This window comes from Roseovarius sp. THAF8 (genome assembly GCF_009363735.1).
In the GTDB taxonomy this organism is placed as follows: Bacteria; Pseudomonadota; Alphaproteobacteria; order Rhodobacterales; family Rhodobacteraceae; genus Roseovarius.
On the sequence record NZ_CP045410.1, the window covers coordinates 3716555 to 3934382 of the forward strand.

The 217828-nt window shown below is 65.3% G+C and carries 238 protein-coding genes, 1 pseudogene and 1 riboswitch (2 of these 240 cut by a window edge); of the genes and pseudogenes, 141 read left to right on the forward strand and 98 right to left on the reverse strand.

The window, feature by feature from the left end:
- From FIU85_RS22090 to FIU85_RS18170, 3 genes are all read right to left on the reverse strand, one after another.
- Positions 1 to 633, reverse strand: partial view of a hypothetical protein gene (locus FIU85_RS22090; RefSeq protein ID WP_172978919.1) — the 5' portion only. It extends 117 nt beyond the left edge of the window; the window shows 633 of its 750 coding nt (coding positions 1–633); its start codon is at positions 631 to 633; its stop codon lies beyond the left edge, outside the window.
- 409 nt (positions 634 to 1042) lie between these two features.
- On the reverse strand, positions 1043 to 2047 hold the full coding sequence (locus FIU85_RS18165) for a sensor histidine kinase (protein WP_172978920.1): 1005 nt from the start codon (positions 2045 to 2047) through the stop codon (positions 1043 to 1045).
- Between the two features lie 240 nt (positions 2048 to 2287).
- Positions 2288 to 2749, reverse strand: a complete 462-nt coding sequence (locus tag FIU85_RS18170; RefSeq protein WP_152497901.1) for a GatB/YqeY domain-containing protein — start codon at positions 2747 to 2749, stop codon at positions 2288 to 2290.
- A 195-nt stretch (positions 2750 to 2944) separates the two neighbouring features.
- Here FIU85_RS18170 and carA point away from each other — a divergent pair, with 195 nt between their 5' ends.
- A complete protein-coding gene (gene carA / locus FIU85_RS18175; RefSeq protein WP_152493009.1) occupies positions 2945 to 4093 on the forward strand; it encodes a glutamine-hydrolyzing carbamoyl-phosphate synthase small subunit in 1149 nt (382 codons plus the stop codon).
- Positions 4094 to 4221: 128 nt separating this feature from the next.
- A complete protein-coding gene (locus FIU85_RS18180; RefSeq protein ID WP_152493008.1) occupies positions 4222 to 6138 on the forward strand; it encodes a glycosyltransferase in 1917 nt (638 codons plus the stop codon).
- On the opposite strand, the gene FIU85_RS18185 is transcribed toward FIU85_RS18180, so the two are convergent.
- Positions 6112 to 6762 (reverse strand): GntR family transcriptional regulator, encoded by a 651-nt coding sequence (locus FIU85_RS18185; protein WP_152497902.1) that lies wholly within the window; start codon positions 6760 to 6762, stop codon positions 6112 to 6114. The two genes, FIU85_RS18180 and FIU85_RS18185, sit on opposite strands and share 27 nt — an antisense overlap.
- 105 nt (positions 6763 to 6867) lie before the next feature.
- On the opposite strand from FIU85_RS18185, the gene FIU85_RS18190 reads away from it, so the two are divergent.
- From FIU85_RS18190 to FIU85_RS18205, 4 genes are all read left to right on the forward strand, one after another.
- Positions 6868 to 7512, forward strand: coding sequence for a pyrimidine 5'-nucleotidase (locus FIU85_RS18190; RefSeq protein ID WP_152493006.1), 645 nt, complete (start codon positions 6868 to 6870; stop codon positions 7510 to 7512).
- An 84-nt stretch (positions 7513 to 7596) separates the two neighbouring features.
- Complete coding sequence (locus FIU85_RS18195; protein WP_152497903.1) at positions 7597 to 7815, forward strand: hypothetical protein; 219 nt, start codon at positions 7597 to 7599, stop codon at positions 7813 to 7815.
- Between the two features lie 59 nt (positions 7816 to 7874).
- A complete protein-coding gene (locus tag FIU85_RS18200; protein ID WP_152497904.1) occupies positions 7875 to 9077 on the forward strand; it encodes a UbiH/UbiF family hydroxylase in 1203 nt (400 codons plus the stop codon).
- Between the two features lie 2 nt (positions 9078 to 9079).
- Positions 9080 to 9754: a M50 family metallopeptidase gene (locus FIU85_RS18205; protein WP_152497905.1), complete on the forward strand. Its 675-nt coding sequence runs from the start codon at positions 9080 to 9082 to the stop codon at positions 9752 to 9754.
- 179 nt (positions 9755 to 9933) lie between these two features.
- Here the strand turns inward: FIU85_RS18205 and FIU85_RS18210 are convergent, their stop codons facing one another.
- From FIU85_RS18210 to FIU85_RS18225, 4 genes are all read right to left on the reverse strand, one after another.
- Entirely contained in the window at positions 9934 to 11061 is a 1128-nt protein-coding gene (locus tag FIU85_RS18210; protein WP_152497906.1) for an aminotransferase class V-fold PLP-dependent enzyme, read from the reverse strand.
- A gap of 163 nt (positions 11062 to 11224) precedes the next feature.
- Positions 11225 to 11569: a hypothetical protein gene (locus FIU85_RS18215; RefSeq protein ID WP_152497907.1), complete on the reverse strand. Its 345-nt coding sequence runs from the start codon at positions 11567 to 11569 to the stop codon at positions 11225 to 11227.
- A gap of 203 nt (positions 11570 to 11772) precedes the next feature.
- Entirely contained in the window at positions 11773 to 12243 is a 471-nt protein-coding gene (locus FIU85_RS18220) for an Lrp/AsnC family transcriptional regulator (protein WP_152497908.1), read from the reverse strand.
- The gene (locus FIU85_RS18225; RefSeq protein WP_152497909.1) at positions 12240 to 12698 is read right to left on the reverse strand and encodes an Lrp/AsnC family transcriptional regulator; all 459 of its coding nucleotides are present in this window, start codon (positions 12696 to 12698) and stop codon (positions 12240 to 12242) included. The genes FIU85_RS18220 and FIU85_RS18225 overlap by 4 nt, the downstream gene beginning before the upstream one ends.
- 148 nt (positions 12699 to 12846) lie before the next feature.
- Between FIU85_RS18225 and ilvC the strand changes: the two genes are divergently transcribed.
- Positions 12847 to 13869 (forward strand): ketol-acid reductoisomerase, encoded by a 1023-nt coding sequence (gene ilvC / locus FIU85_RS18230; protein ID WP_152497910.1) that lies wholly within the window; start codon positions 12847 to 12849, stop codon positions 13867 to 13869.
- A 60-nt stretch (positions 13870 to 13929) separates the two neighbouring features.
- Here the strand turns inward: ilvC and FIU85_RS22095 are convergent, their stop codons facing one another.
- Positions 13930 to 14091: a hypothetical protein gene (locus tag FIU85_RS22095; RefSeq protein ID WP_172978921.1), complete on the reverse strand. Its 162-nt coding sequence runs from the start codon at positions 14089 to 14091 to the stop codon at positions 13930 to 13932.
- A 104-nt stretch (positions 14092 to 14195) separates the two neighbouring features.
- Between FIU85_RS22095 and FIU85_RS18235 the strand changes: the two genes are divergently transcribed.
- Positions 14196 to 15119: a DMT family transporter gene (locus FIU85_RS18235; RefSeq protein ID WP_152497911.1), complete on the forward strand. Its 924-nt coding sequence runs from the start codon at positions 14196 to 14198 to the stop codon at positions 15117 to 15119.
- A 36-nt stretch (positions 15120 to 15155) separates the two neighbouring features.
- Here the strand turns inward: FIU85_RS18235 and folP are convergent, their stop codons facing one another.
- A complete protein-coding gene (folP, locus tag FIU85_RS18240) occupies positions 15156 to 16166 on the reverse strand; it encodes a dihydropteroate synthase (RefSeq protein ID WP_152498317.1) in 1011 nt (336 codons plus the stop codon).
- Positions 16167 to 16299: 133 nt separating this feature from the next.
- Positions 16300 to 17229, reverse strand: coding sequence for a dihydroneopterin aldolase (locus FIU85_RS18245; RefSeq protein ID WP_152497912.1), 930 nt, complete (start codon positions 17227 to 17229; stop codon positions 16300 to 16302).
- A gap of 212 nt (positions 17230 to 17441) precedes the next feature.
- Between FIU85_RS18245 and FIU85_RS18250 the strand changes: the two genes are divergently transcribed.
- Positions 17442 to 18752: a glycine cleavage T C-terminal barrel domain-containing protein gene (locus FIU85_RS18250; protein WP_172978104.1), complete on the forward strand. Its 1311-nt coding sequence runs from the start codon at positions 17442 to 17444 to the stop codon at positions 18750 to 18752.
- A gap of 407 nt (positions 18753 to 19159) precedes the next feature.
- Here the strand turns inward: FIU85_RS18250 and FIU85_RS18255 are convergent, their stop codons facing one another.
- Positions 19160 to 19411 carry a YdcH family protein gene (locus FIU85_RS18255; RefSeq protein WP_172978922.1) on the reverse strand — a complete coding sequence of 84 codons (252 nt, stop codon included), beginning with the start codon at positions 19409 to 19411 and terminating at the stop codon, positions 19160 to 19162.
- Positions 19412 to 19550: 139 nt separating this feature from the next.
- Here FIU85_RS18255 and FIU85_RS18260 point away from each other — a divergent pair, with 139 nt between their 5' ends.
- The 4 genes from FIU85_RS18260 (at position 19551) to FIU85_RS18275 (ending at position 22584) form a co-directional block, all read left to right on the forward strand.
- Entirely contained in the window at positions 19551 to 20483 is a 933-nt protein-coding gene (locus tag FIU85_RS18260) for a hydrogen peroxide-inducible genes activator (protein ID WP_152497914.1), read from the forward strand.
- On the forward strand, positions 20484 to 20855 hold the full coding sequence (locus FIU85_RS18265; protein WP_152497915.1) for a cupin domain-containing protein: 372 nt from the start codon (positions 20484 to 20486) through the stop codon (positions 20853 to 20855).
- A 134-nt stretch (positions 20856 to 20989) separates the two neighbouring features.
- Positions 20990 to 21772: an MBL fold metallo-hydrolase gene (locus FIU85_RS18270; RefSeq protein WP_152497916.1), complete on the forward strand. Its 783-nt coding sequence runs from the start codon at positions 20990 to 20992 to the stop codon at positions 21770 to 21772.
- Between the two features lie 50 nt (positions 21773 to 21822).
- Positions 21823 to 22584 carry a MipA/OmpV family protein gene (locus FIU85_RS18275; protein WP_152497917.1) on the forward strand — a complete coding sequence of 254 codons (762 nt, stop codon included), beginning with the start codon at positions 21823 to 21825 and terminating at the stop codon, positions 22582 to 22584.
- Between the two features lie 56 nt (positions 22585 to 22640).
- Here the strand turns inward: FIU85_RS18275 and FIU85_RS18280 are convergent, their stop codons facing one another.
- The 6 genes from FIU85_RS18280 to ctaD all read right to left on the reverse strand — a co-directional run bounded on the left by FIU85_RS18280 (position 22641) and on the right by ctaD (position 29629).
- Positions 22641 to 22844 (reverse strand): hypothetical protein, encoded by a 204-nt coding sequence (locus FIU85_RS18280; RefSeq protein ID WP_152492989.1) that lies wholly within the window; start codon positions 22842 to 22844, stop codon positions 22641 to 22643.
- Entirely contained in the window at positions 22841 to 23281 is a 441-nt protein-coding gene (locus FIU85_RS18285; protein ID WP_152497918.1) for a MarR family winged helix-turn-helix transcriptional regulator, read from the reverse strand. The genes FIU85_RS18280 and FIU85_RS18285 overlap by 4 nt, the downstream gene beginning before the upstream one ends.
- Before the next feature lie 11 nt (positions 23282 to 23292).
- Positions 23293 to 23580 carry a putative quinol monooxygenase gene (locus tag FIU85_RS18290; protein WP_152497919.1) on the reverse strand — a complete coding sequence of 96 codons (288 nt, stop codon included), beginning with the start codon at positions 23578 to 23580 and terminating at the stop codon, positions 23293 to 23295.
- Between the two features lie 1135 nt (positions 23581 to 24715).
- Complete coding sequence (locus tag FIU85_RS18295; protein WP_152497920.1) at positions 24716 to 27181, reverse strand: 5'-nucleotidase C-terminal domain-containing protein; 2466 nt, start codon at positions 27179 to 27181, stop codon at positions 24716 to 24718.
- A 139-nt stretch (positions 27182 to 27320) separates the two neighbouring features.
- The gene (locus FIU85_RS18300) at positions 27321 to 27872 is read right to left on the reverse strand and encodes a hypothetical protein (RefSeq protein WP_152497921.1); all 552 of its coding nucleotides are present in this window, start codon (positions 27870 to 27872) and stop codon (positions 27321 to 27323) included.
- 80 nt (positions 27873 to 27952) lie between these two features.
- The gene (gene ctaD / locus FIU85_RS18305) at positions 27953 to 29629 is read right to left on the reverse strand and encodes a cytochrome c oxidase subunit I (protein ID WP_152492984.1); all 1677 of its coding nucleotides are present in this window, start codon (positions 29627 to 29629) and stop codon (positions 27953 to 27955) included.
- Between the two features lie 368 nt (positions 29630 to 29997).
- On the opposite strand from ctaD, the gene FIU85_RS18310 reads away from it, so the two are divergent.
- The 5 genes from FIU85_RS18310 to FIU85_RS18330 all read left to right on the forward strand — a co-directional run bounded on the left by FIU85_RS18310 (position 29998) and on the right by FIU85_RS18330 (position 33605).
- Complete coding sequence (locus tag FIU85_RS18310) at positions 29998 to 30630, forward strand: ATP-dependent Clp protease proteolytic subunit (protein ID WP_152492983.1); 633 nt, start codon at positions 29998 to 30000, stop codon at positions 30628 to 30630.
- 192 nt (positions 30631 to 30822) lie between these two features.
- A complete protein-coding gene (clpX, locus tag FIU85_RS18315) occupies positions 30823 to 32085 on the forward strand; it encodes an ATP-dependent Clp protease ATP-binding subunit ClpX (protein ID WP_152492982.1) in 1263 nt (420 codons plus the stop codon).
- 260 nt (positions 32086 to 32345) lie between these two features.
- On the forward strand, positions 32346 to 32729 hold the full coding sequence (locus FIU85_RS18320; RefSeq protein WP_152497922.1) for an NADH:ubiquinone oxidoreductase subunit NDUFA12: 384 nt from the start codon (positions 32346 to 32348) through the stop codon (positions 32727 to 32729).
- Positions 32730 to 32766: 37 nt separating this feature from the next.
- Positions 32767 to 33234: an outer membrane lipid asymmetry maintenance protein MlaD gene (gene mlaD / locus FIU85_RS18325; protein ID WP_152497923.1), complete on the forward strand. Its 468-nt coding sequence runs from the start codon at positions 32767 to 32769 to the stop codon at positions 33232 to 33234.
- Positions 33231 to 33605: a DUF2155 domain-containing protein gene (locus FIU85_RS18330; protein ID WP_152492979.1), complete on the forward strand. Its 375-nt coding sequence runs from the start codon at positions 33231 to 33233 to the stop codon at positions 33603 to 33605. Before mlaD ends, FIU85_RS18330 begins: the two co-directional genes overlap by 4 nt.
- Here FIU85_RS18330 and aat read toward each other — a convergent pair.
- Entirely contained in the window at positions 33569 to 34219 is a 651-nt protein-coding gene (gene aat, locus FIU85_RS18335) for a leucyl/phenylalanyl-tRNA--protein transferase (RefSeq protein ID WP_152492978.1), read from the reverse strand. The genes FIU85_RS18330 and aat overlap by 37 nt on opposite strands.
- Positions 34220 to 34310: 91 nt before the next feature.
- On the opposite strand from aat, the gene FIU85_RS18340 reads away from it, so the two are divergent.
- The gene (locus FIU85_RS18340; RefSeq protein WP_172978102.1) at positions 34311 to 35015 is read left to right on the forward strand and encodes a class I SAM-dependent methyltransferase; all 705 of its coding nucleotides are present in this window, start codon (positions 34311 to 34313) and stop codon (positions 35013 to 35015) included.
- 46 nt (positions 35016 to 35061) lie between these two features.
- On the opposite strand, the gene accC is transcribed toward FIU85_RS18340, so the two are convergent.
- Both accC and accB read right to left on the reverse strand, forming a co-directional pair.
- On the reverse strand, positions 35062 to 36414 hold the full coding sequence (gene accC, locus FIU85_RS18345) for an acetyl-CoA carboxylase biotin carboxylase subunit (RefSeq protein WP_152497924.1): 1353 nt from the start codon (positions 36412 to 36414) through the stop codon (positions 35062 to 35064).
- A 10-nt stretch (positions 36415 to 36424) separates the two neighbouring features.
- Entirely contained in the window at positions 36425 to 36934 is a 510-nt protein-coding gene (gene accB, locus FIU85_RS18350) for an acetyl-CoA carboxylase biotin carboxyl carrier protein (RefSeq protein WP_152497925.1), read from the reverse strand.
- Positions 36935 to 37215: 281 nt separating this feature from the next.
- Here accB and FIU85_RS18355 point away from each other — a divergent pair, with 281 nt between their 5' ends.
- Positions 37216 to 38685 (forward strand): class I adenylate-forming enzyme family protein, encoded by a 1470-nt coding sequence (locus FIU85_RS18355; RefSeq protein ID WP_152497926.1) that lies wholly within the window; start codon positions 37216 to 37218, stop codon positions 38683 to 38685.
- Positions 38686 to 38811: 126 nt separating this feature from the next.
- On the opposite strand, the gene FIU85_RS18360 is transcribed toward FIU85_RS18355, so the two are convergent.
- Positions 38812 to 39228, reverse strand: coding sequence for a hypothetical protein (locus tag FIU85_RS18360; protein ID WP_152497927.1), 417 nt, complete (start codon positions 39226 to 39228; stop codon positions 38812 to 38814).
- A gap of 49 nt (positions 39229 to 39277) precedes the next feature.
- Complete coding sequence (locus tag FIU85_RS18365) at positions 39278 to 40480, reverse strand: pyridoxal phosphate-dependent aminotransferase (protein WP_152497928.1); 1203 nt, start codon at positions 40478 to 40480, stop codon at positions 39278 to 39280.
- Positions 40481 to 40579: 99 nt separating this feature from the next.
- On the opposite strand from FIU85_RS18365, the gene FIU85_RS18370 reads away from it, so the two are divergent.
- The 3 genes from FIU85_RS18370 to FIU85_RS18380 all read left to right on the forward strand — a co-directional run bounded on the left by FIU85_RS18370 (position 40580) and on the right by FIU85_RS18380 (position 41850).
- Positions 40580 to 40975, forward strand: coding sequence for a helix-turn-helix transcriptional regulator (locus FIU85_RS18370; RefSeq protein ID WP_152494513.1), 396 nt, complete (start codon positions 40580 to 40582; stop codon positions 40973 to 40975).
- Positions 40976 to 40983: 8 nt separating this feature from the next.
- A complete protein-coding gene (locus tag FIU85_RS18375; RefSeq protein ID WP_152492971.1) occupies positions 40984 to 41241 on the forward strand; it encodes a succinate dehydrogenase assembly factor 2 in 258 nt (85 codons plus the stop codon).
- A 108-nt stretch (positions 41242 to 41349) separates the two neighbouring features.
- The gene (locus FIU85_RS18380; RefSeq protein ID WP_254702944.1) at positions 41350 to 41850 is read left to right on the forward strand and encodes a MarR family winged helix-turn-helix transcriptional regulator; all 501 of its coding nucleotides are present in this window, start codon (positions 41350 to 41352) and stop codon (positions 41848 to 41850) included.
- 110 nt (positions 41851 to 41960) lie between these two features.
- Here FIU85_RS18380 and FIU85_RS18385 read toward each other — a convergent pair whose 3' ends face one another.
- The 6 genes from FIU85_RS18385 to FIU85_RS18410 all read right to left on the reverse strand — a co-directional run bounded on the left by FIU85_RS18385 (position 41961) and on the right by FIU85_RS18410 (position 46862).
- Entirely contained in the window at positions 41961 to 42704 is a 744-nt protein-coding gene (locus FIU85_RS18385; RefSeq protein ID WP_152497929.1) for a DUF1194 domain-containing protein, read from the reverse strand.
- A complete protein-coding gene (locus tag FIU85_RS18390) occupies positions 42701 to 43405 on the reverse strand; it encodes a DUF1194 domain-containing protein (protein WP_254702945.1) in 705 nt (234 codons plus the stop codon). Before FIU85_RS18390 ends, FIU85_RS18385 begins: the two co-directional genes overlap by 4 nt.
- Complete coding sequence (locus tag FIU85_RS18395) at positions 43402 to 44016, reverse strand: DUF1287 domain-containing protein (protein WP_152497930.1); 615 nt, start codon at positions 44014 to 44016, stop codon at positions 43402 to 43404. The genes FIU85_RS18390 and FIU85_RS18395 overlap by 4 nt, the downstream gene beginning before the upstream one ends.
- Positions 44016 to 44444 carry a VOC family protein gene (locus tag FIU85_RS18400; protein ID WP_152492968.1) on the reverse strand — a complete coding sequence of 143 codons (429 nt, stop codon included), beginning with the start codon at positions 44442 to 44444 and terminating at the stop codon, positions 44016 to 44018. The genes FIU85_RS18395 and FIU85_RS18400 overlap by 1 nt, the downstream gene beginning before the upstream one ends.
- Before the next feature lie 80 nt (positions 44445 to 44524).
- Positions 44525 to 45964 carry a hypothetical protein gene (locus FIU85_RS18405; protein ID WP_152497931.1) on the reverse strand — a complete coding sequence of 480 codons (1440 nt, stop codon included), beginning with the start codon at positions 45962 to 45964 and terminating at the stop codon, positions 44525 to 44527.
- Positions 45891 to 46862 (reverse strand): thymidylate synthase, encoded by a 972-nt coding sequence (locus tag FIU85_RS18410; RefSeq protein ID WP_152497932.1) that lies wholly within the window; start codon positions 46860 to 46862, stop codon positions 45891 to 45893. The genes FIU85_RS18405 and FIU85_RS18410 overlap by 74 nt, the downstream gene beginning before the upstream one ends.
- A 234-nt stretch (positions 46863 to 47096) precedes the next feature.
- Between FIU85_RS18410 and FIU85_RS18415 the strand changes: the two genes are divergently transcribed.
- The 4 genes from FIU85_RS18415 to FIU85_RS18430 all read left to right on the forward strand — a co-directional run bounded on the left by FIU85_RS18415 (position 47097) and on the right by FIU85_RS18430 (position 49393).
- Positions 47097 to 47888, forward strand: a complete 792-nt coding sequence (locus FIU85_RS18415; protein ID WP_152497933.1) for a thymidylate synthase — start codon at positions 47097 to 47099, stop codon at positions 47886 to 47888.
- On the forward strand, positions 47888 to 48376 hold the full coding sequence (locus FIU85_RS18420; RefSeq protein WP_152497934.1) for a dihydrofolate reductase: 489 nt from the start codon (positions 47888 to 47890) through the stop codon (positions 48374 to 48376). Before FIU85_RS18415 ends, FIU85_RS18420 begins: the two co-directional genes overlap by 1 nt.
- Positions 48377 to 48641: 265 nt before the next feature.
- Positions 48642 to 48920 carry a hypothetical protein gene (locus tag FIU85_RS18425; RefSeq protein ID WP_254702946.1) on the forward strand — a complete coding sequence of 93 codons (279 nt, stop codon included), beginning with the start codon at positions 48642 to 48644 and terminating at the stop codon, positions 48918 to 48920.
- A gap of 176 nt (positions 48921 to 49096) precedes the next feature.
- Positions 49097 to 49393: a hypothetical protein gene (locus FIU85_RS18430; RefSeq protein WP_152492964.1), complete on the forward strand. Its 297-nt coding sequence runs from the start codon at positions 49097 to 49099 to the stop codon at positions 49391 to 49393.
- Between the two features lie 36 nt (positions 49394 to 49429).
- On the opposite strand, the gene FIU85_RS18435 is transcribed toward FIU85_RS18430, so the two are convergent.
- Entirely contained in the window at positions 49430 to 49636 is a 207-nt protein-coding gene (locus FIU85_RS18435) for a cold-shock protein (protein ID WP_057790118.1), read from the reverse strand.
- A gap of 209 nt (positions 49637 to 49845) precedes the next feature.
- Here FIU85_RS18435 and FIU85_RS18440 point away from each other — a divergent pair, with 209 nt between their 5' ends.
- Positions 49846 to 50157: an arsenate reductase family protein gene (locus FIU85_RS18440; RefSeq protein WP_152492963.1), complete on the forward strand. Its 312-nt coding sequence runs from the start codon at positions 49846 to 49848 to the stop codon at positions 50155 to 50157.
- A gap of 18 nt (positions 50158 to 50175) precedes the next feature.
- The gene (locus FIU85_RS18445; RefSeq protein WP_152497935.1) at positions 50176 to 50544 is read left to right on the forward strand and encodes a hypothetical protein; all 369 of its coding nucleotides are present in this window, start codon (positions 50176 to 50178) and stop codon (positions 50542 to 50544) included.
- Between the two features lie 99 nt (positions 50545 to 50643).
- Here the strand turns inward: FIU85_RS18445 and thrS are convergent, their stop codons facing one another.
- The gene (gene thrS, locus FIU85_RS18450; protein ID WP_152497936.1) at positions 50644 to 52623 is read right to left on the reverse strand and encodes a threonine--tRNA ligase; all 1980 of its coding nucleotides are present in this window, start codon (positions 52621 to 52623) and stop codon (positions 50644 to 50646) included.
- 330 nt (positions 52624 to 52953) lie between these two features.
- Here thrS and FIU85_RS18455 point away from each other — a divergent pair, with 330 nt between their 5' ends.
- From FIU85_RS18455 to FIU85_RS18475, 5 genes are all read left to right on the forward strand, one after another.
- A complete protein-coding gene (locus tag FIU85_RS18455) occupies positions 52954 to 53139 on the forward strand; it encodes a hypothetical protein (protein ID WP_152474385.1) in 186 nt (61 codons plus the stop codon).
- A gap of 24 nt (positions 53140 to 53163) precedes the next feature.
- Positions 53164 to 54399, forward strand: a complete 1236-nt coding sequence (locus tag FIU85_RS18460) for an MFS transporter (protein ID WP_152497937.1) — start codon at positions 53164 to 53166, stop codon at positions 54397 to 54399.
- A gap of 164 nt (positions 54400 to 54563) precedes the next feature.
- A complete protein-coding gene (locus FIU85_RS18465) occupies positions 54564 to 54743 on the forward strand; it encodes a hypothetical protein (protein ID WP_152497938.1) in 180 nt (59 codons plus the stop codon).
- 71 nt (positions 54744 to 54814) lie between these two features.
- Positions 54815 to 55567, forward strand: coding sequence for a carboxylesterase (locus tag FIU85_RS18470; protein ID WP_152497939.1), 753 nt, complete (start codon positions 54815 to 54817; stop codon positions 55565 to 55567).
- 133 nt (positions 55568 to 55700) lie between these two features.
- Positions 55701 to 56429 carry an alpha/beta fold hydrolase gene (locus FIU85_RS18475; protein ID WP_152492957.1) on the forward strand — a complete coding sequence of 243 codons (729 nt, stop codon included), beginning with the start codon at positions 55701 to 55703 and terminating at the stop codon, positions 56427 to 56429.
- 340 nt (positions 56430 to 56769) lie between these two features.
- On the opposite strand, the gene phaZ is transcribed toward FIU85_RS18475, so the two are convergent.
- Positions 56770 to 58068: a polyhydroxyalkanoate depolymerase gene (gene phaZ, locus FIU85_RS18480; protein ID WP_152497940.1), complete on the reverse strand. Its 1299-nt coding sequence runs from the start codon at positions 58066 to 58068 to the stop codon at positions 56770 to 56772.
- 159 nt (positions 58069 to 58227) lie between these two features.
- Here phaZ and phaC point away from each other — a divergent pair, with 159 nt between their 5' ends.
- Together phaC and FIU85_RS18490 are read left to right on the forward strand one after the other, a co-directional pair.
- Positions 58228 to 60036 carry an alpha/beta hydrolase gene (gene phaC / locus FIU85_RS18485; RefSeq protein WP_152498321.1) on the forward strand — a complete coding sequence of 603 codons (1809 nt, stop codon included), beginning with the start codon at positions 58228 to 58230 and terminating at the stop codon, positions 60034 to 60036.
- Positions 60037 to 60196: 160 nt separating this feature from the next.
- A complete protein-coding gene (locus FIU85_RS18490) occupies positions 60197 to 60655 on the forward strand; it encodes a phasin family protein (RefSeq protein WP_152492954.1) in 459 nt (152 codons plus the stop codon).
- 162 nt (positions 60656 to 60817) lie between these two features.
- On the opposite strand, the gene FIU85_RS18495 is transcribed toward FIU85_RS18490, so the two are convergent.
- Positions 60818 to 61210: a hypothetical protein gene (locus FIU85_RS18495; RefSeq protein ID WP_152497941.1), complete on the reverse strand. Its 393-nt coding sequence runs from the start codon at positions 61208 to 61210 to the stop codon at positions 60818 to 60820.
- Between the two features lie 198 nt (positions 61211 to 61408).
- A complete protein-coding gene (locus FIU85_RS18500) occupies positions 61409 to 62122 on the reverse strand; it encodes a DNA helicase (protein WP_152497942.1) in 714 nt (237 codons plus the stop codon).
- Positions 62123 to 62567: 445 nt separating this feature from the next.
- Between FIU85_RS18500 and FIU85_RS18505 the strand changes: the two genes are divergently transcribed.
- Positions 62568 to 63275 (forward strand): L,D-transpeptidase, encoded by a 708-nt coding sequence (locus tag FIU85_RS18505; protein ID WP_254702947.1) that lies wholly within the window; start codon positions 62568 to 62570, stop codon positions 63273 to 63275.
- 370 nt (positions 63276 to 63645) lie between these two features.
- Here the strand turns inward: FIU85_RS18505 and FIU85_RS22100 are convergent, their stop codons facing one another.
- The gene (locus FIU85_RS22100; protein ID WP_172978923.1) at positions 63646 to 63882 is read right to left on the reverse strand and encodes a hypothetical protein; all 237 of its coding nucleotides are present in this window, start codon (positions 63880 to 63882) and stop codon (positions 63646 to 63648) included.
- A gap of 69 nt (positions 63883 to 63951) precedes the next feature.
- Complete coding sequence (locus FIU85_RS22105; protein WP_172978924.1) at positions 63952 to 64284, reverse strand: hypothetical protein; 333 nt, start codon at positions 64282 to 64284, stop codon at positions 63952 to 63954.
- 391 nt (positions 64285 to 64675) lie between these two features.
- On the opposite strand from FIU85_RS22105, the gene phaR reads away from it, so the two are divergent.
- Positions 64676 to 65254 (forward strand): polyhydroxyalkanoate synthesis repressor PhaR, encoded by a 579-nt coding sequence (phaR, locus tag FIU85_RS18515; RefSeq protein WP_152492949.1) that lies wholly within the window; start codon positions 64676 to 64678, stop codon positions 65252 to 65254.
- 9 nt (positions 65255 to 65263) lie between these two features.
- On the forward strand, positions 65264 to 66229 hold the full coding sequence (locus FIU85_RS18520; protein ID WP_152497945.1) for a LysR family transcriptional regulator: 966 nt from the start codon (positions 65264 to 65266) through the stop codon (positions 66227 to 66229).
- A gap of 96 nt (positions 66230 to 66325) precedes the next feature.
- Here FIU85_RS18520 and FIU85_RS18525 read toward each other — a convergent pair whose 3' ends face one another.
- Both FIU85_RS18525 and FIU85_RS18530 read right to left on the reverse strand, forming a co-directional pair.
- Positions 66326 to 67561 (reverse strand): DegT/DnrJ/EryC1/StrS aminotransferase family protein, encoded by a 1236-nt coding sequence (locus FIU85_RS18525; RefSeq protein ID WP_152497946.1) that lies wholly within the window; start codon positions 67559 to 67561, stop codon positions 66326 to 66328.
- 188 nt (positions 67562 to 67749) lie between these two features.
- Complete coding sequence (locus FIU85_RS18530; RefSeq protein ID WP_152497947.1) at positions 67750 to 68637, reverse strand: LysR substrate-binding domain-containing protein; 888 nt, start codon at positions 68635 to 68637, stop codon at positions 67750 to 67752.
- A gap of 184 nt (positions 68638 to 68821) precedes the next feature.
- Between FIU85_RS18530 and FIU85_RS18535 the strand changes: the two genes are divergently transcribed.
- Entirely contained in the window at positions 68822 to 69031 is a 210-nt protein-coding gene (locus tag FIU85_RS18535) for a hypothetical protein (protein WP_152497948.1), read from the forward strand.
- Between the two features lie 6 nt (positions 69032 to 69037).
- Here the strand turns inward: FIU85_RS18535 and FIU85_RS18540 are convergent, their stop codons facing one another.
- The 9 genes from FIU85_RS18540 to pgk form a co-directional block, all read right to left on the reverse strand.
- Entirely contained in the window at positions 69038 to 70342 is a 1305-nt protein-coding gene (locus FIU85_RS18540) for an FAD-binding oxidoreductase (RefSeq protein ID WP_152497949.1), read from the reverse strand.
- Positions 70339 to 71454, reverse strand: coding sequence for a hypothetical protein (locus FIU85_RS18545; RefSeq protein ID WP_172978925.1), 1116 nt, complete (start codon positions 71452 to 71454; stop codon positions 70339 to 70341). The genes FIU85_RS18540 and FIU85_RS18545 overlap by 4 nt, the downstream gene beginning before the upstream one ends.
- Positions 71455 to 71476: 22 nt before the next feature.
- Positions 71477 to 72838: a glutamine synthetase family protein gene (locus FIU85_RS18550; RefSeq protein WP_152497951.1), complete on the reverse strand. Its 1362-nt coding sequence runs from the start codon at positions 72836 to 72838 to the stop codon at positions 71477 to 71479.
- 1 nt (position 72839) lies between these two features.
- Positions 72840 to 73517: a type 1 glutamine amidotransferase gene (locus FIU85_RS18555; protein ID WP_152497952.1), complete on the reverse strand. Its 678-nt coding sequence runs from the start codon at positions 73515 to 73517 to the stop codon at positions 72840 to 72842.
- Between the two features lie 205 nt (positions 73518 to 73722).
- Positions 73723 to 75039, reverse strand: a complete 1317-nt coding sequence (locus FIU85_RS18560; protein ID WP_152497953.1) for a glutamine synthetase family protein — start codon at positions 75037 to 75039, stop codon at positions 73723 to 73725.
- Between the two features lie 90 nt (positions 75040 to 75129).
- Positions 75130 to 76023, reverse strand: coding sequence for a fructose bisphosphate aldolase (locus FIU85_RS18565; protein WP_152498322.1), 894 nt, complete (start codon positions 76021 to 76023; stop codon positions 75130 to 75132).
- Between the two features lie 76 nt (positions 76024 to 76099).
- Positions 76100 to 76600, reverse strand: a complete 501-nt coding sequence (locus FIU85_RS18570; RefSeq protein WP_152497954.1) for a hypothetical protein — start codon at positions 76598 to 76600, stop codon at positions 76100 to 76102.
- Positions 76597 to 78195 (reverse strand): hypothetical protein, encoded by a 1599-nt coding sequence (locus FIU85_RS18575; RefSeq protein WP_152497955.1) that lies wholly within the window; start codon positions 78193 to 78195, stop codon positions 76597 to 76599. Before FIU85_RS18575 ends, FIU85_RS18570 begins: the two co-directional genes overlap by 4 nt.
- A gap of 123 nt (positions 78196 to 78318) precedes the next feature.
- Positions 78319 to 79503 (reverse strand): phosphoglycerate kinase, encoded by a 1185-nt coding sequence (gene pgk / locus FIU85_RS18580; protein ID WP_152497956.1) that lies wholly within the window; start codon positions 79501 to 79503, stop codon positions 78319 to 78321.
- A gap of 130 nt (positions 79504 to 79633) precedes the next feature.
- Here pgk and FIU85_RS18585 point away from each other — a divergent pair, with 130 nt between their 5' ends.
- From FIU85_RS18585 to FIU85_RS18595, 3 genes are read left to right on the forward strand one after another with little or no spacing between them, the layout of a single operon-like run.
- Positions 79634 to 80140 (forward strand): peptidylprolyl isomerase, encoded by a 507-nt coding sequence (locus FIU85_RS18585; RefSeq protein ID WP_152492936.1) that lies wholly within the window; start codon positions 79634 to 79636, stop codon positions 80138 to 80140.
- Complete coding sequence (locus FIU85_RS18590) at positions 80133 to 80678, forward strand: peptidylprolyl isomerase (RefSeq protein ID WP_152492935.1); 546 nt, start codon at positions 80133 to 80135, stop codon at positions 80676 to 80678. Before FIU85_RS18585 ends, FIU85_RS18590 begins: the two co-directional genes overlap by 8 nt.
- A gap of 5 nt (positions 80679 to 80683) precedes the next feature.
- Entirely contained in the window at positions 80684 to 81481 is a 798-nt protein-coding gene (locus tag FIU85_RS18595; protein ID WP_152497957.1) for a DUF4336 domain-containing protein, read from the forward strand.
- A 23-nt stretch (positions 81482 to 81504) separates the two neighbouring features.
- On the opposite strand, the gene FIU85_RS18600 is transcribed toward FIU85_RS18595, so the two are convergent.
- The 7 genes from FIU85_RS18600 to FIU85_RS18630 all read right to left on the reverse strand — a co-directional run bounded on the left by FIU85_RS18600 (position 81505) and on the right by FIU85_RS18630 (position 86706).
- On the reverse strand, positions 81505 to 82311 hold the full coding sequence (locus tag FIU85_RS18600) for an ABC transporter permease (protein ID WP_152492933.1): 807 nt from the start codon (positions 82309 to 82311) through the stop codon (positions 81505 to 81507).
- Positions 82311 to 83195: an ABC transporter permease gene (locus tag FIU85_RS18605; RefSeq protein ID WP_152492932.1), complete on the reverse strand. Its 885-nt coding sequence runs from the start codon at positions 83193 to 83195 to the stop codon at positions 82311 to 82313. Before FIU85_RS18605 ends, FIU85_RS18600 begins: the two co-directional genes overlap by 1 nt.
- Before the next feature lie 138 nt (positions 83196 to 83333).
- Positions 83334 to 84056, reverse strand: a complete 723-nt coding sequence (locus tag FIU85_RS18610) for a transporter substrate-binding domain-containing protein (protein ID WP_152492931.1) — start codon at positions 84054 to 84056, stop codon at positions 83334 to 83336.
- A gap of 28 nt (positions 84057 to 84084) precedes the next feature.
- Positions 84085 to 84861 carry an ABC transporter ATP-binding protein gene (locus FIU85_RS18615; RefSeq protein ID WP_152492930.1) on the reverse strand — a complete coding sequence of 259 codons (777 nt, stop codon included), beginning with the start codon at positions 84859 to 84861 and terminating at the stop codon, positions 84085 to 84087.
- A gap of 146 nt (positions 84862 to 85007) precedes the next feature.
- Positions 85008 to 85748, reverse strand: a complete 741-nt coding sequence (locus tag FIU85_RS18620; RefSeq protein ID WP_152497958.1) for a phosphate/phosphite/phosphonate ABC transporter substrate-binding protein — start codon at positions 85746 to 85748, stop codon at positions 85008 to 85010.
- Positions 85745 to 86182, reverse strand: coding sequence for a TerB family tellurite resistance protein (locus FIU85_RS18625; RefSeq protein WP_152497959.1), 438 nt, complete (start codon positions 86180 to 86182; stop codon positions 85745 to 85747). Before FIU85_RS18625 ends, FIU85_RS18620 begins: the two co-directional genes overlap by 4 nt.
- 56 nt (positions 86183 to 86238) lie before the next feature.
- Positions 86239 to 86706 carry a TerB family tellurite resistance protein gene (locus FIU85_RS18630; protein ID WP_152497960.1) on the reverse strand — a complete coding sequence of 156 codons (468 nt, stop codon included), beginning with the start codon at positions 86704 to 86706 and terminating at the stop codon, positions 86239 to 86241.
- Between the two features lie 194 nt (positions 86707 to 86900).
- Between FIU85_RS18630 and FIU85_RS18635 the strand changes: the two genes are divergently transcribed.
- Positions 86901 to 87524 carry a hypothetical protein gene (locus FIU85_RS18635; protein ID WP_152492926.1) on the forward strand — a complete coding sequence of 208 codons (624 nt, stop codon included), beginning with the start codon at positions 86901 to 86903 and terminating at the stop codon, positions 87522 to 87524.
- Between the two features lie 66 nt (positions 87525 to 87590).
- Here FIU85_RS18635 and FIU85_RS18640 read toward each other — a convergent pair whose 3' ends face one another.
- The 4 genes from FIU85_RS18640 to FIU85_RS18655 form a co-directional block, all read right to left on the reverse strand.
- Positions 87591 to 88163: an outer membrane protein gene (locus tag FIU85_RS18640; protein ID WP_172978926.1), complete on the reverse strand. Its 573-nt coding sequence runs from the start codon at positions 88161 to 88163 to the stop codon at positions 87591 to 87593.
- Between the two features lie 138 nt (positions 88164 to 88301).
- Positions 88302 to 89945, reverse strand: a complete 1644-nt coding sequence (locus FIU85_RS18645) for a CTP synthase (protein WP_152492924.1) — start codon at positions 89943 to 89945, stop codon at positions 88302 to 88304.
- Positions 89946 to 90115: 170 nt separating this feature from the next.
- Complete coding sequence (gene secG / locus FIU85_RS18650) at positions 90116 to 90481, reverse strand: preprotein translocase subunit SecG (RefSeq protein WP_152492923.1); 366 nt, start codon at positions 90479 to 90481, stop codon at positions 90116 to 90118.
- Between the two features lie 124 nt (positions 90482 to 90605).
- Positions 90606 to 91004, reverse strand: coding sequence for a DUF6524 family protein (locus FIU85_RS18655; RefSeq protein ID WP_152492922.1), 399 nt, complete (start codon positions 91002 to 91004; stop codon positions 90606 to 90608).
- 141 nt (positions 91005 to 91145) lie between these two features.
- Between FIU85_RS18655 and FIU85_RS18660 the strand changes: the two genes are divergently transcribed.
- Positions 91146 to 92441 (forward strand): adenylosuccinate synthase, encoded by a 1296-nt coding sequence (locus FIU85_RS18660; protein ID WP_152497962.1) that lies wholly within the window; start codon positions 91146 to 91148, stop codon positions 92439 to 92441.
- Positions 92442 to 92466: 25 nt separating this feature from the next.
- Positions 92467 to 92697 carry a DUF2842 domain-containing protein gene (locus FIU85_RS18665; RefSeq protein ID WP_152492920.1) on the forward strand — a complete coding sequence of 77 codons (231 nt, stop codon included), beginning with the start codon at positions 92467 to 92469 and terminating at the stop codon, positions 92695 to 92697.
- Between the two features lies 1 nt (position 92698).
- On the opposite strand, the gene ribA is transcribed toward FIU85_RS18665, so the two are convergent.
- Positions 92699 to 93781 carry a GTP cyclohydrolase II gene (gene ribA, locus FIU85_RS18670; protein WP_152492919.1) on the reverse strand — a complete coding sequence of 361 codons (1083 nt, stop codon included), beginning with the start codon at positions 93779 to 93781 and terminating at the stop codon, positions 92699 to 92701.
- A gap of 172 nt (positions 93782 to 93953) precedes the next feature.
- Between ribA and FIU85_RS18675 the strand changes: the two genes are divergently transcribed.
- The 5 genes from FIU85_RS18675 (at position 93954) to FIU85_RS18695 (ending at position 98335) form a co-directional block, all read left to right on the forward strand.
- A complete protein-coding gene (locus tag FIU85_RS18675) occupies positions 93954 to 94640 on the forward strand; it encodes a response regulator transcription factor (protein WP_152492918.1) in 687 nt (228 codons plus the stop codon).
- 299 nt (positions 94641 to 94939) lie between these two features.
- Positions 94940 to 95728 carry an exodeoxyribonuclease III gene (locus tag FIU85_RS18680; RefSeq protein WP_152492917.1) on the forward strand — a complete coding sequence of 263 codons (789 nt, stop codon included), beginning with the start codon at positions 94940 to 94942 and terminating at the stop codon, positions 95726 to 95728.
- Positions 95729 to 96557: 829 nt separating this feature from the next.
- A complete protein-coding gene (locus tag FIU85_RS18685) occupies positions 96558 to 97472 on the forward strand; it encodes a co-chaperone YbbN (protein ID WP_152492916.1) in 915 nt (304 codons plus the stop codon).
- A gap of 27 nt (positions 97473 to 97499) precedes the next feature.
- Positions 97500 to 98144: an LON peptidase substrate-binding domain-containing protein gene (locus tag FIU85_RS18690; RefSeq protein WP_152497963.1), complete on the forward strand. Its 645-nt coding sequence runs from the start codon at positions 97500 to 97502 to the stop codon at positions 98142 to 98144.
- On the forward strand, positions 98141 to 98335 hold the full coding sequence (locus tag FIU85_RS18695) for a Trm112 family protein (RefSeq protein WP_152497964.1): 195 nt from the start codon (positions 98141 to 98143) through the stop codon (positions 98333 to 98335). The genes FIU85_RS18690 and FIU85_RS18695 overlap by 4 nt, the downstream gene beginning before the upstream one ends.
- A gap of 176 nt (positions 98336 to 98511) precedes the next feature.
- On the opposite strand, the gene FIU85_RS18700 is transcribed toward FIU85_RS18695, so the two are convergent.
- Positions 98512 to 99252 carry a FadR/GntR family transcriptional regulator gene (locus FIU85_RS18700; protein WP_152497965.1) on the reverse strand — a complete coding sequence of 247 codons (741 nt, stop codon included), beginning with the start codon at positions 99250 to 99252 and terminating at the stop codon, positions 98512 to 98514.
- 68 nt (positions 99253 to 99320) lie between these two features.
- Between FIU85_RS18700 and FIU85_RS18705 the strand changes: the two genes are divergently transcribed.
- The 19 genes from FIU85_RS18705 to FIU85_RS18795 all read left to right on the forward strand — a co-directional run bounded on the left by FIU85_RS18705 (position 99321) and on the right by FIU85_RS18795 (position 117120).
- On the forward strand, positions 99321 to 100169 hold the full coding sequence (locus FIU85_RS18705; RefSeq protein ID WP_152497966.1) for a DUF2182 domain-containing protein: 849 nt from the start codon (positions 99321 to 99323) through the stop codon (positions 100167 to 100169).
- A 3-nt stretch (positions 100170 to 100172) separates the two neighbouring features.
- Positions 100173 to 100877: a DUF1326 domain-containing protein gene (locus FIU85_RS18710; protein WP_152497967.1), complete on the forward strand. Its 705-nt coding sequence runs from the start codon at positions 100173 to 100175 to the stop codon at positions 100875 to 100877.
- 11 nt (positions 100878 to 100888) lie between these two features.
- Positions 100889 to 101398 (forward strand): DinB family protein, encoded by a 510-nt coding sequence (locus tag FIU85_RS18715; protein WP_152497968.1) that lies wholly within the window; start codon positions 100889 to 100891, stop codon positions 101396 to 101398.
- A 4-nt stretch (positions 101399 to 101402) separates the two neighbouring features.
- Positions 101403 to 101651, forward strand: coding sequence for a hypothetical protein (locus FIU85_RS18720; RefSeq protein WP_152497969.1), 249 nt, complete (start codon positions 101403 to 101405; stop codon positions 101649 to 101651).
- A complete protein-coding gene (locus tag FIU85_RS18725; RefSeq protein ID WP_152497970.1) occupies positions 101651 to 102754 on the forward strand; it encodes a dimethylsulfoniopropionate demethylase in 1104 nt (367 codons plus the stop codon). Before FIU85_RS18720 ends, FIU85_RS18725 begins: the two co-directional genes overlap by 1 nt.
- Positions 102755 to 102909: 155 nt before the next feature.
- On the forward strand, positions 102910 to 103899 hold the full coding sequence (gene acuI / locus FIU85_RS18730; protein ID WP_152497971.1) for an acryloyl-CoA reductase: 990 nt from the start codon (positions 102910 to 102912) through the stop codon (positions 103897 to 103899).
- Positions 103886 to 104392, forward strand: a complete 507-nt coding sequence (locus tag FIU85_RS18735) for a GNAT family N-acetyltransferase (RefSeq protein WP_152497972.1) — start codon at positions 103886 to 103888, stop codon at positions 104390 to 104392. The genes acuI and FIU85_RS18735 overlap by 14 nt, the downstream gene beginning before the upstream one ends.
- A gap of 348 nt (positions 104393 to 104740) precedes the next feature.
- Positions 104741 to 105085: a DUF1629 domain-containing protein gene (locus tag FIU85_RS22110; protein WP_368372971.1), complete on the forward strand. Its 345-nt coding sequence runs from the start codon at positions 104741 to 104743 to the stop codon at positions 105083 to 105085.
- An 886-nt stretch (positions 105086 to 105971) separates the two neighbouring features.
- Positions 105972 to 106475, forward strand: a complete 504-nt coding sequence (locus tag FIU85_RS18745; RefSeq protein WP_144435427.1) for a division/cell wall cluster transcriptional repressor MraZ — start codon at positions 105972 to 105974, stop codon at positions 106473 to 106475.
- A 3-nt stretch (positions 106476 to 106478) separates the two neighbouring features.
- Entirely contained in the window at positions 106479 to 107468 is a 990-nt protein-coding gene (rsmH, locus tag FIU85_RS18750) for a 16S rRNA (cytosine(1402)-N(4))-methyltransferase RsmH (protein WP_152497974.1), read from the forward strand.
- Positions 107468 to 107812, forward strand: a complete 345-nt coding sequence (locus tag FIU85_RS18755; protein WP_152497975.1) for a cell division protein FtsL — start codon at positions 107468 to 107470, stop codon at positions 107810 to 107812. The genes rsmH and FIU85_RS18755 overlap by 1 nt, the downstream gene beginning before the upstream one ends.
- Positions 107809 to 109593: a penicillin-binding protein 2 gene (locus FIU85_RS18760; protein ID WP_152497976.1), complete on the forward strand. Its 1785-nt coding sequence runs from the start codon at positions 107809 to 107811 to the stop codon at positions 109591 to 109593. Before FIU85_RS18755 ends, FIU85_RS18760 begins: the two co-directional genes overlap by 4 nt.
- Before the next feature lie 24 nt (positions 109594 to 109617).
- Entirely contained in the window at positions 109618 to 111117 is a 1500-nt protein-coding gene (locus FIU85_RS18765) for a UDP-N-acetylmuramoyl-L-alanyl-D-glutamate--2,6-diaminopimelate ligase (protein WP_152497977.1), read from the forward strand.
- A complete protein-coding gene (gene murF, locus FIU85_RS18770; RefSeq protein WP_152497978.1) occupies positions 111114 to 112556 on the forward strand; it encodes a UDP-N-acetylmuramoyl-tripeptide--D-alanyl-D-alanine ligase in 1443 nt (480 codons plus the stop codon). Before FIU85_RS18765 ends, murF begins: the two co-directional genes overlap by 4 nt.
- Entirely contained in the window at positions 112557 to 113639 is a 1083-nt protein-coding gene (gene mraY / locus FIU85_RS18775) for a phospho-N-acetylmuramoyl-pentapeptide-transferase (protein WP_152497979.1), read from the forward strand. It begins immediately after the preceding gene.
- A gap of 1 nt (position 113640) precedes the next feature.
- Positions 113641 to 114402 (forward strand): hypothetical protein, encoded by a 762-nt coding sequence (locus FIU85_RS18780; RefSeq protein WP_152497980.1) that lies wholly within the window; start codon positions 113641 to 113643, stop codon positions 114400 to 114402.
- Positions 114383 to 114793, forward strand: a complete 411-nt coding sequence (locus FIU85_RS18785; RefSeq protein WP_152497981.1) for an ACT domain-containing protein — start codon at positions 114383 to 114385, stop codon at positions 114791 to 114793. The genes FIU85_RS18780 and FIU85_RS18785 overlap by 20 nt, the downstream gene beginning before the upstream one ends.
- A 70-nt stretch (positions 114794 to 114863) precedes the next feature.
- The gene (gene murD, locus FIU85_RS18790; RefSeq protein ID WP_152497982.1) at positions 114864 to 116261 is read left to right on the forward strand and encodes a UDP-N-acetylmuramoyl-L-alanine--D-glutamate ligase; all 1398 of its coding nucleotides are present in this window, start codon (positions 114864 to 114866) and stop codon (positions 116259 to 116261) included.
- A gap of 64 nt (positions 116262 to 116325) precedes the next feature.
- A complete protein-coding gene (locus FIU85_RS18795; RefSeq protein WP_152497983.1) occupies positions 116326 to 117120 on the forward strand; it encodes a phytanoyl-CoA dioxygenase family protein in 795 nt (264 codons plus the stop codon).
- 184 nt (positions 117121 to 117304) lie between these two features.
- Here FIU85_RS18795 and FIU85_RS18800 read toward each other — a convergent pair whose 3' ends face one another.
- A complete protein-coding gene (locus FIU85_RS18800) occupies positions 117305 to 118486 on the reverse strand; it encodes an NAD(P)/FAD-dependent oxidoreductase (protein WP_152497984.1) in 1182 nt (393 codons plus the stop codon).
- 127 nt (positions 118487 to 118613) lie between these two features.
- On the opposite strand from FIU85_RS18800, the gene FIU85_RS18805 reads away from it, so the two are divergent.
- From FIU85_RS18805 to recN, 14 genes are all read left to right on the forward strand, one after another.
- Positions 118614 to 119558 (forward strand): phytanoyl-CoA dioxygenase family protein, encoded by a 945-nt coding sequence (locus FIU85_RS18805; protein ID WP_152497985.1) that lies wholly within the window; start codon positions 118614 to 118616, stop codon positions 119556 to 119558.
- A 109-nt stretch (positions 119559 to 119667) separates the two neighbouring features.
- A complete protein-coding gene (gene ftsW, locus FIU85_RS18810; protein WP_152492893.1) occupies positions 119668 to 120831 on the forward strand; it encodes a putative lipid II flippase FtsW in 1164 nt (387 codons plus the stop codon).
- Between the two features lie 208 nt (positions 120832 to 121039).
- Entirely contained in the window at positions 121040 to 122143 is a 1104-nt protein-coding gene (locus tag FIU85_RS18815; RefSeq protein WP_152492892.1) for a glycosyltransferase, read from the forward strand.
- 29 nt (positions 122144 to 122172) lie between these two features.
- Complete coding sequence (gene murC / locus FIU85_RS18820) at positions 122173 to 123570, forward strand: UDP-N-acetylmuramate--L-alanine ligase (protein WP_152494506.1); 1398 nt, start codon at positions 122173 to 122175, stop codon at positions 123568 to 123570.
- 97 nt (positions 123571 to 123667) lie between these two features.
- Entirely contained in the window at positions 123668 to 123919 is a 252-nt protein-coding gene (locus FIU85_RS18825; protein ID WP_152497986.1) for a DUF2484 family protein, read from the forward strand.
- A complete protein-coding gene (locus FIU85_RS18830) occupies positions 123916 to 124185 on the forward strand; it encodes a DUF2484 family protein (protein WP_152492890.1) in 270 nt (89 codons plus the stop codon). Before FIU85_RS18825 ends, FIU85_RS18830 begins: the two co-directional genes overlap by 4 nt.
- A 68-nt stretch (positions 124186 to 124253) precedes the next feature.
- Positions 124254 to 125186: a UDP-N-acetylmuramate dehydrogenase gene (gene murB, locus FIU85_RS18835; RefSeq protein ID WP_152497987.1), complete on the forward strand. Its 933-nt coding sequence runs from the start codon at positions 124254 to 124256 to the stop codon at positions 125184 to 125186.
- Positions 125187 to 125282: 96 nt separating this feature from the next.
- Positions 125283 to 126161: a D-alanine--D-alanine ligase gene (locus tag FIU85_RS18840; RefSeq protein ID WP_254702948.1), complete on the forward strand. Its 879-nt coding sequence runs from the start codon at positions 125283 to 125285 to the stop codon at positions 126159 to 126161.
- On the forward strand, positions 126149 to 127027 hold the full coding sequence (locus FIU85_RS18845; protein WP_152497989.1) for a cell division protein FtsQ/DivIB: 879 nt from the start codon (positions 126149 to 126151) through the stop codon (positions 127025 to 127027). Before FIU85_RS18840 ends, FIU85_RS18845 begins: the two co-directional genes overlap by 13 nt.
- Position 127028: 1 nt before the next feature.
- Positions 127029 to 128363, forward strand: coding sequence for a cell division protein FtsA (ftsA, locus tag FIU85_RS18850; protein ID WP_152492886.1), 1335 nt, complete (start codon positions 127029 to 127031; stop codon positions 128361 to 128363).
- Positions 128364 to 128542: 179 nt separating this feature from the next.
- A complete protein-coding gene (gene ftsZ, locus FIU85_RS18855; protein ID WP_152497990.1) occupies positions 128543 to 130195 on the forward strand; it encodes a cell division protein FtsZ in 1653 nt (550 codons plus the stop codon).
- Positions 130196 to 130418: 223 nt separating this feature from the next.
- Positions 130419 to 131342, forward strand: a complete 924-nt coding sequence (gene lpxC / locus FIU85_RS18860; protein WP_152492884.1) for a UDP-3-O-acyl-N-acetylglucosamine deacetylase — start codon at positions 130419 to 130421, stop codon at positions 131340 to 131342.
- A gap of 164 nt (positions 131343 to 131506) precedes the next feature.
- Positions 131507 to 132358, forward strand: a complete 852-nt coding sequence (locus FIU85_RS18865; protein ID WP_152492883.1) for an outer membrane protein assembly factor BamD — start codon at positions 131507 to 131509, stop codon at positions 132356 to 132358.
- Positions 132359 to 132374: 16 nt separating this feature from the next.
- Positions 132375 to 134021 (forward strand): DNA repair protein RecN, encoded by a 1647-nt coding sequence (gene recN / locus FIU85_RS18870; protein WP_152497991.1) that lies wholly within the window; start codon positions 132375 to 132377, stop codon positions 134019 to 134021.
- A gap of 106 nt (positions 134022 to 134127) precedes the next feature.
- Here recN and FIU85_RS18875 read toward each other — a convergent pair whose 3' ends face one another.
- Complete coding sequence (locus FIU85_RS18875; RefSeq protein ID WP_152497992.1) at positions 134128 to 135504, reverse strand: FAD-binding oxidoreductase; 1377 nt, start codon at positions 135502 to 135504, stop codon at positions 134128 to 134130.
- Positions 135505 to 135693: 189 nt separating this feature from the next.
- On the opposite strand from FIU85_RS18875, the gene FIU85_RS18880 reads away from it, so the two are divergent.
- The gene (locus FIU85_RS18880) at positions 135694 to 137304 is read left to right on the forward strand and encodes a chloride channel protein (protein ID WP_254701665.1); all 1611 of its coding nucleotides are present in this window, start codon (positions 135694 to 135696) and stop codon (positions 137302 to 137304) included.
- A gap of 61 nt (positions 137305 to 137365) precedes the next feature.
- On the opposite strand, the gene FIU85_RS18885 is transcribed toward FIU85_RS18880, so the two are convergent.
- The 3 genes from FIU85_RS18885 to cobS are packed head-to-tail and all read right to left on the reverse strand — an operon-like array spanning position 137366 to position 139900.
- Positions 137366 to 138601 carry a lytic transglycosylase domain-containing protein gene (locus tag FIU85_RS18885; RefSeq protein ID WP_152497993.1) on the reverse strand — a complete coding sequence of 412 codons (1236 nt, stop codon included), beginning with the start codon at positions 138599 to 138601 and terminating at the stop codon, positions 137366 to 137368.
- Between the two features lie 4 nt (positions 138602 to 138605).
- The gene (locus tag FIU85_RS18890; protein ID WP_152497994.1) at positions 138606 to 138914 is read right to left on the reverse strand and encodes a hypothetical protein; all 309 of its coding nucleotides are present in this window, start codon (positions 138912 to 138914) and stop codon (positions 138606 to 138608) included.
- Entirely contained in the window at positions 138914 to 139900 is a 987-nt protein-coding gene (gene cobS / locus FIU85_RS18895) for a cobaltochelatase subunit CobS (protein WP_057789947.1), read from the reverse strand. The genes FIU85_RS18890 and cobS overlap by 1 nt, the downstream gene beginning before the upstream one ends.
- Positions 139901 to 140041: 141 nt before the next feature.
- On the opposite strand from cobS, the gene FIU85_RS18900 reads away from it, so the two are divergent.
- The 4 genes from FIU85_RS18900 to msrB all read left to right on the forward strand — a co-directional run bounded on the left by FIU85_RS18900 (position 140042) and on the right by msrB (position 142486).
- A complete protein-coding gene (locus FIU85_RS18900) occupies positions 140042 to 140590 on the forward strand; it encodes a sigma-70 family RNA polymerase sigma factor (RefSeq protein WP_152492876.1) in 549 nt (182 codons plus the stop codon).
- A complete protein-coding gene (locus FIU85_RS18905) occupies positions 140587 to 141282 on the forward strand; it encodes an anti-sigma factor (protein ID WP_152497995.1) in 696 nt (231 codons plus the stop codon). Before FIU85_RS18900 ends, FIU85_RS18905 begins: the two co-directional genes overlap by 4 nt.
- 124 nt (positions 141283 to 141406) lie before the next feature.
- Positions 141407 to 141943 (forward strand): fasciclin domain-containing protein, encoded by a 537-nt coding sequence (locus FIU85_RS18910; protein WP_254702949.1) that lies wholly within the window; start codon positions 141407 to 141409, stop codon positions 141941 to 141943.
- A gap of 72 nt (positions 141944 to 142015) precedes the next feature.
- Complete coding sequence (msrB, locus tag FIU85_RS18915) at positions 142016 to 142486, forward strand: peptide-methionine (R)-S-oxide reductase MsrB (RefSeq protein ID WP_152492873.1); 471 nt, start codon at positions 142016 to 142018, stop codon at positions 142484 to 142486.
- 79 nt (positions 142487 to 142565) lie between these two features.
- Here the strand turns inward: msrB and FIU85_RS18920 are convergent, their stop codons facing one another.
- From FIU85_RS18920 to moaA, 5 genes are all read right to left on the reverse strand, one after another.
- Entirely contained in the window at positions 142566 to 143189 is a 624-nt protein-coding gene (locus FIU85_RS18920) for a DnaJ domain-containing protein (protein ID WP_152492872.1), read from the reverse strand.
- Positions 143190 to 143295: 106 nt separating this feature from the next.
- Positions 143296 to 143709 (reverse strand): DUF4177 domain-containing protein, encoded by a 414-nt coding sequence (locus tag FIU85_RS18925; protein ID WP_254702950.1) that lies wholly within the window; start codon positions 143707 to 143709, stop codon positions 143296 to 143298.
- A gap of 79 nt (positions 143710 to 143788) precedes the next feature.
- A complete protein-coding gene (locus tag FIU85_RS18930; protein WP_152497997.1) occupies positions 143789 to 144829 on the reverse strand; it encodes a glycosyltransferase family 4 protein in 1041 nt (346 codons plus the stop codon).
- A gap of 34 nt (positions 144830 to 144863) precedes the next feature.
- Entirely contained in the window at positions 144864 to 146150 is a 1287-nt protein-coding gene (locus tag FIU85_RS18935; protein ID WP_152497998.1) for a 3-deoxy-D-manno-octulosonic acid transferase, read from the reverse strand.
- Positions 146150 to 147157, reverse strand: coding sequence for a GTP 3',8-cyclase MoaA (gene moaA / locus FIU85_RS18940; RefSeq protein ID WP_152497999.1), 1008 nt, complete (start codon positions 147155 to 147157; stop codon positions 146150 to 146152). Before moaA ends, FIU85_RS18935 begins: the two co-directional genes overlap by 1 nt.
- A gap of 86 nt (positions 147158 to 147243) precedes the next feature.
- Here moaA and FIU85_RS18945 point away from each other — a divergent pair, with 86 nt between their 5' ends.
- A complete protein-coding gene (locus FIU85_RS18945; RefSeq protein ID WP_254702951.1) occupies positions 147244 to 147741 on the forward strand; it encodes a hypothetical protein in 498 nt (165 codons plus the stop codon).
- A 2-nt stretch (positions 147742 to 147743) separates the two neighbouring features.
- On the opposite strand, the gene FIU85_RS18950 is transcribed toward FIU85_RS18945, so the two are convergent.
- From FIU85_RS18950 to glmU, 3 genes are read right to left on the reverse strand one after another with little or no spacing between them, the layout of a single operon-like run.
- A complete protein-coding gene (locus FIU85_RS18950; protein ID WP_152498000.1) occupies positions 147744 to 148418 on the reverse strand; it encodes a DNA alkylation repair protein in 675 nt (224 codons plus the stop codon).
- Positions 148415 to 150238 (reverse strand): glutamine--fructose-6-phosphate transaminase (isomerizing), encoded by a 1824-nt coding sequence (gene glmS / locus FIU85_RS18955; protein ID WP_152498001.1) that lies wholly within the window; start codon positions 150236 to 150238, stop codon positions 148415 to 148417. The genes FIU85_RS18950 and glmS overlap by 4 nt, the downstream gene beginning before the upstream one ends.
- On the reverse strand, positions 150238 to 151593 hold the full coding sequence (gene glmU / locus FIU85_RS18960) for a bifunctional UDP-N-acetylglucosamine diphosphorylase/glucosamine-1-phosphate N-acetyltransferase GlmU (RefSeq protein ID WP_152498002.1): 1356 nt from the start codon (positions 151591 to 151593) through the stop codon (positions 150238 to 150240). Before glmU ends, glmS begins: the two co-directional genes overlap by 1 nt.
- Positions 151594 to 151740: 147 nt before the next feature.
- Between glmU and FIU85_RS18965 the strand changes: the two genes are divergently transcribed.
- On the forward strand, positions 151741 to 152418 hold the full coding sequence (locus tag FIU85_RS18965) for an HAD-IA family hydrolase (RefSeq protein ID WP_152492865.1): 678 nt from the start codon (positions 151741 to 151743) through the stop codon (positions 152416 to 152418).
- An 85-nt stretch (positions 152419 to 152503) separates the two neighbouring features.
- Positions 152504 to 153703, forward strand: a complete 1200-nt coding sequence (locus tag FIU85_RS18970; protein WP_152498003.1) for a DegT/DnrJ/EryC1/StrS aminotransferase family protein — start codon at positions 152504 to 152506, stop codon at positions 153701 to 153703.
- 169 nt (positions 153704 to 153872) lie between these two features.
- Here FIU85_RS18970 and FIU85_RS18975 read toward each other — a convergent pair whose 3' ends face one another.
- Both FIU85_RS18975 and FIU85_RS18980 read right to left on the reverse strand, forming a co-directional pair.
- A complete protein-coding gene (locus FIU85_RS18975; protein WP_152498004.1) occupies positions 153873 to 154340 on the reverse strand; it encodes a CreA family protein in 468 nt (155 codons plus the stop codon).
- The gene (locus tag FIU85_RS18980) at positions 154340 to 154810 is read right to left on the reverse strand and encodes a pyridoxamine 5'-phosphate oxidase family protein (protein WP_152498005.1); all 471 of its coding nucleotides are present in this window, start codon (positions 154808 to 154810) and stop codon (positions 154340 to 154342) included. Before FIU85_RS18980 ends, FIU85_RS18975 begins: the two co-directional genes overlap by 1 nt.
- Positions 154811 to 154957: 147 nt before the next feature.
- Between FIU85_RS18980 and FIU85_RS18985 the strand changes: the two genes are divergently transcribed.
- From FIU85_RS18985 to FIU85_RS19005, 5 genes are all read left to right on the forward strand, one after another.
- A complete protein-coding gene (locus FIU85_RS18985) occupies positions 154958 to 156121 on the forward strand; it encodes an isovaleryl-CoA dehydrogenase (RefSeq protein ID WP_152498006.1) in 1164 nt (387 codons plus the stop codon).
- 3 nt (positions 156122 to 156124) lie between these two features.
- The gene (locus tag FIU85_RS18990; protein ID WP_152498007.1) at positions 156125 to 156433 is read left to right on the forward strand and encodes a hypothetical protein; all 309 of its coding nucleotides are present in this window, start codon (positions 156125 to 156127) and stop codon (positions 156431 to 156433) included.
- A 70-nt stretch (positions 156434 to 156503) separates the two neighbouring features.
- The gene (locus FIU85_RS18995) at positions 156504 to 158003 is read left to right on the forward strand and encodes an AMP-binding protein (RefSeq protein ID WP_152498325.1); all 1500 of its coding nucleotides are present in this window, start codon (positions 156504 to 156506) and stop codon (positions 158001 to 158003) included.
- Positions 158000 to 158488: a lysozyme inhibitor LprI family protein gene (locus FIU85_RS19000; protein WP_152498008.1), complete on the forward strand. Its 489-nt coding sequence runs from the start codon at positions 158000 to 158002 to the stop codon at positions 158486 to 158488. Before FIU85_RS18995 ends, FIU85_RS19000 begins: the two co-directional genes overlap by 4 nt.
- A 3-nt stretch (positions 158489 to 158491) precedes the next feature.
- Positions 158492 to 159097, forward strand: a complete 606-nt coding sequence (locus FIU85_RS19005) for a hypothetical protein (RefSeq protein WP_152498009.1) — start codon at positions 158492 to 158494, stop codon at positions 159095 to 159097.
- 80 nt (positions 159098 to 159177) lie between these two features.
- On the opposite strand, the gene FIU85_RS19010 is transcribed toward FIU85_RS19005, so the two are convergent.
- Positions 159178 to 159789: an OmpW family protein gene (locus FIU85_RS19010; protein ID WP_152498010.1), complete on the reverse strand. Its 612-nt coding sequence runs from the start codon at positions 159787 to 159789 to the stop codon at positions 159178 to 159180.
- Between the two features lie 170 nt (positions 159790 to 159959).
- Between FIU85_RS19010 and FIU85_RS19015 the strand changes: the two genes are divergently transcribed.
- From FIU85_RS19015 to nuoN, 31 genes are all read left to right on the forward strand, one after another.
- On the forward strand, positions 159960 to 161579 hold the full coding sequence (locus FIU85_RS19015; protein WP_152498011.1) for a carboxyl transferase domain-containing protein: 1620 nt from the start codon (positions 159960 to 159962) through the stop codon (positions 161577 to 161579).
- A 66-nt stretch (positions 161580 to 161645) separates the two neighbouring features.
- A complete protein-coding gene (locus FIU85_RS19020; protein ID WP_152498012.1) occupies positions 161646 to 162068 on the forward strand; it encodes an ASCH domain-containing protein in 423 nt (140 codons plus the stop codon).
- Complete coding sequence (locus tag FIU85_RS19025) at positions 162061 to 164010, forward strand: biotin carboxylase N-terminal domain-containing protein (RefSeq protein ID WP_152498013.1); 1950 nt, start codon at positions 162061 to 162063, stop codon at positions 164008 to 164010. The genes FIU85_RS19020 and FIU85_RS19025 overlap by 8 nt, the downstream gene beginning before the upstream one ends.
- Complete coding sequence (locus tag FIU85_RS19030; RefSeq protein ID WP_152498014.1) at positions 164007 to 164660, forward strand: glutathione S-transferase family protein; 654 nt, start codon at positions 164007 to 164009, stop codon at positions 164658 to 164660. Before FIU85_RS19025 ends, FIU85_RS19030 begins: the two co-directional genes overlap by 4 nt.
- Positions 164657 to 165340 (forward strand): glutathione S-transferase family protein, encoded by a 684-nt coding sequence (locus tag FIU85_RS19035; protein WP_152492851.1) that lies wholly within the window; start codon positions 164657 to 164659, stop codon positions 165338 to 165340. The genes FIU85_RS19030 and FIU85_RS19035 overlap by 4 nt, the downstream gene beginning before the upstream one ends.
- Positions 165333 to 166187, forward strand: a complete 855-nt coding sequence (locus FIU85_RS19040; protein ID WP_152498015.1) for a hydroxymethylglutaryl-CoA lyase — start codon at positions 165333 to 165335, stop codon at positions 166185 to 166187. Before FIU85_RS19035 ends, FIU85_RS19040 begins: the two co-directional genes overlap by 8 nt.
- Before the next feature lie 63 nt (positions 166188 to 166250).
- Positions 166251 to 167039, forward strand: a complete 789-nt coding sequence (locus FIU85_RS19045; protein ID WP_152498016.1) for a crotonase/enoyl-CoA hydratase family protein — start codon at positions 166251 to 166253, stop codon at positions 167037 to 167039.
- A gap of 71 nt (positions 167040 to 167110) precedes the next feature.
- The gene (locus FIU85_RS19050) at positions 167111 to 168373 is read left to right on the forward strand and encodes a hypothetical protein (protein ID WP_152498017.1); all 1263 of its coding nucleotides are present in this window, start codon (positions 167111 to 167113) and stop codon (positions 168371 to 168373) included.
- Between the two features lie 1551 nt (positions 168374 to 169924).
- Positions 169925 to 170290 carry an NADH-quinone oxidoreductase subunit A gene (locus FIU85_RS19055; RefSeq protein WP_152492847.1) on the forward strand — a complete coding sequence of 122 codons (366 nt, stop codon included), beginning with the start codon at positions 169925 to 169927 and terminating at the stop codon, positions 170288 to 170290.
- On the forward strand, positions 170281 to 170916 hold the full coding sequence (locus FIU85_RS19060) for an NADH-quinone oxidoreductase subunit B family protein (protein ID WP_254702952.1): 636 nt from the start codon (positions 170281 to 170283) through the stop codon (positions 170914 to 170916). The genes FIU85_RS19055 and FIU85_RS19060 overlap by 10 nt, the downstream gene beginning before the upstream one ends.
- Positions 170917 to 170937: 21 nt before the next feature.
- On the forward strand, positions 170938 to 171549 hold the full coding sequence (locus tag FIU85_RS19065; protein ID WP_152498018.1) for an NADH-quinone oxidoreductase subunit C: 612 nt from the start codon (positions 170938 to 170940) through the stop codon (positions 171547 to 171549).
- Positions 171550 to 171577: 28 nt separating this feature from the next.
- Positions 171578 to 171745, forward strand: coding sequence for a hypothetical protein (locus FIU85_RS22115; RefSeq protein WP_172978100.1), 168 nt, complete (start codon positions 171578 to 171580; stop codon positions 171743 to 171745).
- Positions 171746 to 171756: 11 nt separating this feature from the next.
- Positions 171757 to 172995 (forward strand): NADH-quinone oxidoreductase subunit D, encoded by a 1239-nt coding sequence (locus FIU85_RS19070; RefSeq protein WP_152498019.1) that lies wholly within the window; start codon positions 171757 to 171759, stop codon positions 172993 to 172995.
- 74 nt (positions 172996 to 173069) lie between these two features.
- The gene (locus FIU85_RS19075) at positions 173070 to 173360 is read left to right on the forward strand and encodes a hypothetical protein (protein ID WP_254701661.1); all 291 of its coding nucleotides are present in this window, start codon (positions 173070 to 173072) and stop codon (positions 173358 to 173360) included.
- Entirely contained in the window at positions 173360 to 174595 is a 1236-nt protein-coding gene (locus tag FIU85_RS19080) for an NADH-quinone oxidoreductase subunit E (RefSeq protein WP_152498020.1), read from the forward strand. Before FIU85_RS19075 ends, FIU85_RS19080 begins: the two co-directional genes overlap by 1 nt.
- Before the next feature lie 29 nt (positions 174596 to 174624).
- Positions 174625 to 175590 (forward strand): hypothetical protein, encoded by a 966-nt coding sequence (locus FIU85_RS22385; RefSeq protein WP_254702953.1) that lies wholly within the window; start codon positions 174625 to 174627, stop codon positions 175588 to 175590.
- A gap of 13 nt (positions 175591 to 175603) precedes the next feature.
- Positions 175604 to 175816: a DUF5337 domain-containing protein gene (locus tag FIU85_RS19090; RefSeq protein WP_152498021.1), complete on the forward strand. Its 213-nt coding sequence runs from the start codon at positions 175604 to 175606 to the stop codon at positions 175814 to 175816.
- A gap of 10 nt (positions 175817 to 175826) precedes the next feature.
- The gene (nuoF, locus tag FIU85_RS19095; RefSeq protein ID WP_152498022.1) at positions 175827 to 177122 is read left to right on the forward strand and encodes an NADH-quinone oxidoreductase subunit NuoF; all 1296 of its coding nucleotides are present in this window, start codon (positions 175827 to 175829) and stop codon (positions 177120 to 177122) included.
- Positions 177123 to 177129: 7 nt separating this feature from the next.
- A complete protein-coding gene (locus FIU85_RS19100; protein WP_152498023.1) occupies positions 177130 to 177627 on the forward strand; it encodes a DUF3291 domain-containing protein in 498 nt (165 codons plus the stop codon).
- Positions 177628 to 177658: 31 nt separating this feature from the next.
- Positions 177659 to 178018, forward strand: coding sequence for a hypothetical protein (locus FIU85_RS19105; protein ID WP_152498024.1), 360 nt, complete (start codon positions 177659 to 177661; stop codon positions 178016 to 178018).
- 121 nt (positions 178019 to 178139) lie between these two features.
- The gene (locus FIU85_RS19110; RefSeq protein WP_152498025.1) at positions 178140 to 178553 is read left to right on the forward strand and encodes a DUF5333 domain-containing protein; all 414 of its coding nucleotides are present in this window, start codon (positions 178140 to 178142) and stop codon (positions 178551 to 178553) included.
- A gap of 6 nt (positions 178554 to 178559) precedes the next feature.
- Positions 178560 to 180569, forward strand: a complete 2010-nt coding sequence (nuoG, locus tag FIU85_RS19115; RefSeq protein ID WP_152498026.1) for an NADH-quinone oxidoreductase subunit NuoG — start codon at positions 178560 to 178562, stop codon at positions 180567 to 180569.
- 35 nt (positions 180570 to 180604) lie between these two features.
- Complete coding sequence (locus FIU85_RS19120; protein ID WP_172978195.1) at positions 180605 to 180973, forward strand: hypothetical protein; 369 nt, start codon at positions 180605 to 180607, stop codon at positions 180971 to 180973.
- A gap of 7 nt (positions 180974 to 180980) precedes the next feature.
- Positions 180981 to 182018 carry an NADH-quinone oxidoreductase subunit NuoH gene (nuoH, locus tag FIU85_RS19125; protein WP_152498027.1) on the forward strand — a complete coding sequence of 346 codons (1038 nt, stop codon included), beginning with the start codon at positions 180981 to 180983 and terminating at the stop codon, positions 182016 to 182018.
- Positions 182019 to 182023: 5 nt separating this feature from the next.
- Complete coding sequence (gene nuoI / locus FIU85_RS19130; RefSeq protein WP_103761514.1) at positions 182024 to 182518, forward strand: NADH-quinone oxidoreductase subunit NuoI; 495 nt, start codon at positions 182024 to 182026, stop codon at positions 182516 to 182518.
- Entirely contained in the window at positions 182515 to 182928 is a 414-nt protein-coding gene (locus tag FIU85_RS19135; protein ID WP_152492836.1) for a carboxymuconolactone decarboxylase family protein, read from the forward strand. Before nuoI ends, FIU85_RS19135 begins: the two co-directional genes overlap by 4 nt.
- Positions 182925 to 183533 carry an NADH-quinone oxidoreductase subunit J gene (locus FIU85_RS19140; RefSeq protein WP_152492835.1) on the forward strand — a complete coding sequence of 203 codons (609 nt, stop codon included), beginning with the start codon at positions 182925 to 182927 and terminating at the stop codon, positions 183531 to 183533. The genes FIU85_RS19135 and FIU85_RS19140 overlap by 4 nt, the downstream gene beginning before the upstream one ends.
- Positions 183534 to 183667: 134 nt before the next feature.
- Positions 183668 to 183973 (forward strand): NADH-quinone oxidoreductase subunit NuoK, encoded by a 306-nt coding sequence (nuoK, locus tag FIU85_RS19145; RefSeq protein ID WP_152498028.1) that lies wholly within the window; start codon positions 183668 to 183670, stop codon positions 183971 to 183973.
- A gap of 4 nt (positions 183974 to 183977) precedes the next feature.
- Positions 183978 to 186110, forward strand: coding sequence for an NADH-quinone oxidoreductase subunit L (gene nuoL / locus FIU85_RS19150; RefSeq protein ID WP_152498029.1), 2133 nt, complete (start codon positions 183978 to 183980; stop codon positions 186108 to 186110).
- Positions 186110 to 187657: an NADH-quinone oxidoreductase subunit M gene (locus tag FIU85_RS19155; RefSeq protein ID WP_152498030.1), complete on the forward strand. Its 1548-nt coding sequence runs from the start codon at positions 186110 to 186112 to the stop codon at positions 187655 to 187657. The genes nuoL and FIU85_RS19155 overlap by 1 nt, the downstream gene beginning before the upstream one ends.
- A 4-nt stretch (positions 187658 to 187661) precedes the next feature.
- Positions 187662 to 189095: an NADH-quinone oxidoreductase subunit NuoN gene (gene nuoN / locus FIU85_RS19160; protein WP_152498031.1), complete on the forward strand. Its 1434-nt coding sequence runs from the start codon at positions 187662 to 187664 to the stop codon at positions 189093 to 189095.
- Positions 189096 to 189260: 165 nt separating this feature from the next.
- Here nuoN and FIU85_RS19165 read toward each other — a convergent pair whose 3' ends face one another.
- The 5 genes and pseudogenes from FIU85_RS19165 to phnD form a co-directional block, all read right to left on the reverse strand.
- Positions 189261 to 190163: a TIGR01459 family HAD-type hydrolase gene (locus FIU85_RS19165; protein ID WP_152498032.1), complete on the reverse strand. Its 903-nt coding sequence runs from the start codon at positions 190161 to 190163 to the stop codon at positions 189261 to 189263.
- Complete coding sequence (gene phnE / locus FIU85_RS19170) at positions 190160 to 190969, reverse strand: phosphonate ABC transporter, permease protein PhnE (RefSeq protein ID WP_152498033.1); 810 nt, start codon at positions 190967 to 190969, stop codon at positions 190160 to 190162. The genes FIU85_RS19165 and phnE (FIU85_RS19170) overlap by 4 nt, the downstream gene beginning before the upstream one ends.
- The gene (phnE, locus tag FIU85_RS19175) at positions 190966 to 191760 is read right to left on the reverse strand and encodes a phosphonate ABC transporter, permease protein PhnE (RefSeq protein ID WP_152498034.1); all 795 of its coding nucleotides are present in this window, start codon (positions 191758 to 191760) and stop codon (positions 190966 to 190968) included. The genes phnE (FIU85_RS19170) and phnE (FIU85_RS19175) overlap by 4 nt, the downstream gene beginning before the upstream one ends.
- Positions 191757 to 192533, reverse strand: a pseudogene (phnC, locus tag FIU85_RS19180) (phosphonate ABC transporter ATP-binding protein). Before phnC ends, phnE (FIU85_RS19175) begins: the two are co-directional and overlap by 4 nt.
- Positions 192534 to 192593: 60 nt before the next feature.
- Positions 192594 to 193571: a phosphate/phosphite/phosphonate ABC transporter substrate-binding protein gene (gene phnD, locus FIU85_RS19185; protein WP_172978929.1), complete on the reverse strand. Its 978-nt coding sequence runs from the start codon at positions 193569 to 193571 to the stop codon at positions 192594 to 192596.
- Between the two features lie 243 nt (positions 193572 to 193814).
- Between phnD and FIU85_RS19190 the strand changes: the two genes are divergently transcribed.
- On the forward strand, positions 193815 to 194585 hold the full coding sequence (locus tag FIU85_RS19190) for a phosphatase PAP2 family protein (protein ID WP_152498036.1): 771 nt from the start codon (positions 193815 to 193817) through the stop codon (positions 194583 to 194585).
- An 11-nt stretch (positions 194586 to 194596) separates the two neighbouring features.
- On the opposite strand, the gene FIU85_RS19195 is transcribed toward FIU85_RS19190, so the two are convergent.
- The 9 genes from FIU85_RS19195 to FIU85_RS19235 are packed head-to-tail and all read right to left on the reverse strand — an operon-like array spanning position 194597 to position 201620.
- Positions 194597 to 195265: an NnrU family protein gene (locus FIU85_RS19195; protein ID WP_152498037.1), complete on the reverse strand. Its 669-nt coding sequence runs from the start codon at positions 195263 to 195265 to the stop codon at positions 194597 to 194599.
- A gap of 1 nt (position 195266) precedes the next feature.
- Positions 195267 to 196454 (reverse strand): NnrS family protein, encoded by a 1188-nt coding sequence (locus tag FIU85_RS19200; protein WP_152498038.1) that lies wholly within the window; start codon positions 196452 to 196454, stop codon positions 195267 to 195269.
- On the reverse strand, positions 196454 to 196708 hold the full coding sequence (locus FIU85_RS19205; RefSeq protein ID WP_152498039.1) for a DUF6522 family protein: 255 nt from the start codon (positions 196706 to 196708) through the stop codon (positions 196454 to 196456). The genes FIU85_RS19200 and FIU85_RS19205 overlap by 1 nt, the downstream gene beginning before the upstream one ends.
- Positions 196705 to 196944 (reverse strand): NnrT protein, encoded by a 240-nt coding sequence (locus FIU85_RS19210; protein ID WP_152492821.1) that lies wholly within the window; start codon positions 196942 to 196944, stop codon positions 196705 to 196707. The genes FIU85_RS19205 and FIU85_RS19210 overlap by 4 nt, the downstream gene beginning before the upstream one ends.
- Complete coding sequence (locus tag FIU85_RS19215) at positions 196941 to 197117, reverse strand: protein NnrT (RefSeq protein ID WP_152492820.1); 177 nt, start codon at positions 197115 to 197117, stop codon at positions 196941 to 196943. The genes FIU85_RS19210 and FIU85_RS19215 overlap by 4 nt, the downstream gene beginning before the upstream one ends.
- Position 197118: 1 nt before the next feature.
- Positions 197119 to 199002 carry a nitric oxide reductase activation protein NorD gene (locus FIU85_RS19220; RefSeq protein ID WP_152498040.1) on the reverse strand — a complete coding sequence of 628 codons (1884 nt, stop codon included), beginning with the start codon at positions 199000 to 199002 and terminating at the stop codon, positions 197119 to 197121.
- A gap of 5 nt (positions 199003 to 199007) precedes the next feature.
- A complete protein-coding gene (locus FIU85_RS19225) occupies positions 199008 to 199802 on the reverse strand; it encodes a CbbQ/NirQ/NorQ/GpvN family protein (RefSeq protein ID WP_152498041.1) in 795 nt (264 codons plus the stop codon).
- Between the two features lie 3 nt (positions 199803 to 199805).
- A complete protein-coding gene (locus tag FIU85_RS19230) occupies positions 199806 to 201155 on the reverse strand; it encodes a cbb3-type cytochrome c oxidase subunit I (RefSeq protein ID WP_152498042.1) in 1350 nt (449 codons plus the stop codon).
- 12 nt (positions 201156 to 201167) lie between these two features.
- The gene (locus tag FIU85_RS19235; RefSeq protein WP_152498043.1) at positions 201168 to 201620 is read right to left on the reverse strand and encodes a cytochrome c; all 453 of its coding nucleotides are present in this window, start codon (positions 201618 to 201620) and stop codon (positions 201168 to 201170) included.
- A gap of 121 nt (positions 201621 to 201741) precedes the next feature.
- Between FIU85_RS19235 and FIU85_RS19240 the strand changes: the two genes are divergently transcribed.
- Positions 201742 to 201954, forward strand: coding sequence for a DUF1858 domain-containing protein (locus FIU85_RS19240; RefSeq protein WP_152498044.1), 213 nt, complete (start codon positions 201742 to 201744; stop codon positions 201952 to 201954).
- 6 nt (positions 201955 to 201960) lie between these two features.
- Here FIU85_RS19240 and FIU85_RS19245 read toward each other — a convergent pair whose 3' ends face one another.
- Positions 201961 to 202677 carry a Crp/Fnr family transcriptional regulator gene (locus FIU85_RS19245; RefSeq protein ID WP_254702954.1) on the reverse strand — a complete coding sequence of 239 codons (717 nt, stop codon included), beginning with the start codon at positions 202675 to 202677 and terminating at the stop codon, positions 201961 to 201963.
- A gap of 147 nt (positions 202678 to 202824) precedes the next feature.
- Here FIU85_RS19245 and FIU85_RS19250 point away from each other — a divergent pair, with 147 nt between their 5' ends.
- The 4 genes from FIU85_RS19250 to FIU85_RS22560 are packed head-to-tail and all read left to right on the forward strand — an operon-like array spanning position 202825 to position 205498.
- Positions 202825 to 203256: a pseudoazurin gene (locus FIU85_RS19250; RefSeq protein WP_152492814.1), complete on the forward strand. Its 432-nt coding sequence runs from the start codon at positions 202825 to 202827 to the stop codon at positions 203254 to 203256.
- 52 nt (positions 203257 to 203308) lie between these two features.
- The gene (gene nirK / locus FIU85_RS19255; RefSeq protein ID WP_152498045.1) at positions 203309 to 204562 is read left to right on the forward strand and encodes a copper-containing nitrite reductase; all 1254 of its coding nucleotides are present in this window, start codon (positions 203309 to 203311) and stop codon (positions 204560 to 204562) included.
- 17 nt (positions 204563 to 204579) lie between these two features.
- Positions 204580 to 205353 (forward strand): SUMF1/EgtB/PvdO family nonheme iron enzyme, encoded by a 774-nt coding sequence (locus tag FIU85_RS19260; protein WP_152492812.1) that lies wholly within the window; start codon positions 204580 to 204582, stop codon positions 205351 to 205353.
- A gap of 19 nt (positions 205354 to 205372) precedes the next feature.
- Positions 205373 to 205498, forward strand: coding sequence for a hypothetical protein (locus FIU85_RS22560; protein ID WP_302848992.1), 126 nt, complete (start codon positions 205373 to 205375; stop codon positions 205496 to 205498).
- A gap of 129 nt (positions 205499 to 205627) precedes the next feature.
- Here FIU85_RS22560 and FIU85_RS19265 read toward each other — a convergent pair whose 3' ends face one another.
- Positions 205628 to 207082, reverse strand: coding sequence for an aldehyde dehydrogenase family protein (locus tag FIU85_RS19265; protein ID WP_152492811.1), 1455 nt, complete (start codon positions 207080 to 207082; stop codon positions 205628 to 205630).
- A gap of 173 nt (positions 207083 to 207255) precedes the next feature.
- Here FIU85_RS19265 and FIU85_RS19270 point away from each other — a divergent pair, with 173 nt between their 5' ends.
- Entirely contained in the window at positions 207256 to 208326 is a 1071-nt protein-coding gene (locus FIU85_RS19270) for a substrate-binding domain-containing protein (protein ID WP_152492810.1), read from the forward strand.
- Positions 208327 to 208573: 247 nt separating this feature from the next.
- Here the strand turns inward: FIU85_RS19270 and FIU85_RS19275 are convergent, their stop codons facing one another.
- Positions 208574 to 209467: a LysR substrate-binding domain-containing protein gene (locus FIU85_RS19275; protein ID WP_152498046.1), complete on the reverse strand. Its 894-nt coding sequence runs from the start codon at positions 209465 to 209467 to the stop codon at positions 208574 to 208576.
- 69 nt (positions 209468 to 209536) lie between these two features.
- Here FIU85_RS19275 and FIU85_RS19280 point away from each other — a divergent pair, with 69 nt between their 5' ends.
- The 3 genes from FIU85_RS19280 to FIU85_RS19290 are packed head-to-tail and all read left to right on the forward strand — an operon-like array spanning position 209537 to position 211585.
- Complete coding sequence (locus FIU85_RS19280; RefSeq protein ID WP_152498047.1) at positions 209537 to 210487, forward strand: DMT family transporter; 951 nt, start codon at positions 209537 to 209539, stop codon at positions 210485 to 210487.
- 2 nt (positions 210488 to 210489) lie between these two features.
- The gene (locus FIU85_RS19285; RefSeq protein WP_152498048.1) at positions 210490 to 211110 is read left to right on the forward strand and encodes a LysE family translocator; all 621 of its coding nucleotides are present in this window, start codon (positions 210490 to 210492) and stop codon (positions 211108 to 211110) included.
- A 52-nt stretch (positions 211111 to 211162) separates the two neighbouring features.
- Positions 211163 to 211585, forward strand: coding sequence for an ester cyclase (locus FIU85_RS19290; RefSeq protein ID WP_152498049.1), 423 nt, complete (start codon positions 211163 to 211165; stop codon positions 211583 to 211585).
- A gap of 121 nt (positions 211586 to 211706) precedes the next feature.
- Here the strand turns inward: FIU85_RS19290 and FIU85_RS19295 are convergent, their stop codons facing one another.
- Positions 211707 to 212345 carry an FMN-binding negative transcriptional regulator gene (locus tag FIU85_RS19295; protein WP_152498050.1) on the reverse strand — a complete coding sequence of 213 codons (639 nt, stop codon included), beginning with the start codon at positions 212343 to 212345 and terminating at the stop codon, positions 211707 to 211709.
- 66 nt (positions 212346 to 212411) lie between these two features.
- The gene (locus FIU85_RS19300) at positions 212412 to 213305 is read right to left on the reverse strand and encodes an NAD(P)-dependent oxidoreductase (RefSeq protein ID WP_152498051.1); all 894 of its coding nucleotides are present in this window, start codon (positions 213303 to 213305) and stop codon (positions 212412 to 212414) included.
- Positions 213306 to 213487: 182 nt separating this feature from the next.
- Here FIU85_RS19300 and FIU85_RS19305 point away from each other — a divergent pair, with 182 nt between their 5' ends.
- The gene (locus tag FIU85_RS19305; RefSeq protein WP_172978930.1) at positions 213488 to 213664 is read left to right on the forward strand and encodes a hypothetical protein; all 177 of its coding nucleotides are present in this window, start codon (positions 213488 to 213490) and stop codon (positions 213662 to 213664) included.
- Here the strand turns inward: FIU85_RS19305 and thiD are convergent.
- The 3 genes from thiD to FIU85_RS19320 all read right to left on the reverse strand — a co-directional run bounded on the left by thiD (position 213661) and on the right by FIU85_RS19320 (position 215982).
- Positions 213661 to 214467 (reverse strand): bifunctional hydroxymethylpyrimidine kinase/phosphomethylpyrimidine kinase, encoded by an 807-nt coding sequence (gene thiD / locus FIU85_RS19310; protein WP_152492804.1) that lies wholly within the window; start codon positions 214465 to 214467, stop codon positions 213661 to 213663. The two genes, FIU85_RS19305 and thiD, sit on opposite strands and share 4 nt — an antisense overlap.
- On the reverse strand, positions 214464 to 214913 hold the full coding sequence (locus tag FIU85_RS19315) for an NUDIX hydrolase (RefSeq protein WP_152498053.1): 450 nt from the start codon (positions 214911 to 214913) through the stop codon (positions 214464 to 214466). The genes thiD and FIU85_RS19315 overlap by 4 nt, the downstream gene beginning before the upstream one ends.
- A gap of 34 nt (positions 214914 to 214947) precedes the next feature.
- Positions 214948 to 215082: riboswitch (TPP riboswitch) on the reverse strand.
- A complete protein-coding gene (locus FIU85_RS19320) occupies positions 215071 to 215982 on the reverse strand; it encodes a LysR substrate-binding domain-containing protein (RefSeq protein ID WP_152498328.1) in 912 nt (303 codons plus the stop codon). It overlaps the preceding riboswitch by 12 nt.
- Positions 215983 to 216141: 159 nt before the next feature.
- Here FIU85_RS19320 and FIU85_RS19325 point away from each other — a divergent pair, with 159 nt between their 5' ends.
- Positions 216142 to 216756: a LysE family translocator gene (locus tag FIU85_RS19325; protein WP_152498054.1), complete on the forward strand. Its 615-nt coding sequence runs from the start codon at positions 216142 to 216144 to the stop codon at positions 216754 to 216756.
- Positions 216757 to 217328: 572 nt separating this feature from the next.
- A protein-coding gene (locus tag FIU85_RS19330; RefSeq protein ID WP_152492800.1) for a biotin--[acetyl-CoA-carboxylase] ligase crosses the window boundary here: on the forward strand, positions 217329 to 217828 show its 5' portion. 253 nt of this gene lie beyond the right edge of the window; the window shows 500 of its 753 coding nt (coding positions 1–500); its start codon is at positions 217329 to 217331; its stop codon lies off the right edge, out of view.

Below are 217828 nucleotides of genomic sequence, written 5' to 3' on the forward strand. Positions count from 1 at the left end.
GTTCAGCTGCACATCGACGCGGACGCCTCGGGGATCGGGTCTGGACGACTGGACGATGCCAAGCACCTGCCGGTCGGATGTCATGAGCACGACGCCAGCCAGGTCCGGCATGGCGCTACGCGTGCTCACTGCGCCGCCCGAGGATCCGGCCGGGTTCGCCGCGCTCGCGGTGGAACCGGGGTTCGAGCTGCTGCCGGAACCGGAATTCGTATCGCCGTCGGAATCGGAGGCAGTCTCGCTTCCGACGCCGACACCGACCCCCGCGCCGACACCGGAACCGCCGACACCAACGCCAACGCCCGCGCCGATACCGGAACCGCCGACACCGGCGCCGACGCCCGCTCCGACGCCGGTCCCTCCGACGCCTGCACCGACGCCCGCTCCGACGCCGGTGCCCGCGTCGCTGGAGCCCGCGCCGACCCCTGCGGCGGCACCAACGCCGCCGACAGCGCCACCGACCGCACCGCCAACGCCGCCGACAGCACCACCGACCGCTTCGCCTACGCCGCCGACAGCACCGCCAACGGCACCACCGAGGCCTCCCTCGGCATGCGCGGGAGACATCGCTGTCGTCGACAGCAACGCACAAGCGGAGACAATTTTGAGGAATTCAGACTGCGTGTACTTGGACATAGTTCCACTCCTACTAACTAAAAGTCCACCCAGTACACGTTAAGGTAGCACAAGACGGCATTCTCACAAGAAAACGAATTAAATTATCTCGCTTCACGACATTTAAGTGCATGAAAGCTCTGAAAATTATTACTTTGTTGCGAAAGCGTTTTTGACGACGTTCAGGCTGCGTGAGAGCCACCGCGCGCCGCATCGCCAGCCTGCCGGTGAGGCCATTTCGGATCATTGAAACGCGGTCGCGAATCGCCTGTGTTCCCAAGTGCTCCTGCGGGTGCAGGCCCTGCATATTGCGCGCTCGCGGATACGTGTTGCCCCGGGAAGGAGGGCGCGGAAGAGGAGGTATTCACGGTGAAACCGGCGGCGCCGCGAGGTCGGATGGCTCAAGGCGTCCGGCGCGTGGTTCGGCAAATTAGGCTCTGGAGATCGCCAGTTCGAACTTCGTGCCGGTCTCGACAGGGACGCGCTCCAGCGCGCCACCGGCCTTTTGCGCCAGCGCATGAATCAGCCCGTGACCCTGGCTGCCTTCGCGCGCGGGCTGATCCGGGATGCCGATCCCGTCATCGGCAACCGAGACGGTCAGGGTCTCTTCGGTGGCGGCGAGCGAGACATGGATCTTGCCGTCGCTGCGATCGGGGAAGGCGTGTTTCGCGGCGTTGATGCAAAGCTCGTTGACCAGCAGGCCTATTTCGACGGCATTGTCCCGCGGAAGGGAGATGTCGGCGATATCCGCCGTCAGCCTGTGCTGTCCCTGAAGATAGGCCGATTGAAGCGATGCGCAGAGCGTCGTGAGGTAAGGCCGCATCGGCACCTCGCCGATCCGTCCCTCTTCGCGGTAGAGCGCCTCGTGGGCGCGCGCGATGCTGTCCACCCGGCTGTGGATCGCCTTGAGCGCCGGTATCGCCGCTTCGGAAGCCTTGCGCATTTCGATGCGCAGCATCGCATTGACCATGGCGAAGTTGTTCTTGACCCGGTGATCCAGTTCCAGCAACAGCAGACGCCGTTCTTCCGCGATGGCGTTCCGTTCCAGCAAGGCGCGGCGCACCACCCGGCGAAAGTATTCCGCAAGCGCCACGACCAGGAAGCCCGAGAAAACGTTGACGAAGACCCTTGGCCCATCGGTGGGATCGTTGAACGCGAAGGATTGCCTGATCGGCAGCACAAAATACCAGGCGTAGAGGGCGGTGAAGCACATCACGCCCACGCCCGCCCCCCAGCGGCCGAAGAGCGTGGCAAAAAGCACGAAGGGAAGGGTGAGGGCGAACGGCCCCGCACCGGGAAAGACGGTATCGACGGCCCCGCGCGCCAGCACCGCGAGGATCGCGCAGACCCCGGCAACAAGCGCCTGCGCCGTGGGTTCGGGGATGCGCGGCGCAAGCCGATCCACCAGGTCGATCTTCACCCGCCGTCCGGCCATTGGCTGTTCGGTCGCCGCGTCCGGGTCCCGCAAGACGGGTTGCCGAACGTCTTGTGATCCCGCGGGTCGCATATATTGCTGTTTCCCAGTCCCGTGCCGTGCCCAGGGGGCACCTCCCCGGACCGACTATAGGTGCTGTATGCGATCATGTCAGCCAGCTTCCGTACCGCGAAATGCGTCCCGCCGCCCGCCGGTCGGCCCGCGGTGCCTGGCGGGCCGGGTTTTCGGGAGGTCGATTGCTTAGGCGCAGAGCCGGTCCTTGACCCGCGGACCCACCGCGCCGAAATCCATCTGCCCGGTGTAGTTCTCCTTGAGATGTCCCATCACCTTGCCCATGTCGCGGATCGAGCTGGCGCCGGTCTTGTCGATGGCGGTCTCGATGGCCTTGGCGACTTCCGCCTCGTCCAGCTGGCGGGGCAGGAACTCCTCGATCACCTCGATCTCGCGCTGTTCTTCCTGTGCAAGGTCCAGCCGCCCGCCTTCTTCGTAGGCGCGGACGCTTTCCTGGCGTTGCTTGGTCATCTTGCCCAAGATGGCGAGGATATCGCCATCGGAACAGCCGGTGTCGTTGTCGGTGCCCCGGCGGGCGATGTCCTGGTCCTTGATCGCGGCATTGATCAGGCGCAGCGTGCCCAGCCGCGTCGCGTCCTTGTCCTTCATGGCCTGTTTCAGGGCGTCGTTCACGCGTTCGCGCAATCCCATGTCAGGGTATCCTCTTGTCATCCCGTAAGCGTGCGACATTAATGGAAAGCGAAACGCCGTGCAATAAGCTGCGACACCCTGTCCGGCCCTTGTTTTATTGACCGGAGCGATTGACGTCGCGGCGCGAAACGTTCCCTTGACCGCACGGGCGGCTGACCATAGGTTCCGCGCAATTTGCCCGTTGGAGATTCCCCCATGCCGCACGCGCCCGATGCCCGTCCGACCGCCTGTCTTGCCCTGGCCGATGGATCGCTGTTCTACGGGCGCGGGTTCGGGGCCGAGGGCGAGGTCGCGGCGGAGCTGTGTTTCAACACCGCGATGACCGGCTACCAGGAAATCATGACCGACCCCAGCTATGCCGGGCAGGTGGTGACCTTCACCTTTCCGCATATCGGCAACGTGGGCGTGAACCCCGACGATGACGAGACCGCCGACCCGGTGGCCGAGGGCATGGTCGTCAAGTGGGACCCGACCGAGCCGTCGAACTGGCGCTCGACCGAGCGGCTGGGCGAGTGGCTGGCGCGGCGGGGCCGTGTGGCCATCGGTGGTGTCGACACCCGCCGTCTGACGCGGGCCATCCGCCAGCAGGGCGCCCCGCACGTGGCGCTGGCGCACCGGGCGGACGGCAAGTTCGACACCGATGCGCTGGTCGCCAAGGCCCGCGCCTTTGCCGGGCTGGAGGGCATGGACCTGGCCCGCCAGGTGACCTGCGCGCAAAGCTATCGCTGGGACGAGATGCGCTGGGCCTGGCCCGACGGTTTCCCGCGCCAGACGCAAGCCCGGCACAAGGTGGTGGCGATTGATTACGGCGCCAAGCGCAACATCCTGCGCTGCCTGGCCAGCGCCGGCTGCGAGGTGACGGTGATGCCCGCCACGGCCACCGCCGAGGACGTGCTGGCACAAAGCCCCGACGGCGTGTTCCTGTCGAACGGCCCCGGCGACCCGGCGGCGACGGGCGAATACGCCGTGCCGATGATCCGCGGCGTTCTGGAAAAGAACCTGCCGCTCTTCGGGATCTGCCTGGGTCACCAGATGCTGGGCCTTGCCCTGGGTGCGCGGACGATCAAGATGAACCACGGTCATCACGGCGCGAACCATCCGGTGAAGGACCTGACCACCGGCAAGGTCGAGATCACCTCGATGAACCACGGGTTCGCCGTGGACAGCCAGACCCTGCCCGCAGGCGTGGTGCAATCGCATGTCTCGCTCTTCGACGGGTCGAACTGCGGCATCCGCATGGAAGACCGCCCGGTCTTTTCGGTGCAGCACCATCCCGAGGCCAGCCCCGGCCCGCAGGACAGCTTCTACCTGTTCGAGCGTTTCGCCGCCTCGATGGACCGCTAGGGTCCGGCAGGCGCTCCGCCCGTCCGCCCGCTCGGGCGGGCCCGGGGCCGGTGCGTTAACCTTTCTTTTACGCGTTGTTAACCGCTCGCTGGTAGACCGTCACCTGTCACGCAGAAGGACAGACGGTCATGGGGATTTCGGAACTGCGGCAGACATACCCGTTCCAGGATGCCGCCGATGTTGACGCGGCGGGGGTGGATTCCGACCTGGTCAGGCAAGGGGTCCTGAACGTTCGCGACGCGATCCTCGCGCGGCAGATGCGCCGGCATTGCGACGCCGGTATGGACCGGATCCTCGTGGCCGAGGGCCTGGTGACGCGCGGCGATCTGCTGAACGCGCATGCGCGGCGCTTCCGATCACGGCAGGTCGACGCGGCCGAGATTGCAGCGCTGGACCCCATCGCGGTGCCGCTCGCGCCCCGGATCCTGTTGCGATACGCGTTCTTTCCCGTCACCGATCGTGACGGGCATCCCGCCATCGTCTGCGGCGACCCCGAGGCGCTCGCCTTTGCGCGCGCCCATCTTCCGGCCGATCTTCGGCGCGCCCGGGTTCTGATAGCCCCGCGCGAGGTGGTGCAGGCCCATGTCGCGGATCATTTCGACGAGATCCTGACCGATGCGGCACAAGCGCGTGTTCCCCTGGCGGAGAGTTGCCGCAGTTGGGCGCACAGCCACGTCGGGCGGCTGGTTTGGGTGCTGGCAGGGTTGACCGCGCTGATCGTGGCGACGCTGTTCTTTGCCAAGGCGATCCTGGCGGTATTGATGGGCTGGGCGGCGTTCACCCTGGTCGTGTCGGCGATGACCAAGCTGCTGGCTTTCGTGGCGCGATTGGCCGAGGGGCCGGTCGCCACGGTCGTGCCGGCCGTCGAGGACAAGACGCCCTTGCCCAGGGTGTCGGTGCTGGTGCCGCTCTTCCGCGAGACCGAGATGGTGCACGCACTGGTCGCGCGGCTGAGCCAACTGACATATCCCAAATGCCTGCTGGATGTGGTTCTGGTGCTCGAGGAGGAAGACGCCATGACCCAGGCGACGCTGGCGCAGATCGACCTGCCCAGCTGGATCCGCATGGTCGTGGTGCCCGACGGTCAGCCCCGCACCAAGCCGCGGGCGATGAACTTTGCGCTGGATTTCTGCGAGGGCGACATCATCGGCATCTTTGACGCCGAGGATGCGCCCGAGCCCGACCAGATCACCCGCGTCGCACGCCATTTCCAGCAGGCGCCGCCCGAGGTTGCGTGCCTTCAGGGCATCCTGGATTACTACAATCCGCGCCAGAACTGGCTGGCGCGGTGTTTCACCATCGAATACGCCACCTGGTTCCGCACTATCCTGCCGGGCATGGCGCGGCTTGGGTTCGCCATCCCGCTTGGCGGAACGACGCTCTATTTCCGCCGCGACGCGCTGGAGGCGCTGGGCGGCTGGGACGCGCATAACGTGACCGAGGATGCCGACCTGGGCTTCCGACTGGCCCGGCACGGCTTTCGCACCGAGATGGTGGCGACGGTCACCGAGGAAGAGGCGAATTGCCGGACCTGGGCGTGGATCAAGCAAAGGTCGCGTTGGCTGAAAGGGTACATGACGACGTACCTGGTGCATATGCGGCGCCCCGGTCTGCTGTATCGGCAGCTGGGGGCGTGGAAGTTCTGGGGGTTCCAGGCGCATTTCGTGACCGCCCTGAGCCAGGTCGTCCTGGCACCGTTCCTGTGGTCCTTCTGGCTGGTGTTCCTGGGCTTGCCGCACCCTCTGGATCCGCTGATGTCGCGAACGGTGCTGGTGGCCTTCGGGGCGCTCTTGCTGGCCATAGAGGTGCTGAACCTGACGATCTACATGGCCTCGGTCACCGGGCCGAAGCATCGCCACCTCCTGGCCTGGGTCCCGACGATGCATTTCTATCTGCCGCTGGGCGCGGTGGCGGCCTACAAGGCGCTCTACGAGCTGGTGCTCAAACCGTTCTTCTGGGACAAGACGCAGCACGGCCTGTCGCTGGCCGTGGCACCGCCGCCGGCGACGCGATCCGCCTCAGATCAGCGTATCCAGTTCCCCTGAGTCCAGCTTCAGCCGGGTCACGAACGCCTTGGAGATATGGGCGCGCAGGGCGTCGCCTGCGGCTTCGGAATTGCCGGTCTCGATCGCGGTCACGATCGCGTCGTGTTCGGCCAGCGCATCCTCGGGCCGGCCAAGCGCGGCCAGCGAGGTGGTGGCCATCAGCGCCATGGAGCGATGCACGAGGTCCAGCTGCTGCACCAGAAAGCGGTTGTGCGACGCCAGGTGGATCTGCTTGTGAAAGCGCCGGTTGGCGCGGGCCATCGCCTTGGGGTCGTCGACCAGCGCCCGGTCGTCGGTCACCATGTCGCGCAGCACGCGTATCTCCTCGGGCGCGGCGTGGCGGGCGGCGAGGTTCGCGGCCAGCCCCTCGAGTTCGGCACGCACCACGTAAAGCTCGGCCAGCTGGTTGTGATCCAGCGATGACACGATCAGGCTGCGGCCGTCGCGCGTGAGCAGGCTTTGGGTTTCCAGCCGCTGCAACGCCTCGCGGATCGGGGTGCGCGACACGCCGAACCGCTCTGCCAGGTCGCTTTCCACCAGGCGGTCGCCGGGCTTGTAATCGCCGGTGTCGATCGCCTCGAGGATCATGTGATAGGCATCTTTCTGCGGCGCGGCTATGGTCATCGCACTCTCTTTTGGTATGTGGTTTCAGGCGACGAGGATATGCGGGGCCGGAGGCAGGGCGCAAGCCTTGCCGGGCCCTGCGACAATTAAGAGCGGGGGAAGGCGATGGCGAAAGCGTTCTTTGCACATGTGGAGACCTGGGTGTTCGACCTGGACAACACGCTGTACCCGCCTGAAATGCGCCTGTTCGATCAGATCGAGGTGCGGATGACGCAGTTCGTGATGAATGCGCTGGGCGTGGACCGGGCCGAGGCCGACCGGCTGCGGCTGGACTATTGGAGGCGGCATGGCACGACGCTGGCCGGGCTGATGCGCGAGCATGGCGTCGATCCGGGGCCGTACCTGACAGATGTGCACGACATCTCCTTCGACCTGCTGGAGGCGGATGCCGAACTGGCCGCGCATATCCGGGCGCTGCCGGGGCGCAAGATCGTCTATACCAACGGCTCGGCCCCTTACGCGCAGCGCGTGGTCGAGGCGCGGGGGCTGGAGGGGCTGTTCGACGCGATCTACGGCGTGGAACATGCGGGCTTTCACCCCAAGCCGGACCGGGCGGCGTTCGACCGGGTGTTCGCCACCGACGGCGTCGTGACCGCGAAGGCCGCGATGTTCGAGGATGACGTGCGCAATCTTGCGGCGCCGCATGCGATGGGGATGCGGACCGTGCTGGTCGGCCCCGAGCCGGTCGAGGCCGATCACGTGCATCACCATACCGATGATCTGTCGGGGTTCCTGTCGCGGCTGGTCTGAGGGTCCGCTGCGGCGATTTGCACCTTTTGCGCGGCGCGGGAGCAGCCTACGTCAGGTCGCGAGACATGACGCAGGATGCAGACGATGCCCCAGACCGAAGGCACTGAAGACGACACCGGACCACACCCGGCGGAGAGTTCGAGCGAAACATCAATTGCGGTGCGTATCCTGTTGTTTCTGGGCGTTCTTCTAGTGGCGTGGGGTGGGGCAATCGTGCTTTGGGGCGTGCCGGGTCTCTACCTGCCGGCGCTGGCGCTCGTGCCCGTCGTATGGCTGTTTCTGCTGATCGTCTCGCGCGCCTGAGACGGTCTGGCCGTCGCTGCGTGCGCGGTCTATGGTGCCGCTGAAAAGGAGGCCTGCGCATGAGCCGTTTCGATCATGATATCGTCGTGTCCGGCGGTGGCGTTGCCGGTCTGTCGGCGGCGGCCCTGTTCGGGGGCGCGGGGTTCCGCGTGCTCTGCGTCGATCCGGCCCCGCCGGTGACCGAGCGCGACGCCGAAGGCTCGGACCTGCGCACCACCGCGATCCTGCAACCGGCGCAGGCGCTTCTGGCGCAGGCGGGCATCTGGGACAGGCTCGACGCCCATGCGGCCCCGTTGCAGGTGATGCGTATCGTGGACGCAGGCGGCGCGGTGCCCGAGCCGCGCGTCGTCAAGGATTTCAATGCGGGCGACATCTCGGAAAAGCCGTTTGGCTGGAACCTGCCCAACTGGCTCTTGCGGCGCGAGATGGTGGCGCAGCTGGACAGCGTCGATACCGTGGAGTTTCGCCCCGGCGTGGCGGCGGAAAGCCTCTTTACCCGAGAGGCCGAGGCGCGGGTGGGATTGAGCGATGGCAGCAAGATCCGCACCCGGCTGGTGCTGGCCGCCGACGGGCGCGGCTCGCCCATGCGCCAGGCGGCGGGAATATCCGTGAAAACAACGCGCTACGGGCAGAAGGCGCTGGCCTTTGCCGTGACGCATCCGATTCCGCATGACAATGTCTCGACCGAGATCCACCGCACGGGAGGCCCGTTCACGCTCGTCCCGCTGCCGGATTACGAGGGGCGGCCCTCGTCCGCCGTGGTGTGGATGGAGGACGGCCCCGAGGCGCAGCGGCTGGCCGCGCTAGACGTGGCCGCGTTCGAGGCGGAGATGAGCACGCGGTCCTGCCACCTCTTCGGGCCGCTGACGCTGGCCTCGCGCCGGACGGTCTGGCCGATCATTTCCCAGGTGGCCGAGCGCATGGCGGGCGAGCGCATCGCCCTCGTGGCCGAGGCCGCGCATGTGGTGCCGCCCATCGGAGCGCAGGGGCTGAACATGTCGCTTGGCGACCTGCATGTGCTGCTAGAGCTGGCGCAGGCCAATCCCGAACGCCTGGGCGACCGCGAGATGCTGGAGACTTATCACAAGCGCCGCCACTGGGAGGTGATGGCACGGGTCACCGGCATCGACGTGCTGAACCGCGCCTCGATGGTCAGCGCGCCGGTGCTGCGCGACGCGCGGATGCAGGCGCTCAACGCATTGTACGGGCTGGCCCCGGTGCGAAAGACGCTGATGCAGCTGGGGCTGGGCGCAAGGGGTTGAGAATGCGGGCATTTCTGCGCGGGCATTGGCAATTGCTGTTGCTGGTGGCCGCGATTGCGGTGCTGTGGCAGACCCCGGTGGTGATCCCGCTGAAACTCTTGGTGGTGTTCCTGCACGAGCTGGGCCACGTGCTGGCCGTGCTGCTGACCGGCGGCGCGGTTCTGGACCTGACGCTCGACCCGATGCAGGGCGGGGCCGTGACCTCGCGCGGCGGCAATCGCTTTATCAGCCTGAGCGCGGGTTACCTTGGCTCGCTGCTGATCGGCGTCGCGCTCTTCACGGCCGCCGTGCGGACGCGCGCCGACCGCGCGGTGCTGGGCGCGCTGGGGGTCACGCTGCTGGCGGTGACGGTGCTTTACGTGCGGTCGCCCTTCGCGCTGGTGTTCGGGGCCGGGACGGGCGCGGCGATGCTGTTGGCGGCGAAATACTTGGCCCGGGATGTCAGCGACCTGATGCTGCGGGTGATCGGGCTGGCTTGCATGATCTACGTGCCGCTCGATATCTACAGCGACACGATTGCGCGCAGCTGGCTGCATTCCGACGCGCGTATGCTGGCCGAGGAGTTCGGCGGCACCACCTGGATGTGGGGTGGGCTTTGGCTGTTGGCCAGCGCCTGGGTGATCTGGATGTGCCTGCGTCGGGGGCTGGGGGCGAACAGCAATATACGTTTGCGGTAAAAGCCGCGCGCTCGCCAGACCGCGGGATGGCGACCCCATCGTGTCTTCAGGTCACTTTATATCTGCCACATCCGCAAAGCCTGAAATCGAAGCTCAAACGGTAAGCAATCGCCAGCCCGGGGGGCGGTCTGGCGATCGCGCGGCGGCGCAGCTAGCTGCGCCTCGACTCCGCGCGTGGTCTATAGCACCCTATCGATCACCTCTTGCAGCCGGGCCTTGGCGGCCTCGACGTCATAGAGCTTGTCCAACCCGAAAAGGCCAAGCCGGAAGGTCATGAACCCGTCCGGCTCGCCCACTTGCAGGGGCACGCCGGCGGCGATCTGCATGCCCTCGGCGGCGAATTTCTTGCCGTTCTGCACGTCCGGGTCGGTGGTGTAGCTGACCACCACGCCCGGCGCGCCGTAGCCCTCGGCGGCCACGGATGTCACGCCCTTGTCGACCAGCATGGCACGGACGGCGTTGCCCAGCTCCCATTGCGCCTGCCGCAGTTTCTCGAAGCCGAACTCTTTCGTTTCCAGCATCGTGTCGCGGAACCCGCGCAGCGCGTCCGTGGGCATGGTGGCGTGATAGGCATGGCCGCCGTTCTCATACGCCTGCATGATCGCATGCCATTTCTTGAGGTCGATGGCGAAACTGTTGGAGGTGGTCGCCTCCAGCCGCTCCAGTGCCCGGTCGGACATCATCACCAGACCGGCGGAGGGCGAGGCGGACCAGCCCTTTTGCGGGGCGGAGATGAGCACGTCGACGCCGGTCTGTTCCATGTCAACCCAGGCGCAGCCCGAGGCGATGCAGTCGAGCACCATCAGCGCGCCCACCTCGTGCGCGGCTTCGGCCAGCGCGGTGATGTAGTCGTCGGGCAGGATGATGCCGGCGCTGGTTTCCACATGCGGCGCGAAGACGGCGTCGGGCCTGGCCTCGCGGATCTTCGCGGCGACCTCTTCGATGGGCGCGGGGGCGAACGGCGCCTGCGCCCCGTTGCCGGTCTGTCGGGCCATGCAGACGGTCGTGTCCGAGGTGAACTGTCCGGCGTCGAAGATCTGGCTCCAGCGATACGAGAACCAGCCGTTGCGCACGATCAGCGCATGGGCATCGTGGCCGAACTGGCGGGCGACCGCCTCCATCGCGACGGTCCCGCCGCCGGGGACGATGGCCACGGCAGAGGCGTTGTAGACCTCTTTCAGCATGGACGAGATGTCGGTCATTACGCCCTGGAAAACCTTGCTCATGTGATTGAGCGAGCGATCCGTGAAGACCACGGAATATTCCAGCAGGCCGTCGGGGTCGATATCGGGGCGAAGAGCGGTCATGAGCGTTCTGTCCTGGGTTGTCAGTTTTGCGGCAGTATGCCCCGAACGACGGCGGGATTACAGGGCGTCATGCCGTCACGCCGAAGGGTGTTTCCGGCACGCCGCACATGCTAACGCCGCGACGCTTGGGGGCGACGCGGCGGAGAACGACCGATGGCCGGTTTTACTTGCTGGCGTAGTCGACGCCCACGCGGGCCGACCCGACCGAGACGGTTTCGCCGTCGCGGGCGAAGGTGAACAGGCGGTCCTGTACGCCGGGCAGGCCGAAGGTCACCGTGTCGCCGTCCGAAAGGTGCATCCTCAGGCGGGCGGGATCCGCCGGCGCCTCGTCGGTGACATAGGTGGCGGTCAGCGCGTAGGCATCGCCATCCTCAACCCAGTAGACGCTCATGTCGGCATCGCTTTCGTGCAGGGTGGCGCCGGCCTTGGCCCGTGTCAGCGTGACGGTATCGGCAAGGGCGGTGGTTGCCGTCAGGGCGAGGGCGGCGGTGGAAAGAATGAGTTTCATGGTCAACCTCGTGTCTTACGTGTGCGGAATGGCAGAGGCGGGGAGGGTGCTCTGCCGCATTTTCTGCGTTGCAGCATAAGCCTGAGAAGCCGCATGCCGCCAGAGGTCAATTCTGCATACCCGTCATGCGGGCGCGTCATAAAGCTTTGTTTATAAAGAATACTTTTGCATATACGCATACGGCGGCATACCGGTCTATGCCGTCAGCCAATCGGGCCGGGGCGGCGTTCCTCGCTCAAAAGCACGTTTGCCTCCACGTCGCCGACGCCGGGCAGGGTCATGATGCGCCGCCGCAGCACGCGCTCGAAATCCGAGATGTCGCGGGACACGACGCGCAGGCGGTAGTCGTAGAGCCCGAGGATATGCTCGACCGTCTGCACCTCGGGGATGGCCGAGACGGCACGCTCGAAATCCGCGAGGCTGACTCGGCCCTTGGTGGCGAGTTTCAGGCCCAGGAAGACGGTGACGCCGAAGCCGAGCGCCTCCTTGTCCAGGTCGAGACGCTGGGTTTTCAGGATGCCCGCATCGCGCAACCGCTTGATCCGCCGCCACGCGGCGGGCTGGCTGAGACCCAGGGCGCGCCCGATGGCGCCGGCCGATTGGGTGGCGTCCTGCACCAGCGCACGCAGGATCTGGCGGTCGGTGGTGTCCAGTTCGAGGGCGGGCTGGCTCATAGCGGCAGAACCTCGTCTGTCTTGATCCGGGCCACGTGCATCAGCGCCTCAATATCGGTGATATGAGGCAGGGTCAGGATCGCTGTGCGGTAGATTTCCTGGTAATGCGCCATGTCCCGCGCAATGACCGAAAGCCGCGTGTCGACCCGACCCAGGAAAGACTGTATCTCAAGCACTTCGGGAATGCCGCGGGCAGCCTCGGTGAAGGCATCGAACGCGTTGGGGACGGTCTTGTCCAGCGTGATGCGCAAGCTGACCTCGACGCTGTAGCCGAGCGCCGCCCAGTCGATCACCGCATGGTTGCCGCGCAAAAGACCCGCCTGGGCCATGCGGTCCAGCCGCCGCGCACAGGTGGCGGTGGTCACGCCGGCAAGCTCGGCCAGGTCGGCGGGGCCGAGCGTCGGGTCGTGCTGGTACTGGCGCAGGATGCGGCGGTCGGTGTCGTCGAGGTGCATGGGCCTGTTGTGAGTGAATGGAATTTGCGAGTATTTGAAGAACGGTGAATGATTACCTCACTAATTTAGGGAATCATACCGAAAAAGCCGGGATCGCTTACGAAATATTCGCCATCTTTCACGACATCTGACGAAAAAGGAGAAAACCATGCGCGTCTATTACGATCGCGATTGCGATATCAACCTGATCAAGGACAAGAAAGTCGCCATCCTCGGCTATGGCAGCCAGGGTCACGCCCACGCGCTGAACCTGCGCGACTCGGGCGCCAAGAACCTCGTGGTGGCCCTGCGCGAAGGCAGCCCCTCGGCCAAGAAGGCCGAAGGCGAGGGCCTGAAGGTCATGGGCATCGCCGAGGCGGCGGCCTGGTGCGACCTGATGATGTTCACCATGCCCGACGAGCTTCAGGCGGAGACCTACAAGACATACGTGCACGACAACCTGAAAGAAGGCGCGGCGATTGCCTTTGCCCACGGTCTGAACGTGCATTTCGGCCTGATCGAGCCCAAGGAAGGCGTCGACGTCATCATGATGGCGCCCAAGGGCCCCGGCCACACGGTGCGCGGCGAATACACCAAGGGCGGCGGCGTGCCTTGCCTCGTGGCCGTGCACAACGACGCGTCCGGCAAGGCGCTGGAACTGGGTCTCAGCTATTGCTCGGCCATCGGCGGTGGGCGCTCGGGCATCATCGAGACGAACTTCCGCGAGGAATGCGAAACCGACCTCTTCGGCGAGCAGGCGGTTCTCTGCGGCGGCCTGGTGGAGCTCATTCGCATGGGCTTCGAGACGCTGGTCGAGGCGGGTTATGCCCCCGAGATGGCCTATTTCGAATGCCTGCACGAGGTGAAGCTGATCGTCGACCTGATCTATGAGGGCGGCATCGCCAACATGAACTACTCGATCTCGAACACCGCCGAGTATGGCGAATATGTCAGCGGCCCGCGGGTTTTGCCTTATGAGCAGACCAAGAAGGAAATGAAGGCGATCCTGCACGACATCCAGACCGGCGCGTTCGTGCGCGACTTCATGACCGAGAACAAGGTTGGTCAGCCGTTCTTCAAGGGCACGCGCCGGATGAACGACGCGCACCAGATCGAGGAAGTGGGCGAGAAGCTGCGCGCCATGATGCCGTGGATTTCCGCCGGCAAGATGGTCGACAAGGAAAAGAACTGAGCCTGTCGGGTTTGGGAAAAGGAAAGAGCCGGGGAGGTGCCCCGGCTCTTTTCGTTGATGTCAGTCGACCGGCTTGTGCGGATCGCCGTCCTTGGCCAGCGAGCTTGGCGGAACGTCCGCTTTCTTTCGCTTTTCGGTCTTTTGCTTGTTGCGCGCGGCGAGAATGAGAACGATCACCAGTGTGATGATCGACAGGGCCGCGGCGCCGATGGCTATGTCCATAGGGTTCCTCCTTTCGGTCCGGAGATAGCTGACTGCGTTTTGCCGAAAGGCAATACGCGAGGGACGTTTTGACACGCTGCCGCATGACCGGAGGGTTGATCTGAATGGAAAATCCGATTGCCGTCGCGCCGGTGAACTGGCTCAGGCTGTGTGCGCTGGGCATGATCTGGGGCGCGTCCTTCATGGCGGTCAGCGTGGCGTTGCAAGGGGTGGGGCCGCTGACCGTGGTGGCGGTGCGGCTGTGCCTGGGGGCGGTTTTCCTGCTGGTGCTCTGCCGTGCGACGGGCCGCGGATTGCCGCGCCGCCGTGGGCCTCAGGCCGGACGGCTTTGGACATTCATCGTGGCGATGGGGCTCTTCTCCAATGCCTTGCCGTTCTTCCTGCTCAGCTGGGGGCAGCAGGTGGTCGCCTCGGGCTTTGCCGGGGTCTGCATGGCGGCAGTGCCGCTGCTGGTCCTGCCGCTGGCGCATTTTCTGGTGCCGGGGGAACGGATGCATATGCGCCGCGCGGTGGGCTTCGTGATGGGCACGCTGGGTGTGGCGGTGCTGATCGGGCCGGAGGCGTTGCGCTCCACCGGGGCCGAATTCGAGATGCTGGCGCGGCTGGCCTGCGTGGGGGCGGCGGGCTGTTACGCGGTGGGGTCGATCTTCACGCGCCTCGCGCCGGAAGTGGACCGCCTGTCGCTGGCGGCCGCCGTTCTGACCGTGGCGGCGGTGGTGTTCACGCCTTACGCGCTGGTCGTCGAGGGCCTGCCGGACATGCCGCAGGGCCGGGTGCTGTGGGCGCTCGTCTACCTTGGCCTGTTGCCCACGGGCGTGGCGCAGATCCTGCTGGTGCAGGTGATCCGCGACGCCGGGCCGGTCTTTCTGAGCCTGGTGAATTACCAGGTGCCGATCTGGTCGATCATCTTCGGCGCGGTGGTGCTGTTCGAGGCGCTGCCGCCCAGCCTGTACTTGGGTCTTGCGCTGATCCTGGGGGGCGTGGCGCTCAGCCAGCTGGGCGCGCTGCGGCGGCTGTTCGGCGCCTGATAAAATTCGTACGAATTTTATCAGGCCGGAAAATTTCTAATTTTCCGGCGCGACGGTGGCGGCCATCCAGAGCCTGAGCGCCTCAGACGTTTCGGCCACGTCATGCACCCGGTGTATCTGGATGCCTTGCGCAACCCCCGCGAGCGTCACGGCGATCGAGCCGGGGGCGCGGTGGCGGGCCTCTTCGGTGCCGCCGATCGTGCCGATGAAGCGCTTGCGCGACGCGCCCAGCAGAACCGCGCAGCCAAGCCCATGAAACAACGCCAGATTGTGCAGCAGGGTCAGGTTGTGCTCCAGCGTCTTGCCGAAGCCGATGCCGGGATCGGCGATGATCCGGTCGCGGGGGATGCCGGCGTTCTCCAGCGCGGTGATGCGCTCTTCCAGCCAGTCGTAGATGTCGAGCGCCACGTTGTCGTAGCGCGGGTCCTTCTGCATCACGTCGGGCGTGCCCTGGGCATGCATGACGCAGACCGGCAGGCCGGCCTCGGCGCAGAAGGGCGCAAGAGCCGGGTCGAAGGTGAAGCCCGCCACGTCGTTGACGAGGCTGGCGCCGGCCTGATGCGCGGCGCGGGCCACGGGGGCCTTGCGTGTGTCGATGGAGACGGGAACGTCCGATCGCTGGCGCAGGGCTGCGATGACCGGGGCGGTGCGGGCGATTTCATCGTCCAAGGGCACTTCGGACGCGCCGGGGCGGGTGGATTCGCCGCCAATGTCGATGATCTCGGCCCCCGCGGCGGTCATCGCCTCGGCCCGGGCCAGCGCCGCGTCGGGGTCGTTGTGCTGGCCGCCGTCGGAAAAGCTGTCGGGCGTGACGTTGAGGATGCCCATCAGGACGGGGCGCGCCATGTCCAGCCCGGTGACGGGGGCGCGGGGCGCGGTCAGGCGGGACAGGACTTCTGCGGGGGCGTCCTGCGCCGGGATCAGGCGGGAAGGCGCGTCGCGATGCAACTCCTCGACCGTGTCGAACCAGCACCAGCCGCCCGCGAGCGGCAGGGCGGTGTCGGGGCGGGCGTGGTCGGTGCGGGGGAGGGGGCGGTATTGGGGCATTTCGTCTATGATCATCTCGTGCGGTACGAGGTCCCGGGTCAAGCCCGGGACGGTGGTGCCTTGAAGCTCGGAGGTGGCGCAAAGAGGCCAAGAGGTCCCGGATCAGGTCCGGGACGGCCTGTGAGACGGGGTCTCACAAGCCGCTTTGGGCGATGTCCTGCACCAGGGTCGGAACGGGTGGGTCGTTGGGCGGCACCTCGCCGATCAACAGCAGGTCGGAGGCATCCATGTGCCCGGCGAACCACGCAGCCAGGCCCACCGGATCATCCGGGCCGGTACGCGGGCCGTCGACCGCGTCCAGCACGATCTTCGACGGGGCCCAGACGCTGATCTGGCCGTTCTTCATCGCCCAGTCCAGCTCGGTCCGGGTGCCCACCACGACGCAGCGGTCGTCGCGGCCCGCCAGGACCCAGGCGTTCTGTTCCAGCGCCAGGAGGTCGACGCGGCGCTGCGACATGCGGTGGCCGGTCTTCGGGCTGTCGACGCGGTTGTGGCCGACGCACAGGATCACCGGCTCGGCCCGCGCCTGAAGCTGGTCCAGCCAGCGCGACAGGTTGGGCGAGCCGATGGCGGTGTTCGAGAGGTAAACGACATGCGGATGCGGCGTGATGTCGGCGTGATGGCCCACCGGCTTGGTCTTGAGGTCGTCGACCGAGCGGACGATTTCCACGCCAAGCGCGCCGGGGCCGCGATCCAGCTTCTCGATGCGCACAAAGGTGCGCACCGCCTGCGGCTCGATCAGAATGCGCTCGGCGATGCGTTCGGCCAGGGTTTCCAACAGGTTCAGGCGTTCCTCGGCAAGTTCGGCGGCGATGGCCTCGGTCACCTTGTCATAGCTGAGGATGCGGTCCACGTCGTCGTCGATCGGGTCGGTGATGGGGCGTACCTCGACCACCACGTTGAACGCCACGCGCTGGGTGGTGCCGCGCTCGGCCTGGAACGCGCCGATCTCGACCTCGACGACGTGGTCGCGCACCGAGATCCGGTCGAGCGGGCCATCGGGGGCGGTCGCGTCCGCGCGCTCGGACGGGTGCGCGAAGGCAAGACGGATTTCCTTGGACATGCGGGCCTCCCCCCAGCTTTGACCTTGCGGGGCATACCATGGGGCAGGGGAGAGGTGGAACCCGTAAATGCGACGCCCGGCGGCCCGGCTCCGGCAGATCGGCGCGGGCCGGTTCCTCGGCGGAGGTCCGCACACGCTTTTCCGCGCGGGCGGTCTGACGGAACGCAGCCGGACCGTGACGCGTTTACACCCAGAAGAAAAGGAGGTCGCCCATGACGACGCAGGACGTGCAGAACCGGACCTTCACCCACCCCAATGTTGCGGAAATCGACCAGAGCGACCGGCTCGTGCCGGTCAACCTGCGCCAGTCGGGCGCGACCCCGGTCGAGATGCTGGTCTCCACCCGGGTTCGCAAATCGCCCTTCTGGCACTTGTCGGTCGAGGCGGGGGCGTGGCGCGCGACGGTCTATAACCGGATGTATCACCCCCGCGGCTATGTCCGCGAAGAGGATGGCGGCACCATGGCGGAATACCGCAGCCTGGTGCATCGCGTCACCCTGTGGGACGTGGCCGTGGAGCGGCAGATCCGGGTGCGCGGGCCGGACGCGGAGGCCTTCGTCAATTTCGTGATCACCCGCGATGCCACGAAGATCGAGCCGATGCATGGCAAATACTGCATCCTCTGTGACGAAAAGGGCGGGATCCTCAACGATCCCGTCCTTCTGCGGCTGTCGAAGGATGAATTCTGGTTCTCGATCTCGGACTCGGACCTCCTGCTCTGGCTGCGTGGCGTCAACGTGCACGGCAAATGGGATGTCGAGATCGACGAGATCGACGTCGCGCCCCTGCAGGTCCAGGGGCCGTTGTCCGAGGACCTGATGGTCGACCTGGTGGACGAGACGCTGCGCGACGTGCCCTATTACGGCATGATGGAAGCCACGATCGGCGGGGCTCCCGTGGTCATCAGCCAGACCGGATTTTCCGGCGAAAAGGGCTACGAGGTCTACGTGCGGGACGCGTCCGAGAACGCCGAGAAAGTGTGGTACGCGATTCGCGGGACCGGCGCGCGCTATGGCTTGCGGGTGATCGCCCCCGGGCATCACCGCCGGATTGCGGCCGGCATCCTGTCCTGGGGGCAGGACATGGATCACGAGACCTCGCCCTTCCAGGTGAACCTGGCCTACCAAGTGCCGAAAGAGAAACCGGCGGAGTATATCGGCAAGGCGGCGCTGGAACGTCAGCGCGACGCGATCGAGGCGGGGGAATATCCCTTCCGCCTCAAGATGGTCGGGATCAAGATGGATGGCTTGCCAGTGACGGATTACCCGTCCGATTTCTGGCTGGTGCAGGACGACGAGGGCTGTCGGGTGGGATACGTCACCTCCGCCTGGTGGTCGCCGGAACTGGAGGTGAACATCGCGCTGGCCTTCGTGCCGTGGCGGCTGTCGGACATCGGATCGCGGCTGCGCGTGGAATTGCCCGAGGCCTATGCCGAGCATTCCGGCCAGGCGGCCGCTGCGGAGGTGTGCGATGTGCCGTTCCGTCCGTCTGAACATCCCAACGTGCGCGAGGCGCGCGGCTGAGCGTCAGAGCCGTGCATCGCCGGGTCGCTTCACCGCTGCGGCGATTGAGTTGTGCTGTGCGCATTAAATGAATCCTTTGCGTGATCGGTCGAATTGGGACCGAGACGCATACGTCGGACCGCAGTGCCGTTGCGCCAAACGCGGTGTTTGATGGGTCCCCACATCGCCCAAGGGGCGGGTGCTACGGTAACGCCCCTGTTCATTACCGTGACCCCGCCCCGGGGCAAGCGACCTGCGCGCGTGATTTTCGCGCGATCCGGGCGCGTCGCCGCGCACCGGGGGCCGGGATTAGGGAACGGCCCCCGGTACGAAATCAGTCGTCTGCCAAAGCCTAATCGAGGTCATCCAGGTTCTGGCCGCGCGACAAGCGCGGCGCCATCAGCGCGATGCAGACATCGACCATCGCCTTACCCCGAGTGAAACTGCTGCTGCCAGCCGCGGCGGGCCGGGCGCGGGTCCAGACGCTTGAGCAGGGTCTGCGTCAGCCGGATCGCATCGCGCAGCCCCAGCCGTTCCTGCTTCAGCTGCTTGAGGCGCAGCGTGTCGGCGGCCGGGCGGCTTTCCTCGCGCGTGATGCGCAGGTCAAGCTCGCGGTGCCGGCGGGACAGCGTGTCGATCCGGGCTTTCAGGCTCTTGGGCGAAAGAATGCGGCGTTTCATCAGGGTCCTCCCTTGGTGATGCTGTTCGGTCAATCGTGAACAAGACATGGGAAGGGGCGGGCGGCGATTAAATCCTATCGAAGCTGAAAATCCGATAGGAAAACCCTATCTTGAAAAAGCTCGGGACGAGGACCATGGCATGGACGAGATCACCTTGCGCCAGTTGCGCTATTTCCTGTCGCTCTGCGAGGCGGGCCATTATCGCAAGGCGGCCGAACGCGCCGGGATCAGCCAGCCGTCGCTCAGCCAGCAGATCGTTCGGCTGGAATCCGCTCTTGGCGTCGACCTGGTGGAGCGGGGGCGGCGCGGCGCCGTCCTGACGCCGGCGGGACGCGAGGTAAGGGAGCAGGCCCGCAAGGTGGTCGACGAAATCGAAACGCTGGTGCAGCGGGCCCGCGCGGCGCGGGACGGCATCGGTGGCACACTGCACCTAGGCACCACGCCGACGCTGGGGCCATACCTTCTGCCGTTCGTGACCCGGCGCCTGCACCGGGCGTATCCGGCGTTGAAGCTGGTGATACGCGATGCCGCGCCGCGCAGCCTGCAGGATGACCTGACCGAGGGGCGGCACGACATGATCCTCACGCAGCTGCCGGTGCAATCGGCTGATCTCGACGTCATGCGGCTCTTTCGCGAGCCGTTGAAGCTGGCCGTGGCGCAGGACCATCCGCTGGCCGGACAGGCGCGTGTCGAGGCGGCAGACCTGTACAGGCAGGACGTGCTGTCGCTGTCCGATGCCTACCTGTTGCATGGCCAGATGCTGCGTCTGTGCGAGGATGTGGGCGCGCGGCTGCGGCAGGATTACGAAGGCACCAGCCTGGATGCGCTGCGCCAGATGACGGCGCTGGGGATGGGTGTCAGTTTCCTGCCCGCGCTCTATGTCCGGTCCGAGGTGGACGGCAAGGAAGACGACGTGGCGATCCGGCCCTTCCGCGATGGCCGCCTCGCCCGGTCCATCGGCCTGGCCTGGCGCCGGCGGGCGGCCCATGCGGCGCTGGCGCGGCGGGTCGGCGGCATCGTGCAGGCGGTGGTTCAGGAGCATTTCGCCGACCTGGTCACGCTGGAGGGATAGATGCGCAGATACAGACTCGGAGACGATGTCGGACCGCTGGAGCACTGGCCCTTCGATGCGCCGGAGAGCGACTACAGGATCGTGCGGGGCGATCCGGTCTGCCACGGGCGGCTGGATGCCGGCGGGCCGGGCCATGCCACGCGGTCAGGGATCTGGCGCTGTTCCGAAGGCGCGTTCGACTGCACCGAGCAGGGCGACGAAATGATGGTCATTCTTCAGGGCCGCTGCCGCATCACCGATCATGCCTCGGGCGATGCGCTGGACCTTGGCCCCGGTGACACGGCCTTTGTCCGGGATGGCAGGCGCGTGACCTGGGACATCTCCGAAGAGGTGACCAAGGCCTTCATGGGCTGGAAATCCGGCGGCTATTGACCCGTCGCGTCGATTTTCGCACAGGTGGGCCCGCGCCCCTCGCCACGGCCCTCGATCGTACTATCCTTCTTGGCGAACCAGGGTCCGGCCTTTCGCCGGTCCGCCAACCGATGCAACAGACCGGGAGGGGTCCCATGACCACCAGACGCAATTTCCTGATCGGCAGCGCCGCGGCCGGCACCGTGACCGTTCTGCCCTCACTTGCCCTTGCCGCCGAAGAGGGCGCCAGCATGAGCGTTCTCGACGGGGGCGTGACCCTTCACCCGATCTCGCATGCGTCCTTCGTGATGGAGACATCGGCGGGCGTGGTCTATGTCGATCCGGTGGGCGCGGCGTCGGACTATGAGGGCCTGCCCGAGCCCGGGCTGATCCTGGTCACCCACCGCCACGGCGACCACTACAGCGCCGACCTTCTGGCGGCGCTGCCCGAGGTGCCGATCGTGACCAGTGCAGACGTGATGGGCATGATGCCCGAGGACATGCAGGGCCGCGCGCAGGCCATCGCGGCGGGCGAGACAACCGAGATGATGGGCCTCGGGATCGAGGCCGTGCCCGCCTACAACATCACCGAGGGCCGGATGGATTTCCATCCCCGGGACCGTGGCGATATCGGCTTCGTCGTGACCACCAATGCGGGCCGGGTCTATATCTCGGGCGACACCGAAGGCACCGACGAGATGCGCGGCCTGCAGGACATCGACCTTGCGCTGGTGTGCATGAACCTGCCCTTCACCATGACCGCGGAACAGGCCGCCGACGCGGTGGCCGAATTCGCCCCCGCAATGGTGATCCCCTACCATTATCGCGGTCGCGAAGGCGGCACCCAGGACCCCGAAGCCTTTGCCCGGATGCTGAGCGAGGCCGGGGTGGACATCGAGGTGTCGCTGCATGACTGGTACAACGGTAACCTGAGCTGACGCCCAACCCGGCAGAGGCCTTCCACCAAAAAGACGTACAGGGACAACATATGAAATATACTTTCCTGATCGCCGCCATGGCCACCCCCCTTCTTCCCGGTACGGCACTGGCGCAATCCGGGCCCAGCCTGTCCTTCGCGGCGGGCATCGGCGGCAATTACCAGCCCGAGTATTTCGGCTCGGACGATTACGACGCGGGCGTCACCGGCGGGTTCAAGTTCGGCCACCTCCGGATCGGCCGGCTCGAATTCGGCGATCCCGACCCCAATGCGGTCGATCTGGGCTGGCGGCCGCGTGGCTCGCTGCGCCTGATCGGCAAGCGCGACAGCTCGGACCACGTGGAACTGACCGGGTTGCGCGATGTCGATTTCAGCGTCGAGATCGGCGGCGGCGTCGGCTACACCGCCGAGAACTTCCAGGCCTTCGCCGATGTGCGCTATGGCGTGATCGGCCATGAAAGCTGGGTGGGCGAGCTTGGCGCCGATGCGATCTTCCGTCCGTCCGAGGACTGGACGGTGACGGTGGGGCCGCGCGCGCTTTGGGGGTCGGATGACTATGCGTCCACCTATTTCGGCGTCACCCCGGCGGAGGCGACCCTGTCGGCCTTTCCCGCCTACACGCCCGGCTCGGGCCTCGTCAGCGCGGGGATAGAGGTCGGCGCGCAGTACGAGCTGTCGCGGAACTGGTATCTCGACGGCACGCTGGCCTGGAACCGCTATGTGGGCGATGCGGCGGACTCGCCCATCGTGCAGGACGATGACAGCTTCACGGCGTCCCTGGTCGTGATGCGGCGGTTCAACTTCGGTCGGTGATTGCGGCTTTGCAGTTTTACCTGTCATAAGGCCCCGGTTTTGCCGGGGCCTTTGCGTTATTGCCAGTGGAGGCGGCTTGTCAGCCAAGCCACCACTGGTGTGATCCCCAGCGAGATGAGCGGGACCAGCACGCCCGTCAGCACCAATGTCCGCCACGCCATCGGCCAATCCGGCCCGATGGTTCGCAGAATTACCAACCCTGCCATCACCAGTGGCCAGACAACCAGCCACACCAGGAATATCCGCAAGACGCGTCTCATGGACCTTCGCCCTCCATCTCGTCCGCGATGATCCGGAAATAGCCGGGCAGGACGGCCGTCAGCCTGTCCCGCCCCTCGGGCGTCAGGGCGATATGGCGGAGGCGGCTGTCGTCTTCGTCCGTGGTCTTGGTCACCAACCCGTCGTTCAGCAGCGTGCGCAGGGTGCGCGCAACCACCGGGCCGGAGACATCCAGCCGCTCGGTGATTTCGCCCACGGTCAGGCTGTCGCGCTCTTCCTCGCGGTCGATCACGATCAGGAACAGAAAACGCAGCTGCGACAGCCCGTGCCGCGCGAAATAGGCATCCAGCCGGCGGATCAGCAGGCTGGCCCGCCGCAGCAGGGTCAGCCCGTCGCGTATCGTCTCCGGGTTTGTGTCGTAATGGCCGGAATAACTTTCGATCATGCGCCGCGTGGGCAGGTCCTTGAGAAAGAACATGGGACGGGCTTTCAGGCCAGAGGGTGCATGAAGGTCAGCTCCACCGGCGCGGCCAAGAGATGCTCGTAGCGCTCGAACACCGCGCGGGTATAGGCTTGGGCGTGGTGCGCGTCGAAGGCGGCCCGATCGACCCAGATCTCGGTCAGGTGCAGGGTGTCGCTGTCGACGTTGCGGTGCAGGGTGAAATGCTGGCAGCCCGCTTCGGCGCGGGTCTCGGACAGGATACCGAGGATGGCGTCGCGAGCCTCGATCAGGCAGTCTGGCTTGGGTTGGATGGTGGCGAAAATGCTGAGGGACATGGGGCGGCTCCTTTGATTCTGTCGTTTTATTATCATGGTATATATCATGATAAATGTAAACCCGCCGCATCGCGCGGAATCATCCTCGGGCCTGACCCGAGGATCTCTGGGCCATGGGATCCCGGATCACGTCCGGGATGTGTGGGCGACGAGCGGCGGGCCGTGGCGTGAAGATGAAGAAGGCATCGTTGCTGCCATTCCCAACGGAGGCGAGCGTCAGCCCCTGGGGTGGCGATCCGACGGCAATTCTGAAGCATTTTATGCCAGCCACATACAGCCTCGGAATGATCGTTTCACCCAGCCCCTGCCACATCGCCAGCCCACGGGAGGGGCTGACGATCGCCGGGCCGCTTCGCGGCTGTTCACCGGCTGGGTGCGCGATACCAATGTCTTGCAAGGGCTCGATCCCGACATGCGTTGCGGACGGCACGGATGTTGGCTTCGCGGACGAGACGGCCGGTGGGTTGGTAGGGGTCGCGCATCGACGGGCCGCGGCGCGGCGATCCAACGATGGTTCTGCAGCACTTTATCCCCGCCAACTCCGTAAAACCTCCGAGCGGCACACCCGGCCTCACCAAATCGCCGTGCCGGTGGGGCGGCCCGGCGATGCGCGGCGGTGCAGCAAGCTGCACCTGGATTCCGCGCGGGGCGTTCGCGTTGGAAGTTCGCTTTGCGGACATACTAGACGTCCGATCTATAGCCCCGACGCGGAAACGGGCCGCAGGCCCCGCGTCATCGCCGGGCCGCCCCCACGGCCCGGCGATTGGGTGAAGTACGGTGAATCGCTCAATCCTGTTTCGGATTTGGCCTGGATAAAGTGCTGCCGAACTGCCGTCGGATCGCCGCGCCGCGGCCCGTCGATGGCGCTCGGGGATATAGATCATACGTGTCCGCGAAGGACTCGAGCCGTACATTCGCTGCAGTAAAGATGCATGGCCGAAATGCGGGACGAAGCGGACGTTGTTTTCTGTCGATGCGCGGCGGGCTTCGCCCTTGTTCCGCGCGAGCGCTTTGTAACTACAGTAATTATGGATTCGAAGCGGAAGTTTCGCTCCCTGCCCAGAGCGCTCATCTGCACCACCCAAAGCAAAGGCCCCGGACCGCGCCGGGGCCTTCTTTCCTGCGTGGCGCCAGATCAGACGAACAGGAAGTCGTCCACGGCCGCATCCAGCGCAGCGCCGTCCTGGAAGGCGAGGTTCTGAATGCGCGTGTCCATGTCCGGCCCCGTATCGGCCTGGGCAAAGGCTGTGGCGGCGGTGTTGTGGTTGTCCAGCAGGTACTCGGCAAGCGCGTCCTGCTCGGTGCCGTCATCGGCGAAGGTCGCATCGCCGGTCTGCACGCCTTCCACTTCGAGGGCGGTAAAGTCGAAATCCTCGGGGAAGGGATAGCCGTCACCGCCGCCGATGAAACTGCCGTCGTCGTCAAACCGCGGCGCGGCCAGGAAGCCCAGCGTCACCACGCCGTATTCCTGGTCGGGGTTCACGATGACGCCGTCATCCACCAGCACCGCCCGGATCTCGCCGGTGTCGGGGTCGACGAAGGCCGCGTCGTCGATCCGCGCGCCGGCGGGCGCATCGGGGTCAAAGCTGAACTCTACGCCCGCCACCTGGATGAACTGGCCCGCCACGCCGGGCAGGGCGGCCACGCCGTGCTCCAGCACCGCCACCAGCTGGGTCGCGGTCAACTGGCCGACGACAAGGTCGTTGTTGAACGCGAGCGTGGTCTGGATGTCGTTCTGGCTGATGCCGCCCGTCGGTTTCACCACGTTGCCGTCGCCGTCGAGGATCTGCTCGTTCACGCCGCGCACCGGCTCGCTTCCGCCGGCGGGCACCACCGTCTGCCCGATCGAGGCGCGGATGCCGCCGCCGTTCTTGATCGACACCCAGACCTCGGTGTCCGACTGGATCTCGTTGGCATAGTCCAGGTTCGCGTCCGCCGTCAGGTTGCCCAGGTTGGTTTCCTGGGTGCGCACGCCATCGGGGTCGTTGCCCGCGCCGGTGCCCGAGCGGTTGCCGTTCAGGAAGACGTCCGAAATGCCGAAGACATTGCCTTCGGTCGCCAGGATCTGGTCCTGGATCGCGTCGGCGATGGCCTGGATCTCGGGGTCGATCAGACCTTCGGCATCCAGCTCCGCCACGCCCTGGTCGTCTGTGGCGTAAGCGCCCGAGACATCCGCGTCATAGCTTTCGGGGATGATGTTGCCATGGGCGTCGAACTCGATCACCAGGCGCCCCACGTACTTGTAGCTGCCATCCGTGTTGACGACCGCGGTTGTGGTGCCGCCGGCGTTGTCGATGAAGGCCGGGTACTGGCCCTGGTCGCTGTCGCCGTCGCGGGCACGGTCATTATCGTCGAAAAGCCGCGTGTTCGAGCCGCCGGCGACGATGATATCCACGTCCGACAGACGTTCGGCCAGCGCGAACTCGATGTCGATCTGCTGCATGTGCGCGAGCAGGATCACCTTGTCCATCGTGGGGTTCGCGTCCAGCAGGGTGTCGACCTCGGCCTGGATCGTGGCGGCCAGCGCGTCCAGCTCGGCCTCGGTCGGCTCGGTGCCGGCCCAGCCCGGGGCGATGCCCACGCCACCCGGCGACGAGATCGAGCCGAGCGTCGGGGTGGTGGCCCCGATGACGCCGAAGCGCTCGCCGTCCTGCTCGATCACGGTCGAGGAGGTCACGACGCCCGCCTGCGGGGCCAGCCCGCCCTCGACGGTTAGCGGCGCGAGGTTTTCGTCGGTGGAAAAGTCGAGGTTGCCCGACAGGTAGGGGAAGAGCGCCCCCGCGAAATCCATGCCGTCGAGGTCGGTGCCCGACAGGGCGGCGAAGTCTCCCGCCGCGTCGCCGGAAATCAGACCGGCCAGCGTGGCGGTGCCGAAGTCGAACTCGTGGTTGCCCAGGGCCACCGCCTGTACACCCAACTCGTTCTGGATCTGGATATCGGCGATCCCGGCCGAGCCGAACACCGCCGCCGAGGCGTCATAGAACAGGCCCGGAATGAAGGCGTCTCCCGAGGAAAGCGTGAGCGTCGCGTCGGCGCCCACGTCATCGTCGCGCAGCGCGTTCAGCACACCCGAGAAGTTGGGCGCGTCCGCCACGGCGGCGGCGCCGGCTTCCTGGTCGGCAAAGTGCAGCAGGTTGAGCGTGAACGTCTCCTTGCGGCCCAGCATCTCGACCGTGACCTGCGCCTCGTCGCTCTCGGTCTCTCCGTCCGAGACCCGGTAGGTGAAATCAAGCTCGCCGTCGAACCACGGGAAGGCTTTCACCTTGACCGTGCCGTCCGCCTTGATCTTGAGAAACCCTTCGACGACACCGGACTCCTCGTCCTTCAGCAGGAAGAACTTGCGGTTGCCGACGGTCTTGCCGTTGATCTCGGATATGAACAGGTCGTCGGCGTCGCCGTCTTCGCCGGGCAGGTCGTTGGCCAGAAGATCGAGCTTTGCCTTGCGGCCCACGACGCGCGCAACGTCATCGGATGCGGTTGGGGGCGAGGTGGGGGCGTCGTCGTCGCGCGGATTGCACCAGTCCCAGAAGCCGGGAAACTTGTCTTTCCAGGAATGGCCGCGGTGGCCCCACGGCGTGCCGAAATCATGTTTGGAAAACATCGTTGAAATCCTCTTTGCAGGCGAAATCCGCGTCGCAGCAACGCGGTCTGGTCCTGAAAAGAGCGGGTTTTGCGTAACAGGGGCGCAGCGAATGCGTTAAACTTTTGTGACGGCACCGGGTTCGTCGCCGTCTTGCCGCTCAGCGGCGGCTGAGACGGTGGCGCAGAAACGACCAGACGGTCAGCGCGGCAAGCGCGACAAGGGCGGCCTCGCCGATCAGGCGGGCCACCCGGCCCAGCCCCGCCACCGCGGACGGATTGGCAGCCTGCGCCCCGCCATTGACCAGCACCAGCGTCACCACGCCGGGAACCAGCACCAACCCCGCCACGACCGGCCAGAAAAGCCAGCGCGTCGCAGACGGGTAGAGCATGGCGCCCAGGCGCTGCTGCCACCACATGAGGGCACAGACGAGCGCAGGACCCACCAGGGCCAGAAGAACCGCGATCAGCGGTGCGACGAAGACCTCGAAGACCGGCGCGCCGCCGCCGCGCCACCCGGTCGCGCCGCCGCCGCGGCCGAACGGAAACCCCCAGATCAGCTGGGGTGCGAAACGCGAGAGCGCGAGGCTTGCCACGCAGAGTAGCAGGTAGATCTCGACCCCGAACGCGTATAGTCGCCAAGGCGCGGCGCGGCGGCGGTGCAGCACGCTGCCGCCGATCACGATCACCAGTATGCAGGCAAGATAGATCAACCCGGCACGCCTCTATTGAACGAAACAGGCCCCGGATCGCTCCGGGGCCTGTCGAAAGGTTCAGGCTGGACAGCCGCCGCCTAGTGGTGCGCGGGCTGCTTGTCCCAGTCTTCCCGCTTGGGCAGCTGCTCGAACGTGTGTTCGGGCGGCGGGCAGGGCAGGGTCCATTCCAGCGTGTCGGCATATTCGTTCCACGGGTTGTTCTGCGTCACGCGTGCGCCGCGGAACAGCGAGTAGGCGATCACACCGAAGAAGAAGATGAACGAAGCGAAGGACAGGAAGGCACCGATGGACGACCAGTAGTTCCAGACCGCGAAGGCCTCGGGATAGTCGATGTAACGGCGGGGCATCCCCTGACGTCCCAGGAAGTGCTGCGGGAAGAAGGTCAGGTTCGCACCGATGAACATCGCCCAGAAGTGCAGCTTGCCGGCCCATTCGGGGTACATCCGCCCGGTCATTTTGGGGAAGTAGAAGTAAACCCCCGCGAAGATGGCGAAGACGGCGCCCAGCGACATCACGTAGTGGAAGTGCGCCACCACGTAGTAGGTGTCATGGTACGCCCGGTCGATGCCCGCTTGGCTGAGGACGATGCCGGTGACGCCGCCCACGGTGAACAGGAACAGGAAACCGAACGCCCAGAGCATCGGCGTCTTGAACTCGATCGCGCCGCCCCACATGGTGGCGATCCAGCTGAACACCTTCACGCCCGTCGGCACCGCGATCACCATCGTGGCCAGCATGAAGTAGGACTGCTGGGTCAGCGACATGCCCACGGTATACATGTGGTGCGCCCACACGACGAAGCCGAGGAAGCCGATGGCGATCAGCGCCCAGACCATCGGCAGGTAGCCGAAGATCGGCTTGCGTGCGAAGGTCGCGATGACGTGGCTGATGATGCCGAAGCCGGGCAGGATGATGATGTAGACCTCGGGGTGGCCGAAGAACCACAGGATGTGCTGGTAGAGCACCGGGTCCCCACCGCCGGCCGGATCGAAGAAGGTCGTGCCGAAGTTGCGGTCGGTCAGCAGCATGGTGATGGCGCCCGCCAGAACCGGCAGCGACAGCAGGATCAGCCACGCGGTGACGAAGATCGACCATGAGAACAGCGGCACCTTGAACAGCGTCATGCCCGGTGCGCGCATGTTCAGGAACGTGGTGATCATGTTGATCGCGCCCAGGATCGAGCTTGCGCCCGACACGTGCACGGCAAAGATCGCCAGGTCCATCGACATGCCCGCCTCGTTGGTCGAGAGCGGCGGGTAAAGCACCCAGCCCACGCCAGAGCCAAGCTGCCCGTTGCCGCCCGGCGCCAGAAGCGAGGCGACACCCAGCGAGGTACCGGTCACATAAAGCCAGAAACTTAGGTTGTTCAGACGCGGGAACGCCATGTCCGGTGCGCCGATCTGCAACGGCATGAAGTAGTTGCCGAAGCCGCCGAAGAGGGCGGGGATCACCACGAAGAACATCATCAGAACCCCGTGATAGGTGATCATGACGTTCCACAGGTGCCCGTTCGGGGTACATTCGCCGGCGGCCGCCGCGGTGAACCGCGCGCCTTCCATGCACATGTACTGAACGCCCGGCTCCATCAGCTCGAGCCGCATGTAGACGGTGAACGCCACCGAGATCAGGCCGACGAATGCCGACGTGATCAGGTAGAGAATCCCGATATCCTTGTGGTTTGTCGACATGAACCAGCGGGTGAAGAACCCGCGGTTGTCGTCATGTCCGTGGCCGTGAATGGCTGCGTCTGCCATCTGGGTGCCTCCTGCTGGTCGTTTATACGAAGGACACCTGTTGGCAAAGGGTCGGTCAGACTCCTCCGCAGCGTGTCCCGCAACACGAGAACGGTTCTAGAATGCCCCGCGAGGATGAGCAATGCGCCAGATTGACATAGCGGGATATTTTTTGTCGCAGCGCGCAGCGGGGCGAAAACGGTCAAAACCCCTGCAAAACTTAACGAATTCTTCACCATGACGGTGTCTGACCGGCGACGGCCCGTGGCTGGGAACAGCGCGCGCGAAAATCGCCGGCCGCTCTTGAAGCCCCCCCGGCCCACGCATAAGGTTCACTGCGACGCGGGCCGATCCACGGCCCGGACCATGCGCATCAAGAGGCAGGCAACATGACAGACCCGATGGAAACCTACATGAACACGCTCGTCCCCATGGTGGTCGAGCAGACCAGCCGTGGCGAACGGGCCTACGACATCTTCTCGCGCCTGCTGAAGGAGCGGATCATCTTCGTCAACGGCCCGGTGCATGACGGCATGTCCAGCCTGATCGTGGCACAGCTGCTGCACCTCGAGGCGGAAAACCCGTCCAAGGAAATCTCGATGTATATCAACAGCCCCGGCGGCGTTGTTACATCGGGCCTGTCGATCTACGACACGATGCAGTACATCAAGCCCAAGGTCAGCACGCTGGTCATCGGCCAGGCCGCCAGCATGGGCAGCCTGCTGCTGACCGCCGGCGCGGCGGGCATGCGCTTTTCGCTGCCCAACAGCCGAATCATGGTTCACCAGCCGTCGGGCGGCTACCAGGGCCAGGCGACGGACATCATGATCCACGCCGAGGAAACGCTGAAGCTGAAACGGCGTCTTAACGAAATTTACGTAAAACACACCGGACAATCGCTGAAAAAGGTCGAGGAGGCGCTGGAGCGCGACAACTTCATGTCTCCCGAGCAGGCCAAGGACTGGGGCCTGATCGACGAAATCGTGGAAAACCGGGCGAAAGGCGACGAAGACGACAGCTGATCCGCGCATCCGCGGCACGCGAGGGGGCAGGGGCGATTTTGACATTGAGGTGCCAAACGCTCTGCCCTAAGCTGCCTCAAACGGACGTGAAACTAGCGACCCGCGCTAGGGCCGGATGAACCGGCCTCACCCATCCAGGGTGGCGCACATGATGGGTCTGACATACGGCGCAGGACGCCGAAAGGTGCAAGAATGGCGAACAACTCCGGTGGCGACAGCAAGAACACGCTCTACTGCAGTTTCTGCGGCAAGAGCCAGCACGAGGTCCGAAAGCTGATCGCGGGTCCCACGGTTTTCATCTGCGACGAATGCGTTGAACTGTGCATGGACATCATCCGCGAGGAAACCAAGACCGCCGGCCTGAAGGCGACGGATGGCGTGCCCACCCCGCGCGAGATCTGCGATGTGCTGGACGATTACGTGATCGGCCAGGCGACGGCGAAGCGCGTGTTGTCGGTCGCGGTGCACAACCATTACAAGCGCCTCAACCATTCCGGCAAGAACGACATCGAACTGCAGAAGTCCAACATCCTGTTGATCGGCCCCACGGGCTGCGGCAAGACGCTGCTGGCGCAGACGCTTGCGCGGATCCTCGACGTGCCCTTCACCATGGCCGACGCCACCACGCTGACCGAGGCCGGGTATGTGGGCGAGGATGTCGAGAACATCATCCTCAAGCTGTTGCAGGCGTCCGAGTACAACGTCGAACGCGCGCAGCGCGGCATCGTCTATATCGACGAGGTCGACAAGATCACCCGCAAGTCGGAAAACCCCTCGATCACCCGCGACGTGTCGGGCGAGGGCGTGCAGCAGGCGCTCCTGAAACTGATGGAAGGCACCGTGGCCGCCGTGCCGCCGCAAGGCGGGCGCAAGCATCCACAGCAGGAATTCCTGCAGGTGGACACCACGAACATCCTGTTCATCTGCGGCGGCGCCTTCGCCGGCCTCGACAAGATCATCAGCCAGCGCGGCAAGGGCAGCGCGATGGGCTTCGGCGCCGACGTGCGCAACGTGGATGAGCGCAACGTGGGCGAGGTCTTCAAGGATCTCGAACCCGAGGACCTGCTGAAATTCGGCCTGATCCCGGAATTCGTCGGTCGCCTGCCGGTCATCGCGACGCTGGAAGACCTGGACGAGGATGCGCTGGTCACGATCCTGACCCAGCCCAAGAACGCGCTGGTCAAGCAGTACCAGCGCCTGTTCGAGCTGGAGAATGTGGAACTGACCTTCACCGACGACGCGCTGACGGCGATTTCCAAGCGCGCGATCGCCCGCAAGACCGGGGCGCGCGGCCTGCGTTCGATTCTCGAGGATATCCTTCTCGACACGATGTTCGAACTGCCCGGCATGGACAATGTCGAGGAGGTCGTGGTGAACGAGGAAGCGGTCACCGCCGAAGCCGCGCCGCTGATGGTGCATGCCGACGCCAAGAAGGAAGAGGCCAGCGCCAGCTGAGCGCCCTCCGCCCCGGCGCGGACAAATTTTTCGAAAAATTTGCCCATGAAAATCCTGTCGATTTTCATGGGCATTTTCTTTGCAAGAAAATGCTGGCCTGCACGGGCAGGGACGAGGCCGGCAGCGCGGCGGCGCGTCACGCGCGGGCTTGCCGGAAAAGGCGCCGGACTGGCGGATAGAGGCCGCCGCGGCCTCCTGCGGGCTGGACCTTGGCGGCAATCTGCGGCATATCGGGACCAGCGACGTTTCGGAGGATCATGATGGGTCTGCTCACCTCTCTTTTGCGCGCCGTCACCTGGTGGAACGGCGCCACTTTGAACACGATGATTCACACCCGGCGCAAGGGCGTGAAGGTCGGTGAGGACGATCAGGGCAACATCTTCTACCAGACCGGCGACGGCAAGCGCCGCTGGGTGATCTTCAACGGCGAGGCCGAGGCCAGCCGGGTCAGCCCGGAATGGCATGGCTGGCTGCATCACACCTACAAGGAGCCGCCCACCGAGGCGCCGCTGAAGCGCAAGCCGTGGGAAAAGCCGCACGAGGAAAACCTCACCGGCACCGCGCTGGCCTACGCCCCCGCGGGCTCGATCCGCCGGGCCGAACCGGCCGAGCGGCGCGACTACGAGGCGTGGAGCCCCGAGTAACCCGGCGTCCCCGGACGCTTTCAACCAGGAGCCGCGCATGGCCAGCGAGAACTTGACCGAGGTTGCCGTCGGCGGGGCCGTCCTGGCCATCGCCGCCGCCTTCGTGATCTATGCCGGACAGGTCAGCGGCTTTTCCGCCGCCGCCCCCGAATACCAGCTGCGCGCCAGCTTCCGCAGCGCCGACGGCATCGACGTGGGCACCGATGTGCGCCTCGCGGGGGTCAAGGTGGGGCGCGTGACCGACATGCAGCTCGATCCCGAAACCTACCGCGCCCGCGCCGTCTTTACGGTGCGCGAGGATATCGAGGTGCCCGACGACAGCGCGCTCGCGATCAGCTCCGAGGGGCTGCTGGGCGGCAACTTCGTGGAAATCATGCCCGGCGGCTCGCCGTTCTATTTCACCGCCGGAGACGAGATCGAGTTCACCCAGGGGTCGGTCAGCCTGATCGGGCTTCTCACCAAGTTCGTGGCAGGCGACGAGGCCGGACAAGAGGCCGGCGAATGATCCGACGCCATCGTGTCTTGACCGCCATTCTGGCGGCGTTGCTCTGTGTCTCCGGCGCGCAGGCGCAGGAAGAGGTCGAGGTCGGCACCGGCGTCGTGCTGCGCTGGGTCGACAAGATCACCACCGAGACGGGCGACCTGGAAATCGCCAACGCCAGCGCCGGCAATGTCGGCCGGATGCGGATCGAGCTGGGCGAGTGCCGCTATCCCGCGGGCAACCCGGCGGGCGACGCCTTTGCCTTTCTCACGGTCCACCCCGAAGAGGACGCGCCGCCGATCTTTTCGGGCTGGATGATGGCCTCGTCGCCCGCGCTGAACGCGGTCGAGCATCAACGCTACGATATCTGGGTGCTGCGCTGCATCACCCAGTGAGGCGCGGGATCGAAGGGCGGGTGGTTGATATCCGCGTCGATGCGCAACGCGTGTTCCAGCGCTTCGCGGTACATCGCCCGCGGAATCTCCTGCGCGCCCAGGCTGGCCAGGTGCTCGGTCTGAAACTGCGTGTCGAACAGGACGAAGCCGCAGCGCCGAAGGTGCCCGGTCAGGTGCGCCAGCGCCAGCTTCGACGCATCGGTGCGGCGCGAGAACATGCTTTCGCCGAAAAAGGCCGCCCCGAGCGTCACGCCATAGACCCCGCCCGCCAGCACGCCGTCCTGCCAGATCTCCATCGAATGCGCGTGGCCCATGCGGTGCAGGTCCATGTAAAGCGCCCGGATCGGACCGTTGATCCAGGTTTCCGAACGGGCGGCACAGCCGTCGACGGTGCCCTTGAAATCGGCATTGAGCGTAGCGGTGTAGGCGCCCCGGCGCACTCGGCGGGCGAGGGACCGCGACACGTGAAACCCGTCGAGCGGCAGCACGCCGCGCAACCGCGGATCGACCCAGAACAGCTCCGGGTCGTCGCGCGACTCGGCCATCGGGAAAATTCCCGCCGCGTAGGCCTGTAGCAGAAGTTCCGGATCGAGAGGCGGCTGGCGGTCGGACATGGACACTCGTGTCGGCGGGCAGGGCGGCGTTTACCGTTCGTTACGGGATGTCATGCTAAGCGTTTGCCCGGATCATGGCAAAGGAGATGACATGGACGGCCTGAATGACGCGCCGGATACGGGCGCGGCCGGGGATCCCGGCACCGTCGAGGTTACATTGCGACAACGCGCCAACCGCCGGCAGGCGCGGTACGGGATGCTGTTCGACTGTTTTCGCCATGTCATCACCGACAGCAGCGTGCTCTATCTCGGCGCCGGGGATGGCAGGTGGTGCGCCGACCTGGCGCAGGCCGGCGCCCTGCAGGTCGTCGGGGTCGAGGCGCAGGACGAGCTTATCGCCCGATTCGACGGTCTGCCCTCCATCGGGGCGCGGGAACGGGTCGAGATGCGCCGCGCCGCGCCGCTCGACTTTCTGCAAACCGCCGCCGACATGGACAAGAGGTTCGACCTCGTGGTGCTGATGGACGTGCTGCGCGACGTGTCCGACCTCCACGAGGTCTTCGAGGATATCGCCAGGCTTCGCCCCAGGATGGTGATGGGGGACGGGGTGCTGGCCACCTCGGCGGAGCCGCTCTTGCGGCTGGAACCGCGCCGCGCCGCCGGGGGCACGGCCCGCGCGCCGCACGTGATCCCCAGCCGCGGCGCGATCACCCAGGCCGCCACCGCCAACGGGTTCGAGGTGGACTGGACCGACTGGACGCAACTGCCGCCGTCGCTGCGCGAGGGGCTGTCGGACTATTACCGCTCCGGCCCCATCGCGCGCGCGAGTTTCACGCTGATCGACGCCGGAACCTGAGGCCCTAACGGCATCGCACAAGCCCCGGGACCGGGGCATGGCGGCCTCAGCCCTCCTGCAGGTTGGTTTCCAGCCAGTGTTCCAGCCAGTGTATGTTGTAGTCGCCCGAATGAATGTCGGGCTCCTGCAACAGCGCGTGAAACAGCGGCACCGTGGTGTCGACACCGTCCACGATCAGCTCGCCCAGGGCGCGGTTCAGCCGCGCCAGCGCGGTGGCACGGTCCTGTCCATGCACGATCAGCTTGCCGATCAGAGAATCGTAATAGGGCGGGATCGAATAGCCATCGTAGAGCGCCGAGTCCATCCGCACGCCCAGGCCGCCAGGGGCGTGGAACTGCGTGATCCGGCCCGGCCGGGGCGAGAAGGTCGGCAGCTTCTCGGCGTTGATGCGGACCTCGATCGAGTGACCGTTGATCTTCAGGTCCTCCTGGGTGAAGGACATCGGCAGCCCCTCGGCCACGCGGATCTGTTCCTGCACCAGGTCGACGCCAAAGATCGCCTCGGTCACCGGGTGCTCGACCTGCAGGCGCGTGTTCATCTCGATGAAATAGAACTCGCCCTTCTCGTACAGAAACTCGATCGTGCCCGCACCGGCATAGTCGATCTTGGCCACCGCGTCGGCGCAGATCTTGCCGATCCGGGCGCGCTCTTCCTCGGTGATGCAGGGGCCGGGGGCCTCCTCGAACACCTTCTGATGCCGCCGTTGCAGCGAACAGTCGCGCTCGCCGAGGTGCACCGCACGTCCCTTACCGTCGCCGAAGACCTGGATCTCGATGTGGCGCGGCGTGGTCAGGTACTTCTCGATATAGACCTCGTCATTGCCAAAGGCCGCCTTGGCCTCGGACCGCGCGGTCATGAAGGCGTTTTCCATGTCGGCGGCGGTCTGCGCCACCTTCATGCCGCGCCCGCCACCACCTGCGGTGGCCTTGACGATCACAGGATAGCCCATCTCGTCACCCAGCGCCTTGGCTTCGGCAAGGTCGGCCACGCCGCCCTCCGAGCCCGGCACGCAAGGCACGCCCAACGCCTTCATGGTGTCCTTGGCGGTGATCTTGTCGCCCATCACCCGGATGTGCTCCGCGGTGGGGCCGATGAAGGTCAGGTCGTGATCCTCGACGATCTGCACGAAATTGGCGTTCTCCGACAGAAAGCCATAGCCGGGGTGAATGGCCTGCGCGCCCGTCACCTCGCAGGCGGCGATGATCGACGGGATCGACAGGTAACTCTCGGAGCCCGGCGGCGGGCCGATACAGACGGATTCGTCGGCCATGCGCACATGCATCGCGTCGGCATCGGCGGTGGAATGCACCGCGACGGTGCGGATGCCCATCTCGCGGGCCGCGCGGATCACCCGCAGGGCGATCTCGCCCCGGTTGGCCACAAGGATCTTGTCGAACATCGCTTGGCCCTTATTCGATGATCATCAGGGGGGCGCCGTATTCCACCGCGGCGCCGTCCTCGACCAGGATGCGCTTCACGGTCCCGGCACGGGGGGCGGGGATGTGGTTCATGGTCTTCATCGCCTCGACGATCAGCAGCGTATCGCCCTCGGCCACCTGCTGACCCACCGCGACGAAGGCGGGCGCGCCGGGTTCGGCCTGCATGTAGATCGTGCCGACCATGGGCGAGGTGACCGCGCCGGGATGGCTGGCCGGGTCCTCGGACGGCGCGGGGGCCTCCGACGCCGGTGCCGCGGCCGGGGCAGAGGGCGCGGCCGGCGCCGCCGGGGCAGGGCCGGGCGCCGACATCTGTTGTACCACCTTCTGCTTGCGGCTGACGCGCACGTTCAGCGTGTCGTCGTCGCCGTATTCGCGCTTGACCTCCAGTTCGGTCAGGTCGTTGTCGTTCAGCACCTCGGCCAGCGCCTTGATAAACGCCACGTCCGCGTCGTGGTTCGTCTTGGAAGTCTTGTCCGGCATCCCGTATCCTCGAAGCTAGGGTCGCGGCCCACTGTCCCGTCCGGCCGCGCCTGTCTTGTTTTGCGCGCTTATAGGCCAGGACGGGCCTACTTGAAAGCGCCTATTTGCAAGGAAATCTGGGGCATTTGGCGACGGATTGCGAGGGGAAAATCAAACCGACCGCAACCGGGTGGCTTTTCGCCATCGAAAGCCTGTTCCGCCGGGCCGGGACAGGGTTTACCATTGATCCGGGCGTCGGTCGGCGAAACACCGGCCGCGACACTCCGACCGCGAGGATGCACATGAACATCGCCCATTGGCTCCAGCGCCAGGCAGAGGGACGCGGGACCGCGCCCGCGCTATTCCACGGCACGCGACGCGTCGCCGATTATGCCGGGTTCCACTCCCGCGCGGCCGCTTTCGCCGGGGGTCTGGTCGCGCGCGGCATCGGTCCCGGCGACCGCGTGGCGGTGTTCATGGCGAACCACCCCGATTACCTCGTGGCGCTGTACGGCAGTTGGATCGCCGGGGCCGTGGCCGTGCCGGTCAACGCCCGCCTGCACGGGCAGGAGGTAGCCTGGATCCTCGACAATGCGGAGGCGTCGCTCTGCATCGCGACCGGGGCGCAGGCCAGGGCGCTGGAGGGGGCCGCCTGTCCGGTGGCGTCCCCGGACGAGATCGCGGGCGACGCGCTGCCCCTCGTGTCGCGGACGCCGTCGGACCTCGCGTGGCTCTTCTACACCTCCGGCACCACGGGGCGGCCCAAGGGCGTGCAGATCACCCACCGGATGCTTCAGACGATGAGCCTGACCTACCTCGCCTCGGTCGATGCGGTCAGTGCGGAAGACGCTACGCTCTACGCCGCGCCGATGAGCCACGGCGCCGGGCTCTACAGCCTGGTGCATGTCCTGATGGGCACCCGCCACGCGGTCCCCGAAAGCGGCGGCGTGGATCCGGGCGAAATCCTCGACCTCGCGGGGCATTTCGGGCGGATGCACCTTTTCGCCGCGCCCACGATGGTGCGGCGCCTGACCGACCATGCCCGGCAACACGGCCGAGACGGCACCGGCCTGCGCAGCGTGATCTATGGCGGCGGCCCGATGTACGTGGCCGATATCGAGGCGGCGCTGGACGTGTTCGGCCCGGTTTTCATTCAGATCTACGGCCAGGGCGAGGCGCCCATGGCGATCACCTCGCTGAGCCGCGCGGACGTGGCCGCGCGCCGCGCGCTTGCCACCGTCGGCCGCGCCCAGGCCGGAGTCGAACTGCGCGTGGGCGACGCGGCGGGCCACCCCCTGCCACCGGGCGCGGTGGGCGAGATCATGGTGCGCGGCGACGTGGTGATGCCCGGCTACTGGCGCAACCGGGCCGCCACCGCCGAGACCCTCCGCGACCGCTGGCTGATGACCGGCGACATGGGGTGTCTCGACGCGTCGGGCTATCTCACGCTGCAGGACCGCTCGAAGGACGTGATCATCTCGGGCGGGCAGAACATCTATCCGCGCGAGGTCGAGGAGGCGCTGCTGACCCATCCTGATGTCTCCGAGGTCGCCGTGGTGGGACGCCCAAGCGACGAGTGGGGCGAGGAGGTGGTGGCCTTCGTGGTGCCCGTGGGCGAGACGCTGGACGAGGCAGCACTCGACGCCCATTGCCTGGACCGGATTGCCCGGTTCAAACGCCCCAAGGTCTATGTCGCGGTCGATGAACTGCCCAAGAACAACTACGGCAAGGTGGTCAAGACGACGCTGCGCGCGCGGCTGTCGCAGGACTGAGGGCAGGGGCGGAAATTTGCAAATTTCCGCACCATTTTCTTGCAAGAAAATGACCCAGGATTTTGGAAAATCCTGTCCCGGAAAATACGCATTTTCCGGCCCGATTTCTGCGCGGAAATCGCGCGATCAATCGTCGTCCTTGTCGCCGGCCAACAGCCGGTCCGCCTTCTTGCGTACCAGCACCGTCCGCAGGTCGTGCATCGCCAGCAAAAGCGCGTCGGTCACGTCTTCCAGCTGGTCATCCGTGGCGCGCGATTGCGCCCAGTGCGTGGTCAGGTTCAGGTAATCCACCGCCCGGTGAATATCGTCGATGTCCCGCCGCGCCAGCAGCTCGGTGCGGGCATCCATCCATTCCTTGATGACCCGCGCGTCCTCGTCGGTCAACGCCCTGTCGCCATGCGGTTTGACCTGTCCGTTCTTTATGTTGATGACCGCGATCTGGTCCATCTCGATCCGCCGCTGGCGGTTCTCGGTGTCCACGCGAAACACGAACGCCCCGTTCTCGCGGACGCGGAAGTAATAGTCTGGCAACTCGCCGCTCACGCGGGCCTCCCCTGCGACGTGACAGGATTTCGGTCAATCGCCTGACCCATTACGACAATTTTCCGCAAAAGTCCGCTATCCGGGCGCAGGCCTCCTTCAGGGCGGCATCCGATGTGGCGTAACTGACACGGAAATAGGGCGACAGGCCGAAGGCCGCGCCATGCACCACCGCGACGCCGGTTTCCTCAAGCAGCGCCGTCACGAAGGCCTCGTCGCTGTCGATCGCGGTGCCGCCCGCGCTCGTCTTGCCGATCAGTTCTTGAATCGAGGGATAGACATAGAACGCCCCCTCGGGCCGCGGGCAGGTGATGCCCGGGATCGCGTTCAACGCGTCGACCACCAGGTCGCGCCGCCGCACGAAGATCGCGTTATGGGGGGCAAGGAAATCCTGCGTGCCGTTCAGCGCCTCGACCGCCGCCCACTGGCTGATCGAACAGGGGTTCGACGTGGATTGCGACTGGATCTTGCGCATCCCACCGACCAGCACCTCGGGCCCGGCGGCATAGCCGATCCGCCAGCCGGTCATCGCGTAGGCCTTGGAAACCCCGTTGCAGGTCAGCGTGCGGTCGTAGAGCCCCGGCTCGACCTGCGCCGGCGTGCAGAAGCGGAAATTGCCATAGGCCAGGTGCTCGTACATGTCATCGGTCATCACCCAGACATGGCTGTGCCGCATCAGCACATCCGTCAGCGCCTTCAGGTCGTCCCACGAATACCCCGCCCCGGTGGGATTGGACGGCGAATTGAAGATGAACCAGCGGGTCCTGGGCGTGATCGCCGCCTCCAGCGCCTCCGGTGTCAGCTTGAACCCGGTCTCGATCCCCGCCTCGACGATCACCGGCGTACCGCCCGCAAGCGTCACCATGTCGGGGTAGCTGACCCAGTAGGGCGCCGGGATCACCACCTCGTCGCCGGGGTTCAGCGTGGCCATCAGCGCGTTATAGAGGATCTGCTTGCCGCCCGAGGCGATGCTGACCTGCGCACGCGTGTAGTCCAGCCCGTTGTCGCGCTTCAACTTGGCGCAGACCGCGTCCTTCAACTCGGAGATGCCGTCGGGCGCGGTATAGCGCGTCTTGCCCTCCTCGATGGCGCGGATGCCCGCCGCGCGGATGTTTTCCGGCGTGTCGAAATCCGGCTCGCCCGCGCTCAGGCCGATCACGTCCTCGCCCGCGGCCTTCATCTCCAGCGCCTTGGCGGAGATCGCCATGGTCGGCGAAGGTTTCACTTGGGCCAATGTCGCGGATAGCGGATTCATGTCGCACCTCGGGTGGTTTTTCGGCTGTGGTCTTCGTAGGTCATGGCCCGTATGCTAGGCAAGACGCATTCGATGGGCCACGCCCCGGAAAGGAAAACCATGACCGCCGAAACGCAAAACGACTGGTACGATCCCGAGGCCACCACGTTCGGTGACCGCCTTGCGGGCGCGCGCGAGGCGGCGGGCATGACGCAAAAGCAGATGGCGCAGCGCCTCGGCGTCAAGCTCAAGACCCTGCAGGGCTGGGAAGACGACGTGACCGAACCGCGGGCGAACAAGCTTTCCACGATTTCGGGGCTGCTGAACGTCAGCCTGCGCTGGCTTCTCATGGCCGAGGGCGACGGCCCCGACGCCCCCACCGACGCCGCCGAGGATGCGGACGTGACCGCCCTCGTGACCGAGATCCGCGCCTTGCGCACCCAGGTGGTCGGCACCGCCGAACGCCTTGGGCTGCTTGAGAAAAAGCTGCGCAAGGCCCTGCAGGACCGGGTCTGATCCGGCCCGTGACCGAGACCGGCGACACCAGGCTGAAGCGGCTGCGCATGCGGTCGATGCGGCGCGGCACCAAGGAGATGGACATCCTGCTGATGCGCTTTTCCGAGGCGCGTCTGGCCGCGCTGTCCCCGGCCGAACTGGACCTCTACGAGACGCTGCTGGAAGAGAACGACCAGGACCTCTACCAGTGGGTCACGGGGCAGACGCCGCCGCCGCCGCACCTGGCCGACCTGATCGGGCAGGTCCGGGCCGTCTCCGCCGGCTGATGCAAGCCCCGAAATAGTTCGCATTTTACGCGGTATTGGCGGCATTTAACCGATTATTCGGCTTTCTTTGTCACATCGGTCTCCGAGCATTAGCGCACGGAGACAGTGATGAGTTTTCAACAACAGATGCCGACCGCTGTGCAGTCGGATGGATTCATGGCGGGGTATCTCGATGCGCTGTCACTGGTGGAGCGGCTGCACCGGCTGCTTCTGGATGTCATCAAGGACGAGTTCGAGCGCATCGGCGTGCTCGAGATCAACGCGGTACAGGCGCTGCTGCTGTTCAATGTCGGCGACAACGAGGTCACGGCGGGTGAGTTGAAGACCCGCGGCTATTACCAGGGCAGCAATGTCAGCTACAACCTCAAGAAGCTGGTCGAGATGGACTACATGCACCACCAGCGCTGCGAGATCGACCGCCGCTCGGTCCGCGTGCGGCTGACGCAGAAGGGGCGGGGCATCCGCGACGTGGTGGCCGGCCTGTTCGAACGGCACGCCGAGGGGCTGCAATCGCGCGGCGTCATCAGCCATGACGGCATCGACCAGATCACCGGCGCCCTGCGCCGGGTGGAACGCTACTGGACCGACCAGATCCGCTATATCTACTGACCCGTCTCGCGGGAAACCCGCGCCCCGGACATTCGCGAAACGGCGCGCCCTTTCCGGTTGACGACCGCGTCACGCCCTTCGCTGAAACCCCGGGGCGGACGCGATACACTTCAAGGCAGGCGCAGGCCCGCGGGCTGCGGCGGCACGAGCCGGGACAGGTTCGGCAGTTGCAGCTCGCGCACCAGCTTGCGGCGCATGGCGGCGGCGAAATCCGCGTGGTCCCGCGCGGTCTCGGCAAAGGCGCCGGGCCCGTGCAGGACGAAGGCGCGGAAATAGCCTTCCAGAGATTTAACGTTATGCAGGTTCTTCGACGTGTTCGACCGCGATTCCGGCCCGATCACCAGCCCGTTGACGGTCACGTCGCCAAGATCACCCTCGGTCAGATCGCGCGGGTGCAGCCCGATATTGGCCGGCCCGTCGCCCGAGATGTCCAGCGTCCGGCGCAGGCACCCGGCCTGCCGGTTCAGCGCCGCCACCCCGAACAGGATCGCCGCGCTGATCGCCGTGGTGGGATCGTCGCCCCTGGCCTTCTGCGTCGCGCGCAGGCGGGCAGCGACCTCGGCCAGACGCGCCGCGCCGTCGATCTCGGTCCAGTCCAGCAGAACGCGCTGGTCCCGCACGCCGCTCCACTCGTAGATCATCAGCCGCACAGAGGCCTCGGGGACCGCAAGGAACGCCTCCTGCACCTCCGGCGCCAGCAGCGCCGCGGCCAGCCCGTCGGTTTGCAGCCGGTACTCATCCGCATCGACCGATCCCGACACGTCCATTCCCAGTGCCAGCGCCTGCCGGCACTCGGCCAGTCCCAGCCCCGGCCACAGCGCGGCACAGACCAGCACCAGCGCCCGCAACCTCATCCGTGCGGTCCGGGCCGCGTCACGCTGCCCAGGATGATATCGTTGATTTCACGGTAAAGTTTGCGGGTCATCGCCTCGGTGAACTCGTCGAACCCGTTGGCCACCACCAGAAACGCCCCCGGTCCGTGCAGCACTTCCGCCCCGTACCAGGTCAGCACGCTGGGGTCCTCGCCCAGCACCACCAGCCCGTTCACCGTGACGTCCTGCATCGGAAAATGCCGGTAGGCCTCGCGCGGGCCATAGCGATAGTTGTTCACCCCGTCGCCCGACACGTCGATCACCCGCCGCTCGCAGACCGGCCCGTTTTGCAACAGGCTTGCGCCGTACCCCAGCGCCGGCCCCATCGAGGTGGGAAACTCGTCATGGCTGCGGCGCATCTTCAGCAGGGTCTCAACCGCTGCATCGATCGCGCCGGGGCCGTCCAGCACCGTCCAGTCCAGTTGCAGCTTGTGCTGGTAGAACCCGGACCATTCGTAGACCGCCAGGGCCACGTGCCCCGGCGCTCCCCGCAGGATTGCGTGCCGCACCTCCTCGGCATCGAGGGCCGCGGCCAGGCCGACCCGTTGCAGATCGTACTCGGCGGCATCCACCGATGACGACACATCCACCGCAAGCACCAGCGCCAGCCGGCACCCCTCGGCCCCCGCCCTGAGCGGCATCAGCGCCAAGAGCGCAAGGGCCAGGGCGCGCCACACCCTCATTGCGTCAACGCCCGCAGGCGCACGCGCGCGGCTTCATCCAACCGCGCGCGCAGCACCATGTCATGGTCAAACAGAATGTCCTCGGTCCGGGTGCCCCAGCCGATGTTGTGCGTCACCAGCGGCCGCGCGCCATCGGCACTGCGCGTCTCGGCCACGATCCCGATATGCGGCAGGCCCGACCCGGCCAACCGCCAGCTGACGATATCGCCCGGCGCGAAATCGTCCGGGTCGTCGCTCGGACCCTCCGCCGCGCCGATCAGGCGCAGCAGGGTTTCCAGGTTCGGCACGCGCCGGTGGTCGATGTTGCGGTCGGTCGTGGAAAGGCCCCAGAGGGCGGGGTAGGCGGCGAAATCGGACTTCATGTCGCGGTTCACCGCCAGTTGCAGGTCGATCCCGTGCGCAGCGCGCAAGGCCCGGATCACCACGTCGGTGCACACGCCCCGGTCGCGTGGCACGTCGCCGCCGGGAAAGTCCAGCCCCACATAGGACGGATCGTAGATCACCGTCACGCCCACTTGCTTCGCCGCCGCCTCGGCCAGCGCGTCGGCCAGCGCCGGGGCAGGGGCGGCCAGCACCGCCACCGCGATCAGCGGAAGACGGTGCAGACCCATCACCAGTGCCCGGTGCTTTCCATACTGGCCCAGGGCTCTGCCGGCTCCAGCGCGTCGCCCGCTTGCAGCAATTCCACCGAGATGTTGTCGGGGCTGCGCACGAAGGCCATGCGCCCGTCGCGGGGCGGACGGTTGATTGTCACGCCGTTGTCCTGCAGGTGCTTGCACATGTCGTAGATGTTATCGACCGAATAGGCCAAATGCCCGAAATGCCGGCTGTCATCGGGCAGATCGTCGTCGCCGTCCCAGTTCCAGGTCAGCTCGACCGGGCATTCCTCCTGTCCCGGCGGCGCCATGAAGATCAGCGAAAAGCGGCCCTCGTCGCTGTCCATGCGCCGGGTCTCCTTCAGGCCCAAGAGTTCGTAGAAGGCCATGGATTTTTCCAGGTCCTTCACCCGGACCATCGTGTGCAGGTATTTCAGCGCCATAAGCGTGCGGCTCCTTTGTACTTGATTTCCCCACCACAGTTAGCCGAAAGCACCGCGCTGTCCAGAGCGGGGCGGGGGCCTCAGAATTCCGAGCGGATGCCGAAACTGACCGAGGTTTCGTCCACGTCGAACCGGCTGATGTTGGAATCCGTCGCCTCGGTATTCACCGACACGGTGGGCACGAAGCCCAGATAGCTCCAGTCCTGGAAGGTCGCCGTGACGCCGCCGAAGGTGCTGTTGTCGCTGCGCCCGCCGGGGACGGGGCCGATGATGCGGTACTTGTCGTACTCGACAAGGCTGTGGCCCAGCTGAAAGCTGATGAGAGCCGGCCCGATCTCGCGCCCCATCGTGTAGCTGACGATCCCGGTCCACTGGTCGCGCGCGCGGTTCACCCCGTCCGTTTCGGTGGTGCGATAGTTCAGGTATCCGCCGATCCGAGCGCCACTCGCCAGCCTGTAGCTCAGCTGCGCGAAGCCTTCGTATTGCATGGCGTCGTTATAGGGCCAGGTCTCGTCTTCCTGGAACTCGACCGCCCCGCCAAAGCCGAGGCGCATGTTCTCGCCAAGGCGATTGTGCCGTTCGACCCCCAGCCGCGCGAAATCGTAAAGCGGGCTGTCGCCGTACCAGACGCGCCCGCCGGTCAGGTCGAATTCCCACTGGCCGCGCTTGGATCCGTCGACCGCCAGATGGTTCACCCCGACCTGCAACCGCGAGGACGAAATGTCCGACCCGCTCAAGCCCGGCACGGCATCGTTGAACGTCACCTGCCGCGTATAGGCCCGCCCGGTCAGCCGCGTCATGTACCGCTCGCCGTAGGCGATGCGATAGCTGCCCTGCAGGTCGGTGGTGGCGACCACCCCGTCGATCGCCTGCGCGCTGGGCGACAGCACGCCCACCACCGGCACGCCGTCGATGATGTTGTAGGGGCTGTTGGATCCGTTGTTGACGTTGTCGGACGGCGAGATTGAGAATTTCAGGTTGAAGTTCAGCGGGTTGTGCGCGCGCACGGTGCGGAACGCCTTGATCGACTCCTGGCGCACGTCCTCGGTCGGCGCGTGTTGCACCGCGCGGCGCAGCCAGAACTGCGACAAGGTCAGCCGGTCGTCGGCATAGGCCATCTGCGAGGCCAGCTGCGCGGCCTCGTATTTCTGCACCTCTGTCTGGGCGGTGTTGAACGCCTTGCGCGCGGATTTGCGGCCAAACCCGTAGGCCCTGACCTGCGCGAAAGCCAGCGCCTGGGTGTAATGCGCCTGACCGTCACGTGGGTTGGCCTTTAGCAGGCCTTCGCTCAGCTGATAGGCCAGCTTCGGGCGGTCCTGCTTGATCGCCTGCACCGCCAGCGCCTGCGCCTGGGGCAGGGTCATCTCGACGCCGTCTTCGGCCGGGGCCGAAAGACCCCAGGCCGACAGCGCCGCGATCAGCGCAAACGCGGCCGTGGCGCGTGCGTTACGGGTTCGTGCCGGCACAGCCAGTGGCGTCTTCGACAGGTTGGCCACATTGGTCGAGCACGAAAACGCCATATTCCTCTTCGTTTTCGAGGCCGAGCGGGTTGTTCGGTCCGTCGAATTCATCCAGGTGGATGACGCCCGCAACGCCGGACGCGTTCGTGCCTCCGAAAATACCACCGTAATCGCCAATCTTCTGGCCGATCACGTTTTCACCGGGAAAATCGCCCTGCTCGTATTCGGCCTGACCGACGAAGGTACCATCGGAGCTTATCGGTGTGTTGACCAGGACGATCGAGGGCAGCGCGGTGCCGCCGTCCACGATCGTACGTTCGATGATGTTTCCTTCGACCGTAGCGTCATCTCCGAAATTTGCCTGAAGCTCCACGCGCCCGGTGACCTCGGCCGCCTGGGTCGGAACAAGGTCCGGGTCCAGACCGGCCGGAGGGGGCGTGAGATCTTCGCCGGTTCCGGCCAGGTTCGTGACGCCTACGTAGTTACCCGCATAGCTGACCTGGCCCGTTGCCGGCGAAAAGTCACCGTCCCGCTCGTAGTACCCACCCCCGAAAAAGCGGTTGCGCACTCCTCCAGATGCGCTCGTACCGGCTCGAACACCTGAGTTGTTGTTGGCTTCTGCGACGTAGATCGTATAGTGACGGTCGCGCCCGTCGTCCTGGAACGTATAGGCTTGGTACCCGTTCCGATCCAGGCCGGGGCGCCGTCTGTACACGAGAGGATCGTCGCCTCCGTCCAGCGTCAGCCCCTCGACCGTCAATGTCTGCGTCGCCGCATTGTAGTTCAGACGGGTCAGGTCCCCGGCCAGCGCGGTCGGGATGCCTGCGTCGGTCGGGTTGTCACCGTCCCCGCCGGTTCCGGGGTCCGGCGCCGCGGGGTCGGGGGTGAACGGGTTGCTGCCCCCGCCGCATGCCAGCAGGAACGCCGGCAGCACGAGTGATGCCACGAAACGGTTCATGATGAGTACTGCCCTCAATATGTGGTCGTTTTTGTATTGTTTTGCCCGAGAGTCGGCGCGCAAGCCTGCAAAGTCAAAGTTTTTTTCATGCACCGTAGCAGGAAAATCAGGCTGTGTTGCCCCGCAACCGCCACCCGATCTGGAGGATTGTTTGCGCCGCCTCACAAGATATAGTGGGGTGCGACTCGCATTAGTTGTCCGCGCCCCGCAAATGTCCAACGGCGGAAAGACCCGATGAAGCAATATCACGACGCACTGGCCCATGTGATGACCCATGGCGTGCCCTCGACCGACCGGACCGGCACCGGCACGATCTCGGCCTTCGGGCTGCAATCGCGCTATGCCATGGCCGACGGCTTTCCGCTGGTGACCACCAAGAAACTGCACCTGCGCTCGATCATCCACGAGCTTCTGTGGTTCCTCTCGGGCGAGACCAACATCGCGTACCTGAAGGAAAACGGCGTTTCCATCTGGGATGAATGGGCGGACGCGGACGGCGACCTCGGCCCCGTCTATGGCCACCAGTGGCGCCACTGGCCGGGGCCGGTGGGCGAGATCGACCAGATCGAAACCCTGATGCAGATGATCCGCGAAACCCCCGACAGCCGCCGCCTGATCGTCTCGGCCTGGAACCCGGGCGACGTGCCCGACATGGCGCTGCCGCCCTGTCACACGCTCTGGCAGGTGCGCATCGCGGGGGGCAAGCTGCACCTGCAACTCTACCAGCGGTCCGCCGACATGTTCCTGGGCGTGCCGTTCAACATCGCCTCCTACGCGCTTTTGCTGCACATGCTGGCCCATGTCACCGGCTACGAGCCGGGCGATTTCGTGCACAGCTTCGGCGACGCGCATATCTATTCCAACCATGTGGATCAGGTGAAACTGCAGCTCTCCCGCACGCCCAAGCCGCTGCCGACGCTGCGCATCACCCGGGACGTCACGTCGATATTCGACTTCCGCTTCGAGGATTTCGAGATCACCGGCTACGATCCCGATCCGCACATTCCCGCGCCGGTGGCGGTCTGATGATCTCGCTGGTGGTGGCGACCGACCGCAACCGCGCCATCGGGCGGCAGGGGGGCATCCCGTGGCACATCCCCACCGACCTCAAGTTCTTTTCGCGCGAGACCACCGGCACCGCCTGCATCATGGGCCGCCGCACGTGGCAAAGCCTGCCCGAGAAATACCGCCCTTTGCCAAACCGCCTGAACCTGGTCGTGTCCTCCGGCAGCCCCGAGGGCGCCGAGCACGTCCACCCTTCCATCGACAGCGCCATCGCCGCCGCGCATGATGCCGGCTACGCCCATATCTGCGGCATCGGGGGGGCGGGGATCTACGACGCCCTTCTGCCCCGCGCCGACCGGCTGGTGATCACCGAGGTCGACCTGGCCGTTGAGGACGCCGACACGTGGTTCCCGGAGTATGAGGCGGCGGAGTGGCGGGAAACGACCCGCTTCGTGCTCCAGTCCGGCGACCCGCGCTGCGAGGTGGTGGAGCTTCTGCGCAAACGCTGATCAACCGCTCCGCCCGGCTCTGCCGGGCCGCGCCCGACCTCCCCACGGAGGGCGCGTTTGCGACGTCAGACCCAGGATGACCGGCGCGAGTTTGCGGGCGAGACCACCCGGATCGGACCCACCAATGCGCCCTCCAGGTCGGTCGCGTTCCGGCAGAGCCTCCCTCCACGCGCCGCCACATTAGAAATTGACACATTCCCGCCATCGCGTACCATATCTGGTATCCGTGGGACGGGATAAAAAATTCATAGCGAACGAGGACCTTATGCGCATTCTTAAACCCATCGTGGCCGCTCTGTCCATGACCGCCATCGCCGGGCCGGCGCTCGCCGAGGCCAAGATCTACCCTTATCATTCCAAGGAAAACTATTGCCCCTACGGCCTGCAGCCGATCACCATTTCCGGTGTCATCTGCTGCGGCAAGCCGAACCAGACGCAAAGCTACAAACAGGTCATGCAGCACCCGGCGCCCAAAAAACGGCACTATGTCCACAAGTCCCGCCAGTCCTACAACTGTGCCGAAGGGCAGAAGGGCTGCTTCTGAGCCACCGCCGGGGCATGTGAAATCCGGGGAAAGGGCGCATCGGGGGTGCGCTCTTTTTTCGTGTGGCGGTGGCGGTCCGGCGGGCGCGGGCGTATATCTTGCGTATATACGCGCACTATACTTGTCGTCATGAATCTGTTACATATCGCCTCCCGGTGATTTACAGGAGTAGCCCCATGTTCAGGTGTATCGTCCCAGTCGCCCTGGCCGCCCTCGGCGCCGTTCCGGCGGTTGCGGCCAGCCCCATCGCGGACATTCTCTGCGCGCCAAGCCACAGCCTCACGCAGAAGCTGACCCGCCAGTTCGGCGAGTCGCGTCTCGCACGGGGCACCCAGGGTCCCGATCAGGTCATGGAGGTCTGGACGGATGACAGCGGCGGCTGGACGCTGGTGGTGACGTATGCCACCGGCACGTCCTGCATCGTCGCAATGGGGGAAAATTGGGACGTTGTTCAGGCCGACAACCCGGCCTGAACCGCTCTTTCGCGTCGCACACACGCTCGGGCGGTTTCAGACCGCCTTCAGATTGACCGCCATGGGCCGACCGTCGCGGCCTTCCTGAAGCTCGTATTCAACCTTCTGATTGTCGGCCAGGCCGGTCATTCCGGATTGTTCCACCTGACTGATATGCACGAAGACGTCCTTGCCGCCTTCTTCCGGGGCGATGAAACCATAGCCCTTCGTCGTATTGAACCATTTAACGGTGCCTGTCGGCATTCCGCTTCTCCTTCTTGCCGTTCTATTCCCCGGGTATGCCGGGCCATGCGGCCAAGGGAGCCTCTGCTGGCCCCCGGCACGTCGGCCGGAGGTTGCAAGACCAAGACCACGGTAATGAAGATTGTGCACAGCGTGTAAAAAGCAAGTGAAACACGGCGGGCCGATGCTTAGGTAGGGGTCACCTGATGAAAACGTGAGCGGATGACACCATGATCCTTTACGGGCTGAAAACCTGCGACACCTGCCGCAAGGCGCTGAAATCTCTTGAAAACGCCGGGTTTCGCGATGTCCGTGCCGATGGCGTGCCCGCCGACGTGCTGCGGGCGGCGCATGGAAAATTCGGCGCAGCCTTGCTCAACACCCGCTCCACCACCTGGCGCGGCTTGTCCGAGGCCGAACGCGCGGGCGACCCGCTCGACCTGCTCGCGGCGCATCCCACGCTGATGAAACGCCCGCTGATCGACGATGGCGGCACGCTCTACCTCGGATGGGGCAAGGACGTGCAGGCGGCGCTGACGTAACGAACAAAGGAGACCGCCATGCGCAACGCGGCACTTGTTTTGGGCATCATCGGCGGCTGCCTTGCCCTGATCGTGGGCTTCTTCACCTTCGGCTACACGGAGTTCATCCGGGAATACGGCGAGGTCGAGGGTCTGGCCACCGCGCTCGACCGCGAGGGGCTGGTGCGCACCGCCAGCTTCGTCTCGCCGCTGCTGGCGATTGCGGGGGCGGCCATGTCCAAGGCGCGGGCGCTCTGGGGCGGCATCCTGATGCTGATCTCGGCCGGGCTGATGGCCTACACCTTCGGCATCGGGGCCTTCACGCTGTTCCCCATCGGTTTCGTCGGGCTGGCCGGCCTCTTGGCCATCGCCGCCGGCAAACCCGATGAGCCCAAGGCGCACTTCTGACTCTCGGCCAACAAAAGCTCACCCCGCCCCGGCCCCCGAGCCGGGGCCTCGCGACCAAGGGCAGGCGGCCCCGGGTCAAGCCCGGGGCGGGTGAGTCCCTCAGGCCAGGTCTGGCGGCGTCGCGTCCTTGGCCAGCACCGCCGTGACCTCGTCGAGGCTCTGCACGCTGGTCTGCTTCTCGCCCAGGCGGCGCACCGACACGGTCTTTTCCTCGACCTCGCGCATCCCCACGGCCAGGATCACCGGCACCTTGCCCACCGAATGTTCGCGGACCTTGTAGTTGATCTTCTCGTTGCGCAGATCCGCCTCGGCCCGCACGCCCGCGGCCTTCAACTGATCCACGACCTCCAGCACATAGTCATTGGCCTCGGACACGATCGAGGCCACGACCACCTGCCGCGGGGCCAACCAGAAGGGCAGCTTGCCTTCCCAGTTCTCGATCAGGATGCCGATGAACCGCTCGAAGCTGCCCAGCGTCGCGCGGTGCAGCATGTAGGGCCGGTGCTTCTCGCCGTCCGCGCCGATATAGGTCGCATCCAGCCGCTCGGGCAGGTTGGGGTCCACCTGGAACGTGCCGCATTGCCAGACCCGGCCGATCGCGTCGGTCAGGTAAAAGTCCAGCTTGGGGCCATAGAACGCCCCATCGCCCGGCTCCAGCGTATAGTCACGCCCCACCGCCTTGATCGCGTTCTCCAGCGCGCCTTCGACGTAATCCCAGGACTCGTCGCTGCCCACGCGCTTTTCGGGGCGGGTGGCGAACTTGATCTCGAACTCGGGGAAACCCAGCTCGCGGTAGACATCCGCCAGAAAGTCGATGAACCGCGCGCATTCCTCCTGGATCTGCTCTTCGGTGCAGAAGATATGCGCGTCGTCCTGGGTGAACCCGCGCACCCGCATGATCCCGTGCAGCGCGCCCGACGGCTCGAACCGGGCACAGGAGCCGAACTCGGCCAGCCGCAGGGGCAGGTCGCGATAGGATTTCAGACCCTGGTTGAACACCTGCACGTGGCAGGGGCAGTTCATCGGCTTCAGCGCGTTGATCCGCGTCTGATCCTTGTTCTTGACGCTGGCGTCGTCATCCTCGCCGTCGCGGCTTTCGTCCACCTCCACGATGAACATGTGGTGCTGGTACTTGTCCCAGTGGCCGGACTTTTCCCACAGCTTGCGGTCCACGACCTGCGGCGTGTTGATCTCGCGGTATCCGCCCGCGCGCTGCTTGCGGCGCATGTAGTCCTGCAACTGGGTATAGATCGTCCAGCCATTGGGGTGCCAGAACACTTGGCCGGGCGCTTCCTCCTGCATGTGAAACAGGCTCATCTCTCGGCCCAGCTTGCGGTGGTCGCGCTTCTCGGCCTCTTCCAGGAAATTCAGATACGCCTTCAGCTTTTCCTTGCCGGTGAAGGCCACGCCATAGATCCGCTGCAGCATCTGGCGGCTGGAATCCCCGCGCCAATAGGCCCCCGCAATGGACATCAGCTTGAAGGCATCCGCGGGCACCTGGCCCGTATGCTGCAAATGCGGCCCCCGGCACAGGTCCTGCCAATGCCCGTGCCAGTACATCCGCAACGGCTCGTCGCCCGGAATGGCCTCGATCAGCTCCACCTTGTAGGGCTCGCCATTGTCCTTGTAGTGCTGCACCGCGCGGTCGCGTTCCCACACCTCGGTGCGGACAGGGTCGCGCAGGTTAATGATCTCGCGCATCTTTTTCTCGATGGCACCCAAATCCTCGGGCGTGAACGGCTCGGCTCGGTCGAAATCGTAATACCAGCCATTCTCGATCACCGGCCCGATGGTGACTTTCGTGTCGGGCCAGATCTCCTGCACCGCCCGGGCCATGATATGCGCGAGGTCGTGGCGCACCAATTCATTGGCGGCCTCCTCGTCCTTCATCGTATTGATGGCGATCTGCGCGTCGCGCTCGATGGGCCAGGCCAGATCCCAATGCTTGCCATCGACATGTGCCGAAATGGCCTTCTTGGCCAGCGAGTTGGAGATATCGGCGGCCACTTCGGCGGGGGTGATCCCAGCGTCGTATTGCCGCGCATTGCCATCGGGAAGGGTAAGGGAGATCTGAGCCATGTCTGGCCTCCTCGTCAGTTTGGCGCCCACGGAACGCCCGGTTGCGGGTTATGGTCTTGGCCCGGGTTGTGGCGCGGGGCGGGGGGCAAGTCAAGCGCGGCTTGCCCAAGCTGGGCGTTCCTCTCGCCGGGACGACCGGCCAAACGCGGATTCGGTGTGCAAACGTATGCGAATCCGCCTTGCCGCGTCGCAGCGCACCCTTCTGAAAGCCTCTGATAAAGAACGAAAAATTCCCCTTTACGATCTGCCGAAATCTCCTATATAACAATATCGAAACGTGCATTCAGCTTTGCTTATCGCACGTAACCGCATCGGAAGGAGCAGAAGAACATGGCACGCTACAACGACACATTCGAACTTTCCGTCGAGGATATGGACCTGATCGAAAGCGCACTGCACAGTTCGAAGGTCAACCAACCCGAGCCGGTGACCCGCCGCATCCACGACCTGCTGGGCCGCCTGCACAATCAAAAAGTTTTTTACCGTCCCAAGTCCGCGCCCTATGTCGGAGGCTAACCAGCCTCAACGACACGGTGCGCAGTGCAAGGCACATTCGAACGACTGACAGGACAGGAAAGTGACAAGGCCGAGGCCCGCAACGGGCTTCGGCATATCTTTTCCCTCAGCCTCACCAAAATCGCCGACGGTCTCATCGACCCCAAGCTGGTGCTCAGTTGGCTTCTGGGCGTTCTGGGCGCGCCGGGCAGCTTTGTCGCCCTTCTTGTGCCCCTGCGCGAGGCCGGGGCGCTTTTGCCGCAAGTGCTGCTGGCGCCGTGGCTGGAACAGCGCAAGCAACGCCGCTGGATGTGGGTCGCGGGCAGCGCGGGGCAGGGGGCCATGGCCGCCGGTATCGCCGCCTCGGCCATTTTCCTGCAAGGCTGGGCGGCGGGGCTCGCCATCTGCGTGCTCTTGGCCACGCTGGCGATCTTCCGCGCGGCCTGCTCGGTCTCCTACAAGGACATCCTGGGCAAGACCGTGGGCCAGACCAAGCGTGGCGCGGTCACCGGTATGGCCGGCTCGGTCGCGTCCATCGCGGTGCTGGTCTTTGCCGGGCTGATGCTGTCGGGCCTCATACAGACCAAAGCCGCCGTGATCGCCGCCATCGCGCTCGCCGCCTGCCTATGGGTCGCCGCGGCCGTCATCTTCTCGACCCTCGACGAGAACGACAGCACCCCGCAACAGGACACCGGCCTGCACCGCTTCCGCGACGTGATCCGCGAAGACGCGAACCTGCGCCGCTTCATCCTGGTGCGCGGCCTGCTGACCGCCACCGCGCTGGCGCCGCCGTTCCTGGCCGTGATGACCACCCAAGGCGACGACGACAAGCTGCGAACGCTGGGCGCATTGCTGGTGGCCTCCGCGGCGGCGGGGTTCGTCAGTTCCTATGCCTGGGGCTGGCTCGCCGACCGCTCCAGCCGCCTGATGCTGCTCGCGGCGGGGCTTCTGGGGGCGCTGGCCATGGCGGCGGGCGTGGCCGCCAACATTGCCGGATGGGCCCAGACCACGGCCATCATCCCCGGCGTGCTCTTCGTGCTGATGATCGCCTACCACGGCGTGCGACAGGCGCGCTCGACCTACCTTGTCGACATCTCGCCCGAGGATCGGCGCACGGTGAATTCCGCTGTCGCCAACCTGGCCATCGGGATCATCCTGCTGCTGGCCGGCGCCTTCGGCGGCGCGCTCAGCTGGGTCGGCCCCAATGCCGCCCTCATCGGGTTCGCGGCGATGTCGGCGCTTGGCGGGCTGGCCGCGCTGGGCCTCCGGGATGTCACGTGACTGCATACTGCCGTATACAATTGTATCGCGCTGTATTCGTCCGTATACGTGTGTTCACTGTAACATATTGTGACATAAAGAGATTTTTCATTTCCAGATGAAATGCTAACTTTGATGCACGGCCCCAAGGGTCGCAGACGCGGACAAAGAAAACGGTAGATTAAATGGCACGTTTCGATAGCAGCTCCGACACCTCCGATGATGCGGGGGATGCGGATGATCCCGATCAAGCAGTGGGAACCACCTATCTCGGCTTCCCGGCCAGCGCGGTCCCCGACAAACCGGGGCAGGAGCGGGAATACACGCTCGACCGCATCGAGCGCACGATAGGCTCCATTCTCTGACCACCGCTGGCGGCTTGAAACGCCGCCCTTAGGGTGACAGGTTCCCTTCAAACCTCGAAAGGGAACCCAAGATGTCAGAGACCAAGATGCTGACCTCGCCGCAAGGGCGTCGTCTGGCCTATCACAAGACCGACGGAGACGGGCCGGGCGTGGTCTTTCTCGGCGGCTTCAAATCCGACATGGAGGGCACCAAGGCCCTCCATCTCGAAGACTGGGCCAAGCGCACGGGCCGCGCCTTTCTGCGGTTCGACTATTCCGGACATGGTCAAAGCGGCGAAGCCTTCACCGATGGCTGCATCGGCGACTGGGCGGCGGACGCCCAGGCCGCGATCGAGGAACTGACCGACGGCCCGCAAATCCTCGTCGGCTCCTCCATGGGCGGCTGGATTTCCCTGCTCATGGCCCGCGCCATCCCCGACCGCATCGCCGGTTTGGTCACGGTCGCCGCCGCCCCCGATTTCACCGAGGACAGCATGTGGGCCGGCTTCACCGAGGCGCAGCGCGCCGAGTTGAAGGCCAAGGGCCGCCTCGCGTTGCCCAGCGAATATGACGAGCCCTATATCATCACCCACCGCCTGATCGAGGACGGGCGCGACAACCTCGTCCTGCGCTCGGACCTGAAACTGCCGTTCCCGGCGCGCTTCCTGCAAGGCACCGCCGATGCGGATGTGGACATGTCCGTGGCCCTGCGCCTTCTGGACCACGCCAAGGGCCGCGACATGCGCCTCACGCTCGTGGACGGCGCCGATCACCGCTTTTCCGATCCCGACTGCCTCGCGCTCATCATCCGCTCCATCGAGGACGTGCTGGAGCGCATCGCGTGAGCGCCGACACCGTCCCGACCGGATCGGCGGATTGCCGTAGCCCGCGCGAGTTTTCTTGGTTTTCCCGCGCGCCTGTGGCAGAATCGCGTCCATAAAACAGCGCAAAGCGCGCGGGCAGGTTAAGGAAAAAGCGATGAAGGACCCCTTGGTATTTCTGCCGGGCATGATGTGTGACGCACGCGTCTTCGGCCCCCAGATGACGGCGCTCAGCCCCGACCTGCCGGTAACTGTCGCGCCCATTTCCCACGGTGACCGGATCGAAGAAATCGCCTCGGGCCTCCTCGACCACCTGCCGCGCCGCTTTGCGCTGGCGGGGCTGTCCATGGGCGGGATCGTGGCGCTGGAAATCGTGCGCCGCGCGCCGGACCGGGTGACGCGGCTCTGCCTGATGGACACCAATTCCATGGCCGAGACGCCGCAATCGGCCGCGAACTACGAGCCCGTCGTCACCAAGCTGCGGGCGGGCTTCATCGACCAGGCCGTGTCGGCACTGTTGCGGCCCGAACACCTGGCCCCCAATGCCGAGCGTACCTCGATCCTGCACATGGTCACCAAGATGGCCGAGAACCTCGGACCCGAGGCCATCACCCGCCAGGTCCGCGCCCTGCAGCGCCGCCGCGACTACCAGGCGACCCTGCGCAAGATCCACGTGCCGACGCTGGTGATGTGCGGCGTGCATGACACGCTGACCCCGGTCAAGCGGCACGAGTTCATGGCCGGTCTCATCCCCAACGCCGAACTGGCGCTGGTGCAGGACGCCGGGCACCTGCCGACGCTCGAATCCCCCGAGGCCGTGACGGCCGCGCTGCGCGTCTGGCTGAAACAGCCCCTGGTTCTGCACCGGCGGGTCGAGGCGGGGTAGGGCGGGTCAACCTGGCCGTTCAGCCTGTCATCCTCGGGCTTGACCCGAGGATCTGTGTGACTACGAGATCCCGGATCAAGTCCGGGATGACGTTTGTCTTTGTCCCCCGCGCGGAACAAAGGCGCGGCAAGGCCGCGCCGCCGCGCGATCGCCAGACCGCCCGCTGGGCTGGCGATTGGGTGATGTAAGTGCCTCAAACCGAGAATTTGCGGAGATGGCTACCATAAAGTGCATCGACCGCCGGTCGGTTCGCCATCCCGCGGTCTGGCAATCGCGCGGCTCAGTCAAACACCCGTAATCCCGGACCTGATCCGGGATCTCTCCGCCCAAGCGCGCCGCTTCACTCCGCCGCGATCTTGGCCTTCTTCTTGTCCTTGCGCGACTTCGTGCGGCTGCGCGCCGCCGGGTCCTCGGAATTGGCGTCGATGAAATCCAGCACCAGGGGCCGGATGTTGTTGCGCCAGGACCGGCCCGCGAAGATGCCGTAATGGCCCGCCTCGGGCTCCAGGTGGCTGGCCTTCATGTCGTCCGGCAACCCGGTCAGCAGGTCCAGCGCCGCCACGCATTGCCCGGGGGCCGAAATGTCGTCCTTGCCGCCCTCGACGGTCTTCACCGCGACCTTGCTGATCGCGCCGATATCCACCTTGTGGCCATCGACCACGAATTCGTTCTTGGCGATCTCGCCCGCCTTGAAGATGCGTTCGACCGTCGAAAGGTAGAACTCCGCCGGCATGTCCATGACCGCCAGGTATTCATCGTAGAACTTGTTGTGCGGGTCGCGGTCGCTGGCCTCGCCCTGCGCCACGCGGGTGATCTGGTTCATGAAGGCCTGGCTGTGCCGCTCGGCATTCATCGACATGAACGACGCCAGTTGCAGCAGGCCGGGATAGACCTTGCGCCCCACGCCGGGATACTTGAACCCAACGCGCTGGATCATCGTGCCTTCCAATTGGCCCATGGTCACGCTGTGGCCGAAATCCGTCACTTCGGTAGGCGTGGCATCGGGGTCGATCGGCCCGCCGATCAGCGTCAGCGAACGGGGCTGCGCATCGGGGTCCTGCTCGGCCAGATAAGCGGTCGCGGCCAAGGTCAGCGGCGCGGGCTGGCACACGGCAATGACGTGCAGGTCATTCCCGAGGTGCCGCATGAATTCCACCAGGTAGAGCGTGTAATCCTCGACATCGAACTTGCCTTCGCTGACCGGGATGTCGCGGGCATTGTGCCAGTCGGTGACGTAGACCTCGCAATCGGGCAGCAGCGACTTCACGGTCGAGCGCAAGAGCGTCGCATAGTGCCCCGACATCGGCGCCACCAGCAGCACGCGGCGATCCATCTCGTCACGGCCCTGCACGTTGAAGTGGATGAGGTCGCCAAAGGGCTTTTCCACCACCGTTTCGATGCTGATCAGATGGTCGCGCCCGTCCTCGCCGGTGATCGATTCGATCCCCCAGTCGGGCTTGGCGACCATCCGTTGGAACGTGCGCTCGGTCACCTCGCCCCATGCGGCCAGCCATTGAAACGCGGGGTTTGGGGTCAGCGCGAAGATGGGGTAAGATGCCATGGAATAGGCCGTCGCACCCAGCCATTGGTTGGTGTTGCGAATGGTTTCCATCAAGTCGTAGGTGGCCATGTAACGCATTACTTACTCCTTCGGCCGGACAGGCCGAGTTGGTTCCATTCGTCGCAGTCCCGCAAACCCATGGGATCTGTATACGCAGGGCGACGTTAACACATGCATACCAGACGCAGGCCCACCGCGCCATGCTGCATGGCAGAAAGAGTAGAGGATTTCGTGGAAATGGCAACGCCCGACACCGCTGACGAAAAAAATCTCGAGCGGATGAACGAAAATCTCGAAAAGGTCGAAGCCTTGTCACAAAGGCTCGTGCAGGCGCTCAGCCACCGCAATCCGCCCATGCCCGAACTGAACGGTCCGGGGCAGGATCTTTATGCACGTGCAGCAGCCTCCTACTGGCAGGCGCTGATGGAAAACCCCGGCAAGATCTATGAACAGCAGCTGGAATACTGGGGCAAGTCCGTGCGCCATTTCATGGAGGCGCAGCAATCGCTGCTTCAGGGCCACCCCCCGTCCGACGCTGACGAAGACGATCCCGACCCGCTGGAGGGCGACAAGCGATTCACGAATCCCCTGTGGCGGACGCACCCCTATTTCCGGCTGGTGAAACAGCAATACGCGCTCAACCGGCAGGCCGTGGAAAAGGCCGTGGCCGAGGCCGACGACCTCGACCCCAAGGACCGCAAGCGCCTGAATTACTTCGCGCAGCAGATCGTGGACATGATGAGCCCGACGAATTTCCTGGGCACCAACCCCGACGCGCTGGAACGCGCCATCGAGACCGAGGGCGAAAGCCTGGTGAAGGGGCTGGAGAACCTGGTGTCGGACCTTGAGGCCAACAATGGCGAAATGGTCGTGCGCCTGTGCGACGAGGAGGCCTTCAAGCTGGGCGAGAACGTCGCCGTGAGCGAAGGCGAGGTGGTCTATCGGAACCGCTTGATGGAGCTGATCCAGTACAGCCCCACCACCGCGCAGGTGCACAAGACCCCCGTGGTGATCTTCCCGCCCTGGATCAACAAGTACTACATTCTCGACCTGAAACAGGAAAACAGCCTGATCAAGTGGATCACGGATCAGGGCTACACGCTGTTCGTCGTGTCCTGGGTCAACCCCGACGCGTCCTACAGTGAAGTGCTGATCGACGACTACATCGAGGAAGGCTTCCTGACCGCCATCCGCGAGGCCAAGGCGATCACCGGCGAGAAACAGGTCAACGCCGTGGGCTACTGCATCGCCGGCACCACGCTGCACCTGACGCTGGCGCTGATGGCCAAGCGCGGCGACACGTCCGTGAAATCCGCCACCTTCTTCACCGCGCTCACCGATTTTGGCGAGCAGGGTGAGTTCGTGCCCTTCCTGCAGGACGATTTCGTCGACGGCATCGAACGCGAGGTGGAAGAGCAGGGCATCCTGCGCTCGTTCATCATGGGTCGCACCATGTCCTTCCTGCGCTCGAACGACCTGATCTACAAGCCCGCGATCCGCAGCTACATGATGGGCGAGACCCCGCCCGCCTTCGACCTGCTCTACTGGAACGGCGACGGCGCCAACCTGCCGGGCGCGATGACCAAGCAATACCTGCGCGACCTCTGCCAGGCCAACGCCTTCGTCACCGACGGCATGACCGTCTGCGGCGAAAAGGTGCATATCAGCGACGTGACCGTGCCGATCATGGCCGTCACCTGCCAAAGCGATCACATCGCCGCCTGGCGCGACTGCTACCGCGGCTTCCTGCAGACCGGATCGACCCACCGCAGCTTCATCGTGTCCGAGTCCGGCCACATCGCCGGCATCGTCAATCCGCCGTCGAAAAAGAAGTACGGCTATTACATGAACAAGGACCTGCCGCCCACGCCCGAAGAGTGGCTGGAGGGCGCAACCGAGCGCGAAGGCTCCTGGTGGCCAACGTGGGAAACCTGGCTGCGCAAGCGCTCGGGCACCAAGGTAAAGGCCCGCAAACCGGGCGATTCCGAGCATCCCAGCCTTGGTCCGGCGCCCGGAACCTACGTTTTGCGCAAGGCAACTGCCTGACGCGAAACGCTTTTTTAGATCGTGTGAAAGTTTTGCTGCAGTGCAGCAAAAAGGGTTGCAATGCTGCAATGCAGCATCTATATATGTTGCAGATGCAAAGAGCGGACCAACCGCCTGCAAAACGAACACGACCGAAACCGAACAGTAAGGAGCCAAACCAATGGCAAAAGCACAAGCACAAGACATCAACGCGATGATGAAAGACATGATGGGCGCATTCCCCGTCGACACCAAGGCGATGGAAGAAGCGTTCAAGAACCAGGCCGCCCTGAGCGAGAAAATGTCGGGCGTCGCGCTCGAAGCCGCCACCAAGTCGGCCGAGCTGTCGGGCAAATGGACCCAGGAAACCCTGTCCAAGCTCAGCGACGTCACCAAGGCGAAATCCGAGCCGGCAGACTACGCCAAGGCCATGACCGACTTCGCGTCGGCCAATGCTGAATCGGCTGCCGAGCACATGGCTGCCTTCGCCGAGATCGCGAAGAAGGTCCAGATGGACACGGTCGAGCTGATGATGGCTGCTGGAAAAGACCTGCAGGAAGATGCGTCCAAGGCCGTCAAGAAAGCGACCGACGACATGACCGCCGCGGCCAAGAAAGCCTCGACCACCGCTGCCAAGTAAGCGGAGCCGGTCAACGGTTTAACGAGTACGGGTCAACTTCCTCCCTTTTGGCCCGGATCACCGAAGGGCGAGCCTCACCGGCTCGCCCTTTTTTGATGTCCGTATTTCGGGATGGACAGCCAGAAGGCGACACGGCTGACGAGAAACGGACGTCGAGCGTTTTCAGGTGCTGCCGATGTAATTGCAGCCGAACCGACGTTGCATCTCGCGATGCGTTGCTCCTCGAAGCGCGTCAGCCTCGGCGTTGATGCTTTCAAGGTCGGCCACCAAATCAGAGGAAGCACGGTCTGGCGAGATGCTGGCAACCATGGCTTTTGCCTGTAGCCGCGCAGAGGTCCGCATGGCCGGTTCAAACATCGCATGAGCGGCACGGGCATTGGTCTCTGAACTTGCCAGCGTTGCCGCGATCGCGCAGCGATAGCTCATCGAGCCACTGCCATCCTTCACCTGAAAGGTATAAACCGCAGTCTCGGACGCGATTGCCCGGACATAGCTGATACCCGTTGCTGCCAGTATTCCGAACCCGATTGCGAGTGTGACCATTCCGGTTTTCATCAATCCCTCCAAAGAATTGCTTATGGTTGAAAATAAATTTTTTAAAGTTGTAAGGTAAATTCCTTAGCTGAACGTTAATGGCAAAGCGTGGCGAAATTTGGGCACCACCCTCCGGACCATCGCCAATTTACGTCAACCGGCCGCTATGCGGAGGTTGCGGACATTCACCGAACGTCCGCAAAGGAGCCTAGGCAGGCCTCATGCCGCCTTCTCCAACCGGATTTCGCCATCATGCAGGAAGCACCGCTTGTCGAAAAGTGACAGATCGACGGGGTTGGGCAGCCTCACATTTTCGATGTTTGGCATGCCGCGGGACGATAGCTCAAAAGCGCGGTCGATCTGCGAGAGCAGAACCACGATCGCCCCTCGTCCGATGGCAAATTCCTTGAGCGCTCGGATTTGTTCTTCAAGCGGAGGATGGCTTCGCCGTTGATCCAGAAGCTGCAGGTAATCGACAACGACCAGTGCATCACAAGGCGCATTATCGAGGCACTCGATAATGTAGGCCGCGCAAATATCGTCCGAGGTATCAACGACGATTGAACGGGCGTTTGCATCTTGGTCGAATCCAAGTTTCGCAAACCGATCCCAGACATCCACTTCATTGTAATCCAATGAATAAACGTAACCTTTGCGACGGTTTTTCTCAGCCAACGCGGCCAGCTCCAACCCAAGCAGGGTTTTACCGTGACCGGGGCGCGCACCGATCAACACCAAGTCGCCTGGACTGAGCTGGCTCAAAACGTCTTTGGCGGGTGTTGAACTGGAATAGCTGGACGCCAGGTGGCTCCAGTCCCTGAAGCCCTCTTTGCGCGCAAGCTGGTTGAGTGCCTTGTGAAGCTTGATGCCATTGTCGCGCGCGAGCAGTTTTGCTTGACGCTTGAGTGCGTAGATTGGTGAAGACAGTTTCATCTTGAACCTCCAATTTCGAGCGGTCTACGCAATCCCTCCTTATGCGCGTGCTCGAACGGGATAGGTTCGAAATCGTGTCGCTCCGCATGTCGAATGCTGCCCCAGTGGAGGGGGGAGGCCCGAGCAAGGCCATGCGCAATGCTACCCGTGCCTGTGAGAATACTCAATTGGATTTCGGTCATTCGCCACACGCTGACGCGTGATCAGGATGGGCAGCCTCCGGACCATCGCCAACTTACGTCGACCGGCCGCTATTTGCCGGTGCCGGAACTCCTTTGTGACCCCATGACCACACCTCCGGGACCAAGTGTTTGCCATCAGGTCGCAGCGGCGTAAGGTGACCCCAAATCGCAACGACTCATCGGACTGACCCATGCCCTTTGCCGCAGCAAGAAACCTCGTTCTCCTGGCGTGCAGCCTTCTTCTCGCTGCCTGCGCGGGAACGATGCCCTCGGACACACCCGGCGGGGCAACCTACCCCGAATACGGCGAAATGCAGGAAGGGCACATCACCATCGACGCGATCGACCCGCAATACCTGCGCGAGCCGAACCGGCGTAAATCCGTGACATACCAGGGCGACGAGGCGCCGGGCACCATTGTCGTCGACCCCTACGCCAAGTTCCTCTACTTCGTCGAAGGCCCCGAAAGCGCCATTCGCTACCCGGTCGCCGTCGGTCGCGAAGGCCGCGGTTTCAGTGGCAGGGCCACGATCGGGCGCAAGGCCGAATGGCCGGGCTGGACACCGACCGCCAACATGATCCGATCCGACCCCGAGGCCTATGCGCCCTTCGCCAAGGGCATCCCGGGCGGCAAGGCAAGCCCCCTGGGCGCCCGCGCGCTCTACCTCTACCGCGGCGGTCGCGACACCTATTACCGCATCCACGGCACGAACGACCCGGCCACGATCGGCAACCAGGGCAGCGCCGGATGCATCCGTCTGTTCAACCAGGACATCATCGACCTTCATTCGCGCGTGCCGGTCGGCGCTCCGGTCGTAGTCCGCAGCTACGAGGACTCCGTGGCGGCGGAAGGTGTCGAGACGGCCAACCGGGGCGGCGAAATGGTGCCGAAACCCGTCGATCCCGAAAGCGTCTATGCCTATGTCGCCGAAGAACAGCGGCGCAAGGCCGAGTACGAAGCCAGCGAATAAGAGCCGGGGCGCCCGCGCTTTCCCGGCATGGGTGAGCGGATGACGGGCGCCCCGTCGCATTGCAGGGAGCGACCGCGATCCGGCCAAGCTCTGCGGCGCTTGGCTTGACAGCGCCGGGGCGCACCGACGTTGCATTCTTGAGAGTGGCGAGTGGAAAACCCTCGCCCGACCGCTCCGGGATCAGACCATTGACCGCGCCGCATGACGCGATAGCCTGACCCCCGGACAGCGCCGGTAAGCGCCTTCCACCAACCGCGCGGCACGACGCCCGACAGGAAGCAAAAGATTGATTATGATAAAAGCGCTTAGAGTATCGTTGATGATCGGGTGTATGACCATTGCCATGGCCACGCCAAGATCTGCCTGGTCTTCAGAGGATTGCATCAATTGCGGGCCGCCGCTGACGGGAGATGACTCCATCACGAGGGTCACGGATTATATCAACGCGCATTGCCGACCAATTGGTAACATTCATCTTCTTTGCGACAGAATGGACGATGTTGAGAGTTTTGATGATGATATCATGAACTTCTTTGCTGACTGTGGAGACAAAGAACTGGACGTTATCCATGCGGCCCTTCGCAACGTCGAGTGTCGAAATAATCATTTCAGGGAAAGCTATCCATATAGGGATAGCATTCGCCTTATTCCTCTGATTTCCCACTACATTCCCACTTCAAGCATCTTTATCAAAGAGATTGCTGACAAGTACATCGACGCGGGCAGGGTTGATGACCTTGCTGGCATAATGAATACACCCGATCATCAAGGCAGGAACTTCCTCGACTATATCGAGTTTATGCGTCAGAAAATTGATGAAGGGTCCATTCAGAGCAGAGACCTTCAAAAAGTCATAAACCTGACCTGCAATCTTGGGGGCAGGTATAACCAAAAGCCTCAGCCCGAGGGGTGCCAGACCCATGAACGGCTGCGCTCTCATTTCGATGATTAGAAAGAGGTGATTTTGGCGCGCGCCGACAGGTGAGGGCGCAGGATCTCTTTGTGGCATTCAGAGACGTGCGTCATCACTTTGCGCCTTGTGCATGCATAGGGTCATCGGGGCGAACCAGCGTCGCAGACGATATCGCGTCGGTGACGCCTTTTCGTCGATTCATGGCAGAGAACCGACCGGAAGCGTCCTGAGCAAGGCTATCCTCATCTGTCTGACATGTGGCAAGCGCAGCGAACGGCAGGAAGGTCCGCCAAGCCGACCCCCGGCGCGGCGGCGTCCCGAAGATTCCTCCGGGACGCTTTGTCGGACATAGAGCCAGGCTCGCAAGGCGCTTGGCCAGGAGTTGCACCACGACATGCAAAGCGCTGGCAACCGCCACACGCCCTTTCTTTTTGTTCTGCACTGGCATAGGCTTTGCTGCAGTGCACGCATTCCGGGGAGGACACACGTGGCCGAAGACGAAAAACCGCTTCTGATCAAACGGTACGCCAGCCGTCGTCTCTACAACACCGAGACGTCCGACTACGTGACCCTCGAAGACATCTCCGAGTTCATCCGCGACGGCCGCGAGGTGCAGATCATCGACCTGAAATCGGGGGATGACCTCACGCGGCAATACCTGCTCCAGATCATCGCCGAACACGAAAGCCGGGGCGAGAACGTGCTGCCGATCAACGTTCTGACCGATCTCGTGCGCAGCTACACCACCCAGGCCACCTCCATGGTGCCCGACTTCCTCGCGGCCAGCTTCGAGATGCTGCAACAGGGCCAGTCCCAGATGATGGAGAACATGGCCAAGGCGAACCCGCTGGCCAAGTCCTTCAACCAGATGCCCGGCCTGGACGCCATGCGCGCCCAGCAGGAGGCGTTCCTCAAGGCCATGACCGGCGGCGGCGTCCCCGGCATGACCGGCAAGACGCCCGAGGAGGGTGAGCCTGCCACGGGGGCGGCCGGCGACGAGGGCCTCGACGACATCAAGAAGCAACTGGCCGATCTGCAGGACAAGCTGTCCAAGCTCAGCAAGTAAGGCCCGGCCATGGTCGACAGCCCCGGCCGTATCACCCTGTGGGGGATCGAGGTGTTCATGGCCGCGGCCGACGAACGTTCGATCTCCGCGGCTGCCAAGCGCCTCGGCGCCAGCCCCTCGGCGGTCAGCCAGCAACTGACCAACCTCGAAGGCGCGGTCGGCGCCACGCTTTTGCAACGCAACGCGCGCCCCATCCGCCTGACCCCGGCGGGCGAGATCCTCAAACGCCGCGCCCAGGTCATCCTCAACGAGGCCGCCCAGGCCCGCGCCGAACTCGCCATGTCCGACATGTCGATGCTGACCCGCTTCCGCCTCGGCATGATCGAGGATTTCGAGGCCGACGTCACGCCGCAGCTGTTGACCCACGTGGCGGGCGAGCTCAAGACCAGCCAGTTCCTGCTGGAAACCGGCGCCAGCCACTACCTCTACGATCTCCTGGAAAGCCGCACGCTCGACATGATCGTCGCTGCCGAACTCAACGCCGGCGACGACTGGGCCGAGGTTCATCCACTCTTGCGGGAAGGGTTCGTCGTCGCGGCCCCCAAGGCCCGGATCAAACCGGACGGCGACGTGCTGCGACAGCTGAAACGCCTGCCGCTCATCCAGTATACCCAGCGTCATTACATGGGCCGTCTGCTCTCGGCCCATCTCGCGCGGCAGAAACTCAGCCTGCCGCACCGCTTCGAGCTCGACAGCTACCACGCCATCCTGGCGCTGGTGGGGCAGGGGACCGGCTGGACGATCCTGCCCCCCTTGGCGCTGATGCGCGCCCGCCGCTTTGCCGCTCAGATCGACGTCATGCCGCTCCCGTTCGAGCCGCTGACCCGCACCATCAGCCTGACCGCGCGCAAGGACATCCTTCAGGACCTGCCGGCGCAACTGGCCGCAACCCTGCGCCCGATCCTGCGCGACACGATCCTCGCCCCGGCGCAGGAGGCGTACCCGTTCCTCGCCGATCAGCTCGACCTGCTCTGAAGCGTTTCGCCTGTTACCGGGGCCATCAGAGAAAGGCGAAATGCGTGCAAGGATTGGCTAATGTGCGAAACGCTTCAGGTCGGGCGCGCGCCTTCCTCAGGTGCCGTAGGCCCGTTCCGGCTCCATCGGCCCCGCCGCCGTCTCCGCCGCCGCGATCAGCGCGTAGGCCACGAAGTCGAGGTCGTCCCGGCTCAGACGCGCGGGCAGCCGCACGTCACAGGCCCGCATCAGCATCGCCCGCGTCTGCGGCAGGTCCGGCGTCGGCCCCGGCAGGAACTGCCAGTTCCAGAAGGCCCGGGCGTTGTCCTGCGACATCCCGAACACCTGCACCTTCACGCCGCGCCCGGCAGCGGCGCTGGCAAAGGCCCGCACCTCGGCATCGCTCATGTCGACAAGGTTGAACTGGATCGAATCCGGCGCCCGCTCTTCGCGGTCCAGCTTGTCCGGCACACGCAGCCAGGGCGAGATGTTCAGCCGCCCGGCGACATGATCGTGGTTGGCACGCCCGTCGCGCACCCGCCGCGCCACCTCTGGCAGCTGCGGTCGAATGATCGCGGCGCTCAGGTTGCCCATGCGCAGATTGTAAAGCGGCAGCCGGTTCTGCCAGTCGGCAAAGGCGGCCGCCAGCATCGGGTCGTCCCCCGCCATATGCTTGGCCCAGTTATGCTCATACGCGCCCGACATGATCACGGCCCGCGCCACCAGGTCGGCGTCATCGGTGACAAGGATCCCGCCTTCGCCCGCATTGACCAGCTTGTAGGACTGGAAACTGAAACACCCCACGCGCCCGATCGTGCCGATCTTGCGCCCGCCCCAGACCGTGCCCAGGCTGTGCGCCGCGTCCTCGATCACCGGGATGCCGCGCACGTCGCACAGCCCCATGATCGCGTCCATGTCCGAGGTATGCCCGCGCATGTGGCTGACGATCACCGCGTCGATCCGCTCGTCCAACTTGGCCTCGAAATCGGCCATGTCGATCCGGTAATTCTCGCCCACCTCGCACAGCACCGGCACGCAATCGGCATGGATGACCGACGACGGCACCGCGGCAAAGGTGAACCCCGGGATCAGCACCCGCGCATCCCGCGGCAGCCCCAGCGCCTTCAATGACAGGAACAGGGCCGCCGAACAGGACGACACCGCCAGCGCATAGCGCGTGCCCATCAGCGCCGCGAATTCGCGCTCCAGCAGGCTGACCGGCGCATCCTCGGGCGCGGTATAGCGGAACAGGTCGCCCGATTGCAGCATCCGGTCGATCTCGGCCCGGGCCGCCTCGGGGATGGGTTCGGCGTCATAGACATTGGGTGCGGCGGATGTGCTAACCTGGGTCATGTTCGGATTTCCTGAAGCTCGTTTTTCGATTTTCCGAAACCTCTACACCAAAACCGTCCAACCCCAAAGCGAAGTTTTGACAACGGCGCCGCTTCGCCGTCTCTTCCTCTGGCTTTAAATATCCCAGGGAGGCGTCGAAACTCCGTTTCGACGTGGGGGACTGGTCCCCCTCCGACGTCGCTGACACCTCACCGCGTCTCGGCCACCGCCCACTCGCGAAACGCCGCCACCTTAGGGTCGTCCCACCTGTCGCGCGATGCGATCAGGCAGATGCCCCCCGTGGGCGAGGTGCAGACCATCTCCGGGAACAGCTTCACCAGCAGGCCCGATTCCAGTTCGTCCCGGTTCAGCGCAAGGTCCGCCATCACCACGCCCGCCCCCAGTGTTGCCGCCTTGGCCGCCATGTCGAGATTGGGAAAATCGCTGCCGCTGCCGGCGTCCACGCCGCGCACGTCGAAGGCCTCCAGCCACGCGCGCCAATCGGCGTGGCGCGGCGTTTCGTGCAGCAGCAGGAACCGGGCCAGGTCCTCGGGCCGCTCGGGGCGTCCCTGTGCGGCCAGCAGGGATGGCGCGCAGGCGGGGGTGACTTCCACCGGAAACAGCGTTTCCACCTTCAACTCGCCGGGCCGGTCCGGCCAGTGCGTGACCGAAAACCCCACGTCATACTGGTGCGCGTCAAACCCATAGGGCCCCACGAAATCCGTGGTCAGCCGCACGCCGATCCCGGGGTGCAGGGCACGGAACCTCTCAAGCCGCGGCAGCAGCCAGCGGATCGAGGTGGCGGGCGGGCAGATGATCCGCAAGTCCGACGCCTCCGTCCCGATCCGCGAGGTTTCGGCCAGGATCTCGCCGAAGGCCCGTGTCAGCACCGGCTGCAACCGCCGCCCCGCCTCGGTCAGTGCGACCCCCTTGCCGTGGCGGCGAAACAGCAGGGCGCCGATATCCTCTTCCAACAGCTTGATCTGCCGGCTGATCGCCCCGCGTGTCACGTGCAATTCCTCCGCCGCCCCGACAAAGCCACCGTGGCGGGCAGCGGCCTCGAAGGCGCGCAGGGCATTCAGCGGGGGCAATCTCATCGCCGCTCCATGGATCAGTTTTTCTCACCCATGGTGCCAGAAAGAATGGTTTGAGCGCAAGCCGCGTCGCGCTTTATTCTCACCAGGCACCCCGATCCCGTGAGGTCTTTCTATGTTCGACATTACTCTGCCAACCCCGTCACGCCCATCGCTCGCGAAGCGTCTGCGCCATTGGATGCGGCCCGTGAGAAATCCTGACCCGACCGACGGGAGGATGCTGGCCGATCTCGAACGCCTCGCCGATATCTCGCCGCACCTTCTGGCGGATCTCGGCTTCGAGGCCATCCGCACCGATCCGTCCGGGATCACGTCCTGGCGGCGCGGCTCCCTGAGGGTCGTCCGCCACACCGGCCCGGACGCCCGCCATCATGCCTTTTGCGTGCCTCGCGGCTGACCCGCCTCAGATCCCCAGCCGGTCGCGCGTCGCGTACCATGTCATCGCCAGCACCAGGAGCGGCGAGCGGAACGCCGCCCCGCCGGGGAAGGTCTGCGCCGGCACCCGCGCCAGCGTGTCAAAGCCTTGCGTTTCTCCGCGCACCGCATCGGCCATCAGCTTGCCCGAGAAGGTGGCCATGCCCACCCCGTGCCCGGAATAGCCCGAGGCCGACAGGACATTCGGCGCCACCCGCGTCAGGTAGGGCATCCGCTTCATCGTGATCGCCAGCGTCCCGCCCCAGGCATGGTCTATCTTCACGTCCCGCAGATGCGGAAAGATTTGCGTCATCGGCTTGCGCACCAGCGCCGCGATATCGTCCGGGAAGCGATAGCCATAACTTTCGCCCCCGCCGAAAAGCAACCGCCTGTCATGGCTCAGGCGGAAATAATTCACCACGAACTTCGAATCCGCCACCGCCACGTCCCGCGTCAGCACCTTGTCCGCGTCGTCTCCCAGCGGCTCAGTCGCCACCACGAAATTGTTGATCGGCATCACCTTCGCCGCGACCTCGCGATTGAGCCCGCCCAGATACCCGTTGCACCCCAGGATCACGTGATCCGCCGTCACCCGGCCCGCATCCGTGGCCACCACCGCCGGCGCGCCCTCGTCGATCCGGTGCACCTCGGCCCGCTCGAAGATCCGCACGCCCGCATCCCGCGCCGCCCGCGCCAGGCCAAGGGCAAAGGCCAACGGATGCAAATGCGCCGCTGACATGTCCAACGAGCCGCCCACGTATTTCGGTGACGGGCACAGCGCCTGCGCGGCGTCCCGGTCCAGCGTCTCGATCTGGTCATAGCCATAGCGGCGAAACAGGAAATCGGCATAGTCATGCTCTTCGCGCACCTCCGCCTTGGAAAAGCACATATGCGCCACGCCCGGCTTCAGGTGACAGTCGATCCCGTGCTTGGCCACCAGTCCCTTCACCAGATCCTTTGCGCCCTCCGCCAGCTCCCACAGCTTGGCCGCATCGTCGCGCCCCACCATCTTTTCCAGCGTCTGCTGGTCCTGCCGCTGCCCGCTGCCCAACTGCCCGCCATTGCGCCCCGACGCGCCGAAACCGACGCGATGCGCCTCCAGCAGCACCACGTCCAGCCCGGCTTGGGCCAGATGCAGCGCCGCCGACAGCCCGGTGAACCCAGCCCCCACCACGCAGACATCCGCGCGGGTCTCGCCGCGCAACGGCGCGAAAGGCGCCAGCGGCTCGGTCGTGGCCGCGTACCAGCTGTCGGGGTATGTTCCGGGCGTGTCGTTGGAATAAAGCAGGTTCATTGCGGGGCGATCCTGTAATGGGCCAGCGTAAAGGACGGCGGGTCGAGACGATCCACCCGGATGCCCTCCACCGTCGCCACGGGCAGTTCGATCTTGAAACAGGCGGGGCAGGGGCGGCCCAAATGCGCCTCGGCCATCTCCGCCAGTCGGTCCGCCACAAAGGGCGGCTCGGGCGGCGCAAACTCAGGGATAGCGGCAAACGCGTCCTCGGCTTGCAGCGCTTCGACCATCCGCTCGGTCAGATCGACCGTCAGCGATGGCTCGATCACCAAGATCCCGTCCAGCCCGCGCAGGTTCCCATCCGGGTCGCGCAAGTACCCGTCGATCTCCTCACCCACCACGGGCCAGCCCGGCTGCGGCGGGTAGATCTCGCTCACCTGCATCGGGTTCAGCCGATAGGCGTCCGTTTCTGGAAAGACATGGGCGAACGCGGCGGCAAACTGCGCCTCCAGCGCGGTCTGATCGAACGGAACGCGAGCCGCGTGACCGGTCTCGTCCGTCTCCAGCAGGATCGCGGGCAGGCTCAGCCGCACCCGCTGGGGAAACACGATGGTGCCCGGCGCGGGCAGGTCCGCAGGTTCGATCAGCGCCACCTCCGGGTCCTGCATCAGCTTGAACATCCGCGCCCGCGCGGCGTCGTGGTGGTCAAAGCGCTCGGTCACCAGCTCGACCGGCTCCGACGCCTCGACCAGCCCCGCCATGTCCCGTTCATGCGGCGGATCGAAGGCCTCGGTCCCGGAGCAGAAGGCGCGGTAACAGCGGTACGTCTCGACCCTCTGCTTGTCCTTCAGAACGGTCACGAAAGCGCCGTCCGGCGGCATCCCCGGCGGGCTCAGAAACAGGATCGACAACAGCGTCCGCTTCAATTGCGCACCGGGATTGTCGGTGTAATAGGCTCGTCCCTGCGCCGCCTTCAGCGCGGCGGCATCCCGCACCACGCGCAGCCCGTCTCCCGTCACCTGATCGTGCAGCAAAAGCGCATAGGCGCCTTCGTCCAGCGGCAGCCCCTGCAGAAAGTCATGCCGCTCGACACCCGATGTGTCGGCGTCGGTTGGGGCCGGGGCAGGGCCCTCGCGCAACAGCCACAGCCCGGTCACCAAAAGGACCATCATGCCAAGGGCCAGAACCGCTGCCCTAGACATTCATCAGAAGATGCTCGCGCTCCCAGGGGGATATCACCTGCAGGAACTCGGCATATTCCGTGCGCTTGACGATCGAATAGACCCGCGCGAACTCGGGGTGCAGGACCTCCTGCAACTCGGTCGCCTCGTCAAACAGGTCCAGCGCCGCGCCCAGCCCGTCGGGGAAATCCGGCTCGCCCTCATAGGCGTCACCCCGAAACTGCGGCTTGGCCCGCAGCTCGTTCTTGATCCCCAACAGACCGCAGGCCAAGCTGACTGCGATGCCCAGATAGGGGTTGCAGTCCATCCCCGCGATCCGGTTTTCCACGCGCCGCGCCTCCGGCTTGGACAGCGGCACGCGAATGCCCGTGGTGCGGTTGTCGCGCCCCCATTCCAAGTTGATCGGTGCGGCGTTGTCCTTCACATACCGCCGATAGGAATTGACGTAGGGCGCCATCACGCCAATCGCCGCCGGCATGTATTCCTGCAAGCCGCCGATGAAGTGATAGAACATGTCGGTCTCACCGCCCTGCGGTCCGGAAAACGCGTTCTTGCCGGTCTCCATGTCCAGGATCGAGTGGTGGATATGCATCGCACTGCCGGGTTCTGCGGCGATGGGCTTGGCCATGAACGTGGCAAAGCAATCGTGCCGCAGCGCCGCCTCGCGGATTAGCCGCTTGAAATAGAACACCTCGTCCGCGAGCTTCACCGGGTTGCCGTGCCGCAGGTTGATCTCCAGCTGGCCCGCCCCGCCTTCCTGCGTGATCCCGTCGATCTCGAACCCCTGCGCCTCGGCGAAATCGTAGATGTCGTCGATCACGGGGCCGAACTCGTCCACCGCCGTCATGCTATAGGCCTGGCGCGCGGCGGCCGGCCGGCCCGACCGGCCCACCATCGGCTCGATCTCCTGCCGCGGGTCGAGATTGCGCGCGATCAGGAAGAACTCCATCTCCGGCGCCACCACGGGCTTCAGTCCCAGCTTCTCGTATTGCTTCACCACCCGTTTCAGAACGTTGCGCGGCGCGAAATGGATGGGCTTGCGGTCGCGGTCATAGGCGTCGTGGATCACCTGCAACGTCCAGTCCCCGGTCCAGGGCGCCGCCGTCGCCGTGCTCATGTCCGGCGTCAGGATCATGTCGCGCTCGATGAAGCCTTCCGCCCCCGCCGCCTCGCCCCAGTCCCCGGTGATGGTCTGGTAAAAGATCGAGTCGGGCAGGTGGAAATAATCCTGCCGCGCAAACTTGCTCGCCGGCACCGCCTTGCCACGCGCGATGCCGGGCAGGTCGGCGACGATGCACTCCACCTCGTCCAGCCGCCGGTTCTCCAGGTAGGCCTGCGCCGCCTCGGGCAGTCCGCTCGTCCAGTCCTCGGCCATGTCAGGCCCCTTTCCTGAAATGCGCCGCCATGCGTTCGGCAAAGGCGGCGGCGTCCGTGGGCGTCTGGGCGCTGGCCTGCGCCTCGGCCAATTGATCGTCCGGCACCACGCCCGCGCCGCGCTGATCGATGATGGTCTGCAACACATGCGCGGTGAATTCCGGGTGCGGCTGGATCGTCAGGATCGTGTCCCCGATCATCAGCGCCGCGTTCTCGCAGAACTCCGAATGCCCGATCACCTCGGCCCCCTCGGGCAGCTCGACCACCTGGTCCTGGTGCCAGGCGTGCATGGTCATGGGCTTGCCGTCGATCTGGTACTCGGTGCGCCCCACCGACCATCCGCCGGGAAATTTCACCACCTTGCCGCCCAGGGCCTGCGCGATGATCTGGTGGCCGAAGCATACCCCGATCAGCGGCTTGCCCGCGTCGCGGGTGTCGCGGATGAACGCCTCCAGCGGGGGGATCCACGGATGGTCCTCATAGGCCCCGTGCTTCGAGCCGGTTATCAGCCAGCCATCCGCGTCATCGGGGCTCTCGGGGTAGACTTCGTCCACCACGTCGTACCGCTCGAAGGTAAAGCCGTGCCGCCCCAGCAGGTCCGCGAACATCGCGTCGTAATCGCCCGTGCTCTCGATCAGGTCGGGCAGGGCGTGTCCGGTCATCAGGATGCCGATCTTCATGTCACACCAGAAATTTGATCAAATTTACGCTAGCCGAGCCAATCGGCCCGTTCAAGGCCGTTCTAGGCCATTTCCGGCGCCCGCGCCACGGGGTCTCGGCGTCCGGCATGGTAACGACTTCGGATTTTGAGAAAATACCGCCGCGATACCACCCGGATACCGACGCGATACCGATGTGGGGTTGGGGCGTTAACCTTCGAGTCGCTCAGACCGTTTCCAGGTAGACTTTCCAGTGCTCCGCCGGGTCCATCTCGGCGAAAAGCGCCAGTTCCTGCCGCTTGGTCATCACCAGGTTCTGGATCAGCATCGGCTCGAACACGCGGGCCAGGATGGGCGCGGTCTCGAACATGTCGATGGCGCTCTCCCAGTCCTCGCAAAGCTGCAGGAGGTTGAGATCATAGGCATTTCCCGTGATCGGCTCCGGCGGCTCCAGCGCGTCCTCGATGCCGGTCAGCGCGGCACCCATCACCCCCGCAAAGGTCAGGTAGGGGTTCGTATCGCCGCCCGCCACCCGGTGCTCGATCCGCCGCGCCTTGGGGCTGCCCCCCGGCACTCGAATGGCCGCCGTCCGGTTCTCATAGGCCCAGGCCACACCCGTTGGCGCATGGGCGCCGGGTACCAGCCTGTCATAGCTGTTAGCATGAGGCGCGAACAGCAACGTACTTTCCCGCATGGCTGAAATACAGCCCGCAACCGCCTGTTTCAAAAGGGATGTTCCCTCGTCCCCGCCATTGTCGAAAACGTTCTTTCCGTCCTCGTCCCAGACCGAGAAATGCAGGTGCATCCCGTTGCCCGCATCGTCGGCAAAGGGCTTGGCCATGAAGGTCGCGGCGAATCCGTGCGTGCGCGCAAGGTTGCGAATGAGCCGCTTGAACAGCCACGTATCATCGGCGGCCCGCATCGCGTCCTGGTGGTTCAGCGTGATCTCGAACTGACCCACACCGCTTTCGCTGGTCATGGTCTGCGCCGGGATGTCCATGGCGGCGCAAGCCTCGTAAAGCTCTGACAGGAAAGGGTCGAAGAGGTCCAGCTGCGCCATCGAAAGGATCTCTTCCGACCCGATTTCACGCCCCGTTAGGGGGTTCTTAACCGGACTGAGCGTATCGTCGCTGTCATCGACCAGGGTGAATTCCAGCTCGGTCGCGGCCACCACGCGCCATCCCCGCTTGGCATAGCGCGCCAGTACGGCGTCCAGGGCATGGCGCGGGTCGCCCTCGAACGGGCGGCCATCCTCGTGATACATGGCCATCGGCACCAGCGGCTGTTCCGTCTCCAGCCAAGGCAGAGGCAGGGCGCCGCGCCCGGTGGGCAATAGGATGCCATCGGCATCGCCCGTTTCGAACACCAGCGGGCTGTCTTCGATGTCGGCCCCGAAGATATCGAGGTTGAGCGCCGAGATGGGCATCCTGATCGCGCCCTTGTCCAGCTTGCCGGCATAATCACCCGGCACGCGCTTGCCGCGCATACGACCATTGAGGTCGCACGCCGCCACGCGAAAGGTCTGGAATGTCGAAAGGTCCATGATGGATGTCTTTACCCAGAAAGGTTGCCGGGGACCAGATAGATTCGTCGGCACCGTGTTTTCCGGGTAAAGGTCTTCTATTTCATTAGGTTAGCCGGAAACAGACGCCCGGTGAATACTGTCGATCGACGCCGCGATCGTGTCGTTGAACGCCGCCTCCGACTGCTGAACCGACAGCCCCTCGGTCAGCGCGCGCGAGAAACTGGCGATCATGCCGGTGTTGTTGGACAGCCGGTCATTGGCTTCCTCGCGCGAATATCCGCCCGACAGCGCCACCACCCGCAGCACGCGCGGATGATCGACCAGCGGCTTGTAATGGTTGGCGGTCTCGGGCAGCGTCAGCTTCAGCATAACCTCGCGCCCCTCGGGCAGGGTGTCGAGATGCTTGGCGATCTCGTCGCGCAGGATCGTCTCGGCCTCGGCCTTGTCACTGATCGAGATGGTCACCTCCGGCTCGATGATCGGCACCAGCCCGTGATCGAGGATGATGTTGCCGATCTCGAACTGCTGGTCCACCACGGCGGCAATCCCCGCAGGCGAAGCCGCGTTGATCACCGACCGCATTTTGGTGCCGAAGATGCCCGCATCGTTGGCCCGGCCCAGCAGCTTTTCCAGGTCGGGGATCGGTTTCATCAGCTGAACGCCATCAGCTTCGTCCGCCAACCCCTTGTCCACCTTCAGAAAAGGCACCACGCCACGCTCTTCCCACAGATACTGCGCCGACGGCTTGCCGCCCATCTCGCGGTCCATGGTCATCTCGAAAAGGATCGCGCCAAGCACCTTGTCGCCGGTAAAGGCAGGCGCCTGCGCGATACGGGTCCGCATGTCGTGGACAAGGTCGAACATCTCTTCGTCCGAGGCATAGGCGTCTTCCTCGATCCCGTAGAGCCGCAGCGCCTTGGGGGTCGATCCGCCCGACTGGTCCAGCGCCGCGATGAAGCCTTGCCCTGCGCGCACCTGTTGTGTTTGTTCAGCCTTCGACATGCCATCCCTCTTGTCGGTCATTCAGAGTTTCCCGTTTCATACGTGAGGGCCGCGTGCCGCGCAATGCTCGGTGACGCTAACGCGGCGGGTCGGCGCGCAGGTAGTGCGTCGGCAGTCCCCAGCTGGTGCACCCCCGGCATGTCAGGCGGCCACCGTCACCGGGCCTCAGCACGATCGGGTCGGCACTCTCGTGGTGGCAATACCGGACCGCCCAGCCACTCGTGGAATTCAGCTCGATTGCGCCATCGTCCCGCAGGCAGACCTCGAGCGACAGCAGTCCGATGGCGACCGGGCTATAGGCCAGCCGCTCGTCGAAAAAGGCCCGATGCTGCCGGATCTGCAGCGTCGGCGTTGCCGACCCCCGCGCAATCGTCTGCGCGATCCGGTCCGCCAGCGGATCCTCCGCTGTGCGGCTGCGGTCGATCACGTAAAATCCGTCATGCGGGTTGGCCGGGTAGATCAGCGCCTCGACCCAAGGATAGAGAATCCCCCGCTCGTACCTGTCGACCACACGCCACGCCAGCACCGAGAGGATGAGTAAGACGCCGCCTGCAAGAAGCCCACGGCGCAGGATCACTCCTCCTTGGCGTAGCGGGCGGCCAAGTTGCCCTCGATCCAGTCGGTCAGGGCGCGCGTCTGGATTTCGGTTCGCAAGGCCGACCAGGTCTCCCGCACCTCCGGCCCGCGATTCTCGAAGCGATTCTCGATGTCTTCGCGCAAGGGTCCGGCGCCGATATCGCCAGCCGCCTCGGCGATAAGCGCGAGATAATACGCCTGGCGGTACGAGCGGGGCGCGCCAAGGCCGGTGAAATAGGCCAGCGCCTGGGTCCGCACGGCGCGGATATCCTCGCCGGCCGGCAGCGCAGGAACAGCGGGCCGAGCCTCGATGTGGGCATCCTGGGCCGCCAGGACCTGCATCGTGGTCAAGCGCTCTTCCAGCCGGTCGAGCATCGCAATCGCTCCGGGTTGACGCCCTTCGGCGGCGGTCAGCGTGTTCTGATAGGCCGCGGCCGGGTCGCGGGGCGCCTGTGCCTGGGCGATCAGCAGGGCCGCCTCGGGCGCCGCATCCCCGCCTTCGTCCATCAGCGGGGCAAGGATGTCGGGCACCAGCGCCTCGGCGCGCGGCACGCCACTGCCTTGCAGCAGAGCCCTGGCGATATCGAGCCGCTCTGCCGTGCTGACGTCGCCGCCGTCGAGCCGTCCCAGGACATCGGCGCCCAGCAGGTCGGACTGGGCCAGCGGTGCGGTGCGCGCATCGGGCGCGAGCGCCTGCAAGAGTTCTTCGGGGGCCTGATAGACGTCCGGTTCCAGCACGATGCCGCTGGCGGGCAACTGCGCCTCGACGGTGATCTCGCCCGGCGCGCGCACGAAGCCCGCGACATGCGCCATCAGGTCGTCTATGAACCGCCGCTCCGTCGCGGTCAGGGCTCGCGTGCCGTTGTTGCTCAGCATGTTGGTCAACTCTTCCGTGCCAAGGCTCTGGATCACCTCGGGCTGGCGCAGGTTCTCGGGGATGAGCGACGACAGACGCTCCCATCCGCCCTGATCCTGAAGGCCCAGCACGGCGCGGCGCACGCGGATGGCCGGATCGCCAGGCAGGCCGAACTGGTCCAGACGCGGAAGGACCGCCCCCGCGGCCTCGAGGTCGAGGATCGCCAGGTCGTTCACCGCGGCCGAGCCCGTGACCCGGATCTCGCCGGTGCTGTGCACGTATTCGGTCTGGTAGGTCAGCCGGTCGACCTCGATCTCGCTATAACCGGCGGACCGCAGGGCCAGCCCCGCTTCACGCGGCACGCAGGCGATGGCGGCTTCGGCGCCGACCATGGTGGTCGAGATGGTCGCCACGCCGAATGCCGCGGAGGGTTGTCCGATGTCGACGCTGACGCGCTGAACGGTGATCTCGCACTGACGCGCGCGATCATGCGCCAGCTGCGGGCGCAAGGTGACGCCGGTCAGCGCGACGGTGCCGCGCAGGATGTCCGTTTGAAGGTGTTCGTACTCGACCTCCATCTGGGTGCGCAGGGCCGAAATGGCGATGCTGGCCAGGGAATCCGCGACCCTGTCGACGGAGAAGAGATCAAGCAGACCCGGCTTGGGGTCGCCTTCGGCCTGCGCGGGCGCGGCAAGGCCGAGACAAAGCGCAACGGCGATTGCGGACTTGAACGGATTCATGATGAGAACTCCCCCCGGGAACATTGGCGTCGCCGAAAAGCTACGGCTGCGACGATCCGTACCACAGTCCGGTTTTCCATACCTGTGAAAATCGCGGCTCGCGGCCTATGGAACGACCCGCTCTCAGCCGCCAAGGGCGGCGACACCGGGCAGGGTCTTGCCTTCCATCCATTCCAGGAACGCGCCTCCCGCTGTCGAGATATAGGTGAAATCCCCTGCCGCGCCGGCCTGGTTCAGGGCCGCAACCGTATCGCCGCCTCCCGCGACGGACACCAAGTGCCCGGCGCGGCTGCGCGCGGCGGCATGAGCCGCAGCGGCGTTGGTGGCGGCGTCGAACGGCTCGATCTCGAAGGCGCCCAGCGGCCCGTTCCAGATCAGCGTCCTGGCGGTGTCGAATGCAGCGGTGATCCGCGTCACGGCCTGCGGTCCGGCATCCAGGATCATCGCATCGTCGGGGCAGGCATGGGCGGGCACGGTCCGATGCGCGGCGCCTGCGCGGAACTCCTCGGCCACCACGACGTCGGCGGGCAGCAGGATTTCACAGCCCGCTCCACCGGCCTTGACCATGATCTGGCGCGCGGTCTCGGCCATGTCGTGTTCGCACAGCGATTTGCCGACGCTCAGTCCCTGCGCGGCCAGAAACGTGTTGGCCATGCCGCCGCCGATCACCAGCTTGTCCACCTTCTCGACGAGGTTGCCCAGCAAGTCCAGCTTGGTCGACACCTTGGCGCCGCCCACAACGGCAACGACCGGGCGGTCCGGCTGTCCAAGTGCCGCGTCCAGTGCCGACAGCTCGGCCTGCATCAGGCGTCCGGCACAGGCAGGCAGAAGGCGGGCCAGCGCCTCGGTCGAGGCATGGGCGCGGTGCGCGGCGGAAAAGGCATCGTTGCAATAGACGTCGCCAAGCCCGGCAAGGCGCGCCGCGAACTCTGGATCGTTGGCCTCTTCACCGGGATGAAACCGGATGTTTTCCAGAAGCAGCACCTCGGCCGCCTTGGCTTCTGCGGTGGGGGCCTCGGCGCCCTCCAGGGTCTCGATGAATTGCACGCTGTGGCCGGTGGCCTGCTGCAGGGCAGGGACCACATGGCGCAGCGACATCTCGTCCACGACCTTGCCTTTGGGACGCCCGAAATGCGCAAGCAAAAGGGGCTTCCCGCCGGCTTCGAGAATGGCATCGATGGTGGGCTTGATCCGCTCCAGCCGCGTGGCGTCGGTGACGCGCCCGTTCTCGACGGGGACGTTGATGTCCACCCGTGTCAGCACGGTCTTGCCGTCGAGGTCCATGTCATCGAGCGTCTTCCAGGCCATCGCGTGCTCTCCGTAAGGTGGCGGTCGCGCGCCTTTTGGCGCGACCTTGCAGGGGCGTCAACCTCTGGCTTGGCAATCCCGCTCCAAGCGCCTAGGTATTGCCCAGCCCAAGTCAACAAGGAGGCCCGGGATGGCCGAGATCAAAGACCCTGAAAACACGATCCTGATGGAGCTGAAGGACGGCACCGTGACCATCGAGCTTCTGCCCGACGTTGCCCCGGGCCATTGTGATCGCATGAAGGAGCTGGCGCGCTCGGGTCAGTACGACAACGTGGCCTTTCACCGTGTGATCGACGGCTTCATGGCGCAGACCGGCGACGTGGCCAACGGCAATATGGAGAACGATTTCAACCTGCGCATGGCCGGCACCGGCGGCAGCGAGCTGCCGAACCTCAAGGCCGAGTTCTCGGGGGTGCCCCATGACCGCGGAACACTGGGTGCAGCGCGCAGCCAGAACCCCGACAGCGCCAACAGCCAGTTCTTCATCAACTTCTCGGACAATCATTTCCTCAACCGGCAATACACGGTCTATGGCCGCGTGATCGACGGGATGGAGCATGTCGACGCCATCACCCGTGGCGAGCCGCCCGCAAGCCCCGACCGGATGATCAGTGTAAAGGTGGCCGCCGATGCTTAAACTCTCTGCTTTCTTCACCCTTTTGGCCGCACCGGCCCTGGCCACCGGCCTTGAAATCGAGGTCGCCGGCGAAGCCAATGGCACGATCAAGGTCGACCTGCTGGAGGACGTGGCCCCGGGCCATGTCGAACAGATCACGGAACTTGCCCGGGAAGGCGCCTATGACAACGTGGTCTTTCACCGCGTGATTGATGGCTTCATGGCCCAGACCGGCGACGTCGAGTTCGGCAAGATGGGCGGCGACATGTCCATGGCCGGGCGCGGCGGCAGCGACCGCCCCGATCTCGCCGCCGAGTTCTCGGACATCACCTTTGACCGGGGTGTCGTCGGCATGGCCCGCAGCCAGAACCCCGACAGCGCGAACAGCCAGTTCTTCATCATGTTCGCGCCGGGCCCGTTCCTGGACGGGGAATACACCGTCGTGGGCCGCGTGACCGAAGGTCTGGACGTGCTCGATGACATCAAGCGGGGCGAGGGCCCCAATGGCGCCGTCATCGGCGAGCCGGACCGCATGGTCTCGGTCACGGTCACGGAGTAAGACGCGTGACGGCCACGGGGTACGAGCCGCTGAATGTGCTCAAACCCGTGGCCGACCGCATCTGGATCATCGACGGTGCGCCGGTGACGGTGATGGGGTTTCCATTTCCCACCCGCGCCACCGTGATCCGGCTGGAGAACGGCAACCTCTGGGTGCATTCTCCGACCCTGCTCACCAACGGTCTCAAGGATGCCCTGGCGGAGCTGGGCCCGGTGCGCCACCTCGTTGCGCCGAACCAGTTTCACTTTCTGCATATTCCCGAATGGGCCGAGGCCTTTCCAGAGGCACAATTCTGGATGGCGCCCGGTACGCCGGAGCGTGCGGCAAAGCACGGGATCGGCTTGCCGGAGGGGCAGGAATTGCAGCGCCGAGAGGCAGAGCTGCCGTGGGACGGGCAGATCGCCCAGCTTCTGGTGCGCGGCAGTCGCACGCACAAGGAAGTCGCGTTCTTTCACAAGGCGTCCACCACAACGATCCTGACCGACCTGATCGAAGCCTTCGAGACCGCCAAGCTGCCCGCCCGGTGCCGGCCTTTCGTGTGGTTAAACGGGATCGACGACAGCGATGGCAAGACGCCGCCCCTGATCCGCTGGACCTTCCGCGACAAACAGGCCTTTGCCGAGGATATCGAAACCATCGTCGGCTGGGGCGCATGGCGCGTGATCATCGCGCACGGGCGCTGGTATGACCGCGACGGCACGGCGGAACTGGAGCGGGCCTTTCGCAAATTTCTGGCGCCGCGCCAGTGGGATCGCGCAATGCGGGACATGAAGGCTCGAGAAAGCGACAACGACCAGGCCTGACGCCAGCGGGCGCGTCGGAACGCCTAGCGGATCAGGTTCGGACGAAAGCGCATCCGGGCGCGGCGTTCCTGGGGCAGGTGACGGTTCAGCCGCCGGTTCACCAGCCCGAAGATCGAGATCACCACCAGTGTCAGCAGGATGAAATACCCCGCAAGGATCGGGTAGGGTACGAACGGGTTGAAGGTCTTGTCGGCAAAGTAGTTTGCATAGTAAAGCGCGTCGCCGCGTTGCTGCCACGCCGGGAAGGCCGAGAAAAAGACCAGCGTGGTGGCATGGAAGAGAAAGATCGCCTCGTTGGTATAGGCGGGCCAGGCCAGCCGCAGCATGGTGGGCCAGATAATCCGCCGGAACCGGGTAAAGCCGGAAAACCCGTAGGCATCGGCCGCCTCGACCTCGCCTTTGGGGATCGAGCGCAGGGCACCGTAGAAAATCTCGCCCGAATAGGCGGCCGTATTGAGGAAAAGCACGATCAGCGCACCCAGCCAGGCCGCGGTGAACGCGTCAAAGACCGGATAGAGCGACTTGAGGTTCAGAAAGACCGCGTAGGCGAAGAAGAACTGGATGAAGAGCGGTGAGCCACGGAAGATGTAGATGAACCAGGCCGAGGGCTTTTGCAGCAGGCGATTGGGCGAGGCCTTGCCAACGGCCACCACCGTGGCGAGGCCGAAGCCGAAGATGATCGCCAGCACGCCGAAATAGATATTCCAGATCATGCCCGAACCGATCAGCGTGACCTGCTGGCACAGCGTGAAGTCCTCACGTGGCAGCAGACGTTCTCCCAGCCCGATGGACCGCAGCGCGTAATCCTGGATGGTCTGCCAGCAGCTCATCACGCCGCCGCCTTTCGCAAGGCTTCGCCGCCTGTCGTGGCCTGCCCGTGCGACAGCTTTATCATCAGCCGGTCCAGCACGATCTCGGACACCCGCGTCAGGCCAAGGTAGAAGACCAGCAGCGCCAGGAAATACCACATACGCCAGTCGCCATGCGGGTAATCGGTGAACTTCGGCAGCGCGGTTCCGGCCAGTTCCCGCGCCCAGTACACAATATCCTCGACGCCCAGCAGGAACAGAAGCGGAGTTGCCTTGGTCAGCACCATCCAGACATTGCTGAGCCCGGGCAGGGCATAGACCCACATCTGCGGCACGAGGATGCGCCAGAAACTCTGCCGGCGGGTCATGCCATAGGCCTCGGCGGTTTCCATCTGCGCGCGCGGTACGTTGCGCATGGCGCCGTAAAGCACGTTGCCCGCAAAGGCGCCAAAGACCAGCGCAAAGGTCAGCACTGCAAGGGAGAAGCCATAGATCTCGTGCACCCACTGATCGGCTTCGCCCAGGGGCATCTTGGCCGACTGGCAGACGATGAAGTCGTTGCCCTGGCGGATGGGTTCGCTCCAGTCCGGGCATTTGACCTTGTGCCGGACCCATTCCACGCCCTGGTCGAGCGCGATGATGAAAAAGAGGAAAAACGCCGTATCGGGCACGCCGCGTACCAGGTTGATGTAACCGTGCGCCAGCCAGGCCAGCGGCGGGAATTTCGAGCGTGCGGCGGTGGCGGCCCCGAAGCCGAAGGCCAGCGCGGTCGGTGCGGTGATGGCCAAGAGGACCAGCACCAGGCCGACGGCGAAATAGAGATTGGCGTGTTTGGCGGTCGTCAGGTAGCAGGCCAGCCACTGAACATCGCCCAGGATCGAAGGGTCGGTGCAGAACTCAAACATCGCGGTCCCCCGCAGCCCGGCCCAAGGGCCATGGCCTGCGCGAGGCGCCTGGCGTGAAGATGCGCGTGGTGTTGGCCATGTGTCCCCGTCAGGCCCGATGCGCGCGCCCCGGAAAGCCCGGGGCGCGGCAAAGTCAGCTTATTCGAAAGTCGACGCGACTTCCCATTTCTTGATCAGTTCGTTCAGGCTGCCATCGTCCTTCATCGACTGGATGGCGGCGTTGAACGTTTCTTTCAGCTCGGTGTCGGATTCGCGGACACCCATGCCGACGCCACCGCCCAGCGGAACGTCCTCGCCCACGAACATCATGTCCGCGTCCTCCGCCACGATCGGCGCAAGGAAGGATTTGTCGGCCAGAACCGCATCGGCCTCGCCGTTCTTGACGGCAGCGATGGTTTCCTCGGGCGTGGCGAATTCCACCAGCGTGGCGCCGGATTCCGCGATGTAGCCGGCCTGGATCGTGCCGGTCTGCGCGGCGATCACGCCGCCTGAAACATCAACGTCTTCCGACATGCCGGCATAGGCCGAGGGATCGGGCGGCGTGTAGTTCTGGGTGAAGTCTATGACTTCGTCGCGCTCGTCGGTGATCGACATGCCCGCGATGATGACGTCGTAGTTGCCGCCCACCAGGTTGGGAATGATCGAATCCCAGTCGTTCTTGACCCATTCGCAGGTCAGCTCGGCACGCGTGCACAGCTCGTCGCCCAACTCGCGCTCGAATCCGTCGATCTCTCCCGCGTCGTTGACGAAGTTCCATGGCGCATAAGCGCCCTCGGTGCCCAGGCGGATCGTCTTGTCCTGGGCCATCGCCATGCCGCCGGCGAGCGCCACGGCGAGTGTGGAAAGAACTAGCTTTTTCATAAGTGTCTCCCTTGCTTGGTTCTTTGGTTCAGGCGGCCATCGTCGAGCTCAGAAACTGACGCAGCCGCTCGGATTTCGGAGACCCGAAGAGCGTCTTCGGATCACCTTCTTCTTCAATCAGGCCCTGGTGCAGGAATATGACGTGATCCGACACGTCCTGGGCCATTTTCATGTCGTGGGTCACGATCATCATGGTCCGCCCTTCGGCGGCCAGGTCCTTGATCACGCGCACGACTTCCTGTTCCAGTTCGGGGTCGAGCGCCGAGGTGGGCTCGTCGAACAAGAGCGCCTCGGGCTCCATGCAAAGCGCGCGCGCGATGGCGGCGCGTTGTTGCTGGCCGCCCGACAGTTGCGCGGGATAAACATCGCACTTGTCTCCGATGCCGACCTTTTCCAGGTATCCGCGCGCGGCTTTCTCGACCTCGTCCTTGGGGCGGCCCAGCACCGTCACCGGCGCTTCCATTACGTTTTGCAAGATGCTCAGGTGCGCCCACAGGTTGAACTGCTGGAACACCATCGACAGGTTCGTGCGTATGCGCAGAACCTGCTTTGCATCGGCAGGATGCCGGTTCAGGCCGGACCCTTTCCAGGTCACGGGCTCTCCCTTGAACAGGATATCGCCCTGCTGGCTGTCCTCGAGCAGGTTGGCACAACGCAGGATGGTCGACTTGCCCGATCCCGAAGATCCGATCAGGGACACCACGCTGCCCTTGGGCGCAGTGATGTCCACCCCCTTGATGACCTCAAGGCTGCCATAGGCCTTGTGCAGATTGCGGATCTCGATGACGGGCGTTTCGTCAGGCAAAGGCAGGTTCCGGTTTGCAAGTCAGGCAGTATCACCGGACACTAGGGCAGTAATTTTGGGCCAATGCAACTTGCAAAACGATGTTTTTTCGTCCGTTTCGCCCGTATTGCCCGCGTTTTGGGCGAATGCGAGGGGGTGCCGTTGCGTCAAGCAGGCGGCGGTGCGGGTGTCGGCACCGCGAGGTAGGCCTGGGGCGGAAGGCGCACGAGTCCGCGCAGATCAAGCGCATCGCGTGTGTCGGGCGGCAGGGCTCCGATTGCGGCCTCGATGGCCCGGAAAATCCGGTCCGCATCGTTCGACGAGGCGGTGATGAAGGGCAGGCCGGGGGTGGGGTCGGTTGCGGCGATCACGTGCAGTTGGGCCGCGAACTCGTCGTAACGCTGCATAAGTCGCCAGCTTTGCGCATCCAGGGCCGCCAGATCCGCCCGGCCCTCGGCCACCGCGCGCGCCGAGGCCTGGTGGCTGCCGGTCCGCAGGGTGTCGGTAAAGGCAAAGCCGCGCGCCATGGCCCAAGTGGCCGGCGCCGCCCAGCCGCTTTGCGACATGGGTTCGTTATAGGCAAAACGCGCCGTCGCGAAATCCGCGGGGTCGGTTTGGGCATCGGTCTTGCGTGCCACGAAAACCGAGCGGTACTCGCCGGGGCCGCACCCCTCCAGCCCGTAATCCGGCGTACCGACAATTTGAACCTTGCCATGCAGGCGGGCGCGGTAGGGATAGCCGCAGGTCTGAGACAGCAAAAGGTCGGGGGACTGCCATTGATCCCAGGAATCGCCTTCGCGCGTCAATGTATCGGGACCGTGTCCAAGAGCCTGTCGTATGGCCTGCCAGAGCCTGTCGGTGTCGGACCGAAGCTCGTCACGGTCGTACATCGGCAGGCTGGCGATCATCCCTTTTCCTGGCGCTGCCGCGCCAGGGCGCTGTCCATGTCCGTCACGCCAAGGAAATTCGACGCCATGCGGATGATGGCATCCTCGCTGGCGTCGCGTTCGCCATCGGCGAGCGCCACCTGCCACAAGGCCTCGATGACGCGCACCCGGTCCTCGTAGGCCACGGCGTCCTTGATCGCGCGGGTGAACCGCACGGTGTCGGGCGCTTCGCCCTCAAGCTGCTCGGCCTTGTTCAGCAGGGCGGACGCATCCGGTTCGGACAACTGGTAGCGCGTCCGCGCGATGGCCAGGATGCGTTGACGCTCGTCCGTGTCGAAATGGCCGTCCGATTTGGCGATACGGACCAGGAGCGCGGACAGCGCCAGCCGCGCGTCCTCGTGCGGCAAGGTCTCCGGCGTCGATTCGGTAAGTTTTCTCAAGAATTCAGCAAACATGAACCGGATATAGGCAACCTGCCCGCTGCCGCCAACGTGAAATGTGCAGCCCGGGACTATTGGCTGCCTCCCAGCTCGGTTTCCGCGCGGGCGCGGGCCGCGTCGCTGTCGTCGGGCGACAGACCCAGCGTCCGGCGCACGTCTTCCAGCACGTCCAGCTCTTCCTCGCGGCGGAAACCGTCGGACAGCACGACCTCCCAAAGGGCTTCGAGCGCATCGACGCGCGCGGCGAAGCTGACCGTCTTGCGCAGGATGTCGCCAAACGCCTCGGTATCCGGCGCCTCGCGTTCCAGCCGTTCCGAGGTCGCACGCATCTTGGCGGCCTCGATCGGTCCCAACCCGTAAAGCCGGCGCAACAGCAGGTCGATCCGGTGCACCTCGGCGAACTTGTAGCTGTGATCCGACATCGCCACGCGCACCATCAGCGCCCCAAGCGCGAGCTTTTCGTCGGGCGCGGGCAGCGGTGGCGGCTCGGGCGCGTCGAACGCGTGCAGCAATCGGTGCAGAAGCGAGGTTTTTTGCATCGGGCGACTCCGCAAAACAGGTCTGTTTCAATCAGGTTTAACGCGCCTCCGGGACGTAGAAAACAGATTTACCGGCCGGTGCGCGCCAGTGCGCGGCATGGGTCCGAAACGTGACACATTTGCTCCTAACAAACGGCGGATTTCCGGATCAATCTGGTGGTCGACCAGGGAAAACCGATTTCGAGATGTCAGGCATGTCGCGCAGCACTGCACAGTCCAATGTCGATCTTCGTTCCGCCGCACCGGAGGACCAACTGGCCTGGCTGCGCCAGTGCAAGCCCGACGAGGCCCGGCGCTTCGCGCGAGAGCACGACTGGTCGGGCGATCCGAGGCCGGTTCTCGGGTGGGTCATGGCGCAGAAATTCATGGATCTCGGCACCGCGTTGACGGTGTTCCTGAACGGGATGCCGCATCGGTTCAACTACATGCCCAAGCGCGATGTCCCGCACGAGCTTTGCGGCGCGGCACAGATGCTGGATACGATCTGTCTCAGGCTGAACTCGGGCTTCTATCTTGCCTGGCCGGATCAGGATGTCTCGGATCGTGCCCGGATCCTGCGCTGGATGGATGCCCAGGCAGAGGATCGGCAGGAAGGCCGGCAGGGGCGTTACATTCTTGACGAACGGATCGTCGCGACGCTTCTGGATGATGAACTGCGCCTAGATCCCAGGGCGGAGACGGCCGTCTACCACGAAAACCGGTCGCTGTTGCGCGATCTTTTCAGTCCGGTCCTGGAACTCGGGGTGTCCCGCAGGATGCTTCGGTTTCATCCGCCGCAGGAAGATCCGAACGGCGATCTGACCAACCTGCGCTACTGACATGGGGCCGGAAACGGCAACAGGGCGCCCGGTGCAAGGCGCCCTGATCATTCTCTGGACCCGCGATCAGAACTTGTAAGCCACGCCGACGGTAAAGGCGTCGACGTCACCGTCGCGTCCGCCAAGGCCCGGCCCCGAGAAATCGTAACTTGTCCGGGTATACTCGAACCGGGTGGTGATGTTGTCGGTCAGCATCGTCTCCAGGCCCACACCGTAGGAGATGCCCTGGCCGGATCCCGAAACCCCGGCCGCTGCGACATCCCAGTCGGTCCAGCCATAGCCCAGCGAGCCGTAGAGCAGCGAGTTGCCGAAGGCATAGCCGCCGCGACCGCGGACGCTGACGTTGTTTTCCAGGTCCAGGCCCGTGCCCATCACCGTGTAGTCGAGCTTGCTGTCATATCCCAGTTCGGCGCCGATCACGAAATTGGGGGCAACGGCGTGGTTGTAGCCGCCAAAGACCCCGGCATTGATCTCGGGGTTGATGCCGAAGGGCACGTCCGAGATCTCGAGATTTTGCATGTTCACGCGGCCACCGAGGTAGAAGCCTTGCCACTTTTCGGCATCCTGTGCGGCGGCGTTGGTGGCGATGGCCGAGAACAGTGCAGCGGCGGCAGTCAGGGATTTAAAGATCGTTTTCATATGGAACCTCATGTCAGTTATCGGCCCGGGACAATCCCGGGGCTCGGACATGGGTCGGCGTGATCTGGGAAAGGGTTCAAACCGCGTGTCGAAAAAATGGGACGCTGCGGTTTCGCATTGAAATAATTGAGAAATATCTCAGACGAGGCGCGATGTCTCCACCGCCGCACGCACGAAATCGGCGAACAGAGGATGCGGCTTGAACGGCTTCGACTTCAGTTCGGGGTGGAACTGAACGCCGATGAACCACGGGTGATCGCTCCATTCCACGATTTCGGGCAGGCGGCCATCGGGCGACATCCCGGAAAAGACCAGCCCGCATTCCTCGAGCTTCTTGCGGTACTCGATGTCCACCTCGTAGCGGTGGCGGTGGCGTTCGTCGATGGCAGTACCGCCATAGACCTCGGCCACCTTCGAGCCGTCCTTGAGCACGGCATCATAGGCGCCCAGCCGCATCGTGCCGCCCTTGTCGTCGGTCACCTTGCGCTTGACCTTCTCGTTGCCCTGCACCCATTCCTTGAGATGGTAAACGACCGGCGTGAACCGTTTCTTGCCGGCCTCGTGGTCGAATTCCTCCGAGCCGGCATCCTTGAGCCCCGCCTTGTTCCGGGCGGCCTCGATCACCGCCATCTGCATCCCCAGGCAGATGCCCAGGTAGGGGATCTTGCGTTCGCGGGCGAATTGCGCGGCCTTGATCTTGCCTTCGGTGCCGCGCTCGCCGAAGCCGCCGGGCACGAGGATCGCGTGGTAACCTTCCAGATGCGGAGCGGCATCCTCGCGGTCGAACACCTCGGCATCGACCCATTCGACATTGACCTTTACCCGGTTGGCCATGCCGCCATGGGTGAGCGCCTCCTTGATCGACTTGTAGGCGTCTTCCAGCTGCGTGTACTTGCCGACGATGGCGATGTTGACCGCGCCGTCGGCGTTGTGGATACGGTCCACGACGTCTTTCCAGATGGTCAGGTCGGGACGCGGCGCCGGCGAGATGTCGAAGGCGTCAAGCACGGCCTGGTCCAGCCCTTCGTGGTGATAGGCCAGCGGCGCTTCGTAGATGGAATTGAGGTCGTAGGCGGCGACGACCGCCTCCTTCCGGACATTGCAGAACAGTGCGATCTTCTCGCGTTCCTTTTCCGGGATCGGCTGTTCCGAACGGCAAACGAGGATGTCCGGCGCGATCCCGATGGATTGCAGCTCCTTCACGCTATGCTGGGTCGGCTTGGTCTTCAGCTCGCCGCTGGCGGCAAGATAGGGCAGAAGTGTCAGGTGCATGAAGATGCACTGCCCGCGCGGGCGGTCGTGGCTGAACTGCCGGATCGCCTCGAAGAAGGGCAGGCCCTCGATGTCGCCCACCGTGCCGCCGATCTCGCACAGCATGAAATCGACCTCGTCATCGCCGATCGAGATGAAATCCTTGATTTCGTTGGTGACGTGGGGAACCACCTGGATGGTCTTGCCGAGGTAATCGCCGCGGCGTTCCCGCTCCAGCACGTTGGAATAGATGCGCCCCGAGCTGACCGAATCCGTCATCCGGGCGGGGACGCCGGTGAAGCGTTCGTAATGGCCCAAGTCGAGGTCGGTTTCGGCGCCGTCATCGGTGACGAAGACCTCGCCATGCTCGAAGGGCGACATCGTGCCGGGATCGACATTCAGGTAGGGGTCCAGCTTGCGAAGACGCACCGAAAAGCCGCGCGCCTGCAACAGCGCGCCAAGTGCCGCCGAGGCAAGACCCTTGCCGAGAGAGGAAACAACGCCGCCGGTGATGAAAATATAACGTGCCATGCGCTGGCAATCCCCCGTGATTGCGGCGTTTATCGCCAGTTAGATGCGGTCGAATCGAAGCCATAAGCACCGCATCACCACGGGACTCGAGCCATAAAGGATTCGGATGAAAGGCGCAATATGCTGTGACGCGCGGGTGCGCGTCCGCAAGCCTTAGTGGTGTTTCTGGGTCAGTCTGCGGTAGGTGTCAATGGCGCGTCATCGCCGGCCGACGGAGGCAGGAGTCCGTCGCCGCTGCTGTCGAGACCAGGGTTGCTTTCCTCGGCCGCGGGGCGGTCATCGGTGATGCGGTCCAGAACCGAGGAGCCGCCGGAGTTCTGCGCCGCGATCACGGTCAGCGTCAGCGTGGTCGCAAAGATCGACAGGCCCAGGATCCAGGTCAGCTTGCCAAGCGCGGTGGTGGCCGAGCGCCCGGTGTTCACGTTGCCGCCGCCGCCGCCCATGCCAAGGCCGCCGCCTTCGGAGCGCTGCAACAGCACGACACCGATCAGCGCGAGCGCCAGCAGCAGGTGAACAAGCAGGATGACATTTTCCATAAGACGCGGTCCCTCGGGTTCGGATGGGCGGTATCTAAGCAATTCGGGCGTCCCCCGCAACCCGCCGTTTTCGCAGTTTGCGCAGCCGCGTGCATGGCCGGGAGCGGATCTTGGGGACTGAAGATTATTCGTCCACGTCGTCCATGTCGGACTGGCCCGACAGGCGGCGACGCACGTGGCTCCAGCTGAGCCCGATTCCGAGGACCAGCGACAACGCGGCAAGGCCCAGCCACAGATTTTGCGTCGGACTGTCGATGTTGAGGAAACCGTAGTCCACGAGCACCCATGCCACCGCCGCGGCAATGGCGAGGATCAGCCCCATGCCGAACGCCCCGATCGAGCGCAGCGTGGCGCGCAGGTAGATGATGTAGCCCACCAGAAGCAGCAGCGCGAAGAGCACGGTCAGCGGCATCTGCGCGTCCCAGTTGTTTTGCGCCCAGACGATGAAATTGTACCGGGTCGGGTTGAACGTCGCGGCCAGCAGGACAAAGGCCAGTGCCCACCTCACGATAAATCCGGTCATGCGTGCTCTCCTGCCTTGCGTCCGGTCAAGAAGTGCCCGGCCCGGCGCGGGCTGTCCAGCCCGGGCGCGAAATTCCGGTTTCGCAGGCGGGACGGTGTGGGTATACGGGCGCGGGGTTCAACCACCGCCTGAGAGGTTTTCATGGCAAATGTCGTCGTTGTCGGCGCCCAGTGGGGTGACGAGGGTAAAGGCAAGATCGTTGACTGGCTGAGCGAGCGCGCGGATGTGATCGCGCGGTTCCAGGGCGGGCACAACGCGGGCCACACGCTGGTCATCGACGGCAAGGTCTACAAGCTGAACGCGCTGCCGTCGGGCGTGGTGCGCGGCGGCAAGCTAAGCGTGATTGGCAACGGCGTGGTGCTGGACCCGTGGCATCTGGTCAACGAAATCGCCTCGATCCGCGAGCAGGGCGTCGAGATCAGCCCCGAGACGCTGATGATCGCCGAGAACACGCCGCTGATCCTGCCGATCCACGGCGAGTTGGACCGCGCGCGTGAGGAAGCGGCCAGCAAGGGCACCAAGATCGGCACCACGGGTCGTGGCATCGGGCCGGCCTATGAGGACAAGGTCGGCCGTCGCTCGGTCCGCGTGGCGGACTTGGCGGATGACGCCACGCTCGAAGCGCGCGTGGACCGCGCGTTGCAGCACCACGATCCGCTGCGCAAGGGGCTGGGCATCGAGCCCGTGGACCGCGACGCGCTGGTGGCGCGGCTGAAATCCATCGCGCAGGATCTGCTGCCCTATGCCGCGCCGGTCTGGAAAGTGTTGAACGACCAGCGCAAGGCGGGCAAGCGGATTCTGTTCGAGGGCGCACAGGGCGCATTGCTGGATATCGACTTCGGCACCTATCCGTTCGTGACGTCCTCCAACGTCATCGCGGGACAGGCCGCGACAGGCGTCGGCATGGGGCCGGGCGCGATCGATTACGTGCTTGGGATCGTCAAGGCCTATACAACCCGCGTGGGCGAAGGTCCGTTCCCGACCGAGTTGCAGGATGACGATGGTCAGCGACTGGGGGAGAGGGGTCGCGAATTCGGCACCGTCACGGGCCGCCAGCGCCGCTGTGGCTGGTTCGACGCGGCGCTGGTGCGCCAGACCTGTGCGACCTCGGGCGTGACCGGGATTTCGCTGACCAAGCTGGATGTGCTGGACGGCTTCGACACGCTGAAGATCTGTGTCGGCTACGAGTTGGACGGCAAGCAACTGGATTACCTGCCCACGGCGACCGACCAGCAGTGGCGCTGCAAGCCGATTTACGAGGAAATGCCGGGCTGGTCCGAGACCACCGAAGGCGCGCGAAGCTGGGCAGACCTGCCCGCCAACGCGATCAAGTACGTGCGCCGGGTCGAGGAGTTGATCCAGTGCCCCGTCGCTCTACTCTCAACCTCGCCGGAGCGTGAGGATACGATCCTCGTGACCGACCCCTTCGCCGACTGAAACCGGCAGACCGCAAGAGGACCGCATGGCCCTGAGTTACAAAGCCCGCCGCCGCTGGTCCCTGGTGATCCTGCTGATCGCTCTGCCGCTTTACATCGTGGTGGCGGTCAACCTGACAGACTGGCTGCGGGCAGAATACGACGTGGGCATCCTGACCGAACTGGTGGTCTTCGTCGTGCTGGGCATCGCGTGGATCGTGCCGCTGAAGCCGGTCTTTCGCGGCGTCGGCCAGCCGGACCCGGACGCACGGGACTAGGTCAAAGCAGGTGGCCTGACTTCGCAGCCTTGGTGGCAAGATAGGCGCGGTTGTGCGTGCCTTCGCCCACCTTGAGCGGCACGCGTTCCACCACGTCGATGCCGCAACTTTTCATCATCTCGATCTTGGCGGGGTTGTTCGTCAGCAGCCGCACCGCGCCGAAGCCCATGTTGCGCAGGATGTCGGCGCCGATGCGGAAATCGCGCTCGTCATCCTCGAACCCCAGCCGATGATTGGCCTCGACCGTGTCAAAGCCCTGGTCCTGCAGCGCGTAGGCCCGCATCTTGTTGGCCAGGCCGATGCCGCGGCCTTCCTGGTTGAGGTAGAGCAGCACGCCCGCGCCCGCCGCGCCCATCTGCGCCAGGGCCGCGCGCAGTTGAGGTCCGCAATCGCATTTCAGGCTCCCCAAGATGTCGCCGGTAAAGCAGGCGGAATGCAGGCGCGACAGCACTGGCTCGCTGCGGGACGGGCTGCCGATTTCTATGGCGTAATGTTCCTCGCCGCCATCCTCGGGGCGCCAGATATGCAGGCGACCCGCCTCGGACACTTCCAGCGGCAGGCGGGCGCTGACCACCTTGTGCAGGGGGCTGGCCTCTTTCAGATGTGCGGTGATGTCGGCCACCTCGAGCACGGTCAACGCAGGGTCCAGCGCGTCGGCCGGGAGTGTCATGACCAGTGCAGCAGGCAGAAGGCGGGCGGATTTTACAAGCAGCAGCGCGGCGCGATGCGTGTCGGCCTTGCCTTCGCGGGCCGAGGTCAGCGGTCCTTTCATCGGCGTGCGCAGATCGTCGGCCGGATCGGCCACGGCCTGCACCCAGGAAAGCGGCGCGTCGTGCGGAACTTTGACGCGCGCGAGGTCGCCATCATAAACCCGGGCCTTCAAGGTGTCGGCGCGGCGCGATGAGATGACAAGATGCAGGTCCAGCCCCGTCGCTTGCAGCGCTTTCAGACGGTCCGCATCGCAGGTCTCTGCCGCCGCGACGATGGCCAGTGCAGAGCCATCCCGCAAGACCACCGGCACGCCCATGCGAAGGTCCGCGCGGGCGCGTGCCAGGTATTCCGTCTTGCCGGGGCCAAGCTGCATAACGCGCCCTTTCTTTTTTGTCAGATCACGGCGAGGCTTTCACCTACAGCGTTTTGTAACTGAATGAAACAAAACACGCTTCGCCATAACTAGCCCGTGATTGGGCTGTCACAGTACTTGTGCGATGCGGCGCTTCGGCACAAGTAGCTGACAGACAACGAGGAACAGGAAAATGGCTCAGCTGAAGAAAATTCTGCTCGTGGACGACGACGAGGACCTGCGCGAAGCTCTAAGCGAGCAATTGGTGATGACCGAGGATTTCGACGTCCTCGAGGCCGGCAACGGATCGGAGGCGATGGCGCATGCGAAGGACGGACTCCATGACCTGGTGATCCTCGACGTTGGTCTGCCCGATACGGATGGACGCGAGCTTTGCCGCCTGATGCGCAAGCAGGGCGTCAAGGCGCCGATCATGATGCTGACCGGCCATGACGGGGATGCCGACACGATCCTCGGCCTCGACGCCGGGGCGAATGACTATATCACCAAGCCGTTCAAGTTTCCCGTTCTGCTGGCCCGCATCCGCGCGCAACTGCGCCAGCACGAGCAGTCGGAGGATGCGATTTTCCAGCTTGGGCCCTACACGTTCAAGCCGGCGATGAAGATGCTGATCACCGAGGAGGATCGCAAGATCCGGCTGACGGAGAAGGAAACCAACATTCTGAAATTCCTCTATCGTTCGCCCGACGGCGTAGTGGCGCGTGACGTGCTGTTGCACGAGGTCTGGGGCTATAATGCCGGGGTGACGACCCACACGCTGGAGACGCATATCTATCGCCTGCGTCAAAAAATTGAACCGGATCCCTCCAACGCGCGTTTGCTGGTGACAGAGTCAGGCGGCTATCGTCTCCTGTCTTGATCTGGGTCAATGGCGCGTCGCGCTCGGCCCGGTAACGTGATACCCAACCCGCCGCATACGGGTTTAAATCTATGCACCTCCCTGTTGGACTGACCCCGGCCTGGCCGGGGTTTTTTTTGCTGCCTCGGACAGCCGGTCGGTGTCGGTCGATCCAGGGCCGAGGGCGGCGCGGTGCCGTCTCTTGCTGCGCCTTTCCGACCGTTCGGCAGCGCGACGCCCGTCGCCTTCCTGCTTGTGCTGCGAAGGACGCTGGGTTTTATATCCCGGCGAACCTGAAACGCCGAACCGACAGGAGTCCCATGCCCTTCACCCTTGCCACCTGGAACATCAACTCGGTCCGCCTGCGCGAACCTATCGTCCTGAAACTGTTGCAGGAGGAGGCGCCGGATATCCTGTGCCTACAGGAGTGCAAGTCGCCGGTCGAGAAGATCCCGCTGGAGGGGTTCGCGGCCCTTGGCTATCCCTACGTGATCGCGCGAGGGCAGAAGGGCTATAACGGTGTGGCTATCCTGTCGAAGCTGCCCATCCGCGATGTGGGCGAGCGCGATTTCGCGGCGCTGGGCCATGCGCGTCACGTGGCCGGGGAGCTTGAGAACGGCGTGGTGATCCACAACTTCTATGTGCCCGCGGGCGGCGATGTGCCGGACCGCGAGGTGAACCTGAAGTTCGGGCAGAAGCTCGATTACCTGACCGAGATGCGCGACTGGTTCCGCGAGGACCGGCCGCAGAAATCCATCCTCGTGGGCGACCTCAACATTGCCCCGCGCGAGGACGATGTCTGGAGCCACAAGCAACTGCTGAAGGTGGTGAGCCACACGCCGGTCGAGGTGGAGCATCTGACCAACGCGCAGGAGGCCGGAAACTGGACCGACGTCACCCGCGCGGACATTCCCGAAGGGCAGCTTTACAGCTGGTGGTCGTACCGGGCCAAGGATTGGGACGCGGCCGACAAGGGCCGGCGCCTGGATCATGTCTGGGCCAGTGACGACCTCAAGTCCGCAGCGCATTCCAGCCGCATTCTCAGGGCCGCGCGTGGTTGGGAAAAGCCATCGGACCATGCGCCGGTCTTCGCGACGTTCGACCTTTGACGCGGCACGGGATCACGGATGTCGGACCTCGGAGTCACGGGCGGCTCTGCCCGCCTGCGTGATGGAAGAGGTACCGCGCTGGTCGGACTGATGCGCCATTCCGAGGTGGTGCGCGGTCGGATGTCGGGGCCGGGTGGTGTGCGCTTTTCGTCGGACCCGCGGCGGCCGTTTCGCAGGCAGGCGAGGGGTCCGGGGCGATCCGTTTCTTCCGACAGCCCGGTGTCTGGCGATTCGCGAAACCGGGGAATCGTTAACGTGAGTGGCCGGGCCGCAGGATTGCGGCCTCTGGAGGGCGTCGGGGGTCTGCGCCTGGCGCGCCTCCATGACTGGCAGGCGCTGGGCGCTGGCACTGGACGGCGGCAAGGCGGGATCGGGCGGAGCGACGATGGTGGTGGCGGTCGCGCCCGATGCGGCGCGGGGCGCTACCCTTTTGTTTCCGCAGGATAGTTTCGTGTCCGACCTGTCGCGCGGTGCGGCGGTGACCGGCGGGGGAATGCCCGGGGGACCGTGCAGGGCGAGCGTCCCGGGGCCTGGTTCTGGCGCCGTATCGGGCCGGGAGCGGACGTGTGGCCCCCCGGGCTGCCGGAATGTTCACCGCTGGCCGGAGGTATCGCGTTAACCGAGTCGAAGGCGTCGAAAACGACGTCGGTATCGCGTCGGTATCCGGGTGGTATCGCGACGGTGCGATTTTTTCGATCGGTCGCATCGCCCGGTTCGTGACGTCACCGTGCGGTGCGGCAACGACGGCGGCGGCGCCGCCCCTTGCAACACGGGGCCGCGTGGGCCATTTAGACGGCAAATGACATGCCCACGCGATGCGGAGGATACAATGCTTGAACTTGGTGGCCAGAGCCAACCCCAGACCGACCTGATCAAGGACGTCTCGGAGGCGAACTTCATGACCGAGGTCGTCGAGGCCTCGCAGAGTGTGCCGGTGATCGTCGATTTCTGGGCGCCCTGGTGCGGCCCGTGCAAGACGCTGGGACCGCAGCTGGAGGCGGCGGTCACCAAGGCGAACGGCGCGGTGAAGATGGCCAAGGTCAACGTGGACGAGAACCAGATGATCGCGCAGCAGTTGCGGGTGCAGTCGATCCCGATGGTCTATGCCTTCTGGCAAGGCCAGCCTATCGACGGGTTCCAGGGCGCGGTGCCGGGATCGGAGATCGACGCCTTCGTGAACCGAGTGATCGAGGCCGCGGGCGGCCAAGCCGGCGACGCAGGGTTGGAAGAGGCCATCGCGGCGGCGCAGGAGATGCTGGAGCAGGGCGCGGCGACGGATGCCGCCCAGACCTTTGCCGCGATCCTGCAGGAGGACGACAAGAACGCCGCCGCCTATGCCGGCCTGGTGTCGAGCCATATCGCGATGGACGACCTGGAGCAGGCGGAAGCGATCCTGAACGGCGCGCCGGCGGAGATCTCGAAGGCGCCGGAGCTGGAAGCGGCGGCGGCGCAGCTGGCGCTGGCGCGGCAGGCCGCGGATGCGGGGCCGGTGAGCGAATTGCGCGACAAGGTGGAGGCAAACCCGGACGACCATCAGGCGCGGTTCGACCTGGCGCAGGCGCTGCACGCCTCGGGCCAGACGCAGGAGGCGGTGGACGAACTGCTGGAGCTATTCCGGCGCGACCGCGAGTGGAATGACGCGGCGGCGAAGACGCAGCTTTTCACCATTTTCGACGCGCTGAAACCGGGCGATCCGGTGGCGCAGGCGGGACGCCGCAAACTGAGCTCGATGATATTTGCCTGACGGACGGCACGGGCTACGTCCCCGGACATGATATTACAGGGTGATCTACCGGAGATAATCCCGGTCTTTCCATTGCCGGGGGCGCTGCTTTTGCCGCGCTCGCGGCTGCCGTTGCACCTGTTCGAGCCGCGCTACCTGGCGATGCTCGAGGATGCGCTGAAGACGCCGCATCGCCTGATCGGGATGGTGCAGCCGGACCCCGGCGCGCGGGCGGGCGAGCACGGGCTGCACCGGATCGGCTGTGCCGGTCGCGTCACGCAGTTTTCCGAGACCGAGGACGGGCGGTACATGATCACGCTGTCGGGCGTGTCGCGGTACCGCGTGACCTCGGAGGTGGAGGGGTTCACGCCCTATCGCCGGGCGCAGGTCAGTTGGGAGGGGTTCGAGCAGGACCTGGAGCCCAGCGACAGTGATCCGGGGTTCAGGCGGAAGCCCTTCATGGATCTTCTGTCGCGCTATTTCGAGGCGCGCGAACTCTCGACCGACTGGGAGACGCTGAAGGAGGCCGAGGACGAGTTGCTGATCAATTCGCTGTCGATGCTCCTGGGGTTCGAGCCGGAGGACAAGCAGGCGCTGCTGGAGGCGCCGAGCCTGTCGACGCGGCGCGAGACATTGGTGACGCTGATCGAGTACGATCTGCGCGCCGGCGACGACAAGGACGTGATACAATGACTGAGACCGACCCCACGGCGCCGCAGTTCGACCGGCACATGCTGGAGGCCCTGATCTGCCCGCAGACACATTCGGTGCTGGAATACGATGCGGAGGCGCATGAGCTGATCAGCCGCAACGCGGGGCTGGCCTTTCCGATCCGGTCGGGGATCCCGATCCTGCTGATCGACGAGGCGCGCACGCTGGACTAGCGGAGTGCGCGCGGGGCGCGCGCACGCTCGACGTCTCGGCGTCGGCCTTTGGCCGCCGCCTCGGGGCGCGGGGCGGCGTGACGCTTTGACCCGGTCGCTGCGCGGGGGGGCTGCGTCGGAGCCTCCGGCGGGGATATTTGGGGCCAGAGGAAGAGTTGGGTCGGCGTGGTGTGGCGTCAGGTGCTCTTGCGGGCGCGGGTGGCCATCACGTCGCGGCCCAGGGAGAGGGTGTAGGCCTCGAGCCGGTGCAGGGCGGTGTCGGCGGCGGGGGCGTCCTGGTGTTCCAGCGCGTCGGTAAGGGCGGCGTGCAGGCCGACGATTTCGCCTCGGGAGCGGGCGGTGAAGGTGATCATGTTCATCAGAGGCTGCATGGCCTCGACCGCGCCGGCAAGCTGGTAGCTGAGCACGGGGTTGTCGGCCGCATCGACCAGGGCGCGGTGGAGCGCGACGTCGGAGGCGCAGAAGGCCTCGTCGGAGAGGCCCGGCTGCGACTGGCGGGCTATCTCGGCGCGCATGGTGGCGAGGCTGTCGTCGGTGCGGCGCCGGGCGGCGAGGGGGGCGCAGGCGCGTTCGAGCGTGTAACGGGCCTCGCACGCGGTCTCGAAGCTGACGGCGTTCATCGACAGAAGCAGCGTGGAGGTGGTGATGTGCTGGCTGTAGGCGCCCTGGTAGCTGAGCCGGTTGACGAACGCGCCGCCGAACGCGCCGCGCTGGGTTCGGATCAGCGATTGCGCGGCCAGGCGTTTGAGGGCCTCGCGCACGGTCGAGCGGGAGACGCCGAATTGCTCGGACAGTTCCGCCTCGGAGGGCAGGCGTTCGCCGGTGATCATCCGGCCCTCGACGATGGCATCGCGGATCGCCTGGGCGATCTGGGCGGAGAGATCCTGGCGCGGCTGGGCGGGGTCGGCGGTTTTCATTTGTCAGACCTTTAATTGTCTGACATTCATAAGGGCAATCGCGACTCGAACCAAGGGTGATCTTCTGCATGTCGGCTCTTTCCCTGCGCTCGGTGGCCTGGCTGGCGTTTTTCGCGGCGATCCTGGTGGCGTGGGTGGTGATGTACCTGATGGCGACGGGGATGGACCTGGACCTGATCGGGCGGCCCGGGCCGATGGGCGAGACGATGCGGGCGATGCAGCCGGGCATGGAGATGGGCATGGGCGCCGGTATGTCTGGGGGCATGAGCGGCGAGATGTCGGGCGGCATGGACATGATGGCGATGGACAGGTTCGGGCCGCTGTTCGCAATGTGGGCGATCATGATGGCGGCGATGATGCTGCCCACGATGGTGCCGACGCTGCGCTGTTACGACGATCTGTGCCGCAGCGCCGATGGCACCACCGCCGGATGGCTGGGCGTGCTGACGGGGTATTCCATCGCCTGGGTCGGGTTCGCGGCGGTGATCGCGGGCGTGCAGGTGGCGCTGCTCTATGGCGGTGTGATCGACATGCTGGGGATCGCCAAGTCGTCCGCGATTGCGGGCGGCCTGCTGATCCTCGTGGGCGCGTTTCAGTTCACGCGGGCCAAAGAGCTGTGCCATGGCGTGTGTCACAGCCCGATGACCTATTTCCTGGGGCACTGGCGCACGGGCTTTGGCGGCGGCCTGCGCATGGGGCTGGGCTTGGGCGCGTTCTGCGTGGGCTGCTGCTGGGGCTTCATGGCGCTGGGGTTCGTGGGCGGCGTGATGAGCCTGCTTTGGATGGGCTTGGCCACGCTTTTCATGGTATTGGAGAAACTGCCACAGATCGGGCACCGGGTGATCCGGCCGATGGGTGTGGCGCTGATCGCGGGCGGCGTGGCGGTACTGGCCGCGCCGCTGGTTACGGGAGGATAGAGCATGGCTTTGACACGCCGGAAAGACGCCGACAAGCTGCCGGTGTCGCAGCGCATCGACAACCGGATGGCCAACCCCAAGCGGCGCAAGATGACGCCGACCGAGTGGGCCATCAAGGGCGAGCTGTTCCTGAACTGCTCTTGTACGGTGTTCTGCCCCTGCGTCGTCAGCCTCGGGGCGCATCCGCCCACCGAAGGGCATTGTCATGCGTGGATGGCGATCGCGATCGACGAGGGGCATTACGAGGGCGAGGATCTGTCGGGCCTGAACGTGGGCCTGCTGGTGGATATCCCCGGGCGCATGGGTGAGGGCAACTGGAAGGTCGCGGCCTATGTGGACGAGCGCGCCAGTGGCCGCGCCTATAACGGGATCCTGCAGATCTTCAGCGGGGCGGCGGGCGGCACCACGGGTCTCTTTACCATGCTGGTGAGCGAGATCATCGGGGCGGAGCGCGAGAAAGTCGAGATCGTGCGCGATGGCAAGAAGCGCGGGCTGTATATCGGGCGCAAGATCCAGGGCGAGATCGAGATGATCGACGGGGCGAGCCCGGATCATCCGGTGATGGTGACGAACTCGAAATACTGGATGGGGCCGGACATCATCGCGGCGAAGGGTCTGAAGAGCCGGGTGCGGGATTACGGCCGGGTCTGGGATTTCGGTGGCATGTCGGCGGAGGTTTGTCCGATCGACTGGAAAGGGCCGAAGTAGGGACGCCTGCGATGATCACTCCTGAATATTGCCGCATGATGGCGCGGTACAATGCGTGGCAGAACCGGCAGCTGACCGAGGCGCTGGACGCACAGCCGCTGGAGGTAATGACCGAGGATCGCGGAGCGTTCTTTGGTTCGATCCTGGGGACGTTGAACCATTTGCTGTGGGGTGACCGAATGTGGATGGCGCGGTTCGATCCGTCGGTGGAGGCGCCCGGGGTCGGCGTGAAGAAAAGCGTGGAGATGCATCCGACGCTGGGGGCGTGGAGCGCGGAGCGGTATCACGTGGACGGCAAGATCGGCCATTGGGCCAATTCTCTGCGGGCGATGGACCTGACCGGCGATCTGCACTGGTATTCCGGCACGGCGCAGCGCGACGTGGTCTCGCCCAGGGCTTTGTGCGTCACGCATATGTTCAATCACCAGACCCATCACCGGGGACAGGTCCACGCGATGATGACCGCCGCCGGGCTAGAGGCGCCGGTGAGCGACATGTTCCTGATGCCCGGGGAGGGCTGAGCCGATGCTGGCCTTTGTCCTGGCGCTGGTGGTGATCGCGGCTGTCGCATGGAGCCTCGGGCGCGGTCGCGTGGGCGGCCGCATGGCCGGGCCGGGGAAACGGCCCGCGAGGCGGGCCTGCAAGTGGAGCGAGACCGGCAACAGCAACGGCCGGTTCGTCGAGTATCGCTGTGCGGCCTGCGGGGTCGCGGCCTATTCCGCCACGGGCGACGCGCCGGTGATCTGCAAGAGCAACCTGAAGGGATCTGCCTGATGCCGATGATCTCCCTGTCGCGCCGGTTGCGGCGCACGCCCTTTTCCGACGGGGTCGAGGCCGCCGGGGTGAAAGGCTACACGGTCTACAACCACATGCTGTTGCCGACGGTGTTCCGGTCAGTCGAGGAGGATTACCGCCATCTGAAGAATGCGGTGCAGGTCTGGGACGTGGCCTGCGAGCGGCAGGTGGAGCTGCGCGGGCCCGACGCGGGGCGGCTGATGCAGATGCTGACGCCGCGCGACCTGCGGGGGATGACGGCGGGGCAGTGTTACTACGTGCCCATCGTGGACGAGACGGGGGGGATGCTGAACGATCCGGTGTCGGTGAAGCTGTCCGAGGATCGCTGGTGGATTTCGATTGCCGACAGTGACCTGCTCTACTGGGTGAAGGCCACGGCGCATGGCTGGCGGCTGGATGTGCTGGTGGACGAGCCGGACGTATCGCCGCTGGCGGTCCAGGGGCCGAAGGCCGAAGAGCTGATGGCGCGGGTGTTTGGCGACGGGGTGCGCGATGTCCGGTTCTTCCGCTTCGGCGTGTTCGATTTCCAGGGGCGGGACATGGTGATCGCGCGGTCGGGCTATTCCAAGCAGGGCGGCTTCGAGATCTATGTCGAGGGCGCGGATATCGGAATGCCGCTGTGGAACGCGCTGATGGAGGCCGGGCGCGACCTGGACGTGCATGCAGGGTGTCCGAACCTGATCGAACGGATCGAGAGCGGTCTGCTGAGCTATGGCAACGACATGACCGACGACAATACGCCGCATGAATGCGGGCTGGGGCGGTTCTGCAATACGCAGAGCGCCATCGGCTGTATCGGGCGTGATGCGCTTTTGCGGGTGGCCAAGGAAGGCCCGGTGCAGCAGATCTGCGCCATTGCCATCGACGGGCCGAAAGTGCCGGGCTGCGATCGGTGGTGGCCGGTGACGGCGAATGGCAAGCGGGTGGGGCGGGTGAGTTCCGCCGCATGGAGCCCGGATTTCAATACCAACGTGGCCATCGGCATGGTGCGGATGACCCATTGGGACGCGGGCACCGAGCTGCAGGTGGAGGCGCCGGATCAGGTCCGGCGCGGGGTGGTGCAGGAAGGTTTCTGGAACTGACGCCCGCTTCGACGGGGGAAGCGAGGGGCCAGCCCCTCGCGCTCCCCGGGATATTTCCGGCCAGAGGAAAAGCAGGGGCGGCGTTGGGGCGGCCCCGCACATACTTGGAACGATGAAAGCGAGAGAGCCTCGCTATGCAAGACAGGAGACTGGACATGTTCAACGCATTGGTTGTCGAGAAGGATGACGAGAGCGGCAAGACCTCGGCGGAGGTCAGGCAGATCGGAGTGGACGACCTGCCCGAGGGCGAGGTGACGGTCGCGGTCGAGTATTCGACGGTGAACTACAAGGACGGGCTGTGCATCGGGCCGGGCGGGGGGCTGGTGCGGAACTATCCGCACGTGCCGGGGATCGACTTTGCCGGGACGGTCGAGGAAAGCTCTGACGACCGGTACAGCCCCGGCGACAAGGTGGTGCTGACCGGCTGGCGCGTGGGCGAGGCGCATTGGGGCGGCTATGCCCAGAAGGCGCGCGTGAAGGCCGACTGGCTGGTGCCGCTGCCCGAGGGGCTGGATACGCGGGCTGCGATGGCGGTGGGGACCGCCGGGTTTACCGCGATGCTGGCGGTCATGGCGCTGGAAGACCAGGGGCTGAAGAAGGGCCCGGTGCTGGTGACCGGGGCCGCGGGTGGCGTGGGCAGCGTGGCGACCGCGATCCTGGCCAAGCTGGGGCACGAGGTGGCGGCCGTCACCGGGCGGCCGGAGCAGGAGGAGTACCTGAAGAGCCTTGGGGCGAGCCGGATCGTGCCGCGGGAAGAGTTGACCGAAGTGACCAAGAAGCCGCTGGAGGCGGAAGCCTGGGGCGGCTGCATCGACGCGGTGGCGGGTGCGATGCTGGGCCGGGTGCTGAAGCAGATGGAATATGGCAGCTCGGTCGCGGCCATTGGCCTTGCCGGGGGCGCGGCCATCGAGGGGGCGCTGATCACGCCTTTCATCCTGCGCGGTGTGAACCTCTTGGGGATCGACTCGGTCATGCAGCCATATGACAATCGCCTGCGGGCTTGGGAGCGGATCGCCAGGGACCTGCCGATGGACAAGCTGGACGAGATGGTGCAACCCGCGACCCTGTCGGACCTGCCGGAGTTGGGCCGCGACATCCTGAAAGGCCAGGTGAAGGGCCGTGTCGTCGTCGATGTCAACGCGTGACGACCTGACCATCCGGCTGGTGCGAGACGGCGATGCCGACGCGCTCTGGCCGATCCTGCGCGAGGTGGTGCGCGCGGGCGACACCTATGCCATCGAGCCGGACCTGTCGCAGGGCCGGTTGATGGCCTATTGGTGCGAGGCCCCGCGTGCGACCTACGTGGCGGAACTGGATGGCCAGATCCTGGGGACCTATTACATCAAGACCAACCAGGCGGGCGGCGGCAGCCACGTCTGCAACTGCGGCTACATTACCGCCCCGGCGGCGCGGGGGCGGGGCGTGGCGCGGGCGATGTGCGAGCATTCGCAGGGTGTGGCGCGGGAGCTGGGCTATGAGGCGATGCAGTTCAATTTCGTCGTGACCAGCAATGTGGGGGCCATTGCGCTGTGGACGAAGCTGGGCTTCGAGACGGTGGGGCGGTTGCCCAAGGCGTTCCGGCATCCCAAGCAGGGGCTGGTGGATGCGCTGGTGATGTTCAAATGGCTGGGGAGCTGAGGTGTCTTGCTCTCTGCGCGCTCGGTGGAGAGGCGGCGGTTGTCCATAGAGTGCTACTTGATCGCGGGCAATTACGGCACGCCGGATATCCTAGATTACGTGTTCGCGCGTGCACCGGACTATGGTGAGCGGATTCACTATGACGATTAAGACGGCGAATGGGTTCCCGGCCGCGACATAAAGTACGAGCATGGCGGGTCGGACTCGTGCGGTGCTGAAGTCAAGGGCGGGCGATTTACGGACCAGACCCGTGCCGAGTTTCTGAAGCTTTGGTGTGTCAGCAGGCCCAAGGCAGAGCGGACATTCGATGTCATCAAGCCGTTCGATGACAACCTCACGTCCATCCCCTTGTTTTCAGAGCGTCTCAAGGACGCGATTGAAGCGGTCGATCCTGCTTTGTTCGAGTTCGTGCGCATGGAGCGCACCTGGGATGATGTCCACAAGACGCCGATCTCGGGTAGGCCGTTTTATCTGGCCAATCTTCTGGCGCGCCGAGACTGCTGGGATCAGGGCCGCACGCGGATCGTGCCTCAGAAGCGTGGCGACGGCAGCTATTTCAACACGATTTCAGGGTCCGGGCGCGCGGTGCTGCGGTCGCGTGTGACAGATGCGCTGATCTGGCGTGATACCCTGACCAAAACCGTCGTCTGCACCGATGCGTTCAAGGGGATGGTTGAAATTGTCGGCTGTTAAGGATGGTGGTTTCGGGAAATCGCCGTGACGGACGACAGGTAAGGTTGTTCCAAGGAGTTTACGACCGGGCGTTGTCGCGCGACGGGGGCGCAGGGGGATTGGCCGTGGAGGCGCGTGGGTTTCACCCACCCTACGGGGCATGTTTCGGGCGGCGCGGTCACGGGGTAGGGTGGGCGAGAGCCCACGTGCCGCACGCTAGGATGCGGGTTGCGTTGGGCGCCGCGTGGGTTTTCACCCACCCCACGGGGCAGATGGCGCGTCGTTTCGGGAAATCATGGAATCGATGGATCGGGTTCTGGGAAATCATGGACCCGTGAGCGGATTCGTGCGAATCGCGCCATGGAACAGGCGCGGATTCGAGGGAGGATTCGTTGAATCCGCGGCCGGAGACCTCATGTTTCAGGCTGTGCAGAGAAAAAAATCGGGAAATCGTGGGAAATATCCATCCGTGTTTCAGGCCACCATATATTGTGTTGGAATTTTGGTTCTCCGCTAGGTAGTGCGTCAAAATGGCTATGATCGACACATGATGTTGATCGGGGAGGGGGTCAAAATCAACATTCTGTAGGTAAGTGGGTCACTTTTTCGTTGAGTTCCATAAAGTACCATGTCATACCTTTAACCACGATGAGGACGGACACAGGGGCACACAACGACCCCGAACAAAACAAAGACCAGAGCAGGTTTCATACAGGCACCCGCTTCATCAGAACGAAGAGATCCGGCGCGCGGGCGAGCAGACATCCCCCCAGGTGGCGCGCGCAGCTGGACACCCCGCGAGAGCGGGACGAGGGCGGCGGATTGGGCAGTGGCAGCAGCTCAATCCGCCGTTTCGTGTTTCGGACGGTAGTTATTGAAACCGGGGGAACGAGGGACGGGCCGGACAGTGGTTCTGAGCTTCAGAGGCGAGTTCAACCAGAAGGTTGACGGCAAGGGTCGGATGTCGATCCCTGCCGATTTTCGCGCTGTGCTGGCCGATGGCGATCCGCGCTGCCCCGAAGCCCCGTTGCCGCGTGTCGTCGTGCTGCACGGGCCGCATCTGAAAAACTGTCTTCACGCCTATACGATCGACGCCATGGCCGAGATCGAGGACGGCATCCGCAAGTTGCCGCGCGGGTCGGACGCGCGCAAGCGCGCGAGCCGGATGATCCTTGGGAAATCCTGGGACACGGAAGTGGACAAGGATGGGCGCATCGTGTTGCCGCAGCGGTTGCGCCAGCAGATCGGGCTGGAAGGCGAGGCGGTGATGGTCGCGATGGGCGATTATTTCGAGATCTGGAACGCGGCGACCTATGAAGAGGTCGAGGCGGCGGAGACCGCGGCCTTCCTGGAAGAGCAGGATGGCGATTTCGATCCGCTGACCCTGATCGATCCGCCCGGGGAGGGATGAGCTATGGGGAGTGCTGCCGCAAACAATCCCCATGTTCCCGTTCTGATAGAGCCGATCCTGCGCGCCGTGGCGCCGGTTTCCGGCACGTGGCTGGACGGCACGCTGGGCGCGGGGGGCTATACCCGCCGGCTGTTGGAGGCCGGGGCCGACACCGTGATCGGCGTGGACCGCGATCCGCTGGCCATAGAGATGGCCGAAGAGTGGGCGGACGACCGGGTGAAACTGGTGCAGGGGACGTTTTCGAAGCTGGATGAGTATGGGCAGGACCTGGACGGCGTGGTGCTGGACCTGGGCGTGTCGTCGATGCAGCTGGACCGGGCCGAGCGGGGGTTTTCCTTCATGAAGGATGGCCCGCTGGACATGCGGATGAGCCAGGACGGGCCCAGTGCCGCGGACATGGTCAACGAGATGGAAGAGGCGGAACTTGCGGACATCCTGTTTCTTTATGGCGAGGAGCGGGCGAGCCGGCGGATTGCGCGGGCCATCGTGAAAAAGCGCGAGGACGTGCCGATTGTCACCACGTTGCAATTGGCGGAGATCATCGAGGGATGCCTGCCGCGCCCGAAGCCGGGGCAGGTGCATCCCGCGACGCGCAGCTTCCAGGCGATCCGCATCGCGGTGAACGACGAGTATGGCGAGCTGGTCGAGGGGCTGGAGGCCGCCGAGCGCGCCTTGAGGCCCGGTGGGCAGCTGGCCGTGGTGACGTTTCATTCCATCGAGGACCGTATGGTGAAACGCTTTCTGGCCGAGAAGACCGGAAACACCGGCGGCGGCAGCCGGCACGCACCGGTGGTGGAGCAGGATCCGCCGACCTTCAGCCAGACCACGCGCAAGGCCATCGGCCCGGACGAGGCGGAACTGGCGGAGAACCCGAGGGCGCGCAGCGCCAAGCTGCGGGTGGCGACGCGGACCGAGGCCGCGCCGCGGCCGGTGGACAGGGGGCGCATCGGGATGCCGGTGCCGAAGACGCATAATCGACGAGGGGTGAGGTAATGCGCAGTTTCTTCTATGTTTTGACCGCTGTCATGGTCATCGGTCTGGCCTTCTGGGCCTACCGGGAAAACTACGAGACGCAGGCTGCGCAGGCGCGGTCGGAGGCCGTGCAGCAGCAGATCGCGGACCAGCGGCAGCGCCTGAGGGTACTGAACGCGGAATGGGCCTATCTGAACCGGCCGGATCGGCTGCGCGACCTGGTGGAGATCAATTTCGATCAGCTGGGACTGTTGCCGTTCCAGCCCTACCAGTTCGGCAAGATCGACCAGGTGGCCTATCCGACCGAGGGTCCCTTGCCGATTTCCAATGTCATCGACGTGATGGAACGGGAGCAGCAGCCATGATCCGTACCCCTTTGCGCCCGCTGGCGCGTATCCTGAAGGCCCGCGAGGAGGGCGAGAACCCCGACGCCATCGAACGCGAGAACATCCGGTTGCGCCACGAGGAGATGCGCGACCGCGCCCGGATGCGGGCGGAAGGCCGCCTGCTGGTGATGGGCGCGTTCTTTGTCTGCGCCTTTGCCGTCATCGGCGGGCGGATGGGCGTGCTGGCCAATACCGACCCGGCCGAGCCGCGCACCGGGTTCGCGGGCGCGGATATCCTGGCGCAGCGGGCCGATATCGTGGACCGCGAGGGCCGCATCCTGGCCACGAATTTCGAGACCTACAGCCTTTATGCGCAGCCGCACCAGATGGTGGAGCCGGAACGGGCGGCAGAGGAACTGGCGGCGATCTTTCCCGACCTGAAGGTGGAGCGGCTGAAGAAGGATTTCACGGGCAAGCGCAAGTTCCTGTGGGTGAAGAAGAAACTGAGCCCCGAGCAGCGCCAGGCGGTGCATGATATCGGCGAGCCGGGGCTGCTGTTCGGGCCGCGCGAGATGCGGCTTTATCCCAATGGCAAGCTGGCTGCGCATGTGCTGGGCGGGGCCAGTTTCGGGCGCGAGGGCGTGCATGCCGCCGAGGTGATCGGCGTCGCGGGAGTCGAGAAGTATTTTGACAAGCGGCTGCGCGATCCGGCCATGGGGCACAAGCCGCTGCAACTGTCGATCGACCTGTCGGTACAGTCGGCGGTCGAGCGGGTGCTGCAGGGCGGCATGATGCTGATGAACGCCAAGGGCGCGGCCGCCGTGCTGATGGAAGTGCAGACCGGCGAGGTCGTGGCCCTGGCCAGCCTGCCGGATTTCGACCCCAACGACCGCCCGCGCCCGCCGATTGCCGGGGAAAAGCCCGGCGACAGCCCGTTGTTCAACCGGGCGGTGCAGGGCGTCTACGAGCTGGGCTCGGTCTTCAAGGCGTTCACCATCGCGCAGGCGCTGGACCTCGGGGTGGTGAACCCGTCGACGGTGATCGACACCAAGGGGCCGGTGCGGTTCGGCAAGTACCGGATCCGGGATTTCCGCAACTATGGCCCGGAACTGAGCGTCACCAAGGTGCTGGTCAAGTCGTCGAATATCGGCACCGCGCGGATCGCGCAGATGATCGGGATCGACCGGCAGCAGGATTTCCTGAAATCGCTGGGTTTCTTCGAGCCGACGCCGTTCGAGATCGTCGAGGCGGAGGGCGGCAAGCCGCTGTTGCCCTCGAAGTGGACCGACCTGTCGCTGATGACAATTTCCTACGGCCACGGGTTGTCGTCGAGCCCGCTGCACCTGGCGGCGGGCTATGCGACTATCGCCAATGGCGGGCGGCTGGTGAAGCCGACGGTGATCAAGCAGCCCAAGGGGCAGATGGGCCCACGGGTGATGTCGGAACGCGCCGCGGCGCAGACGATGCAGATGCTGCGCGACGTGGTGACCGACGGCACGGCCTCTTTCGCCGAGGTCGATGGCTATGCAGTGGGCGGCAAGACCGGAACGGCGGACAAGCCCAAACCCACCGGCGGGTACTACGAGGACAAGGTGATCGCGACCTTTGCCAGCGTGTTCCCGGCGCATGACCCGCGCTATGTACTGGTGGTGACGCTGGACGAGCCGGTGGAGACGACGGGCCCCGAGCCGCGCCGCACGGCGGGCTGGACCGCGGTGCCGGTGGCGGCGGAAATCACACGTCGCGTCGCGCCGCTTCTGGGGCTGCGGCCCGAGATTGAACCCGCGCCATTAACAGGTATAACGCTGACATCGAATTGACGGGTTGAGACAAAGGCCAGAGGCGTGGGGCAAAGCAAATCCTTGGCAGAGCTGGGCCTGACCGCCCAGGGGGGCCGGCGGGCCGAGATCACCGGGCTGGCGGTGGACAGCCGCGAGGTGAAGGACGGGTCCCTGTTCGCGGCGCTGCCCGGCAGCAGCGTGCACGGCGGCGAGTTCATTTCCTATGCGTTGCGGATGGGGGCGGCGGCGATCCTGACCGACCCCGAGGGCGTTGCGCTGGCGGCCGAGGAACTGGCCGACAGCGATGCCGCGCTGGTGGTGGCCGAGGATCCGCGCCAGACGCTGTCGTTCGCGGCGGCGCTTTGGTACGGCGCGCAGCCCGAGACGATGGTGGCGGTCACCGGGACCAACGGCAAGACCTCGGTGGCGAGTTTCACGCGGCAGATCTGGATGGCGCTGGGGCTGGAGGCGGTGAACCTGGGCACCACGGGCGTCGAAGGCGCGTGGGAGGCGCCGCTGGCGCATACGACGCCCGAGCCGATCACGCTGCACCGGGTCCTGGCCGAGGCCGAGGCCAACGGCATCACCCATGCGGCGATGGAGGCGTCGAGCCATGGCCTCGCGCAGCGGCGGCTGGACGGCGTGCGGCTGGTGGCGGCGGGGTTCACGAACCTGAGCCAGGATCACCTGGATTACCACTCCGATTTCGACGATTATTTCAACGCCAAGGCGGGCCTGTTCGAGCGGGTCTTGCCCGAGGACGGCGTGGCCGTGGTCAATATCGACGACCCGCGCGGGCCGGGCATGGCGGACGTGGCCTATGGCCGGGGACAGGACGTGCTGGCGGTGGGCCGGGCCGAAGGGGCGGACCTGCGGATCCTGAACCGGGTGTTTTCACCGACCGGGCAGACCTTGCGGTTTTCCTGGCGCGGGCAGGTCCACCAAGTGGAGCTGAACCTGATCGGCGGCTTTCAGACCGACAACGTGATGCTGGCCGCGGGGCTGGCCATCGGTGCGGGCGCGGACCCGGACCGGGTGTTTGCCACGCTGCCGGTGATGCGGACCGTGCGGGGCCGGATGCAGCTGGCCGCGACGCGCTCCAGCGGGGCGGCGGTGTTCGTGGATTACGCCCATACGCCCGAGGCGGTGTCGACCGCGCTTTACGCGCTGCGCCCGCATGTGCTGGGCCGGATGGTGGCCATCGTGGGCGCGGGCGGCGACCGGGACCGGGGCAAGCGGCCGCTGATGGGCCGGGCGGCGGCGGAAAATGCCGACGCGGTGATCGTGACCGACGACAACCCCCGCAGCGAGGTGCCGGGCGACATTCGCGCCGCGGTGATGGAGGGCGTGCGCCAGGCGGGCGGCGAGGACCGGGCCATCGAGGTGGGCGACCGGGCCGAGGCGATCCTGCGCGGCGTCGACATGCTGGGGCCGGGCGATGCGCTGCTCATTTGCGGCAAGGGGCACGAGACCGGGCAGGTCGTGGGTGACGACGTGTTCCCCTTCGACGATTGCGAACAGGCGAGCGTGGCGGTCTCGGCGCTGGACGGGGGCGTGGCGTGAGCGAGTTGTGGACAGCGCGGGAGGCCGTGGCGGCCACGGGCGGGCGCAGCACCTGCGACTGGACCGCGACGGGCGTGTCGATCGACACGCGGACATTGCAACCGGGCGATTTGTTCGTGGCGCTGAAAGACGTGCGCGACGGGCATGATTTCGTGGCGCAGGCGCTGGAAAAGGGCGCGGCGGCGGCGCTGGTTGCCCGCGTGCCCGAGGGCTTGGACGAGACGGCGCCGCTCTTGATCGTGGACGAGGTTCTGCCGGCGCTGGAGCATCTGGGCCGCGCGGGCCGGGCGCGCACCGACGCGAAGGTGGTGGCGATCACCGGGTCGGTGGGCAAGACCTCGACCAAGGAAATGATGCGCGCCGCGCTCGAGGGGCAGGGGCGCACCCATGCCGCCGAAGCGAGCTACAACAACCATTGGGGCGTGCCGCTGACGCTGGCGCGGATGCCGCGCGACACCCGGTTCGCGGTGATCGAGATCGGGATGAACCACCCCGGCGAAATCTCTCCGCTGGCCGTGATGGCGCGCCCGCATGTGGCGCTGATCACCACCATCGCGGCGGCGCATCTGGAGGCGTTCGAGAATATCGAGGGGATCGCCCACGAGAAGGCCGCGATTTTCGACGGGCTGGAGCCGGGCGGCACGGCGGTGATCAATGCCGATGTGGGCACGGCGGATATCCTGCTCAAGGCGGCGACAGCGAAGGCCGAAACCGTTGTGCGGTTCGGCACCTCAGAGGCGGCCGAGATGCGGCTGACGGATGTGACGGTGCATGATGCCGCGACGGTGGGCCATGCGCAGGCGGGCGGTGACGACATACTGTTCAAAGTCGGCACGCCGGGCCGGCATTTCGCGCTGAACGCGCTGGCGGTGATCGCCGCGGCAGAGGCGTTGGGAGCCGACCGCGACGTGGCGGTCTGCGACCTTGGGCAGTGGCGGCCCTACAAAGGGCGCGGCACGCGCGAGGTGCTGGTGCTGGACATGGTCGAGGAAGCGATGTCGATCGAGCTGATCGACGACGCGTTCAACGCCAACCCCACCTCGATGGCCGCGGCGCTGGAAGTGCTGGCCGCCGCCCGGGTGCGCGACGATATCGGGCGGGTGGCCGCGGGGCGGCGGATCGCCATCCTGGGCGACATGCTGGAACTGGGCCCCGACGAGGCGCGGATGCACCGCGAGGTCGCGGACCTGCCGTTCGTGAAGGACATACAGGTCATCCATTGCGTCGGCCCGCGCATGAAAACCCTTTACGACGCGCTGCCCGAGGCGCAAAGGGGCCGCTGGGTCGAAACCGCCGGCGAACTGGCCGCCGAGGCGCACCGGCTGGTGGATGCGGGCGACGTGATCCTGGTGAAGGGGTCGAAAGGCAGCTACGTGAGCGAAGTTGTCACCGCGCTGCGCCGGCTGGCGCAGGCCGTCGCGGAAAAAGAGGACGTTTGAATGCTCTACTGGTTAACCGAATTGTCGGATGGCGGCGATGTCTTCAACCTCTTTCGCTATATCACCTTCCGGTCGGGCGGAGCGTTCCTGACGGCGCTGGTTTTCGGTTTCATCTTCGGCAAGCCGCTGATCAACGTGCTGCGCAGGACCCAGGGCAAGGGCCAGCCCATCCGCAGCGACGGCCCCGAGGGGCATCTGGCGAAGTCAGGCACGCCCACCATGGGGGGCTTGCTGATCGTGGGCGCGCTGCTGACCTCGACCCTGTTCTGGGCACGGCTGGACAACCCGTTCGTGTGGCTGGTGCTGTTCGTGACCATGTCGTTCGGCCTGATCGGGTTCTGGGACGATTACGCGAAGGTCAGCAAGCAGAACCACAAGGGGGTACCGGGCAAGGTGCGGCTGGGGCTGGGCTTTCTGATTGCCGGGATCGCGGCCTATTGGGCCAGCATGTATCACCCGAGCGAGTTGCAGTATCAACTGGCGCTGCCGGTCTTCAAGGACACGCTGATCAATATGGGTCTGTTCTTCATTCCCTTTGCGATGTTCGTGATCGTGGGGGCGGCCAATGCGGTGAACCTGACCGATGGTCTGGACGGGCTGGCGATCATGCCGGTGATGATCGCCGCCGTGACGCTGGGGATCATCGCTTATGCGGTGGGGCGCGTGGACTTCACCGAGTATCTGGACGTGCATTACGTGCCGGGAACGGGCGAGATCCTGGTCTTCGTGGCGGGGCTGGCCGGCGGTGGCCTTGGGTTCCTGTGGTACAACGCGCCGCCGGCGGCGGTCTTCATGGGCGACACCGGGTCGCTGGCCCTGGGCGGCGCGCTGGGAGCCATCGCGGTGGCCGCCAAGCACGAGATCGTGCTGGGCATCGTCGGCGGCATCTTCGTGGTCGAGGCGCTGTCGGTCATCATCCAGGTGTTCTATTTCAAGCGGACCGGCAAGCGGGTCTTCCTGATGGCGCCGATCCATCACCATTACGAGAAAAAGGGCTGGGCCGAGCCGCAGATCGTGATCCGCTTCTGGATCATCGCTATCATCCTCGCGATGATCGGGCTGGCGACACTGAAGGTGCGGTGACATGGGCATGATGTCATGGCTGGTGGCCGGTCTTGCAGGGACGGCAGCCTTGATCGCGCCGGGCGCGGGCATGACCCAGGGCATGACACGGGCCGGGTCGGGCGGCACGTCCGACGCGCCGCTGAGCGGTGCCCAGATCCTTCAGGCGGTGGACGAGTTGACGGAGGGTGATCCTGTCGCGATCACCGCTGCGAAGGCGATGCTGTCAGGACAGGCGGGCGGGGAGAGCCCCTTTGAGTATTACCGCTCGTTTGCGCCTGATGTTGCGGTGCTGGGCCATGCGCTTTGGTCTGCGGACCGGCTGGCCGAACTGGACTGGGCGGCCGGGACCGAGGACAGTCTGGACCAGTTCGACCTGATGGTGTCTGCGGTCGGGTTGGATCTTCCCGGGGGTATCGCGGAGCATATCGACGCCGGGGCGGCGGCCGGAACGTTGCGGCGGGGTGACGTGGTGGGCGAGGTATACGCGATGGTCTGGCCCCGGCTGCGCGCGGAAGGATATCACGTTGTCGGCCTGAATACCGACAGCGACATGCACATGATGTTCGTCAGCCCCGAGGCGGCGGCGCTGCGGTGGCAGTCGGTCGCGATCGGGCCGAACATGTATTTCGAGGTCGCGGATTGGCAGTTTTCCCGCAACATGCAGGATGCAGGATGCAGGGTTGGCGGTGAGCGTCCCGGATCACCCGGGCACCCATCCGCGTACGCCACCCAAGCCGGACTGATGGACGGAGCGATGGACGATGGCGACACGGGTCACTGACACAAAGGACATGATCAAGGGCATGGCGCCGGTGCGCGACCCCGAGACCTGGCATTTCTGCACGACCGCTGACCGGGACATGGCGGAGCGGGGGCGGCCCCATGCGCTGGCGGTGTTTGCCGAGGAGGAGGGCACCTCGCTGATCCTGCCGGACGAGGTGGCGCGGGACCTGGGTTTTGCCGTGGAGATGCCGATGAGCCGGATCACCCTGTCGGTACATTCGGCGCTGGATGGCGTGGGGCTGACGGCGGCGGTGGCGGGCGCGCTGGCCGAGGCGCTTATCCCCTGCAACGTGGTGGCGGCCTATCACCACGATCATGTTTTCGTGCCGGAGGAACTGGCCGAGGGCGCGATGACGATCCTGCGGGACGTGGCGCGGGGCGCCGGTTGATCGCGGGTTTCTGGCCAAGCGTCACGGGATCGGGTAGCGAAGGGCAAACACCAGTCGGGAGGCATGTGGCGTGATACCTGTTCGGGGAGTGGAAGGGCACTGCGTGGCGGTGCTGGGCCTGGGGCGGTCCGGCCTGTCGGCGGCGCGGGCGCTGCGGGCGGGCGGCGCAGACGTGTTGTGCTGGGACGACAATCCCGGCGCGCGGGAAGGCGCGGCGGAGGAAGGTTTCGACATCCGGCAGTTTCGCGCGGCGGAGGATTTCGCCGACGTGGCCAGCCTGATCGTCAGCCCGGGCATTCCGCATCTTTACCCCGAGCCGAACAAGGTCGTGGCCGCCGCCCAGGAGGCGGGCGTGCCGGTGGACAACGATATCGGATTGTTCTTCCGGTCGCTGGCGACGAGCGAGTGGGACAATCTGGATACGACGCCGCGGGTCATTGCCGTGACCGGGTCGAACGGAAAATCGACCACCTCGGCGCTGATTCACCACATTCTGAAAGAGGCCGGGCGAGAAGCGCAGCTGGCCGGGAATATCGGGCGCGGCGTGCTGGATATCGACCCGCCGGGGGAAGGCGGCGTGGTGGTGCTGGAACTCAGCAGCTACCAGACGGAGCTGGCCCGCGCGCTGACGCCGGATGTGGCGGTGTTCACCAACCTCAGCCCCGATCACCTGGATCGGCATGGCGGGCTGGGGGGATATTTCGCGGCCAAGCGGCGGTTGTTCGCGGAAGGCGGGCCGGACCGGGCCGTGATCGGCGTGGACGAGCCCGAGGGGCTGTTTCTGGCCGGGCAACTTGCGGAAGCGCCGGGGGATGACCGGGTGATCCGGGTGTCGGTGGACCGCAAGCTGACCGGGCCGGGATGGCAGGTCTTTGCGCGCAAGGGGTTTTTGTCGGAATACCGCAAGGGGCGGCAGGTGGGATCGATCGACCTGCGCCGGATCAAGGGCCTGCCGGGGGCGCATAACCACCAGAACGCCTGTTGTGCCTTTGCCGCGTGCCGGACGCTGGGGCTGAATCCAAAGGTGATCGAGGCCGCGATGCAGAGCTTTGCAGGCTTGCCGCATCGCAGCCAGATGGTGGCCGAGAAGGACGGCGTGCAGTTCGTCAACGACAGCAAGGCCACGAACGTGGATGCGGCGCTGATGGCGCTCTTGGCCTTCGACAGGATCCGGTGGATCTGTGGCGGGTTGGAGAAAGAGGGCGGGTTGGCCGGACTGAAAGACGGTCTGGGCCACGTGACGAAGGCCTATGTCATCGGGCGCGAGGCGGCGGGGTTCGCGCTGCAACTCGAGGGCGTCGATGCGGAGGTCTGCACCACCATGAGCCATGCGGTGATGCGAGCGATGGAGGATGCGCAGCCGGGCGAGACCGTGCTGCTGGCCCCGGCAGCGGCGAGTTTCGATCAATATGACAGCTTCGAGCGGCGGGGCGAGGATTTCATCGGCGAAGTGAAGGCGCGGCTGTAGCGGCGCGCTTGGCAAGAACCGGACGGCGTGCCAGCATGATCCCGGTATCTGAGGGGAGACTGGCATGGCGGATCTGTTGAAGGCCGAAACCGTCGCGGAGTTCCGCGCCAAGGGCGCGACGGTGCTGCGGGCTGTGTTCGACGACTGGATGGAGGTTTTGCGGGCGGGGGTGGATTACAACCTGGAGCACCCGGCGCCCAACGCGCGGGACTATCGCACCGAGGAGGGCGGGCGCTTCCTGTCGGACTACTGCAACTGGGACCGGATTCCGCAATATCGCGATTTCATCGAGAACGCGCCCGCCGCGCAGATCGGGGCTGAGCTGATGGGCAGCAAGACGGTGCGGCTGTTCCACGAGCACGTGATCGTCAAGACGCCGAAGACGGGGATGCCGACGCCGTGGCACCAGGACCTGCCCTATTACTGCCTCGACGCCACGCAGACGGTCAGCCTCTGGATTCCGATGGACGCGGTGCCGCGCGAGCGGACGCTGGAATTCGTGGCAGGCTCGCATCTGTGGGGCAAGTATTTCCGGCCCCAGCGCTTCGACGGAACGGCGCTGAATGAGAATGACGGGCTGGAGGCTCTGCCCGATATCGACGGGGACCGCGACGCCTATGATATCGTCGGCTGGGCGCTGGAGCCGGGGGATGCGGTGGCGTTCGATTACCGGACGGTGCACGGGGCACCGGCCAACAATTCGGCCACGGCGCAGAGGCGGGCGTTTTCCCTGCGGCTGGTGGGGGATGATGCCACCTTTGCGCGGCGCGAGGGGATCACGACCTCGCCGCCCTTCGAGGGGGTGAAGCTGGCGCATGGGGCGCCGCTGGACGGCCCGGAATTTCCAAGGTTGCTCTGAGGGGCAGGAGGTCCCGGATCAGGTCCGGGACGTGTTACGCTTGATGCGAAGGGCTGCGCAGGCGAGGGGCCAGCCCCTCGCGCTCCCCGGGATACTTCTAGCCAGAGGAAGATGAGGTCAATTTGGCCAGAGGAAGAGAACGGTTTTTGGCCAGAGGAAGTCTTTTGGCCGGATGAAGAGAAGGTCAGGCTGTGGCGGCGATGGCGATGCCGGCGGCCCAGCCGGAGGACCACGCCCATTGGAAGTTGTAGCCGCCGAGCCAACCGGTGACGTCGATGGCCTCGCCGATCATGTAGAGGCCGGGGACGTCGCGGCTTTGCATGGTCTTAGATGAAATGCGGTCGGTGGCGATGCCGCCCAGGGTGACTTCGGCGGTGCGGTAGCCTTCGGAGCCGGTGGGTTTGAGGTGCCAGTGGCGCAGGGCGTTGGTGATTTCCGTCAAGCGCGCGTCGGATTGGCTGGCGAGATTGCCCGTGAGGGCGAGCGCGGGGGCGAGATGGTCGACGAGCCGGGCGGGCAGGTGGCGGGCGAGTACGGTGGTGAGGGCGCGGCGGCCCTCGGTCTGGCGCTGGGCGCGGAGGGTGTCGTAGAGGCTGGCGTCGGGGTCGAGGTCGAGGGTGATGGCGTCGCCTTCGTGCCAGTAGGAGGAGGCTTGCAGGATGGCGGGGCCGGAGAGGCCGCGATGGGTGAAGAGGACGGCCTCGGTGAAGCCGGTATTGCCTGTCGTGACGCGGGCCGGGGCGGCGACGCCGGAGATGGGGGCGAAGCGCTGGTCGGAGAAGGTGAGCGGCACGAGGGCGGGGCGCGTGTCGGTCACGGCGTGGCCGAACTGGCGGGCGATGTCGTAGGCGAGGCCTGTTGCGCCCATCGCCGGGATGGACTTGCCGCCTGTGGCCAGAACGAGGTTGCGCGCGGTGACGCGGTGGCGCGCCCCTTCGCGGTCGAGCGTGACGGTGAAGCGGCTGCCGTCATGGGAGATTTCGCCCACGGCGGTTTGCAGCCAGAGGTCGGCGCCCGCCGCCGCCATCTCGTCGCGCAGCATCTGGATGATCTGGGGGGATTTGCCGTCGCAGAAAAGCTGGCCAAGGGTCTTTTCATGCCAGGTGATGCCGTGGCGGGCGACGAGGTCGATGAAATCCCACTGGGTGTAGCGGCTGAGCGCGGATTTGTGAAAATGCGGGTTCTGCCCGAGGAAGTTCGCGGGCGCGGTATGGAGGTTGGTGAAGTTGCAGCGCCCGCCGCCGGAAATGCGGATCTTTTCGCCCGGGACCTTGGCATGATCCACCACGAGCGTGCCCGGGCCGGCATGGGCCGCGCACATCATGCCGGCGGCGCCGGCGCCGAGGATCAGGGTGGTGACGTTCATGCGGTTCCCGTGCCCCACCGGCGGGCGGGCGTCAAGGTGGCGTAGCTTTGTACGGTTCCTGTCATTGGAACACTGGGCTTTCGGGGGGTGTTGACGTCTCGCAACCCAATACAAACGGAGGAGTCACATGAACATCCAGACACGACACGAAATGCTGACTGCTCAGGACGAGTATCCGACCCGTGTGCCGGGCGAGGAGCGGCTGAGCGAACGCAAGGACCCTGTTCTGTGGTCGGAGTGGTCCGAGGACGCGCCGATCGGCAAGGACGAGGCGGAGCATTATGCCGAGAACGGCTATCTTGTGCGGCGCGACATGTTCGACGCGGACGAGCTGAAGGTGCTGACCGAGACCGCCGACATGCTGCGCGAGGGCGGTGGGGACATTCCCGACGACGACCTCATTCGCGAGCCCGATAGCGACGCGGTGCGCACGGTCTTTCGTCTCGACGAGCATTCCAAGGCATTCCGCCGTCTGGCCTGCGATCGCCGCCTGGCTGGCGTGGCCGAGTTCCTTCTGGGCGACGAAGTGTACCTGCACCAGTCGCGGCTGAACTACAAGCCGGGGTTCGCCGGCAAGGAATTCTACTGGCATTCGGATTTCGAAACCTGGCACGCAGAGGACGGGATGCCGCGGATGCGCGCGGTGTCGGCCTCGGTGTTGCTGACGCCGAACGGGCCGCACAACGGTCCGCTGTTGCTGGTGCCGGGATCGCAGGACGTGTTCATCAGCTGCGTCGGCGAGACGCCCGAGGACAATCACGAGACCTCGCTGAAAGAGCAGAAGGTGGGCGTGCCGCAGCCCGGCACGATCGACCGGATGGCGCAAAAGGCGGGCGGCATCGCGTCGGCCGAAGGGGACACCGGCACGGTGATCTTCTTTGACTGCAACACGCTGCATGGCTCGAACGGGAACATCACGCCCGATCCGCGGGCCAACGCGTTCTTCGTCTACAACGCGATGTCGAACGCGCTGACGCGGCCCTATGCGGCCCGTGGCCCGCGGCCCGATTTCCTGGCCAACCGCGAGGCGCCGCAGGCGATCCGCACGGTTTCGGGAAAACTGACCGGCTGAAGACTGCCCGGTGGGGCGCAGAACGCTTCCCACCGGGCGAAACTGCTGCTATACTGGACCGAACGCCCCCGGAAAAAGAGGGGCAAGAGGCAGTGTTCGGCGGATTCAAATGACAGACATGGTGTATGGTGCGGCCCCCGTGCAGGGCGGCGAACCGATCCTCCCAAAATGGTGGCGGACCCTCGACAAGTGGTCGATTTCCTGCGTGCTCATCCTCTTCGGGATCGGGCTTTTGCTGGCGCTGGCGGCCTCGGTGCCGCTGGCCGAGAAGAACGGGTTCGAGCAGTTCCATTACGTGAAACGGCAGGCGGCGTTCGGCTTCATGGCGTTGGCGGCGATGCTGCTGACCTCGATGATGAGCCCGCTGCTGGTGCGGCGGCTGTCGGTCGTGGGGTTCGTGATTGCCTTCATCGCCCTGGCGATGCTGCCGTTCTTCGGTACGGATTTCGGCAAGGGGGCGATGCGGTGGTACAGCCTTGGCTTTGCCAGCGTGCAGCCCTCGGAGTTTCTGAAGCCCGGTTTCGTGGTGGTAGCCGCCTGGATGATGGCTGCCAGCAAGGAGATCAACGGACCGCCGGGGATGCGGCTGAGCTTTTTCATGGCGGTGATCATCGTGCTGATGCTGGCGATGCAGCCCGATTTCGGGCAGGCCTGCCTGGTGCTGTTCGGCTGGGGCGTGATGTATTTCGTGGCCGGCGCGCCGATCCTGTTGCTGGTGCTGATCGCGGGCGTCGTGGTGTTCGCGGGCTCGCTGGCCTATTCCAACTCGGAACACTTCGCGCGGCGGATCGACGGCTTCCTGAGCCCGGATGTGGATCCCAACACGCAGCTGGGCTTTGCCACCAACGCGATCCGCGAGGGCGGGTTCTTCGGCGTGGGCGTGGGCGAGGGATCGGTCAAGTGGTCGCTGCCCGACGCGCATACGGATTTCATCATCGCGGTGGCGGCCGAGGAATACGGCCTGATCCTGGTGCTGGCCATCATCGTGTTATACGCCAGCATCGTGGTGCGGTCGCTGAGCCGCCTGATGCGTGAGCGGGACCCGTTCATCCGGCTGGCGGGCACGGGGCTTGTGGCGATGTTCGGCGTGCAGGCGATGATCAACATGGGCGTGGCCGTGCGGCTGTTGCCCGCCAAGGGCATGACGCTGCCCTTTGTCAGCTATGGCGGGTCGTCGCTGATCGCCACAGGGATCGCGGTGGGAATGCTGTTCGCCTTTACTCGCAGCCGTCCGCAGGGCGAGATCAACGACATCCTGAGGGCGCGGCGGTGATGCGCCGGTTCTGGCAGACCGCGCCGGGCGGGCGCCGACCCGCGGGGTGGCGCTGCACCGGATTTTTTGCGCGGTTTATGGTCGTCACTGGCGCGCTACTCTCATTCGCGGGCGTAGCGTCACCCAAGCGCCGCCCCGAGGGGGCGGGTCGGCGCACGCCCGGCGCCTTCGGCGCTGTTCGGGCGGCCCATGGAACCAGAGGTCTCGCATGACCGACCGCGCGCCTCTTCTCATTATCGCAGCAGGTGGCACGGGCGGGCACATGTTTCCCGCGCAAAGCCTGGCCGAGGCGATGCTGCGGCGGGGCTGGCGGGTGAAGCTGTCGACCGACCCGCGCGGCGCGCGGTATACTGGGGGCTTTCCGCATTCGGTCCAGATCGAGCAGGTGGCGAGCGCCACCTTCGCGCGCGGCGGGATCTTCAACAAGCTGGTGGCGCCGTTTCACATCCTGGGCGGGGTGCTGGGCGCGACGGTGCGCATGATGCGCGACAAACCGGACGTGGTGGTGGGGTTCGGCGGGTATCCGACGATCCCGGCGCTCAGTGCGGCAATGATCCTGCGGCGACCCCGGATGATCCATGAACAGAACGGCGTGCTGGGGCGGGTGAACAAGCTTTTCGCCAAGCGCGTGGACAGGGTTCTGTGCGGCACATGGCCCACGGCGCTGCCCGAGGGCGTGGAGGGCACGCATGTAGGAAACCCGGTGCGGCTGGCGGTGCACGAGCGCGCGGGGGCGGGGTATATTCCGCCCGGCGATTACCCGATGTCGATCCTTGTCATTGGTGGCAGCCAGGGCGCGCGCATCCTGAGCGACGTTGTGCCGCCCGCGATTGCGAACCTGCCGATGGACGTGCTGCGCAACATCCGCGTCAGCCATCAGGCGCGGGACGAGGATGGCGAGCGGGTGGCGACGCTGTATGCCGAGAACGGGATCGACGCAGACGTGCAGCCGTTTTTCCGCGACGTGCCCGCGCGCATGTCCGAGGCGCAGCTGGTGATCAGCCGGGCGGGGGCGAGCAGCGTGGCCGATATCTCGGTCATCGGGCGGCCCGCGATCCTGATCCCCTTCGCCGCCGCGACGGAAGATCACCAGGCGGCGAACGCCAAGGGATTGTCCAAGGCCGGGGGCGCGATCGTCATCCCGGAATCGCGGCTTGAGGTCGAGGCGCTTTCGGAGCAGATAGCCTCGGTACTGACGAATCCCCAAGGGGCGAGCCAGATGGCACAGGCGGCGCTGAGCGTGGGCATGCCCGACGCGGCACAGGCGCTGGCGGATATAACAGAAGAACTGGCACGGAGCAGACTGTCATGAGGGACCTTTCATTCGAAGGAGCCAAACCGATGAACGCGGCATTGAAACTTCCCGGCGACGTCGGGCCCATCCATTTCGTGGGCATCGGGGGTATCGGCATGTCGGGCATTGCCGAGGTGCTGCTCAACCATGGCTATACCGTGCAGGGCTCGGACCTGAAGACATCGAAGATCACCGACCGGCTGGAAAAGGCCGGCGCGACGATTTTCGAAGGGCAGGAGGCCGCGAACCTGGATGACGCGCAGGTCGTGGTGATCTCGTCCGCGATCAAGCCGGGCAATGCCGAGCTGGACGAGGCGCGGCGGCGCGGCCTGCCGGTGGTGCGCCGGGCCGAGATGCTGGCCGAGCTGATGCGGCTGAAATCGAACGTGGCCGTGGCCGGAACCCATGGCAAGACCACCACGACGACGATGGTCGCCGCCCTGCTGGATCACGGCAAGTACGACCCCACTGTGATCAATGGCGGGATCATTCACGCCTACGGCTCGAACGCGCGTGTGGGGCAGGGCGAATGGATGGTGGTCGAGGCCGACGAGAGTGACGGCACCTTCAACCGGCTGCCTGCCACCATTGCCATCGTGACCAATATCGACCCGGAGCACATGGAGCATTGGGGGACCGAGGAAAAGCTGCACCAGGGGTTCCTGGATTTCGTGTCGAACATACCGTTCTACGGCCTGGCGATCTGCTGCACCGACGACCCGGACGTGCAGACCCTGGTCGGCCGGATCAGCGACCGGCGCGTGATCACATTCGGCTTCAATGCGCAGGCGGATGTGCGGGCGATGAACCTGACCTACGAGGCCGGCGTGGCGCATTTTGACGTAGCACTTCAGGCCGAGGACAAGGTGATCGAAGGCTGCACCTTGCCGATGCCGGGCGATCATAACGTGTCGAACGCGCTGTCGGCGGTGGCCGTGGCGCGCAGCCTGGGCATGAAGACGGACGAGATCCGCGAGGCGCTGGCAGCCTTCGGCGGCGTGAACCGCCGCTTCACCCGCGTGGGCGAAGTGGACGGGGTGACGATCATCGATGATTACGGCCACCACCCGGTGGAGATTGCCGCGGTGCTGAGGGCCGCGCGGCAGGCCACAAAGGGCCGGATCATCGCGGTGCACCAGCCGCACCGCTATAGCCGTCTGCATTCGCTGTTCGACGATTTCTGCGCATGCTTCAACGATGCCGACGTGGTCGCCATCGCCGAGGTCTATGCCGCGGGCGAGGACCCGATCGAGGGCGCCACGCGCGACGATCTTGTGGCGGGGCTGATTGCCCATGGCCACAGACACGCTCGGGCGATCCTGGGCGAGGACGACTTGGTGCGGCTGGTGCGCGAACAGGCGAAACCGGGCGACATGGTGGTCTGTCTGGGCGCGGGGACGATCAGCGGCTGGGCCAACGGGTTGCCCGAAAAGCTGAAGGCGTGACGGTGGCCGGAATTTTACGAAAATTCCGGGCCGGAAAATGCGCATTCTCCGTTACGTTTTCCGCGCGGAAAACGGCGCGCGCCATCGGGGGTGGCGCATGACGCTTGTGGTTCTGGCCTGTCTTTGGGTCATCGCCGGGGCGCTGGTGGCGATGCTGCCGATGCGGCACCAGTATGCGCCGGGGATCGCGCTTCTGGCGCTGGCGCCGGTGTTGATCTGGATGATCGGGCGGGATTACGGTGTTCTGCCCGCTGCGCTGGCAGCACTTGCGCTGGTGTCGATGTTTCGCAATCCGTTGCGGTACTTCGCGCGGCGTCTAATGGGGGAAAAACCGGAGGTTCCGAAATGAGCATGTCTCTTGTGCTGGCCTGCATCTGGGCGCTGGCCGCAAACCTGCTGGCGATGATCCCCAGCCGTGACAACCACTGGCGGCGGGCCTATGCGCTGATTGCCGTGGGCATCCCGATCCTGGGATACGTGACATGGCAGAACGGGCCCTGGGTGGGGTTGTTCGTGCTGGCGGCGGGCATGAGCCTCTTGCGCTGGCCGGTGATCTATCTGGGCCGCTGGGCCCGGCGGGCCGTGGACGGTGACATGGCCCGCGGTGGGGATTGAGTATTTTCGGCAAGAAAAAGCCGGTGGCTGTCTTTCGGTTCAGGCCGGGTTGAGGCAGAAGAGGCCGCATGAGTGATCTTCCCGAACCCCGTGGCCGCCTGAGCGAGAAGCGCATGCTGGCCGATCTGACATGGCTGCGCGTGGGCGGGCCGGCGGACTGGCTGTTTCAGCCGGCGGACCTGGACGACCTGGCGGCGTTCCTGCGTGACCTGCCAGCGGACATGCCCGTATTTCCCATGGGGGTTGGCAGCAACCTGATCGTGCGCGACGGCGGCTTGCGCGCGGTGGTGATCCGGCTCGGGCGCGGGTTCAATGCCATTGAAGTCGACGGCTCCCGCGTGACCGCGGGTGCTGCGGCGCTGGATGCGCATGTGGCCCGGCGCGCGGGCGAGGCGGGGGTGGACCTGACCTTTCTGCGCACCATTCCCGGCGCCATCGGGGGCGCGGTGCGGATGAACGCGGGATGCTATGGCAGCTACGTGGCCGATTATTTCGTGGAAGCGCAGGCAGTGAGCCGCGCGGGCGAGGTGGTGACGCTGACCGCCGATGACCTGAAGTTCCGCTACCGCCAGACCGATCTGCCCGAGGGCTGGGTGATCACGCGGGCGACGTTCGAGGGGGTTGCGGGCGATCCCGAGGAACTGGCCGCGCGGATGGACGCGCAGTTGAAAAAACGCGACGAGACGCAGCCCACCAAGGACCGCACGGCCGGAAGCACGTTCCGCAACCCGGCCGGTTTCAGCAGCACCGGGCGGGCCGACGACACCCATGACCTGAAGGCGTGGAAGGTGATCGACAACGCGGGGATGCGTGGCGCCAAGCGGGGCGGGGCGCAGATGAGCGAGAAGCATTCCAACTTCCTGATCAACACCGGGAGCGCCACGGCGGCGGACCTGGAAGGTTTGGGCGAGGAAGTACGAAAAAAGGTTTTCCAAGACAGCGGAATAGAGTTACATTGGGAAATCATGAGGGTCGGCGAAACGGCCCCTTCCGCGGATTGAGGCGGACACAATAAAACAAGGGTCGATAACGACCCGGGACATTGAGGCAGTAAGGTGGTTTCTTCGAGCGGAAACGCCCCGACTGTTGCGGTGATTATGGGTGGCCCCTCGGCCGAGCGCGAGGTGTCTCTCTCGTCAGGACAGGAATGCGCCGCAGCACTCCGGGAGGCAGGCTATGAGGTGGTCGAGGTCGATGCCGGCCGCGACCTTGCCGTGGTTCTGGCCGATCTCAAACCCGACGTGGTGTTCAACGCCCTGCATGGCCGCTGGGGCGAGGATGGCTGCGTGCAGGGCCTGCTGGAATGGATGCAGATCCCCTATACCCATTCGGGCGTTCTGTCCTCGGCGCTGGCGCTGGACAAGCAGCGCACCAAGGCAGCGTACCGTGCGGCGGGCCTGCCGGTGGTCGAGAGCCTCATCGTGGACAAGGACGAGGTGGGAAAGGCGCATGTGATGCCGCCGCCCTACGTGGTGAAGCCCAACAACGAAGGCTCGTCCGTCGGCGTCTATATCGTGCACGAGGCCGCCAACGCGCCGCCGCAGCTGTCGCGGGACATGCCGCAGACCGTGATGGTGGAGGCGTTTGCGCCGGGGCGCGAGCTGACCACATCCGTGATCGGGGACAAGGCGCTTGGGGTGACGGATATCATCACCGACGGCTGGTACGATTATCATGCGAAATACGCCGCCGGCGGATCGCGCCACGTGATCCCGGCGGACATTCCGAAAGACATTGCCGACGCCTGCGAGGACTATGCGCTGCGTGCCCATGCGGTGCTGGGCTGCCGCGGGCTGAGCCGCACCGATTTCCGCTGGGATGAGGCGAAGGGGCTGGACGGGCTGATCCTGCTGGAGACCAACACCCAGCCCGGGATGACGCCCACCTCGCTGAGCCCCGAACAGGCCCAGGCGGCGGGCATGAGTTTTCCGCAATTGTGCGACTGGCTGGTCAAGGACGCGTCATGCAACAGGTGAAACGACTGGAGCCCAGGGCCGATCCGGCGCCGTCGCGGTGGTCTTACCGCTATCAGCGGCTGATGCTGACGCCGCTCTTTCGCAAGCTGTTGCGGGTGGGGGTGCCTTTATGCCTGACCGTCGGTCTGGCCACGGCGTATTTTTCCAACCCCGAGCGGCGCGAGGCGATCGTGCTGGCGGTGGCCGATCTTCGCGAGCAGGTCGAGACCCGGCCCGAATTCATGGTCAACCTGCTGGCCGTGGAAGGCGCCAGCGCCACGGTCGAGGAGGATATCCGCGAGATATTCCCGCACGACCTGCCGGCCAGTTCCTTTGACATCGACCTCGATGCGGTGCGGCTGTCGATCGCGGGGCTGCCCGCCGTTGCCAGCGCATCGGTGCGGGTGCGCCAGGGCGGGGTGCTGGTGGCGCAGGTGGAAGAGCGTCAGCCGGTGGCCGTCTGGCGGTCGCGCGACGGGCTGGGCGTGGTGGACATCGAAGGCGTGGTGATCGGCGATATCGCGCATCGGGCGGACCGCGCCGACCTGCCGGTGATTGCCGGCAAGGGCGCGACCCGGGCGGTGCCCGAGGCGATGGCGATCCTGCAGGCGGCGGCGCCGCTGAGCTCGCGGCTGCGCGGGCTGGTGCGCATGGGCGAGCGCCGCTGGGACGTGGTGCTGGACCGCGGCCAGCGCATCCTTCTGCCGGAAACCGACCCGGTGCGCGCGCTGGAGCGCGTGATCGTGCTGGCCGAGGTGCAGGACATGCTGGAGCGCGACCTTGCGGCGGTGGACATGCGCCTGGCGTCCCGGCCGACCATAAGAATGAACGAAAACGCGGTGTCCGAGTGGTGGCGCGTGACAAATATGACCGTAGGGGCGGAATGAGATGATCGAGCTTTATGAATCGCAAAGGGCGATGCGGAACATGCGCCGGGCGGCGATGCAGCGCGGTGTCGTGGCGGTTCTGGACGTGGGCACCTCCAAGATCGCCTGCCTCGTGCTGCGCTTCGACGGCAGCGACCGGCTGCGCGAGACCGAGGGCGTGGGCGCGCTGGCGGGCCAGGCCGGGTTCCGGGTGATCGGGGCTGCGACCACGCGGTCGCGCGGCGTGCGATACGGCGAGATCACGACGATGGCCGAGACCGAGCGCGCCATCCGCACGGCCCTGCAGGCGGCGCAGAAGATGGCCAATATCCGGGTCGATCACGTGATCGCGTGCTTCTCGGGGGCCGAGCCGCGCAGCTATGGCCTGGCGGGGCAGGTGGAGCTGGAGGCCAGCACCGTGTCCGAGCAGGACATCAGCCGGGTGCTGTCGTCCTGCGACGTGCCCGATTTCGGCGAGGGCCGCGAGGTGCTGCACGCCCAGCCGGTGAATTTCGCGCTGGACCACCGCTCGGGGCTGAGCGATCCGCGCGGGCAACTGGGGCAGGACCTGGCGGTGGACATGCACATGCTGACGGTCGACGGGGCGGCGATCCAGAACCTGGCGCATTGCGTCAAGCGCTGCGACCTGGAACTGGCGGGGCTGGCAAGCTCGGCTTACGTGTCGGGCATCTCGGCGCTGGTGGAGGACGAGCAGGAGCTGGGTGCCGCCTGCATCGACATGGGTGGCGGCAGCGCCGGCGTGTCGATCTTCATGAAGAAGCACATGATCTATGCCGACACCGTTAGGATCGGGGGCGAGCACGTCACCGGCGACATCTCGATGGGGTTGCAGGTGCCGCACGCCACGGCGGAGCGGATCAAGACCTTCTATGGCGGCGTCGTGGCCACGGGCATGGACGACCGCGAGATGATCGAGATCGGCGGCGAGACCGGCGACTGGGAACATGACCGGCGCACGGTGAGCCGGGCGGAACTGATCGGCATCATGCGCCCGCGGGTCGAGGAGATCCTGGAAGAGGTGCGGGCCCGGCTGGATGCGGCCGGATTCCAGCACCTGCCGAGCCAGCAGATCGTGCTGACCGGCGGGGGCAGCCAAATCCCCGGCCTTGACGGGCTGGCGACGCGCATCCTGGGACAACAGGTGCGGCTGGGCCGGCCCCTGCGGGTGCACGGGCTGCCGCAGGCGGCGACAGGGGCGGGATTTGCCAGCGCGGTGGGCATGTGCCTGTTCGCGGCGAATCCCCAGGACGAATGGTGGGACTTTGAAATTCCGGTGGATCGCTACCCTGCGCGGTCCCTCAAGCGGGCGGTGAAATGGTTCAAGGACAACTGGTGATCGCAAAATATGGGGGTTTCGGCGAAATCCCGCGTGAATCCGCTAAAAAAGACCCATATTTTGTGGTGTTTTCGTGTTTTTTGGGTGACGTAACGGCGACGGGACGGTACTGTTAATGCAATTTAGGCGGATCAAGCCTGCGCAAGGCGGGCATAACAGCAGGCAAAGAAGGCGGAGCTATGACACTTAACCTCAGCATGCCAGGTCAGGGACAGGACCAGGAACTCAAGCCGCGCATCACCGTTTTCGGTGTCGGCGGGGCAGGCGGCAACGCCGTGAACAACATGATCGAGAAACAGCTGGAAGGCGTCGATTTCGTCGTCGCCAACACCGATGCGCAGGCGCTGTCCCAAAGCAACGCGCCGAACCGGATCCAGCTGGGTGTGAAAGTCACCGAAGGGCTGGGCGCCGGGGCGAAGGCCGCCGTGGGCGCCGCCGCCGCGGAAGAGAATATCGAGCAGATCGTCGACCAGCTGGCCGGGGCGCATATGTGCTTCATCACCGCCGGCATGGGCGGCGGCACGGGCACCGGCGCGGCCCCGATCATCGCTCAGGCAGCGCGTGAACTTGGCGTGCTAACCGTCGGTGTCGTCACGAAACCTTTCCAGTTCGAAGGCGCCAAGCGGATGCGCCAGGCCGAGGAAGGCGTGGACAGCCTGCAAAAGATGGTCGACACGCTGATCATCATTCCGAACCAGAACCTGTTCCGGCTGGCGAACGAGAAGACGACCTTTACCGAGGCGTTCTCGATGGCCGATGACGTGCTCTACCAGGGTGTGAAGGGCGTGACCGACCTGATGGTGCGTCCGGGCCTGATCAACCTCGATTTCGCCGACGTGCGCGCGGTGATGGACGAGATGGGCAAGGCGATGATGGGCACCGGCGAGGACGACGGCGAAGAACGCGCGATCCAGGCCGCCGAGAAGGCCATCGCGAACCCGCTGCTGGACGAGATCAGCCTGCGCGGCGCGAAGGGCGTCCTGATCAACATCACCGGCGGGCACGACCTGACGCTGTTCGAATTGGACGAGGCCGCGAACCGTATCCGCGAGGAAGTGGACGCAGACGCCAACATCATCGTGGGCAGCACGTTGGACCCGACGATGGAGGGCTTCATGCGCGTGTCGGTCGTGGCGACCGGCATCGACGCCAGCGACGAAAGCCGCGAAATGCCGGTGCCGCGCCGCTCGCTCGCCGAGCCGCTGAAAACGGCCGAAGAGGTCGAGGTCGAAGCCCACACGTTCGAAGAGCCGGCGCAACCGGCGGCAGAGCCGGAAGTGGCCGCCGCCAGCATCGAGGCCGCGGAGGAACCCAGCCTGTTCAATGCGTTCGATGCGCAACGCGCCGCCGCGGAAGAGCAGATGGAAGACATCTTCGAAAGCGAGAGCGCCGAGGATGCGGTGCCGGCCCCGGCCTACACGCCGCGGCCCGAGCCCGAGACCTTCGTGGCCGAGGCCGAGGAGCCTGCCGAGAGCTTCGTGGCGCCCAAGGCACCCGCACCGGGCACGCCGTCGCAGGACGCGCTGGCCCGCCTGCAGGCTGCCGTGCATCGCACGCCGGGCAGCGCCAACCGTCCGCAGCAGCGCCCCGCCCCCGAGGCACCGGCAGCGCGCGCGCACGATGCCGGCGGGGAGAAGCCGCGTTTTGGCATCAACTCGCTGATCAACCGGATGACGGGACATGGCACGGAAGCCGCCGCGCCGCAGCAGCGCACGGTGCGCCAGCAGCCCCCGATGCAGGCCGCGGCGCCTCAGCCCGAGGTGCGCGACGAGCGCGAGGAAGAGGACGACCAGATCGAAATCCCCGCCTTCCTGCGGCGTCAGGCGAACTGATCCGGACAACAATTAACCATGTTGAGAGGGCCGCTTCGCGCGGCCCTTTTTCTTTTGCTTCAGAGACTTGAGAGGGATTGGGCCCATTTCGGCAATAATCCGCCAAGCCTGGAAACAATGATGTTTCAGCGCGTTGCAAAGAGTGAATTGAGCAATGGTGCCGCGCGAAATAGATGTGTCGCAGTTGAATAAAACGAGCCGGTTTACGGCCTGAGGATCTAACGTGCAGAATACGGTCAGAACTCCGGTATCCTTCGATGGCGTCGGCCTTCACTCGGGCGAAGCGGCGCGACTTACCATCTTGCCGGCCCCCGCGAACCGCGGCATCGTCTTTCGTCGTCTGGACTGCGACTTGCACCATTGCGAGATCCCGGCCCGCTGGGATTTCGTGAACCAGTCGCCGCTGTGCACGCTGCTGCAGAACGCGGCGGGCGTGAGCGTGTCGACGGTCGAGCACATCATGGCGGCGTTGTCCGGCTGCGGCGTGCACAATGCCGTGATCGAGGTCAACGGCCCCGAAGTCCCGATCCTGGATGGCAGTTCCGCGCAGTTCGTGCACGGCATCCTGTCGGCCGGTCTGCGGCGCCAGCATGCCCCGGTCCGGGCGCTGAAGGTGCTCAAGCCCGTCGAGGTTCGCAAGGGCGATGCACGCGCCAGCCTTGCGCCGCACGACACGCTGCTGATCGAGTTCGCGATCGAGTTCGAGGATGCGGCGATCGGGTATCAGAAGAAAACGCTGAACATGGCGAATGGCAGCTTCGTGCGGGAATTGTCCACCGCGCGCACATTCTGCCGCAAGGCGGATGTGGATGCGATGCAGGCCAATGGCCTGGCGCTTGGCGGAGAGCCCGGCGTCAACGCTGTGGTGTTCGATGGCGAGCATGTGCTGAGCCCCGGCGGCCTGCGCCAGCCGGACGAGCCGGTGCGGCACAAGATGCTGGATGCGCTTGGCGACCTTGCGCTGGCGGGACTGCCGATCCTGGGCCATTACCGGGGCGAGCGCGCCGGCCACGCGGTCACGAACGATCTCTTGCGCACCCTCTTTGCCCGGCCCGACGCCTTTGAAATCGTGACCTGCACCGCCGCTGTCGCGGCGCGTCTGCCGGGCGCCGGCGTGCACTGGGCGGAAATCCCTGAGGTCGCCTGACAACAGGCGTCGGGTTTGTGCCAAACAATCGGTCCAAAGGCGTTTTGCACCGGAAAATTATGTGCTAGGACCCACGTGACGTCGCGGATACCATGCCGTGGGGTCAGCGCGGCTTTCGGGCCCGTATACGCGTTGGGCAAAGATTTTTGAGGGAACGGGCGAGCATGACAGGCGGCAGAATCGGGATCGGTTTGGCGGCGGCGCTTTTGGCCTCGACGATGCTGGCGGGCTGTGGCGGCATCAATGCGCGCATCGAGCGCGACACAGTCGATTACGAACAGTTCACCGCAGAACAGATCTATGGCCGGGCCGAGTATGACCTGGCCCGCGGCGATCCCGAATTGGCGGCCAAGGTGTTCGGCGAGGTCGAGCGTCTGTACCCTTATTCGGAATGGGCGAAACGGGCCGTCATCATGCAGGCCTTCGCCTATCACCGGGACGAGGATTACGAGAACAGCCGCTCGGCGGCGCAACGGTTCCTCGATTTCTATCCCGCCGATGGCGACGCGGCCTATGCGCAGTACCTGCTGGCGCTCAGCTATTACGACCAGATCGACGAGGTGGGCCGCGACCAGGGCCTGACCTTCCAGGCCCTGCAGGCGCTGCGGGAGGTGATCGAGCAGTATCCGGACAGCGAATACACCAGCTCGGCGATCCTGAAATTCGACCTGGCTTTCGACCATCTGGCGGCCAAGGAAATGGAGATCGGGCGCTATTACCTGCGGCGCGATCACTTTACCTCGGCCATCAACCGCTTCCGCGTGGTGGTGGAGGACTTCCAGACCACGACCCACACCGCCGAGGCGCTGCACAGGCTGGTCGAGGCGTACCTGTCGCTGGGCCTGACGAACGAGGCGCGCACGGCGGGGGCGATCCTGGGCCACAACTTCAAGAGCACCGAATGGTACGAGGACAGCTACAAGCTGTTGACCGGGCAGGGGCTGACACTGGAAGCGGTGGGCGACAGCTGGCTGAACCAGGTCTATCGGCAGACGATCCTCGGCCGCTGGTTGTAACGCCCGGGGGCCATGAATGCTCCGTGCGCTGGAGATTCGCGACATTCTGATCATCGACCGGCTGGACCTGGCGTTTCAGCCCGGCCTGAACGTGCTGACTGGCGAGACCGGGGCGGGCAAGTCGATCCTGCTCGACTCGCTGGGCTTCGTGCTGGGCTGGCGCGGCCGGGCGGAGTTGGTGCGGCAGGGGGCCGGGCAGGGTGAGGTGGTGGCCGAGTTCGATCTGCCCCAAGGGCACGCGGCGCGGGCCGTGCTGGAGGAAGCAGGGCTGCCGGTGGAGGACACGCTGCTCTTGCGCCGGGTCAACACCTGCGACGGGCGCAAGACCGCCTGGGTCAATGACCGGCGCTGTTCGGGGGATGTGCTGCGGGCGCTGTCGGACACGCTGGTGGAACTGCACGGACAGCATGACGACCGGGGCCTGCTGGACCCGAAGGGGCACCGGGACCTGCTCGATGAGTTCGGCGGGCTGGCAGGGCAGCGCGACACGGTGCGGGGCGCGTGGAAGGCGCGTAGTGCTGCGCGCAAGGTATTGCGCGAGGCCGAGGCCAAGCTGGCCGAGATGCGCGCCGAGGAAGAGTTCCTGCGCCACGCGGTCGAGGAGCTGGATGCGCTGTCGCCCCAGCCGGGCGAGGAGGCGGAGCTGGACACGCGCCGCCGCCTGATGCAGCAATCCGAACGCATCCGCGAGGATATCGCCAAGGCGCAGGCCGCCCTGCGCGACGGCGCGGAAGGACAGGCGCAGGACGCGCTGCGCTGGCTGGAGGGCGCGGCCGAAAAGGCCGAGGGCCGCCTGGAAGCGGCGCTGGCGGCATTGGGGCGCGCGATGGTCGAGCTGGACGAGGCCGCCAGCGGCGTCGAGGATTGCCTTGAGGCGCTCACCTTCAACCCGCTGGAACTGGAAGAGACCGAGGAACGGCTGTTCGCGATCCGGGCGTTGGCGCGCAAGCACGGCGTGGCGCCGGACGAGCTGGCCGGCTTCGCCGAGGACGTGCGGGCGCAGGTCGCACGTCTTGAACAGGGGGATGCGGATCTCAAGGCGTTGCAGGCGGCGGTTGCCGAGGCCGATGCGGCCTATGCCGACGCGGCCGGGGCGCTGAGCGAGGCGCGCACCAGGGCGGCGGGCAATCTGGACAAGGCCGTGATGGCGGAGCTGGCCCCGCTGAAGATGGACCGCGCGGTCTTTGCCACGCAGGTGACTCAAACCGATCCGGGCGAGACCGGGCAGGACGCGGTGACCTTCACCGTGGCCACCAACCCCGGCGCGCCGGCGGGTCCCCTGGGCAAGATCGCCTCGGGCGGGGAGCTGAGCCGGTTCCTGCTGGCGCTCAAGGTCTGCCTGACCGGCGGCCAAAGCGGCCTCACGCTCATCTTCGACGAGATCGACCGGGGCGTGGGCGGGGCCACCGCCGATGCGGTGGGCCGGCGGCTGGCGGGGCTGGCGTCGGACAACCAGGTGCTGGTGGTCACGCATTCGCCGCAGGTGGCCGCACGGGGCGCGCATCACTGGCGCGTCGAAAAGCGCGTGACCAGGGGACAGACCCTGTCGACGGTCACGGCCCTCGATGCCCCCGCCCGCACCGACGAGATCGCGCGGATGCTGTCGGGCGAGACCATCACCGAAGAGGCCCGCGCCGCCGCCGAAGCGCTGATGGCGGGCTGACCCACCCTTTTTCCTCTGGCCAAAAATATCCCGGGGGGAGCGGTGAACCGCAGGTTCGCCGTGGGGGGGCAGCGCCCCCCTTCGAGCCGTTACAGGCGCCGCGCCGTCAGTTCCGGGGCGGCACCAGCTTGCCGGGATTCATGATGTTGTCGGGATCGAGCGCCTGCTTGATCGTGCGCATGAGGCCCCAGGCGGGGCCATGCTCGCGCTCCATGTAGCCCAGCTTGCCCACGCCGATGCCATGCTCGCCCGTCGCGGTGCCGCCCAGCGACAGGGCCAGTTCGACCAGGTGTTCCGAGGCCTCGAGCACGCGGGCCTTGTCGGCGGCATCCTCGGGGTCGAACTGCAGGATGGCGTGGAAATTGCCGTCGCCGACATGGCCCAGGATCGGGCCTTCGATACCTTGCGCGTCAAGATGGCTGCGCGTCTCCTCGAGCGCGCGGGCGAGGTTCGAGATCGGCACGCAGATATCCGTCACCAGCGCCTTGGTCCCGGGGCGGTGGGCGACGATGGCATGGTAGGCGGCGTGGCGCATGGCCCAGAGCGCGGTGCGCTCCTCGGTCTTGCGGGCCCAGTCGAAGCCCTTGCCGCCGAACTCCTGCGCCAGGTCGCCGAACATCTGCGCCTGCTCGGCCACGCCCGCGTCCGAGCCGTGGAATTCCAGCAGCAGATGCGGGCAGGCGGGCAGGGCGGCGCCGGAATAGGCGTTCACGGCCTCGACGCTTTGGGTGTCCATCAGTTCGATCCGCGCGAGCGGCAGGCCCATCTGCACGGCGGCCATGACCGCCTCGACCGCGTCGCCCACGGAATCGAACGCGCAGACGGCGGCCGAAACGGCCTCGGGCGTGCCGTGCAGGCGCAGGGTGATCTCGGTGATCAGGCCCAGCGTGCCCTCGGAGCCCACGAACAGCGCCGTCAGGTCGTAGCCGGCCGAGGATTTGCGGGCGCGGGTGCCGGTGCGGATGACCTCGCCGGTGGCCGTGACCACCTCGAGCCCCAGCACGTTGTCGCGCATCGTGCCGTAGCGCACCGCCGTGGTGCCGCTGGCGCGGGTCGAGGTCATGCCGCCGATCGAGGCATTGGCGCCGGGATCGACTGGAAAGAAGAGGCCCGTGGCCCGCAACTCCTCGTTTAGCGCCTCGCGCGTCACGCCGGGTTGCACGCGCACGTCCATGTCGCCCTGCGATACCTCGAGGATGCGGTTCATGCGCTGGAAATCGACGCAGATCCCGCCCGAGAAAGCCTGGGCCTGCCCTTCGAGCGAGGTGCCGGTGCCCCAGCCGATCACCGGCACGCCGTGGCGGGCGCAGGCCTGCACGATCCGGCGCACCTCCTCGGTGCTTTCGGGATAGGCCACGGCGTCGGGCGGGGCGAGCGCGAAATGCGTCTCGCTCCGACCATGCTCTTGCAGATCGGACTTGGACAGGCTGAGCCGTTGCCCTAAAACGGGCGACAACTCTGAAATGGCGTCGCGAATACCCATGTCGAACCCCTGCACTCCCGTGAAACCGCACCCTAAGCGATGCGGTTCCGACAGGGAAGCGCCCTGCGTCACAAGACAGGGGGTGAAGGGGTGAGCGAGGGCGAAAGAGCACAGGACGGGGCCCGTTCGGGCCGTTTGCGGCGCGGATCGGTGCGCGCGCGCAGGGTCAGCCAGAATGCGTGGCGCCTTATGCGCGAAAAAGGACCCAGCCAATTCCAGTTCTGGTTGATCGCGCTTGGCATCGGGATCGCCGCCGGCTTTGCCGCGCTGTTCTTTCGCAAGGGAATCAACGGGCTGCAATTGTTGCTCTACGGCTCCGAAGATCCGTCGCTGATGCACAGCTGGGTGTCGACGCTGCCCTGGTACTGGGTTCTGGTGATCCCGGTGGGCGGGGGGCTGGTGGTGGGCGCGCTCCTGCACCGCTACACGCCCGATGGCCGTGCGCGGTCGGTGGCCGACGTGATCGAAGGCGCGGCGCTGAACGAGGGCCGGGTCGAGACGCGGGCCGGCGTGGCCTCGGCGCTGGCGTCGCTGATCACGCTGGGCACGGGCGGCTCGTCGGGGCGCGAAGGGCCGGTGGTGCACATGGCCGGCGTGATCTCGACTTGGGTCAGCAACCGGATCAATGCCAACGGGATCACCGGCCGCGACCTTCTGGGCTGTGCCGTGGCGGCGGCGGTGTCGGCGTCGTTCAACGCGCCGATCGCGGGCGCGCTCTTCGCGCTGGAGGTGGTGCTGCGCCATTTCGCGCTGCACGCCTTTGCGCCCATCGTCATCGCGTCGGTGGCGGGCACGGTGATCAACCGGCTGGAATTCGGCGACGTGACCGAGTTCGCGCTGCCCGTGGCCAGTATGCTGGAGTTCTACGTGGAACTGCCGGCCTTTCTGATCCTGGGGCTGCTGTGCGGGGTGGTGGCCTTTGCCCTGATGCGCGGGATCTTCTTTGCGGAAGGGTTCGCCGACCGTGTGCAGGCGCGCACGGGTCTGCCGCGCTGGCTGCGCCCCGGGGTGGCGGGGCTGATGCTGGGCATTCTGGCCATCGGGTTTCCGCATATCATCGGCGTGGGGTACGAGACCACTTCGAAGGCGCTGACCGGCAAGCTTCTGTGGAACGAGGCGGTGGTGTTCTGCATCCTCAAGGTCGTCGCCGTGGCGATCACCATCGGCGGGCGCATGGGCGGCGGGGTGTTTTCGCCCTCGCTGATGGTCGGCGCGCTGACCGGGCTGGCCTTTGGCCTGGTGGCCACGGCACTGTTGCCGCAATGGTCGGGCGCGCCGACGCTTTATGCGCTGGCCGGGATGGGGGCGGTGGCCGCCGCCGTTCTGGGCGCACCCATATCGACCACGCTGATCGTGTTCGAGCTGACGGGCGACTGGCAGACCGGGCTGGCGGTGATGGTGGCGGTGTCGATGTCCACGGCGCTTGCGTCGAAACTGGTGCGGCACTCGTTCTTCCTGACGCAGCTGGAGCGGCGGGGTGTCAGGCTGGCGGCCGGACCCCATGCGTACCTGCTGACCATGTACCGTGCCGCGCGGGTGATGCGCGAGACCGGCGCCGAGCGGAGCGCGCGCGAGGACGCGTGCTGGGAGCTGATCGAGGACGGGGTCTATATCGACGCCAACGCGACGCTGGACGTGGCGATGCCGATCTTCGAGCGTACGGGCGTCGCGTTCATCCCGGTGGTCACCCTGACGGGCGAGGATTCCAAGCCCGAATTGCAGGGGGCGCTGTTCCATGTCGATGCGCTGAAGGCCTATAACCGCGCGCTGACGGCGGTGTCGGCGGAAGAGCATAGCTGAGCGGCGAGGCCGGAATTTTTGGGAAATTCCGGGCAAGAATTTTCGAAAATTCTTGGGGCGCCTAGCGGACCAGCTGCGCTTTCATGCCCGGTTCGGGGAAACACGTGGCGGCGCGGCCGGTTGCCACTTGCCAGCGGCCGATGGAGCGACGGGTCTTGAAGCCGGGCAGGCCGTCGGCGCCGCCGACGTCGTGGCCCATGCCCTCCAAGCTGCGTTGCATGGCGGCGATATCGGAGCGGTACATCTTGCCCACCGCGCCCCAGGGGGCGGAGAAATCGTCGACGCCGTACTGGATGCGATCACCGACATGGCCCACGTAAAGCGCGTAGAGGTCGGACATGTTGTAGTCCTTGAGCACGTAGAAATTGGGCGTGACCACGAAGGCCGGACCGTTTCGCCCGGCGGGCATCATCAGGAAACCCTCGCCGCTGCGTTCGTGGTCGGGGAAGGGGCGGCCCGAGACACGGGTGATGCCCATCGCCTCCCACTCGGAAATGGGGCGGCCCTGGTCGGGGCCTTCGAGCGAACAGGAGACGGAGGCCGGCACGGTGACCTCGAACCCCCAGTCGCGGCCCGCGACCCAGCCGTGGCGGGCGAGGTAGTTGGCGATGGAGGCCAGCGTGTCGGGGACCGATCCCCAGATATCGGCGCGCCCGTCGCCATCGCCGTCGGCGGCGTATTGCAGGAAATTGGACGGCATGAATTGCGGCTGGCCGAGCGCCCCGGCCCAGGAGCTGCGCAGGGGGCCGCTTGCGTGGCCGGCCTCGGCGATTTGCAGGGCGGCGATCAGTTCCTCGCGGAAATAGGGGGCGCGGGTGGCCATGAAGCCCTTGGTGCCCAGGACCTCGAACACGTTGTGCGGAATCTTCGCCCGGCCATAGGCGCTTTCGCGGCCCCATATCCCGAGCAGGATGCGACCCGGCACGCCGGTCTGTTTCTCGATCCGGGCGAGAGTGGCGGCGTGGCGGCGGGCAAGATCGCGGCCGATGGCGGCATCCCCCGAAACGCCGCGGAAATAGCGGCCCGGGGCGCCGAATTCGGACTGGGTCTGGCGTTTGGGGGTGGTGGCCTCGGACCCCGGCGGGACGAGATCGGGCAGGTCCCAGTTGAGGCGGATGCCACCCATCGCGTTGTCGAATGTCGCGCGGGAGACGCCCTTGGCCCGGGCGGCGGGCCAGATGTCTTGCTGTAGCCAAGACTGGAATTGGCGCTCGATGGCGGCGCGGTCCTGTGCGAGGGCGGGCTGCGTCGTGAGCAGGGCAAGGAGCAGGGCGAGACGGGACAAAAGGCGGATCATGCGGTCATCCTCTCTCGAAACGGGTGAGGCAGTCGGTGATGCGGTCCACTGCGGCTTCGTAGCGGGCGATCTCTTCCTGGGGGAGGTTCTCGTAGTCTTCCATCAAGAGGCCGCGTCCCTCGGTGATCGGGGTGGCGGAGCGTAGGGCGCAGGCGCGGTCAGGGCAGGCACAGGTGGAGGCTGCGGCTTCTTCGGCGCTGTCGACTCGGGAGGTGTCGGGTTGGCAGGCGGCAAGGACGGTGAGGCAAGTCGCCACGGTCATCGCCCGCGCAGGAAGCGAGAGCGATAATCCGGGACGAATGGCTGTCTGCATCACCCCAAACTTACGCTCGCCGCGCTTTCGGGCAGTTCCTCGTCGAAGCAGCGCTGGTAGAATTCGGCCACGGTCTGACGCTCCAACTCGTCGCACTTGTTGAGGAACGTGAGGCGGAAGGCATAGCCCACGTCGCGGAAGATGCGGCTGTTCTGGGCCCAGTTGATCACCGTCCGGGGGCTCATGACCGTCGAGAGGTCGCCGTTCATGAAGGCCGTGCGGGTGAGGTCGGCGACGGTGACCATCTGGCTGATCGTCTTGCGCCCGGCCTCGGTGTTCATCTGGGGGGTCTTGGCGATGACGATGGCGGTTTCGGCGTCGTGGCTGAGATAGTTCAGCGTGGCGACGAGCGACCAGCGGTCCATCTGGGCCTGGTTGATCTGTTGCACGCCGTGGTAAAGGCCGGTCGTATCGCCCAGGCCCACGGTGTTGGCCGTGGCAAAGAGGCGGAAGCAGGGGTGGGGCGTGATGATCTCGTTCTGGTCCAGCAGGGTCAGCTTGCCGTCATGTTCCAGCACGCGCTGGATGACGAACATCACGTCGGCGCGGCCCGCGTCGTATTCGTCGAACACGATGGCGACGGGGTTGCGCAGCGCCCAGGGCAGGATGCCTTCGTGGAACTCGGTCACCTGAACGCCTTCGCGCAGCTTGATCGCGTCCTTGCCGATCAGGTCGATCCGGCTGATATGGCTGTCGAGGTTGACGCGCACGGCGGGCCAGTTGAGGCGCGCTGCGACCTGTTCGATATGGGTCGACTTGCCGGTGCCGTGATAGCCCTGGATCATGACGCGGCGATTGTGGGAGAACCCGGCGAGGATCGCCAGCGTCGTGTCGGGGTCGAACTTGTAGGTCGAGTCGATATCGGGCACGCGTTCCGTCTTGTCGGCGAAGCCCTTGATGACCATGTCGGTGTCGATCCCGAAAACATCGCGGACCGAAAGTTCCTCGGTCGGTTTCATGTCGTGATCCATGTTCCCGTCGGCCATCTGCCTTGTCCTTCAATCGTCGCTTTTTCGTTCGCCCTTCCGTGCAACATATCGCCGGGAAGGGCAAGGGAAAGGGAAAGAATTACTGGCACTCGCCATGTGCCTGCCCTAGGTTTCGGTTTCGAAAGGGATGCGCGTTCCATGAAAGACCTCGACGCTATTGAACACCTTATCGGTCGGTGCGCCCTGAAGGACAGGAACGCGTTTTCCGATCTTTATTCCGCGACATCGGCGAAACTATTCGGCGTGATCCTGCGTGTGTTGAATAACCGGGCCGAAGCCGAGGAGGTGTTGCAGGAGGTCTACGTGAAGATCTGGCGCAATGCCGACCGCTACAGCACGGGCGGGTTCAGCCCCATGACATGGCTGATCACGATCGCGCGGAACGCAGCCATCGACATGCTGCGCAAGCGCAAGGGGACGGGCGAGCAGATGCCGGAGGGACTGGCGGAAGCGATGCCCGATTCCGCACCGGGGCCGGAGGCGCAAGCCGTGCAGGCGTCGGAGCGGGAAAGGTTGGACGGGTGCTTTGACGAGCTTGAAGCCGACCGCGCCGAGGCCGTGCGCGGGGCTTACCTTGACGGAGAGACCTATGCCGATCTTGCGGCGCGCTTTGACGTGCCGCTGAACACGATGCGAACCTGGCTGCGCCGCAGCCTGCTGAAACTGAGGGAGTGCCTGTCGCGATGAGCGAGGTGCCGGAAAAAGACGACGACGTGGTCCTGGCGGGTGAATACGCGCTGGGTCTGCTGTCGGCTGCGGAGGCGTCGGCCTTCGAGGCGCGTCTTGTTGCCGAGCCCGAATTGCGGGCGCTCTACGCTCAATGGGCCGAGGATTTTGCCGTTCTGGCCGAGGATATCCCCGAAGAAACGCCCCCCGCGCGTATCAAGGCGGCGCTGGACGCGCGCCTGTTCGGCGAGGCCCGCCCGGCGCGGCGTGGCCTGTTCGAGCGGTTCGGCCTTGCGGGGCTGGCGGCGGCGGCGCTTGTCGTCGGGCTGTTCTTCGTGGTGGACCTGCCCGGGACGGGCGTGCAGCCGCCCGAGAACCCGGTCTATCATGCCGACCTGCGGGCCAGCGGTGAAGAAGAAATCATCCTTGCGGCGGGCTATGACGCCACGACGCAAGAGATGTATGTCGAGCGGCGCGGAATGCAGGACCGGCCCGAGCGCGATATCGAGATGTGGCTGATCGCCGGGGACAACCCGCCGGTGTCGCTGGGCGTGCTGCCGGAGAACGAGCGCATCCGCCTGCCGATGACGCCGGAGCAGATCGAGGTGTTGCAGGGCGCGACCCTGGCGATTTCGGACGAACCCGAGGGCGGTTCGCCCACGGGCGCGCCGACCGGCGATATCCTGGCCACCGGTCCGCTTGAAGACGTCTGAGACATTTTCAAAAAATAGCTGAAACTTTCGGCGCGCGGCTCCCGTGGCTGCATGTGAGTTGGGCAACAAAGCCTTGCTTGTGTGTATTCACTTAGGGAGTAGAGATATGTTTAACCTGAAATCCATGACCGCCGCCGCGGCAATCGCAGCAACCGCGAGCGTCGCCTATGCCGACAATCCGATGGTCGGCGGTGCGGCGATGTATGCCGACAAGAATATCGTTGAAAACGCGGTAAACTCTGCCGATCACACGACGCTGGTGACCGCCGTCAAGGCTGCGGGCCTTGTCGATACGCTGTCGGGCGACGGTCCGTTCACCGTGTTTGCACCGACCAACGCCGCCTTTGGCGAGCTGCGCGAAGGCGCGGTCGAGGCGCTGCTGCAGCCGGCCGCCAAGAAGCAGTTGACCGAAATCCTGACCTGCCACGTGGTGTCGGCCGACGCGATGTCGACGGCGATCAAGGGCATGGTGGACGATGACGGCGGCGCGCACATGGTGCCGACCGTGGGCGGCTGCATGCTGAAGGCTACCTATCAGGGTGATAAGATCATGCTGGAAGACGAACGCGGCCGCGTGGCCAACGTGACGATCGCCGATGTCGAGCAGTCGAACGGGGTGATCCACGTGATCGACACCGTGATGCTGCCGGCCAAGCAGTAACATCCCCGATAGCTGCGGAACGGGGGGCAAGCGCCCCCCGTTTCACCCCGAGACGAAATGCAGGAGGTCAACATGCAGAGACGCGATTTCATTCTCTCCGCCTTGTCGGGTGGCACCATCCTGACCGCGATGCCGGGTCTTGCCGCGTCGGGATCGTTCGAGGTGACGCGCACAGAGGCGGAATGGCGCGAGATGCTCACGGACCTGGAATACGAGGTCATGCGCGAAGAGGCGACCGAACGGGCCTTTACCAGCCCCCTGCACAAGCTTTACGAGCCGGGCATCTACCACTGCCGCGGCTGCGACCTGCCGCTTTATTCGTCCGAGACCAAGTACGACAGCAAGACCGGCTGGCCCAGTTTCTGGAAGGCGATGGACAATGCCATCGGCACCAAGCCGGATCATTCGCTGTTCGCGACGCGGACCGAGTGCCATTGCCGCCGCTGTGGCAGCCATCTGGGGCACATCTTCGATGACGGGCCACAGCCCACGGGCAAACGCCATTGCCTGAACGGCGTCAGCCTGACATTCCGCGCCGCCTGATTTCCGGGTCCGATCGCGCACCGGGTGGTTTCAGGGCCCGGAACGGTACGAGTGACCCGGTGCGCTCTTTCTTTCAGACCTACTTGAAGTTGCGGCTCTGCTTGATCTGGTCCCAGGCCCAGACAACCTGTTGCAGCTGTTCTTCCTGGCTGCGGTCACCACCGTTGATATCGGGGTGCAGCACCTTGATCAGGGCCTTGTAGGCCTTGCGGATCTCGGCCTTGGAGGCGTGTTCGTTCGCCTCGAGGATCTCGATCGCGCGGCGTTCGGTGGGCGGCAGCTTGCGCTGGCCGCCGCGGTTCTTGCCGGGGTTCTGCGTGGCGTTGCCGCCCAGCACCTGGTGCGGGTCCTCGATGCCCAGCCGCGCCCAGGCGCGGGCCTCGGGGTCGTTGAACGCCTTGGTCTTACGCTCCCACACCTTGTCCGAGGACATCTGGGCGTTCATCTCGGCCTCGGTGGTGCCGTCGAAGAAGTTCCACTTGGTGTTGTACTCGCGCACGTGCTCCTGGCAGAACCAGTAGTAATCGTCGAGCACATCCGGCGCCTTGGGCGCGCGGTAGACGCCCGGCTTGTCGCACCCCTCCTTGTCGCAGATGCGGGTCGAGGTTTCGGATGCCCCGGACATGCCCCGCCGGCCTCGCGGATTCTTCTTTTTCGCCGACGAAACGGACATGTCGAAACCAAACGGATCGGATTTAGCCATTGGCATTCCCTTTGCGACTCGAGGCCAAGAGTTTATTTGATTGCGCGGCAAATTGAAGAGGGAAGATCGGGAAAAACCCGCGCGGTCCCGAACTTCTTTTCACGCGTCAGTCCCGGGGCGGCAGATCGGGGCGCGGCGTGTCGTCGCCGTCCGCGTCATCCGCGTCGTCACCCGGGGTATCGTCCTGATTATCCTCGATTTCGTCAGTCTCGGCGGCGGTTTCCAGCTCTTCCGCCTCGTGGTCGTCCCACGGCAGCGGCGGCGGGCTGTCGACGCCCTCCAGTTCCAACGGACGGCGGAAGACCAGCATGCTGCGATAGACCGTCTGCGACGAGGTCAGGCCCTGGCGTTCCTCGCTGGGCAGGATGTCGGCGCGCAGGTATTCCCAGCCCTCGAGCGCCAGTTCGTTGATCGCGGTTTCCAGCCCGTGGGCGAACCGGCCTTCGGCGCCCTTGATGCCCGGGCCCTTGCGGCCCTTGGCGGGGGCGGGGATGACCTTGTACTCGTATTTCTGGATCACGGGGTGCACCTCTCAAAATTGGCAGGACATCGTAACGTCCTGAGGCTCGGGTGCAACATCAAACCGAAGCGGCAAGCGGTCACGCGCCGGACCACAGTTCCTCGTAGACGCGGGCGATTGCTTCGGCTTCTCGTGTGACGCTGAAATGGGCGCAGGCGATATCGCGGGCGGCGCGGGACATGGTGGCGTGGCGGTCGGGGTCCGACAGGATGGACGCGAGCGCATCCGCGGCATCATTCGGGTCGTCCGGCACGATAAGGCCGGTTTCGTCCTGACTGGAGAAGCTGCGGTAGTAGCCGGTGTCGGTGGCGACGAAAGGCACGCCCGAGGCCATGCCCTCGAGCGGGGTCATGCCGTAGCCTTCGTAGCGGGGCAGTTGCACTACGGCAGAGAGCGAGCGCATGAGGGCGGGAAGGGCGTCGGGGGCGACCTCGCCCGGGAAGAGGATGCGGTCGGTGAGGCCGGCGGCGGAGATCTGCGCCTTGAGATTGTCGAGGAAAGGCTGGTCGGACTTGGCCGCGCGGCCGATGATGAGGGCCGTCAGGCCGGGGTGGTCAGGCAGAAGGCGCAGCATGGCGGCGACGAAACGGTCGGTGCCTTTCTCGGGGCGGATGCGGCCGATGGTGGCCACGCCCTGGGTGCCGGGATAGCCGGTGTCGGCCCAGGCCGCGGCCCGGTCGGGGGCGGGCGTGAAGCGGTCGGTATCGACGCCGTGGGGGGCGACGGCGCGGACATGCGGGACGAAACCGGCGGCGGCCTCGGTCGTGGCGATGACGGCGTCCATTCGCGAGATCAGCCAACGCGGGAACGCCGAGTGCCGTCGGATGGCGGCGGAGGTGAAGACGATGCGGATGGGGCGGCGCAGCACGTCGCGGACCCAGAGGGCGGCGCGCATTTCGGGGTTGCGGCGGACGTGCCAGATGGTGAAGGGGCGGCCCGGTGGTGGCGTCCTGGACAGGGTGGCGGCCTGCGCTTTGGTAATGGGTGCGGGGCAGCCGGGCAGGGGGTGGCCTGCAAGCGCGAGGTCGTATTGGTCGACCTGGCAGCGCACCACGCTGGCGGCGGTGGACGACACGCCGGTGAAGTTGCGGTTGAAATTGGTGACGATGAGGTCCGGCACGCGGGTCGGCTTTCCTTGGGGCTCGGGGACGGTGCTAGCGCAGGCCGAGCGCGTTGGAAAGAGTGGCGGCGAAGTCTTCGAGGACACCGGCCTGGCTGGCAGCGAAGGCGCGGGTGCGGTCGCGCAGGGCGTCGAGCGCGGCGGGATCGTCGAGATACGTGGTGAGCTTGGCGCTCAGGTCATCCGCATCGGCCACCTCGATGCAGGCGTTCTCGGCCTGCATCTGGGCGTAGGCCTCGGCGAAGTTGGCATAGCGGGGCCCGTGCAGCACGGCAGAGCCGGCATGGGCGGGCTCGAACGGGTTGTGGCCTCCGACGTCGGAAAAACTGCCGCAGACGCAGGTGAGCGGGCTGAGCGCGTACCAGAGGCCCATCTCGCCCAGCGTGTCGGCAAGGTAGACGCGGGTCTGCCCGGTGATGGTCATGCCGGTGGAGCGGCGCGCGCCCTCGAAGCGGTGCTCGGCGATCAGGCGTTCGATATCGTGAGCGCGTTCGGGGTGGCGCGGCACGAGGATCAGGAGCGCGTCGGCATCGCCCCCGGTCATGGCGCGGTGGGCGTTGAGCACCACCTCGTCCTCGCCCGGATGGGTGGAGGCGGCGAGCCAGACCGGGCGGCCGGCGATGAGGCTCTGCATCCGGTGCAACTCGTCCCGGTCGAAGGGGAGCGGGCCGGCGACGGACTTGAGGTTGAGGCCCGGTTCGGCCTGCGCAAGGCCGAGGTCGCGGAGGTGGTGCGCGGTGCGGTCGTCCTGACAATGGATCAGGCGGAAATGGTCCATCAGGTGCCGCGCGGTGCGGGGGAAGCGTTTCCAGTTGCGGGCCGATCTGTCGGAGATGCGGGCGTTGACCAGCGCCAGCGGGACGCTCGCGGCATGGGTCAGCCGCAGCATCTGGGGCCAAAGCTCGCTTTCCACGAAAACCGCCGCCGAGGGGCGCCAATGGTCGAGAAAGCGGGTGACGACGCGGCGCGAATCCAGCGGTGCGAACTGGTGCGTGGTGCGCGGCGGCAGGCGCTTGCCGACGATCTGGGCCGAGGTGGCGGTGCCGGAGGTTATGAGGAACGACAGGTCAGGATGGGACTGGCCCAGATGCTCGATCAGGCGCAGGACCGAGAGGCTTTCGCCCACCGAGGCGGCGTGAAACCACAAGAGCTCGCCATGCGGGCGCGGTGAGGTGGCATGGCCCTGCCGTTCGGGCAGGCGGTTCGCCGGAATGCCTTGGCGGGAGAGGTTTTCGGAGACGCGGCGATACGCCAGCCGCTCAAGCAGATTTGCCGCCACGCCGTAGAGGCGCACGGGCAGGGGCGCGGCAGTGTGGGGCATCAGCCGCCGGTGTGGCTCATGTGGCGGGACATGCGCCCGTCCACGGTCTGACGGGAATAGTCGAAATCGTGACCCTTGGGCTTGCGGGTGATGGCCTCGCGGATGGCGGTCTCGAGCGGGGCGTCATCATTCGGCGAATTGCGCAGGGGCGCGCGCAGGTCGGCCATGTCTTCCTGGCCGAGGCACATGTAAAGCTCGCCGGTGCAGGTCAGGCGCACGCGGTTGCAGCTTTCGCAGAAATTATGTGTGAGCGGCGTGATGAAGCCGATCTTTTGGCCGGTTTCTTTCAGCCGCACATAACGGGCGGGGCCGCCGGTGCGTTCGGAAAGTTCGGTCAGGGTGTATTGCTCTGCCAGCGTCCGGCGCAGGTCGGACAGTTTCCAGTACTGGTCCAGCCGGTCCTCGTTGCCGATATCGCCCATGGGCATGACCTCGATGAAGGTGAGGTCCATGTCGCGGGATTTGCACCATGCGACGATGTCGAAAAGCTCGTCCTCGTTGAAGCCCTTGAGGGCGACGACGTTGATCTTGATGCGCAGGCCGGCGGCTTGCGCGGCGTCGATCCCCTTGAGCACCTGCGGCAGGCGGCCCCAGCGGGTGATGTCGGCGAATTTCTTCTCGTCGAGCGTGTCGAGCGACACGTTCACCCGGCGGACGCCCGCGGCATAGAGGTCTTCGCTGAACCGGGCGAGTTGCGAGCCGTTGGTGGTGAGCGTAAGTTCCTTGAGATCGCCGCTGTCGAGATGCCGCTTCATGCCGTGGAAGAAATGCATGATGTTGCGCCGTACCAGCGGTTCGCCGCCGGTGATCCGCAGCTTTTCCACGCCCAGGCGCACGAAGGTCGAGCACATGCGGTCCAGCTCTTCCAGCGTCAGCAATTCCTTCTTGGGCAGGAAGGTCATGTTCTCCGACATGCAGTAGACGCAGCGGAAATCGCAGCGGTCGGTGACGGAGACGCGCAGGTAGGAGATCGCGCGCTGGAACGGGTCTATCAAAGGTGCGGTCATGGGGCAGAACGTATGCAACCCGCCGATAAACGGCAAGGGGCATCTTGGCAATTGAAGCCCGGGCGCAAGGGCCATAAGGTGACCGTATGAAACGATTTGTCTGCCTTGTCGCCAGTACGTTCGGCCTTTCGGCCTGTGATATGTTGCCCACCATGCAGCAGCAGGCGCCGCCGCCCGATCCCGCACCCGAGAGCGCTGAAGCCGAGGCCGAGGCGCAGACCGCGGGCATCGCGCCGCCGGCCAACGCGCAGACCGCCGACGAGTTCGACACGACCACCGAGGAAGAGCGTGCGGCAGCGGTGCAAGCTGCGCAGAGCGGCGGTGGCGTCCGCGATCTCGGGATTACTGTCGCGTCGCTGGGAGCCGCGGCGGATCCCGGCATCTGGATGAAGACGCCGCTGGTCGACAGCCCCGGCAAGGGCCGGGTGGAATACCCCGCGAAGGGCACGACGGTGGCGGTGGACCTCATTCCGCTGGACGCCGAACCGGGCTCGGGCAGCCAGTTGTCGCTGGCGGCGATGCGGCTCTTGGAGGCGGACCTGACGGGTTTGCCCGAGGTGCGGGTTTTCGCGACAGGCGGCTGATTCTACAGAAGTTTTTCGGCTTCCTTGCGGGCGAACGGCTTCATGTGGCGACCGTTCTCGGCCATGAAAGCGCGCACGCGGTCCGGGTCATGTTTCGACAGGTCGCGCAGCCACCAGGCGACGGATTTTTGGATGAACCACTCGGTGTCCTGGACGTAACCGGCGGCCCAGCCCAACACGCGTTCGCGGGCGGCGGACTGTGAGGGTTTGAGGGTGTTCAGCTTGGCCAGAGGCAGGGTCACGACCATGGCGGCGCGGCGGATCCAGTGGCTTTCGAACCTTGTCCAGATCTCGACCTCGTCCATGCGGGAAAGATCGGCCATCAGTCGCTTTTGTCCGGCCATCATGGCGTGATCGGCGATGGCCCAGCTGTCGAGATCGGGCAGCCACGCGGTGATCAGTGCCCATACCGCATCGTCGGGCGTGATCCGGGCCTGGGTCAGCAGCTTGGCGGCGGCAATGCGGGCCTCGAAGATGTTCGTGCGCCAGAGCGCGTCGGCCAGGGCGACACGCTCCTCGACGCTCAGGGCGCGGCGCCATTCGGTCGTGAGGTCGTTGATCGCCGGGTTGGGCACGCCGAGATAGTCGCGCGGGACCTTGTGATAGTCCGCCATCCCCTGCGCCCGGCCGGGTTCGGCCTGGGCGCGGAGCCGGTCGAGGGCGTCGTCCAGCGTCATTCCACGGTCACGGATTTGGCGAGGTTGCGGGGCTGGTCCACGTCGGTGCCCTTGGCGACGGCGGTGTGGTAGGCCAGAAGCTGCGCCGGGACGGCATAGAGGATGGGCGACAGGACAGGGTCGACCTGCGGCAGGGTCAGGGTCATCCAAGTGTTGTCGGACGCGGCGGCGGCACCGGGGGCGTCGGTGATCAACATCACCTTGCCGCCGCGGGCCATGACCTCTTGCATGTTGGACACGGTCTTGTCGAAGAGGGCGTCGCGCGGGGCCATGACGATAACCGGCATCTTTTCGTCAATCAGTGCGATGGGGCCGTGCTTCAATTCGCCCGATGCATAGGCCTCGGCGTGAATATAGCTGATTTCCTTGAGCTTCAGCGCGCCTTCGAGGGCCAGCGGGTACATCATGCCGCGCCCCAGGAAAAGCGCGTTCTCGGCGCTCGACAGCCGGTTCGCGGCCTTGCGGAAATCCTCGTTCAGTTCCAGCGTGTTGTTGATGGTCGAGGGCAGGCCGCGCAGGTGCGACAGCAGGTCCGAGATGCGCGCAGGGCCGAGCGTTTCGCGGTCGGAGGCGGCCTTGAGAGCCATCAGCAGAAGCACGGTCAACTGGCAGGTGAAGGCCTTGGTGGAAGCCACGCCGATCTCGACGCCGGCATGGATCGGAAGGGCGAGGTCGCTTTCGCGGGCGATTGAGCTTTCAGGGACGTTGATGATCGACAGGATCTTCGCCGCGCGTCCTTCGCAGTAGCGCAAGGCGGCGAGCGTGTCGGCGGTTTCGCCCGACTGGCTGACGAAGATTGCGGCGGTTCTGGCGGGCACGGGCGGTTCGCGGTAGCGGAATTCGGACGCGATATCGACGTCGACCGGCAGACCGGCCAGTTGCTCGAACCAGTATTTCGCGGTCAGGCAGGCGTAATAGGCGGTGCCGCAGGCGACCAGCGTCAGGCGGTCATATTGGGTGAAGTCCAGTTCCGGCTGGGGCAGCGTCAGGCCGCTTCCGGCTTCGGACAAATAATGGCGCAGGGTGTCGCCGATGACGCTGGGCTGTTCGGCGATTTCCTTGGCCATGAAGTGCTTGTGCCCGCCCTTGTCGACATGGGTGCTGTCGATGGCGATGGTGCGGACGGCGCGGTTGGCGCGGTTGCCGTGGGCGTCGATGATGTCGAGCGTGGCGCGGGTGACGACGGCGATGTCGCCTTCCTCCAGGTACGTGATCCGGTCGGTGAGGGGGGCGAGCGCGATGGCGTCGGAGCCCACGTACATCTCTCCGTCGCCGTGGCCGATGGCCAGCGGGCTGCCCTTGCGGGCGGCGACGATCAGGTCGTCCTCGCCATCGAAGAGAAAGCCGAGCGCGTAGGCGCCTTCCAGCCGGGCGATGGCGGATTTGGCGGCCTCGACGGGGGTCTGGCCCTGCTGCATCAGGTGATGGACCAGCATCGCTACGGTCTCGGTGTCGGTGTCGGTTTCGTGCGCCAGCCCTGCGGCGGCCAGTTCGCTGCGCAGCTCGCGGAAATTCTCGATGATGCCGTTATGCACCACGGCCACGGGCCCCGCTTTGTGCGGGTGGGCGTTGACGGTGTTGGGCGCGCCGTGGGTGGCCCAGCGGGTGTGGCCGATGCCGGACTTGCCGCGCAGGGGCTCGTGCACCAAGAGGTCCGACAGGTTCACCAGCTTGCCGACGGCGCGGCGGCGGTCGAGCTGCTTGCCGTTGATCGTGGCGATCCCGGCGCTGTCATAGCCGCGATATTCGAGCCGTTTGAGCGCCTCGACGAGGATGGGCGCGGCTTCGTGTTTGCCGAGGACCCCTACAATTCCACACATTATCCTGCCTCTTTCGCTTGCTTGGCCTTCTTGGACTTTAGCATTTCGAACAATTTGCGCGCCATGCCCGGTTTGTTGATCTGCGGGCTGCGGGCGATGGCGAGAGCGCCGTCGGGCACGTCGCTGGTGATGACCGAGCCGGAGCCTGTCATCGATTCGTCGCCTAGCTTGACGGGGGCGACCAGCATGGTGTTGGACCCCACGAAGACCCGGGCACCGATCTCGGTGCGGTGCTTCATCACCCCGTCATAGTTGCAGGTGATCGTGCCCGCGCCGATATTGCTGGCCTCGCCCACCGAGGCGTCGCCGATATAGCTGAGGTGATTGACCTTGGCGCCTTCGCCGATGAGGGCGTTCTTGACCTCGACGAAATTGCCGATGCGGGTGTCCTCGGCCAGTTCCGCGCCGGGGCGCAGGCGGGCATAGGGGCCGACCACCGCGCCGCGCGAGACGTGGCAGCCTTCGAGATGCGAGAACGCCTTGATATGCGCGCCGGATTCGACGGTGACGCCGGGGCCGAAGACGACGTTGGGCTCCACGATGGTGTCGCGGCCCAGCACGGTGTCATAGGCGAAATGGACGGTCTCGGGGGCCGTCAGAGTGATGCCGTCGTCAAGCGCCGTAGCGCGGGCGCGGGCCTGGAAGGCGGCCTCGGCCACGGCCAGTTCGGCGCGGGAGTTGATGCCCATCGTCTCTGCCTCGGGGCAGGCGATGGCGGTGGCGGAAAGGCCCCGGTCACGGGCGATGGCGACGATGTCGGTCAGGTAGTATTCGCCCGCCGCGTTGTCGTTGGTGACGGCGCGGATGAGGTCGAAGAGGACGGGCGCGGAGGCGGCGATGACGCCGGAATTGCAGAAGGTGATGGCGCGGGTCGTCTCGTCCGCATCCTTGAATTCGACAATCTTTTCAAGGGTGTCGCCGGACATGACCAGACGGCCATAGCGGCCGGGATCGGCGGGTTCGAAGCCCAGCACGACGACGTCATGCTGCGCCCGGGCCGCGACCATGCGGCCGAGCGTGTCCTCGGAGATGAAGGGGGTATCGGCGTAGAGCACGATGGCGTCGCCCTCGTAGCCTGCAAGCGCGGGTTCGGCCTGGGCCACGGCGTGGCCGGTGCCGTCCTGCGTGGCCTGGTGGACGGTCTGGATGTCGGGATCATGGTCCTGCGCCGCCGCCGCGACAGCCTTGGACCCGTGGCCGGTGACCACCACCGTGCGGTCGGGCGAGAGCGCCGCGCCGGCCCGCAGGGCATGGACCAGCATCGGCGCGCCGGCGATCTGGTGCAGCACCTTGGGCAGGTCCGAATTCATGCGGGTGCCCTGGCCCGCGGCCAGAACGATCAGGCTTATGCTCATAGGGTTTCTCTTTCCTTCCTGACGCGCCCGTTTTATCCGGTTGCGCAAGCCGTGCAAGGCTGGGCCGTATCAAAGATGATTGCGGGATGTGACAGGCACGGGCGGAAATGTGCTGAGCGTTGCACAATGACAAGAGGGGAATGCGGAATGGGTGATCGGCCTGGCACGGTGGTCTTCGATCTGGACGGGACGCTGGCGGATACGAGCGGGGATCTTATCGCCGCCGCCAATGCCTGTTTCCGGGGGATGGGCGAGGGCGATCTGCTGGACCCGGTGGCGGATGCCGGTACGGCGCTGCGCGGCGGGCGGGCGATGCTGACGCTTGGCATGACGCGGCTGGGCCGGGCGGATGACGTGGCCGAGATCGACCGGCAATATCCAATCCTTCTAAAGGCTTACGGAGAGGCGATCGACACGCACACGGTGTTCTATCCAGGAGCGATGGACGCGGTGGAGAATCTGCGGCTGGCCGGGCACCCGGTGGCGATCTGCACCAACAAGCCCGAAAAGCTGGCGCTGCAGCTGATGACCTCGCTGGGCGTGCTGGACAGGTTCGGCGCGTTGGTGGGGGCCGATACGCTGGCGGTGCGCAAGCCCGACGCCGAGCCGCTGCGCGAGGTTGTGCGGCGGGTGGGGGGCGATCCTGGCCGCTGCCTGCTGGTGGGGGACACGGTGACGGACCGCGAGACGTCGCGGGCGGCGGGGGTGCCGTCGGTGCTGGTGACGTTCGGGCCCGGGGGCGACGATGTGCGGGTGCTGGAGCCCGACGCGACGATCGACCATTTCGACGAGTTGCAGGGCGTAGTGCAGAGGCTTTTCGGCTGAAACCCGGTTTCGGGAAAGCGAAATGCCGCTTTTCGACAGGCGCTTCGAGATTGACCTGCGTCGCGCGGGGCCGCAATAAAAGCCCATGACCGAGGTTTTCACACGCAGTTTCACCCAGCAGGAGCCGATCCCCGAGGAGGGGATTCGCGCCGCGATGGAGGTGATGCAGAGCGGGCGGCTGCATCGCTATAACCTGTCGCCCGGAGAGGTGGGCGAAGTGGGCCTGCTGGAGCAGGAATTCGCGGCCTATACGGGCGCGAAATACGCGCTGGCCGTCGCCTCGGGCGGCTATGCGATGGCCACGGCATTGCGGGCGCTGGACGTGCAGCCTGGCGAAAAGGTGTTAACGAATGCTTTCACCCTCGCGCCGGTGCCGGGGGCGATTGCCAGCGTCGGTGCGGTGCCGGTGTTCGTCGGCGTGACGGAAAGCCTGACCATCGACCTTGAAGATCTGGTTAACAAGGCGGGCGCGGCGCGCATCCTGATGCTGAGCCACATGCGCGGGCACCTGTGCGACATGGACCGGCTGGTGGAGATCGCCAGCGACCACGGGCTGACCATAATCGAGGATTGCGCCCACACGATGGGGGCGGCGTGGAACGGGGTGCCGTCGGGGCGGCATGGCCTCATTGGCTGCTATTCGACGCAGACCTACAAGCACATGAATTCGGGCGAGGGCGGCCTGCTGGTCACGGATGATCCGGGCGTCATGGCGAAGACGGCGATGCTGTCGGGGTCCTACATGCTCTATGGCCGGCACGGGACGGTGCCGCCGGAAGAGGAATTCGAGAAGATCAAGTACCAGACGCCCAATGTCTCGGGGCGGATGGACCACCTGCGCGCGGCGATTTTACGCCCGCAACTCAAGGCGTTGGACGCGCAATGCGCCAAGTGGAATGCGCGCTACCGGGTGGTCGAGGAGGGGCTGCGCGGCACGCCCGGCCTGAGGGTGGTGGAGCGGCCCGAGGCGGAGACCTATGTGGGCTCGTCGATCCAGTTCCTGCTGCTGGACTGGAGCAACGGGGCCATCGCGGAGGTGGTGGCGCGGTGCGGGAAACGCGGCGTCGAGTTGAAGTGGTTCGGGGGCGCCGAGCCGGTGGGGTTCACCAGCCGCTATGACAGCTGGCGCTATGCGCCGAGCGCGCCGATGCCCGCCAGCGACCGGGTGCTGAAGGGCATTCTGGACATGCGCCTGCCGCTGACCTTCACCTTGGAAGATTGCGCGCTGATCGCGCGGATCATCCGGGCGGAAGTGGGCGCGGTGCAGCAGGCCGGATCGACCTGAGACACCGGGTTAACGGCGACTCAGGAGCCGAAATGGCACGTCGGTATCGCGTCGGTATTTGGGTGGTCCGCCGACGGTGCGGTTTTCCGCGACCTGCCCGGTTTATGGAGCGTGCGGCGGTTAACGGACCGCACGCTGAGGCCCTCGCGGGCTGACGCGTTTCGGCGGGTCAGTCGTTGGGCGTTTCGTCGGGAATCGGGACGGTGGAGATCGAGACCTTGGCCGAGCCTTGCGACAGTTCGCGCCCGTGCGAGATGTAGACCAGCGTGTTGCGGTCGGCATCATAGATGCGTTTCACGCGCAGCGTCTTGAAGATGATCGAGCGGCTGGCGCGAAACACGTCCTCGCCATCCTCGGAGCGGTCGATGTCGCCCAGGGTGATGGGGCCGGTCTGCTGGCATTCGATGGCGCTGTTCGAGGGGTCCTCGAACCAGTTGCCATTGGCCAGCCGGTCGATGAAGCCGCGCTCGAAATAGGCAAGGTGGCAGGTGACGCCCTGCACATCGGGATCCTCGATCGCCTCGACGATGATGTCGTTGCCGGCCCAGTCGACGCCGATCTCGCCCACCTGCTCTGCACTGGCGGGCGAGACCATGAGGGCCGCCAGCGCGGCGGCCCCGAAACCTGCGCGGCGCATCAGAACGTGACCGTGCCGTGCTCGCCCACGTCGGGCGTGTCGTTGCTGATCGAGGCGCGGGCGAACTCGAAAAGCGACTTGGCGTCGCCATCGGTGGCCCAGACGGCCGCCTTCTTGGGGCGCATCGACACGAGCACGATGTCGTCGTCCTGGCGGCCCTCGTCGAACCAGACGGCGGCCATGGGCGACCAGATCTCGTCGAGCTTGGCCTCGCTGGTCTCGACCGACAGCGCGCCGTCGATATCGGCGTAGAGATGCGCGCTGGGACAGGCCGCGATGAATTTGCAGGTCTCGCCCTTGGCCGCCGCATCGGCGATGTCGGTGCCCTTGGCGGTGATGAACCAGATGGCGTTGTCGTCATCCGTGATGGTGGGCGCCATGGGGCGCGGCGGGGCGCTGGCGGTGGACAACATGCCGGCCTGCAGCTTGTCGAGGCGCTTCCACAGGGTTTCTCTCAGATCATCGGACATTGGATGACTCCTTTGTTATGCTGATGGTGTCTGGGGGCCAACCCGTGGTGCGCGGAATCGGTTCCGGCGAGGTGCGCGGGATTGACGGGGTGACAGGGCGGGCCTATAAATGAACAAGCGTTCAATAAATGCCGGGAGGGGTGAGGAATGTTCGACGCGGTGATGAAGTTCGACTTGGGCGAGGACGTTCATGCCCTGCGCGAGATGGTGCATCGCTGGGCGCAGGAGCGGGTCAAGCCGCTGGCCGCCGAGATCGACCGGACGAATGAATTTCCCTCCGAGCTGTGGACCGAGATGGGCGAGCTGGGCCTGTTGGGAATCACCGTGCCCGAAGAGCATGGCGGCGTGGGCATGGGGTACCTTGCGCATGTGGTCGCGGTAGAGGAGGTGGCGCGGGCCTCGGCCAGCGTGTCGCTGAGCTATGGCGCGCATTCCAACCTGTGCGTGAACCAGATCAAGCTGAACGGCAGCGACGAACAGCGGGCGAAATACCTGCCGGGGCTGATTTCGGGTGAAAACGTGGGCGCGCTGGCCATGTCCGAGGCGGGCGCGGGCAGCGACGTGGTGTCGATGAGCCTGCGGGCGGAAAAGCGCAACGATCACTATCGCCTCAATGGCAACAAGTACTGGATCACCAACGGGCCGGATGCCGATACGCTGGTGGTCTATGCCAAGACCGAGCCGGAAGCCGGCGCCAAGGGAATCACCGCGTTCCTGATCGAGAAGGCGATGACGGGGTTCACGACCAGCGCGCATTTCGACAAGCTGGGGATGCGGGGGTCGAACACCGCGGAGCTGATCTTCGAGGACGTGGAAGTGCCGTTCGACAACGTGCTGGGCGAGGAAGGCAAGGGCGTGAAGGTGCTGATGTCGGGCCTGGATTACGAGCGCGTGGTGCTGGCCGGGATCGGCCTGGGGATCATGGCGGCGTGTCTCGATGAGATCATGCCCTACATGGCCGAGCGCAAGCAGTTCGGGCAGCCGATTGGGAATTTCCAGCTGATGCAGGGCAAGATCGCCGACATGTACACGGCGATGAACTCGGCGCGGGCCTATGTCTACGAGGTGGCCAAGGCGTGTGACCGGGGCGAGGTGACGCGGCAGGATGCGGCGGCCTGTTGCCTCTATGCGTCCGAGCAGGCGATGGTGCAGGCGCACCAGGCGGTGCAGGCGATGGGCGGCGCGGGCTTTCTGAACGATGCGGCGGTGGCGCGGATCTTCCGGGATGCCAAGCTGATGGAGATCGGGGCGGGCACGTCCGAGATCCGGCGGATGCTGATCGGGCGCGAGCTGATGGGGGCGATGGCATAGGCCATGCGGTTCGGGCGCGCTCCGTGGTTTTTCATCCCGCTTCTGTCGCTGGTCTGCCTGGGCGCGGTCATTGCGCTGTTGCTGGGCGGGCGGTCGGTGACCACGACCGAGACGGCGGTGATCGAGGCGGTGGCGGAGCGTTACGTGGCCGAGACCGGGGCCGCGCGGACCGATTGCCACGCGACGCCGGCGCAGTCGGCGGGGTTGTGGCTGGTGGTGACATGTGCGGGCGCGGAGGGTGGCCGGGTGGACTATTTCGTCGACCGATTCGGCGAGGTGGCCCACCGGGAAGAGGTGAGGGAAGGCGTTTAAGGTGTTGGAACATAAGGACTACGAGGCGTTGAAGGGCGCGTTTTCCTGGGACCTTCCGGCGCGGCTGAACATGGCGGCGCAGGCGTGCGACGACTGGGCGGCGCGGGCGCCGGACCGCGTGGCGATCAAGGATTTGGCCGAGATGCACCGGGACCTGAGCTATGGCGACCTGCGCGACATGGCGGACCGACTGGCGCATGTGCTGGTGGCGAAAGGCGTGGCGCGGGGCGACCGGGTGGGCGTGCTGCGCAGCCAAGGCGGCTGGTGCGCCGCGGCCCATATCGCGATCTGGAAGATCGGGGCGGTGTCGATCCCTCTGTTCAAGCTCTTTCGCGAGGACGCGTTGACCAGCCGGGTGCGGGACGCGGGCGCGAATATCGTCGTCTCCGACGCCGAAGGTATTGATATGCTTGCGCCTTTGGCGGAAGTGGAGGCGTTTGTGCCCGAGGATGCGGACCTGCCGGAGCAGGGCGCGTTCGAGCCGGCGGAGACCACGCCGGACGACCCCGCTGTGCTGATCTATACCAGCGGCACGACCGGCAGCCCGAAAGGCGCGCTGCACGGGCACCGGGTGCTGACCGGGCACCTGCCGGGGGTCGAGATGCCGCATGATTTCCTGGGCCAGCACGAGGGGGATTGCCTGTGGACGCCGGCCGACTGGGCCTGGATTGGTGGGCTGTTCAATATCCTGATGCCGGGGCTGGCCCTGGGCGTGCCGGTCGTGGCGGCGAGATTGCCGAAATTCAGCGTCGAGGAGTGCGTGAAGATCATCCGGCAGGGCGCTGTTCGGAATATCTTTTTCCCGCCTACGGCCCTGCGGATGCTGAAGGCCGCCGACGAGCGCATCGAGGGCCTGCGCACGGTCGCCAGCGGCGGTGAGCCGCTGGGGGCCGAGATGCTTGACTGGGGGCGCAAGGCGTTCGGCCTGACGATCAACGAGTTTTACGGGCAGACCGAGTGCAACCTTGTGGCCGCAAGTTGCCAGAGCCTGTTCGACCCGAAACCGGGCTGCATCGGCAAGGTGGTGCCGGGGCACGAGGTGGCGGTATTGGACCCGGACGGACAGCCGACGGACGGCGAGGGCGATGTCGCCGTAAAGCGCGGCTCGGCCAGCATGATGCTGGAATACTGGAACCGGCCGGAGCAGACGGCGGAGAAGTTTCGCGGCGACTGGATGCTGACCGGCGACCGGGGCGTGTGGGACGGGGACTTCCTGCGCTTTGTCGGGCGCGAGGATGACGTGATCACCAGTTCCGGTTACCGGATCGGGCCGGCGGAGATCGAGGATTGCCTGCTGACCCATGACGCGGTGGCGACGGTGGGCGTGGTGGGCAAGCCCGACGCGCTGCGCACCGAAATCGTGAAGGCCTATGTGGTGGTGCGGGACGGCGTGACGGCGGATGAAGCCTTGGCCGAGGCGTTGAAAACCCATGTCAAAGAACGGCTTGCGGGGTATTCTTATCCCAGGGAGGTGACGTTCCTGGACGCGTTGCCGATGACGGTCACCGGCAAGGTGATCCGCAAGGAGCTGAAGGCACGGGCCGTGGCGGAAACGGAGGATGACGTATGATTATGAGGGGGGTGGCGATAGTGGCAATTGCCGTGGCGGGCCTGTCGGGTGCGGCACGGGCGCAGGAGCCAAGCGTGAACGAGGGCACGGTCGCGGCCTGTTTCGACGCGGCCCCGCGCGATGCCGGTGTGCCGAGCTGCGTGGGAGATGCAGCGAACCAGTGCCAGACGCAGCCGGGCGGCGGCTCGACCATCGGGATCGTGGCATGCGTGCAGGCCGAGACGGCGGTTTGGGACAGGTTCCTGAACCGCGAATACAAGGCGACGCGGGCGCAGCTGGACCAGGTCGATACAGGGCAACCGACTGTTTCGGAAGCGCTTTTGACGGCGCAGCGGGCCTGGATCTCCTATCGCGATGCCGAGTGTGCGCTGGCCTTCGAGCGCAACCGGGGCGGCACGATCCGGTCGGTCGCGGCGGCGTCCTGCCTGATGCGGATGACGGCGCAACGGTCGCTGGAACTGCGCGACATGCGCGGAGGGATGTGAGGCATGGCGCGGCGGCGCGACCTGAGCCTGATGCTGGCGCAGGCGGCCCTGTGGCCTGTCGCGGCACTGGCCGAGGACGCCGCGCTGCCGGATTTCGCCACCTGCCTGCAGGGCGAGATCCTGCGCTATGAACAGGCGGTGACCGCCTTTGCACCGACCCCGGCGGAGAAGGCGGGCTATCCGCTGGCCGATGTCGCTGGCGTGGAATTCTGCGGCACCGTGGGGATCGTGATCTGCGATCGGTCCGAGGAACCTCTGGGCTGTCAGAAGGCGCTGGCGGTGGAGCAGGATATCTGGCGGGCGAGGGTTCTGACGGAGTTGCCGGAGCCGGAAGACGCGGAAGGCGCGGAGGTGGAAAATCCTTTTGCGGACATACTTTACAGGCAACTCTTCGACTTGGCGCACGGGATGTCGGCGGGGCGCGATTGCGCCGGGCACAGCCCCCGGATGGAGATGTGGTGCCGGGCGCGCGAGGCCAACGGGCGGCTGCGCGCGGCGGTGATCGCGTGGCAGGTGGCGCGGCACGAGGGCAAGGTGGCGCCCGCCTTCGAGGCGGGCTGGATCGCCGCGCCGGACCCGGTGCGCCCGCGTGCGAGGCGGGAAGAATGATGCAAACGCCGCGTGCCGCATATGGAAACGGGGCCGGCCCGAAGGCCCGCCCCGCCTGCTTCCCCGTCCCCCGGGAAGGATCAGAAGGTGTGGACGTAGGACACGCCGAAGACCCACGGGTTGATCTTGGCCTTGCCGATGTCCACGCCGTTCAGCTTGACGTCGCTTTCGATGTTCATCCAGCGCACGTCTGTCCGCAGCGCGCCCTTGTCGGAGACCCTGTAATCGAGGCCCGCGTGCAGGGCGAGGCCCCAGCTGTCGTCGAGGTCGAGGTCGTTGCCCGCGAGCGGGCCGACGGCCTTGGATTCGGTGAAGGTGGTGTAGTTGATACCGGCGCCGATGAAGGGCGTGATGTTGCCCTTGTTGGTGAAGTGGTATTGCAGAGAGAGGGTCGGCGGCAGGTGCTTGACCTCGCCGATCTTCACGCCGCCGGTGTCGACGTCATGGGCAAAGGGCCAAGCGGCCAGAAGCTCGACGCCGAGGTTGTTGGCGATGAAGTATTCGCCGGTCAGCTGCAGCGAGTAGCCGTTATCGACGCTGATGGGCGTGGGGCCGGCGAGCACGCCGTTGCCGCTTTCGGGGATGACGCCGGCGAGGCCGATGCCGAGCGAGACGTCGCCGCGCTCCTGCGCGAGGGCCGGAGCCGCGCCGGCGACGAGTGCTGCGAGTGCGAGGGCGGTGAGATGTTTCATGGTCTTTCCACTTCTGAGTTATTCGAGCGGAAGATGACTCGGGCCGGGCTAAATCGCTTTGATGTATGTCAAAATCGCGATGCGCCCGCGGGGTGTTGCGCATATGTCACGAAGCTCTGCGGTGCAGCGGGGGCGCGGCCCCGGAAGATCAATGCGAAAGGAGTGGCGGGATGAAGATTTCCTCTAAGATTCTGACCGGATCGGCGGAGTTCCAGGCCAACCGGGAGGCGCATCTGGCGGCTTTGGCAACGGTCGAGGAGGCCGCGCGTGCGGCCGCGGAAGGCGGCGGCGAGGCGGCGCGGGAGCGCCACAAGAGCCGGGGAAAGATGCCCCCGCGCGAGCGGGTGGCGAATCTGCTGGATCCGGGCAGTCCCTTTCTCGAAGTGGGCGCGGTGGCGGCGCATGGGCTTTACGACGGGGCGGCGCCTTGCGCGGGTGTGATCGCTGGGGTCGGGCGCGTCGCGGGGCGCGACTGCATGGTGGTCTGCAACGATGCCACGGTGAAGGGCGGCACCTACTACCCGATGACCGTCAAGAAACACCTGCGCGCGCAGGAGATCGCGGAGGAATGTCGGCTGCCCTGTATCTACCTGGTGGATTCGGGCGGCGCGAACCTGCCCAACCAGGACGAGGTGTTTCCCGACCGGGATCATTTCGGGCGGATTTTCTACAACCAAGCGCGGATGAGCGCGAAGGGAATCGCGCAGGTGGCCGTGGTGATGGGGTCGTGTACCGCCGGCGGGGCGTATGTGCCGGCGATGAGCGACGTGACCATCATCGTGCGGGACCAGGGGACGATTTTCCTGGCCGGGCCGCCGCTGGTTAAGGCGGCGACGGGCGAGGACGTGACTGCCGAGGACCTGGGCGGCGGCGACGTGCACACGCGGCTGAGCGGCGTGGCGGATTACCTGGCGGAGGATGATGCGCACGCGCTGGCGTTGGCGCGGCGGGCGGTAGGCAGTCTTGGGATGGAGGCAGGGGCCGCCGGGGTGAACCCCGGCCTGCGCATGGAGACGCCGGAGGCGCCCGCCTATGACCCCGAGGAGATATTGGGTGTGGTGCCGGGGGACCTGCGCACGCCTTATGACATCCGCGAGGTGATCGCGCGGCTGGTGGATGGCAGCCGGTTCGACGAGTTCAAGGCGCGGTTCGGAGAAACGCTGGTGACGGGGTTTGCCCATGTGGAGGGCTGCCCGGTGGGGATTGTCGCCAATAACGGTGTCTTGTTCAGCGAGGCGGCCCAGAAAGGCGCGCATTTCGTGGAGTTGTGCAGCCAGCGCAAGGTGCCGCTGGTGTTCTTGCAGAACATCACCGGGTTCATGGTGGGCCGCCGGTACGAGAACGAGGGGATCGCGCGGCATGGGGCCAAGATGGTGACGGCGGTCGCGACGACGAGCGTGCCCAAGGTGACGATGCTGGTGGGCGGCTCTTTCGGGGCCGGGAATTACGGCATGGCGGGGCGGGCGTATCAGCCGCGGTTCCTGTGGACCTGGCCGAATTCCCGCATTTCCGTGATGGGCGGCGCGCAGGCGGCGGGCGTGCTGGCGACGGTGAAGCGCGACGCGATCGAGCGCAAGGGCGGGACATGGAGCGCCGACGAGGAAGCGGCGTTCAAGCAGCCGACAGTTGATATGTTCGAGGAGCAGAGCCATCCGCTTTATGCCAGTGCGCGGTTGTGGGATGACGGGATCATCGACCCGCGGAAATCGCGGCAGGTGTTGTCGCTGAGCCTGCGCGCGGCGCTGAATGCGCCGGTGGAGGAGACGCGGTTTGGTCTCTTTCGGATGTGAGGCCGGGCGCGCGCCTCTGGGCCGCGCGGGACGGCGTATGGAAAAAGGTGAAAGAGGGTCGTGACGATGCAATTGCAAGCGGTTCAAGAACGGTACCCGGGGGCGCAGGCCTATGTGTTCGGCGACAGCGCCCGGATGTCTGCGGAATTGATCGGGCTGGTGCGCGCGGGCCCCAAGCGGGCGACCTGCCTGTCCATGGCCGAGGTGGCGCGCGGCGAGGCGGTGCCGCAGATCGGGCGCTGCGACGTGGCCACGACCTTTGACGGTCGGCCCGCCCTGGTAACCCGGACGATGGAACTGCGGCTGGTGCGGTTCTGCGACATGCCCGAGGCGCTTGCCCTGGCCGAGGGGGAGGATGAGACGCTGGCCGGGTGGAAAGAGGGCCACGAGGGGTATTACCGGCGGATCGGGGTTTTCGATCCTGAGATGGAACTGATCTGGGAGCGGTTCGAGGTGATCGAGGATTTGGGGGCCGTGGACGATGTTTGACACGATCCTGATTGCGAACCGGGGCGAGATTGCCTGCCGGGTGATGGAGACGGCGCGGGCCATGGGGGTGCGCTGTGTCGCCGTCTATTCCGATGCCGACCGGGCGGCGCGGCATGTGGCGCTGGCGGATGCCGCCGTGCATATCGGGGGGGCGGCACCGGCGGAGAGCTATCTTGACGGGGCGAAGATCATCGCGGCGGCGCAGGAGAGCGGCGCGCAGGCGATCCATCCCGGGTACGGCTTTCTAAGCGAGAACCCGGATTTCGTGGAGGCGGTCGAGGCGGCGGGGCTGACCTTTATCGGGCCGTCGGCCAAGGCGATCAGGGCGATGGGGCTGAAGGATGCGGCCAAGGCGCTGATGCAGGACGCGGGCGTGCCGGTGGTGCCGGGCTATCATGGCGAGGAGCGGGATCCGGGATTCCTGGCCGAAAAGGCCGGGGAGATCGGCTATCCGGTGCTGATCAAGGCCGTGGCGGGGGGCGGCGGCAAGGGGATGCGGCTGGTCGAGGCGGCCAAGGGCTTTGACGAGGCGCTTGAGAGTGCGCAGGCCGAGGCGAAGACGGCCTTCGGCAATGAGGCGGTGCTGATCGAGAAGTATATCCAGCAGCCGCGGCATATCGAGGTGCAGGTTTTTGGCGACGGGCAGAGCGCCGTGCATCTCTTCGAGCGGGATTGTTCGTTGCAGCGGCGGCATCAGAAGGTGATCGAGGAAGCGCCGGCGCCGGGGATGACGCCGGAGGTGCGCGCGGCCATGGGGGCTGCGGCGGTGCGCGCGGCGGAGGCCATCGGATATGCCGGGGCGGGGACGGTGGAGTTCATCGTGGACGGCTCGGATGGGCTGCGCTCGGATGGGTTCTGGTTCATGGAGATGAACACGCGGTTGCAGGTGGAACATCCTGTGACGGAAGAGATCACCGGGGTTGACCTGGTGGAGTGGCAGTTGCGGGTGGCCGCGGGCGAGGGTCTGCCGAAGCGGCAGGAGGATCTGTCGATCAATGGCCATGCCTTCGAGGCGCGGCTTTACGCCGAGGATGTGCCGAAGGGTTTCCTGCCGGCGACGGGGCGGCTGCGGCATCTGGTGTTTCCTGATGGAGCGCGGGCGGATACCGGCGTGCGGGCGGGAGACGAGATTTCCCCGCATTACGATCCGATGATCGCCAAGCTGACAACGCGCGGGCCGACGCGTGCGGTGGCGCTGCAACGGCTGGGTGCGGCGCTGGAGGCGACGCAGGTGGCGGGGACGGTGACGAACCTGGCGTTCCTGGGGGCGCTGGCGCGGCATGAGGGCTTTGGCCGGGGCGAGGTGGATACCGGGCTGATCGCGCGGGACCTGGAGGCGTTGAGCGCGCCGCCGGAGGTGAGCGACGCCACGGTGGCGCTGGCGGCTTTGGCGAGCCTTGGATTGCTGGAGAGCGGCGGGCCGGAGACGGGGTTTGCACTGTGGCAGCCTTTGCGGCGGAGTGTGGTTCTGCGGCGCGAAGGCGAGGAGGTGCAGGCAAAAGTGCAAAGCCTGTCGGCGGGTGCGCATGACGTGGAGGTCGGAGAGCGCGTGGTCGCGGCGCGCCGCGTGGGCGGGCGCTGGCAGATGGACGGCCAGCTTGCGCCGGAGGTGGCGGTGACGGGCGACCTGGTGACGGTCTTTGCGGGCTACGGAATCGAGTTCGACATCCTCGATCCGCTGGAACGGGGCGAGTTTGCCGCCGGAGACACCAGCGTGATCGAAGCGCCGATGCCCGGCATGGTCAAGGCGGTCTTTGCCGAAGCGGGCCAAGAGGTGGCCAAGGGCGACCGGCTGGCCGTTTTGGAGGCGATGAAGATGGAGCACAGCCTGCTGGCCCCGCGCGACGGGGTGGTGGCAGAGGTGCTGGCCGATGCGGGCAGCCAGGTGGAGGCCGGCGCGGCGCTGATCCGGTTGGAGGAGGACGCGGAGGCGGCGGCGTGACGGAGGGGCTGCGGCTGACCGGCTATCGCTTCAGCGTCTATACGCGCAGCGTGCGGATGGTGCTGGCGGCGAAGGGGTTGGAGTATGACTATGTGGAGTGTGATCCGTTCGGGGAGGATGCGGAGGCGCTGACACGGCTGCATCCGTTTAGACGGGTGCCGGTGCTGGAAGCCGGAGACTTTCGGCTGTGGGAGACGCAGGCGATACTCGACTACCTGGAGGCCATCGCGCCGGAGCCGCTGATGGTGCCGGGCGCGCCGGAGAGGGTGGCGCGGATGCGGCAGGCGATGGGGATCGCGGACAGCTATGCCTATTGGCCGTTGGTACGGCAGGCGTTTTCCAACGGCGTCTTCGCGGCGCTGGAAGGCGAGGCGGGCGATGCCGGTGCTTTGGCGGACGGTTTGGCGAACGCGCCGCGCGTGCTGGACGCGCTGGAGGAGATCGCCGCTGAAGGGCAGGTGCTGCGGCCCGGGAGCCTGGACCTGGCGGACTGTCACCTCTGGCCGATGCTGGACTATTTCGGCATGGTGCCGGGCGGGGAGGAGAGGATCGCCGCACGACCCGCGCTGGCGGCGTGGTGCGGGTGGATGGAAACCTGCGACGTGGCCGAAGAGACGCGTCCGAACCTGACCAAGGAGGCGATGGCGTGATTGTCCTGCACCATGTGCCGCAAAGCCGCTCGATGCGGGTGCTGTGGCTGCTGAACGAGCTGGAGGGCGTTGAATTCCGCGTGGTGACCCATGCCTTCGACAAGAGCCTGCGGCAGCCCGAGTTCCTGAGCCTGTCGCCGGCGGGGCGGGTGCCCGCGCTGGAGATCGAGGGCGAGCGGATGTTCGAATCGGGCGCGATGATGGAATACCTGTGCGAGAAGTTCCCCGAGCGGGGGATGGGACGGATGCCGGGCGACATGGACCGGATGGCCTATCTTGTGTGGTTGCATTTCGCCGAGACAGTCAGCCAGCACGTCGCGATCCTGACCCAGCAGCATATCATGCTGCGCGAGGATCACATGCGCAGCCCGACGGTGATGCGGCTGGAGGCGGCGCGCCTGCGCAAGTGCTATGGCGCGATCGAGGCGCGGCTGAGCACGCCGGTGGAGAACCGCGATTACCTGCTGACCGGGGGGTATTCGGCCTGTGATATCGCCGTGGGTCAGGCGGTTTACATGGCGCGGCATTTCGCGACGCTGGACGGGTTTCCCGAGACGGCGAAATGGTACGACCGGCTGACCGAGCGGGCGGCGTACCAGGCGGCCTTGCCCGAGGAGAGCGGCGCGCGAATCTACGAGCAGGCGTTCTATGCGGCGCCGGAGGAGGATGCGGATGGCTGAACGGGTCGAGATCTTCGAGGTGGGCCCGCGCGACGGGTTGCAGAACGAAAAGCGAGAGATCCCGGTGGCCGAGAAGGTGGCGCTGATCGACTGCCTGAGCGGGGCGGGGTTTGCCCGCATCGAGGTGGCGAGTTTTGTCAGCCCCAAATGGGTGCCGCAGATGTCCGGCTCGGCCGAGGTGCTGGCGGGCATCACCCGCGCGCCGGGGGTGAGCTATGCGGCGCTGACACCCAACATGCGCGGGTTCCAGGACGCGATGGCGGCGGCGGCGAACGAGGTGGCGATTTTCGGCTCGGCCTCGGAAGGGTTTTCCAAGGCCAATATCAACGCCACGATAGAGGAGAGCCTGCAACGCTTCGCGCCGGTGGCGGAGGCGGCGCGCGAGGTGGGCGTGCCCTTGCGCGGCTATGTGTCCTGCGTGACGGACTGTCCTTATGACGGACGGGTTGCACCCGAACAGGTGGCCGAGGTGGCGGGGCGGCTTTACGAGATGGGCTGTTACGAGATCAGCCTGGGCGACACGATCGGGCAGGGCACGCCGGAGAGCATCGACGCCATGCTGCGCGCGGTGACGGGGGCGGTGCCGGCGGAGAAGCTGGCGGGGCATTACCACGACACCGGGGGCCGGGCGCTGGACAATATCGAGGCGTCGCTGGCGCACGGGCTGCGGGTGTTCGACGCCGCTGTCGGGGGCCTGGGGGGCTGTCCCTATGCGCCGGGCGCGAAGGGCAACGTGGCGACCGAGAAGGTGCATGACCGGCTGGAGGCGCTGGGCTGCGCCACGGGGCTGGACCGGGATGTTCTGGGCCGGGCGGCGGAGATGGCGCGCGCGATGCGGGTCGGGTGACAAGAATTTTACGAAAATTCTTGTCAAAATTCTTGGAAGAATTTTGGCGCGGGGAGAGAGCGGATGTATGAAACGGTGAGGATCGAGCGGGATGCGCGGGGCGTGGCGACGCTGTGGCTGGACCGGGCGGAAAAGCACAACGCGTTGTCGGCGCGGATGATCGCGGAACTGCACGAGGCCGCGCGGGAGCTGGGCGCGGACAAGAGCGTGCGCGTGGTGATCCTGGCCGCCGAGGGCCGGACATTCTGCGCGGGCGGCGACCTTGGCTGGATGCGTGAGCAGTTCGAGGCCGATCCCGAGACGCGGGCGAAAGAGGCGGGCAAGCTGGCCTATATGCTGCAGGCGCTGAACACGCTGCCCAAGCCGCTGATCGCGCGGGTGCATGGCAACGCGTTCGGCGGCGGGCTGGGCCTGATCTCGGTCTGTGACGTGGCAGTGGGCGCCGAGGCTGTGCAGATGGCGTTGACCGAGACGCGGCTGGGGCTGATTCCGGCCACGATCGGGCCTTACGTGGCCGCGCGGATGGGCGAGGCCAAGGCGCGGCGGGTGTTCATGTCGGGACGGCGGTTCGAGGCCGCCGAAGCGGTTCAGCTGGATCTTTTGGCCCGCGCTGTGCCGCAGGATGCGCTGGACCAGGCCATCGAGGACGAGGTTGCGCCCTACCTGGACTGTGCGCCCGAGGCCGTGGTGCAGGCCAAGAACCTGTTGCGGCGGCTGGGTCCGAGGATCGACGCGGAGGTGATCGAGGACACGATCGAGGCGCTCAGCGCCTGTTGGGCGGGCGAAGAGGCGCAGGCCGGTATCGCGGCGTTTTTCGAAAAGCGCACGCCGCCCTGGAAAGGCGACGGGTAATCCGGTTAATTTAACGAAGATTAAATCTTTTTCCCGTTTTTTGGGTCAGGCATTGAATCAAGGTGACAGGAATGACGCGTGTTCTTCAGGGGATCGGGGTGATCGAGGGCGCTGTGATGGCGCTTGGGCTTTTGTGGCTGACCGCGTCGCCGGCGTTCGCGCAGGACGGGGTCTATACCTCGGGCGATGGCAGCCTTCGTACAGATCTGCGCTATTCCGAACGGATTTTCGACCGCCAGAGCGACGTGACGACCAAGGTGGCGCAGATCCTGCGGGCGCGGGCCACGGGGCAGGTGCCGGAGGGGTCGCTGACCTTTGGCGGGCGGCTGATCGCGACGCAGATCTCGGAGCGCACGAACACGCCGGGCAAGTTTCCGATCCTGTCGCGGCTGCCGCCGACGCACACGCGGGGCAGGTCGGACAGTTATGGCGTGATCAACGAGATCTCGCTGAACGCGACGCTGGCGCTGCCGTGGGTCACCGGCTTTGTCCAGGGGGAGTTCACCGAGGTCGAGTATCCCGGCCAGGACGATGTCCAGCTGCGCAAGTACGTGCTGATCCTGGGAGACCTGAAGCGCTCGCCCTTCTACCTGGCGGTCGGTCGCAAGACATTGAATTTCGGGAATTTCGCCAGCTACGCGCCGTTCACGCACACCCATTCCAGCCACTATTTCTGGGCCCAGAGCGAGGATCCCGTGATCGAGCTGGGATATGTCACCGAGCGCACGGAGCTGGCCTTTACCCTGATCCCGGCGCATCGCGGCAACCGGGTGCTGAGCAGTCCCAGGAACAATGGCGAGCTGACGAATTTCGCGTTGAACGGCGCGCAACGGTTCGGAATCGCGCCGGGCCATGATCTGACGGTCGGGGCCGGATACCTGCGCGGGTCGATCTATGACAGCACCATCGCGCACCACCCGCCGGGGCGGGGGATCAATCGGTTCTGGAACGAGCTGTGGGACGTCAACCTGACCTGGAGCGGGCCGCGTTTCGACGTGCAGGCGGAGTTCACCCGGTCGATGCACGACTGGCCTGCCACGGGGCATCACGTGCAGGCCACGACGCTGCAGGCCCGGTGGCACCGGACCCTGGCAGGCAAGCCGATCACCTATTCGGTGTCCGCCAGCCGCGGCGTGCAAGGCACGAATGGCAGCGAGTGGGAACGGATGGAGCAGGTCATCCTCGGGGTCGAGTACGAGGCCGCACGGCATGTCACGCTGGGGGCGGAGTACATGTACAACGCCGGGTTCGTTCCGCTGATCCTGCCGACCTTTACCGGCGACAGGTCGGTGGAGTCGCATACCCTGATCGCGGGTGTGAAAATGACGTTCTGAGACCGGGCGCGCGGGCTTAGACGGGGCTGAGAGTGGGCCGAGACGGGGCAAGCCGAGGCTTGACGCCGGGGGCACCGGACGCGGAACCGGGTCGTGCCAGGGCAGAGACCGGGCTGGCCTGGAGGAAAGCCGGGGTCAGGCGGGGCCGGGCGCAAAGCCTGCCCGCCGCAGAGAGCGACCAGGCCGGGGCGTGGTGCATATGCTTGCGTCCTACAGGGCATGGACAGGACAGGTGCGGCGTCGGTCACATTGGATGCAACGCCGGGCCGTACGAAGCGCGACAGCCACCGGATACGGAGAGGCGGCGCGCCGGACGCGAAGGTCGATCATACCAGGTGCAGGGATCGGGCGCGCCGCTCGGACAGACAAAGGTTTTCGGTGCGCAGGCGGCGCGTGCCGGGGTGCGGGGACAAGAGGTGCCGGGCACTTATTCGCGGCACGCCGGAGCGGGAGACAGCGTAGTAGGCGCGGAGATGGGTCAACGCAGTGTGAGGGCAATGCGTGTAGCTTGTGCCAAGCGCCCAGACTTGGCGCGGCGTCAGTCCCTGCTGGGTGCAGGGATCGTGGGAGCCTCTGTGCCGCGCGAGCGAACAAGGTGCGACTGCACGGTGCGGTGGTGCGCGGAGGTGCCGGATGCAAACACGCGGCACGCCCGAGGCTGAGACAGCGAACGAGGGGCGCAGCGTTGGGGCAGGAACTGTGTGAGGGCCTTGCGTCCAGGTTGCGAGAAGGATGCAGACATGGCGCGGCGTAAGTTCCTGCCGGGTGCAGACGCCGTGGGAGGCTCTTTGCCGCACCAGCGAACAAGGCGAGACTGCACGGATCGGAAGGCCGGGGAGCAGCATGGCACATATATTCGCGGCAAGACCGGAGGTGGAGGCCGCACGAATGGGGCGCAGGGATGATATAGGCGCGGCGTGAGGATACTGACTTGCGAAAAGGCTGCGGACCTGGCGCGGCACCAGTCCTTGCGGAGTGCAGGGGCTGTGGCAGCCTCTGTGCCGCGCGAGGGGACAAGGCGCGACTACACGGTGCGGCGGGGACAAGAGGTGTCGGGCGCATATTTACGCGGCACGCCCGAGGTGGGGGCAGCACGAAAAACGGGTGCAGCGTTGGCACAGGACGTGCGTGAGGACGGTGCGTCCAGGTTGCGAGAAGAATGCGAACTGACGCGGTGTCAGTCCCTGCCGGGTCCAGAGGCTGTGGCGGCCTCTAATGCCGCGCGACAACAAAGCGCGCGACGGCACGGCGCAGTGCGCGCGGAGGCGCTGGGCCGGTCGTGCGGCGGGGGGCTGTGGCCGGGGCCCGTGCCGGTCCGGAGGGGCGCATTTGCGGTGCGTCCGGAACTCGCGTCAATTTGCCCAAGGCGGTCTGGCGCCCCCAAATTCGATATACCACGGTATTCAAGGGGTTTCGCCCTGCGTCGGACGCCTTGAATTCACGTCCCGCTTGGTTGACCCTGCTCCGGGGCAGGGGTAAACCCTGACGAGTACTACACGCCAATCTTATGCCCGGCCCGTGCGACGGCCCGGCGCATGAAAGGAGCCACACGTGGAAGAGATGCTGAGGGAGTACCTCCCTGTTCTCGTTCTTCTGGGTATCGCCATCGGTCTTGGACTGGTCCTGATCCTCGCCGCGGTCGTGCTGGCCGTGCGCCACCCCGACCCCGAAAAGGTCAGCGCCTACGAATGCGGCTTCAACGCCTTCGACGACGCACGGATGAAGTTCGATGTCCGGTTTTACCTTGTCTCGATCCTGTTCATCATCTTCGATCTGGAGATCGCGATGCTGTTTCCCTGGGCGGTGGCGTTCCAGGACCTGAGCATGACGGCGTTCTGGTCGATGATGGTCTTCCTGGGCGTGCTGACGGCCGGGTTTGCCTATGAATGGCGGAAAGGGGCGATGGAATGGCAGTAGAGGACAAGACCGCGCACACCACCGATGACGAGATGGTCACCGAGGTGCAGAGCGAGGGCTATCAGTCTCCGCGGATCAAGACCGGCCCATCGAGCCAGGTGCCGCTGGAGGCCTATGCCGACGATTACCAGCAAGACACCGCCACGCAGGCGCTGAACCGCGAGTTGCAGGACAAGGGCTTCCTGGTGACCTCGACAGAGGACATCATCAACTGGGCCCGCACCGGTAGCCTGCACTGGATGACGTTTGGTCTGGCGTGCTGTGCCGTCGAGATGATGCACACCTCGATGCCACGCTATGACCTGGAACGGTTCGGCACTGCGCCGCGCGCCAGCCCGCGCCAGTCGGACCTGATGATCGTGGCCGGCACGCTGACCAACAAGATGGCGCCGGCGCTGCGCAAGGTCTACGACCAGATGCCCGAGCCGCGTTACGTGATCAGCATGGGCTCCTGCGCCAATGGCGGCGGATACTACCACTACAGCTATTCGGTGGTGCGCGGCTGTGACCGGATCGTGCCGGTGGATGTGTATGTGCCCGGCTGCCCGCCCACGGCGGAGGCGCTGGTGTACGGGATCATGCAGCTGCAACGCAAGATCCGCAGAACGGGGACGATCGTGCGCTGAGGCGCCTTTGGGGGATGCAAGATGAGTGACGCGCTAACCGAACTTGGGCACCATATCGAGGGCCGCCGGCCCGATTGCGTGTCCGGCTGGTCGGTCGATCATGGCGAGCTGAACGTGACCGTGACCCTGTCGAGCCTGAAAGGCCTGGTGGAGTTCCTGAAAAACGATCCGAACTGCCGTTTTTCGACGCTGGTGGACATCACCGGCGTGGATTACCCGGACCGGCCCAAGCGGTTCGACGTGGTCTATCATTTCCTCAGCATGTACCAGAACCACCGCATCCGGCTGCGCGTGGCCGCGCGCGAGGAGGACATGGTGCCGTCGATCACGGATGTGCATCCTTCGGCCAACTGGTTCGAGCGCGAGGTGTTCGACATGTTCGGCATCCTGTTCAGCGGCCACCCGGACCTGCGGCGCATCCTGACCGATTACGGCTTTCGCGGCTTTCCGCTGCGCAAGGATTTCCCGACCACGGGCTATACCGAGGTGCGCTATGACGAGGTGCAGAAGCGCGTGGTCTACGAGCCGGTGAAGCTGGTGCAGGAATACCGGCAGTTCGATTTCATGAGTCCGTGGGAGGGTGCCGATTACATCCTGCCGGGCGACGAGAAAACCGACGAGAAGGCCAAGTGAACCGGGGCGCGAAAGGGACGACACGGACATGCTTTGGGTGATACTCTTCATGGCGGCGTTCGTGGTTCCCTTCTGGAAGCTTCTGCCGGGCTACGGCATCGCCAGCGCATGGGCGCTGGTGGCGATCTTTCCGCTGGGCGCGCTGGCGCTCTTGTACCTGATGGCGTTCGGCCCCCGCGCGGACGATAGAGGATAAGGAGACCAAGGATGATGGACGGCTCCAACACGTTGACGAAGGGCTTTGCCGATACCGAGACCGGCGAGCAGAAGATCCGCAACTTCAACATCAACTTCGGGCCGCAGCACCCGGCGGCGCACGGCGTGCTGCGCCTTGTGCTGGAGCTGGACGGCGAGATCGTGGAGCGGTGCGACCCGCATATCGGTCTGCTGCACCGTGGCACCGAGAAGCTGATGGAAAGCCGGACCTACCTGCAGAACCTGCCTTATTTCGACCGGCTGGATTACGTGGCGCCGATGAATCAGGAACATGCCTGGTGCCTGGCCATCGAGAAGCTGACCGGCGTCGAGGTGCCGCGCCGCGCGAGCCTCATTCGGGTGCTCTATTCGGAAATCGGGCGGGTGCTGAACCACCTGCTGAACGTCACCACGCAGGCGATGGACGTGGGCGCGCTGACCCCGCCGCTGTGGGGGTTCGAGGAACGCGAGAAGCTGATGATCTTTTACGAGCGGGCCTGTGGCGCGCGCCTGCACGCGGCCTATTTCCGGCCCGGCGGCGTGCATCAGGACCTGCCCCCGGAACTGCTGGACGATATCGAGACCTGGGCGCGGGACGAGTTTCCGAAATTCATGGACGATATCGACGGGTTGCTGACGGAGAACCGCATCTTCAAGCAGCGCAACGCCGATATCGGCGTGGTCAGCCAGCAGGAGGCGCTGGACTGGGGCTTTTCGGGCGTGATGGTGCGCGGCAGCGGCATGGCGTGGGACCTGCGCCGGGCGCAGCCCTATGAGTGCTATGACGAGTTCGAGTTCAAGATCCCGGTGGGCAAGAACGGCGACTGCTACGACCGTTACCTGTGCCGGATGGAGGAGATGCGCCAGTCGGTGTCGATCATCCTGCAGGCGATCGAGAAGCTGCGCGCGCCCGAGGGACAGGGCGATATCCTGTCGCGGGGCAAGATCACGCCGCCGAAGCGGGGCGAGATGAAGACCTCGATGGAGGCGCTGATCCATCACTTCAAGCTGTATACCGAAGGGTTCCACGTGCCCGAGGGCGAGGTCTATTGCGCCGTCGAGGCGCCCAAGGGCGAGTTCGGCGTCTACCTGGTGTCGGACGGCACCAACAAGCCGTATCGCGCCAAGCTGCGCGCGCCGGGCTTTTTGCACCTGCAGGCGATGGATCATGTCGCGGGCGGGCACCAGCTGGCCGATGTGGCGGCGATCATCGGGACGATGGACGTGGTCTTTGGGGAGATCGACCGCTAGGCGGGACAACAGCACTTTTCCCCGTAGAAAAACAAGGCCGGACAGGGGCGGCGACGGTTTGGAGAGACGAGACGATGAAGACAAGACTGGGTTTGATGGGCGCCGCTGCGGCGATGGGGATCGTCGCAGGCTGCACTGCGCCGCCCGAGGGAACGGGCGAGCAGGACGTGGCCAAGTTCCAGGTCGCGGTGGCCAGCATCGGCTGCACCCTGAAGACCGAGGCGGATTACCTGCCGGTCGAATTGCAGACCGGCCTGACCCGCGAGCAATCGACCCAGATGGCCGCCTACATGGTGACGACCGAACGCGCCGTGCGCCTCGAGGGCGGCGGGATCAGAATGACGACAGGAGCGTGCGCAGCCTGATGCTGAGACGTCTACACAGAGAACAGCCCGAGAGCTTTGCCTTCACGCCCGACAACCAGGCGTGGGCCGAAGCGCAGATCTCGAAATACCCGCAGGGGCGCCAGGCGAGTGCCATCATACCGCTTTTGTGGCGTGCGCAGGAGCAGGAGGGCTGGTTGACCCGTCCGGCGATCGAGCATATCGCCGAGATGCTGGAAATGGCGCATATCCGGGCGCTGGAAGTGGCCAGCTTCTACTTCATGTTCCAGCTGTCGCCGGTGGGCAGCGTGGCGCATTTCCAGATCTGCGGCACGACGTCCTGCATGATCTGCGGGGCCGAGGACCTGATGGCGGTCTGCCGCGAGAAGATCGCCGACAAGCCGCATACCGTCAGCGCGGACGGCAAGTTCAGCTGGGAAGAGGTCGAGTGCCTGGGCGCCTGCGCCAATGCACCAATGGCGCAGATCGGCAAGGATTACTACGAGGACCTGACCGCCGAGCGGTTCGCCGAGATGATCGACGAGTTCGCCGCCGGCACGGTGCCGGTGCCGGGGCCGCAGAACGGGCGCTATGCGTCGGAACCCGAGGCGGGACTGACGACGCTGAAGGAATTCGATTCGGGCCACACGAAATACAATGGCTCGGTGCAGCGCGCGGTGGACCTGGGCGACACGATCAAGCGGATCGACGGCAGCGAGGTGCCTCTGGTGGCGCCGTGGCGCGAACATGGCGCCAACCATCAGCCCGCGCCGCCGAAGGTGAAGCTGAACGAGTCGCCGGCCAATCCGGGGCTGAAGGCGCCGAAGCCCGACCGCTCGGAAGGCAGGCCGGCCGACGATACCGGCGCGACCAAGGCCGAGGCACCAGCCAAGAGCAAGGCCAACCCGGTGTCCAAGGACGAACCGGCTGGCGAGGACAAGAGCGACAAGGCCAAGCCGGCCAAACCCGCAGCGGCGGACGGCGATGAGGGTACCAAGCCCGAGACGCTTGACGCTGCCCGCGAGGGCGGGCCGGACGACCTGAAGCTGATCAAGGGCGTGGGGCCGAAGCTGGAGCAGCTTCTGCACTCCATGGGCTTTTACCATTTCGACCAGATCGCCGCATGGGGGCCACGGGAGGTGGCCTGGGTGGATCAGAACCTGGAAGGCTTCAAGGGCCGGGTCAGCCGGGACGACTGGGTCGCCCAGGCGCGGACGCTGGCCGATGGCGGGACGACGGAATTTTCTAAGAAAGTCAAAAAGGGGGACGTCTACTAGACGATCTTCACGCCAAAGGGAGTTGAGCCATGTTCGATGATATACTGAAGTCACAGTGCAAGCTGGTATGCTTGGGCGTCGGTGTCGGGGCGGGGATCATCGCGATCTACGCCGCCACCGGCAAGGTCGGGATCTTCGCGGCGCTTCTGCTGGGGCTGGCGATGGGCGTGTTCATGGCGCTGGTGCTGTTGCAGGTCTTCTGCACCGGCGAAAACGCGGATCTGGGGCAGATGGAGGAGATGCCCGAGGGAAGCGCGGCGGCAGCGGCATCGGGTGGCGGCAAGCCCTCTGGCCCGCCCAAGGCGAATGCACCGAAGGACCGCGGCACGCCTGCGCCGAAAGCGCCCGTGCCCAACCCGCCCAAGCCCAACCCGCCGATGGGGACCGAGCCCGAGCCGATCCTGCCGAACAAGGCCGATCCGCTGAACGCGCGCACCGGTATGGTCACCACTGCCGCGGCGGCAAGCACAAGTGCGGCAGCGGCGGGCAGCGACAAGGTTGCGATGCGGGCCGAGACGCATTCGGGCGGCAACGATGCGGCCACGGCGCAGGACCCGACCTTTACCTCGGCCACCACGGATGCCGAAGCGGGCGCCAAGGTGGACGCGGCGCCGAAGGCCGCGCCCAAACCGGCGAAAAAGACCAAGGCGAAGACGGCGGCGGCCAAGCCGAAGGCCAAGGCCGCGGACACGGGCGAAGAGAACGTGGGCACCAAGCCCGCCACCTTGGACGGACCGCGCGGCGGCAGCGCCGACAACCTGAAGGAAATCAAGGGCGTCGGGCCCAAGCTGGAAGGCGTGCTGCACGACATGGGGTTCTACCATTTCGACCAGATCGCCAACTGGACGGACCAGGAGGTGGCCTGGGTCGATGCGAACCTGATCGGTTTCAAGGGCCGGGTCAGCCGGGACAACTGGATCGACCAGGCGAAAACCCTGGCCGCGGGCGGCGAGACCGAGTTCTCGAAGCGCGTGGACAAGGGCAACGTGTACTGAATGAGCAAGGCGCATGAGCAACCGCGACCAAGTGCCGAAAAAGGGCCGACGCGCCGGGCTGGTGATTGCCGGAACGGGCGTGTTTTGGGTGCTGATCACCCTGATCGGCGAGAAGGAGGGGTTCAGCACCGAGCTGCGCCTCGCCTTCGACCTTGTGGCGCTGGCGGGGTTCTTGTTCGCCTTCTGGCTCATCTATCAAATCTGGCGCGACAGCCGGGGAAACTAGGGGTTATCTGATGCTGGACGATCAGGATCGTATCTTTACCAATCTCTACGGGATGCACGACCGCAGCCTGAAGGGCGCGCAGGCGCGTGGCCATTGGGACGGCACCAGGACCATCCTTGAAAACGGGCGCGAGTGGATCGTCGAGCAGATGAAGGCCAGCGGGCTGCGCGGCCGGGGCGGTGCGGGCTTTCCCACCGGGCTCAAGTGGTCGTTCATGCCCAAGGAAAGCGACGGGCGGCCCGCCTACCTGGTGGTCAATGCCGACGAATCCGAGCCAGGCACCTGCAAGGACCGCGAGATCATGCGGCACGATCCGCACACGCTGATCGAGGGGTGCCTGATCGCCAGCTACGCGATGCAGGCCCATGCGTGCTATATCTATATTCGTGGTGAATATATCCGCGAGCGCGAGGCGTTGCAGGCGGCCATCGACGAGGCCTACGAGGCCGGGCTGATCGGCAAGAACGCCTGCAAGTCGGGCTATGATTTCGACCTCTACCTGGCGCATGGCGCGGGGGCCTATATCTGCGGCGAGGAAACCGCGCTGCTGGAGAGCCTCGAAGGCAAGAAGGGGATGCCCCGGATGAAGCCGCCGTTTCCCGCCGGGGCGGGGCTGTATGGCTGCCCCACGACGGTGAACAACGTGGAGAGCATCGCGGTGGTGCCGACGATCCTGCGGCGCGGCGCGGACTGGTTCGCCGGGTTCGGGCGGCCCAACAACGCGGGCACCAAGATCTTTGCCGTGTCGGGCCATGTGAACAACCCGTGCGTGGTCGAGGACGCGATGTCGATCAGCTTTGAAGAGTTGATCGACAAGCATTGCGGCGGCATCAGAGGCGGCTGGGACAACCTGAAGGCGGTCATTCCCGGCGGCTCGTCCGTGCCGTGCGTGCGCGGCGAGAACATGAAGGACGCGATCATGGATTTCGACGCGCTGCGCGAGGTCGGATCGAGCCTGGGCACCGCAGCGGTGATCGTGATGGATCAGAGCACCGACATCATCAAGGCGATCTGGCGGCTGTCGAAATTCTACAAGCACGAAAGCTGTGGGCAATGCACGCCCTGCCGCGAGGGCACCGGCTGGATGATGCGGGTGATGGACCGGCTGGTGAAAGGCGAGGCGGAGGTCGAGGAGATCGACATGCTGTTCGACGTCACCAAGCAGGTCGAGGGGCACACGATCTGTGCCCTGGGCGATGCGGCGGCCTGGCCGATCCAGGGCCTCATTCGCAATTTCCGCGACGAGATCGAGGACCGCATCAAGGCGCAGAAGACGGGCCGCGTGTCCGCCGTTGCGGCGGAGTAGGGTGCCGATGGACGGAACATACCAACTGGCGCAGCTGAATGTCGGTCGCCTTGTCGCGCCCACGGACGACCCGCGCGTGGCGGAGTTCATGGGCGCGCTCGACCGGATCAACGGCATGGGCAAGCGGATGCCGGGATTCGTGTGGATGATGGAAGGCTCGGGCGAACCGGGCACGGGCAACACCGGGAATGCCATCGGCGGCGATCCGCGGTTCGTGGCCAACCTGACCGTCTGGGAGGACGTGGAGAGCCTGGAGAATTTCGTCTGGAACACCGTGCACCGGCAGTTCTATGAACGCCGGGCCGAGTGGTTCGAGGTGATGGGCGACATGCATTTCGTCATGTGGTGGGTGCCGCAGGGGCATCGGCCGACGCTGGGCGAGGCGCTGGAACGGCTGGACCACCTGAAGGCGCAGGGCGACAGCGACCATGCCTTTGGCTGGTCGTACCTGGAAGAGGCCAGGCTGTGGCGGACCCGCGGCTGCGCCCCGGTGGCGGCGGAATGACAAGAACGAAAGGCCTAAGAGCGTGAAGACGATGACACATATCCTGAGCGGGCGGGGGGCGCGGACCCTCGTGCTGGCGCTGATGGCGGGTGCGATGCTGGCGGGATGCGCCCGCAACGCCGATCGCGTCACGTTCAACGGCGTCTTCTACAAGCAGAAGTCCAAGGCCGCCTCGAAGGACAACCGCGAGCTGTTCGTGGTCACGGTGCCGCGGGTCAATCGCGGCTATGACGGCGCGCTGGCGGCGGGGGCCTACGAGGGCAAGCGGTACTGCGTGCAGAATTTCGGCACCTCCGAAATCGAATGGTACCGCAGCCCGCTGGCGCCGCGCGGCACGGTGCAGCCCGACGGCAACAAGCTGACCTTCACCGGGAAATGCGTTCTGTGGTAAATTCACCTTTCATATCAAGGGCATGGGCCGGCTGTTATTGCATAACAGCGGGATGCGCGTCCATCTGCGCAGCAGATGGCGCGGCGGATGGTCCGGGCGCCCTTCGTGAAAGGAAGAAGATATGAAACGTGTATCGAGCAAGATCGTGGGCCTGGCCCTGGGCGCGGCCCTGACGGCGGCGGCACTGCCCGCGCAGGCGGGATTGAAGGACGAGGCCGGGATCAACCAGGGGCTGCTCCACCTTGCGGCCGCCGACAAGATCCGCCGCGAATGCGGCAGCATCGGCGGGCGCTTGTTCCGGGCGCAATCCTATGCCAATGCGCTGAAGAAAGCGGCGGCCGAGCGCGGCTACAGCGAGGCCGAGATCGACGCGTATATCAACAACGACGCCAACAAGGCGGCCATGCGCGAGCGGCGCAACGCGTATTTCAAATCGAAAGGGGCCAGCAACCTTGACCCCGCAAGCCTGTGTGTTCTGGGCCAAGCCGAGATGGCGAATGGCAGCCAGATCGGGCAGCTTCTGAGAGCAAAGTGAGAGCTAATGTCTGACCTTCGCAAAATCATCATCGACGATCAGGAAGTGGAAGTGGACGGGGCGATGACCCTGATCCAGGCCTGCGAGCAGGTGGGGATCGAGATCCCGCGGTTCTGCTACCACGAGCGGCTGTCGATCGCGGGCAACTGCCGGATGTGTCTTGTGGAGGTTGTCGGCGGGCCGCCGAAACCGGCGGCCAGCTGCGCCATGCAGGTGCGCGATCTGCGGCCCGGTCCCGAGGGCCAGCCGCCGGTCGTGCGCACGAACAGCCCGATGGTCAAGAAGGCGCGTGAAGGCGTGATGGAGTTCCTGCTGATCAACCACCCGCTGGACTGCCCGATCTGCGACCAGGGCGGCGAGTGCGATTTGCAAGACCAGGCAATGGCTTATGGCGTGGACTTCAGCCGCTACCGCGAGCCCAAGCGCGCGACCGAGGACCTGAACCTGGGGCCGCTGGTGGAAACCCACATGACGCGCTGCATTTCCTGCACCCGCTGCGTGCGCTTCACCACCGAGGTGGCGGGGATCAACCAGATGGGCCAGACCGGTCGGGGCGAGGATGCCGAGATCACCGCCTATCTGGGCGAGACGCTGGACAGCAACATGCAGGGCAACATCATCGACCTGTGCCCCGTTGGGGCGCTGGTCAGCAAGCCTTATGCGTTCACGGCGCGTCCGTGGGAGTTGAGCAAGACGGAAACCATCGACGTGATGGATGCGCTGGGGTCCAACATCCGGGTGGATACCAAGGGGCGCGAAGTGATGCGCATCCTGCCGCGCAACCATGACGGCGTGAACGAGGAATGGATTTCCGACAAGACGCGCTTTGTCTGGGACGGCCTGCGCCGTCAGCGGCTGGACAGGCCCTACATCCGCGAGAACGGCAAGCTGCGCCCGGCCACCTGGCCCGAGGCGTTGGGCAAGGCCGCCGAGGCCATGAAAGGCAAGACCGTGGCGGGCCTCGTGGGCGACCTGGTGCCGATGGAGGCGGCGTTCGCGCTGAAACAACTGGTCGAGGGCCAGGGCGGGCGCGTGGAATGCCGTACGGACGGCGCGCACCTGGTGGCGGGCAACCGCTCGGCCTATGTGGGCACGGCGCGCATCGAGGATATCGACACGGCCAAGAAGATCGTGCTGATCGGCACCGACCCGGGCAACGAGTCGCCGGTGCTGAACGCGCGCATTCGCAAGGCGTGGCTGCGCGGCGCGGAGGTGACCCATGCCGGGCCCTCGGCGGAACTGACCTATGAGGCGACCGAGCTGGGCGCGCGCAACCGGGTGTTGCCGCAACTGCTGTCCGACGCCAAGGAGACCGAGGACGCGATCGTGATCGTCGGGCAGGGCGCGCTGATCGGCGATGGCGGGCCTGCGGCGCTGAGCACGGCGATGCAGCTGACCGAGAAGCTGGGCGGCAGGATGCTGGTGCTGCACACCGCCGCGTCGCGCGTGGGCGCGATGGATGCGGGCTGTGTGACCGAGGGCGGCGTGACGGCGGCGCTGGACGGGGCCGACGTGATCTATAACCTTGGCGCCGACGAGATCGAGATCGCGGAGGGGCCGCTGGTCATCTACCAGGGCAGCCATGGCGACCGGGGCGCGCATCGCGCCGACATCATCCTGCCTGCCGCCGCCTATACCGAGGAACAGGGTGTCTTCGTGAACACCGAAGGCCGTCCGCAGCTGGCGCTACGCGCGGGTCATCCGCCGGGCGAGGCCAAGGAGAACTGGGCGATTCTGCGGGCGCTGTCGGGCGAGATGGGCGCGGTGCTGCCCTTTGACAGCCTGGCGCAGCTGCGCCGCGCGCTGATCGAGGCGGTGCCGCATGTCGCGCAGATCGACGCGGTGCCGGAAAACGAGTGGACCATGGTGGAAAAGGTCGAGCCGTCGGCGGGCTCCATCGGGGCGGCCTTGGGCGATCACTACCTGACCAACCCGATCGCCCGCGCCAGCGCGCTGATGGCCGAGCTGAGCGCCAACGCCAAGGACCGCCGCGAAGCGCCGGTGGCCGCGGAATGACGCAAGCCGCGTTCGGCATATGGGCGCTGTCGGTCATGGCCTTTGCGGGCCTGGCCGCCTGTGCCGCGCCGGGTGCGGACCCGGAGGAGGCGTTCACCCCCGAGTACCGGGGAATCGAGACGCGCCTGCTGGACGGCGACCTGGTGAATTTCCGGGTGGAGATGGCCGGGGCGCGGGACGCCGAGGACGTGAGCCAATACGCCGAATGCGCGGCGGCCGAGTACACGCTGATTCGGGGATACGGATTTGCGCGCCACGTGCGCACGAATGTGGACGAACGGGGTGGCATCTGGACCGCAGATGCGGTTTACACCATCTCGCCGTCGCTGCCCGGCGGCATCATAAGGATCGACGCGGAAGTCGTGGCCGCCAACTGTGCGGAGAACGGGATACCGACGGTATGAGGGACGAATGGCTGAATTTCTGACAACCCCGTTTGGGACCTTTGTCCTGATCATGGCGCAGTGCCTTGCGGTGGTGGGCTTCGTGATGATCTCGCTGCTGTTCCTGGTGTACGGCGACCGCAAGATCTGGGCCGCGGTGCAGATGCGGCGGGGGCCGAACGTGGTGGGTGTCTATGGCCTGTTGCAGACGGTGGCCGACGCGCTGAAATACGTGGTCAAGGAAGTCGTGGTGCCCGCGGGCGCGGACCGCACCGTGTTCATGATGGCGCCGATGGCCAGTTTCGTGCTGGCGGTGCTGGCCTGGGCGGTGATTCCGCTGAATGACGGCTGGGTCCTGTCGGATATCAACGTGGCGGTCCTCTTTGTCTTTGCCGTGTCGTCGCTGGAGGTTTACGGCGTGATCATGGGCGGCTGGGCCTCGAACTCGAAATACCCGTTCCTGGGCTCGCTGCGCTCGGCGGCGCAGATGATTTCCTACGAGGTCAGCATCGGTCTGATCATCATCGGGGTGATCATCTCGACCGGGTCGCTGAACTTCGGGTCGATTGTGGCGGCGCAGGACACCAACTATGGCTTCTTCGGCTGGTACTGGCTGCCGCATCTGCCGATGGTGTTTTTGTTCTTCATCTCGTGCCTGGCGGAAACCAACCGCCCGCCCTTCGACCTGCCGGAAGCGGAATCGGAGCTGGTGGCGGGCTATCAGGTGGAATATTCCTCGACGCCTTTCCTGCTGTTCATGGCGGGCGAGTATATCGCGATCTTCCTGATGTGTGCGCTGACCAGCCTGCTGTTCTTCGGCGGGTGGCTGTCGCCCATCCCGGGCCTGCCCGATGGCGTGTTCTGGATGGTCGCGAAGATGGCGTTCTTCTTCTTCCTCTTCGCCATGGTGAAGGCGATCACGCCGCGCTACCGCTATGATCAGCTGATGCGGCTGGGGTGGAAGGTGTTCCTGCCGCTGAGCCTCGCCTGGGTGGTCATCGTGTCCTTCCTGGCGAAATTCGAAGTCTTCGGGTCGTTCTGGGCCCGCTACGCAATGGGAGGCTGACGACCATGACGCAGATCGATTACGGACGCGCGGCGGGGTACTTCCTGCTGAAGGATGTCTTCAACGGCTTCAAGCTGGGGTTCAAATACTTTTTTGCCCCCAAGGCGACGCTGAACTACCCGCACGAGAAGGGCCCGCTGAGCCCGCGGTTCCGGGGCGAGCACGCGCTGCGGCGCTATCCCAATGGCGAGGAGCGCTGCATTGCCTGCAAGCTGTGCGAGGCGATTTGCCCCGCGCAGGCGATCACCATCGACGCCGAGCCGCGCGACGACGGCAGCCGCCGCACCACGCGGTACGATATCGATATGACCAAGTGCATCTATTGCGGCTTCTGCCAGGAAGCCTGCCCGGTGGATGCCATTGTGGAGGGGCCGAATTTCGAGTTCGCCACCGAGACCCGCGAAGAGCTGTTCTATGACAAGCAGAAACTGCTGGAGAACGGCGAGCGGTGGGAAGCCGAGATCGCCCGTAACCTGGAAATGGACGCGCCTTACAGATGAGCAACCCCACGAACCCGTTCGAGGCCATGATGGCGCAGGCGCAGGAGATGGTGAAAACCATGAATCCGGCGCTGGAGTCGTTCTCGCCCAAGGGGTTCGAGGCGATGTGGCCGACCATGCCGAAGGAATTCATGGAGATGATGTTCGGCAAGGGCATCAGCAAGGACGGGCTGGACGCCAAGACGCGCCTGCTGATCACGCTTGCGGGGTTGACCATGCTGGGCGCGCAGAGCGATACGCAGATCAGGATGACCGTGCGCCACGCGCTGGAGGCGGGCGCCACGAAAGACGAGATTGCCGAGACCATCGCGATGATGGCGATGTTTGCCGGTATCCCGTCCATGAACCGGGCGATGGACTTCGCCCGCGAGGTCATGGACGAGGCCAAAGACGAGGACAGTGAGACATGACCATCGCAGCGTTTTCATTCTATCTCTTTGCGGTCTCGCTGCTGGCCGGCGGGTTGTTCACGGTGGTGAGCCGGAACCCGGTGCACTCGGTTCTGTGGCTGATCCTGGCGTTTTTGTCGGCTGCCGGTCTTTTCGTTCTTCTGGGCGCGGAGTTCGTGGCGATGCTCTTGATCATCGTCTACGTGGGCGCGGTGGCCGTGCTGTTCCTATTCGTGGTGATGATGCTGGACGTGGATTTCGCCGAGCTGAAGGCGGAGATGGCGAAATACATGCCGCTGGCCCTGCTGATCGGGATCATCCTGCTGATGCAGTTCGGCATTGCCTTCGGCAACTGGCAGATGGCCACGGATGCCGAGGGCGCGCGCGCCGCCGTCACGCCCACGGACCTAGAGAACACCAAGGCGCTGGGGATGCTGCTTTATGACAAGTATTTCCTGCTGTTCCAGCTTGCGGGTCTGATCCTGCTGGTGGCGATGATGGGCGCGATCGTGCTGACGCTGCGGCACCGCTCGGACGTCAAGCGGCAGGACGTGCTGGCGCAGATGTACCGCGATCCGGCCAAGGCGATGGAACTGAAAGACGTGAAACCGGGGCAGGGGTTGTAATGCCGCTGCCCGCGCCCCGGACCTGATCCGGGGCCTCCCGGACCAAGGTGTCCGGGCAAGAGACAAAGAGGTCCCGGGTCAGGCCCGGGACGGGATGAAAAGACAAACGAACGGGCGCGGCCCGGAGGGACGACATGATTGGACTGGAGCATTACCTGACGGTGGCGGCGGCGCTGTTCGTCATCGGGATTTTCGGGCTTTTCCTGAACAGGAAGAACGTGATCATCCTGCTGATGTCGATCGAGTTGATGCTGCTGTCGGTCAACGTGAACCTCGTGGCATTCTCCAGCTTCCTGGGTGACATGGTGGGGCAGGTCTTTACCCTGTTCGTGCTGACCGTGGCCGCCGCAGAGGCCGCCATTGGCCTCGCGATCCTGGTCTGCTTCTTCCGCAACCGCGGCACGATCGCCGTGGAAGACATCAACGTGATGAAGGGCTGAGGGCATGGAACAGATCATCCTATTCGGCCCGCTTCTGGGCGCCATCATCGCGGGCTTCGGCTGGCGCGTCATCGGGGATGCGGGCGCGCAGTGGGTGACCACGGGGCTTCTGTTCCTGTCGGCGCTGCTAAGCTGGATCGTGTTCTTCAGCTTTGACGGGACGACGCAGTACATCCACATCCTCGACTGGATCCAGTCGGGCGATCTGGACGTAGCGTGGTCGATCCGGCTGGACCGGCTGACGGCGATCATGCTGATCGTGATCACCTCGGTGTCGGCATTGGTGCATCTTTATTCCATGGGCTACATGGCCCATGACGAGAATTTCCGCGACGAAGAGAGCTATCGCCCGCGTTTCTTTGCCTATCTAAGCCTGTTTACCTTTGCCATGCTGATGCTGGTGACGGCGGACAACCTGGCGCAGATGTTCTTTGGCTGGGAGGGCGTGGGCCTGGCGTCGTACCTGCTGATCGGGTTCTATTTCCGCAAGCCAAGCGCCAATGCCGCGGCCATCAAGGCCTTCGTGGTAAACCGGGTGGGGGATTTCGGCTTCGCACTTGGGATCTTCGCGTTGTTCTTCCTGACCGGCTCGATCAATTTCGACGACGTGTTTGCCGCAGCGCCCGAGTTGGCGAATACGCAACTGACGTTCCTTTGGACGGAGTGGAACGCGGCGAATCTGATTGCTTTCCTGCTGTTCGTCGGCGCGATGGGGAAATCGGCGCAGCTTTTCCTGCACAACTGGTTGCCGGACGCGATGGAAGGCCCGACGCCGGTGTCGGCGCTCATTCACGCGGCGACCATGGTGACGGCGGGCGTGTTCCTGGTGTGCCGCATGTCGCCGCTGATGGAATTCGCGCCGCAAGCGCTGGCCTTCGTGACGGTGCTGGGGGGCATGACGGCGTTTTTTGCAGCGACCGTGGGGCTGGTGCAGAACGACATCAAGCGCGTCATCGCCTATTCGACCTGTTCGCAGCTGGGCTATATGTTCGTGGCGGCGGGCGTGGGCGCTTATTCAGTCGCGATGTTCCACCTGTTCACCCACGCGTTTTTCAAGGCGATGTTGTTCCTTGGCGCGGGCTCGGTCATCCACGGGATGCATCACGAGCAGGACATGCGGAACTATGGCGGACTGCGCAAGAAGCTGCCCTACACGTTCTGGGCCATGCTGATCGGGACGCTGGCGATCACCGGCGTGGGCATTCCGCTGACCACGATCGGCTTTGCCGGGTTCCTGTCGAAGGACGCGATCATCGAGAGCGCCTACGCGGGCACGGCCGGTGGCTTTGCCTTCTGGGCACTCGTCATCGCGGCGCTCTTCACCAGTTTCTACAGCTGGCGGCTGATGTTCCTGACCTTCTGGGGCGAGCCGCGGGGCGACAAACACACGCACGAGCACGCGCATGAAAGCCCGATGGTGATGGTGGCGCCGCTGGGCGTGCTGGCGCTTGGGTCGATCTTTGCGGGCATGATCTGGTACAACAGCTTCTTTGGGCATACCGACCAGGTGGCGAAGTTCTTTGGCGTGCCCTATGCGGAAGAGCAGCATCACGAGGAAGGGGCCGGGGACCACGGTGAAGAGAGTGCGGCGGCCGACGAGAGCCATGCCGAAGAGGGCGAGGCCCATGCCGAGGCCGAGGGCGGTTACGGCGAAGAGCATCACTATGTCTTCACCGGCGAGCCGGGCGAGGGCGCGATCTATGCCGCCGAGGGGAACACGATCCTGAACGATGCCCACGCGGTGCCGAAATGGGTCAAGGTCAGCCCCTTCGTGGCGATGATCATCGGCTTCCTGACGGCGCTGTGGTTCTACATCCTGAACCCGTCGATCCCCGGACGACTGGCCGAGAACCAGCGCCCGCTGTACCTGTTCCTGCTGAACAAGTGGTATTTCGACGAGATCTACGACTTCGTCTTCGTGCGGCCGGCGAAACGGCTGGGCGGTTTCCTGTGGAAGAAGGGTGACGGCAACGTCATCGACGGCACCATCAACGGGGTCGCGATGGGGATCATCCCGTTCTTCACCCGCCTCGCCGGCAGGGCGCAGTCGGGATACATCTTTACCTATGCGTTCGCCATGGTCATCGGGATCGCGGTGCTTGTGACGTGGATGAGCCTGAGCGGGGGAGCGAACTAATGGAAAACCTGCTTTCCATCACCACTTTCATCCCCGCCATCGCGGCCTTCATCCTGGCCGTGTTCCTGCGCGGCGAGGACGAGGCGGCGCAGCGCAACGCCAAGTGGGTGGCGCTGATCGCCACGGGCCTGACCTTTCTGGTGTCGCTGTTCATCCTCTTTGATTTCGATCCCAACAACACCGGTTTCCAGTTCGTGGAAGAGCGCGAGTGGCTGCTGGGTCTGCAATACAAGATGGGCGTGGACGGGATCAGCGTTCTGTTCGTGATGCTGACCACGTTCATGATGCCGATCACCATCGCCGCGTCGTGGAACGTGACGCACCGGGTGAAGGAATACATGATCGCCTTCCTTCTGCTGGAAACGCTGATGCTGGGCGTGTTCATGGCGCTGGACCTGGTGCTGTTCTACCTCTTCTTCGAGGCCGGGCTGATCCCGATGTTCCTGATCATCGGGATCTGGGGCGGCAAGGAGCGGATCTACGCATCCTTCAAGTTCTTCCTCTACACCTTCCTGGGCTCGGTGCTGATGCTGGTGGCGATGGTCGCCATGTTCGCCGAGGCGGGCACGACGGATATTCCGACGCTGATGACCCATGCCTTCGGGTCCGAGGATTTCTTTGTTCTTGGCGTGCAGATCGTGGGCGGGATGCAGACGCTGCTGTTCATCGCGTTCTTCGCCAGCTTTGCCGTCAAGATGCCGATGTGGCCGGTGCATACCTGGCTGCCGGACGCGCACGTGCAGGCGCCTACCGCCGGCTCGGTCGTGCTGGCGGCGATCCTGCTGAAGATGGGCGGCTATGGCTTCCTGCGGTTCAGCCTGCCGATGTTCCCGGTGGGGTCCGAGGTTCTGACGCCGCTGGTGTTGTGGATGTCGGCCATCGCCATCGTCTATACCTCGCTGGTCGCACTGGCGCAGGAGGACATGAAGAAGCTGATCGCCTACTCGTCGGTGGCCCACATGGGATACGTCACCATGGGCATTTTCGCGGCGAACCAACAGGGGATCGACGGCGCGATCTTCCAGATGCTGAGCCACGGCTTCATCTCGGGCGCGCTGTTCCTGTGCGTGGGCGTGATCTATGACCGGATGCACACGCGCGAGATCGATGCCTATGGCGGCCTCGTGAACCGGATGCCCGCCTATGCGCTGATCTTCATGCTCTTCACCATGGCCAATGTCGGCCTGCCGGGCACGTCCGGGTTCATCGGGGAGTTCCTGACGCTGATGGGGATCTTCAAGGTCAACACCTGGGTCGCGCTGGTGGCCACGTCGGGCGTGATCCTGTCGGCGGCCTATGCGCTGTGGCTTTACCGCCGGGTGGTGCTGGGCGACCTGATCAAGGAAAGCCTGAAGTCGATCAAGGACATGACCCGGCGCGAGAAGGCGATTTTCGCCCCGCTGGTGGTGATGACCTTGCTGCTGGGCGTCTATCCCAGCCTTGTGACCGACATCATCGGCCCCTCGGTCGAGGCGCTGATTTCCAACTATGAAACGGCCCTGGTCGACGCGGAGAGCGCGACCAAGCTGGCCGCTGCAACGGAGTAGTCCCATGCAGGCAGACCTGAATGTAATCCTGCCGGAGATCCTGATCTCGGTATACGCGATGGCGGCGATGCTGGGCGTGGCCTATACCGGCAAGGACCGCTTTGCGCCGCTGCTGGTGTGGATCACGGCGGCGGTCTTCGTGGTGATGGCGGCCTGGATCGGGTTTTCCGGCGAGGGCACGCGCACGGCCTTTGGCGGCATGTTCAACGATGACGGGTTCGCGCGGTTCGCCAAGGTGGCGGTGCTGCTGTCCGCGGCGGCGGTTCTGCTGATGGGGCAGGACTACATGGCGCGGCGCGACATGCTGCGGTTCGAGTATCCGCTGCTGGTGGCGCTGGCGGCCGTGGGCATGATGATGATGGTCAGCGCGGGCGACCTGATGGCGCTTTACATGGGGCTGGAGTTGCAGTCGCTGGCGCTCTACGTCGTGGCCTCGCTGCGGCGGGACAGCGTGAAGTCGACCGAGGCGGGGCTGAAATACTTCGTGCTGGGCGCGCTGAGCTCGGGCATCCTCCTGTACGGGGCCTCGCTGGTTTACGGCTATACCGGCACGACGCTGTTTTCCGGGATCATCGCGTCGGCCGAGGGACAGGCGCCCATTGGCCTGTTGATCGGGCTGGTCTTCGTGCTGGCGGGGCTCGCGTTCAAGGTCTCTGCCGTGCCGTTCCACATGTGGACGCCGGATGTCTACGAAGGGTCACCCACGCCGATCACGGCCTTCTTCGCCACGGCGCCCAAGATGGCGGCGATGGCGCTTTTCGCCCGCGTGGCGCATGATGCGTTCGGCGGCGTGGTGGGCGACTGGCAGCAGGTGATCGCGGTGCTGTCGCTGTTGTCGATGTTCCTGGGCGGGATCGCCGCCATCGGCCAGACCGACATCAAGCGGCTGATGGCCTATTCGTCGATCGCGCATATGGGATACGCCCTGATGGGGCTGGCCGCGGGCACGGCGTTCGGCGTGCAGGCGATGCTGGTCTACATGGCGATTTACGTGACGATGAACGTGGGCACCTTCGCCTTTATCCTGTCGATGGAACGCGACGGGCGGCCGGTGACGGATATCGCCAGCCTGAACCTCTACAGCCGCGCCCATCCGGGCCGGGCGCTGGCGATGCTGATCCTGATGTTCAGCCTTGCGGGCGTGCCGCCTTTCCTGGGGTTCTTCGGCAAGCTCTACGTGCTGCGGGCCGCATATGACGGCGGGCTTGCCTGGCTGGCGGTGGCCGGTGTGATCGCGTCGGTGATCGGGGCGTTCTATTACCTGCGCATCGTCTTTTTCATGTATTTCGGCGAAGAGGGCGAACCGCTGGAGGCCGGCAAGTCGCCGGTTCTGTGGGGCTTCCTGATGGTATCGGCGGCGATCATGGTCGTGGGGATGCTGAACATGTTCGGTGTCGAGGCCATGGCGCAGGCGGCGGCGGCGACGCTGGTCGACTGAACCGGATCGCAGCCTGGAAAAAGGGGACGCGCCGATGGCGCGTCGCTTTGTTTTTCGGGCGCCTCCGTCGGGAGTGATTTTCGAACGGTATTACCTAATTACATCGGGAGTCTGAGGCTTGAGGGCGTGTCGCAATCCCTCGTGCTGCCCAGGGAAACGTCACTGTCATATCTGATCGACAATGATGTTCGGAACAATGCCGGATCGCGTGATGGCATCGCCTTCGTTTATCCCGACCAGTGACCCGAAGCCGGTTACCAGGGCAGTGCCAAATCCCATGTGCCGTCCGCCCAGAATGTCGGTGTGCAGGGTGTCGCCGACCATGAGGACACGCGATGGCGGGGGCCTCACCGGCAGGCGCGACAGGGCGATGTCGTATATGCTGGCAAAGGGCTTGCCCAGAAAATCGAGACTGCCCAGCCCGAGGTCGGCGAGCCGGTGCGCGTAGTAGCCGGGCTCCAGCGACAGGGTGAGCTCGCGCGGGGCCACGATGTCGGGATTGCCGACGACGACGGGGCGGGGCCGCTTGACCAGCGCGTCTTCCAGAAGGCGCTGGCGGTCTTCCGTCCAGCCGTCCGAGCCGATCAAGAGGACTCCCTCCACGGCGTCGTAAGCATCGGCGTCGTCTTTCAGAAACGTCGTGCGGATGCTGTCGAATTCCTCGGTCCCGTAGGTGTCCGAGAGCATGAGGCCCCAGTGTCTTGGCGGGGCATCGGCAAGATACGCCAACAGAGTGTCACGACTGGTCACGACCTCCTCGGGCGCGAAATCAAACCCGAGACGGGCGTAGCTTTCCACCATCAGGCGTTTGGGATAGCCCGCGGAGTTCGACACAACCATCACCGTCTTGCCCGCCATACGCAGCGCCGCGATGCGCTCGGTCGCGCCCGGAATGGGCGCCTCGCCCACGTTCAGGACGCCATAGGCATCGAGCAGGATCACGTCATAGGGGTCTGCCACATCCGCAAGCGTCTGCGCACGGACCGGCGTGCCGGAAAACTCCGCCGACGGCAGGCGGTGTCGGATGTCGAGGTAGACCTCGAACGCCTCGGCGGTCCCCTGGATCACAGGATACGGCGGCGCAGGAAGGCCGAGACAACCTCTCCGAGGATCACCAGCACCAGGATCGCGATCAGCACGGTCGCGGCCTCGGGCCAGTTGAACGTGTCGATTGCGCCCTGCAGGATGATGCCGATGCCGCCGGCGCCGACAAGTCCCAGCACGGTGGATTCGCGCAGGTTGATGTCCCAGCGCAGGATTGACACGGCCCAGAACGTGGGCATGACCTGCGGTATGATGGCGTAGACGATGACCTTGAAGCGCGACGCGCCGGTGGCTTCCAGCGCCTCGACCGGGCGTCTGTCGATCTCTTCGATGGCCTCGCCCAGCAACTTGCCTATGAAGCCGATGGAGCGGAACATGATCGCCACGATCCCGGCCAGAACGCCGGGCCCGAAGATCGCCACGAAGAGCAGCGCCCAGATGATGGTGTTGACCGACCGCGACGTGACCAGGATGAGCCGTCCCAGCCAGAGCGTCGCGCGGTTGGGGGTCGTGTTCTGCGCGGCGATATAGGCGACCGGCAGCGACATGAAGACGGCTATGATTGTGGCGATGGTTGCGATGTTGACCGTCTCGACCAGGACCCGCAGGATCGTCCAGAGATTGGTCGCGTCGGGCGGATACATGCGCCCGAAAAGGTCGCCCATCTGTTGGGGCGAATCCCAGACCCAGGCCCAGACGACCTCGATCGAGGTCAGCGCCCAGGCGATGGCCGCGGCGCAGACGGCGAAAATGCCGAACCGCCGGGCCTTCTGCCTTGGCGTGTAGCGCGACCAGTCCTCGCGGCCGAACTGCTCGGATATGCTGTTCATCCCACTCGCTTCCTGATGTAGCCCGAGACGCCTTCCGACACGAGGATCACCGCGACGATGACGATGGTGATCGCGAAAGCGAAGTCATAGTCGTAGCGCCCGAAGGCATTGGCGAGGGTTGCGCCGATGCCGCCCGCCCCGACGATGCCCACCACGGCGGAGGCGCGGAGGTTCGAATCCAGCTGGTAGATCGTCAGGCCGATCTGGCGCGGCATGATTTGCGGGAAGATCGCGTAGAACAGGGTCGAGAGATATGGCGCACCGGCGGCGCGGGTCGCCTCGACCTGGCCCATGTCGATTTCCTCGATCCGCTCGGCCAGCAACTTGGCGACGAAACCGATGGAATAGACCACCAGCGTCAGGACCCCTGCAAACGGTCCAAAACCCACGGCCTTGACGAAGATGATGGCGACGATCACCGGGTGGAAACTGCGTGCCACGATGATGATGAAGCGCCCCAGGTAGAAGATGGGCAAAGGGGCCACGTTGCACGCGGCCATGAAGGCGATCGGGATGGACAGGATGACACCGCCCGCTGTCGCGAGAATGGCGATCTTGATGCTTTCGAGAAAGCCGTCGATCAGCAATCCGCTGCGCTCGAAGCTTGGGGGGATCGCTCCGCCGAAGATGCGTCCGGCGCGGTCCACGCCTTCGACGACGCGTTGCCAGTCGATGGGGATCGTGGCGATCACCCAGACCACGTAAATCAGCGCCCCGATATAGACAGACCAGCGAAGCCACCGATTGGCGATGAAGGGCGGTCGGCGCCATGTGTCGGGATGGTTGCTCATTGCGCGACCACCGGATCCGTACTGCGATCCGCGTGCGGGCTGCCGGAATAGATCTGGTCCATGGCCTCCTGATCCAGCCGGGCCGGGACGTCGTCGAATATGATCCGTCCGTACCGCATCCCGACGATGCGGTCCGTGTACTCCTTGGCCTCGGTCACGTTGTGGATGTTGATCACGACGGGCAGCTTCAACTCGCCCGCGAGGTCACGCAGAAGGCCCATGATTTATTCGGACGTCTTGGGGTCGAGCGAGGCCGTCGGCTCGTCCGCAAGCAGGATATCGGGATCTTGCATGAGGGCGCGCACGACGCCGACGCGCTGTCGTTCGCCGCCCGATAGCTGGTCGGCGCGCTTGTTGGCGTAATGCGCGATGCCGACGCGTTCCATCAGTTCGTAGGCGCGGCGAATGTCCGCCTTGGGATAACGCCGCAGGATCGCGGCCCATGTCGGGATATAGCCCAGCCGACCCGACTGGACGTTCTCCATCACCGTCAGCCGGTCCACGAGGTTGAAGCCCTGGAACACCATCCCGATCTTGCGCCGCGCCGCGCGCAGCTTGGCACCCCGCAGATGCGTCAGTTCGGTCCCGTTGAGATTGATACTTCCCGACGTCGGTTCGACCAGCCGGTTGATGCAGCGCAGGAGTGTCGACTTGCCCGCGCCCGACGAGCCGATGATCGACACGACGGTCTGCCCCTCGATCGTCAGATCGAGATCCTTGAGGACCGGGTCACCGCCATCGTAGCGCTTGACCAGGTCGGTAATCTTCAACATTCGCGTGTTCCTCCGGACGAGGACCGGCACGAAGCGCGCCGGTCCTGTCGATATGGCGCATTATTCCGCAGCAAGCCCCTGCGGCGTATACTCGACGCCGTTGGCCTTCTGGATCTGGCGGATGACGCGCCATTGATCCTTGTAGGTGATCGGAATGAATTTCGACACGCCGGTGAACTCTTCGCCCAGTGCGGTGCCTTCGAAGTCGAAGCTGAAGAACGCGTCTTCGATGCTCTTCTTCAGCTCGGGCGTCAGGTCATGCGCGTAGGCGTAGGAGGTGGTCGGGAACGGATCGCTTTCCCAGACGATGCGAACGTCCTCGGGATCGTAAAGGCCGCGCTCGGCCATCCGGTCGACCACCTCGGACGCGACGGGTGCGGCGTCATAGTCGCCTGCCACCACGCCCAGCATCGACTGATCGTGGCTGCCGGAATAGGTCACTTCATAGTCCTGGTCCGGGACGACACCGAGGTCGGGGAACAGGGCCCTTGGCGCCTGGTTGCCCGTGTTGGATGTCGGAGAGGTGTGTGCGATGCGCTTGCCGGCCATGTCGGCCACTTCCTTGATGTCGCTGTCGGCCTGCGTGTAGATCTGCAGCTTGTAGCCGAACTGACCGTCATCGGCCCCCATGATCGCGAAGGGAACGGCCCCTGCGAGGTTCACCGCGAAAGGCGTCGGGCCGGTCGAGAAGCCCGCGATATGCAGGCGTCCCGAGCGCATGGCCTCGACCTCGGCAGAGTTCGACTGAACCGCAAAGAATTGCACGTCCTTGCCGGTCTTTTCCTCCAGATGCTCGATGAAGGGCGTCCAGATATCCTCGTAGATCGCCGGGTCCTCCACCGGCGTGTAGGCAAAGATCAGCGTGTCGGGGTCGCGCAGGGCGCCTTCATCCTCGGGCGCGTCGGCAACGAGGTCGCCGTCCGCGTCGGTGTACTGGCTGTCGAGATGGGCGGTCTCTTCTTCCTGCGCGAACGCCGCGTCGGCGGACAGCGCGATCACGGCAGATAGCGTCGCCCCGTAGGTCAAGATCCTGTTCATCATGTATCCTCCCATTTGGTATTTTGTCTGCAAACGTTTCCCGGATGCAATTGTGTGAGCACGGCACTATTATCGAAAACTTGCAATGTTTGTCTGGGGATGCCGCCTTTGCCGGTCCCGAGGGAAATTGCGAGCGGTTTGAATTTTCGGTCAGCAGGAATACGGTATTGCGGTCGGCGATGACGCGTTCCATTTGCCCTTGGTGACGCAACGAAAGACCTGTGAGGAAAGACCTGTGAGTACATGAAAATCAGCCAGTTCTCAGGATTGCTTCGCCAGGCACGCCACAATGTCGAGATGACCTTTGTCGTCATTCTGAGCGTCATCGTTGCGGCGACCTGGGCGCTGTCCGAACTTGTCGACGAAGTTGTCGAAGGCGCGACCAGCGATATCGACCGCGACATCCTGCTGATGTTGCGGAGCACCGACGATCTTTCGGATCCGATTGGCCCGTGGTGGCTCGAAGAGATGGGGCGCGATTTCACCGCGTTGGGGGGAGTCGCGGCACTGACGCTCATGACGCTGGTCGTGTCGGTCTTTTTCCTGCTGCTGAGGCGATGGACGACGACGATCTATATCCTGGTCTCCGTGGGTGGTGGCATTCTGATCAGCAGTTTTGCGAAGGAATTCTTCGACCGCTCACGGCCCGACCTCGTGCCGCACGGGTCGCTCGTGCATAGTGCCAGTTTCCCCTCGGGCCATTCGATGATGGCGGCGGTCGCATACCTGACGATGGGGGTTCTGATCGCCCGCGTGCAGCCGCGTTTCCATCTCAAGGTTTATGTCATGAGCGTCGCGGTCCTGCTGACGGTATTGGTCGGCGTCAGCCGGGTCTATCTGGGCGTGCACTGGCCGACCGACGTTGCCGCTGGCTGGCTGGCGGGTGGGGCCTGGGCAATGGTCTGCCTGATCTTTGCACGCAACCTTTCGGATGGTGGACATTCGACGCGGCATCCGGTCGGCGGCGCGCCGGCCAGCACGGACGCGCGGTTGGATATGTCGCCCGACGAGTGACCGTGACAGCGTCAGAGTGCGGACACGCCGATCACGTGCGGATGGGCCAGCAAGAGCGCGGCGAAGGCCGCAAGGCCCGCGAGCAGCCGGATGAGCAGGCCGGACCAGGAGTGCGGCGCATGAAGCCGTGGCCCAGCCTTGCGTGCGGTGTCCAGCCTGGCCCAGAGGGATGTTCCGAGCACCCGTCGTTTGCGCCGGTCGAGCACGGCGCGACCGGCGAGAGCGAAGCCGCCCAGCATGCCGAACAGAATAACATGCGCAAGGTCTCCGTTGGGTAGAAGGTGGACACCAGCCCACAGCGCCAGCGCCAGCAGGACAGGGTGCCGTGTCCAGCCTACGATGCCGGGACGGGATGCGTCGAAACACGCGTTCCGCGCGCCGCCGAAGGAAAATGGATTCGGTCGCCCGATGCTCAGTGCGAGGACGAGGCAGACAGACAGCATCCCCAGATGTGCGGCATGGCGGTGCCATTCCATCTGCGGCCAGAGCTGAACGTAGGGTGCCTCGCCGGCGGACCAGATCAGCAGCGCCAGCATCCCGGTCGAAAGGGCGGAGTAGGCCATCCCGAAGCCGCGCGTGCCGATTTTCCCCGCAATCCGGGACTTGATTGCGGGGCGCACGGGGATCGAGTGCGTCAGGAAGAAGGCCGCGAAGACGGCCGCAAATCCGGTCCATCCCATGTTACTTCTCCGGTTTCGGGCGCAGGAGTGACGGGCCGTAGCCGATTGCGAACCCCACGAAGGCCGCCAGCCAGAGCGCCCCTGACACATGCATGAGTCCCGGATGGATCGAGGCGCCGAACCGGGCGAGGACCGAGCCGAAGAGACAGAGATAAATCGCAACGGTCGCCCGGTTCGCGGTGAGGCTCTGCCCGGTGTGGCCCAGGCTGGCGCGGGTCATCACGGCGAGGGTCGTCGCGCCGATGGCCCCGGCCATCCAGAGGTGCTGCGCACCGGCGGTGCCCGGATGGCCCAGGATCTGGTCGAGCCCGAGCGCGAAGGCACCCAGCGGGATGAACAGGTAGGCCGCGTGCAGCACCCACAACAGCGGTTCGCGCAGGGTATGATGTGGCTGCCAGCGGGCCTGCCGGGCAAGGTGCAGGCCGCCTAGAACGATCAGCGCCGCGCCGGTTTGTGTTGCAAACGGCCGGACGACCCAATGCGTCAGGATCACCATGCTGGCCAGCAGTACGATCTTGTCGAAGCGTTGCATCGGCGGGGCGGGACGCGCCGGATCGTCGTGCTGCGCCAGCCAGTTGCGGGTGAAGGACGGGATGATCCGCCCGCCGATCACGGCGATCATCATGATGCCGGTCGCAAGGCCGAGGCGCAGGCCGAAGCCTTGGGTTGCGTAAGCCCCCGTAAGGGCCTCGATATGGAAAATCCCGTTGGACAGCGTGAAGACGGCCAGAAGGCCCAGCACGACCAGGTTGCGCCAGTTTCGGCCCGCCACGATCTCGCGCAGGATCAGGCCGCCCAGCACCAGCGGAAAGGCCAGGTCGATGACCGGCGCGACTGCCGAGGGCAGGTGGCCCGAGACCAGCACCGCCACGCGCCCTGCAGCCCAGAGCGCGAAGAGCGCCGCCAACCGCCAGCCCACCATCGGCAAGCGGCCGGTCCAGTTCGGCACTGCCGTCAGCAGGAAGCCTGCCAGGACCGCGCCGAGATAGCCGAACAGGAATTCATGCGCATGCCACGACACCGGGTCGAAGCGCGTCGGCAGCGTAATCGTCCCCGAGAGGGCGGGCAGCCACAAGAGCATCGCCAGCGCGACCCAAAGCGCCCCGAACAGGAAGAAGGGCCGGAAGCCGAAGCTGAAGAGCGCCGGGCCCTGCCACGCCCGCATCTGTTCTGCCGATGTCTTTGCCATCATCGCTGTCCCGTTCTGGTGCGCAGGGTCTTGAGCACCGTTCCGTCCTCGGAACAGGTCAGGCGCACGCGCATGTCATCGTGAAAAAAACTGAGCCGCATCTTCCCGGCGTCGTCGTCCGCGCCGGTTTCCAGCCGGGTCGTGATCCGGCCGTCGCGCATCCTGTCGCGCACCTCTTCCGGGGTCAGGTCCAGCAGCCCGGCGAGGTCGGCCGCGTCGATCACGGGCTGGCCGGTCTGCATGTCGATCTTCATGACGCCTCCTTTCCCTCCGCGACATCCATCAGGTGACGGATATGCCGCGCGAAATACCACGTCGCGGGCGCCCCGATACCACAGCCCAGTCCCAGCGACCACGCCGTCGAGGCGACCGGCGCACCGAGCCAGCTGAAGATCAGCGAGGCGAAGAAGACGTTGACCGCCGCCGCGCCCGCGCCGAACGGGTAGAGCGCCAGCGCGATGCGCCGGGTGGACCACCCCTGCCGGGTCATCTGCGCGACACCAGTCTGTGCACCGCGATCATCGATGCGAGGAGCGCGATGCAGGCCATCGCGTACCAGAACTCGGCGGTGGCCGACTGGGCTTGCGGGATGGGCCGGTCGAAGCTCTCGGCAATCGCGGGCGAAGCGAAGAGCGTGGCGAAGGGAAGGATCAGTCTGCGCATGTCAGGTCTCCTGCGTCAGGGTGCGGTAGATGTCGGGCAGGGCCCGGGTCAGGCGTTCGGGATCGGGCAACAGGGTAAAGCCGCCGCGCCCGAAGATACGGGCGAACCAATCCTGGCCGTCCTCGTCGATGATGATGCCATGCAGGCTTTGCCCGGCATTGCGGGCCTCGCGCACGGCCATGTGGCTGTCCTCGATGCCGTGTTGCCCCTCGTAATGGTCAAGGTCGTTGGGCTTGCCGTCGGTCAGCACGATCAGCAGCTTGCGGGCGCTTGGCTGGTCGGCCAGTTGGGCGCTGACATGGCGGATCGCGACGCCGAGGCGGGTGTAGTGGCCGGGGCTGAGCGAGCCGATATTAGCGGTGACGTCCGGCGACATGGGGGCGTCGAAATCCTTGCAGCATGTCAGGAAGACGCGGTCGCGGCGCAGGGACGAGAACCCCCAGATGCCCAGGCGGTCGCCCGCCGCGTCGATGCCCCCGGCAAGTGCCGCCATCGCCTCGCGCGCAACCTCGATCACCGAGGTGTCGCCGATGGCGGCCTCGGTCGAGCGGGAGGTGTCGATCAGGAATGCCACGGAGAGGTCCCGGTCGGTCTGGCGGGCAGATTGCCAGATGCGGTCCGAGCCGCGCCCGGTGGCGGCCAGGTCGGCGCGGGCGGTCAGCAGGGCGTCGAGGTCAAGTTCGGAGCCGTCCACCTGGCGCGGTTGCAGGATCCGGCGCGGGCGCAGCGCCTCGAACTGGCGGCGGACCTCGCGCATGCGGCGGGCATCGGGCACGAATGGCGCACCGCCGGGCCGCGCGGGCGCGTCGAGCACACGGCAATGGCCGGGCATGTAGCTGCGGCTGCGGTGGTTCCATTCGGCATAGGTGTATTCCCCGGCCAGCGCCTCGTGATCGGCATCGGCTGGCGACAGATCGAGATGCAGGCGCAGGCGGGTGGCGGCCTTGCGGTCGTGTTTCGACAGGGTGATCCGGTCCTGGTCGTCGGCGGCCTTCTGGGCGTTCTCGTCGTCGTCATCGTCGACGCTGCGGTTGATATTCATCGACTCGACCCATGACAGAATCGACTCGAAACGGTGGATGATGAAGCTGTCCTTGCGGTTCTGCTGATCCTGGTCCTTGCGCTCTCCCGGTTTGCGGGAGGTATGGGCGGCGTCTGGCGGGGGTGCTGCCGGATCGGCCTCTTCGTCGCCCGCCGGGGCGCCGGAGCCGGGGTCGGCGAAACGCAGCCAGATCGGCACGGGTGCCGCGGGCATGTAGCCGCGCGGGGCCGGGGTGGGCGCAAGCGCCGGTCTCGCCCCGAAAAGCTGATCGAGAATGGCGGCTTCCATGGCCGCCTCCTGCGCCGGGCGGAGGACGTTCGGACGTGTCTCGGCGCAGAACAAGGCCATCTGCGCATAGCTTTGCCGCAGGCCGGGGCAGGTGGCATAGGCCGCGTCAGCCGCCGCAATGTTGGCCCGGATCTGGGCGCAGTCGAGGGCGGGGCCGCCTGCGGCGAAGTCGAAGGCGCCGATGTCGGAGCAGGCCGCCAGTGCAGTCAGCCAGAAATAGGCCGCACGGTTGAGGGCGGGGTCCGGAAAGGCGGCGATGAAGGGCGGCAGGGCCAGCCGCTCGCCGTCGAACCGGGCGACCCATTCGTGATCGCGCTCGGCCCCCAGCTTGCGCCGCAGGGGCCGACGGTGGCGCACCAGCGACGCGGCGACCTCGGACAGTTCGACCCCCGGCGCGCCGCCCAGCGACCGGAACAGCACGGCAAGGCTTGAGCGGACCGAAGCGAGCGTGACGCTCGCATCGGGGTAGCTGACCTCGGCCCCGATCCGGCTGGCCATGTCATGCCAGAGGTTGCCGACGGTCTCTTCCGGTTCCATGAGATCGAGAAGGTGCATCGCGCTTACCCGTAGATTGTCTCGACGAGGTCGCGCAGCGCCTGCTGCACGTCCGGCTCGTCGCTGAGGGGCTCGATAACAGCGGCCTCGAGCGCCTGAACGACTCCCATGCCGCCTGCCATGAGCGTCGCGGCATAGATCAGCAGACGGGTCGAAACGCCCTCCTCCAAGTCCATGCCCGACAGCCGCCTTATATGCCCGGCGAGCCGCACCAGCGGTGCGACGCGTCCCGGCTCCAGCCGGCTTTCGGCGGCGACGACGGCGATCTCGGTTTCCGCATCGGGGAAGTCGAAGGAGATCGACAGGAAGCGCTGCCGGGTGGAGGGTTTCAACCGCTTGAGCACGTTCTGATAACCCGGGTTGTAGGACGCCACGAGCATGAAGCCCGCAGGCGCCACCAGTTCCTCGCCGGTGCGGTCGATCATCAGGGTGCGGCGGGTGTCGGTCAGCGGGTGCAGGACCACGGTGACGTCCTTGCGCGCCTCGACGACCTCGTCGAGGTAACAGATCCCGCCCTCGCGCACGGCGCGGGTCAGGGGGCCGTCGACCCAGACCGTTTCACCCCCCTTGAGCAGGTAGCGCCCGATCAGGTCTGCCGCCGAGAGGTCGTCATGGCAGGCCACGGTATAGAGCGGCTTGCCCAGACGCGCCGTCATATGCTCGACGAAGCGGGTCTTGCCGCAGCCGGTCGGCCCCTTCAGAAGAAGGGGCAAACCGTTGTCATGGGCCGTCTCGAACAGATCGCATTCGCGGCCCGTGGGTTGATAGAACGGCAGGGTGGGCTTGTTTTCCATGTTCATCGCTCATTCTCCCGGAACAGGGTTGGCGGGGCCGGGGGTGATCACCTCTTTCCGGCGCACGACCAGCATCGAGTAGATGAAGAGAAGCGCGCCGATCACCACGGCCGCCCCGGCGCCGAAGCGCATCAGGTAGAAGACCGACAGGCTGTCCTGCACGTCCATGTAATAGTCGCCCACGACGCGCTGCATATGCGTCTGGATGGTGCCCGCGAAGGTCAGCACGAAGGTCATGAAGGCCATCCCCCCGGTCATCAGCCAGAAGCTGGCCATGTTGAGCACCTGGTTGTAGGGTTCGCGCTGGCGCAGCATCGGCATGGCATAGCTGAAGAACGCCAGGTTGAGGGCAACGTAGGCGCCGTAGAAGGCAAGGTGGCCGTGCGCCGCGGTGATCTGCGTGCCGTGGCTGTAGAAATTCACCCCGTGCAACGTGTGCAGGAAGCCCCAGACACCCGCGCCGAAGAACGCGACGGTGGAGGACCCCAGCGACCACAGCAGGGCAGCCTTGTTCGGGTGGTTCTTGCGGCCCTTCCAGACCATGACGAAGGCGAACGACATCATCAGGAAGAACGGGATCACCTCGAAGGTCGAGAAGATCGAGCCGACCCACTGCCAGTAGCCCGGCAAGCCGATCCAGTAGAAGTGGTGCCCGGTGCCGAGAATGCCCGAGAAGAGCGCGGTGGCGACGATGACGTAGAGCCATTTTTCCACCACTTCGCGGTCCACGCCGGTCAGCTTCAGCAGCAGGAAGGCCAGGATCGCGGCCATCACCAGTTCCCAGGTCGCTTCGACCCAGAGGTGGACGACGAACCACCAGTACATCTTGTCGAGGCTCAGGTTGTCGGGGTTGATGAAGGCGAAGATCCAGAGCAGCGACAGGAGCCACAGGCCCATGAGCAGCACGTTGGTGATGGCCGTCCTCTTGCCCGACAGCACCGTCATCGAGATGTTCACGAGGAAGATGACCGCGGCGACGAGGATGCCGAACTTGACCCACAGGGGCTGTTCGAGAAACTCGCGCCCGCCATGGATGCCGACGAGGTAGGAGCCGACCGCGCCCAGCGTGCCCACGAGCAGGATGATGAGTTGCAGATAGGCCAGTTTCGGCGACCATATCTCGCGTTCCGATTCTTCGGGCACGAGGAAATAGGCCGCACCGAAGAAGCCCAGCAGAAGCCAGACGATCAGCGCGTTGGTGTGGATCATCCGGATCACGTTGAAGGGCAGCAGTTCGGACAGGAAATTGGGCGAGACGTAGATCCAGCCCGCCAAAAGCCCGCCCGCCACCTGGATTCCGAAAAGGGCCAGCGAGGCGAGGATGTACCAGTACGCCACTTTCTGAGATTCGTATTTCATGGGTTCGCCTCCTTATCCGGCGTCGTTGGGCGGCCAGCCCTGGGTGTCTGTCTGATCGGTCCAGCGCAGGAATTCCGACAGGCCGCGAAGGTCCTCGTCGGTCAGTTCGTAGCGTGGCATCTGGCGGCGTCCTTCGATGCCGCTGGGTTGGCTTTCGATCCAGCCCTTGAGCATCTCGAAGGCGTCGTCGGGACTGTCCAGCACGCCCCAGCGGGTCATGACGTTGCCAAGCTCGGGGGCGAAATAGGCCCCTTCGCCGTGCAGGCTGTGACAGTTGATGCAGGAATGTTCCTCCCACACGTGTTTGCCGTGGCGCACCTCTTCGGTGAGAGGCATTCCGGCGGTCGAGGTCTGCACCACATAGCGGTGCGAGTGGACGGTCATCGCCACGAAGACCGCGACGAAAAAGATCGAGCCCCCATAGAAGATGTTTCGCGCCCGGGATTTCGTGAGAATTTCAGCCATGTTCGGGCCTCCTTGAAAGCGGGATGCCCATTCGTAGCCGCGCCTCCGGGGCCGAAGTTTGTGCCAGCGCAAAGTTCGGCGCGATTGGCCGGGTAGGCTGAGAGGGGAAAGGAGAAAGCCCATGTCCCGCGCCCGCCTGGACGACCCCGATCTGCCCTTGGCCGACCTGATGACGGCGTGGCCGCAGACGATCCCGGTCTTCGTGCGACACGGGATGCTGTGCGTCGGGTGCCTTGTCAGCCCGTTTCACACCGTGACCGACGCCTGTGCCGAGTATCACCTGGACGAGGAGGACTTCCTGGCGGAACTCAGGCAGGCGGCAGAGCGGAGTTGACCGCGGTTATTTCTGGCTGAGAACCACCAGCGCGTGCGGATCGCGCACGACAATGCGCTTGCGGCGGCTTTCGACCAATCCCTGCTTTTCCCAGCCGCTGAGCAGGCGGCTGACGGTGTGCAGGGTGGTCGCGGTCAGTTCGGACAGGTCCTGTCGCGTGATCGGGAAATCGATCTCGATCCCGTTTTCCACCTTGCGGCCCGTCTGGTTGACCAGACGCAGTAGCGCGTTGGCGACCCGCTGTTCGACCTGCTGCGTGGCCATTTCCACGATCTTGTTCTGCACTTCGCCGAGCCGCTGGCCCAGTGTCTTGTAGGTTTCGGTGGCAAAGCCGTCGTAGTCCGCGACGAAGCTGTCCCACAGGTGCATCGGCCAGCTGAGCGCAAGCGATTCCGACGCGGTCATCGCCGTCGCCGGATAGGTATCGCGTCCGATGGCGCTGGCGATGCCGATCAGTTGGCCCGGCGGGATGTGCAGGGCGGTGACCTGTTCGCCGGTGGGCGTGATGCGCACGACCCGGACATAACCGTCGAGCAGCATGAAGAAACGCTCCGCCGAGTGACCTTCCTGAAAGATCGCCACGCCCTCGTCGTAGCGCCGGGACGACGCCTGATCCAGGACCGTACGGATCTGCCGTTTCTCGAGTCGCGAGAACGGCGGCAGGTGCGTCAGCAGGCTCTCGTCGAGTCGGGGCAGTGTCTTGCGCGAAGGGGAAGGCTCCATGCCCGGGGTTCTGCCACATTCCGGGGCGTCGGACCAACACGCATTTTCCACGTCAACGCGCAGAAGTTTGTGCCAGAGCAAAAAGCGCTCGGCGGGGACGCGGTATGTTTCAGTCAACCGAAACAGAGATCCGAAAGGAAGAGACCGATGATCCGCACACTGGCAACCGGCCTGGCACTCGCGGCCCTGATGGGGGGCGCTGCCTTCGCCGAAACGTTCGAAGTCAAGATGCTGAACAAGGGCGCGGATGGCGAGCGCATGGTTTTCGAGCCGGCCTTCGTGCAGGCCGCGCCGGGCGACACGATCAAGTTCGTCGCCGCCGACAAGGGCCACAACGCCGAGACCGCGAAGGACATGATCCCGGACGGCGCCGAGGGCTTCAAGGGCAAGATCAACGAGGAGATCGAGGTCACGTTGGACACCGAGGGTGTCTATGCCGTGATCTGCAAGCCGCACTACGCCATGGGCATGGTGATGACCATCGCCGTTGGCGATGTCGAGGCGCCCGAGGGCTTCCTTGAGGGGCGCGTGCCGAAGAAGGCCAAGGCCCGTTTCGAAGAGCAACTGAGCAACATGTGATGCAGCGGTGCGCGCGGGGTTGTCCGCCGCACCCATTTCCCAGGAGGATAGAATGACCAAGTTCATCAACCCAGGCCTGACAAAAACCAGTCGCCGCAACGTGCTGCGCGGATCGATCCTGGCCGGCGCCGCCGCCATGACCGGCGCCGCCGCCATGACCGGCGCCGCCGCCATGACCGGCGCGGGCGCAATGGCGGCCCGCCGCCCGCAAGAGCCGCTGAAGGCCGACGCGGTCTCGCGCAAGCTTCACAAGGCGGCCGCCGACGATGCGTCCGCCAGCACCGCGAAACCGGCCGACCTGTCAGGCTATACCCGCGTCAACCAGAAGCTTGTGGCGCCGCCCTTCGCGCCGGAACACGAACAGGTCGCCACCGGCGGGCCCAAGATCATCGAGATCACCATGGTCACCGAAGAGCGCCTGATGGTCGTCGACGAGGATACCGGGGCCAGCGTCTGGGCCTTGACCTATAACGGTTCGGTGCCCGGCCCGCTGATCATCTGCCACGAGGGCGACATGGTCGAGCTGACCCTGCGCAACCCCGCAGATTCGATGATGGAGCACAATATCGACTTCCACGCCTCCACGGGTGCGCTGGGCGGCGGTGGCCTGACCCATGTCTATCCCGGCGAGGAATGCGTGCTGCGCTGGAAGGCGACCAAACCGGGATGCTTTACCTATCACTGCGCCCCGGGTGGCGCGATGATCCCGTATCACGTCGCGCATGGCATGAACGGCGCCATCATGGTGCTGCCGCGAGACGGGCTGAAGGATGGGCAGGGCAATCCGCTGCGCTATGACAGCATCGCCTATATTGGCGAGCAGGACTATTACCTGCCGATGGACGAGAACGGCGATTACAAGAGCTATGACGCCGCCGGGGATGACTATGCCGACAGCCTCGAGGCGATGCGCACGCTCGTGCCCACGCACCAGGTGTTCAACGGCGCGGTCGGTGCGCTGACCGGCGAACACGCGCTGAAGGCGAAGGTTGGCGAGACGGTCCTGATGGTGCACAACTCGTGCAACGTGGACAGCCGCCCGCACCTGATCGGCGGGCATGGCAACTATGTCTGGGAAAGCTCGTTCACCGATCCGCCGCTCACGGGCATGGAGACGTGGTTCGTCCGTGGCGGCAGTGCGGCGGCGGCGATGTACACGTTCGAGCAGCCGGGCGTCTATGCCTACGTGAACCACAACCTGATCATCGGCGCCATGCTGGGCGGGACCGCGCACTTCGTCGTCGAGGGGGCGTGGGACAACACCCTGATGGAACAGGTCGTGGAGCCGCGACCGTTCGAAAGCTGAGCGAAAGGAGCGGGAACATGACCGCCGCGATGACATGCAAGCCCGGCCTGAAGGTGTCCCTTCTTCTGGTTGCGCTGCTGATCATCGCGGCGGTTCTTTTCGGCACCGCGCTGACCCGGCGCGGTGCCGGATACGATCCGGCGCTGCTGCCGGAAATGGCGGCAACCCCCGTCACGCTGTCTACCGGAGCAAAGCTCTACGTCCAGAAGTACGAGGTCAGCGTGGCCGAATGGAACATTTGCCACGATCAGGGCGCCTGCGCCCTGCATCTGCGGGTCCGGCCGGACCAGGACGCCAGGCTGACGCCCGCGACGGGCCTGAGCTATGTCGATGTCGGTGAATATCTTGAGTGGATCAATAACGCGACAGGCGTGACTTTCCGACTGCCCACCGCAGGCGAGTGGACCGAGATGGCGGCGTCCGTCCTGCCGGACGAAGCCGATCCGATCTTCACCGATCCTTCGCTCACATGGGCCTCGACCTACTTGGTCGAAGGCTTGGCGCCGCGTGCGCTGAAGCCGCGGGGGAGTTTTTCGACCTCTCCCGAGGGTGTTGCCGATCTTGACGGAAGCGTATGGGAGTGGACGCAGGAATGTTTCTCGGGCGCATCGGGCGACGCCGATCCATCACGCTGTCCTGCGTTCTACGTCGGCGGCGAACATGTCACCGCGATGTCCTACCTTATCCGCGACCCGGCCCGCGGCGGATGCGCCGTGGGATCGCCGCCGGCCCATCTGGGGATGCGCCTGGTCAGCGACACGGAGATCGGGACGCCTCATCGGGGCAGCTGAGATCCATGCAGGCTGGCCGATGACAGAGGCCGACGGGCTTTGTCGGGCATTGCTGACATCAGTTCCCGCCTGGGTGCTCATCCGCGAGGAGCGCGATTTCGACGTGATCGCCCCGATCCTCGAGCAGGTTCGCGCAGTCCGATGAAGGAACGGCCGGACTGACGGGGCGACAGCAGAACGGCCCGCCGAGAGGGGGCGGGCCGTTGCGCTTGCGGGGTCATGCCGACCGGGAGGATGGGAGGACGACACGGCCCCGCGATGACGGGATCAGGCGTCACGCGCCATGTGCGATCCAGATCGATTTCGGTTCGGTGAAGTTTTCCAGTGCGATCTCGCCATGCTCGCGGCCAAAGCCGGAATCCCGAGTGCCGCCCCAGGGCAACCGCACGTCGGTCGGCCCGAAGGTGTTGGCCCAGACGGTGCCTGCCTTCAGGTCGCGCAGGAAACGGTGCATCCGGCGCATGTCGTTGGTCCAGATGCCCGCCGCGAGACTGAAGCTGGTGCCGTTGGCGATGGCGAGCGCCTCGTCCTCGTCCTCGAAGCCGATCACCGAGGCGACAGGGCCGAAAATCTCCTCCTGCGAGATGCGCATCTCGGGGCGGACATCGTCGAACACCGTCGGGGCGACAAAATACCCGCGCTCCATGGCGCGGGCGCCGCCTGTCACGAGCCGTGCGCCCTCTTCCTCGCCGATGCGGATATAGTCGAGAATCCGGTCCATCTGTTTCTCGGAGACGACCGGCCCCATCTGCGTGCCGCCATCGGACGGGTCGCCGGTCCGGATCTTCTCGGCCCGTGCCACGAGCCGTTCCACGACCTCCTCGCGGATCGAGTTGTGGACGACGATCCGGGAGCCGGCCGAGCAGACCTGCCCGCTGTTGAAGAAAATACCGGACGCGGCGGCCTTGGCCGCGGTTTCAATGTCGGCATCGGGGAAGATGACGTTTGCCGATTTGCCGCCGAGTTCCAGAGTGACGCGCTTGAGGTTGCCCGCGGAGCCTTGCAGGATCTGCCGGCCGACGCCCGGAGAGCCGGTGAAGGTCACCTTGTCCACGTCCGGGTGATCGACCAGTGCCTGCCCGGCGATGGCGCCGAAGCCCGGCACGACGTTGAGCACGCCGGCGGGAAGGCCGGCCTCGAGCGCAAGTTCGCCCAGTTTCAGCGCGGTCAGCGGTGTGAGTTCCGCCGGTTTCAGGACCACGGTGCAGCCACAGGCCAGGGCCGGGGCGATCTTCCACATGCCGATCATCATCGGGAAGTTCCAGGGCACGATGGCCCCGACCACGCCGACCGGCTCGCGCACGGTGTAGGTCAGTGCGTCCTGCCGGGCGGGAATGACCTGTCCGTTGATCTTGTCGGCGAAGCCCGCGTAGTAGGTCAGCGTGTCCAGCACCGCCGGCATGTCCTGCCGCCGGATTGTCGAGACCGGCTTGCCGGAATCGAGGCTTTCCAGTTCGATCAGTTCGTCCTGGTCGCGGCGGATGAGGTCGGCGAAGCGCAGCAGGATCTGGCCGCGATCGGCGGCGCGCATCCGGCCCCAGTCGCCGGTCAGCGCCTTTCGGGCGGAGGCGACCGCGTCGTTCACATCCTCCACGCCCGCCTCGGCGACCTGTGCGAGCGGTTGCTCGGTGGCCGGATTGACTGTTTCAAAGCTGCGACCGGAGCGCGCGGGCACCCGTTCACCATGAATGATCAGGTCTGCACGGGTGGTCGAGATATCATAGGGCATGGCGTCTTCTCCTTATGCATATTATTTCATATTTCATCTTCGGCCTCTCGCATTCGAAGCCGCATGATTTCAACTTAATGGCCTTTTGTTTTCGAAAAATATGATATTTACTGCATATAGGTCGAAATGACCGTTCAAAGTTATGCACGGCAATGCATATTAAGGAGACTCGTATGCAGATCGAGATTGTCCCTGTCTGGCGGTTTCGCAAGTCCGAAGACGAGCCGCCGATGATGGTCATGCTGGATTTTCTCAACGAGATCCGCGCGACCGGCAAGATCACTCGCGCGGCCGAGCAGGCGCAGATTTCATATCGGCACGCGTGGAACCTGATCGAGAAATGGTCGGACTTCTTCGAGACGCCGCTGGTGGAGCGCAAACGCGGCAAGGGCACCAACCTGACGCCGTTCGGCGAACGGCTGGTCTGGGCGGGACAGCGGTTGCAAGCCCGGCTGATGCCGCAGCTCGCCAACCTGGTGCACGAGCTGGAGGCGGAACTGGCAGAGTTTCTGCCGCAGGCCACCACGGAGATCCGTGCCCATGCCAGCCACGGCTTCGCCGTGGAACAGTTGCAGCGCATCCTCGACAGCCAGGGCGACATGGTCTTCAACCTGCGCTACGTCAGCAACGAAACCTCGCTGATGGCACTGAAGCGCGGCGAATGCGACCTTGCCGGACTGCATCTGCCGCAGGGGCCGCTGCGTCGGCAGGCGATCGAGGCGAACCGGGACTTCCTGACCGGAGAGCGCTACAGCGTCATCAGCTTCGTGACCCGCGAAATGGGCTTGATGCTGGGGGCCGGCAATCCGCTGGGGATCCGGGGCGTCGAGGACCTGAAGACCCCCGACATCCGGTTTGTCGCGCGCGATCCGGTCTCGGGGACGGCGCATCTTTTCAAGCAGATCCTTGCGCAAGTCGGCATGACGCCGGATGACATTGGCGGGGGGCATCCGTCCTTCGAGTTCACCCATGCCGCCGTCGCGGCCTATGTCGCGAGCGGCATGGCCGATGCGAGCTTCGGCGTGGAGGCCGCCGCGCGTCGGTTCAACCTAGAATTTCTGCCCCTGGTGACAGAGGACTACGTGTTCGTCTGTCGCGAGGCGCTGCTGGCGTCGGAAGCCATGAAGCGGGTCATCGCCGCCATGCAGAGCCGGGAGTTCACGAGCGCGATCAAGACCCTGCCGGGGTATCGTGCCGCCAATCCGGGGGGCGTGCAGCCCGCCGCAGAGGTCTTCGGAGAGTGATACTGGTCTTTTGCAAGCTGTGACGGAGAAGCCGAGCGCCGAACTGGATTGGCCTTGGTATCAAGGATTTCACGGGGTGAACTGGACAACGTCATGGCGCGTCATTGCTACACCTTCATGTGCACGGGTACTCTCGCGAAATCAGACGCGTAATGTCTTTTTCCAGCCGCTTGATGGGCTCGGATTTGGAGGAATGAAAGTACTCCATATTGCTTGGGCCGATACCGTGTTGATCCGACTTCGAATGTCAGTTCAGTTCAGCTTTCAGCCATTCAATGAGGCGATCCACAGCGGCGTAATCCGAGCGCCGGGTGCCCCTGAAGACGGAAATCTCGTTTGGCCTGTCGACGTACAGATCGCAAGCGGGTCGTAATTTGCCGTCCTCTATCATGTCACTGACCGTTCTTTTCCATCCCAAGGCAACCCCCTGGCCGGTGACCGCCGCCTGCAGCACGAGGGGATAACTGTCGAATGAAACCATTCGCAAGCGGGACGGACGGGCAATGCCGGTGGCGGCGAACCACTCCGGCCAGTCAAACCAGTCCTGCGGCGTGACACGATGCGACAGGAGAGGCAGGCCGCTCAGGGTTTCCGGCGAGATCGGAGCGGTGCTATCCGCGAGCAGGGAGGGCGCGCAGACCGGAAAGATACTGTCCGCAGCGGTAAAGAGCAGCCGGGCCGAGCCCGAGGCGCGGCCGGTGGTCTGCAGGGCGATGTCGAAGGGTTCGGTGGCCTCCGTAAGCGGGGCAAGCGCGCTGACCAGTTGCAACTGCACTTCGGGATGGCGGGCATGGAAATCCGAAAGACGCGGCATCAGCCAGTAGAAGGCCTCGCAGAGCTGGCAGCGCAGCACGACGGTGTCGGGGTCGCGGCTGCCGCGAAGGGCGGCGACCTCGGCCCGGATCGCTGCCAGAGCGTCGCCAGCGACCTGTCCCAATCGGCGACCTTCCTTGGTCAGGAACACCGCGCGGTTCCTGCGTTCAAACAGGCGCAGGCCCAGCTCTGCCTCGAGCTGGCCGATCTGGCGGCTGACGGCAGTTTGCGTCAACCCGAGTTCTTCGGCGGCACGGGTGAAGCTTTCAAGCCGGGCGGCGGCCTCGAACGGGCGAAGCCGAGCAAGTTGGATGTCGTCTGTTTGCATGACCTGAACTCATGTATTTTTACCCTTTTATCATTTTTATTAGGGTTTTGCGAATGATTGCATGCACGCATGACATCATTCAGATTCATTTGGCAGAGTGTGCCGGGCCTTGGGTCGGGCATCGCCGCGATCACGGCCGGCGTCTTGCTGCTTTCGCTGTCCGACGCGCTGGTGAAACTCAACAACGAGGGTTTGTCACTCGGGCAGGTTCTGACAGTCCGATCCGGAATTGCCGTGCTGTGCCTCGGGGCGGTCTTGCGGCTCACCACATGTATGAACATCGGCCTGGTCCGTGTCACGGGCTGGGTGTGGTTGCGCAGTTTGTGCCTCGCCCTGATGTGGGGCTGCTATTACGCCGGGCTGCCCGAGTTGTCGTTCTCCATCGCGGCTGCCTGTTATTATACCTCGCCGATGTGGATGGCTTTCCTGTCGTCAACGCTGCTCGGAACGCGCATCGGGGGACGCGGGTGTGTTGCGATCCTTTTGGGTCTTGCGGGCGTGATGACAATCCTGCGTCCGGGCCTGGATGAGGTATCGCCGATGATCGGACTGCCGTTGCTTGCCGGGTTCTTCTACGCACTCGCGGCCGTGATCACACAGGGGCGTTGCCGTGCCGTGCCGGCGATGTCGATGGCGATGAACCTCAACCTTGTTCTGTTTCTGGCTGGCCTGGGGCTGGTCGCCGGCCTGTGGTGGAGCGGACAGGGGAACGACGCGGGCTTCCTTTTGTCGGTCTGGCCTTCACTGAAAGTGGCGGATCTGGGTCTGCTGGCCGGGTTGGGCGTGTTGCTCGCTGTCATCACCGCCCTGGTCGCCTATGCGTATCAGAGGGCGTCCGCACCGATCATCGGCTTGTTCGATAACGGGTATCTTGTTTTCGCCCTGTTCTGGAGCATCTTGATCTTTGGCGATCGACCGGGCTTCATTGATCTTCTGGGCATAGTGCTGATCGGAAGCGGGGCACTTCTTGCCACCACTGCGTCGGCCAATCGCGGACCGGACCAGAGCCAAGGGGACTAACCATGTCGCTGGACACCTGGATTGCCTATACCATTGCCTGCATTGTCCTGACGGTGATCCCCGGACCGAGCGTCCTGCTCGTGATCGCGCAGTCGCTGACGCGGGGCAGGGTGGCTGCGGCGATGTGCATTCTCGGTGACGTCGTAGGGAGTGTCGTGCTTGTCGGGCTGTCCTTCGCCGGGGTCGGAGCTATCCTCGCCGCCTCCGCGATCCTCTTCCAGATCGTGAAATGGGCCGGGGTCCTTTATCTGGCGTGGCTGGGCATCGGCCGGATCATGGAGGCGCGGCGCGATGCACCGGAGAGGGTCAGCCATGGAGGTGGCGCTTCTTCCTGGAGCAGCTTCTGGGCCGGAACAGTGACCGCCGTTCTGAACCCCAAGGCGATCGTCTTCTACATGGCATTCCTTGCCCAGTTCATCGACCCGCAAGGCGATCTGCCCGTGCAGCTTGCGGTGCTGACGGTGACCTCCAGCCTCGTTGTCGTGGTGTTGCTGGCCGGGTATGCGCTGATCGCGGAGCGGGCGGGTCGGCTCTTTGACAGTCGGCGCGCGCGTCGCCGCATGGGCTACGCTGGCGGCGGGTTCATGATCGGCGGTAGCGCGGTCATGGCGGTGACGCGTTAGAGCTTGTCGGGAAGGTTGAACCTTGGATTATTTTTGATCTTGGTCTGCAGAGATGACAGCGACATCAAACCAACTGGTCGAGAGTTTCTACAACGACGTGTGGAACAAGCGCGACTTCCGGGTGGCGCATGAGATAATTTCAACTGATTTCAGATTTCGTGGTTCGCTTGGACCTGAAAAGCTCGGCATCGGCGGCTTTCTTGAATACGTTGAAGCCGTCCACAAGGCGCTTGGAAACTATACTTGCATCATTAAGGACTTAGTCTGCATTGATGACAGGGCGGCTGCCCGTATGATTTTTCGAGGAACACATCAGTCTGACTTTTTCGGAGTTAGTTGTACCGGCAAAGACATTGAATGGGCGGGCTCCGCTTTTTTTGGAATATCGGACGGCAAGCTCTCCAAGCTTTGGGTGCTTGGCGACCTGGACGCTGTAAAGCAGCAATTGAGTGCGCCAACAGTCGGTCGGTTCTGACGTTCTATGTCTGCTTTGTCACGCTCTTAGCCAAGTCGCAGTCGTCACAGCGAAGTCATCCAAGCACGACTGCACCGGTGGCAGCATCTCGAACGCGGTTGCCTGCTCGCCAATTGACGTTTCAGGTGTCCTCGTCCGTTTTCCGGGACCGTTCCGCCATCAGGTTTGCCATGGTGGGCTTCCCGGTAGCCCTGAGCCCGGCAACCGCGCCAAGATAATCTCGCTCTTCGCGGTTCTGGCTGATCTTCGATTTCGCGAGTGTCCGGCTTGCCGTTATTCGGAATGCGACGATGCTTTCCAGCATCCCCTGCATGTCGTCTTGCGGCGCATCTGCCATGCGCCAAGCATTCTCGCCGTTCAGCTTTCGCTCGTGCGTGCGCGTCAGAAGACCCACGGCTGCACGTTTGGCCTGTTCGTCGTGCTGGAACGAAATGGTCCCGCAGATATGTACCGCCTGATAGTTCCAGGTCGGAACGTGGCGGTGATGGTCGGCCTTGCTTGGAAAGAAGTTCGGTGAGATGTAGGCGTCTGGACCACGGAATATGGCCAGAACCTCTTGCTCCTCGGCAATCATCCGGTGCATGGCATTTGCCTGTGCGACATGGCCGACCAGTGATCCGTCCGGGGCCCGGAGCAACGGCATGTGGTTTGCCAACAATCCTTCTTCCGTCTGCGCCACGATACAGGCCAGTGGCGCTGTATCGAGTATCTCACGGATCGCCGCAGGATCGGTCTCTTCAAAATGCGATGGTGTGTACATTCCCGGCCCCTGTTGCGGTTGCAATATCGTGCCGCGCGGACGCAATGATGTCCCAACGCTTTTGTATCAGGAAGCGGACCGCCTGATGCGTGCTTCGATAGCCTGGACCACCGCGATCATGTCATCCTCATCGCGGCCCATGGCCTCGGTTTCGGCATAGAGCGCCTCGCAGACGTTCATCAGGGGGGAGGCAGTGCCGGCGGCTCTTGCAGCTTCCAAGACCAGACGGCTGTTTTTCAGCACGTCCGAGATACCGGCCTGACGGCTGAAATCCTGGATGCGCAGCTTGTCGATCTTCACGCGGGAGACGTCGCTGGCCATCGGCCCGGCATTGAGGATGTCGGCGAAGCGGTCCATGTCGAGCCCGTGGCGCGCCGCGAAATGCGCGGCTTCGGCAAGGCCGGTGACCATGGTGATCAGGAAGGTATTGACCGCAAGTTTCATTTGCAGGGCGCCGGGTACGGTGCCGCAGTCGAAGAGCTGTTTGCAGATCGGCGAGAGCATGGGGCGCAGGCGTTCGACCTCCTCGGGAGGTCCGGCCAGCATGCCGACGAGTTGACCTGCCTCCGCCGGCTTTCGAGAACCAGAGACCGGCGCCTCGACAAAGCGGCCGTCGGCGGCGGCGATATCCTGTGACAAGCCCTGGGAGTATTTCGCGGAGGTCGTGCCCATCGACACGATGCAATGCCCGGCGACACGATGCGTGAAAGCCTCGGTGTCGCGGCCCAGAACGGCATCGGTCGCGGCCTCGTTTTCCAGCATCAGAAGCACCGTGGTGCATTGGGCGAAGAGGTCGTCCACATCGGCTGCCACCTTGGCCCCGGCCTCTCTCAACGGGGCGGTTCGTTCCGCCGTCCGGTTCCAGACCATCAGGGACTGTCCGGCGCGGCGCAGGTTCAGCGCCATAGGTTCGCCCATGGTGCCCAAGCCGATGAAGCCGATTTGTTCTCCTGATGCCATGACTGTCTCCCGTTTCCGCGGGACCCAAGCTAGCCGAGCTCAATCATTCTGAATAACGAAATGAATGAAACCGTGGGTTTCAATATTCGGATATGTGAGTTTGCTGCAGAGGTTGAAGACTCTGCATTTCACCAGCAGCCTGCCGCCTCTCACCCGGGGGCTCTGCGCCGGGGGCGATGGTGGTGCGCTTCCGCGACAGGGCGGCAGACACCGCCCGGATGATCGAGACGGCGCGCGCGCTGAAATCCGCGCTGGCCTTCAGCCCAGGCGCGCGGGGCGTCGCCGTGGTTTCGGCCATCTGCGGACAGCTGGACCCAGAGGCCGCCGCCTGCCGCTCAGGAACAGGATCGACACCCTAGGCGCCTGACGCCCAGAGCGCATGGAAGTGATGCACCGGCCCGTGACCGTGGCCCACGTTCAGCGTGTCGCTTTGGGCAAGCGCGGCGTGCAGATAGGCCTTGGCGCGGGCCACTGCCTCGGGCATGTCGTGATGCGGCAGAAGCGCGGCGATGGCCGAGGAGAGGGTGCAGCCGGTGCCATGATCGTTGGTCGTTGTGATGCGCAGGGCCTTCAGTGCCCGGGTGCCCTCGGGTCCGGCCAGCAGGTCGGTGCTGTGCTCGCCCTTCAGATGCCCGCCCTTGAGCAGCACGTAATCGGAGCCAAGTGCCATGAGCTCGGGCAGGGCGGCTTGCATCGTCTCGGCGGTCCAGTCGTCTTCGCGGCCCAGTAACACGGCGGCTTCGGGCAGATTCGGGGTGATGACGCGGGCCAGCGGCACGAGCGCCTCGCGCACGGCCGAGACCGCTTCAGGGTCGAGCAGGGCATGGCCGCTCTTCGCGACCATCACCGGATCGAGCACGATGTTGTCTGCCCCGTGATGGCTCAGCCTGTCGGCCACCGCCTCGGCAATCCCGGCATTTGCGATCATCCCGATCTTCACCGCGTCGACGCGCACGTCGTCCAGTACCGCGTCGATCTGGGCGGCGACGAAATCGGGGTCCAGCGCCTGGAAGCAGCGAACACCTTGTGTGTTCTGCGCGACCACCGCGGTGATGGCGGAACAGGCATAGGCGCCAAGCGCGGACATGGCCTTGATATCGGCCTGGATGCCTGCGCCGCCTGAGGGGTCGGTGCCCGCGATGGTCAGGACATTGGCAATCATGACGGCACCTCTGACATCAAGGCGGCGGCCTCATGCGCGACCTCGGCCACATCGAGGCTCAGGGCGAGGCTGGTTCCCTTGAGGGCTTTAAGATCTACCCAACGCGCCTCCAGCGCGTCGTCCCCTGCAACCGGCTCTCCCGCCGTCCATCGGAACAGCACGGCGATCAGGATGAAATGCCGGCGCAGGGTGCCGGCGGGGCCGAGGTCAAACGCGTCAACTGCGGTGAACACGCGGAGCGGCTCGGCGGAAACGCCGGTTTCCTCCGACAGTTCTCTGGTTGCGGCCTCGAACAGCGTTTCGCCGTGGTCGATCTTTCCGCCCGGAAATCCCCATCGTCCCGCGTCGGGCGGATTTGCGCGGCGAACAAGAAGGACCTGGTTGTCGCGTATGACGGCGGCGATGGTCGCCGAAATCGGGCGGGGGACTGTCGATGGAGATGGCAAGGCGGCCTCGTCATGCTGAGGCCGGCAAGGGCAAGAGAGCGCTGCGATCCTGTCCCTTCGCCGGCATGATCCGGATCAGGTTCAAAGGGTCACCGCGCTGCCCAACGATCCTGCGACCGAAGCGCCAGCGATATCTCAGCCCCTTGTCGGGACACCCCTAGGTGGTTCCGAGCCTATCAGGATGGTGCACGAAATCAACGCCTCCCGCGCTGTAAATTGCCGGGTCCAGATGCCTGAGGGTCTCTTCCCGCAGCACTTGCGCAAGTCTTTCGGCAAAACGCGACAGGTTTGGCGCCCGCAACAGGCGCACCTCGATATTCGGCAACTCCGGCAGGCCAAGCTCCGAGCCGAGACAGGCGATATCCTCCGGCCTGCCGTGATCCGTGCGCACGGCTATGCCCAGACCACTGCGCAGGCCGGCCCAGACGGCGGGCAGGCTGGGCGTGGTGAGCGCGGCGCGCCAGCGCGTCCGGCTGTGGTCAAGCGTGGCAAGCGTGGCCTGCCGAAACAGGCAGGGGTGGTTGAACATGATGAGGGGGAGGGGGGCGGCAACGGCGACCTCCGGCAGATCGCGATGCGCCAGCCAGTGCATGGGGCATTCGCACAGGGTTTCGCCTTCGGTCGGGCTGCCGGGCCGGAAAAAGGCGATCGCGGCGTCGATGCGCCCGGCACGGACCTCTTCGGCGAGCCTGTGGTTTTCCCCGGCCTGCACGTCGACATGCACGTTTTCCACGTCCTGTCCGAACCTGCCGAGTGTCGCAGGCATCACGTCATCGAAGAAATCCTGCGGCAGGCCGAGTCGCACGGAGGCCTTGCCTGCCGCCGCGCCGACCGAGAGCGCGGCTTCGTCGTTCAGCGCGACGATACGCCGGGCATAGGCGATGAAAGCCTCGCCCGCTTCGGTCGGCACGAGGCCGCGTCCCTTGCGAACGAACAGAGTTGTGCCCGCCTGCTGTTCCAGCTTCTTGAGGTGCATGCTGACGGCGGATTGCGAGCGGCCGAGTTGCACGGCAGCGCGCGCGAAGCTTCCCAGATCCGAGCCAACGACGACCGTACGGAGCGCGTCCATGTCAAAGCTTGGCATTGGTTCCGATTCTCGAATTATAGGGTTTCGATCTATTTGATTTTCTTAAGTCATAGCCTTGGATACCCTACCGTTCAAGAGGATGCTCTCCGGCAGGACGCGATTTTGCGGCAGTCGAAGGAGAGCTTAAGGGCCAGAACCAAGATGATCGGAAATACCCTGATACTCATCGCGGCCGCCCTGCCGCTCATGGGCAGCCCGGGGCCGGCCACGATCAGCTTGGCGAGTCTGGGCGCTGCATTCGGGTTTTGGAACGCCCTGCCGTATCTCATGGGCATAATACTTGGAACCATCGTGGTGCTGGCGATCATCGCGACCGGCGTGACCGGGGTCATGTCTTCCGAGGCCTGGTTGCTGGTGGTCCTCCGCATTGCTGCGGTGGCCTATATTCTTTACCTGGCGTGGAAGATCGCGACGGCGCCTGTCGGGCAAGCGCCAACTGGCGCCGGTGGTCGTTCGGGCGTAGTCATAGGGTCGTTTCTACCGGGCCTCGGCCTTGCCGTGGCCAACCCCAAAGCCTACGCGGCGATCGGCGCCGTGTACGCCGGATACTCGATCACGCCCGAGCACCTCTTGCTTGACACGTTCTTGAAGTTCATCGCGTTGGCCTTCATGGCCGCGGTCGTGAATACTGCCTGGCTCGTATTCGGGAGCACATTCTCCCGCTTCCTGGAAGATCCGAGCGTGGGACGTGCAATCAATATCGTATTCGCTATCATGCTTGTTCTGTCGGTCGGCGTTGCGTTCCTCCTCGGTTGAACCTGCAGCGCTCGAGTTGGAGTTACAGCAATCCACGATCAGTCGCGCCGTTCGAGAACTGGAAGGTTCTCTTGTTGCACCCTCTTGGTCTAACCGCGCCTGTGGATCAGGTCATCCAGTTCGCTTCCAATGCAATGCGCCCGAGGCGACCGTCAGTAATATTCGATTGTTGGCGATTTCATTGGCGCTGCTCGATCGGGTCTACCTCCCTCAGTACTGTTGACGTGCGAGTTCGGCTTGCATTCTTGCTTCGGCGAGACTGATGCTTGTATACGACCCAAGACCCATCTCGCGTTGGCGTCCCCAGAACTAAAAGCGAAAGATCCAAAGGGACCCGCCGTCAGGCGGTTGTAAAGCCACAGGCACAGCCCGTCGCAAAGCCCGCCTGATTTGATTTTGCCATGATGATATCCTCCGTTTTATATACGTTCTAACGTGGGACTTCCCGGGTCATAAGGGGACCTGCGGAAACACTAAATTATTACGATGAAAGGAAAATCTATTCCAATGACACGCGGTGGGAACGTATGGCGCAACAAGGATGCCTCTCCGGCGGGAGTATTTTTCGAACGATGAAAGAGCCGTGGCCAGAAGGATACGGGCGGCGGGTGCTGGACGAGGTGGACAGCACCAATGCCGAGGCGGCGCGGATTGCGCCCAACCTGCAAGGGCCGGAGTGGATATTGGCCCGCCACCAGACGGCGGCGCGGGGGCGGCGCGGGCGGCCCTGGGCCAACCCGGAGGGCAACTTCGCGGCGACGCTGGTGATGCGGCCCACAGAAAGCGCCGACCAGGTGGCCCTGCGGTCCTTCGTGGCGTCGCTGGCGCTGTACGACGCCTTTGTCGCGGCGACGGGACGGCCCCTGGGCTTTGCGCTGAAATGGCCCAATGACGTGCTGCTGAATGGCGGCAAGCTGGCCGGGATCCTCTTGGAAAGCGCGGGCGCGGGAAGCAGCCTCAGCCATTTTGCCATCGGGATCGGGGTGAACCTGAAGAGCGCGCCCGAGGCGGGCGCGGTCGAGCCGGGCGCGGTGCGGCCCGTGTCGCTGTTGTCGGAGACCGGGGCGAAGAT

Coding starts and splice junctions, on each gene's coding strand:
- FIU85_RS18555 (WP_152497952.1), bottom strand. CDS start 73,517: ATGAAGATCGGCATCCTGATGACCGGACACGCCCTGCCCGACCTGATC.
- FIU85_RS19240 (WP_152498044.1), top strand. CDS start 201,742: ATGTCCCGCGCCCGCCTGGACGACCCCGATCTGCCCTTGGCCGACCTG.
- FIU85_RS19070 (WP_152498019.1), top strand. CDS start 171,757: ATGATGGACGGCTCCAACACGTTGACGAAGGGCTTTGCCGATACCGAG.
- acuI (WP_152497971.1), top strand. CDS start 102,910: ATGTTCAACGCATTGGTTGTCGAGAAGGATGACGAGAGCGGCAAGACC.
- FIU85_RS18320 (WP_152497922.1), top strand. CDS start 32,346: ATGGGTCTGCTCACCTCTCTTTTGCGCGCCGTCACCTGGTGGAACGGC.
- ftsW (WP_152492893.1), top strand. CDS start 119,668: ATGACAGACATGGTGTATGGTGCGGCCCCCGTGCAGGGCGGCGAACCG.
- FIU85_RS19290 (WP_152498049.1), top strand. CDS start 211,163: ATGACAGCGACATCAAACCAACTGGTCGAGAGTTTCTACAACGACGTG.
- FIU85_RS18545 (WP_172978925.1), bottom strand. CDS start 71,454: ATGATGGTCCTTTTGGTGACCGGGCTGTGGCTGTTGCGCGAGGGCCCT.
- FIU85_RS18935 (WP_152497998.1), bottom strand. CDS start 146,150: ATGCCCCACACTGCCGCGCCCCTGCCCGTGCGCCTCTACGGCGTGGCG.
- FIU85_RS19195 (WP_152498037.1), bottom strand. CDS start 195,265: ATGGGATGGACCGGATTTGCGGCCGTCTTCGCGGCCTTCTTCCTGACG.
- FIU85_RS18410 (WP_152497932.1), bottom strand. CDS start 46,862: ATGAACCGTTTCGTGGCATCACTCGTGCTGCCGGCGTTCCTGCTGGCA.
- FIU85_RS22115 (WP_172978100.1), top strand. CDS start 171,578: ATGCTTTGGGTGATACTCTTCATGGCGGCGTTCGTGGTTCCCTTCTGG.
- FIU85_RS18825 (WP_152497986.1), top strand. CDS start 123,668: ATGACGCTTGTGGTTCTGGCCTGTCTTTGGGTCATCGCCGGGGCGCTG.
- FIU85_RS18290 (WP_152497919.1), bottom strand. CDS start 23,580: ATGTCCCTCAGCATTTTCGCCACCATCCAACCCAAGCCAGACTGCCTG.
- pgk (WP_152497956.1), bottom strand. CDS start 79,503: ATGGCCTGGAAGACGCTCGATGACATGGACCTCGACGGCAAGACCGTG.
- FIU85_RS18205 (WP_152497905.1), top strand. CDS start 9,080: ATGCGGGCATTTCTGCGCGGGCATTGGCAATTGCTGTTGCTGGTGGCC.
- FIU85_RS18380 (WP_254702944.1), top strand. CDS start 41,350: ATGAGTTTTCAACAACAGATGCCGACCGCTGTGCAGTCGGATGGATTC.
- FIU85_RS18700 (WP_152497965.1), bottom strand. CDS start 99,252: ATGAAAACCGCCGACCCCGCCCAGCCGCGCCAGGATCTCTCCGCCCAG.
- FIU85_RS18505 (WP_254702947.1), top strand. CDS start 62,568: ATGCCCTCGGACACACCCGGCGGGGCAACCTACCCCGAATACGGCGAA.
- FIU85_RS18405 (WP_152497931.1), bottom strand. CDS start 45,964: ATGGCGTTTTCGTGCTCGACCAATGTGGCCAACCTGTCGAAGACGCCA.
- nuoL (WP_152498029.1), top strand. CDS start 183,978: ATGGAACAGATCATCCTATTCGGCCCGCTTCTGGGCGCCATCATCGCG.
- FIU85_RS19265 (WP_152492811.1), bottom strand. CDS start 207,082: ATGCCCTATGATATCTCGACCACCCGTGCAGACCTGATCATTCATGGT.
- ftsZ (WP_152497990.1), top strand. CDS start 128,543: ATGACACTTAACCTCAGCATGCCAGGTCAGGGACAGGACCAGGAACTC.
- glmU (WP_152498002.1), bottom strand. CDS start 151,593: ATGAGCATAAGCCTGATCGTTCTGGCCGCGGGCCAGGGCACCCGCATG.
- FIU85_RS18245 (WP_152497912.1), bottom strand. CDS start 17,229: ATGTCCAAGGAAATCCGTCTTGCCTTCGCGCACCCGTCCGAGCGCGCG.
- FIU85_RS19015 (WP_152498011.1), top strand. CDS start 159,960: ATGAAGATTTCCTCTAAGATTCTGACCGGATCGGCGGAGTTCCAGGCC.
- FIU85_RS18385 (WP_152497929.1), bottom strand. CDS start 42,704: ATGAGGTTGCGGGCGCTGGTGCTGGTCTGTGCCGCGCTGTGGCCGGGG.
- FIU85_RS18880 (WP_254701665.1), top strand. CDS start 135,694: ATGCGCGAAAAAGGACCCAGCCAATTCCAGTTCTGGTTGATCGCGCTT.
- FIU85_RS18605 (WP_152492932.1), bottom strand. CDS start 83,195: ATGTTTGAGTTCTGCACCGACCCTTCGATCCTGGGCGATGTTCAGTGG.
- FIU85_RS19245 (WP_254702954.1), bottom strand. CDS start 202,677: ATGGAGCCTTCCCCTTCGCGCAAGACACTGCCCCGACTCGACGAGAGC.
- FIU85_RS19200 (WP_152498038.1), bottom strand. CDS start 196,454: ATGGCAAAGACATCGGCAGAACAGATGCGGGCGTGGCAGGGCCCGGCG.
- FIU85_RS19025 (WP_152498013.1), top strand. CDS start 162,061: ATGTTTGACACGATCCTGATTGCGAACCGGGGCGAGATTGCCTGCCGG.
- FIU85_RS18390 (WP_254702945.1), bottom strand. CDS start 43,405: ATGAGGGTGTGGCGCGCCCTGGCCCTTGCGCTCTTGGCGCTGATGCCG.
- FIU85_RS18645 (WP_152492924.1), bottom strand. CDS start 89,945: ATGGCACGTTATATTTTCATCACCGGCGGCGTTGTTTCCTCTCTCGGC.
- FIU85_RS18420 (WP_152497934.1), top strand. CDS start 47,888: ATGATCTCGCTGGTGGTGGCGACCGACCGCAACCGCGCCATCGGGCGG.
- FIU85_RS18180 (WP_152493008.1), top strand. CDS start 4,222: ATGGGGATTTCGGAACTGCGGCAGACATACCCGTTCCAGGATGCCGCC.
- FIU85_RS18445 (WP_152497935.1), top strand. CDS start 50,176: ATGCGCAACGCGGCACTTGTTTTGGGCATCATCGGCGGCTGCCTTGCC.
- ftsA (WP_152492886.1), top strand. CDS start 127,029: ATGATCGAGCTTTATGAATCGCAAAGGGCGATGCGGAACATGCGCCGG.
- FIU85_RS18985 (WP_152498006.1), top strand. CDS start 154,958: ATGTTCGACGCGGTGATGAAGTTCGACTTGGGCGAGGACGTTCATGCC.
- FIU85_RS18355 (WP_152497926.1), top strand. CDS start 37,216: ATGAACATCGCCCATTGGCTCCAGCGCCAGGCAGAGGGACGCGGGACC.
- FIU85_RS18530 (WP_152497947.1), bottom strand. CDS start 68,637: ATGAGATTGCCCCCGCTGAATGCCCTGCGCGCCTTCGAGGCCGCTGCC.
- FIU85_RS19140 (WP_152492835.1), top strand. CDS start 182,925: ATGACCATCGCAGCGTTTTCATTCTATCTCTTTGCGGTCTCGCTGCTG.
- FIU85_RS19020 (WP_152498012.1), top strand. CDS start 161,646: ATGCAATTGCAAGCGGTTCAAGAACGGTACCCGGGGGCGCAGGCCTAT.
- FIU85_RS18620 (WP_152497958.1), bottom strand. CDS start 85,748: ATGATCGCCAGCCTGCCGATGTACGACCGTGACGAGCTTCGGTCCGAC.
- FIU85_RS18875 (WP_152497992.1), bottom strand. CDS start 135,504: ATGGGTATTCGCGACGCCATTTCAGAGTTGTCGCCCGTTTTAGGGCAA.
- FIU85_RS19295 (WP_152498050.1), bottom strand. CDS start 212,345: ATGTACACACCATCGCATTTTGAAGAGACCGATCCTGCGGCGATCCGT.
- FIU85_RS19225 (WP_152498041.1), bottom strand. CDS start 199,802: ATGAACATGGAAAACAAGCCCACCCTGCCGTTCTATCAACCCACGGGC.
- FIU85_RS18370 (WP_152494513.1), top strand. CDS start 40,580: ATGACCGCCGAAACGCAAAACGACTGGTACGATCCCGAGGCCACCACG.
- FIU85_RS18200 (WP_152497904.1), top strand. CDS start 7,875: ATGAGCCGTTTCGATCATGATATCGTCGTGTCCGGCGGTGGCGTTGCC.
- FIU85_RS22385 (WP_254702953.1), top strand. CDS start 174,625: ATGTTCGATGATATACTGAAGTCACAGTGCAAGCTGGTATGCTTGGGC.
- FIU85_RS19285 (WP_152498048.1), top strand. CDS start 210,490: ATGTCGCTGGACACCTGGATTGCCTATACCATTGCCTGCATTGTCCTG.
- FIU85_RS19275 (WP_152498046.1), bottom strand. CDS start 209,467: ATGCAAACAGACGACATCCAACTTGCTCGGCTTCGCCCGTTCGAGGCC.
- phnE (WP_152498033.1), bottom strand. CDS start 190,969: ATGAACAGCATATCCGAGCAGTTCGGCCGCGAGGACTGGTCGCGCTAC.
- FIU85_RS18980 (WP_152498005.1), bottom strand. CDS start 154,810: ATGTCCGATGATCTGAGAGAAACCCTGTGGAAGCGCCTCGACAAGCTG.
- FIU85_RS19215 (WP_152492820.1), bottom strand. CDS start 197,117: ATGCGCAGACTGATCCTTCCCTTCGCCACGCTCTTCGCTTCGCCCGCG.
- FIU85_RS18550 (WP_152497951.1), bottom strand. CDS start 72,838: ATGGCCGAGGACTGGACGAGCGGACTGCCCGAGGCGGCGCAGGCCTAC.
- FIU85_RS18400 (WP_152492968.1), bottom strand. CDS start 44,444: ATGGCGCTGAAATACCTGCACACGATGGTCCGGGTGAAGGACCTGGAA.
- FIU85_RS18675 (WP_152492918.1), top strand. CDS start 93,954: ATGGCTCAGCTGAAGAAAATTCTGCTCGTGGACGACGACGAGGACCTG.
- glmS (WP_152498001.1), bottom strand. CDS start 150,238: ATGTGTGGAATTGTAGGGGTCCTCGGCAAACACGAAGCCGCGCCCATC.
- FIU85_RS18995 (WP_152498325.1), top strand. CDS start 156,504: ATGGCGGCGCAGGCGTGCGACGACTGGGCGGCGCGGGCGCCGGACCGC.
- FIU85_RS19000 (WP_152498008.1), top strand. CDS start 158,000: ATGATTATGAGGGGGGTGGCGATAGTGGCAATTGCCGTGGCGGGCCTG.
- FIU85_RS18330 (WP_152492979.1), top strand. CDS start 33,231: ATGATCCGACGCCATCGTGTCTTGACCGCCATTCTGGCGGCGTTGCTC.
- FIU85_RS19100 (WP_152498023.1), top strand. CDS start 177,130: ATGGACGGAACATACCAACTGGCGCAGCTGAATGTCGGTCGCCTTGTC.
- FIU85_RS19110 (WP_152498025.1), top strand. CDS start 178,140: ATGAAACGTGTATCGAGCAAGATCGTGGGCCTGGCCCTGGGCGCGGCC.
- FIU85_RS18470 (WP_152497939.1), top strand. CDS start 54,815: ATGTCAGAGACCAAGATGCTGACCTCGCCGCAAGGGCGTCGTCTGGCC.
- FIU85_RS19090 (WP_152498021.1), top strand. CDS start 175,604: ATGAGCAACCGCGACCAAGTGCCGAAAAAGGGCCGACGCGCCGGGCTG.
- ribA (WP_152492919.1), bottom strand. CDS start 93,781: ATGCAGCTTGGCCCCGGCAAGACGGAATACCTGGCACGCGCCCGCGCG.
- nirK (WP_152498045.1), top strand. CDS start 203,309: ATGACCAAGTTCATCAACCCAGGCCTGACAAAAACCAGTCGCCGCAAC.
- FIU85_RS18275 (WP_152497917.1), top strand. CDS start 21,823: ATGAAATATACTTTCCTGATCGCCGCCATGGCCACCCCCCTTCTTCCC.
- FIU85_RS18680 (WP_152492917.1), top strand. CDS start 94,940: ATGCCCTTCACCCTTGCCACCTGGAACATCAACTCGGTCCGCCTGCGC.
- FIU85_RS18950 (WP_152498000.1), bottom strand. CDS start 148,418: ATGACGCTGGACGACGCCCTCGACCGGCTCCGCGCCCAGGCCGAACCC.
- FIU85_RS18990 (WP_152498007.1), top strand. CDS start 156,125: ATGCGGTTCGGGCGCGCTCCGTGGTTTTTCATCCCGCTTCTGTCGCTG.
- FIU85_RS18365 (WP_152497928.1), bottom strand. CDS start 40,480: ATGAATCCGCTATCCGCGACATTGGCCCAAGTGAAACCTTCGCCGACC.
- recN (WP_152497991.1), top strand. CDS start 132,375: ATGCTCCGTGCGCTGGAGATTCGCGACATTCTGATCATCGACCGGCTG.
- FIU85_RS19280 (WP_152498047.1), top strand. CDS start 209,537: ATGACATCATTCAGATTCATTTGGCAGAGTGTGCCGGGCCTTGGGTCG.
- FIU85_RS18725 (WP_152497970.1), top strand. CDS start 101,651: ATGCCGATGATCTCCCTGTCGCGCCGGTTGCGGCGCACGCCCTTTTCC.
- FIU85_RS18495 (WP_152497941.1), bottom strand. CDS start 61,210: ATGAAAACCGGAATGGTCACACTCGCAATCGGGTTCGGAATACTGGCA.
- mraY (WP_152497979.1), top strand. CDS start 112,557: ATGCTCTACTGGTTAACCGAATTGTCGGATGGCGGCGATGTCTTCAAC.
- FIU85_RS18695 (WP_152497964.1), top strand. CDS start 98,141: ATGACTGAGACCGACCCCACGGCGCCGCAGTTCGACCGGCACATGCTG.
- FIU85_RS19210 (WP_152492821.1), bottom strand. CDS start 196,944: ATGACCCGGCAGGGGTGGTCCACCCGGCGCATCGCGCTGGCGCTCTAC.
- phnE (WP_152498034.1), bottom strand. CDS start 191,760: ATGAGCAACCATCCCGACACATGGCGCCGACCGCCCTTCATCGCCAAT.
- FIU85_RS18900 (WP_152492876.1), top strand. CDS start 140,042: ATGAAAGACCTCGACGCTATTGAACACCTTATCGGTCGGTGCGCCCTG.
- FIU85_RS18540 (WP_152497949.1), bottom strand. CDS start 70,342: ATGAACCTGCTTTATTCCAACGACACGCCCGGAACATACCCCGACAGC.
- ctaD (WP_152492984.1), bottom strand. CDS start 29,629: ATGGCAGACGCAGCCATTCACGGCCACGGACATGACGACAACCGCGGG.
- FIU85_RS18295 (WP_152497920.1), bottom strand. CDS start 27,181: ATGTTTTCCAAACATGATTTCGGCACGCCGTGGGGCCACCGCGGCCAT.
- phnD (WP_172978929.1), bottom strand. CDS start 193,571: ATGAACAGGATCTTGACCTACGGGGCGACGCTATCTGCCGTGATCGCG.
- FIU85_RS19120 (WP_172978195.1), top strand. CDS start 180,605: ATGGCCTTTGCGGGCCTGGCCGCCTGTGCCGCGCCGGGTGCGGACCCG.
- FIU85_RS18520 (WP_152497945.1), top strand. CDS start 65,264: ATGGTCGACAGCCCCGGCCGTATCACCCTGTGGGGGATCGAGGTGTTC.
- FIU85_RS18500 (WP_152497942.1), bottom strand. CDS start 62,122: ATGAAACTGTCTTCACCAATCTACGCACTCAAGCGTCAAGCAAAACTG.
- FIU85_RS18490 (WP_152492954.1), top strand. CDS start 60,197: ATGGCAAAAGCACAAGCACAAGACATCAACGCGATGATGAAAGACATG.
- FIU85_RS18885 (WP_152497993.1), bottom strand. CDS start 138,601: ATGATCCGCCTTTTGTCCCGTCTCGCCCTGCTCCTTGCCCTGCTCACG.
- phaC (WP_152498321.1), top strand. CDS start 58,228: ATGGCAACGCCCGACACCGCTGACGAAAAAAATCTCGAGCGGATGAAC.
- thiD (WP_152492804.1), bottom strand. CDS start 214,467: ATGATTGCCAATGTCCTGACCATCGCGGGCACCGACCCCTCAGGCGGC.
- FIU85_RS19205 (WP_152498039.1), bottom strand. CDS start 196,708: ATGAAGATCGACATGCAGACCGGCCAGCCCGTGATCGACGCGGCCGAC.
- FIU85_RS19050 (WP_152498017.1), top strand. CDS start 167,111: ATGACGCGTGTTCTTCAGGGGATCGGGGTGATCGAGGGCGCTGTGATG.
- FIU85_RS22105 (WP_172978924.1), bottom strand. CDS start 64,284: ATGCCACAAAGAGATCCTGCGCCCTCACCTGTCGGCGCGCGCCAAAAT.
- FIU85_RS18965 (WP_152492865.1), top strand. CDS start 151,741: ATGGGTGATCGGCCTGGCACGGTGGTCTTCGATCTGGACGGGACGCTG.
- FIU85_RS18430 (WP_152492964.1), top strand. CDS start 49,097: ATGTTCAGGTGTATCGTCCCAGTCGCCCTGGCCGCCCTCGGCGCCGTT.
- FIU85_RS18435 (WP_057790118.1), bottom strand. CDS start 49,636: ATGCCGACAGGCACCGTTAAATGGTTCAATACGACGAAGGGCTATGGT.
- FIU85_RS19220 (WP_152498040.1), bottom strand. CDS start 199,002: ATGCACCTTCTCGATCTCATGGAACCGGAAGAGACCGTCGGCAACCTC.
- FIU85_RS18865 (WP_152492883.1), top strand. CDS start 131,507: ATGACAGGCGGCAGAATCGGGATCGGTTTGGCGGCGGCGCTTTTGGCC.
- murB (WP_152497987.1), top strand. CDS start 124,254: ATGAGTGATCTTCCCGAACCCCGTGGCCGCCTGAGCGAGAAGCGCATG.
- FIU85_RS18255 (WP_172978922.1), bottom strand. CDS start 19,411: ATGAAACGCCGCATTCTTTCGCCCAAGAGCCTGAAAGCCCGGATCGAC.
- rsmH (WP_152497974.1), top strand. CDS start 106,479: ATGGGGAGTGCTGCCGCAAACAATCCCCATGTTCCCGTTCTGATAGAG.
- FIU85_RS19155 (WP_152498030.1), top strand. CDS start 186,110: ATGGAAAACCTGCTTTCCATCACCACTTTCATCCCCGCCATCGCGGCC.
- FIU85_RS19270 (WP_152492810.1), top strand. CDS start 207,256: ATGCAGATCGAGATTGTCCCTGTCTGGCGGTTTCGCAAGTCCGAAGAC.
- accC (WP_152497924.1), bottom strand. CDS start 36,414: ATGTTCGACAAGATCCTTGTGGCCAACCGGGGCGAGATCGCCCTGCGG.
- nuoF (WP_152498022.1), top strand. CDS start 175,827: ATGCTGGACGATCAGGATCGTATCTTTACCAATCTCTACGGGATGCAC.
- FIU85_RS18755 (WP_152497975.1), top strand. CDS start 107,468: ATGCGCAGTTTCTTCTATGTTTTGACCGCTGTCATGGTCATCGGTCTG.
- FIU85_RS18340 (WP_172978102.1), top strand. CDS start 34,311: ATGGACGGCCTGAATGACGCGCCGGATACGGGCGCGGCCGGGGATCCC.
- FIU85_RS18905 (WP_152497995.1), top strand. CDS start 140,587: ATGAGCGAGGTGCCGGAAAAAGACGACGACGTGGTCCTGGCGGGTGAA.
- FIU85_RS19065 (WP_152498018.1), top strand. CDS start 170,938: ATGAGTGACGCGCTAACCGAACTTGGGCACCATATCGAGGGCCGCCGG.
- carA (WP_152493009.1), top strand. CDS start 2,945: ATGCCGCACGCGCCCGATGCCCGTCCGACCGCCTGTCTTGCCCTGGCC.
- FIU85_RS22095 (WP_172978921.1), bottom strand. CDS start 14,091: ATGGACATAGCCATCGGCGCCGCGGCCCTGTCGATCATCACACTGGTG.
- FIU85_RS18660 (WP_152497962.1), top strand. CDS start 91,146: ATGGCAAATGTCGTCGTTGTCGGCGCCCAGTGGGGTGACGAGGGTAAA.
- FIU85_RS18170 (WP_152497901.1), bottom strand. CDS start 2,749: ATGGGATTGCGCGAACGCGTGAACGACGCCCTGAAACAGGCCATGAAG.
- msrB (WP_152492873.1), top strand. CDS start 142,016: ATGCAGAGACGCGATTTCATTCTCTCCGCCTTGTCGGGTGGCACCATC.
- FIU85_RS18815 (WP_152492892.1), top strand. CDS start 121,040: ATGACCGACCGCGCGCCTCTTCTCATTATCGCAGCAGGTGGCACGGGC.
- FIU85_RS18280 (WP_152492989.1), bottom strand. CDS start 22,844: ATGAGACGCGTCTTGCGGATATTCCTGGTGTGGCTGGTTGTCTGGCCA.
- FIU85_RS19040 (WP_152498015.1), top strand. CDS start 165,333: ATGGCTGAACGGGTCGAGATCTTCGAGGTGGGCCCGCGCGACGGGTTG.
- FIU85_RS18455 (WP_152474385.1), top strand. CDS start 52,954: ATGGCACGCTACAACGACACATTCGAACTTTCCGTCGAGGATATGGAC.
- FIU85_RS18890 (WP_152497994.1), bottom strand. CDS start 138,914: ATGCAGACAGCCATTCGTCCCGGATTATCGCTCTCGCTTCCTGCGCGG.
- mlaD (WP_152497923.1), top strand. CDS start 32,767: ATGGCCAGCGAGAACTTGACCGAGGTTGCCGTCGGCGGGGCCGTCCTG.
- FIU85_RS18560 (WP_152497953.1), bottom strand. CDS start 75,039: ATGGACCTTTCGACATTCCAGACCTTTCGCGTGGCGGCGTGCGACCTC.
- FIU85_RS18270 (WP_152497916.1), top strand. CDS start 20,990: ATGACCACCAGACGCAATTTCCTGATCGGCAGCGCCGCGGCCGGCACC.
- FIU85_RS19105 (WP_152498024.1), top strand. CDS start 177,659: ATGACACATATCCTGAGCGGGCGGGGGGCGCGGACCCTCGTGCTGGCG.
- FIU85_RS18190 (WP_152493006.1), top strand. CDS start 6,868: ATGGCGAAAGCGTTCTTTGCACATGTGGAGACCTGGGTGTTCGACCTG.
- FIU85_RS18720 (WP_152497969.1), top strand. CDS start 101,403: ATGCTGGCCTTTGTCCTGGCGCTGGTGGTGATCGCGGCTGTCGCATGG.
- FIU85_RS18425 (WP_254702946.1), top strand. CDS start 48,642: ATGCGCATTCTTAAACCCATCGTGGCCGCTCTGTCCATGACCGCCATC.
- FIU85_RS18260 (WP_152497914.1), top strand. CDS start 19,551: ATGGACGAGATCACCTTGCGCCAGTTGCGCTATTTCCTGTCGCTCTGC.
- FIU85_RS18225 (WP_152497909.1), bottom strand. CDS start 12,698: ATGCACCTCGACGACACCGACCGCCGCATCCTGCGCCAGTACCAGCAC.
- FIU85_RS18760 (WP_152497976.1), top strand. CDS start 107,809: ATGATCCGTACCCCTTTGCGCCCGCTGGCGCGTATCCTGAAGGCCCGC.
- FIU85_RS18395 (WP_152497930.1), bottom strand. CDS start 44,016: ATGGGTCTGCACCGTCTTCCGCTGATCGCGGTGGCGGTGCTGGCCGCC.
- FIU85_RS18285 (WP_152497918.1), bottom strand. CDS start 23,281: ATGTTCTTTCTCAAGGACCTGCCCACGCGGCGCATGATCGAAAGTTAT.
- FIU85_RS18805 (WP_152497985.1), top strand. CDS start 118,614: ATGAACATCCAGACACGACACGAAATGCTGACTGCTCAGGACGAGTAT.
- FIU85_RS18630 (WP_152497960.1), bottom strand. CDS start 86,706: ATGCAAAAAACCTCGCTTCTGCACCGATTGCTGCACGCGTTCGACGCG.
- cobS (WP_057789947.1), bottom strand. CDS start 139,900: ATGGCCGACGGGAACATGGATCACGACATGAAACCGACCGAGGAACTT.
- FIU85_RS18970 (WP_152498003.1), top strand. CDS start 152,504: ATGACCGAGGTTTTCACACGCAGTTTCACCCAGCAGGAGCCGATCCCC.
- clpX (WP_152492982.1), top strand. CDS start 30,823: ATGGCGAACAACTCCGGTGGCGACAGCAAGAACACGCTCTACTGCAGT.
- FIU85_RS18640 (WP_172978926.1), bottom strand. CDS start 88,163: ATGAAAACGATCTTTAAATCCCTGACTGCCGCCGCTGCACTGTTCTCG.
- FIU85_RS19300 (WP_152498051.1), bottom strand. CDS start 213,305: ATGGCATCAGGAGAACAAATCGGCTTCATCGGCTTGGGCACCATGGGC.
- phaZ (WP_152497940.1), bottom strand. CDS start 58,068: ATGCGTTACATGGCCACCTACGACTTGATGGAAACCATTCGCAACACC.
- FIU85_RS18780 (WP_152497980.1), top strand. CDS start 113,641: ATGGGCATGATGTCATGGCTGGTGGCCGGTCTTGCAGGGACGGCAGCC.
- FIU85_RS22560 (WP_302848992.1), top strand. CDS start 205,373: ATGACAGAGGCCGACGGGCTTTGTCGGGCATTGCTGACATCAGTTCCC.
- FIU85_RS18635 (WP_152492926.1), top strand. CDS start 86,901: ATGTCGCGCAGCACTGCACAGTCCAATGTCGATCTTCGTTCCGCCGCA.
- FIU85_RS18910 (WP_254702949.1), top strand. CDS start 141,407: ATGACCGCCGCCGCGGCAATCGCAGCAACCGCGAGCGTCGCCTATGCC.
- FIU85_RS18795 (WP_152497983.1), top strand. CDS start 116,326: ATGGCGGATCTGTTGAAGGCCGAAACCGTCGCGGAGTTCCGCGCCAAG.
- FIU85_RS19060 (WP_254702952.1), top strand. CDS start 170,281: ATGGCAGTAGAGGACAAGACCGCGCACACCACCGATGACGAGATGGTC.
- FIU85_RS18585 (WP_152492936.1), top strand. CDS start 79,634: ATGGCCGAGATCAAAGACCCTGAAAACACGATCCTGATGGAGCTGAAG.
- FIU85_RS18250 (WP_172978104.1), top strand. CDS start 17,442: ATGACGACGCAGGACGTGCAGAACCGGACCTTCACCCACCCCAATGTT.
- FIU85_RS18685 (WP_152492916.1), top strand. CDS start 96,558: ATGCTTGAACTTGGTGGCCAGAGCCAACCCCAGACCGACCTGATCAAG.
- FIU85_RS19005 (WP_152498009.1), top strand. CDS start 158,492: ATGGCGCGGCGGCGCGACCTGAGCCTGATGCTGGCGCAGGCGGCCCTG.
- FIU85_RS18715 (WP_152497968.1), top strand. CDS start 100,889: ATGATCACTCCTGAATATTGCCGCATGATGGCGCGGTACAATGCGTGG.
- FIU85_RS18690 (WP_152497963.1), top strand. CDS start 97,500: ATGATATTACAGGGTGATCTACCGGAGATAATCCCGGTCTTTCCATTG.
- murC (WP_152494506.1), top strand. CDS start 122,173: ATGAACGCGGCATTGAAACTTCCCGGCGACGTCGGGCCCATCCATTTC.
- FIU85_RS18800 (WP_152497984.1), bottom strand. CDS start 118,486: ATGAACGTCACCACCCTGATCCTCGGCGCCGGCGCCGCCGGCATGATG.
- FIU85_RS18575 (WP_152497955.1), bottom strand. CDS start 78,195: ATGAATCCGTTCAAGTCCGCAATCGCCGTTGCGCTTTGTCTCGGCCTT.
- folP (WP_152498317.1), bottom strand. CDS start 16,166: ATGCCCCAATACCGCCCCCTCCCCCGCACCGACCACGCCCGCCCCGAC.
- FIU85_RS18165 (WP_172978920.1), bottom strand. CDS start 2,047: ATGGCCGGACGGCGGGTGAAGATCGACCTGGTGGATCGGCTTGCGCCG.
- moaA (WP_152497999.1), bottom strand. CDS start 147,157: ATGACCGCACCTTTGATAGACCCGTTCCAGCGCGCGATCTCCTACCTG.
- FIU85_RS18710 (WP_152497967.1), top strand. CDS start 100,173: ATGGCTTTGACACGCCGGAAAGACGCCGACAAGCTGCCGGTGTCGCAG.
- FIU85_RS18475 (WP_152492957.1), top strand. CDS start 55,701: ATGAAGGACCCCTTGGTATTTCTGCCGGGCATGATGTGTGACGCACGC.
- FIU85_RS18785 (WP_152497981.1), top strand. CDS start 114,383: ATGGCGACACGGGTCACTGACACAAAGGACATGATCAAGGGCATGGCG.
- FIU85_RS18220 (WP_152497908.1), bottom strand. CDS start 12,243: ATGAGCCAGCCCGCCCTCGAACTGGACACCACCGACCGCCAGATCCTG.
- FIU85_RS18920 (WP_152492872.1), bottom strand. CDS start 143,189: ATGGCTAAATCCGATCCGTTTGGTTTCGACATGTCCGTTTCGTCGGCG.
- FIU85_RS18210 (WP_152497906.1), bottom strand. CDS start 11,061: ATGACCGCTCTTCGCCCCGATATCGACCCCGACGGCCTGCTGGAATAT.
- FIU85_RS19235 (WP_152498043.1), bottom strand. CDS start 201,620: ATGGCTGAAATTCTCACGAAATCCCGGGCGCGAAACATCTTCTATGGG.
- FIU85_RS18465 (WP_152497938.1), top strand. CDS start 54,564: ATGGCACGTTTCGATAGCAGCTCCGACACCTCCGATGATGCGGGGGAT.
- FIU85_RS19135 (WP_152492836.1), top strand. CDS start 182,515: ATGAGCAACCCCACGAACCCGTTCGAGGCCATGATGGCGCAGGCGCAG.
- FIU85_RS18610 (WP_152492931.1), bottom strand. CDS start 84,056: ATGAAAAAGCTAGTTCTTTCCACACTCGCCGTGGCGCTCGCCGGCGGC.
- nuoN (WP_152498031.1), top strand. CDS start 187,662: ATGCAGGCAGACCTGAATGTAATCCTGCCGGAGATCCTGATCTCGGTA.
- FIU85_RS18600 (WP_152492933.1), bottom strand. CDS start 82,311: ATGAGCTGCTGGCAGACCATCCAGGATTACGCGCTGCGGTCCATCGGG.
- FIU85_RS18625 (WP_152497959.1), bottom strand. CDS start 86,182: ATGTTTGCTGAATTCTTGAGAAAACTTACCGAATCGACGCCGGAGACC.
- FIU85_RS19190 (WP_152498036.1), top strand. CDS start 193,815: ATGAAAATCAGCCAGTTCTCAGGATTGCTTCGCCAGGCACGCCACAAT.
- FIU85_RS18705 (WP_152497966.1), top strand. CDS start 99,321: ATGTCGGCTCTTTCCCTGCGCTCGGTGGCCTGGCTGGCGTTTTTCGCG.
- FIU85_RS18195 (WP_152497903.1), top strand. CDS start 7,597: ATGCCCCAGACCGAAGGCACTGAAGACGACACCGGACCACACCCGGCG.
- FIU85_RS18735 (WP_152497972.1), top strand. CDS start 103,886: ATGTCAACGCGTGACGACCTGACCATCCGGCTGGTGCGAGACGGCGAT.
- FIU85_RS18215 (WP_152497907.1), bottom strand. CDS start 11,569: ATGAAACTCATTCTTTCCACCGCCGCCCTCGCCCTGACGGCAACCACC.
- FIU85_RS18655 (WP_152492922.1), bottom strand. CDS start 91,004: ATGACCGGATTTATCGTGAGGTGGGCACTGGCCTTTGTCCTGCTGGCC.
- FIU85_RS19045 (WP_152498016.1), top strand. CDS start 166,251: ATGTATGAAACGGTGAGGATCGAGCGGGATGCGCGGGGCGTGGCGACG.
- nuoH (WP_152498027.1), top strand. CDS start 180,981: ATGGCTGAATTTCTGACAACCCCGTTTGGGACCTTTGTCCTGATCATG.
- FIU85_RS18525 (WP_152497946.1), bottom strand. CDS start 67,561: ATGACCCAGGTTAGCACATCCGCCGCACCCAATGTCTATGACGCCGAA.
- FIU85_RS18440 (WP_152492963.1), top strand. CDS start 49,846: ATGATCCTTTACGGGCTGAAAACCTGCGACACCTGCCGCAAGGCGCTG.
- accB (WP_152497925.1), bottom strand. CDS start 36,934: ATGCCGGACAAGACTTCCAAGACGAACCACGACGCGGACGTGGCGTTT.
- thrS (WP_152497936.1), bottom strand. CDS start 52,623: ATGGCTCAGATCTCCCTTACCCTTCCCGATGGCAATGCGCGGCAATAC.
- nuoK (WP_152498028.1), top strand. CDS start 183,668: ATGATTGGACTGGAGCATTACCTGACGGTGGCGGCGGCGCTGTTCGTC.
- FIU85_RS19010 (WP_152498010.1), bottom strand. CDS start 159,789: ATGAAACATCTCACCGCCCTCGCACTCGCAGCACTCGTCGCCGGCGCG.
- aat (WP_152492978.1), bottom strand. CDS start 34,219: ATGTCCGACCGCCAGCCGCCTCTCGATCCGGAACTTCTGCTACAGGCC.
- nuoG (WP_152498026.1), top strand. CDS start 178,560: ATGTCTGACCTTCGCAAAATCATCATCGACGATCAGGAAGTGGAAGTG.
- FIU85_RS18415 (WP_152497933.1), top strand. CDS start 47,097: ATGAAGCAATATCACGACGCACTGGCCCATGTGATGACCCATGGCGTG.
- FIU85_RS18665 (WP_152492920.1), top strand. CDS start 92,467: ATGGCCCTGAGTTACAAAGCCCGCCGCCGCTGGTCCCTGGTGATCCTG.
- FIU85_RS19325 (WP_152498054.1), top strand. CDS start 216,142: ATGATCGGAAATACCCTGATACTCATCGCGGCCGCCCTGCCGCTCATG.
- FIU85_RS18565 (WP_152498322.1), bottom strand. CDS start 76,023: ATGTCGAAGGCTGAACAAACACAACAGGTGCGCGCAGGGCAAGGCTTC.
- FIU85_RS22100 (WP_172978923.1), bottom strand. CDS start 63,882: ATGATTATTTCGACACTCGACGTTGCGAAGGGCCGCATGGATAACGTC.
- secG (WP_152492923.1), bottom strand. CDS start 90,481: ATGGAAAATGTCATCCTGCTTGTTCACCTGCTGCTGGCGCTCGCGCTG.
- FIU85_RS18235 (WP_152497911.1), top strand. CDS start 14,196: ATGGAAAATCCGATTGCCGTCGCGCCGGTGAACTGGCTCAGGCTGTGT.
- FIU85_RS18590 (WP_152492935.1), top strand. CDS start 80,133: ATGCTTAAACTCTCTGCTTTCTTCACCCTTTTGGCCGCACCGGCCCTG.
- FIU85_RS19320 (WP_152498328.1), bottom strand. CDS start 215,982: ATGGACGCGCTCCGTACGGTCGTCGTTGGCTCGGATCTGGGAAGCTTC.
- FIU85_RS18830 (WP_152492890.1), top strand. CDS start 123,916: ATGAGCATGTCTCTTGTGCTGGCCTGCATCTGGGCGCTGGCCGCAAAC.
- FIU85_RS18310 (WP_152492983.1), top strand. CDS start 29,998: ATGACAGACCCGATGGAAACCTACATGAACACGCTCGTCCCCATGGTG.
- FIU85_RS18185 (WP_152497902.1), bottom strand. CDS start 6,762: ATGACCATAGCCGCGCCGCAGAAAGATGCCTATCACATGATCCTCGAG.
- FIU85_RS18840 (WP_254702948.1), top strand. CDS start 125,283: ATGGGTGGCCCCTCGGCCGAGCGCGAGGTGTCTCTCTCGTCAGGACAG.
- FIU85_RS18975 (WP_152498004.1), bottom strand. CDS start 154,340: ATGCGCCGCGCAGGTTTCGGGGCCGCCGCGCTGGCGGCCCTCATGGTC.
- nuoI (WP_103761514.1), top strand. CDS start 182,024: ATGACGCAGATCGATTACGGACGCGCGGCGGGGTACTTCCTGCTGAAG.
- FIU85_RS19260 (WP_152492812.1), top strand. CDS start 204,580: ATGACCGCCGCGATGACATGCAAGCCCGGCCTGAAGGTGTCCCTTCTT.
- FIU85_RS18265 (WP_152497915.1), top strand. CDS start 20,484: ATGCGCAGATACAGACTCGGAGACGATGTCGGACCGCTGGAGCACTGG.
- FIU85_RS19080 (WP_152498020.1), top strand. CDS start 173,360: ATGCTGAGACGTCTACACAGAGAACAGCCCGAGAGCTTTGCCTTCACG.
- FIU85_RS19250 (WP_152492814.1), top strand. CDS start 202,825: ATGATCCGCACACTGGCAACCGGCCTGGCACTCGCGGCCCTGATGGGG.
- FIU85_RS18945 (WP_254702951.1), top strand. CDS start 147,244: ATGAAACGATTTGTCTGCCTTGTCGCCAGTACGTTCGGCCTTTCGGCC.
- FIU85_RS19230 (WP_152498042.1), bottom strand. CDS start 201,155: ATGAAATACGAATCTCAGAAAGTGGCGTACTGGTACATCCTCGCCTCG.
- ilvC (WP_152497910.1), top strand. CDS start 12,847: ATGCGCGTCTATTACGATCGCGATTGCGATATCAACCTGATCAAGGAC.
- FIU85_RS18845 (WP_152497989.1), top strand. CDS start 126,149: ATGCAACAGGTGAAACGACTGGAGCCCAGGGCCGATCCGGCGCCGTCG.
- FIU85_RS19075 (WP_254701661.1), top strand. CDS start 173,070: ATGAAGACAAGACTGGGTTTGATGGGCGCCGCTGCGGCGATGGGGATC.